Source organism: Cytobacillus citreus, from assembly GCF_018343665.1.
GTDB lineage: Bacteria > Bacillota > Bacilli > Bacillales > Cytobacillaceae > Cytobacillus > Cytobacillus citreus.
The window spans coordinates 57,672-277,486 of the sequence record NZ_JAGYPM010000003.1; the positions used below are offsets into that span (position 1 = coordinate 57,672).

A 219,815-nucleotide genomic window follows, 5' to 3' on the forward strand; every position below is an offset into this window, starting at 1 on the left:
GGAATAATAGAAAATGTTGAAATATACTGTTGAAAATTGTTGAAAAAAATAAACAAAAAACCTATTTCATTTTTCAACTTTTTTTAGTATTATACGATAGTAAAATACTTTTTTAATGTATCGAAATCTTTCACAAAATTTAATTATCTCAAGTGTAAAATTGGGAAGGCAAATGGTGCGCCACCAGGTTAACTGGTTCTAGTGGGTTCGATTCCCACCCCGAAATTTTTTAGCAACATACAAAAAATTTCGAGGGTGGACCGTAATCTCTATTTGGCATGGAGTAGGACTGTCCTCATAATGGAGGGATAACCTATGCTCAAGAAACGTGATTTTCATGAATGCCATTTTTTATATGATTTAATGACGCATCCTGATGTCTTTCCTTTTGTGCGCCAAAAAGCCTATTCCTATGATGAGTTTGTCTTTATGACTAAGCAAACGATTGAAGCTGAAGAACGTGGAGAACTCATATCACGCACGATTCTTGATGAATGGGGTACTCCAATTGGTACGATTAATTTATTTGATATACAAGACAATGCTGGTTTTTTAGGAACTTGGTTAGGGAAGCCTTACCATGGCAAAGGCTATAATAAATTAGCAAAGGATGCTTTTTTTGAAGAGTTGTTTTATGAAACAGGAATTGAAACGATTTTCATGCGTATTCGTATAGAAAATATTCGATCACAAAAGGCAGCAACAAAGCTCCCTTATATCGTTCCTGCTAATGAAACAAGAAAGTCCATCCTTGAACAATTAAATTCTAATGGTCCAATCTATAATTTATATGAAATACCAAAGGATTTATATACCCTTCATGTTTTACGAAATGGAACCTCAGGGGAACAAGATACTTCCCAATTAATGGAGGCATAATATGAACAGAGCCAATTTTAATTATAATATTGGCTCTGTTCTTTTCTAAGCTAATGAAGAGTGTTTAAGTTAGTATAATCAATAATGTAACTGTGGAGCTTCAATAACGCTCCTGCTAAAAAAATCGCGTGAGAAAAACTAAGGCATTCGCCGAAAAGACCCTGCGAATGCCAAGTTTTTCTAGTTCGTGATATTCGAATCCAATTCATTTGTTCCTTCACTAATTCCCATCTGTGCCATCAATTCTTCTAATTCATCATTCGTGAGCGTCTCAAAGCGGCCATCATGAAAGATTACTTGTGTCTGATTCGGATTGATTCTGTTTAATTGAAAGTTCATGATTCTCACTCCTTTTTAGAATGATTAATACAATTCATTATGGGAAATTTTCTTAGATTGTAAATTCTTATTTTATATATTTCACAAAATTATTAATTTCCATTCCTACTTTTTAAAAGTTCACACAATTGCAAAATCCTTTTGTCAAAATGATGACAAATAAAAAAGCTCCTTTTAAATTAAGGAACTTTTTCGTTTATACTCATTTATTTTCTTTACTGATTAATTCAAGATATAAATTTCGCACGATATACGTTTTATACAATTCAAGTTTTTTTAATTCAACAGGATGTTTGCTAATACCTGATTCCTTTAATTTTTGAATATACCATCCCTTTGATCCCCTAAATGCCATACTTATTCCCTCCCATTTCCTTGTCCATATAACTATATGCATCTCATCCTTGCTCATGACCATCCAATAAAGTGAAACTTCCATCAGTGGGGGTTTTTTTCATCCCCCACTTATGGTTAGTTGCGGCCCACAGGAAGTGGGTCACGCAGACGTTGCCACACGATGTGGCGCTTTTAGTCTGTGTTCATTTTACGGGCTTTTACGGGCAGTTGCCCCCCACCTATCTTCCTCGCTTCTCTCTCAATCTTGAGGTGGGGGTCTTACTGCCCGTTAATCTGCGATAAATCTTTATTAAAAATTCGATTCAAAACTTTCCTACAAGAAATTGTGATATAATTTTCGAATATAAAACGAAGAGGAGTATACAATGAATCAAACTTTTACTAGAAGAGGTAAAATAAAGCAGCTGCTTATTATTCTTATTCCAATATTAATCACTCAGCTAGCGATGTATTCGATGAATTTCTTTGACACAATGATGTCTGGCCACTACAGTTCAAAGGATTTAGCGGGTGTAGCTATCGGGTCCTCATTATGGATGCCGGTCTTCACTGGATTAAGCGGAATTTTATTAGCTGTTACGCCAATTGTTGCTCAAAGCTACGGTGGCAGAAAACGTGAGGAAGTAGCATATTCAGTCATTCAAGGTGTTTATCTTGCCATAATCATGGCGATTATTGTCATGATTGTAGGAGGATTTGCCCTTAATCCCATTTTAAGCTCAATGAAACTTGAAGCGATCGTTCACGAAAAGGCACACGATTACTTAGTTGCATTAAGCTACGGAATAATTCCATTATTCATTTATAATGTCACTCGCTCATTTATCGATGCTTTAGGGAAAACTCGAGTAACAATGTTGATTACTTTATTGGCATTACCGATAAATATTATTTTTAATTTTTTATTAATTTATGGAAAATTTGGATTTCCTGAGCTTGGAGGAGTAGGAGCAGGTTATGCAACTGCTATTACTTATTGGCTAATTACTTTAATTTCCATATTTATCATTCATAAACATAGCTCTTTTGCAACTTTTGGTATATTTAAGAAGCTCTATTTTGTTTCACTATCAAAATGGAAGGAAATTCTCATAATAGGAATTCCTATTGGCTTCGCTATCTTTTTCGAAACGAGTATATTTGCTGCTGTTACTTTGTTTATGAGTAATTTCAACACAACAACGATTGCCGCTCATCAAGCAGCACTTAATTTCGCTTCATTCTTATATATGATCCCTTTAAGTATTTCAATGGCATTAACGATTGTTGTCGGATTTGAAGTTGGGGCTAATCGGTATAAGGATGCTAAGCAATATAGCTGGATTGGCATAACTATAGCCGTGATTATGGCATTTCTATGTGGGGTTATTTTATTTTTTCTACGTACTGAAGTGGCTGCGATCTATACGAAAGACCTTGAAGTTGTACATCTAACAGCTCAGTTTTTGATTTATGCGATTTTTTTCCAGTTATCAGATGCAATTCAGGCACCAGTTCAGGGTGCGTTAAGAGGCTACAAGGATGTTAATATCACATTTATTATGGCTCTAATCTCCTATTGGATCATTGGCCTTCCTATCGGTTACTATCTAGCCAATAATACAAGCTGGGGAGCATTTGGATACTGGATTGGTTTAATTGTCGGTTTGGCTGTAGGGGCAATTTGTTTAATAAGCAGGCTTTTTCATGTTCAGAGGAAAAATCTTTTTTTTGAGAAAAAAAACGCTGTATAAAAAAGTGGGGAAAGTATTTTGCCTTCCCCACTTTTAATTTCTGAATACCTTTCCCAACACATCTTTTCCACCTGTGACAGGAATAATGCTTCCAGTAATGAAGTCAGATTTTTTATCAATTAAAAAAGAAATGACCCTAGCTATATCTTCACCTGTCCCCGGCCTGCCAATTGGTGTATTTTGATCAGTCTTTCCTACAGCTTGAAAAATGTCTTTTTCCTTCCAAGCTCCAGTAATATCGCCGGGACATACCATGTTAGCCGTTATTCCATGCTCTGCCTCTTCAATTGCTATTGTTTTAGTTAGTGATGCCGCACCGCTTTTTGCTGCAGCAAATGCAGACCGATAAATCCAGCCAGGAGTCGTTTCTACTCGATCAAAGCCTACAGTAATAATACGGCCCCAGCTATTCTCTCTCATTTTGGGTATTAATAGCTTCGTTAAATAAAATAAAGCATTTAAATTGCCGTTAATAATGTAATTCCAATCTTCAAATGAGTATTCAGTCATCACTTTTCTTTCATGCATATAGGGTCCTGCATTATGAATTAATATATCAATACATGAGAAAAAGGAAAATGATTCTTCTACAATTCTTTGACAATCATCCTGATTAGAAATATCGCCACCAATGGCAATATTCTTAGTTCCCCATCTTCTAGATAACTCATCGGCCAATAAAACAGCTTTCTCCTTGCTTGTACGATAATTAATCACAAGATGAACACCATTTTCAGCAAGTTGATTAGCTGTTCTTTTGCCAATACCAGTTGCCCCTCCCGTAATTAAAGCTGTTTTTTCTCTCACAAAAATACCTCGCAGTTTTCATTTTTTTAATCCTCTATAATAATTATACTAGTTAGAACTACAACGATATGCAAATGAAAAGAAATTTAACTATGATATCTTCATTATTTCTTGTGTTTAAAATTTTATTAACGATTAGGTGTGTACCTGCATACCTTAAACCAAATAAACAAAATGTATGACACTTTCGTCTTTTCCGATACAAAATAGATGGAATAGATGAGCCTCTATACAACTGCTCGAAAGGAGGATATCTCTATGTTTCCCTGGAATCTTTTTCCGTTTCATAAAGATATGAAAGATATGAAAAATTTAAAGGCCCAGATGAAGCCAGAAGAGGTTGACAAATATGTCAAAGATATTATGAATCAAGTGTTTCCTCAGCAAATGCAAAAGATGCAGGGAATGATGAATCCACAAAGCTTTATGCCTGACTTTAATAACGATACAACGGAAACTCCCAAGGATTCTTCTCTTTCTTCATCCGTTTTTGAAACCCATAATCATGTTTTTATAAGATTGGCAATCAAAGAAGATAAATGGCTGAAGGACATGAGAATTTATCATACATCCAATCAATTGATCATAGAAAATATACCTGAAAAAGATGATAAACACTCGATTATCCTCCCTGCTATCGTGAAAAAAAAAGGTGCTACCGCATATTATAAGGACGGCATGCTTGAAATTAAAATTCAGAAAAACATCGATATGCAATACTCGCAAATAGACGTTTCAGAAATTCTTTAAAATGAATATTAGAAAAACTTGGCGTTCGCCAAGTCCTTTTTGGTGAATGCCTTAGTTTTTCTTATGCGATCTTATTAGCAGATATTTTATTGAAAACATACTTTACTTTAATACGTTAAAAAAACTTAAACTTTCCTATTAGCTTAGAAAAACTTGGCGTTCGCCAAGTCCTTTTTGGCGAATGCCTTAGTTTTTCTTATGCAATCTTATTAGCAGATATTTAATTGAAAACACCCTTTACTTTAGTACGTTAATAAACTTAAACTTCCCTATTAGCCTAAAAAAGAGCAGCTCAATTATTTGAGCCTGCTCTTTTTGAAGATCATTTAAATTATTATTTTCCAATAAATTGTTGTGTCCAGTAGTTTCCTTCAGCTACATAACCAACACCGATATGTGTAAAGCTTGGATTTAAGATGTTCTTGCGGTGTCCATCACTGTTCATCCATGCATTTACTACTTCTTCTGGTGTACGTTGACCCATAGCGATGTTTTCACCAGCTGAACTGTATGAGATGCCAAATTGCTTCATCATATCGAATGGTGAACCGTAAGTTGGGCTATTATGGTCAAAATAACCTTTTGTTTTCATATCCATTGACTTTGTGCGTGCTACTTTGCTTAAGTTTACATCAAGCTGTAATGCTGGCAAGCCATTTTTAGCACGTTCTTGGTTTGTTAAATCCACTACCTTTTGCTCATAAGCACTTACTGATGATGAAGCAGGTGTTGATGGCTTTTGCTCTACTGGCTTTTGTGCTGGTTGCTGTTGTACTGGCTTTTGTGCTGGTTGTTGTTGAGCTGGTTGTTGTTGTACTGGCTTTTGTTGTACAGGATTTTGAGCTTGCTGCTGTTTATTTATTTGGTCAAAGTTCCATTGAACGTTTGAATTATTCATATGTTTTTGAAGAATGCTATTAATTTGATCAAGATTAATATTAGTAGGTTGAGAGTTAAATCCTTTTGCTTGTTGCGGTGTTGGACAATTTGATGCTGCGTCTGCCTTATTCACCACTGGATTAGAAACCAATAAAGCTGCTGCAGCTGCGACTGAAAATAACATTTTTTTATTCATGTATTAAATCCTCCCCGATGTCGAATAATTTTTGTGTTGTTTAACTTGCACAATCATCATAACACATGGTTTTCGTAATAAAATCGGAAGGATTTAACAAAATGATAGATTCAAAGTCACAATTAGAAGAGTAGAAGAATGAAAAAAGTATTTTTCTATTAGAAACCGTTACAAATATGGATTTTTAATGGAATTGACTGGATAAGAATGACATGGTTGTATAAACCTCGTTTGGAAATTGGATTAGTTAATTTCCATTATTAAACTAGAAAATCAATGTTGACAGGATTTAAAATCAAAGACTCGTTTTACTTTTATTACGAAGATGTTACATGTGTAAAGGTTTAAAGAATATGATTCACTATGGGGTTTACATTAGAAAAAGCAGCAACTCGCTGCTTTTTCTTAATATACGCTATGATTTTTTTTCAGTTCGCTCTATTCCATAATAACTGGAAGTTCTATTTTTACAGTTGTACCTTTACCTAATTTGCTTTTAATTGTCAAAGTACCGTTATGAAGATTTACAAGCTTTTCTGCAATAGCCAGACCCAAACCTGTACCCCCATCATTTCTCGTTCTTCCCTTATTAACTCGAAAGAATCTTTGTTTAATTTTGCCCAGATCTTCTTCTGGAATTCCTATACCGGAATCTGTTATTTCAATACAGCAGCCTTCATTCACTTTGTAAAGCTTTAGAGATATTTCTCCTTCATTCGTATAACGGATAGAATTATCCATAATATTTTGGATAATTTGCTCTATTCGACCTTCATCACCATTAATAATAATGTCTGGATCTAAATGAAGTTGAAGCTTTAAGTTCTTTTCTCTCATTATAGGCACATACTTTTGCAAGGAATCTTCAATAAGCTGAGCAAGAGGTAGTGGTATTTTTTCGAGTTTATATTCATCCGAATCTAATTTTGAAAGATCTAGCAAATCTCCTACAAGCCTTTCCATCCTTACCGCTTCTCGATGAATTAAACTTAAATACCGATTGCTCTCTTCCTTTTTTACAATACCAGAAATTAATGCCTCACTATATCCTTTGACATAGCTTATAGGAGTTCTCAGCTCATGCGATACATTTGCAAGAAAGTCTTTTTTACGATCATCCTCCTCTTGTATGGAGGTTGCCATGTGATTAAAGGCATTGGCTAACTGGCCAATTTCATCTGTTGAAGCATTATTTAATTTGATTGAGTAGTCTCCTCTTGAAACACTTTCAGCAGCTTTTTTCATTTCAATCAATGGTTTTGTCAGCCTGCGAACAAGATATGTTCCAAAGAATAGAGCAATTATTAAAAAGAGAAAAGCAGCAATCATCCATAAATATGCAAAATCGGTTGTCACTTCTGAAATTTTTGCTAAAGGCAAATATAAATAAATGATTCCTTCCAGCCTGCTTTCATCCAATAGCGGGAAAACCACAGCCATTATTTTTCGATCAAATCGTTCTTCATACCCGATCTTTTGAACTGGATTTCCATTAAGTAATTCTTCTCTTTCAGCTCCATTGATTAGTGATTCATAGTCAATTTCGAATGGCAGGCAAGCACTTAACTCTCGAGGGTTGCTGACAATAAAAATTTCCGATTCAGATTTTGTGCTATACCATTCGATTTTATCCTTTAACTCCTGCGATAATGGTCCTCCTTCATATTCGCTCGCTAGCCTGGCTCCTTCTTCAACTAATGCAGCCTCAACATTTTTAACATATAGTTTTTCATAAAAAAGATAAGATAAAAAGTATGAATACAAAATGGTAATGACGATTGCCGCTGTTATTGTGAGCCACAGCTTTTTAGTCAGACTATCCGTAATAAAACTCATTCTGCTGGGACCTCAAATTTATAGCCAATTCCCCATACTGTTTGTATATAGTCGCCAACTCCAAGCTTCATTCTTAACGTCTTTATATGTGTATCCACTGTCCGCAGGCTTCCGATATAATCGACACCCCATACGTGATCAAGCAGCTGTTCCCTGCTCAAAGCTTGCGATTGATGGTCTACAAAAAATATTAAAAGTTCAAACTCTTTTAGTGTCAAAGAAATACTTTTCCCATCAACTGTTACACTTCTCGCTAATCGATCAATAATCATTTTTCCAATATGTAAATGGGACTCACTTTTTATTACGCCTGTCCTTCTTAAAACAGCTTGAATTCTAGCGATTAGCTCCCCGGGACTAAAGGGCTTTACAATGTAATCATCCCCACCGAGCTGCAGTCCCTTCACCTTATCCCACTCTTCTCCTTTGGCAGATAAAAAGATGACAGGGATATCATATTTCGTTCGAATTCTTGAACATACTTGGAATCCATCCTCTTCCGGCATCATAATGTCAAGAATAATTAAGTTAATGGATGTACGATTAATTAATTCATACCCTTCCTTGCCACTAGCTGCTGTAAAACAGTGAAAACCAGAATTTTCAAGATACATTTCAACTAGATGCCTCATGTCTTCCTCATCATCTATTATTAAAATGTTTAACTGATCCATTATTTTCTCTCCCTTAACACTATTTGAAAAGGACCTTTTCCAACAGGAATTGTTTTAATTATATTCAGATTATCTGGGTCAACAAAATGAACATCATTACTGTCATAACCAGCTATCATTATATTCCTATTTGTGAACACCATTTCAAATGGGTTAGCACCAACAATCATGGAGTCTAACACTACACCATCTTCATTGAGCTTGTAAAGCTTACTGGAACCATGACTCAACACAAAAACATTTTTATTTGATCCTAAAAAATTGACAGGCATTGACGGTGCAGGGATATTATATTTAAAATCTCCTGTTACGGAGTCATAAACATGAATGTCCGTTTCGACTTCTTCTCCCGCTCCATGACCACCTATCCAAAGTTCATTTTTGTCTTCATTCAGCCATGCACCAGCAGCGGATGGGTGGATAGGAAAACTAGTCATTTTTTCTTTTTTGATTAAATCAATGACTGTAAGCTTTTCTTTATTAAAGCTAAGTACATAAAGAATTTTGCTCTTTTCCGATTCCAAAATCGTAAGAGGATTAAGCTCTGTACTTATTTGAATAGCTTCTTCTCCATTTAAATCAAAAAAACGAATATTATTTAAATTCTGATCCACGAAAGCAATTTGTGAAGTCGTTTGAAGATACTTTCCATTTACTATCCCTTTACCTGTATTCCAGCTTCCTACTGCTTGTCCAGATTTTAAAGAATATAAGTCAGCAGTTTCTACCTGCTTACCGTATAGGATAATCGTATCATTATCTGGCAATATAACAGCACCAGTATAGGGTTTTTCAAGCTTCCAATCCGCAATTTTTTCCATACTATCCAAATTAATGAATGAAACGGACATGTCCTTAATATTGACTGTAGCCGCAATGGAAATATCCTCTGGAATGGACGGGTATCGAGGATTGGAACAAGAAGACAGAAAAACTCCTGCAATAATAATGAAAAGAATTCTCTTTAAATAGTGCACGTTTTTCTCCTCAACAATCTTTTTTTTCGTTATTATACCTCTTATATGTGATTAAACTATGAAGTCGATTATGAACTTTTATATATATCCTTCATTTGCTCTATATGTAATTGAATTAAAGAAATTTTGCTTCCTTCCGAAAAATTTGATTCCATGATGCGTTTTGTCGCGAGATAATATTTCTCAATTGAAGTTTTACGCACTCTAGGATGCGTATTTTCATCCTTTAATTCTCTTCTTATTGCATCGATTAAACTGTTTTTTGCATCAAGGTCAGTAGAAAGAAGACGATTTTTCCAAAGTGAACGATATTCTTGTATTAAATACTCATAATTAATAACATTCTCCATATCAACTTGCCTTTCTTTTTTATATTTCTTGCTTATAAAACCATTTTTACATAAATAAATTCAGATATGCAAAAAATATTTAAATAGAACAAGAAAGGAGCTTCATATGAGTACACCATACTGCTGTCCGAATTGTAAAACAAACAGAAGCAGGTTCAATATTATCAGGCAGGTTCCACAATCTGTTAAGCTGGATCCGCATTCAGGAGATATTATTGAGGAATATTCAAGCGAAAACTTAAGTCCTTTTCATTTAGCATATAAAGGACCAGAGATCAAGGTTCAATGCGGTGCATGTGGATTAATTGAGGATGAAAGAACATTTATCAAATTTGGAGAAAGATAAAAAACTTGAGGCATCTCAAGTTTTTTATTCTTTTTCAGTAATGAAGTGATTATCTTGTAAGAATCTTACACTATCAATTTTCCATGCGTCGGCATGTGAAAAGCGAACTAAATATATTTTCCCTTTAAAATATTTTTTCCCTGAATTTTTCATTATTAATTCGATTTCTACAGGGATTTCCAAACTTAAATCTCCGATAAAATCCTCTGCAGGAAGAACTGGCATACGATTCAATTGAATGTTGTCTATTCTTTTCACATATTTTTTCCATTTTATTGTCTGTAATGAAAAGATCGATATTATTTTTGCATCCTGCTGTTTAATTCCAGCAATATATGCGCTTATCACTTCATATGGATTAGCACTTCCTGCATATTCCTCAAGCAAGCTCGCAGCCTTTAATATCATTAATTTATGTGATAAATCCATAAAGTTAGTGCGATGAGTTGTACTTCCATAGAAATGAATACAAAAATGTCCGGGAAAATTATTTTCTAATGCCCCAGCACCATGCGGCATTCCATGCATGGAAGCTGCGATCCACTGGCCCTTATGTATCACAATGATCGCTCGGCGCTTCCAGCTCCATTCCCCACCATATATTTCCTTCATTATTTTTGTTTCTTTCGAATTTAAAGGCTGCACATCAGCATGATGACTTCCTGCTCGCCGCTGTACTTGAAATTTTTTACCAGTTTCAACATCCATAACAGTAAATTTACTGTATTTTGGTAAAATCTTATTTACATTCTCCCATGGTATCATTTCAACCTGAATGCCAATTTGATCATTATTTGCTAAAGTATTCGTGTTATTTACAAACAAACATAATAAGATACATACAATGACTGACTTCATTTTCTCCACTCAATTTCTAAAATAATTAGTTTGCTTCTAGAAGTTTTCCTAAAAAGCAGTTATTGTATTCATCTTAAAATATTCGTGTATTGATAATATAACGATTTAATATGAATGCCCTTCTAATTTTTGAAGCTTACTTCCTACAGATTGCCAATCCATTTTTTCACCAATAAAAACTAAATTTAAAGGCATATTCATATTTTCTTGCAAAAAGAGTGGCATTCCATATGAATATTGGAAGAGGAAGGGATATTTTGAGGAAGTAAATTTTATATACCCCTTAATCCGATAAATTGTGTCTGGCAGGGCTCTTAGAAAAGCGTCAAATTCAGTTTGATTAACTGGATTTTCGAATTTATAGACAAAAGTACTAAGTTTTAAATCCTTGAATACGTGACTGTTTCCTGATGCTTCCTTTTTATTTACTGAAATTTTCTTAACTATATCCATTGGAACTTTTGCAAATGAAGTCAAGATAGCTGTTGCATGAGAATTAAGTGCCTGGATTTCGATGGTAAGTTTAGATTGTTCTCCATCAGTTAATATGTCTGTTTTGTTTAACAAAATTAAATCCGCATGACGAACCTGTTCAATTAAAAGCTGCTGTACTTGAGGACTTAATGTTTTGCGGTTCAGCCAACGATTTCCATCAACAACGGAAATAATTCCTTTTACATTTAATTTATCTGCAAAAAGAGGAGATAAAACTGCGTCCAATACTTCAATTGGATGTGCTGCACCTGTTGCTTCGATATATATAACTTCAGGCTTCTCGTTCATGATCAATCCCTGAAGCTGAGCTTCTAATTTATCCTGAATCGAACAGCAAATACACCCATCAAGCAGCTCCTTTAAGGGCACATCTTCATCGACTGCATCAGAGTCTATAGATACTTTCCCAAGCTCATTCATCATGACTGCAACATTGCGATTTTGCTTCTTTTCCTCAATGAGAAGCTGCTTCAATAAAGTTGTTTTTCCGCTTCCTAAAAAACCTGCTAACACATATATTTCAGTTTTCTTCATTTATTTCTAACTCTCCCTTGTGATCTTCCCACATCTCTAAAATTATCCTTTTCATTTTTTTCTCAAGTGCTTGTATATTTAAATTAATTAAATATCCGACTGTATGGAACATCTCCTGTTTGCATTTCCATATTGGGATATATGCGTTAGGAAAATACACATTATCTTTTTCAACTCCTATTTCAATATACGACTCATAGCAAGTGTTATATATATCAACTTTTGAGGCAGGCTTACCTTTTTTCTCACGAATCAGTTCAATGACAACTAATTCATTGATTCTAAGAAAATCGTCTTTATAAATTTGTTTCAGTCTATTTCCAAGAAGTTCACATTCAGCTTCAATGCTGGTTACCTCGTTTCGTATCTGATCATTCAGGTGAACAATTTGCTTCAAAAAAATCACCTCATTGCTATTTATGTTCAGGAAGATTTATTTCACTACATTTCGTAGATTAACGAGTAGTAAGAGCCTCACGTCAAAATTCAGAGGAATCAGGAAGTATGAGGAGGAGACAAACTGCTAGTAAAGGCATCACAAACGGAAGAAATCTTTAGGGAGGACGTGGTTCTGTGCGTAATTGATTCATCTAAAGACACATTTTATCTGATTTTATTAATCCTTTCAAACAAAAGGAATAACAAATAAATGGATGTACAGAAAAAAAGCGGGCATACCCGCTTATTAATCATCTTCATTTAAAAAAAGTTTGATTGCTTCTTCATTTTTTTCAAAGTTTAATTTAAGTACTGCCCCTGCATGCTGAAAATACTTATTTTCAAAACTGTTCGATACAGGGACTCGTAATGTTTGAATATCAGTAACTGGATTCAAAATGAAGCTTGCACCGAGTGAAAAAGCTTCATCAAATTTCAAATCGGTTTCTACATTTTGCATCGTAAACTTGATTACTTCTGGAAATTTCGCAATTCCTTCAAGGGAGGAAAACTGGTCAAGAACTTTTTCTTTTAGAGATATCAATACCTCCTGTTGTCTATTTACCCTTCCAAAGTCACTCATTTTATCATGTCTAAATCTGACATAAGATAAAAGATCTGCTCCGTGAAGCTTTTGTTTTCCTGGTTCTACTTTTAAATTCAAATCCTCAATCATGGATTTTGAAACTTCAACATCAAGTCCTTCAGGGGCTATTGTGTCCATTATGTTAACAAAACCGATAAAATCGATTACAGCTATATGATCTACCTTTACCCCGAAGTTTTCTTCAACAGTTTCTTTCAACAAATTCTTACCGCCTAAATTATATGCATGATTTAATTTACTATATTTAAAAGGATGATTCGGAATTTTCACATAACTATCTCTCATCAATGAAATAAGCTTAATCTTTTTTTCTAAAGGTTCATATCGAGCAAACATAATGGTATCTGATCGTGAAGCTTTTTCATCACTGCTATCGACACCGATTAATAAAAAATTTTTTGACTTTTTTTCTATCCTAAATGGTTCCACAGGCGGAATATTCTTTTCGATTACTTTTTCAATTGCTTTTATTGGTTTGGCATCTTCAGCTTTATTTTTGTTGCTTTCTGATGAGGAAGAGGCACATGCGGTCAAAGTCATAACAGCATAAACCAAAAATATCATCCATATTTTTTTCAAGTTCATCACCTCTTTTGGAAATCACTCCTGTTTTTCTTAGAGGGAAACAAAGTAAAGTTAACTCGTATTAATATCATTTTTGGATGAAATAGAATAATCTATACCCGGTGGTTTTTGACATAAAAACATGTCAACTGGATAAGAAAAGCGCAAGCGCCTTCGAAACAATCAAAAGTCAGATTGTTCCTGCGATGATTATTCAAAGCAGCTTTCCTTAGTGCTCACCCTAAGGCAAGCATAGGACAGGCCGACGGGAAAGGTGTCCTTTAACTTTCTTGGCGGACTGGCTTATGACCTCGAGGTCGACAAAAACGCGACGTCCTCCCAAAAGCTTCTCTTTTGGTCGTGCGATGTGTCGCTGACGTAGCTTTCCTTGTCCTGTCGCTTTATCGACACTAGTACGTCCTGTACGTCGGGGGTAGGAGCTGGAGCTAGACAATTCTCAAACTCGAGAAAAGTTATACTTTCTTATTTTTTAAAGAAAACTCACCGATTGGCGAGCCTTGGAAAGGCGATGACAGAGGCGTAGATGCACTTATCGCGCTCATACATGCCACGTCCAGTGGCATTCGCCCGACTAGGACATCCTCGTAAAAGCTATCGCCTTTCCTTCGTGCGATGTTAATCGCTATCGAAGCCTTCCTTGTCCTGTCCGTCGTACTTCATTCCTAAAATTGGCAACTACGTCGGATCATCTTCTGCGCTGGCAATTTATACTTAACGTGTAAAATGAAAGGCACTTTCCATGACGAGGAAAGTGCCTTCTATTTACTATTCATTTTAAAATTATGAGCCCATCTTCTGCTTTAAAACTTCAGTTGCTTTTTGAATTTGAGTATCATTTTTATTGAGTTTCTCTCTTAATCTCTCCATAAGCTTAATGGTTGATTCACCCGTTAATATTCCATTTACCTCAAGCTTTTCAGCCGATTGGAATGCTTCTACGGCTTCCTTTGTCTTTTCATCAAAGAAGCCATCCTCCCTGCCTGGATCATAGCCAATAGCTTTTAACATTTGCTGAGCAGCTTTAACCTGTGCAGATGAGGTGGAAAGTTTTAATTCCAGGTCAGGATTAATAATCGGCAAGGAAGCATATTCCGGCAAAGCTACTTCATAGTCGGGTTTAATTCCTTTTTTGTGAATCCAATTCCCATTCGGGGTTAACCATTTTTCAGTAGTAAATTTCATATTTGAACCATCTGAAAAATCCTCAGCACGCTGAACAGTACCCTTACCAAAGGACTTCTCCCCAACTAATGGAATATCTGCTGATTCTTTAACAGCACCAGCAAGTATTTCAGAAGCACTTGCACTTCCTTTATCAATGACGACAACTAAAGGAATTTCAGGAAATTTTGATCCTTCCGATTTGACTTCCTTTCGATTTCCATTTCGATCTTCAATTTGGAAAATATTTTTTCCTTCTGGAACAAATAAGCTAGAAATCTCAACCGCTTGGTCTAATAAGCCACCTGGATTTTGTCTTATATCTAGGATTAGCCCCTTCATTCCTTTTCCTTGCAATTCGTTTAAGGTTGCGATCAATTCCTGCGAAGTATTTTCTGAAAAAGAAGTAATTTGGACTTTTGCTATTCCATCTTCAAGCATTTCTCCATAGACAGTTTCAATTGGAATCGTATCCCTGATGATTGGAACATTTATCGCTTCGTCCACCCCAGCTCTCTGAATAGACAGCTCTACTTTTGTCCCTTTTTTCCCTCTTATTAATGTAACTGCCTCCGATGCACTCTTACCTTGTAAGCTTTTTCCATCCACCGATAAGACCTTATCATTAGGCTTTATACCAGCTTTTTCTGCTGGAGAGCCTTTAATCGGTGTAACAATCACAATATTCCCGTTTTGTTCTTGGACTTCTGCACCAATTCCTTCAAATGATGAAGAAATGCTTTGATGGAAGCTGTTGGCCTCATCAACAGTCATATAGTCTGAATAAGGATCTTCAAGTGCATCCACCATCCCATTAATGGCACCATTAATTAATTTTTCAGTATCAACCTCCTGATAATAGGAGCTTTTCAATGTATCATATGCATCATAAAACTTATTAAAATCACTTCTATTTCCACTTATATTTACAGCCTTTTCATCGCCAAAGGTAAGTGCTAACGCAGTAATACCTACTGATAAAACAACGATCATAAACAGCAAAATGATAAAAGGAAGCTTTTTCATACGAATAAATCCTGTTTGCTTTTGAGCTGATTCCTGATTAATATCTTTTTCTTCCATACTCCCCACCACTTTCATAATTAGAAAGACTTGGCATTCGCCAAGTTCTTTCAGCGGATGCCTTAGTTTACTTATACTAACTTTTTAGAAAAAACTTATCAAAACATTACATTCACTTTTGTATGAAAAAATCATAAACTTTCCAATTGGCCCAAAAACTGTACCGGAAAAACCTTTATTGAATAGGATACCATTTTTATCACGAAAAGAACAAAAAAAACTAACAAGTATAAAAAAAAATTTTTCAAAAGTATAAGCTTGTATTTCGCAAAGAACTTCCTCATATGCTTAGCATTTCTAACAGCAATTTTTTCGTGAATTCATTTTCACTTTACTATGTACATCACTAAAAATATTTCTTTTGCCAAGGCTATGTTAAACTCCCTGTTGATTTCCGCTGCAGGCACTAAAACGTAGCGGGCGGTCCGGAAGCCTCCACGTCGCTATTAGGGGTTTCCCTTTGACTCGCTTCTCCCGCAGAATATTGAATAACATCCTTGATTAAACACCGCACAAGAAAATGCCCATGCATTTTTGAGGAGTTTCGCGCCTGCAACGAAAATGAACAATAAAATAGCATGTTCAACACTGAGCTTTAACACAGCTTTTGCCAAAAAAAGTCAGACAATGTCTGACTGCTAGATTTTTTTTACAATTTCAAAATATTCTTCAAGTGTTAATTGTTTTTCATAAATGACTGTTGCTGCTTCCTTTCCTACATAGCGTAAATGCCATGGTTCAAATTTATACCCTGTAATTCCTTCTTTTCCTTTTGGATATCGAATAATAAAACCGAAGTGATGAGCATTTTCCGCAGTCCATTTTCCTTCAATCGTTTCACCAAATTGTTCCGAGAGCTCAAAATTCGCACTTTGACTTGAAATGTCCATCGCTAAACCAGTTTGGTGTTCGCTGCTGCCTGGTATTGCAACCGCTTGAATCGCCTTGTCTTCCCCATATTTTTTTACCTCAGCATTGAATACGGCAGTTTGCCTGTCAAAAGAACGATAGCCAGAAACAGCAAATAAATTGATTCCTTTCTTTTGTGCTTCAGAAAACATTGTTTCTAGAGCCGTTGCTGCTTCTTCTCGTAAATAACTTTTTTCAATATCCTGATCTCCGAATGAGAATGGAACTTTCGGGCGTACTAAATCTGAAGGTGCATAGCCATCCGGAAGGCTGTATTGTTTATTTACAAGCACCAAATGGTTAGTTGGATTCTGTATAATATTTTTCCCATCTACTGTTACAATATCGTTAAAAAAGGCCGCTTCAAGAGAAGGGTTATCATTTCCTTTTTCTTTTAATTCGCCATTCTGAGTTTCCTTTTCTTCTTCAGTGCCTTTCTTACTCTCTTCATTGTTTGTACTTTCGTTTAATGCACCTTTTCTATCAGAAGGTTCTTGGGGATTTTGTTCTTTTTTGAGAAAAGGAACTTTTTCCGACAAGGTCTCAATGGTACTGCATCCAGAAAGTAACATCACTGTACAAGCTGTTAATGCTAGTTTTTTTTTCATTTTTTCACCTGTTTCTTATTACTTTTAACCGCCACTTATTTTAACACGAATGGGGAATATTTTCAGATTAAAGTTTTGTTCCAATTATTTGAAGAAAAAAACTGGCTCAAATAATTGAACCAGTTCGATAGATTTATTATGCTTTAATAACTGCTTCAAGAGCGACTTCGATCATATCATTGAAAGTTGTTTGTCTTTCCTCAGCTGTTGTTTCTTCACCAGTTAGAATATGATCACTTACTGTTAATACAGATAATGCCTTTCTACCAAATTTCGCAGCAAGTGTGTATAGAGCTGATGTTTCCATTTCAATAGCCAAAATCTGATATTTTGCCCATTTTTCCAACTCAGAATTGTCATTATAGAACATATCTGATGTGAATACATTTCCTACTTTAAGATTTAGACCTTTTTCAAGACCCGCATCATATGCTTGTTTTAATAACTCAAAATTAGCAGTTGGAGCAAAATCTACGCCTCCAAAAGTAAGTCGATTCATTTGTGAATCAGTAGAAGCTGACATGGCAAGAATAACATCTCTTACTTTAACATCTTTCTGAATTGCTCCACATGTACCAACTCTGATCAAATTTTGCACATTATAACTATTCATCAATTCATTTATATAAATCGAAATGGATGGCACTCCCATGCCTGTCCCTTGAACAGATATTCTTTGCCCTTTATATGTCCCCGTGTAACCAAACATGTTACGGACTTCATTATAGCATGTTGCATTTTCTAAAAATGTTTCTGCAATATATTTAGCTCGTAGCGGATCCCCAGGAAGAAGAACCGTTTCAGCAATCTCATTTTCTTTAGCACCAATATGTATACTCATTGATATACCCTCCTATAATTTCAAACCCTAATTAGAACTCCCTTCAAACACTATACCATAAAACAATCCTGCTTAAAAACCTTCAACCATTAGCATGTTTTCAAAATAATCGGGAAAGCTATTCATAGCTTTCTAAAAGGAGGTTGCTACAATGCCTAAAGAAATGAGTAAAAAATTAAGACAAGCGGTTCAGCACGCAAATGAGACAAACCCTTCATCCAGATCGAATACTGAGCCTAATACTTCTAAAACAGTAAAAACAAAAAGTAATAAGTAATTTGGAGGAAAAAAATGGGTAAAAAACATCGCAATCGAATCAAGTCACCCAAAAAAAATAATCATGCCCCACCTGAAGCCATAATTGCCGAGCAGGAAGCACATGGAAAAGAGTTTGCTGCGGACAAACGAAAAAAATAAATAGGTTTACAGATAGACACAGGAGAGTACCTGCTCTCCTATTTCTATCTTATATGAACACGATTTATTTCTTTCCATCCACCTAGTCTCAACTGATAATAATAATGTCCCTTTCGTCCTTCATCAATAGATAAAATATCTCCTGTAGAGATAAATCGTCCCTTGTAATCGGCAGGAATTAAGTCTGTAACATTGAATTTGGCAAAAACAGAATCTATACAATCAACATGATCTGATCCTTGAATCATTAGTCTATATACTGGCTGATATCCTTTACTTTGGCGAAATTCTGGTGTTTGAAATATAGTAACATCATAATATTTCTTTTTATTCCTTGTTAACTCTTTCAACATCACGATCCCCCTAAAAGTTTCTCGGCAAACGATATCCATAATAACATCACTGACTTTGCCTTTCTTTTCGGGATCTCTCTTGTCGTTTCCTTCATCAAAAAACAACTACTTTTGTCGATTAATGATTAATCAATAAATAGAAGTAATATTTATTAGATGACCTCCCTATCCTTGATTGAATAGCAAAAAAAATCAGCCTATATACAGGCTGATTTACTGGAAAGTCTACTTATCATGCATACCTTTGAATAACAGATTGAATCTTTTGCTGCATTAGGGAAATATCACTCGTGTTTACAGTAAAGCGGATATGAGACTCATCCATATTTAATGCTTCTGAAAGGAAACTGCTAAGACCTCTAGCCCTTCTATCTACTTGCATCAATATTTCTGTCTCAAAGCTCGAAACCGGAAAGAATGTAACTTCTAATTCATCTAGTCGACCGCGAAATGGACCTGATGTTGGTACAAATTCAAATTCCTGAATAAAAGGAAGCCTGCGTTGAAGTCTGTACGAAGCTTGTTCACACTCAGCTTCACGTAAACGGAATCCTAAGCCGCTTACAGCCTGTAAAACGGAATCCATTATTTCGTTCGGATGAACTCTAATAAAATCTTTATCTGTTGAATCAACTGCATTTTTAATATCAAGTCCTGTAGCAATCCACACCTTTGTTTTACCAATTGAAAGTGGGGTATCAGCTGGAATAATAAAAGAGAAAGGGATCACCTTGCGCTCATTTGCCATCAAAGTAAACGAATCAGTGAGGCGAAAACGGTCAATTAATCCTGAAGCAGTATATTTTCTATCATCTACTTCCTTCACATATGTTGTATTTAATGACAAATATATATCATCTATTCTTTGTTCAACATTACCGCCATTAATTTCAACCACACCTCTAATTTCTCCCCCAGGAACGACCGTATCGTGTTCAAGCTTCGTATCAACCGTTGCCGCCCCAATTCCAACACTTGCTAGCATTTTATTAAATATTGACATGAAGAACTCCTCCTTATAATCAAACACAAGTCAAATTACTATACGAAGGGCCCATTCTAAAGGTTTCACGATTCAAAAAAAAATTCTTTTATTATTAAAGTATTATTGATGCTTAAAACTCATGATTGTGGATGATACAATTTCTAATATAGCTATTTTTCAATATATTTAAATAAAAAACCATTAGGAGGATGAATTCTATTAAAAAGAAAATTTTTATTACCCGTAAACCGCCTGAACACGTTTTAAATAATCTCCAAAAAATCTTTGAAGTTGATATATGGAATTCTGAAGACACAGAAATTCCTAGAGATGAATTACTGCATATCATTCATAAATTCGATGGACTTCTATGCCTGCTTACCGAAAGCATTGATGAAGAATTGCTGGACAAGGGAAGAAATCTAAAGGTAATCAGTAATTTGGCAGTTGGTTATAATAATATTTGCATAGAAGAAGCTACCTCTAGAGGCATAATGGTAACCAATACACCTGGGGTACTTACAGAAACAACAGCAGATCTTACCTTTGCACTAATGCTTGCAGCCTCTAGAAGAATAGTTGAGGCTTCTCATGCTTTACGTGAAGGTAAATGGAGAACATGGTCGCCTATGTTTATGACAGGTATGGATGTTCATGGCTCAACACTTGGAATTATTGGACTTGGTGAAATTGGTGCAGCTGTCGCAAGAAGAGCAAAGGGCTTCAATATGAAGTTAATGTATTATAGCCGTAGTCGGAAGCCTGAGTTTGAGGCAGAGCTTGATATTGAATATGCTGATTTACATACTGTGCTGCAAACATCTGATTATGTATGTATTCTTACACCATTCACTAAAGATACTAAAAACCTGATAACGATGAAAGAATTAAAACTAATGAAAAATACAGCCATTTTAATCAATACAGCAAGAGGTGGGATTTTGAACGAGATGGATTTAATCCAAGCCTTATCTGAAGGTATTATTTGGGGCGCTGGATTAGATGTATATGAACAAGAACCTTTGCCATTAGATCATCCTCTTTTGCAGTTTCCTAATGTTGTTACTCTGCCGCATATCGGCAGTGCCAGCATCCAAACACGTACAAAAATGTGGGAGCTTGCTGCAAAAAATATAACACTGGCACTACAAGGAAAAACTCCACCAAATCTTGTTAATTGATTGAAATTATGTGAAAAATGACGAGAGCTTTCTCGTCATTTTTTCTATTTTAATCTCCTTCTATTTCCTCATCAATAATACATTTTTGTAATAGGTAATCGAATGTAATATCCGCAAGTTCTTCTAATTCACCTTCAGTAGGCACAAACCCTCTTCTTGTCAGCTCATGAAAGAAAAATTCTGCTATTTCTTCCGTATCAATAATCACTTCTATTTCTTTCATAGCTACGCCCCCTTTGTAGAGAATGTATGTTGTCCTTTTGATTTTCATGCAAATAACAAGCATTTTGATAATGATTCTAAAACATTACTAAAAATCTTTCTTCATTTTTTTCTGACATTTTTATTAAGGACAAGCATATAAATGAAACATAAGTACCTTGCGCAAAATTGTAAGGAAAATCGTTAATAAAATTGAGGAGAAAGATATGACTAAATTATCTAGCTTAGCTGCAGTAATTTCAGAGGACTTAAATAAGGAAGAAAGTTTGATCATCCAATTTTACGGCCAGTTTTTAAATGGTCTGTATAAGGTCGTACTATGGTTTGGTATCCCATATATTGTGTTCTTATTAATTCAGTTTAACAAATGAAATTATACTGTACTTTTTCCATCATTGTTCGAAATCTGCTTCAGTTTTCTTAAAATTACACGCATTATATGTCTATATTCTTCGTCATGAAACATCTCGTAGAGAATGCGATAATCATTAAATATATCTAATAAACCATCGATTAAAAGCTTTTTTTCTCGTATTTCTGCTAATATTTCCTTTTCTGCTTTGCGGAAGGAGCTTCCCTTTTTCTCTTTTAGTTCTGGCAATTTTTCCTTCTTATTCAGTAAGTACAGAAGTCCCAGCTTCTGAATGAAGGCATCCGCACTTTCCGCATCCGCTACAAGTATTAATTCCTCTTCATTTGCTTCAAGCCATTCCGCATCACTAATTCTCGTTAGTTCGTATATGATATCCTCCCAAGCATCCTCTTTATAACGCCATATTTCTGTTCTAAACCCAACGACTTTGAACAAGTCTGATCCATAGCCCTTTACTTGTACTAAATCTCCAAAAAAATACTTATACTCTATATCAATATGTTCCTTTTCCATTATTTCTCCTTTATAATCAGAAAGCATTTCCAAGCTTGATTCCATATATAGACCTTCACTTCTATTAACCTCATAAACATACATACCGTCGAGCCACTTCATATTTGTAATCTTACCAACCGTTCCATACATAGTGATCACGACTGTATCACCGATATTAAATTTAGGTTTTTTCCTATCGCTCATTTCCTCCATCCTCTCGGGTGTGAGTCGTGAATTATTGATTACGATAGTATATGCAAAAACAATTAATTGCGGTCCGTTTATGGGAACACAGATTATCTCTGTTCTTCATATAACTTGTACAATTCCCACACATCGTCAAATACAGACATGCTCTCCATATAAGAACCATTTAATTCTAAATATGTACTAAGCTCATGATAATTTGAAGATGTTTTTGGAAAACCGTGATCTTGGTAGACATGATTTGCAAAAAAGCTAATTGAATCTTGTGGGGATGGATGCCGATATTTCAGTAGAAAATGATAAAATGTTTTTGCCATTATACACACACGCCTTCCTAACCCTTAATTATTTTACGATTATTATTTGCTCTGTAGTTCATCAGAATGAAAGAATATATCGTATACTATAAGCAATTATACGCATTTTGTCCAAATGAAAAAGCAATCCAATGCCGGATTGCTTTTTCATATAATGCACCAATGGTATAAACCCTATATTTATTACTGATAGCGTTCTGATTTTGCTAATTCAGTCAGTATCCAAATAATATTAAACAGTAAAATCGCTACTGTAATCGGAACAGCCTGAAGCCAATTTTTCCCATACTTTTCTTTAATAACACCTGCATAATACCCGCTAAAAAACAAGCCAAACATGGCTACTGCAAGCATAATCATTAGCGTTAGATGCATTCCCTTTTCCTCCCAATTATAAATGAATAATATCCCTATTACTCATTATAATGATAGTGGAAAAGGAGTTTGTGAAAAAACATGAATTATTTGTGAACTATTCCTATTTATTTTGCTATTAAAAATCAAAATAATTCCTTTTCAAAAGCCTTGGCTGTACCATTAAGTTCTTAAAGCTGGTTTCTCGCCCAATCCCATTCGTATTAATAAGAAACAATTGATCTTCTATTTCTTTCACAAGCTGATCTGATTGGTATACCATATTACATGAGTGGCATTTAACTGATGGTACCTCACTAATTTTTACAGCTCTCGTTCCGTCGGGCATCTCCCAGTAAACATTGTCCAAACGATGCTCAATCTTTTCACTTTCACACCATGCACATTTCTTATCCATTAATATTAGTATCCACCCTTTCCGATGCAATTTCATTTATTTCTGATTCGAAAGGCTTTTGCATAGTCTGTTGAGCTTGAAATTTTTTCTCTTTTAACTGATCACGCTTTTGTCTCTTATCCTTTAATGTTGCATGTAATGGATCATGTTCATACCTTTCTCGACGATCATGCCTTGCCAACCCTTCAGGAACAAGATTAAATTTCTGATCACTCATTAGGCCAGCAATACCAATAGTCGATTTTTTCTCGTCCATATCAGGATATATTTCTTTGAAATACCCTTCCGCTCGTCCTGGTACATAGGATTCTGGTTCAGGATAAGTTGTAATAACTCCTTCAAAATTTCGTAAAACCACTTTATCAACACTTTGTGAAATTAAATAGTTAGGCTGAAGAGAAATCTTCCCTCCACCTCCAGGAGCATCCACAACGAATGTTGGGACAGCATATCCTGATGTATGCCCACGCAGTCCTTCAATAATTTCTAGCCCTTTTGAAACAGGTGCACGAAAATGGCCAATTCCCTCTGATAAATCACATTGATAAATATAATAAGGTCTAACTCTAATTTTAACGAGATCATGCATAAGTTTTTTCATAATCGGGACACTGTCATTTATTCCTGCAAGAATGACAGATTGATTCCCAACTGGTACACCTGCATTAGCAAGCATTTCACATGCTTTTTTGGATTCTTCGGTAATTTCTATAGAGGTATTAAAGTGGGTATTTAGCCATACTGGATGATACTTTTTTAAGATATTACAAAGGTTTTCAGTAATTCTTTGAGGGAAAACAACGGGTGCTCTTGTACCAATACGAATAATTTCTACATGGTCAATTTCGCGGAGGTTTTTTAAAATATATTCTAAAATATTGTCGTTTATTAAAAGCCCATCTCCACCGGAAATAAGAACGTCTCTTACTTGGGGTTCACTTCTTATATAATCAATGGCAGCGTCCAGCTGTTTCTTCGGTACTCCCATTCCAATCTGCCCAGAAAAACGTCTTCTTGTACAATAGCGGCAATACATTGAGCATTGATTCGTGACAAGAAAGAGAACACGATCTGGATATCGATGTGTGAGGCCAGGCACTGGTGAATCCTCATCTTCATGTAGTGGGTCCTCTAGGTCATATTTCGTCTTATAAATTTCCTTTGAAATCGGTACTGATTGCATGCGAACTGGACAACGCGGATCATCTTGATTCATTAAAGAAGCATAATATGGAGTAATATTTAAGGGAATTGTTTTCGTTGATATCTTTACACCTTCCTCCTCTTCAGGTGTAAGGTTTATAACCTTCTTTAAGTCATCCACTGTACGAATTGTATTGGTCAGCTGCCAAAGCCAATCATTCCATTGTTCTTCTGATACATCCTTCCAAAGCTCAATATCCTTCCAATGACGGGATGGTTTGTATAAAAATTGTTTCATTCTTAATCCTCCTCAGAATTTCTATATAAAAACACATGCAAATATTGTGCCAAATCAAAGATTTTCATATATCGTATTCCTGTAAGCTTTACAGCGTCCGCCATTACTCGTTTTATAATTAATCGTTTTTTCAAGAGAAAAAAATAATTTTATTAAAATTCTAATACAAAAGAAAAAAATGCCGATTATTCGGCATTCGTTCATTTCAGTTTTTGTAGTTTATATTGTAATGTTTGCCTAGGAATCTCAAGAAGCTTTGCTGCCTGATTAATATTTCCATCGGTTTGTTGAAGAGCATCCATTATTAACTCTTTTTCTAACTGCTGTAGATTATTTCTCAAGGATAGGCTTGAAATATTCTTCTCCCTTTTTGAATGCATAAAATTTTGCTTTAGCATGACTGGCAAATCTATTTCTGTTAAAAACTCACCTTCACATACATTCATCATATACTCAATTGTGTGTTTTAATTCTCTTACATTCCCTGGCCAGTCATACGTTTTAAAGTAATTCATCACCTTTGCATTCACACTTTTTACTCTCTTCTTAAATGCTAAATTAAAAGAAGAAATAAAATGTTCGGTCAGAAAGCTAATATCTTCCTGCCTTTCCCTTAACGGTAGAAGTTTAAAGGTCAAAACATTCAATCGGTAAAAAAGATCATCTCTTATCTGCTGCTTTTCAAGAGCTTTTTGCGGATGAACATTCATTGCCGCAATAATACGGACATTGACAAAAAAACTTTCCGTACTGCCAACTCTTCTCACTAGACCATCCTCCAGCACTCTAAGCAGCTTCGCCTGCAGTTCAATTGGCATAGCATGGATTTCGTCAAGGAAGAGGGTACCCCCATCAGCAAGCTCAAATAAGCCCGGCCGGTCTACTGCACCTGTATAGGATCCTTTGGATGTTCCAAATAAAATGCTTTCTAGTAATGTCTCTGGGATTGCTGCACAGTTCTGGGCAATAAAAGGTCCTTCTGCTCGTAAAGAGGCATGGTGAATACCTTGTACAAACAGCTCCTTCCCACAACCGCTTTCTCCAAAAACCATTATTGGGGAATCTGACTTTGCAAGCTTTTTTGCTTCTTTCTTAACAGCCATTAAGTCAGAGCTAACAGTTAATATACTATCTAAAGTATATTGCGTACTAGTTGAGGATTTCTTTTTTTTCTTCACTGGCAGTTCCATCTTTTTCTGTAAATCAAGCAATCTTTCAGAAAGTACCTTCAACCTTGAATAATCCTTCGCAATCTCCACTGCCCCGACTGTTTTATCACTTACTCTAATTGGGAGTGTAGTATTTATCGTATCAATTTGATGTCCGTGAGCATTAACATATGACTGAGTTTGATTATAAATGGGTTTATTCGTTTTCATCACTTTTAATAGTGTACTAGTCTGTTCATTCAACGAGGGAAAAGCGGCTAAAAGTGGTCTATCTAATACTTCATTTACATTCATTCCGTCATGCTTTGCTGCGATTTCATTATAATATATGGTTTTTCCATTTAAATCTACAACATGAATTCCTTCATCTATTCCATTTAAAATGGCTGAAAGAACCTCTTTTGATTTTACATGTAATTTAGTGATCCCGATCCCCCCTTTGATAATATGTAAGAACAGCCGAAAAATTGTCTTTTTTCTGCCGAAAATTTGGCACCAGAAAAGGGTAAGCACCCTTCTGTATTATTTCGAAAGATCCTTGACCCAAACATTCATATCCTCCAGCTTATCAAAAATATAACAGTTATTGATAAGCCTACCTCGATAGTAATATCCTAGCTGATGCAAGGCAGCATTCATACCAAATGATAAGGATCTTGCAATTGAATAAGCACAATATACCCCATTTTCTTTCAAATCAGCTTCAAGCTTCTCTAATAAAAATTTCATTAAGCCATGCTTACGGTGTTCAGGTAATGTTGCACAATCGGTTAATTCTGCATTTTTGTAAAAGGAATTAACTTCAGCTGATGCTGCGCTAACAATTTCTCCATGATGTTGGAAGCAATAATAGATAGTCCCTTCTAGTATTGTATTTTCAATATATTGAGGATCATTGAGTGGAGTTGGATATATTTGAAAAACCTTTTCATAAAGGCTTGCTAAGCATTTTGCATCCTCAATGGTTATTTTTTTCAGTTTATACTCGGATGGAGGAAGGATTGGATGACTGTTTCTTTCTAATGCGAGAACATTTTTTACAATTTGATCTTCGTTCAGCCACTGAGTGCTTGTCCTTCTTTCATTAGTACAATATTTGCAAAAAAAATAAAGATTTGAGCCGAGAAAATAATTCTCAATCACTGCTTCACACTGATACCCATGTTCAATTAATTTAACAAAATACTCTTTTCTTGCTTTAATAATTATTTTTTCTGCATGAAGGCTATTCGCGACCGATTCTGCTTTTTTAATTGCTTTAGGGATATTTCCACATAAATCATCAACTCGAATACGTTTGTTAAACAAATCTTTATATACTTCTATTGAAAAATGATCGGTTTGAATTAATTGTATATCTGCAATTTTTTCCATTTTTTCTTTCCTCCTTAATTGAAAAGACTAAGCGCCTTCCCTCGAGGTTGATAAAAACGAGACAAAACAATTATTAGAAAAGGCACTTTAATCCAAATAAATCTAATTAGTTTCACACCATTTTAAAAGCGTTAAAGCAATTATTTCTGCCGCTTCAAATACTTCATTAATTGAAATATACTCATTCACATCGTGTGCTACCTCCGTTACTCCTGGTCCAAACACAACAACGGGGGTCCCCGCCACAGTAGAAAGGATCCCACCGTCTGTTCCCCATGGTGATGCTTCAACTACCGGTCTCGTCTGTTTCACTTTTTGAAAGCATTCTGAAATCGTTTCTATTAATGGATGACTAGCTTCAAGATTTCCTGGAAGCCATCTTCCTCCAAACCATTCAATTTTTGGGGGATTTTCACATAACCAATCGTCCATTTCTGAGATTTGGGCTAACATTGCCTCCATTTCCTTTTCTGCATCTTCCATTTTTTCATCAGGAGCCACACCCATCCTCCCTTCAATAACTGTTATATCAGGAACTGATGATGGCCATTCTCCACTATGGATTTTCCCTATATTAATAGGAATTGGAATCGGTATGTTTTCATAAAGTGGATCAGTAATTTTCTCATTTCTCTTTTTCTCTAAATTCTGTAATCCTGTAATAACAATCATCGCTTTTTCAATTGCACTTATCCCTTCATACCTTGTTCCACCATGTGCTGAACGTCCTTTTACAGTGATCCGAAACCACATTGAACCTTGCTGCTTTGGAAACAATTTCATATTTGTAGGTTCTGGAATAATGGCCCCATCCGCTTTGTAGCCTCTTAAAACTGCCGCGAGCGTGCCAGCCCCTCCACTCTCTTCTTCAATAACACTTTGAAAAATAACATCCCCTTTTAATTGAATACCGGAATTTATTATTGCTTCAATTGCTAATATAAGGGAAACAGTCCCTCCTTTCATATCTGTTGAACCTCGTCCATAGATAATCCCTTCCTCAATGTGACCGCTGAAAGGGTCATGTCTCCACTCATTACGATCCCCTTCTGGGACAACATCAATGTGGCCGTTAAGAATAATCGACCGGCCTCCACCAGCACCTTTGAGCACTCCAACGATATTTGGATTTCCCGAAAAGTCTTTTCGGTCTGAGCAAAAGACTGGATGCGTGAATAAATCATCCTCTCCAATCTCCCAAATATCTAATGAGAGACCAAGCTCCCTGCATTTTTCAATAATAATTGCCTGCGCACTGCTTTCATTTCCACGAATACTGCCTTCCTGAACAAGTCTTTGCAGAAGGTTCATTCCTTTTTTTTTATTTTCCGCCAGCCATTGTTTTATTTTTTTTTCTTCCAGCATACCGTCACTCCTTAGAATAAAAATCTATTACATTTTCCTAATGATTAATAGTCTATAATTCTTAGATTTTCAATTATTTGAAATTCACAGCCAGTTTTCATTCTAACTTCTTCAACCGTATAAGGTGAAAATAATTCTGTAAGAATTAATCCATGTCCCGATACTTGAAAAGCAGCCATTTCAGTAATGATCAAATCTACACATCTTGAAGAAGTTAACGGCAAGGTGCATTCGTTAAGTATTTTTGCATTCCCTCTTTTATCTGTATGATTCATTAATACAATCACTTTTTTCGCCTTTTGGGCTAATTCCATTGCTCCCCCCATACCAGGAACTTTCTTTCCCGGAACAATCCAATTAGCTAGATCTCCTTTTTCACTTACCTGCAGGGAACCAAGAATGGTCACGTCTATTCTCCCGCGACGAATCATGCCAAAGGAAACTGAACTGTCACAATAGGAAGCCCCCTTGACAACTGTAACTGGATAGCCCCCCGCATTGCATAAATTTTCATCTTCTTCTCCTTTAAAAGGACTTGCCCCCATTCCTGTAATTCCATTTTCCGCATGGAACATGACATTAATCTGCTTGGGCAAATAGTTCGGAACGAGGGAAGGAATGCCGATACCAAGATTCACGACCATCCCATCTTTTATTTCCTCTGCAGCACGCTTGGCAATTCTATTTCGACTTTCTATTCCCATACCCATTTCCAATTCACCCCTTTAGAAGGAACGATATAATCAACAAATACTCCAGGTGTAATAATTTCGTCTGGATTTAAGCTGCCTAATGGGACAATTTCCTCTACTTCTGCAATTGTAATATTTCCTGCCATTGCAACTAGTGGATTTGTATTTCTCGCACTTTTATCATATATGAGGTTTCCATATGGATCAGCTTTTTTCGCGAATACGATAGAAACATCCCCTGTGAGTGCCGTTTCAACCAAATACTCCTTTCCATTTGTTTTGACTTTCTGTTTATTGCTTGAAACCATTTCATTATCGATTCCGATATCTGATAATATTCCGGCTAGTCCCACGCCACCTGCCCTAATTCTTTCAGCAAGAATACCTTGAGGTGAAAATTCCACGTCCAGCTTCCCTTCAGTCATTAATTGCCCGGCAACTGGATTTGAGCCTATATGCGAAGCAATGATTTTCACAGCTTTTCCTTGACTAACGATTTTACCTATCCCTATATGAGGAAATCCTGTATCATTCCCAATTAGTGTTAAATTACGAATCCCTTTTTCAAGAATACCATCGATAATCGTAGGTGGTGAACCAATTCCACCAAAGCCGCCAAACAATATTGTCATTCCATCATGAAAATTCTCCATTGCCTCCTCAATAGAAATGATTTTTTTGAAGGAATTTCCCATTACTCTATTCCCTCCTTGACTGACAAATATTTATTCGAATAGAGTTGGAATGTCTCTTGTAATCTCCTTATTAACTCATCTATTTCAGGAATCGTAATAGTTAGTGGCGGAGCAATTAATACTGAATCACCATTGATTCCATCAATTCCTGCCCCTGCTGGATAAATGAGCAGCCCACAATTCTGTGCAAGCTGAATGAGTTTCTGTGTAAATTGGAGCGCTCGGGGGAAAGGAGTTTTTTCTTCCCTATTCTTAACAAATTCCAAGCCGATCATGAGCCCCTTCCCTCGGATATCTCCAATAAATGGATAATCTTTTTGGAGCTTCTCAAGCCTTTCAATTAAATACACACTTTTTTTGTCTACTTCTTGTATAATTTTGTTCTTCTCTAAATATTCAAGAACAGCAAGTGAAACTGCACATGATTGTGGATTAGCACTTAATGTATGCCCGCTCAATACAATTTTTGATCCTGCCAAAATGGGTTCCATCACTCGATCACTTACTAAAGTTGCTGCAATCGGAGCATAGCCAGCCCCCATTCCTTTACCAAGTGCAACAATATCTGGTTCAATATCCCAATGTTCACATGCTAACATCGCTCCTGTTCTTCCAAAGCCAGTCATGACTTCATCAGCAATAAAGAGGATGTCATTTTTTTCACATATCTCTTTAATCACTTTATAGTAGCCCTTTGGTGGTGTGACTGCTCCCCCAGATGCACCGATAATCGGTTCCGCTATGAATGCTGCTATTTGATTTTCTCCGATTCTCTTAATGACTGTATCAAGCTCCTGTGCGCATGCAAAGCCACAGTTTGAAGCTTCCAGATTATATGGACATCTGTAGCAATAGGGTGGATGAATGACTGGAAAATCTTCAAGAAGTGGGATGAATCTTGCCCTCCTACCTGTATGGCCAGACATTGATAAAGCACCTAATGTGATCCCATGATAGCTCATCCATCTTGATAGGACTTTCTGTTTTGTGTGGATCCCTTTTTCTTGCCAGTATTGAATAGCGATTTTCATTGCCGTCTCAGTTGCTTCAGAGCCGCTATTTACAAAAAAACACCAGTTTAAGTCACCAATCGTGAGCTCAGCAATTTTTTGGGCAAGCTTTTCCGCAGCATCACTCGTAAACTGAGATCGGTATACGAATGAAACACGTTTTGCCTGTTCTAGCATGGCATCAATTATTTCCTTTACTCCATGACCAATATTAGCGGTTATTGCACCTGATGAGGCGTCCAAATATTCCTTCCCTTCTTTATCATATAAATAAATTCCTTTACCATAATCGATTACTGGATAATTAGCGTCCAGCAATGGCTTAATTAAGTTTGTTTGGTTCATAAGCCAGCCTCCTCCATCCCATTTGCAACGATTTCATACCATTAGGGACAATACTAGATTATATGAGATGATTGTCTAAATCTTTCATATATATCGTGAAAATAAAAAAAAGACAGCAGTTTACGAGCTGTCTTTAGAATAGATATTTTTTATTTGTGGTTTACTTAATGATATTTTGCTCTATTAGGATTTCTGTTTTATTGCCAGTAGCTGTAACTGTTGCATGCGCCCCTACCGGAATCGTTGCGTACGGCTGAACATGGCCAAAATTAACATTGGATATAATTGGAATATGCGATAATTCCTTCTTTGATGCAATAATTTTTCTAAGAGCTTCTTCTGTTATATGTGAATCTTTTTGAAATCTACCAATCAAAACAGCTTGAATATCTTTTGCATCTGGAAGATGAAGAAGAGATTGAAGATCACGATCAAATGTTAATGCATGTGATTCATCATCATCCTCAATAAAGAGGATTGCATTTTTCAGTGAAGGCATAAACTCTGTACCTTGCAATAAATTAAGTGTGCATAAATTTCCGCCAATTAAAGTACCTTCTGCTTTTCCTTCCTGCAGCACTATATAGCCATCCTGTTCAATAAATGTTCGATCCTCTTGGTCAAGATACCAAGCATCATCGCTCCATTGAGAGGATGGTTCAACCTCGCACGGAGCATCGTTTGTGACAGCTTGAATGAAAGATTCTAATGTATACTCAAATCCATATTTTACTCCAAAGCTTGAGAAATGTGGTCCTGAATAATTAATCAAGCCGGTTTTTTTGTATATCGCTGCGTTTAACGCTGTTATATCACTATATCCGCAAAATACCTTTGGGTTGGCGCGGATTAAGTCAAAATCAATATATTTTAGCAGCTGATTCGCATTATAGCCGCCAATAACCGTGAGAATTCCTTTTACATCAGGATCACGAAAAGCATCGTGTAAATCCACAATTCTTTCTTCAATTGAGGTACTAAAAAAGTCATCATGCTGCTCAACATTTTTTCCAAAAGTAACAGTGAAGCCGAGTTAATTCAACCGCTCCGTCGCAATTTCTATTTGCTTCCCTTTTAAAATCGTCATACTTCTTGATGGGGCTATTACCCTAATTTGATCTCCTGGTTTTAACCGTTCCGCAAGCATAATAGATCTCTCTCTATTCATTTATAAAATAACAATATTTTACCAGACTTATAGGAAGTATAAAAGGACAAATACTAAAATAGTATGGAGTTAGACATAAAAAGAGCCAATCCGATCATTGGCTCTTTTTATATTTATATTATTTAAACAAGAACAGCTTCTTTTCGTGTACCTGTTTTTGATTTTTCAACGATATCTCTCGCAATCCAAACACCACATGCTCCTGCCTGTGCAAGACCTCTCGTAATACCTGCACCGTCTCCACCAACATACAAACCATTAATTTCAGTTTCGAAACGATCATTTAATTTTGGGCGGGCAGAATAGAATTTAGCTTCAACCCCATAAAACAACGTATGCTCTGAGGCAATACCAGGTGTTACGTGATTTAATGCTTCTGTCATTTCGATAAGACTTTTCATTGTATTATATGGAAGGGCCAATCCAAGATCACCTGGAACTGCTTCCTTTAAAGTCGGCTCAAGGAACCCTTCTCTTATTCTTTTTTCTGTTGATCTTCTTCCCTTTAAAATATCTCCGTATTTCTGAACGATTAAGCCTCCATTTGATAAGCTATTCGCTAGACGCGATACTTCATGCGCATATTCATTCGGCTTATCAAAAGGATCTGAAAAAGTATGGGAAACAAGAAGGGCAAAATTCGTATTTGGACTTCCTAACTTTGGATCTTTATAGGCATGACCATTCGCTAGCATGATTCCTGAATGATTCTCTACGACAACATGACCAGACGGATTGCTGCAAAACGTTCTCACTCTTGTACCGACTGAAGTGTTAAACGTGAATTTTCCTTCATATAAATGCTCGTTTATTTCTTCCATAATAACGTTTGACGTCTCAACCCGTACACCTATATCTACTTGATTGTTAATCATTTTTAAACGGCGAGATTTTAATAGATTTGCTAACCACACTGAACCGTCACGGCCTGGTACTACAACAATCTTGTTTGCATTAATGATATCACCAGATTTTAATTTTACCCCCGTCACTTTCAATCCATCTTGGCTCTTTTCTGTTATTAAATCCTCAACCTCTGTTTTATAAGCCATATCAATTTTTTCATTTAAATATTCATAAATGCTTTTCATGATTTGCAGGTTTTGTTCTGTACCTAGATGTCTAACTTGTGCACGAAGCAACTTTAAACCCGCAGCATATCCGCAGCGTTCAATTTCTCTTACCTTAGGTGTCAAAGGATCTGTTATTGTTTCTGTTGCACCATGCTTTAAGTTTATCTCATCTACATATTTTATTAACTCAATGACTTGCGAATCTGGAAGATAGTCTGTCATCCAACCGCCAAATTCACTCGTAATATTAAACTTTCCATCTGAATATGCCCCTGCACCACCAAAACCATTCGTGATTGAACATGCTGGTAAGCAGCCAGCAAATTCCTTTCTGCCAATAGCAGGCGGGCATTTTTCTATTTTCTTTTGTAAAATAGGACAATTTCTTTTATAAATATCATGACCTTTATCAATTAAGAGTACATTTGCTTCAGGCATTTTTAAATTTAATTCATAGGAAGTAAATATTCCAGCCGGGCCAGCTCCAACGACAATTACATCATAATTTTGTTTCATCGTCTAATTCCTCCAGACGCGGGCATTTTCGTCATTTCCTCAACCAAAGGTAACTATAACAAACGAAAACGGTATCGTCAACCATTAAAACGAACTATTTTAAAAGTTAATATAGTTATTGTTCGTATTTTGATCAATATATGTATAATTCGAAATTGGCAGATACATAATTGGGATTTAAATTTCCTTTAGCCCGTTATAAATCTTGAACATTTCATTTAACCAAAAAAGACTGCCCCCTTTGAATAAAAGAGACAGACCTGATTTTATTATTAATACGAATAACTTTTTACATATTATTTTAATATCTAGCTCATGTTCAAAGCGTTTCCGCTTTTCTTTTTATCAGAAGCCTACACAGCTTGCTCCAATAATAATCAATAGAATAAACAATACAACAATTAAGGCAAAGCCGCCAAAGCCACACCCACCTACAGGTCCTATACCAGCACCAGCAACTGGAAATCCATATCCACCTACAGGTCCTATACCAGCACCAGCAACTGGAAATCCATATCCTGGATAGCATGGATCACAACCATATCCACCATAATACATAATTCTTCACTCCTCGCTTTTTAGGGGCATTTTCCATATTAACTTATGATGTTGGTGCTTGACCTGTACGGGTGTTTGCCTATTTTATCGAAAAATGCAGTCTAAACTTTTTAGCACAGATTATAAATTAGAAAAACTTGGCATTCGCCAAGTCCTTTTTGGCGAATGCCTTAGTTTTACTTATGCGATCATATTAGCAAATATTTAATTGGTGACACACTTTACCTTAGTACGTTAATAAACTTAAACTCCTATTAGCTAAAATAGACCCCTTTATCCTAAGAGGTCCACAATTTCTTTAATTAGTAATTTTACTTTTTTGCGTTCTTTACACTAATAGTAATACTTTTCCGGCGTTTTTTCTCCTCAACCTGGGCACGTTTTTCTTGCTTTCTTTCTAAATAGGCTAGTTCTTTTTGGAGTTTTTTATAGCTCAAAAGTCGATCTATATCAAATATTCCATCATGAATTGCCTGTTTAACTGCACAACCCGGCTCCTGTTCATGAGTACAGTTCCTAAACTTACATTCTTCAGCAGTCGTTTCTATATCTGAAAAGCTTTCGACAAATCCATCACTGCTGTCCCAAAGCTGAAGCTCCCTCATACCTGGCGTATCGATTAAAACTGTTCCTCCAGGAAGAAGTATCAATTCACGATGAGTAGTGGTATGTCGACCTTTATCATCAACTTCACGGATTTCCTGTACCTTCTGCTTTTCATCTCCTAAAAGATAATTCGTCAATGTTGATTTTCCTACTCCAGAAGATCCAAGTAGTGCGACTGTTTTCCCTGGCAAAAGAAATGGTTCCAGTTCAGAAATCCCCTTTTCTTCCATGACACTGACAGGAACTACGGGTACACCCATTGCAATTCCTTCTATAGCGGATAATTTTTTTTCCAAATCATCACATAAATCTGACTTTGTTAACACGATAACTGGAGTAGCTCCACTTTCCCAAGTTAACAGCAAATATCTTTCAATTCGACGTAAATTAAGATCATCATTAAGAGAATTGACAAGGAATATGGTATCTACATTCGTAGCAACAATTTGCTCCTCGGTATTTGTACCAGCAGCCTTTCTGGAAAACTTACTTTTCCTAGGTAGTACTCCGTGAATCATACCACGGTCTTCTCCAGTCCGTGTTTTTAACACTACCCAATCCCCTACTGCAGGAAAATCCTCTCTAGTGGCAGCCAAATAGGAAAACTTCCCAGAAACTTCACAAAGAAGCTCTCCTTCCTCAGTCCACACGCGATACATTCTTTTATGTTCAAGCGCTACCCTGCCAACAATATAGCCCTCTGCTTTATATGACTCAAATTCGTTCTCAAAAAATTCATTAAAACCAATTGCAGATAAATTCAATTTTATTCCTCCATGCATATAAAAGTATAAAAAAACCATAGACTACACAGCCCATGGTTTAATAAGCATAGAAAAAACTAAATTTCTACAAAATTAAACAGATCTAGATTGGGCTGTGCAATAATTATCAACAAATAACGTATTTACAAATAATAATATTGACATTGCACTTCACCCACCTTCCATATATTTGTTTTTATTATATGGAATAACCATCCAAAAGTAAAGTACCATTTACAATTTTTTTAATAACATGCCCTCAATACATGACACCCTCCTATACAATCATGCATATGTTAATGACATATACCATCTAGATAGGAGCGAGAGGTATGTCCAGAAATAGAAATGATAATGATCTTTTTCAAAAAGCTGTCAAATCCGATTTGCTAGCAAATTACTATAAATATTCTGATCCTAATAAACATATTGCATATTACCAAAAACATTTACATTATATGAATATGGCCACGCACTATTTACGCTCGAACATGATGTCTAATCATCAAAATATAAATGGTTCCGGGAAAATCCGTTTCGTACATGCTTCCACGGATGCAAAAAATGTAGATATATATATTAATGGAATAAGAATACTAAGGGATTTCTCATTTAAAGAAATTAGTAATTACATGTCAATTCCCATAGGCAAGCATCAGGTCGATATTTATCCTGCTGGAAATATGGTCTCAACTATACTAAGTAGAAAAATAAAGATTGAACAAGATAGGCTTTATACTTTTATTTCTACAGGTTTTGTAAAGAATATAAAGTGGGTTACATTAGAAGATGATCCACGAGTACCTAAAAGAGAAACCAAAGTAAGATTTGTCCATCTTTCCCCCGACTCACCTGAAATGGATATTGCCGTTAAAGACAGGGATGTCTTATTCTCAAATCTTTCATTTCGCAAATCTACTAGTTATCTTGGCCTCTCTCCTATGATTGTAGATTTGGAAGCTCGAATTTCAGGATCTTCTAATATCGTCCTTCCATTTCCACAAATCCAACTTAAGCCAAACAGAGCTTATTCTATTCTGCTTATTGGTTTAGCAGCTAGCGAACCTAAATTAGAAGCAATCATCATAAAAGGATAAAGTGAATCATCTATCAGCGGAGGTCCTACTGCACATAAAAATTTACAAAAATAGGCATGACACAAAAGTGCTAAGAGACTTTTGAATCATGCCTTAATTTCAATTTATTTTTACTTTACAGGTACTAATAGTGTGAATCGAATATCATCATTTCTCAAATCGAACTCATCCACTTTTACATGAATATCACTTTTTAACTTCATTTTCTGCAATGAAACATATATTTTTTCTTCATTCGGCTGAATTGTAACCCATTTTGGGAGTTTATATTTATCTCTAACAAATTTTAATACATATGAAACAGGTAATTGCAGCTGTCCAACAGAAATTGACTTTTGCTGGAGAAGAATATCGCCATTTTCCAAAGCAATTGGTTCAAAAGTTAGCTTCATTTGAATTTCTTGACTAAATACAGGGAGTGCACCTCTTAGCTCTACTTCATCATTTAATAATATTTGATAGTCGTTCTCCCCTGTTAAACCTTCTTTTTCTAGATAATGATTAATTACTTTATTTAAATCCTGTTTATCTGTCTTAATCTTAAACGGGACATGAGATGTTGATTTCACGTCTTCTGATGTATATTTTTCTTCTTCAATAGGACTGTAGATTAAAAATAACAATAAAACAATTATGAATAAATTAATACCCAGTAAAAGGAAAAAGAGATTTTTCCATTTCTGTTTTTTCAACTTTCATTCTCCCCATTTCCCTCTGTGTAGTATTTATTTGGCAGCTTTAATAAAGCTTCCTCTTTTAAGGTTTCGTAAACTCGGACTGCAATAAGTTCATATCCTTTATCATTAGGATGGAAATAATCCTTGAACAGCAGGTCTTCCGAATTATTTTCGAAAAGATCATCAATTTCTACAAAATAAGTATCTGGAAATTTTGCAAGCACATTTTTACTTGTTTCATTCCAGTCGTCAACAATCTGATTAATTTCGGTAATATTTGCAAACCATTTCAAAAATGGATTATACAACCCTACTAAAACGACCATACTGCGTGGGTTTTCTTCACGTATTATTGTTACCGCTTGTTCTAAATTATCTTTATAAATTAGTTTCTGCTCTTGAAAGGCCTGCATATTTAAATTTGAGAAGTTCTCTTGAACAACCTTCATCATATCATTTCCGCCAATTGTCAAAATAACAAAATCTGCATCACCAATCGCTGTCTTTACCTTATTCGAGTTAAGCCTTTTAAGGAGCTGATCTGAGCGATTACCTTTAACTCCAAAGTTATAAAAATGAGCCTCATTTATCCCTTTATCTTTCTCTAGATTTTCTTTAAGATAATGTGTATATCCGCCCCGATTTGTGCTATCCCCAACCCCTTCTGTTAATGAATCTCCTGCTGACACAATCGTAATGTTTTGCGGAATAAAATCATTTGGAAGCTCTGTTTTAGCCATAAGCACTGTTTCCTTTGAATGGTTAAAGCTAACTGCATTGGAAGAGGAATGTGTACTGCATGAGGTTAATAAGACCGTACTCAAAACGATAATAAGCAGTTTACATCTCATATATTCACCCGCCTTACAAAACGTAATCTTTTAAGAAGTGGGGGAGTAATTTTTTTCTGTAATATATTATAACACGAGCAGACACATTCTTTTCAAAACATCGTTACCATTAGCATATATTTCCCATTTTACAGAGAAAAAAATAGACCAAAAAAGGTCTATTGTAATGTCTTTATATCTTTTATGATTTCATCATATGGAGTTTCTTTATCCCCAGAATACATTTTCATAATTTTTCCTTCTTGATTAACTAAATAAAAATATGTTTGATGTATGACATCAGGGTCATTTTCAGGTTTTTTGACGATCGTTTTAAAATTATCCATCGCGAATTTCTCTATCTCTTCCTGTTTATAACCGGTTAGAAAGTGCCAGTTCTTAAAATCTACATTAAATTCCTTTGCATATTTCGTTAATACCTCTGGACTATCGAGTGCAGGATCTACACTAAAAGATACAAACTCAATGTTTTCGATCTTTTCCTTTTTGGCCAACTCTTGTAATTTTGCCATATTAAACGTCATTGGCAAACATACAGTTGGACAATTCGTATAAATAAAGTCTGCAACCCATACTTTTCCTTTTAGATCAGCTAATCCGAATGTTTCATTATTATTGTCTGTATATGTAAAATCAGCAATTGGCCAATTTTTGGCATCTTGAATTTCACTTTTACCACAAGCTGAAAGAACAAATACTGTTAAAATGGTTATGATAGTAATAATTCGAAATTTCATTTCTCTATCCGCTCCTTTACATATTCGAAACTATTCTAGCAGACGTAAACGAGAGAAGAAAGAAAAAAGAATGGCGAAATTGTGACATACATCAATTATTAACTATTTTTCAACTATTTTTTCTAAAAAAAGATCTTAAAAAATTCCAAGTAGTTTAACAGAAGAACAACCTTATTATTACCTTTCCATTTCTTCTTCAATTAACGGTATATAAATTTTGAAAGTTGTTCCCTTTCCTTTTTGACTTTGCACCACTATTTTCCCCTTCATTCGATCAATAATCTGATAACAAACCATCATGCCAATACCAGTTCCCTTTTCTTTAAGAGAATAAAAAGCAGTTCCCAATCTTTCAAGTTCTTCACTACTCATTCCAATTCCAGTATCACTTATTTTAAACACACCAAATGTATCTTCTTTGTATACGAATATGCTTAAAGTACCGCCATCTTTCATTGCTTCTATTCCATTTTTTAAAATATTGATTAGGACTTGCTTAATTTCGCTTATATTCCCATTAATAATTACACCTTCATGTAAATCATGAACAAGCGTTATATTTTTTGACATCATTGCATAGGAGTTTATTAAATCAAGTACTTTAGATGCCATTTCAGCTCCGTCTACCTTTTCGGTCTGTTCAAGGTCCGGCTTTGCTAATGATAAATAATCATTGATGATCGTTTCAGCGCGATTCATTTCCTCAATCATAAGTCGTATGTACATCCGTTCTTCATCACTCATCTGATCTTTTGCTAAAAAGATTTGTAAAAACCCTTTCACGACAGTCATCGGATTTCTTATTTCATGAGCAACTGATGCAGCCAGCTGACCAATTGCATTCATTTTTTCCGCTCTTTGCAGCTCTCGCTGAATTTTAGATCTTTGTAGTATTTGTTCCATCTCATCAATGGCTACCTCAAATCTATGCATCGAAACGCCACTTCTATTCATTGTTCCAAATTGTTTAGAAGTTGCAGATAATCGATCAAACAGCAAGGAAAGCTGATTCGTCATATTATTAAAGCGTTCAGATAAAACACCCAGATCGGATTGATTCGTAAATTTTAATTTGACATTGAAATTTCCATTACTTACTTCATTAAAGCCTGTAATGATCTCATTAATCGGGGCAAATACATTTTTTAATCCTTTCCTTAGCACGAAATAGCCGAGAACCATTATTATTAGAAAAATACCAATTAAATATACAGATATATCTTTTTGATATTCTCTAATAATTCCAGCATTTATATCAAAGCTTAGAACCCCTACAATATTATCATTATTATCTTTAATTGGAGCAAATGAGGAAATCCAGAGACCAGATTTCCTATAATAAAGGCGACTAGAAGCTATATCCTTAGTTGATAGTGCTTCTTTAAATCCCTCTAAAAATTCTTCTTCTGCTCTATAATAAGTAAAGGGTTCCATCCCTAATTTTTCATAGCTCTTTGAGGTGGCTAGAATGTATATTGTATTTTCACTTGTTACTTCGGGTGTAAGAAGGAAGGAATCCATGTATGGTGCCTTTTCATTCACAAGGGAAATTCTTTCATTTATGTTTTTATAAGCAGGATGATCTGGATCTTTATTATCCTTCATCTTCATAATTTCTTCCGCATCAAATGTCGTACTCCAAAGAGATGACAGTTCTCCTACTCGATACCGTAACTGTTGCTCCATTTGTTTTGTTTGAAGGATAAGGATAATTCCCGCTGTAGAAACAACTAAAATCAAGCTTATATAAAAGGAGAAAAATAAAACCTTTCTGGAAATAGGCAAGTTATCAATATAATCCTTCATAATTTGTCACCAAATCCTCTTTTCCTCTACAATCTATAATCATTTTCGACATAGAAGGTCTTAATTCCTTTAAAATCATGAAATTACAACAAAACATGAACATTTTCTTAGTTAAAATGAAAAAATGATGAATTATGTAACGTATTCCAATCAATCACCGTTATTTATGATTTAGTGTATAGGAGGAAATTTTAGGAATATGGGTGATTTGGTGAAGAAAATTTTTACTTATTTCCTATTTACATTAAAAATATTTTTTTAAGTCAGCTTATGATTCCACAGTTTCTAAATAAACACGAGCCATTTCAATTGATATATCGTGCTGCTTTACAGCACAAAGATCTACTTGGATATATTCCATGTTATTGTTGATGTAGTTAGTCCGAGAATCATAAAGATAACTATGATTGTTTTGTCCACGACAATAAGGAAAACTGCGAGGTTGTATGGGATGATCATGGAACTCGTTATGGTGTTTGTCTTGATATAGTACTGAAAGCATAATCCAATATAAAATGGTAACTCAATAAAGGATTAGACAGTATATTGATGAAAAATATAAGGAAGGCTAGGCAGAATCAACCCCTACAGCATTCACTAGTTAATCCTTTTTAAAACTCTAAAAACCGAAGTGCTTATCCATTCAGGTTTTTTCTTTAATTCTATTCCACTTCCCTTGAATATAAAAAGGTACCAGCTCTCACTGATACCCTAAAAAAATTAAGCATTATTCATTAATTCTGGAGTCTTATACAACTGCCTATAAATAGGCCATTTTAAAACTCTTTTTAAATATTCTCTAAAGGAGATAATGTTGTTAACTTTTTTATTACTTCCATAAATGGAAGTGATTAAAGTTTGCAAACGGACTTGAATCATGAAATGAAATGGGCTATTTCTATCTAGTACAGGAATTTCCGTAATCTTTACCTTCTGTCCAACAGCATTTTTGAACTCTAGGCTTTTCAATAGCAAAATATCAATCCTCTTTTTTACCCGTTTGACTATATTATACATGAAACAGCTAGCAAAGTATGTCTAATTATGCCCTAAGTAGAAATTTTTTTCAATTTAATAATGTTTACTAGTTTTCATCAACCGTTTCAAACTCAGAGTTTTCTTGCCATTCCTTTTCCTTTTTCATTTTCCGCTTGTATACAATTTTTGATAAATTAATGCTGATTTCATACAAAAATAACAACGGAATTGCCACAAGGAAATCTGACATAAAATCAGGTGGTGAAATGACTATCGCAATCAAAACCAATGCAAAATATGCAAATTTCCTAATTTTTGTTAGTGCATATGGATTTAGTATCCCTAAGGAGGTTAAAAACATGACAACGACTGGTAATTCAAATAACACACCAAATGGAATCGTCATATGCAAAATAAATCTGAAATATTTATCAGCTGTAAAATTCGTTGCCATCATGTCACCACTCAGATCAACTAAAAAGTTCAACACTGTTGGAAAGATGACAAAATAACCAAAGCAAAGACCAACAATAAATAAAATAAATAGTGCTGGAATATAGGAAAGCGATACTTTCCTTTCAAAAGGCTTTAAAGCTGGTTTAACAAACAACCAAATTTGTAAAGCAAGTACAGGGATTGTTACTGCTATCGCAATGACGGAAGCAATCATAAAGTATACCCAAATAATATCACTTGGTCCAAGTACAATTAACTTCACATCAAGATCGCGAACTAACCATTTATAAATCTCTTCAACATATATGAAACCCACTACAAAAAAAACTAAAAAAGCTGCAACAGAAATAATAAGCCTCTTCCTTAATTCATCCAAATGCTCAACTAAGTTCAGTTCTTTATCTTCCATTTGTTTCTCCTGCCAATATCAATGTTTGGAATAAGATAAGCGAAGCTATACCTTTTTTTCTTTTACAATTAGGATGAAAAAAGGGCAAGATTAAAAATCTTGCACCTTATTTAATCACTTTTTTCTCGTTGTCGTCTTCTAACTCTTCCATAACATCACTTGTTAATTCACGAGTTGATTTCTTAAATTCTCTAAGCGTTTGCCCAAAAGCTCGACCAATTTCCGGCAATTTTTTGGGACCAAAAATAATTAATGCTAAGACAAGAATTAATATTAATCCAGGAACTCCGATGTTTGATAACATAAACATCCTCCTTCATAATGACTTTCTAATTAATCTAGTTTCATTATAGAGCTTTAATAGTATTTTGTGGGTAAAGTTGAATAAAATTCACATTAAATTCACAAAAACGACTATGATCAATACAATTTTACAAAATGAACAGTTATCTTTACATAATAATTATAATATTTAATTGTTGTTTAAACAAGCAAATGAAAAAGATTACTATCTTTGTTGATTTCCGTAAAAGCAAACCCCTTTTTGTTCATTCTATGGATTAATCCAGGGTAGTCTTCTCTATTTTTTAATTCTATCCCTACTAATGCTGGACCATTATCTTTATTATTCTTTTTCGTATACTCAAATCTTGTGATATCATCTGATGGACCTAGTACTTCGTCAAGGAACTCCCTTAATGCACCTGCACGTTGAGGAAAGTTTACAATGAAATAATATAACAGACCTTCATATTGTAAGGATCTCTCTTTCATCTCTTGCATTCTGCCGAAATCATTATTCCCACCGCTAATTACACATACGATATTCTTTCCCTTAATTTTTTCTTTATAGAAGTCAAGTGAAGCAATTGATAATGCACCTGCTGGTTCAGCGACAATAGCATGTTCATTATATAATTCAAGGATTGTCGTACAAACCTTTCCTTCAGGTACAAGCAAAATATCGTCAAGAAGCTCCTCGCAAATGTCAAAAGTCTTCTCACCAACATTTTTAACTGCTGCTCCATCTACAAATTTATCAATTTCCGCTAATGAGGTTACACACTTATTCTTTATCGATTTACTCATAGATGCTGCACCTGCTGGTTCAATACCAATCATTTTTGTTTGCGGAGAAATACTTTTAATATATGTACTTAGCCCAGCCATCAATCCTCCTCCGCCAATACTTGCGAATATATAATCTACAGACTCCTCGCAGTCATTTAATATTTCAACAGCAACAGTACCTTGACCTGCAATGACTCTTTCATCATCAAAAGGATGAATAAATGTACTCTTTTCTACTTCAGCACATTTATTGGCTTCAGCATAAGAATCATCAAAAGTATCACCAACTAGTACTATTTCAACAAATTCTCTGCCAAACATCTCAACCTGACTAATCTTTTGCCTTGGAGTCGTTGTGGGCATAAAGATTTTCCCATGAACGCCTAAATGTCTGCACGCATATGCAATCCCTTGAGCATGATTGCCTGCACTTGCACAAACAACACCATTTTTCGTTTCCTCAACACTTAATGACTTAACAGAATAGTACGCACCTCTAAGCTTGAAAGAACGGATATGCTGTAAATCTTCCCTTTTCAAAAATACATTACAATCATATTTTTCAGAAAGACGCTCATTTCTTTGTAAAGGTGTATGGGAGACGATATCTTTTAGCTGCTGGTATGCAATTAAAATCTCCTCCAACTGCACCCACCGTTTTTTCAATACTTTCTGTTCCATATTGTCACCCTCACTTCTTTTTGATTTAATTTTTCCATTATACCATTTGAAATCATGATTTCAACCTTATTTTTTCAAAATTTATATTTTTCGGATATTAATTGAATAGCATAGGAGGAATTCATCATATAATAAGCGAAAGTTAATCAAAAATATTTTTTTACTGATTTATTGAGTATTAAAGTGAATTTGAAGTTTTTGTAAAGTTTCTGCTGAAAGATCGCATAAGTAATACTAAGTCATTCGCCGGAGGTCATCGCGAACACCAAATTTTTCTAATCATTTAACGGAGGTGGAGGAAATGGAGTTTTCTTTATGTAGCCTAGATTGTGCTTTGCCTGTTGAAGTAATTTTGGATGAGGATAATGGAAGATATATGATCCGTAAAAGCGATTCAAGTGGAGAATTTTTTAATACTCCTTATGAATTAATCCAATGGGTCAATAATAATTTTAGAGCTGAAGAATTCTGCGATCCATCTGAGTTTCAATTGATGATCAAAAAATTAAGCGATTATTTAACGAATCAAAATTGCTAGTCAATCCCCTTGCTTGAAAATGTAAAGTTGCTATCAACAAAAAAGACTCCTCAATGGAGTCTTTTTTGTTAAAGGCTACGTGTTAAACTTCACTGTTGATTTCCGCTGCAGGCACTAAAGCGTAGCGGGCGGTCCGGGAGCCTCCTCGTCGCTATCGCTCCTGCGGGGTCTCCCTTTGACTCGCTTCTCCCGCAGGACATTGAATAATCTTCCCCGAATAATCACCGCACGAAGGAAATGCGAATGCATTTTCGAGGATCTCGTGCCTGCAGCGAGAATCAACAACAAAATAGCATTTTTAACACTAAACTTTAACTCAGCCTTGTTGAAAGGATCTAGATTATTTTGCCCTCTAGTTAAAAATTATTTTCTTTTATAGATTTCAAATTCATAATCAAATGGATTCTTCTCATCCTTGAGACCTTTTTCCTTAGAAATAAGCTCCCAGTCTAAAAAATTTATCTCAGGAAAATATGTATCTCCTTCAAATTGGTGATAAATTCGAGTTAAATATAATCGATCTGTAAATGGCAATACAAGCTTAAATATTTCAGCCCCGCCAATGACAAATATTTCATCTTCTCTTTGGTTACTAAATTTAATCAACTCTTCAATTGAATTTAGCACAGTACATCCTTCGCTTAAGAATGCTGGATTACGAGTTACAACAATATTCTCTCTCCCAGGAAGAGGGCGCCTGAGAGAATCCCATGTTTTTCTTCCCATTGCAATCGGTTGCCCCATTGTCGTTCTTTTAAAAAATTTTAAGTCTTCAGGAATATGCCAAGGAAGCTCGTTAATTCTGCCAATAACACGATTTTCATCCATTGCCCAAATAAGAGAAATCATACGCTAACAACTCCTTTAATATGCGGATGGGGATCGTAGTTTTCTAAGGAGAAGTCCTCAAACTTAAAGCTGAAAATATCTTTTACTTCAGGATTTATCTTCAATATCGGCAATGAACGTGTATCACGGCTCAGCTGCAGCTTTATTTGTTCTAAATGATTAGTATATATATGTGTATCACCAAATGTATGGATAAATTCCCCAGGCTCTAAATCGCATACTTGAGCAATCATGAAAGTCAGCAATGCATATGAAGCAATATTAAATGGAACACCAAGGAATACATCCGCAGACCTTTGATAAAGCTGACAAGATAATTTTCCTTCTGCAACATAAAATTGGAACATGCAGTGGCACGGTGGAAGCGCCATCTTCTCAATATCACCAACATTCCATGCATTTACAATCATTCTTCTTGAATCAGGATTCGTTTTCATTTGCTTGATTAAATCACTGATTTGATCAATTGTCTTTCCGTCAGCACCTGTCCATGATCTCCATTGATGTCCATATACAGGCCCTAAATTACCATCCTGATCGGCCCACTCATTCCAAATTCTTACTCCGTTATCTTGAAGGTATTTAACATTCGTATCACCTTGCAAAAACCATAGCAACTCATGAATGATTGATCGTAAATGCAATTTCTTTGTTGTTAAAAGGGGAAAGCCCTTTTGCAGATCAAACCGCATTTGATATCCAAAAGTGCTTATCGTACCAGTTCCGGTTCTATCCTCTTTTTTTACCCCGTGTTCTAAAACATGCTCACATAGTTCTAAATATTGTTTCATATTTTACACAACCTTTTCTTTTCAACATGGTTATTATTTTATCAAAGGAATCAGTTTTAGACTAATTTAATTTTTTGATAAACTTGTATGTTTCAGGTGCTTTTTCTTTTAATAATCTCCGATCATTTCCGCCGAGAAAATACATGGCGAATGTTTCAGCAAAGTATTCTTCAGGAAATGAAAGGAAATAGTCATTATTCGGAAATAAAAGTGTTTTTTCTTTATTCCATACGGAAAGAAATTTTAGATCGTACCTGATTCCATCATAAACGTAGCGGTCAATTGAATGTGCAAGCTCATGCAGCTCTAAATTGACAGAGCTGTGTCCTTTCCCCTTTTCACTGTTGCCGATCTTTACAAGAACTGTTTTAGATCCCCCTATGCCAGGTACATCATCCCAAGTCGTTCCGTTTTTATATCCCCTCGGAATAATTCCTGTAAGATCACTAGCAGTCGGATTATCAGTTAATTTACCTACAAATAATTTAAGCTTAATATTCTCTTTTTCAATTTTCTTTAAAAGTGAATAAGGTAAATTATCAATCCGTGAAATAATGTCTGCTGCCTCTAGCTCATCGAATGGCTCAGTCGGAAGAATGATGATATTCCCTAATAAGTTTGGTGAGTTTAGAACTAGTGATCGTTTGAGAAGGGACTTTCTAGCATAATCCTTAAGCATAATACCGTCAGTCTCAGCCTGTGAACTCCCCATTAATGGAAGAGAAATTAATAAGATGATTAAAAATGACATCATTCTTCTCATCGTTTTCACCTTTTCTGCAAATCTAAGATGCTTCTAATCTATGTTTTTTACCGAATAGAATTATTTTAGTATGATAGTTTACATAAATTATATCATAAGAGAAAATCTCAAAAAATGATTGCTTATTGGAAAAACTTAGAAATAAGAAAAGAGGCTCTGATATAATTTCAGAGCCTCTTTATTGATTGTTCAATTAACTATATGAACGAACAACATCTGCTAATCCAGGAGCGGTTGTACCAGTTCCAATAGCGGCAAATTTCCAATCTCCACCATGGCGGTAAATTTCTCCTGCAACTAAGCAAGTTTTGCCACTATAATCATCTGTTAAATTGAAATGTATTAATTCCTGGTTAGTTGCTGAATTAACAATACGAATGAAGGCATTTTGTATCATACCGAAGTGCTGTTTTCTTTTCAAAGAATCATAAATATTTACAACGAAAACAAGCTTTTGAATTTGAGATGGTACTCGATTCAAGTCAATTAGGATTTGCTCATCATCTCCGTCACCATCACCAGTTATGTTATCTCCAGTATGCTGTACACTGCCATCATTGCTCTTTAAATTTCCAAAATAGATGACATCACTGTTATTTCTAATTTTTTCGTTTTCTCCAAGCATTAAAACAGAAGCATCACAGTCAACATTTTGGCCTCCACCGCCCCCAAATAATGACCCGAATAATCCACCGCCTTTGCTTTGAACGGGATCCCAGCCAAGTCCAACCAAAATTTTCGATAAACCTGGATTTCCCTTAGTTAAATCAACACTTTGACCCTTTTGTAAATTTATTGCCATTATTTTCACCTCATCAATTTTTATATAAGAATTAAACAGGCAAAATTACCCTTAATTCTTTAATTTAATAAAATTGTCCTGCAGCTGTTCTAATCTTCTTGTACCCTCTTCACGTAAGCGTCTATTATCTTCTTCAATTGCTTTTGTTTCCTGCATTCCTTTAATAATGATATTCCAAGATTCTTCAATCGTTTCGATCTTAATACTAGGTCCTCCTGCAAGTCGAGCAATGTCAGCACTTTGTGAAGAAATATTTTGAGCATTGCGCAGTAGCATCTCATTTGTTCTTCTATCAAGCTCATTCATAGAGTCTGCAACAAGCTTTTGTCTTTTCGCAGCAACCGCTTGAATTAAACCGTTTTTAAAGATAGGGATTGTTGTGACAAAAGCTGAATTGATTTTCCCAATTAGCTTTGTATTCCCTCTTTGTAAAAGTCGAATTTGCGGTGCAGTTTGTAAAGACACCATCTTTGCCATTTCAAGATCGTATACTCTTTGCTCTAATAAATCAATTGCATTTTTTAGTGTATCGAGCTGCATAGAAGCCATTTGATCTCCTGATGCAGTGCGAGCTTCAAGCTGTGGAAGCTGATTTTCCTTTAATTCATCAACCTTCATTTGTCCTGCAACAGCATATTTTTCAAGCGTTAAATAATATTGATAGTTTTGCTCGTACATTTGATCAAGCATTGTTGTAGAGTCGACCATCTCATTTTGATACTTTGATATTTCGACATAGACTTTATCAATTTCCATTCCCATTGTTTGGTATTTTCCAAACAGTTTATCAACTAGCTTCTCCCCTTTTTTGAAGATCTTTCCAAAAAATCCGCTAGATGTCTTTTCAAAATCTTTTTTATCAAACTTATCCATGATCTTACCAAGTTGCTTTAATAGTTCTCCCGAATCTTCTACTTTTGTAGCTCTCATATTGCCTAAAATTTGATCAGAGAAACGGGAAATTTGTGTAGCTGGCTCTTTCCCAAATTCTAGAATTTGAATTTGGTCTCTTTCATCTATAGAACGTGCTAAATTCTGCACTTCCGCATCATTACGAAGTGCTAATTTTATTTCTGATGCTGTTGCTTCAGTAAGCTTTTCATCCTGCGTTTTATTCAAGGTCAGTTCTAGATTGGACTGTTGCATTTGATCCATAGATTTATTCGCCCCTTAAATTTTTGATAATCCCTTTAACCTTTTTAAGTAAAGATGGTTCCTTAAGTTCCTGTTCAAAAACAACATCTTCAAGCCAATGTACATCATATACTCCTTCATCAATGAAGTTTTCTAGATCGTTATGGCCGGATGGATTGTATAAAACAATGTCAATTCCAAATTGATTTAATAATAACAGAAGAGCAGCATCTGTTCTTGTCATAGTTCCATTCAATTCATTATTATAGAGAATTAGCTTTGGCACATCTTGAGAATAGTCAAACTTTTGCATAAATTGCAAGACACTTGCAGGTATTTGCATGCCTTGAGCAAAAAGATAAGATTTTATCTCTTCTATATTTTCATGATGAGCAGGCTTTAAATATGGTTTTGCACAAATATTTCGAATAGCAGTAGCTATGCCATTTTGAAGACCAGTCGGCAAATGCTGATATTTCCAATAATGTGCACTCACCATTTTTTGTGGATCTAATAGTCCATCCTTTCCAAGAGCATTCCGATAATGAAAACGAAAATCATTATTTACAATATTTGTGAAAGGAAATCTCTTGATTAAAAGACTATACTCATTTTCACTAATGAATTGTAAGCGATCCCAATACTCTTTCCGATTTTTACTTACCCCATGGATTTTCGCAAAAATCGAAGGGATTTTTACTTGTCCGTTTTTCACTTCAAAATTTGGACGAATCATAGCCTTTTCTTTGATCAGAATGAAGAGCTCATCATAGGTTGTTTTAAGTGTGACTGATATTGGTGTATAGTCCCGAAGCTGCCATGGCTTATAAAGACCGGAACCTTCTTGGTTTAATATAGACTCTATTTCTCTTGATGCCTTGTATGCAACCGTTGCCGATCTTCTTCTCTTTTCTATTGGAAAGGATTCAGCCTGTTTCCGCTCAGGATAGCTGTAAACAAATACACCTATCTGATTTCCTCCAATACTTGAGAGCATATCGTCGCCTGATGGCGAAAAATAAATAATATCGCAGCCAAGTTCTATTAAAAAATATAGGAAATATTCCTGGCTTTTGTTAGAATCTCCATACCATAAAAATTTTGGCATAGACTGCTCTGGATTAACCATATTCCAATTATCACCAATATGGTTAAATGACCATTTCACTATATCCACAAGAATTCTTCGTAGCTCATTACTTTTTAACCCTTCTACCTCATTAGATGAAAATTGCTGCAGCATAGAGATCATTGCTTCCCTAACCTTTCTATGCATGGAGGGGTTCTTTGATTTTAACAGAAGCTGTTCTCCATCTAGAAATGCAACAAAACGGTTAATGGATAATGTCTGCTCTCGATTAATATTTAGCACCTTTTGAATACCTTGAAAATGGTGGTTATCAATTTTTTTGTCCAGTGAATCATCACTAATCAAAATAAGTCCTGTCTGTTCAGTATGAATCAAATCATATAAGCGGTTATAATACTCGTCCTCATCTAGAGATATACCTAAGAAACAAGCAATAACCTGAGAGATATGAATTGAATCTTGTTCAATAATAAATTGCGGTCGTTCCTTCATTGGCTTTTGCAATGTACTAAGCCAGTTTTCATATGTAATGGGCAAAATTTGTGTTTTTATTTGGCTATAAGAGTGATTCATTATATAATCCCTTCCCCTCTGCGAGCGAAAGATGGTAATTAGAGCATAAGTGCCTAGAAACAAATCAAATAACAAATTGTTACTGCGAAGACTTTTCGATTGAGTTTTTATTTTTGTTCCATCTCGATAAACCATAAGACGATCTTATGAATACGAGGTGGCAGACGCTAAAGCTAATCATAGATAAACATTCCGTGAAGTTATCCACAAGAAGCAACTTAATCATTTCCTATACGAGGAAAAAAAGCGAATAATAGTCTCCTCAAGCAGAAAAAAAATTTTTTATGTAAAGTTATTACCATCATACCATAAATGAAGTAGTTTTCTAAAACGATTCCTTCAACATTACGAAATAATTATGAAAAAAGATTCATGAATATTTGAAATTATATTGTAGGTTCTTAAATTTTATCTATATTTTCACTATTCACCTTTATTCTTGTCCTTGCATAAGTTTAAGTATTCTTTATAAAAAGGTGAGATACTATGAGATTGCTTTTTAGAAAATCAAAATATCAATTAAATGATTCGGACTTAGAGACAGTAGAGGAAGTATTAAGGTCAGGATATTTTGTATTCATTGATTTATTTTTTTGGTCTCTCTTCATTACTTTAATAACCATCTCACACCATTTTTCAATTTTGTGGGGAATCCTTATTTTCATTAGCTCATATTTCTTTGGTGGAGGATTGTTTTTCTGTTTGAGAAAATGGCTGGGAGATTAGCTGGAAAAAATCCTATTTTTTGTAATTTTTGTTATTTCTGTAAGGATTTCCTCTCCAGCCTTTACTCCCCACTTTTTTGTATATATATAATGCTTGTTAAAGCGATCGTTTTTAGCTAATTCTCCATGTGAAGGAACAAATGAATAATCACATTGCCTTAAAAAATCATTATCAAGCAGTGAGTCTCCCGCTCCAAAGGCAGTATTTATGCCTTCTCTCACTTTGATAAACTTTACTGCTTCTCCCTTACAAATAGGTATTGGCATGAAATACAGCTTTCTCCCTTGTATCGATACCCTCCATCCATAATTGGATGCCATTTTCTTTATACTTTTTACCGTATCCAAGTCTAGCCCTTCATCAAGAAGGTAGTAAAAGAATAGATTATCAGCTTTTTTTATATGTCCTTGTATATTGTAGTTCATTATTGCTGCAGTCATTTCTGTAAGACTAGCACACTCGATTTCTAGACGTTTTCGGACATGTTGATTCCATTCCAGAAGAGGTTCACCATTATGAAAAATATTCGCGCCGTTTGAAGTTACAGCATATGCTAATGGAATCGTTTCTGTGAAAATATGAATTCGATTAAATTGAACAAAAGTTCTTGTCGTTACTGGTACAAACAACATTTTTTTAGTAATTTCAAGTAAAGATTCATAGGATTTTTTCGACATAAAAGCAACATCCCGATCGTCTTTCCTTTCAACACCAATTAAATCATCCTTTTCAATTTGTTTAAATTCTATTAATGCCCTTTCTGAATAAATGAGTGTGCGGTCTAGATCTGAAGCAAACATTAGCATTGATTTTTTCCAACCTTTTTAATTAGTCCACAACAAGTATAGCTCATATTTGGATAATGGATAATTTCAACATTTCGTTCCTTCGCAAGCATTATAATATGTCTGACATATGGGCTTTCAGGATCTTTCATAAGAATTCTCCAAGGCACTCTCCTTAGTAACACTCTTGTCGTTTCTCCTACACCTGGCTTAATATAATGAGTCGTTTCAATATTAAATTCAGCTTGAATATTTAGCACTTCCTGCATTCCTTTGAAGGTTGCCTCTTCATGAAGATTGATTTTCGAAAATGCCTCTTTTGATGCTTCATTTATGATAAATGGAAATTCCTTCGTGATGATATCTAAGAATTCATTAGATACATCTGCACTTTTTAATTCTTTATAATATTTAGCACCATGAAAATCATCCGGTCCAATTAGTTCTTTATTTAAAACAGTCCTACTTACTAAGCCAGATACGGTTGAATTTAAGCAAGCACTCGGAATTATAAAGTCCTCCCTCGTCCCGTATAAACTCGTACAATGCCCAGGATCTGCTAGTACAGCAAGTGTATCATCAAGCATTATTCCATACCTCTCATGAAAACGATGACAAGCTTTTGTTAATTCAATTGAAATAGCTCCTTTACCAGTCCAACCATCTACGAACTGAATCTTTTTACCAGGATGTTGCTTCAATATATAATGGATTGCATTTTCATCCAGTCCTTTGTCTCGGATAATGGATACACTATAATGCGGTAAATCCACATGGTAACGTGTTGTTATATAGCGTTTGATTAAAATCCCAACCGGTGTTCCTGCTCGAGCTAATGATACAAGTACAGCATCTTCGCCCTTATTTTGAAAAATTTGTTCGGATACAATTCCAGTACATAAAGCCACTTTTTGCTTATATTCTTTTAGAGTTTCTTGGAATAATTGCATATATTGGTCTGGTGGCAGATATTCTATTGGCAATGATTCACTATAATGCTGGCCAGACTGAATTTGCTTTTCTCGATTATCAATCGTACCCTCTAATTGAAAATTACTTAAATCCTTTAAGAGAAATATGACATCCCTCTTCGCATATGATCCGAAAATTTCCATTTCATCTATACAATCATTCATCTACTAAGCCTCCATTAAAGAATACTATTTTGATATCTTTAATGAATGATCTCTTCAATTCGTTAAGTAATGGACTAAGGTCTTGTTCAGTAACTACTCTTTCAAAGAAAATAAATAGGTCATCATATCTATACGGAGGAATATTATAAACGTATTGATCAATTTCCCAATCATCTGGATTGGGAAAAGAAAGACCATATCTTGCTCCGTAATGATCATGATTGTCGACATAAATTGGACTTCTTGTAGTCGACTGATAACAAACCCCACTACCCATATAAGAAGAGATCTTCATAGGAATATACATGAATTCACCTGTTCCGAGACAGAGAGTGTTCCTTCCATTTCTCAAATCTGCTAAATAAGCACCCATTTTCTTAGTTGACTGGTTCAATTTAGAGTTGGATATTGAATTTATCCCAAATCTACCAGTCTCTTTTAAGTATGGGACATGTCTTACTTTACCTTCCCATGATTTTGACGAAAAGTTCATTAGTGTTAATTGCTCTGGGAAAACTTCATCAATAAAAATCGTAGAAATAGTTTGGGAGGCTTGAGGAACTACCGTTGGAGCAGCCTGATATTTAATATTAGGAGAACCCGATGCGTTCATCCTCCCTTTTAGGAGATTAACTGATTGTATTGTTATCCCAAGCTCCCTTTCAAGATCTTTAAACTCTTCAAGATTTTCCTCGGAACGCCAATCTAGTATAGAAACTACCGTATACATATCTCTCGGAAATCTCTTCTGAATTGAACGAATAATATTGATTGTCGTTTTTCCTGTCGTCATTTCATCATCTACTAGAATTACCTCTCTATTATTATTTAGGAGAGCTTCATCTACATAGCACCGGTGTGAAGTAGCATGGGAATGTTCTTCCTCAAATGTAATAACAGGCTCAAGTCCTACAATCTGTTCTCTTGTTGTATGAAAGTAATCAGCATTATGAAAACTTTGATAAAAAGCGTGTCCAAGAGCAGTAGCTGTTTCTGCAAATCCGATAATAACTGGGTTGATCTGTTTATTTATGAACGGTTCTTCACAGTAGGAGTCTTCTATTTCGTTCATGAACGCGGAGACCATTTCATTCCTTAGACTAGAATGCTCGCCTTTAACAATTTCTAAATATCGGTTTGCCAACAGCGCTCCAATCAAAATACCCGTTTTCGGGTCAATCGGAATGTGTTTACCTAATATTTTACTTACAAATAAAAATGATCTTTTCTTATTAATTCTTGCCGCCATCTCAAATAATTGATCTATTGGCAAATTATAGGGATTTTCTAATATTTCTATATCAACCCTTAATTGGTTGAGGATTGGAAGCATATACTTCGTTGGTGAGCAAGTCGATGTATGTATAGTCTTCATTTAGCACCCCGTATATTTTTGATTTTAATAGAATCTTTTTTGCCCAATAGTAATGAGGTTTAATTTCATTCATCTTATTAGAGAAACTACTTTTCATTACACCAATTGTTCCATTCGCTTGATCAACGATACTTTTGGCATCTAAATATTCTTCATATGTCACTGTGTTTAAAGCCTGTACAGGTCTGATATGAGTCGGATGAATAATAGTTTTCCCAGTCAAACCGTTAGTTTTATCCATTACAATTTCCCTAATTAATCCGTCCATATGTTTATCAATTAATTTTGATCGATAATGAATGCCATCCTGACCGTAACGTTCACGAAAAGGTGTTTGCCTTAATTGTGGCTTTAACATTCTTTCCTTTGAAAAGAAATATTCCCAAACAGGACCAGAGATAACATACGGGTGATCAGAACGTAGAAATATGTTGACGATATCTGAAATACAATCACGGATAACCGCAATATCATAAACGGTAGTATCAGAATTTCTTCGAATTCCATATAAACCACAAAAATCAGTTGCACCAATTCGAATATTCAATATGAAGTCTTCAAATTGATCAACAAGTTTTTTTATCGCTAAAAGCTCATCAAGTCTTGTTTCCTTTTCTATAACTTTTTTCGTTTCTAATATTGGTAAAGCATAGAGTTTATACCCTTCAAGATTAAGCGCTTTTATTTCCTGTAATACTAACCTTCCCTTTTCTGAAGAAAACTTAGGAATAACGATTCCAGTTAAAAGCTCTAATCCGTTATCAATTCGGTTTTTTAATCGCACTAACTGGTCATAGTCCCTTATACGAATAAATAGTAGGGGAAGATCGTTCTCATTTAAAAGACCTTTTTCCATGTCTTCTTTTATGTTATACAGTTCAGCTGCAAGTAGTGATTCAGCCCTCTCTACTTCTTCATCTCCGATTGCATCTTCTAAGCAAATCACCATTGATGTCAGCCCAGAATGTTTTTTTGAAAGTAAATCCTGATGAATATTAGGTCTAGTGGCAGGCATATATAGTGTTGCTCCAAGAGCATACGATAAGATTTCTTTACTGGAATTCTTCGAAAATTCCGTTGGCTTTTTGTAGAAAATCTCATCATGCTCTACATCATGAAGATCTGCAAATAATTTCATACATTACACCGTTCCTTAATCATTTATAATTGGAAATAGATAATAGGATAGATAAACTTAACATCCGCCAAATCCTTTCGACGAATGCCTTAATTTTACCTATGCAATCTTTTTAGCAGGTTTTCATCGAAAACTTTACACCCATTTAAGTAAATGGTAAAAAACACTTATACATCCAATTATCTAAAAAGAAAGGGAGCGGACAAATGTCTGTTCCCTTGGTAAAAAATCATTTAATTTGATCGTTCTCTTTATTCACCAGCAGCTTCTTTCTTCTTATTCATAAAGTGAACAACGAAAGTTGCTGCAAAAGTAACAAGTAATATGATGAAGAAATAAATAGGTTCGATTTCGATTCCGATTACACCTAATAGCATTTTAACAGCGATGATTAGAATAAGAATATACGCAGAAGTTTCAAGCTCAGGAACTCTATCGATTAGCTTTAAGAAAACACCGGCAACTCCACGCATCATCAAGACGCCTATCATTCCTCCCAATAACAAGACCCAAACTTCCTCACTGATACCAAAGGCTGCTAATACACTATCAACGGAAAATGCAATATCCATAAGCTCTACAGCTGCTATAGTTCCCCAGAAAGTACCGAAAAGGCGAATTAATAAGCCACCTTTATTAATTCCTTCAGCTTCTTCTTCCTCAGCATCAGCTTCCTTTTTCTTATCCATGAAATATTTAATTGAAAGCCATGCTAGGTAACCAGCACCTAAAACCTTAACCCACCATAATTTAATTAAATATACTCCGACACCAATCGCAATAAAACGGAATATATATGCTCCAAGCAAACCGTAGAACAGTGCTTTCTTGCGCTGTTTTTCTGGCAAATGTTTAACCATAACTGCAAGGACCAGGGCATTATCCGCTGATAAAAGTCCTTCCATTATTACAAGTGTCCCAATTAATCCCCAGCTTACTGGATCTGTTAAAACTGTTACCCACATATCCCAATCAAAAAATTGGGCATAGGTATTTATAATACCTTCAATAATAGTCATTCGTGTATGTTCCTCCTGAAAATACGTGTCTTTTATTATGTGCTTGAAACAAAAAGTCAAACGACTTTATTCTATTATCCAACCTGCAACCCAAAATCTTTTGCTAATGCAGCTAAACCGCCTTGATATCCACTACCATTGGCACTAAATTTCCATTCTCCATTGTGTCTATAGAGTTCACCAACAACAAGTGCGGTTTCAATTGAGAAGTCTTCTCCTAAATCATAGCGAATAAGCTCCTCACCAGTATCTTCACTTATAATGCGGGCATAGGCATTTGAAACTTGGCCAAAGTTTTGATTACGTGCTTCACCTTCGTGAATAGTTATTGTGAAAGTAATTCGCTGAATATTAGAAGGAACATTCGCTAAGTTAATTTTTACTTGCTCGTCATCTCCTTCTCCTTCACCTGTACGGTTGTCTCCTGTATGTACCACGGAACCATTTCCGCCATTTGTGTTGTTATAGAAAACGAAGTCAATATCTGATGTAACTTTTCCATTATCCCCGAGTAGGAAAACAGAAGAATCTAAATCAAAATCATGTCCACCATCATATTTATTAACATCCCAGCCTAATCCTACTATTACTTTAGATAAACCAGGATTAGTTTTTGTTAAATCTACTTTTTGACCTTTTGATAAACTGATTGCCATATTCTTTAGCCTCCATTTAATAGATTACTTATTATCTACGATGTTTCTTGAAAAAGGTTTCACGATTATCTAAAAAAATTTCTTCTGTTTCAATTAACTCATCCACTTTGGCGGAGTATTTTTATCCCAATAAATCGTGCCGAGCTCGTGGTGTGCCTGAAATTGATCATGGTGAGTATGATAATGGAAATTAAACCAATAACCTTGCTGTGGTGGATGATCTCTTCTTACATGAAAACGAATGATATCCTCGTTTGTTAATTCATTTGTGATATGAAATATTTTTTCTGAATTTCCTCCTTTTGGACTTTCAGAAACAGTTAAATAAGCTAATTGATCTTCAGGATGCTGTGAAGCAACCATTTGGATCGCCTTTTCAATATTTGGGAAAATCACCTCTGAAAACTCATTTTCAATAACAGGTTTTATTTTAGACCCAAACTTTGTAAATGATTGTATTTCTGCTTCATACAACATTTGTTTAATAAAATCATCTTTACTAGTATATCCATCATCTTCAGAAATTGAAGATAAATTCTTTATTTCTGCCTTATTATCTGTAGGGGTTTCTATAATATCCCTTTTTGAGGACTTCTCTGCATTTGAATGATCATATAGAAAAGCTTGTGAAGGTGTAACTAAACCAAATGTCAAAATGGAAACCATAACGACAAATGATTGTCGAAGCCATTTTGGCATGTAACATCCCTCCTTCTACTACTTTTTAACTATTGACTTTAATATCCCTGACTTCTCTATATTGAAGATTGCTTTTTTCAATTTTTCCTCAGACTGGACGAGTGCAATTCGGACAAAGCCTTCTCCCCAAGACCCGAATGCATTTCCAGGTGTAACAACCACATTCGCTTTCTTAATTAATTCAATCGCAAAACTTTTCGAGGAAAATCCTTGAGGAATTTCTGCCCATATAAACATAGAGGCCTTAGGCAAGCTCACCTGCCAGCCAATTTCTTGCAGCCCTTCTACAAGAACATCCCTTCTGCTCTTATAAATAGCACGCAAGTCATTTAAAAAATCAGATTCCTTTGTTAATGCCTTAGCGGCTGCTGTTTGTATTGGAAAAAATACTCCATAATCAATATTCGTTTTGAATTTTGAGAGCATCGAAATGATAGTAGGATTTCCTGCAGCATAAGCTATTCGACATCCGGCCATGTTAAAGCTTTTTGATAAGGAATTCATTTCGATTCCAACTTCCATGGCTCCTTCAATAGATAAAAAGCTGATGGGTCTTTCTTCGTAGTACAGCTCAGAATAGGCAAAATCATGTAAAATAACAATATTATTTTTTCTCGCAAACTCTATTGCTTCTTCAAAAAATGCTTTCGTTCCCATTGCAGGAACAGGATTACCAGGAAAATTTAATATCATTAATTTTGCCTTTTTAGAAATTTCCTCTGGGATTTCTGAAAAATCAGGAAGAAATTGTTTCTCTGATTTTAATGGCAATGGAAATAAACAAGCTCCAGCCATATGTATACCGGTTTCATACGCCGTATATCCTGGATCCGGAACTAGCACATAATCCCCAGGATTACACAGTACCATTGGTAAATGAACTAATCCATCCTGAGACCCCATTAAAAGTAATATTTCTTCTGCCTGGTTGAGCTTTACCCCAAAGCTTCGAGCATAATAGGAACTAACTGCTTGATGAAATTCATCAGTTCCTTTTAATGAATAGCCGTATAAATTAGGGTTTAGCGATAATTCAGAAATCGTTTCAGCTACTATTGCAGGTGGAGGTGTATCAGGACTTCCAACACTTAAATCGACTACTTCTTCACCTGCAGAAAGCTTTAGTTTTTTATAATAGGATAACTCAGAGAATATACTCTCCTGAAAAGAATTCATTCTGTCTGCCATAGATATCTTCATCATACTTCCCTCACTATATACGCTATCAATGCTATTATTCTATTATACTTTCTATTACGGAAAAATGGAAAAATGGTTTCGTTTTTTTTTATAAAAATAAATAGATAATAAAAAAGACCTATTTTTTAATTCACTATTTTCAGTTGTTTGAATAGATCTTTTAATTTTTGAGAATAGTAAGATAAAATATCCATATATCTTAATAAAGATCATTTGAAAGGGGTAATATTGGTGGATTGGAATGTTGTCTTTGTAATTATTTCCTTTATTATGCTTGGCTATTTTGTATATCTTTCCATTGCTGATTAAAAGAAAAGACTTGCTAAACTATAATTTTATTTTTATTAGAAAAACTTGGCGTTCGCCAAGTCCTTTTTGGCGAATGTCTTAGTTTTTCTTATGCGATCTTACTTAGCAGATATTTACTTGAAAACACACTTTACTTTAGTACGTTAATAAACTTAAACTTTCCTATTAGCTAACATAACCCAAAGCAAAGAAGAATATTGGTACAAATACCCTTTTTTTTCCGCTTTGGGTCATATTATTTCTTAATAACACCGAAATGAAACTTAGCTGTTTTCCGTATCATCACTTCAAAATTATACATTCCAAATCTTGAACTCCGGTAATAGTCTTTTAAAACTACACGTTCCTTTGCGACTCTTAGTGCCTCTTCTATTAATTCATGAGTTATGTCCTCATAAACAGCAAATCGGCTCAATGCCTTTATACCATCAGATTCAAGAATTTGTTCTTCAAACATCGGGTCAAAATAAACACAATCAAAGCATTTATCAGGAAGATCCTTTAAATAGGATAAAGAGAGTCCATTTATTACTCTTATTCTTCCCATCGCCTCGTTCATGGCCGGGATTCCGGAATCCCATGATACTAGACCCTTTTCTACCATATAGGAAATAAAAGGATTTCCTTCAACCCCTGTTACATTCCCCTCTTTTCCTACGACGAAGCTTGCTACAATACTATCTGATGCAAGTCCCAATGTACAATCAAGCAGAGTTTTTCCTGATTGAAGACATGAGGCTTCAATAAATGGATCATGTTCGTCTTTAGAAATTCGTTTTATACGGAACATAGCGGAGTTCGGATGAAAAAAGAACGGATTCTTCTCAAGATAAGGATATAGTTCAAGCCTTTCTTTCCCTACGACTATACAATCATCCTCTTCTAGTTCTTGAATATTTTCAATTGCTCGCTTTCTTCTTTCGATAAAACGGCTATTTAATTCCTTCGAGATTTTGATTGCTTGAGCAGTCATTGTTTCATTTGTTCTACCTGCTGTTGTAATGATCATTTCGTTCACCTGTAATTTATTATTTATATAAAGAAAAGGACATCATACGATATCCTTCTCCTTCTCTATCATTATTAGCAATTAGCATCAAATGCGGCAAGCAAATTTTCCATGATCGCTTCCATCGAATGATCTTCAATATCATGACGATGGATAAAGTGTACTACTTCTTTACCTTTTAATAATGCCATAGAAGGGGAAGATGGTTCATAGCCTTCAAAGTATTCTCTCATTTTTGCTGTTGCTTCTTTTTCTTGTCCTGCAAACACTGTTACTAAATGATTAGGCTTCTTATCCGTTCTTAATACTGCTTGGGTTGCCGCAGGTCGTGCTAAGCCAGCCGCACAGCCGCAGACAGAGTTAATAACGACAAGTGTAGTCCCTTCTACGCTTTCCATAAATTGATCTACCTCATCAGAACTCAACAATTCATTAAAGCCAGCTTGAACGAGTTCCTGTCTCATCGGTTTAACCATTTGCTTCATATATTCTTCATATGCCATTGACATATCAGTTCGCCTCCCGTAAATCATTTGCAAAGATAGCATACTATATTCTATGCCTTACTAGCAAAAATCAATGAGTTAATTATTAGTATTCATTTTTTTCTTGATTCAGTCATTTGCTTCCAAACGGACCCTTTTGCTTCTTCACCTTGTTCAATTCTTTCAATCGCAAGTTTTATTTGCAGGCTAACCTCAAATTCTGGATCATTTTCAGCTTCTTTAAGTGCAGACAATGCAGCCTCATCGCCCACTTCATAAAGGAACATCGCAGCACGCCAACGGACAAGCTTGCTATCATCCTTCAAGGCTTCTATCATGTATGGCATGGCTTTCTTGAAACCTAAATCTGATAAACAGTCTCCAGCTGTTCTTCTAACGGTTACTGTTTTGTCTTTAAGGGCCAAATATAGAAGTGGAAGAACTTTAAGGTCTTCAATCATGCCAAGATAAACAGTTGTAAGTCTTCTTATTGAAGCCTTTTCATCATGCAGCGCTTTTTCTAAAACTGGTAGATCTTCAATCGTCGGATCATTCATTTGTTCTAATTTTTGATAGCGAATACGCCAATCTGGGTTATTTAAATCATCAAGTTCAACTTTTATTCGCTTATGCGCTAGATTTTGCTGAACTTTTTCAGGGTTCTTCGCCTGATCAACAAGCTTTTGCAGGCGATCCTCGGGATATGCAGCTATGAGTTCTTCGATAACATCTTGACCGACTTGTTCGAAATCACCATAACGAACGCCAACCTCAACCCATTTACGTTCTAATACAACATTATCCGCTTTGTCCTGCGCTTCTGATAATGCTTTCATGAAAGCAACAGGCAGTCCAAAACGCCTCTCTTCTGTTCCATCCGTAAGCTTTACTTGCATGGGTATAGCTTTATATTTTTGAAGAAAAACTTTGATTTCACCAAAATGTTCACTCACCTTGGAGCGGTTTTCATTATCCTCATCAGTATTTTCCCCAAAAGCCATTCTCACTTGAGGCAAGATGTCCTTCCAGTCATATTTAGCATTCCTTTCTACAGCTAAAAAGTCGGCTACATGATAAACACCTTTAACCCCATCTATATTTAGGATATCTTGAATTACCTTTGGCGCATCTTCACTTTTATCCATTTTATAATTATTGCTCTTTCCCATTGGAAGCTCTTCATCCAAAATAACCTTCATTGTATTCGGACTTGGAGTTGGTTCAATTGATTTTATTCTCACGGTATATTCACCCTTTACACTATCATCAGCTTAGTAACTAAAACTATTTTATCATATTGTAGTGAAAGAGAAGGAATTTGAAGCATTTCTAACGTTTCTTTTTATTCTACTAGCTCGGAAAGGTAAGTCCAGCGCTCAATCAAATGCTCTAACTGTTCATTTAATTGTGCTTCCTCTTCCATTAGTTTCTGAGCTTTCTCAAAATCGCTGCCTGTGTTGGCAATCTCATCAGATATTTCCTCTAATCTGGATTCTACAGCTGCAATTTGATCTTCGATTCCATCCCATTCTCTTTGTTCGTTATAGCTCAATTTTTTCTTTTTTATCTTTTCACGTTCTTTCGGTACTTGTGCTTCAGATTTTGCATGCACAGAGACCTTTTCACTTTCCTTTTCAAGATATTCGGAGTAGTTGCCAAAAAAAGAATTGATTTGGCCGTACCCATTTAGAACAAGAAGCTGATCGGCAACTTTGTCAAGAAAATACCTATCATGGGATACTGTAATGACAACGCCAGGAAAATCTTCAAGATAATCTTCAAGAACCGTTAATGTTTGTGTATCAAGATTATTCGTTGGCTCGTCTAGTAGCAGCACATTTGGCTCAGACATTAAGATTTTCAATAAATAAAGTCTGCGTTTTTCCCCACCTGAAAGTTTTCGAATAGGTGTCCCATGGGTATAAGGAGGAAAAAGAAATCGCTCAAGCATTTGCGCAGCAGAAATTGTCTTTCCATCAGATGTCTCAACAACCTGTGCTGTTTCCTTTAAATATTCAATCATTCGCTTATTCTCATCCATGTCTTCGCTTTCTTGGGTGTAATAAGCGATTTTCACAGTCTGACCGATAATGATTTCACCAGAATCTAAAGGGATTTTTCCAGCAAGGATATTCAAAAGGGTTGATTTTCCCGTCCCGTTTTTCCCGATAATGCCAATTCCATCACCCGGCTTCACAAGTAAATCAAAAGAATTTAAGATCACTTGATTTCCGTATTTCTTAGAGGCAGATTTCATTTCAAAAACTTGTTTTCCTAGCCTGCTTCCGTTTAATGACATATCTAGCTTTTCCGAGGTTTTTACGGATGCTAGCTGATTATCAAGATTTTCAAATCTTTGAATTCTTGCCTTTTGCTTCGTTGTTCGAGCTTTTGCACCTCTACGAATCCATTCTAGTTCTCTTCTAAAAAGATTTTTCTGTTTTTCAACCGTAGCGGCTTCATTTTCTTCTCGGATCGCTTTTGCTTCCAAAAATGCCGCATAATTTCCTTTATAACTGTACAGCTTTCCTCCGTCCAGCTCAAATATTCTATTAGTCACCCGATCAAGGAAATAGCGGTCATGGGTAACGAGGAAAAGCGCACCTTGATAACGGGCTAAATATTCTTCCAGCCATTTGACAGAATCATAGTCAAGATGGTTTGTCGGCTCATCAAGAATTAGCAAATCTGGTGATTGTATTAAGCTTTGAGCAAGTGATACCCTTTTCTTTTGTCCTCCAGAAAGCTCACCAATTTTCTTTTCGAAATCCTCAATTCCAAGCTTCGTTAAAATAGATTTTGCATTTGTGTTTGCTTCCCAAGCATTCATCGCATCCATTTTCTTTTGCAGTTCAAAAATCTTTTCTTGCAAAACGGTATTATTGGAATCATTATTTAATTCCAAAAGGACCTTTTCATATTCTCTAAGCAATACAAGAATTGGAGCATCCCCTGCAAACACTTGAGCTAGGACAGTCATTGCAGGATCTAATTCTGGCTCTTGTTCGGAATAGGAAATGGTATAATCCTTTGGAGTTACGATATCTCCAGAATCGGGTAAATCAACTCCAGCCACTATCTTAAGTAAGGACGACTTGCCAGTTCCGTTTACTCCAATAAGTCCAACCCTATCTTTTTCAGAAATTGTAAAGGAAAGAGCATTAAATAATTCCTTTTCCCCGTAAGTTTTCGTCACATTTTCGATTGATATCATCTTCATGATTGACCGTTCCATTCATGATAAAATTGTTCCAGAAATTGTTCCAGAAATTGATGACGTTTTTCAGCCATTTTTTTAGCCGTTTCTGTGTTTAGCATCGTCTTCAGCTTTAAAAGCTTTTCGTAAAAATGATGAATCGAAGAGGATTTTCCTTTTCTGTATTCTTCTTCAGTCATTCCTTCTCTTACTTTTAAATCAGGATCGTATAATGCCTGCCCCTTTTTGCCTCCATAAGCAAAAACCCTAGCAATTCCGATCGCTCCAATTGCATCAATTCTGTCAGCATCCTGCACGATTTCAGCTTCAATACTCATTAAATGAGTTTTCTTTCCGCCTTTAAATGAAATCGATTCAATAATTCCAATAATTTTTTTAAGAACTTCTTGATCTAGCTCGAAAGAATATAAGAATTCTAATAGCTTTTTCTCGCCAGCTTCTTTTGATAAATTTAATTTTTCATCTGGAATATCATGAAGCAGGGCCGCCATTTCTATGATAAAACGGTCTCCTTTCTTTTCCATTTCCGCTATATATAATGCATTCTTTCTCACTCGTTCAATATGATACCAATCATGCCCAGTACTATCTGACCCTAGTTCATTTTTAACAAAAGCTTCTGTTTTTTGAATAATATTTTCAAACATCTTACGCACCTACTTTCAACACTTAAAATCCATTTTAACATGAAAAGCTTAGTACCATAAAAATTTAGTTCACCTTATGGGTGAAGCTCATTTATTCGGCAAATGAATCCTTTTTAGAAGAATAAAACATTGGGGCATGCATGAGGAACGGGTTACAAGATATGATTGCAAAGATACGGTAATATTAATGTATTAGAATAATTAAGATTTTTTTCCAATTAATAGTAACATCAAGGATGTCGTCGTGACCTGTGGATGACTTTTTTCTGTTGCTCGGTAACGATTGGGTTTCTTTCGTGACCGGTTCGTCGACTTTCTCTCATTTTCGGTTACGATTAGGCTTCTTTCGTGACCGGTTCATCTCTCTTTTCTGAATTAGAGTCCGATAGAAGGATTGACCCTTTCAAATTAGTTACAAAGTAATAGAAAAAAACTTCACTTCATTTCGAAGTAAAGCCACAATTGGTATATATTAACTGGATTTCTAATTTCATTTTTTATTATTGCAATAGTTATTGACCTTGACCACCACTTAATGTAACCTTCCTTACATGTTCATCCTCAAAATTGTTTTTTCGAAGGGCTTCAACTTTGTCATTTAGTAACTTCTTTTGATCGACTTCTGATGAAGGGGTTTGCTTTTTCTTTGTCATTTTCGAAAATCCTCCTAAATCTGTAAATCAGGAGTCGTAATCTCTATTCATTTTTGTTGGACTAATGAATTATCTTACTTTTTTACATACATAAACCATCCCATAGCTATCAACTGTTATAGGATTCTCTTGCCAATCTTGAAAAATAGATATTATTTCAAATCCATTATTAGATAAAATTCGTTCCATTTCTTTTGGAAAGACATATCGCAAACTAATATTTGTACTTTGTTCTCCTAGAACGATACCTTGATTATTTTTCATTCTTCTGATTGTTGTATAGTACTGAATTTGATTAAGTGAATCATAGTTACTAATTGTGTATACATCTACTGCATTTCCATTTTCATTATCGATATAGGTTTTCCAATATTCCTCTGTATTCGGCTGCAGTAATTCTTCTTTACTTGGATATCTTGTATCAAAGATGAATATTCCTTCCATTTCTAAATGTCTATTCACTGATGATAAGAGCTTGTCCTGTGCATCATTCGTAAGAAAATGTTGAAATGAATTTCCAACCATAAAGATTAAATCACATGTTATCTTTAATGAAAGTTTAGTACAATCCTGTTGGACCCATGTAATATTTACATTTTGATTATATGCCTTCTTCTTTGCTTCCTCTAACATGCCCTTATGTAAATCAACGCCAATTAGTTTATAGCCTCTACTCGCAATCGGTATGGTAACCCGCCCTGTTCCACAGGCTAGTTCAATCATAACTTCGTTTGATGTATCAGCCCATTTCAATAAAAATGGCAGCTCGTCTATAAAGCTATTTTCCTTATCATATAATTTAGGATCATCATATTCTTCTGAATTTTCAAAATTCATTTTTATATTCATATACTTCTCCTTCATTATGCTTTACAACTTATTTTTTTATGATCTAATAATAAGCCTTCATTCAAATTAATTTAATTTATTAATCATCCCATTTTTTAGATTTAATAAAGTAAATCAAAATATTGATAAAGCTGAAAAAGGATATTCCTTTAAATAATATGAAGCAAAACGGATCTCCTGCCATTCCTAGTTCATTTGCTATTATTCTTAATTGCCAAGCAGCAATGGCGGTATTACAACACTAATAAATGACTTTTACAGTCCAATCTTTTTCCAGCAGTTTATTTTCACCTCATCAGTTTTCTATAAGATTATCATAATATTCGGCAATATTATCATATACTCCTTTTATGTCTTTGATCAAAAATCTGCTGTAGGAGTTGAAGTTAGGGATGGCGTTAAGCAAAAAGTTAATTGATGCTCCACGATTATGTCCTTTTAACAATCGCTGGGGGTTACCTTCATAAACAACCTGGTTACTCGGTTTCCTTCAGACCTTTTCATTGTTCTCATAAATTCAGTTTTGTTTCAAATCTTATGGGCCAATAAGATTTTCAAAGCAAATTTTGACCAATTAGAACGCATAATAGAGCCTCCTTTTAACGATTAATGAAAACCTTTAGTATCATTTTTTTGGTATCTATAAACCACCCTAATCACATTTAACATTATCCTCGATTATTATTGATGCTCCCTATCTCATCTGAAATTATCAGTTATACATCCATGTGGAAAATAAACAGTTCTCCCTTTTTACCCATTACGCGAATTCCTTTATCCTCAAAACCGCACTTTAAATATACTTGCTGAGCTGCTTTATTCTGATAATTTACTGCTAAAATGATTTCATTCTTGTTTGGAAAATGTTTTCTCACAAATAATGGCAGTAAAAGCAGCGACTCTTTAGCTATTCCTCGGCTTTGGAAATCAGAATGAACCGAATACGCTCTTAACAGAATGGCCTCTTGACTATCGCAATATTCTTTCACTCCCTCCCAGCCATGAAGAACAAAAAATCCGGCAGGTTTATTATTATGAAGAATCACGATAGGATATCGATCAGATTCTAATTCACATTTTTTTACTGCATCGATCGGTAAAGAGGTGAATTTTAGCTGCTCCTGTGGCAAATAATAATTTTCTAACTCAAATTTATGGCTTGGTTTATAAAAATCTAAGGAAATAACATCTTCTTGAACATTATTCTTTAACATATGCGTACACGCTTCCTTTCTATAAAAAGAGAACATATATTCTATTATATTATATTTTGATTTATTAGTAATCTTTTACCATAGTATCCTTTACATTGTAATTTGCATAATCAACAAATATTGATTTAAAAATATTCTTTTCTTGCTAGAAACATTATTATGAAGCGATCAAAAAAAGACCAAATGTCTTCACATCTGATCTCCATTCTCTATGTTTCAATTCAATTTAAACCATTAAACCAGTTGATTCCAATTGTGTTTTCTCCTGCGTGAACGCCAATAGCGGCTCCAAGTGGATACGTTTGAAACTCGATTTCTGGGAAAAACTGAACTAGTTCTTCCTTCCATTTTATCGCTTCTGTATCATGTAGACCGTATAATATATAGGCTTCTTTTAATGGCTTTAGCATATGTGCATTTCTTAATAACTGAAAAATTTTATCCTTTGCCTTTCGTTCACTTCTTACCTTTTCCTTTACGTATAATTCACCATCTTCAATTGAAATAATTGGTTTTATATTTAGCATGCTTCCCAGAAAAAATTGAACTCCTGACATTCGGCCGCTCCTATGAAGCTGTTCTAGGCTTCCAATCAAAACATACGTTTCACTTGAATCACTTAATGCTTTTAATCGAGATCTGATTTCTTCTATATCCATTCCCGATTCTGCCCATTCCACTCCCTTTTTTACAATACGAGTTAATGGGTACGTTAGTATTTTCGAATCAATCGTGATTACCTTAGTGTCTACAAGCTGTGCTGCTTGTTCACTCGAAGAAGCAGTTCCGCTTAGTTTACTAGAAATATGTACAGAGAATATCACATCATATGTTTCTCCCAATCTCTCATATAATTCTTTGAATGCGCCAATGGATGGCTGTGATGTTTTCGGCGGACTACTTAGTGTTTTCAATCGTTCGTATAAATTCGAAGGGGTTAAATTAACACCTTCAGAAAATTCTTCACCATCAAGTAATATTGTGATTGGAATCGTATAGACATCGGGATGATTGATCATCTGTTCCTCTAAATATGCAGTACTATCAGTAACCCAAGCTATTTTTGTCAAAAATATTTCCCCCTATTTATTTTACATATGAAAAACTTGGTATTCACAAAGGCATTTCGGCGAAAGACTTAGCTTGTCTTAAGCGGCTTAATCAATATTTCAATTTTATTTTAACACGAGAGTATACTTAAAACTTCCATTTAGATGAAAGGAGACTGTCTTATTGCTACAGCCTCCTCTAATAAATTATCGTAAAAAAGATTTAATTTTCGGAAAAACTTTTACAGCATTATTGTAAAATACATCTTCATGACGCTCTTTTGGTATCAAATTTTTAATAAAATTAATGTAAGGTTCTACCGGAACTAGCGGCCAATCTGTCCCAAAAAGCAATTTGTCATAGGAATTACTATAGACAAGCGCATGTCTTAAATGATCTAAAAATCTGCCTTCACTATGCTTTTTAAGCTCTCTCTCGGTACCAACGATTAATCCAGATAAGTCAGCATACACATTGGAATTTTTATAAATAAGTTCTGCTCCTGTTAATGTCCAAGGATCTCCAAAATGAGCCATCATAAAATTGACATTTCGATGCTTAACCGCGACTTCATCTATCGCAAGAGGATGTGAGTACTTTAAAAGCCCTCTCTCTGAATAAGTATCACCCGTATGGAAAACAACAGGAAGGCTGTATTTTTCCGCTAAACGATAGACAGGCTCATATACTTCATCATAGGCATAGAAAGGATAATAGCCTAAATAAATTTTAATACCTACTACATTTGGTTTTTGTATTTCTGTTTCTAGCCTCTTAATCGCTTCTCTATCCATGTCGTATGGATTTATCCCAGGACAATAGACGACTGAATCAGGAATCCGGTGACCTAGATCAATTCCCATAGGAGTTGCTGCATGATGATCTGGAAAGCCCATTTCATCCGTTTCCGTAACCCCCATTGCAATACTCAGTACGACGTTCGCTTCATTGTACTCTTTTACATAGCCATTGTATGAGTAATCGACCAATGAAAGCTCATTGGCCGTTTGATGAAATGATTGGATGTCTGAAAAATGAATATGTGCATCTATAATTTTCATGTAATCTCCTCAAAAAAACTAAAATTCAAATTGATTCAGATCTCGCAGAATAGACTCAGATAAGATTCTCTCATCAAATATAATAAATCCAGGCTTCGTTTTCGCAGTTGATTTCTGGATATTGTTCACTTGAAAAACCTCTTTATTCATATAGCACTCTAGATGCTTACTATCTGTCCCTTCAACCAAGTACATTTTATCCTGTCTGTTTTCAGAAGCTATAAAGCTGCCTTTCTTCATGAAAAGCAATTGCTCTTCCTTTCCTACAAAATACTTTTTCGCATCAGTATGTTGTGAAGGTGTTACTGAAAGATCATTCAAGGAATCGCCTTTAATAAATAAGTCGGTATTCCATGTTTCACCAATAAGAGATTTTCCTCCAGAATCTTTAACATGAACAAAATAAGCCAAAACCGGAACACCTGGAAGAATCGCAAAATATTGGGTATATTGCAGCCCCTTCCATATGTCATGGTGAATTATTTTTGTATGAATGGCAAGAGACTTCCATTCATTGCCTCTATTATCCTCTAAATCTATAAACTCTGCAATTGATTCCCCTTTCATTAATGAGAAGGAATTTAATTTCGAAGGGATCGTCTTCATTCCTCCAGCCCAAGGGTTCCACCAGCCTTTAGCAATACTCTCTGGAAAAGAATGATCGAACCATTCGCGGTTATCTAATTTAAGTGAATACAATCCTGGGTAAAACGAAGGAGCTGCTTTAATTTTTATAACACCATTTTCTAACACATATGATGTAAATTGATCCGTTTCTTCTGTATAAGCTTTCACTTCTCCATTTGTAATAAGAAGCAACTTTTGTAGCTCTTTGTATTGGCTGCCAGAATTTAATACCCCTTTTAATAGAGAAATTGGAGAAGCATCCTTTAGAGAAATCGAGTTTGTATAAGTTGTTATTTCCTCATTTTCCGAGATTACGGTAGAAAGATTTCGTTCATCATTTAAGAATAGTTCGAGTCTACCTTGTAAATAATTGGTTCGGAAAGACCTTAACTGGAAAGCTGCTTGATCATCACTTGAAAATACTGGACTTTTCCCCTCAAATGCAAGACCTAACTCAGAAATTAAACTTGAACATTGTTGATCTGTTTGATAATTGACAAACGCTTCCCATTCCTGCCAAGTACGAAACGCTCCGATTGATAAGATGCAAGGCTCTATTTCAATCTCATCTCCAGGATTAAGTAATCCAAGTTCGTATTCTAAATAAAATTGCCAGCTGTCAATATTCGCCGTACAAGCTTTTGGCCAGCAGAAGCCAATCGGCCCATTATGATCCTCTGAAAAATACCAATTACCTGTTAAACTGATTTGATGAATATCACCAAATTCTAAGTATTTCGTATTTGAAAATTCAACGACATGATGATTTAAAGGAAAATAGGCATGACTTTTTTCATGGTATAATGCTTGATTTAAGTGTAACTGTCTAAAAGACTCTATACCATTGTTTTTAATCACAGCCCATTTTTTTACAATCCCATCTCCATAAAGTGAAGTATACAACCGAATAGAAATACCTTTAAAATCCTTTGAAGTAAATTCTAATTTGAAAGTAATGGACTCTTCTTCACTGTACCATTCAATTTTATCCGCTTTATGCTTTGAAAATTCTGTTGAATATGGCTTACCGAGTTTTGGAACGAAAAAAGCAAGTGGCTGTTCGGTAAGCTGATCTTTTCCAGCAGTCATCAAGTAATCCATTTTACGAATATTTACTTGGCATAAACCATTATAGATATGCCAATATTCCTTCGATTCTCCTCCAAATTTTTCACCGAAGCCTTTTAAGGCAATCCCAATAAATTGATTGGTAAATGAAAGCCCCGTTCCGTCCGCCTTTTTCGCTTTACATGTTAGAGTAGGCTGATAAAAGCCAAATTTTTTAACAATGAAAGGCAGTTTAATTAATTTCCGTTCATTTTTCTTTAAAGAGATATAGTGAATGGAATTGATTAATTGAACGTATTCATTTTCAGGAAAGTTCAATTCAAATTCTGCATCTACCTTCAGACTATTTTCAATTTCAAGCTCTATTATTTCTTTATTATTTAGAAAGCTTATATTACCATTCGTTTTTGCAGTTATTTTTGCAGGCTGCTTTGGAAACACGCCAAGCCTTAATTCACATTCCATTCCATTCACTTCTACATGTAATGATAAATACGGATGTGTCTTCCAAGCACTCGGCTCATCACCTTGCAAAAAGACAACCTCATTCCTAATAACTGCTTCTTCAGCAACGACTAACTCCTCGTTCAGTGAGAATATTGCTCGTTCATGTTGATTTCCCTTCACCTTTAATGAAACTGGCTTATTCGTCTTATTTACGAACTTAAACTCGTACATTTGTGCTTCTTCTTCAATCACTTCATGATCCATCATTCGAAGCTCAAGCAAATAATCATCTGTTTCAATTAAACTAATTCCTCTTCCTGTCCTTTCGAATCTCACTCTTGCTTTTGTTTGATCATTCTCCCAAGCATACTCATAATAGGTAAAGCCATTCTCTTTCTTCCCATCTGGCTTAACCTCTATTACTTTAATACTTGAATTATACCAATCAAGCTGTGAAAATAGGGGCTTTAATAATGGTGTGTTTAAAACAGCCGGGATGAAATTCATTAAATGAGTCGTATCATCACGATCTTCCCAAAAAAATCCGCATTTCTTGTATAGTGGGACTGCTTTAACATTTCCTGGCCAAGTATATAAGTCTAAGCGAGGCCATCCTAATTCAATTGTTTTATTTAATGCTTTCATGAGAAGCATTTTTCCTATTTTCTTTCCGTGGTAATCAGGCCGTACATTTAGTAGAGGAATATATAATGAACCAGTGTCCTCTTTATATTCAGACAAGCCACAATATCCTACAACCTCAGTACCATCTAAAGCAAGGTATAAAGCAATGTTGCCAGAATTCGCTTCCTTTAATTTAATCTGCTCTTCAGTATAGACACGTGTATCTCCACCCCAGCTATCACGGCTTAGATTCCACATTTTTGCAATTCCAGCAGCTAAACCTTTATGATATTCTTCAATCAAAATTGTATTTGTCAATTGATTCATTATTTTTCCTCCCCAACTAGGTTACATCCTGTCTATTCCTTTCGTTTCCTTTAACTTTCGTCATTTTTGTCATCATTTGCATCTCCTCCTTATATTATTTTTGAATGTTTTCCACATTCTTCTATATCGTATTAGCTGAAAAGATGAATGTAAAGACAATTTTGAATCTATATTCTATTTTTGTTTTTTTAACAATAGTTCAACTTTATGCCTCTAACACGATATCCGATATAGAAACTATTCTTTCTTACAATCAAAAAAGCCTGTGGTTTAAGCGCTAATTAAAACGCTTCCCCAACAGGCTTTGAATATATACTTTTTACTTTGAAGTTAAAATAACTGTCTTATATTTTTCAAGCTTAGTGTCATATAATCGATCATTGCTTCAATATCATTCATTTGATCCTCGTATACTAACCGATTGAATGAAACTAAAACCTCATTGGTTATTAAGGATTGATCAGAGAACGGTTCACTCATTATCAATTGCTTGATGGAGCGCTCCTCTCCCCATATAGTCTTTAATGTCTCTTCTATTTTTTGAAAAATAGATGCTTCATATTGATGCTTGAATGAAAACTTTACAAATAAATGACAACCTGCTAGCCTATCTGAATGTGCTGATTTTAAAAGCTCTGCTGCAAGGTTTTCAAGGCCAGCTTCCATAATAAATGTACAATATAAGTCATGCTGAAAGTTCGGTTGAACAGTAAAGGAGACCTCATATCTTCTTGATAGCTTTGCAGCATTTATGTAATCATTTCGATCAAAAATGCTTATTTCTCCATCTAAATCACGGTCATATAATGCCCCTTCAATGACAACCTTCATATTTTCAAATGCTGTTGGATCAAACATATTTTCACCTTTTTAGAATAGTCCAATTGCCTTTCCATTATCGTCAACGTCCATTTTTAAAGCAGCTGGTAATTTAGGCAAACCTGGCATTGTCATGACTTCACCTGTAAGAGCAACAATAAACCCTGCGCCAATTGAAGGCTTTAGTTCTCGAATTGTTATCGTAAAATCAGTTGGACGGCCAAGCTTTGTTGGATCATCTGAAAGTGAATATTGAGTTTTGGCCATACAAATTGGTAAATGCCCCCAGCCAAAGCTATCAAAATCCTGAAGCTGTTTTTTCGCTTTTGGTGAAAATTCAACCTTTTCAGCGCCATAAACCTTTTGAGCAATCGTTAAAATCTTGTCTTCAAGTGGGTCAGAAAGATCATATAAAGGCTGGAAATTAGACTCTGCTTTTTCGATTACTTCAAGTAATTTATGGGCAAGATCAACTCCTCCAGCTCCACCTTTTTCCCATACCTCTGTCAATGACACAGGAATGTTTTCTTGCTTACAAAGATCCGTTAACTTATTCACTTCATTTTCTGTATCGGTAATAAATCGATTAATAGCCACAACAAAAGGAAGTCCAAAGCTTTGAATCGTATCGATATGTTTCTTTAGGTTAGAGAATCCAATTGTTAGAGCTTGTACATCTTCTCTGCCAAGGTCATTTTTCGGAACGCCTCCGTGCATTTTTAATGCCCTAATTGTAGCAACAATTACAACGGCTTCAGGCTGAATTCCTACGCTTCTTGCTTTAATATGTAAAAACTTCTCTGCACCTAAGTCCGCACCGAAGCCGCCCTCGGTAATGACATAATCCGCGATCTTTGAAGCTGTTTTTGTTGCAATTACACTATTGCAGCCGTGGGCAATATTAGCAAATGGGCCGCCGTGAATAAAGGCAGGTGTGTGCTCAATTGTTTGAACAAGATTAGGTTTTACTGCTTCTTTTAACAGCATTGTTAAGGCGCCTTGAACACCTAAATCTGCTACAGTAACTGGCTGTTTTTCAAAATTATAAGCTACAACCATACGGCCAAGCCTTTCTTTCAGATTTTGCAAATCTGTCGCAAGGCATAAAACAGCCATGATTTCTGATGCAACCGTAATATCAAATCCATCTTCTCTAGGAACTCCTTGCACTGGACCCCCTAAGCCAATAATGATTTTTCTTAGAGCACGATCATTGATATCTAATGCACGCTTCCATACAATTCTGCGTTGATCTATTTGAAGTTGGTTTCCTTGTTGAAGGTGATTATCGATGAATGCTGCAAGTGCATTATTAGCAGTAGTAATGGCATGCAAGTCTCCAGTAAAATGCAAATTAATGTCTTCCATTGGCAATACTTGGGAGTATCCTCCACCAGTTGCACCGCCTTTAACACCCATCGTCGGACCAAGTGATGGCTCACGCATAGCAATAATTGCTTTTTTGCCTATTTTAGTAAAAGCATCACCGAGTCCAACTGTAACAGTTGATTTCCCTTCTCCAGCTGGAGTTGGATTGATGGAAGTCACAAGAATAATTTTTCCACTTTTATTCGTTTCAAGCTTTTTTAATGATTCTGTCGTTAATTTCGCTTTATACCTTCCAAATAGTTCAAGATCATCCTCATTCATGCCAAGTTTTTCTGCGATTTCAATAATTGGTTTCATTGGTGATTGTTGAGCGATTTCAATGTCTGATTTAATGGTTGGTTTTACATTCATTTTTATCCCCCTAGGCATCCAATAATGTAAGCGATTACTACTTCATTATTGTACCATTTATTATATCTTTAGTAGAGAGAGAATTTGGAAATATATTTTAATATCATAAATAAAAATTGCTCCTGCGATTATTCATCATTATAATAGATTTAATTAAATTTTCTAAAAAGGAGATGCCTAAGTTGCCAATTAAGATTCCTAAGCTCCTACCGGCTAGAGAAATATTGGAGGAAGAAAATATTTTTGTTATGGACGATGATCGTGCAAATACGCAGGATATCAGGCCTTTAAATATACTAATCTTAAATTTAATGCCTGAAAAGGAGAAGACTGAGGCACAACTACTGAGGCTGCTTGGAAATACCCCGCTTCAAGTTAATATTTCATTTCTGAAAACTGCTACACATGAATCAAAGAACACGAGTCCAATGCATTTAGAACAGTTTTATACAACTTATTCAGAAATAAAACATCGAAAATTTGATGGAATGATTATTACAGGGGCTCCTATTGAATTACTTCCTTTCGAACAAGTCGATTACTGGGAAGAGCTAACTGAAATTATGGATTGGACAAAAAAAAATGTGACTTCAACCCTTCATATTTGCTGGGGAGCTCAAGCTGCATTATTTCACCATTTTGGAATAAGAAAATATGAGCTTTCAAGTAAATGCTCAGGCGTCTTTATGCACCAAATCCTTGATCATTCAGAAAAATTATTAAGAGGATTTGATGATATTTTTCTAGCCCCACACTCAAGGTATACGGATGTATACATAGAAGAACTACAGAATCAACCTACGCTAAAATTACTCTCTTCATCTCAAGAGGCTGGTCCGTTCATTTTATATGCAAACGATGGTAAGCAAATTATGATTACGGGGCACTTTGAATATGAAGCTACTACATTAGCCGAGGAGTACAGAAGGGATGTCGAGAAAGGTTTGGACATTCACGTCCCTGTACACTATTTTCCAAATGATGACCCTAAGAAAAAGCCATTAAATACTTGGAGATCTCATGCCCATCTACTGTTTTCAAATTGGCTGAATTATTATGTCTATCAAGAAACACCATTTGAATGGGAATAAATATCATTAGAAAAACTTGGCATTCACCAAGTCCTTTTTGGCGAATGCCTTAGTTTTTCTTATGCGATCTTATTAGCAGATATTTATTTGAACACACACTCTACTTTAGTACGTTAATAAACTTAAACTCCTATTAGCTTATAAAAGCCCGGTAAACACCGGGCTTCGTTTAAGTAAAAAATTATGATCTTATGATTGCTGAGATAAATAAACTTCTTCAAAAGGCTGAACCACTACGAAGCCATTTCCAGAAAATTTCATTTGAATAGATTCTCCACTTCCCCTTCCAATGAAGGTTTTAAAGGAAACATCTGTCACGAATTCAGGCTGAAGGTTTCCTGACCAAGCAACAGTTGCATTTGGATCTGTAAAAACAGGATTATCAGGTGTTACAAGCAATGTTAATGGTTCATAATGGGATGTTATCGCCACCATGCCAGACCCTTCTAAACGCACATTGAAAAGTCCCCCTGAAAGCATTCCTGCTACTTTTTTCATTAATTTAATATCCCATTTGATAGAAGGCTCAAAGGCTAATAAATCATTTCCATTTACAAATATTGAGTCCCCTTGTAAACGAAGAATTGAGATTTTTTTTCCTTGATCGGCTAAATATAATTTTCCATTCCCAGTTGCCTTCATTAAGGAAGATCCTTCTCCTGTAAATGCTTTTTTGAACATCTTCCCTAACCCGTGCTCAAGGATTCCTTCCCTTTCAAATTTTATTTTACCTCGATAGGAAATCATCGCACCCGCTTTAGCCCAAATTTGATTGGTTAAGTTTATTTCTAGCATTCTAGGGTTTTCTAGTTCAAATAATCCTTCCCCTTTGTCTTGCTGCTGTGTTTGATTTACAAAATCCTCAATAGTATACCGACTCATATTACAGCTCCTCCATTTCTAGCTTTACATTTCTTAACATGAACACCCACATAAATGAAAGAGATTGCCTTAATTCTGTGGAAATAGATCCAGTTGGGAGCTGATCAACACCCTTTTTATAAACACCGAACTCAGCTATTTTTTCCCAACCATTATCCTTTGCGAGTTTTTCAAATTCCCATGGCATCATTGTATTGCATATGACCCTTTCGCCGTATAGACGAGGAAAGCTATTTATCCTTGGAGCTGCTGTCGGTCCTAGAATCCCAATACACGCTAGTCCACCTGGCATCACAACCCTTTGAACTTCTTTTAATACGAAAAGGGGATGTTCAGTCCACTCGAGTGAATTAATTGCCATAACTCCATCTAAAGAATTATCAGAAAATGGAAGAAGAGTGATATCGCCTTTAATAAATTGAGCCGAATTATCCGCATTCGTTTCTTTGGCTTTCGAAATCATTTCCTCTGAAACATCAATCCCTATTACAGAATATCCTTGTTCAACTAGCTTTAAGGAACCGAAACCATCTCCACAGCCAAGATCACATATGGTGCTCCCAGCAGGTACATGATTTGCAATAAAAGGCGCTATATCCTTTCTGCTACCATTATCCCACATATCACGGCTCTTCGAATTCCAATTGCTCGATTTTTCATCCCATTGTTTCTCTGATTCTTCACTCCATCGAAATTGACTCATCAAATTCCTCGCTTTCTCATTTTACGAAAATACATTTAATGTCCCTCATTCATATATTTCGCTATGAAGCAAAAGATTCCTTTGATTAGAAAGAGAAAAATAATGAAACAATAGGAGTAGCTAATAAGTACAGTAGGAGGATTTAAATGCTTAATGAACAATTAATAGCCGTTAGCCGTAATTTTCATGGAGAGATAATCAGCTTTAAGACCTCAAGCGGACGAATTATTTCTTATCGAAAAGCTTTACAAGAGGTAGAAGATGGGATCATTACTGGGGTGAATATTGTAGAAGGAAACGATGAACAATCACTTATTTTAATTCCTATGACCACTGCCTCATTTGATCGCTTACCAAATATGTATTAAGAAAAGCACGTGTGCCTTCAGTAAAATCAATGAATTAATTATTCCCTCTATGATTATTCTAATCCGCTTCACTTTTCCAGTCGCATTCTAATACAAATAGGTCAGGTACAAAGTAACTAAACATCATAGAAAGGGAGCTACAATAATACAGCAGCTCCCCTTACTTATTCCTCATTCTTCCTTTGAATGTCTCGTAATGCTTCTACCCGGTTATCATCTTCCTCAAAAAACTGCACTAAATCGCCAATCCTATCGATTGCATCCCAGCTTAGATGATGTTCAATACCTTCTACATCATTGTAAATATTTTCTTCCTTAACTCCTAATAAACGAAGAAGCTGTTCAAGGAGATCATGTCGATAAACAAGCCTTTTTCCAATTTTATTACCTTTTGGTGTTAAAATTAGTCCTCTGTATTTTTCATAAATGAGATATTCATCTTTATCAAGCTTCTGAACCATTTTTGTTACAGAGGAGGGATGAACGGAAAGGGCTTCTGCAATGTCCGAAACACGTGCATATCCTTTCTCATCAATCAAAATATATATTTGTTCTATATAGTCCTCCATACTAGGTGTTGGCATCCCATACCCTCCCATAAAAACTGTACACTTTCATATTGTTCTCTTATTTTAATCATCATTACAATATATGAATAATTCATATTCATGTGACTAGCCCAATAAAAAGAGGGCCAGTCTATAATAATTTCAAATCTCGATTGCCTTTAAAAAGTTTACTACACTTAGAATGGGGAGACAAGGATATCAATCACATTTAAGACAATTACCCATTAGAAAAGGAGAAATTAATCTTTTTTTCATTTTCTTCCCATACTAATTTTGCTGAGAATGATCTCTCTTTGCTACTAAAACCTTCAATCTCTTCAGTTATTCCGTCCTTTAAAAGCTGTTTTATTAATTTTTGTGTAAGGGCTTTCCCCAATATATTTTTAGAAATTGTAAAATTGCATTTTGTTTTACTATAGTTCGTGCACCCGTAAAAACTTCCTTTATCAATAACTTTCCCATCACAAAGCTTACAGTTGCCTAAATGGCTTGTTCTTTTATACTTGCTCTTCCCTGGCGTAAAGCCAGATCTCTCTTCCTCATTAAATGTCCAGCCGCTTGCATTATTCAGCCCAGCTTCGATTAAATGTGAGACCATTTTATTTGTTTGTTCCATAAACTGACTTGGAGAAGCTTGTCCTTCTGAAATATTTTTTAGTCTTTGTTCCCATTTTGCGGTCATTTCAGGAGAGGCAAGAATTTCATTCCCAATAGCAGAGATTAGTATTTTTGCCTTTGAAGTAGCATAGACAAGGTTTTTCTTAATTTCAATATAATTACGATCCTTTAGCATCGTTATTATGCCAGCTCTCGTCGCTTCCGTTCCTAATCCTTCTGTTTTCATTAGAACCTTTTCTAACTCTTTATCTTCAATATGCTTGCCAGCTGATTTCATCAAGGTAATTAGCTGACCTTCTGTATATCTTTTAGGAGGTTGTGTTTTACTTTCTTTTACCTCTGCCTTATTAACTTTTCCTTTTTCCCCCACTTGCAATTGAGGCAATTCAGGTTCATTTTCTTTTTCATATTGAGGAATGACCTTTCTCCAGCCCTCCTCAAGCTGAACCTTTCCTTTCGATTGAAATTCTGCTCTCCCATCAACGATTGTTTTCACTGTCGTGTATTCAGTGACTGCCTTCCCATAATGAGCAGCAATTAAGCTTCTCACAATTAGGTCATATAACTTTCTTTCATCAGGAGAAAGCTTCTCAAGATTAGGCACTTGCTCAGTTGGAATGATGGCATAGTGGTCTGTTACCTTTTTATCGTTTACAAACCTTTTATTTTCCATTAATGAATTAGAAGGCACCGGGAAGAAGCTCTTATAATCATCAATTCTTTCAATTTTCTTAAGCGTTTCAGGAAATATTTCCGCTTCCCCTTTTGTGACATGTCTTGAGTCTGAACGAGGATATGAGACAATTCCCTTTTGATAGAGTTTTTGTAAAACATCTAGTGTTTTTTTGGGCGGAAACTTAAAGCGACGATTCGCATCAGCTTGAAGGGCTGATAAATTATAGAGAAGTGGAGGAAGAAATTCCTTCTTTTCAGCTTTAACCTCCGTTATTTCAGCCTCTTTATTCTGGCAAAAAGCAGCGATTCTCTCAGCTAGGTCCTTTGTTTTTATTCTAGATTCTCCATCCTTTTCCCATTTCCCTGTGTATTTTTTTCCATCAATACTGAATTTGGCTTGAATCTCCCAAAAGGGCTCTGACACAAAGCTTTCAATCTCGTTTTCTCTCTTTACAATTAGAGCAAGTGTCGGTGTTTGTACTCTTCCTACCGAAAAAACATCGGAAAACCCCTTCTGCTGTAAGAGTACACTATATAAACGTGAAGCGTTCATTCCTACAACCCAATCGGCACAAGCCCTTGTATATGCCTCATAATATAGGTTTCTAGTATCTGATTCACTTAATAATGAGATAAAACCTTCCTTTATGGATTTTGGAGTAAGAGATGAAATCCAGAGCCGTTTCATTGGCAGTTTTGAATTGGTAAGACGGAGTATGTTTCTTATTATTAACTCACCCTCTCTTCCAGCATCTCCAGCATGAATTACTTCTGTAAGAGCGGGGTTAGAAATAAGGTTCTTAATAATATTAAACTGCTTTGCTTTATCCTTTGTCACTTCATAGTTAAATTGATTAGGTATGATTGGCAATGTCGAAAGTGACCATTTTTTCCATTTAGAATCGTACTTCTCTGGTGCAGAAAGCTGGCAAAGATGCCCAACTGCCCAAGTTACATAAGCTCCATTCGGAAAAACTTCATTTGGAAATATTTCTACAAATCCTTGATACTTTTTCATTTTAAATACAGAAGCCAACGTCAATCCTTGGTCAGGCTTTTCCGCAATAATGAGTTTCATAATCCAGATCACTTCCAGTTTTCTTTAAACAATATAATATCTATCTTAATATTAATGAATTATATTGAAAAGAACTAGAGATATCTTAAAAAGAAAAAAGCTAATCGTTAGGAATCACCCCGATTAGCTCAGAACCACCATTACTGGTTAGCTTTTTTAACCCATTCTGCGACGGTAACAGTACGTTTTGCCTGATGTTTTACGGCAGCTTGTACATCCTCAATCATTTTTCCATCTTGACCAACTGTTACACTTGTTCCATATGGATTTCCTCCTGCAGCAAATGTTACTGGATCTGTAAAGCCTGGAGCTGCAACAATAGCACCCCAATGATACATCGATGTATAGAGTGATAAAATGGTTGCCTCTTGTCCACCATGAGGATTTTGTGCAGAGCTCATTGCACTAACCACCTTATTTGCAAGTTTTCCATGAAACCATAGCCCACCTGTTGTATCTAAAAATGCCTGTACCTGTGAAGGTTTGCTTCCAAAACGGGTTGGAACACTGAAAATGATTGCATCGGCCCATTCTAAATCATTTAATGTTACCTCTGGAACATTTTGAGTTGCAACATAATGAGCTTTCCATGCTGGATTTGATTCAATGGCAGCTTGAGGAGCCGTTTCAGGTACTTTTAATACCTTAACCTCAGCACCTACTTCTTTCGCTCCTTCTTCCGCCCATTTTGCCAATTGATAGTTTGTACCACCAGAACTATAATAGATAACCGCTAATTTTACATTTGTCATTGTTTTTTCCTCCTTATTAATTGATCTACCAAATAATTTATCTAAAAGACCCATTTTCTGTACCACCTTTAATATTGTTTGTATTTACGTTCATATTATTAATAATATCTACCCCTTTAAATTGGAAATTTAATTTCCAACTGAGACTTATTCCTAAATGAAATAGTACTTATCCAAAAAAATTCACATGCTTGTACGATGCTAAAATATATTTTTAAACCATTGGGCAGCTGCGTTCACTTCCTCAAAGGTTAATTGATGACCGCGATTTTCCCAATGCAGCTCTACCTTCGCACCGGCATTTGCTAATATTGCCTCAAGTTCTTCAGATTCTTGTGCCGAGCACATCGGATCATTTGTTCCTGCACCGATAAAGACGTACTTCCCTGAAAGATCCGGTAAAGCGATTCCCCTTCTTGGAACCATCGGATGATGCAAAATTGCTCCTTTTAATGCATCCTGATAATGAAACATTAAGCTTGCAGCAATATTTGCACCGTTAGAGTATCCTACTGCTACAATATTTTTCCTGTCAAACTCATACTTCTCAGCTGCTTCATTTAGAAACTGATATAACTCTTTTGTCCGAAAAACAAGGTCCTCTTCATCAAATATGCCTTCAGCTAATCTTCTAAAAAAACGAGGCATTCCATTTTCAAGAACATTCCCACGCACACTGAGGATGGATACTTCTTCATCAATTCTCCCTGCAAGAGGCAATAAGTCTAATTCATTCCCTCCTGTTCCATGCAGAAATAACAAGATTGGTTTTAAAGGATCTTTACCTTTTTGAAATATATGTTTCATCATTTGTCTCCTTTCGATTCTTAATCTTTATCTAGATAGTTCTCTCACTTCAATTGGGATTAATGAATTTTTTAGCCTCTCCCTATAGTGTTCATACTGGCTAGGCAGCTTTAATTCAGAACCCATCGTCTCTTTAGATTCATCATGAGCAAAACCTGGAGGATCTGTGGCAATTTCGAAAAGTATTTCTCCGTATTCCCTAAAATAAATGGCATTGAAGTAATTTCTGTCCTGAACAGGTGTTACAGTATACCCTTTGCTTTCAATATAATTCTTCCAATCCAATTGATCCTTATCATCATTTGCACGCCATGCGATATGATGGACTGTTCCTATACCGATTTGCCCTCTGCCACTTAAAATCTTTTTCAAATCTATCACATTTCCAATGTCACCAATGGATTTTAAGCGGATAAACTCCCCATCTTCACTGACTGTTTCAAGCCCCATTGCCTTTTCTAGCAATTCAGCTGTCTTATTAGGTTGTGATGAAAATAATGTTGCTCCACCAAAGCCTTTAATCGCTACATCAGCAGTAACGCCACCAAATTCCCACGTGTTTATCGCTCCTTCTTCTCTTTCCACAATTTCTAATTTCAACCCATGCGGATCAGAAAAACTTACATATCGTTCCCCAAATCGTTCTTCTTTAGTAAAAGGGATATTGAATTTTCCTAATCTTTTTTCCCAGAAGGCAAGCGCACCCGTCGGAACTACATAGGATGTAACTCCTACCTGTCCGTCACCAATTCGCCCATTATACGCATTTGGCCAAGGAAAAAACGTAATAATCGTTCCTGGCTTACCACCTTCATTTCCGAAATATAGATGATATGTTCCAGGATCATCAAAATTGACGGTTTGCTTGACTAATCGCAAACCTAAAACTCCAGAATAAAAATCTATATTTTCTTGTGGATGTCCAACAATTGCTGTTATATGGTGAATACCCATCGTTTTCTTAAGCATATTTAATCTCTCCTTTTTTAAAATCTAATATTTATTATTTTTTCCATAGTCATTACATCTACTATTTATATGCAATTGTTTTATCTCAAATTAAAATATCCTTAATTCGAGATAATATTATTAAATTCTTTTCACTTTGTCAATGTAAAATATATATGTGAACCTTTTTTTAATTAACATATTATGTTTCTTACGTTTATTTTTTCCCAGGATATTGAATAAACATCCTTGGTTAAAACACCGCATAAGAAAAACTTGACGTTCGCCAAGTAGTTTTCTTATGCGATCTTTTTAGCAGATATTTAATAGAAAACACACTTTACTTTAGTACGTTAATAAACTTAAACTTTCCTATAAGTCGAGAAAATGCCCATGCATTTTTAAGAGTCTCGCGCCTGCAGCGAAAGTCAACAACAAAAATGCATTTACAACACTGAGCTTTAACAAAGCCTTATTAAAAAAAACGGCTTTTGCCGATTTTCATTTTTTCACATATAAGGTCTAATCGTACAATTTTCTTGAATATAACATTTATCCTTACTAACAATATTTGAAACCGTTAAAATAAATGAAGGTATTTTTTCAACATTAAATACAATAAGTCCGATATGATTGCTCTTTATAATAAATGACTCCCCATGGGAGAAAGAAGGCAGTTCATTTCCTAATTGAATAATGGAACTGACAATTATTTTTCTAATTTCTGATTCAATTTGAATGTGAGGAGAGAATCGTAAAATCCAATCATCAGCTCCAATGGAAAATCGGAACATTTGCTCACCCTCTAATTAATTTATTTAAAATAAATCTGTAAATCTCACCGTTTACTTTTAGTCCTACCTTCATCACTTTCTTCAAGAGAGTTGACATTAAAGTAAAAAACAAGTTAATTAATAATATTTATGAGGGTAAATGCATAATATGATTCCCTTTGTCTACAAAATAAATTTATTGAGAGTGAATCATAAAATGATAGAATGTTATAAAGATCATATAATGAATATTTTTTAAATATTTCAAATTTTTATAGTTTTTTTTAAAAAAAGTCCTTAAACACCTTGACTGCTTACTTCCATTCGTGTATATTAAAATCATCATTTAACAGAATATATTTCCGTTATTTCTAAAAATATCTGTTTTTTATTTTGTTGAGTGGTAATATTTATCTTGGACACTAATTGTGTCTTGAAAGGCTTAGGAGGAAAAGTTATTATGCAAAACGGTAAAGTAAAATGGTTTAATAATGAAAAAGGTTTCGGTTTTATCGAAGTTGAAGGCGGAGACGATGTATTCGTTCACTTCACTGCTATCACAGGAGATGGCTTCAAATCACTTGAAGAAGGTCAAGAAGTTTCTTTCGAAATCGTTGAAGGAAACCGTGGACCACAAGCTGCAAACGTTGTAAAACTATAATCTTATAAATAATCAGGCTGGCAAATTTATGTCAGCCTTTATTTATTTTCATTTCCTCTCTTCTGAAAGCTTGCTTCCAAAAGCTTTTATTTTTTCACCGACCGTACACTTTGTAATACAAAACTTGTGTGCATACCTACGCCCCATTTCCTCTTTATGAAATTTATACACAAAACAGTCTTTACAATATGTGATCATTAGGTATTCTACTTCATTAAATATTTGCTTTCTTTTCATTCAGTTAACACCATCCTTCTAACCAACTAAATCACTTGCATTTTACTATTAATTATTTTTCCTTCAAGTGCTTGAGTTGCAAGCTTATCAGCTTCTTTGTTCTCAGTTCTTGGAATTGATGTATACCTTGCTTCAATATTAAGGGATTTAATCTTTTCTTCAATGCGGTCAAGCCAACGGTTAAGATTTTCTTCATAACACGGCCATTCCCCTTTTAGCTGCATTAATACACCTTGGGAATCTCCTTTAAACTCGCAAATCATATGATGAACACCTATCTCTTCTAGTAAGTTCACCGTATGATAAATAGCAGCATATTCAGCTTCATTATTATTTTCAATTTCATTAATCAAAGCATTCGCACGAATACGATACTTCTTTTTACCTTGCTTATAATAAATAACTGCACCTAACCCTGCTTGATATGTCTCTTTATTAAATCCTCCATCAAAATAAACCGTTAAGTCGTGAGGTTCCTCTTCAATCTCAGCAAGCAGTTTACGCATTTCTTTTGTACTCCATGTTGTCCCCATTTCATCATGATAAACTAAATCCGTCCCCTTTCCGCTTTTCTCAATATCTTCCCCAATTAATAGTGCCTTTTCACCTTCTACCCAATCGGAGTTAAAGGTTACTCCTTCTTTTCCTTTTATTTTATAATTCCATTCCAATTTATATTTCATTTTTCTCAACCTTTCTAGGTTTTTACTTTTTCGGAGTTTAATTGGGGAAAATCACCCCACTGACGCAAGTATCACTTTATCGCAGATTAACGGACATTAATCCCTTTATATGTTATTTTTTGTATCGCCAGTATCACTTTATGGTACACTTATTTTATCTTACCCTGGTGTAGGTTTAAATAAAAATTTCTATTTGTCTTTGGAGGATGGATTTTTGATTGAAGTATATATCGATGGCGCAAGTGCAGGCAATCCAGGTCCTAGTGGTGCAGGAATTTTCATAAAGGGTAATGGGGTTGTTGAAAAATTTTCCATTCCACTTGGTAATATGGAGAATCATGAAGCTGAATACAATGCATTGATTAAAGCACTTGAAATTTGTATCGATCGAGGCTATAAAATTGTCTCATTCCGAACAGACTCTCAAGCAGTTAATCGGGCGATTGAAAAAGAATTCGCTAAAAATAAAGCATATGCACCTCTTCTGGAAAAAGCGCTTAGTTTAAGTAAAGAACTAGATTTATTTTTTATGAAATGGATACCTAGCTCAGAAAACAAATCAGCAGATGAATTGGCTAGATCAGCCATCCGTGAAAATAAATAGAGGGGATGATTACATAATTGAAAAAATCTGTTTTATTTGCTGATGTGAGTCTATTGCTTGTTGCTTTCATTTGGGGAGCTACGTTCGTATTAGTACAAAATGCTATTGCTTTTTTAGAACCTTTCTCATTTAATGGCGTAAGATTTTCCTTAGCTGCTATTCTACTTGGAAGCTGGCTACTTATTTTTGAAAGAAAACAGCTAAAACATATTAATAAAAAATTGATATTATCCGGAATTATTATTGGAATCTTTTTGTTTATAGGCTATGCTTTTCAAACTCTTGGCTTATTATTTACGTCTTCTTCAAAAGCAGGCTTTATCACTGGATTAAGTGTTGTACTAGTACCTCTATTTTCATTTTTTTTGTTAAAAATTAAACCTGGGAGAAATGCAATCATTGGTGTTTCTATCGCTACCTTTGGACTATATTTATTAACGATGACGGATTCTGTCTCCCTCAATATAGGGGATGGATATGTTTTTATTTGTGCAATCGGGTTTGCTATGCATATTATTTTGACTGGAAAATATAGCAGTAAATTTCCATCACTTTTACTTACCGTTGTCCAAATTATAACTGTCGCTGTTCTATCCATTGTCTTTGCCTACCTGACTGAAGATTGGAAACAGGCAGTCCGCCCTGAAGTAATACTCCAAGGAAAAGTATTGTCTGCTTTAATTATTACGTCCGTATTTGCAACAGCACTGGCTTTTTTCGCACAAACAAGTTTTCAAAAATATACGACACCAACAAGAGTGGCATTAATTTTTGCTATGGAGCCAGTGTTTGCTGCTGGCACCGCATATATTTGGGCAGATGAACGACTTTCTTACAGTGCTATCATAGGTTGTATACTTATCTTTGCAGGAATGATATTTGCAGAATTGCCACGAAAAAAGAAGACACTTTCGATGAAAGAGGAACATAATGAAGTAGTATAGATAAAATTGGAAGTATTCAATTCATTATGATTTCTTCCAATTTTTTGTCTATACATTTCGTCTATTATATACTGATTAAATTCTTCTCTTTTACAAATTGAATGGCCTCAAGCCTATTTTGTATCTTATTTGCTACCAGCATTTCTAGTAGAGATACAAAGAAACTGCCATCAAACGATTTTTGTGCTTTCAGTGTTAATTCAATAGCTATGTTAGTCAGCTCATCTGATGCATTTGTATATTGTTTGCCAAAATAAATAAAACCAATTGCATCTTCTTGGAGCTGAAATCCTTTACTTTGTAAAAAGCTTATATACTCCTCAACATTATTTACAAACATGTTAATCTCTCCCTTTGCTCCCAATCCCCTCTAAATTTTATCTTAAATTTCGACAATTATCTATCTTTTTTCGTTAAACAATGTCCTATTGTCCCCGTTAAAATTCCAAGTAATGCTCCCCCGATTACTTCTGCTGGCTGATGACCAAGCATTTCCTTTAATTTCTTTGGCTTTTTTTCCTTAAATTCAACTGATTCTTCTTTATGAATTTTTTCCATCAATTCCCCCAAAGTGTTCACTTTTAATGTTAGCTCGCCTGTTTGACGTCTAATCCCTTGTGCATCATACATGACAATAAGCCCATAAATGAACGAGAGAGCAAAGTCAATTGTCGGTATTCCACGTTTTAGAGCAATAAATGTAGTCAAGGAAGATACCCCTGCAGAATGAGAGCTTGGCATCCCACCTGTTTGAAAAAACAATTCAGGACGAAATTCTTTTTTCATAATTAAGTGTATTGGAATTTTTAATGCTTGTGCCAAGCCGATGCTAAATAAAGCAATATAGACACCTTTATTCAATGAACTCACCTCATGCTTAGTTTGAAGAAAAATGAGTTTATTTATTCTTTTCGGAAATACTACTTAAAGCTTTTACAATAGGAGGTGATTGTATGGGCAAAAGAGAAAGAAATAGAGGAAAAGTAGCTTCAGGAGTAAACCCACAAGGTTATGGTCAAGATGCTGAATTTGCTGTGGAGCCGAAAAGTAAACTAGAAAATGCAGCGAAAAAAAAGAATACAAAATAAGATTGTATATAAAAATAAAGGCTGACTTAAAAGAAGAGAACTAAAGCTGATTCACTTTTCATTTTCTAAATTAAATAAAAAATTGATCAGCTATGAGTTGTCTGATAAAGATTCTTTTAAGTCTGCCTACAAATTAAGCATATTCTTTTATGTCTAGAAAGGAATGGAGCCCTCGAAACTCAATTTCAGCAAACTTGTCCATTACCTTTTCACGGTTAATTAGCCATGCTGCTTCTTCCATTGCACATTCAACTGGTACATCACATTTTATTTCTGCTAGCTGACGGCTTAAATGCAGCATTTCTAGATCTTGTTCGATTTTTGTTCTCTGCGCTTTTGTTAATTGATCTAAATTAGCTAGTACACCTTCGATATGACCGTATTGCTGTAATAGCTTTAATGCCGTCTTCTCCCCTATTCCTTTTACACCTGGGTAATTATCACTTGTATCACCCATAAATGCTTTTAAATCGATCATTTGCTTCGGATGTATGCCCTTAGATTCATAAAAGGTATCCTTTGTATGAACTAAATAATTTCCATATCCTTTTTGCAATAATACAACCGATATTTGATCATCTAATAGCTGTAAAATATCTTGGTCACCTGTTAATATGTTTACATGTGCTATTTCACTAGCTTGTCTTGCTATTGTTCCGATGCAATCATCTGCTTCATAACCTTTTAAACCAATATTCGGTACATTGAAGGCTTCAACTACTTCTTTGACAAGATCAAATTGAGGAATTAATTCAACTGGAGCATCAGGGCGATTTGCTTTATAGCCATCGTACATCTCTGTTCTGAAGGTTTTACTTCCCATATCCCAACATACTGCAACATGTGTTGGTTTGAACTTTGAAACGGCTGTTAAAAAATGCTTTACAAAGCCATAAACTCCATTTGTTGGAATCCCTTTTGAATTTATCATAAATTGGCCCGTAACTGCTGTAGCAAAATATGCTCTAAACAATAATGCCATACCATCTACTAACATAAGTGAATGCTGATTTTTATTATTCAATATTCTCTCTCCTATACTCTTTTCATAAAGTGAAACTTCAATCATTGTGATTTTCTGAAGTGCAGAATTTGTTTGTGCAGACAATGCGACAAAACAGCACGTTAAACTGCAATAGAAACATTATAACATGGTTTAGACTATCTTATTTTTGTTAAATTTTATCCGTATTATTTTTACAAAGGAAAAATAGCTCTTAATCAAGAGCTATTTCAATTTTTATTCACCAGTTTCTACCTTGTTCTCTTCATAAGAGATCCAATCGCTAAAGCTGCCAGCATATAATTTAACATTTTTGTAGCCTGCTGACATTAGTGCCATGAAATTTGGAGTTGCGGTTACTCCTGAACCACAGTAAACAATTATCTGCTTGTCTTTATCAATGTCAGAGAATCTTTTAGCTTGATCTTCTCCACTTTTAAATGATCCGTTTTCAAAGCCTTCCATCCAAACTTTATTAATTGCACCTGGAATATGACCAGCTTTTTTATCAATTGGTTCTTCCAAGCCTAAATAGCGCTTATTTTCTCTAGAATCAATAATAACCGTTTCTTGACATTTCGCTTCAACAATTTTTTTCACATCATTAGAAGATGCAAAAATTTCTTCATTATGCTTTATATCAAATTCCGTTTTAAGGTATTCAGGAACTTCATTGTTAAGAGGCAACCCTGCATCTTTCCAAGCTTTATAGCCCCCATTTAATACATACACTTTTTCATGCCCTATATAATTTAACAGCCACCAAAGCCGTCCAGAATATGAACCCTCACCACCGTCGTAAGCAATGACAATTGTGTCATTGCTTATTCCCGCATTTTGAATTGTTTCTTTAAATTTCTGGACATCTGGTAATGGATGTCTTCCCCCATGTAAAGAAACAGGCCCAGACAGATCTTTTCCGAGATGAAAGTAGATAGCTCCTGGAATATGATCCTTTAAATACAATTCAAATCCTTCACCTGAAAAACTTAGGTTATAGCGGCAATCAACTATTCTGACATTTTCATCTTCCAGTCTTTCTTTTAACCATTCTTTTTCAACGATTAAGTTCATTCCTTCATCCCCTTCATTCTTTTTTTCATAAGCTTTTGAACATGCTCCTTTGGTGTCCAGCATTGGAATTGATAGTTAGGTTTTGTTTCATAGCCTAGGCGCTTACAAAAATAGTTCATCCCTGTCTTGTTTTTTTTTGCCTGAAAATGTATACAGGTTGCACATGCATGAAAGGATTCAATTTTCATGGGAGCTCCTTTACTATCCTTAATATATCACTCTAACATCTTAAGAAAAATTCGCAATTTCCTTTTCTGTTTTTTCAAGCTGATCGATTGGAAAATCATCGCCTAAAACTGCTAGAATTCCATCATAATACTCATCTGCCTGTTCAATAAGCATATTCAATAACAGAATGAATTCTCTTTTTAATAAAGATTGATAATGATCCTTTAATCTTTTACTTTCTGTTAATAAATAATTCTCTGCCGGCCCTTGCATGATTTGCTCAAGCTCATTACTTAAAAGCTTCCTTTCATTCTTTTCAAAAAATGATTTAGGATTTTTAAAATAGGATAGAGCTTTTCTAAATTGAGTTCTGTCCTCATTTTGGAAGGCAGTTTCAAAATCAATTCCTTCCATGTTTTTTGCATCAAATGTACTGAAGCTTAATTCTTGATTGATATTGGCTGCTGATTGGACAAGTATTGCTTGAGCTTCTTTACATAATTTACTAATATAAGCTTCTAACCTAAGTGTAGTTGCTCTCATTTCCTGTGCAAAATCAAATCCAAAGCTTTGCAGAAAATCTTCAAGTGCCATTTGTAACGCCTTTTTTAAATTTCGTCCATCATCTTTTAAAAGTGCAGGATTGAAGGATTCTTTAACGAAATCCCCAAATCGTAAAAATACTCTTTGCTTAATATAGAACACTAGTTCATCTGCTTCTTGATCCAATCTTTGTGAGAAAATAGCATCATCTAGCGCCCCAATAACATCATGGATCGATTTTTTCTCTTTTTCGAGTAGCATTCGTTTCTGTGCCCTATCTTCTTTATTTTCCTTAGAAGATTGGATAAAGTTCTGAAGCTGATCTAAAACTCGCTGCCATTCCATCTCAGCTGAGGTAACGGAAATCTCCATTAGCTCATTTCGAATAAATGAATAAAAGCTATGCTCAAATTTATCAATTTTCGACTTTCCTTCTTGTCTTTTCTCAAGCTTTTCACTTAGAGCTTTAAGACTTGATAATCCGAATAGATGTGGATGTCGAATGCCATATTGTACAAGCTGATCCCCGACATACTCTAATACAGAATTCATTTCATCTTCATTATTCGCTAGATCAATGGCGTTTACAATAAAGAACATTTTATCAAGCTCAAATGAATCCTTCACACGGCCCAATTGAATAAGAAACTCACGGTCAGCTTTAGAGAATGCATGGTTATAATAGGTCACAAACAGAATCGCATCAGAATTTTTTATATAATCAAAGGCTACTCCAGTATGACGGGCATTTATTGAATCAGCACCTGGTGTATCAACTAGCGTAATTCCCTTCTTGGTAAGTTCACAATCATAATAAACTTCAATCATTTCAACAAAACATGATTTTTCTTCAACTGCTACATAGTCCTTGAATTCTTCCAAATCCACTCTAATCGTTGTTCCTAAGCTTTGGCGAAAATTCTCAAAACCTTTTAAGAATGCTTGCAAAAAAGCAAAATGAGTTTTTTCATTTGCATCGAAATCTGCCTTGTTAGCTATTACTTTTTTGATGCGTTCAATCGCTTCATTAAAGTCGGTAGCTGACAAATCAAAAACCTTTAAAGAACGATTTACATCATCAAATAAAACTTGAGAAGATTTTACCTTCACTAGTACTGTCCCATGTCCATATTGCTCATTCACTGGCATTATTTTATTAATCGCAGCTGTAGTAGGGTTTGGAGACACTGGGAGTAGTTTATTTCCAATAAGTGCGTTAGCGAATGACGACTTTCCTGCACTAAATGCTCCAAATAGTGCAACAGTAAATTGTTTATGCTCAATACGCTCTGCTTTTTGTAGTAATTCAGCAGTCATTTTTTTGAATCCAGGTACGTTTCGAACGGCATTTGCGGTAAATTTCAATTTTTGGACTAAAGTTTTTATTGTCTTTTCTTCAATATTAATTCCTTTTTCATCTTGAAGGTCTTTTTCTAGAGCTTCAGTATTCTTCCCGATTCCATTCTTATCTTTAGAAATTCCTTCAGTATGATATACAACTTCCACTACATCCTGTGAAACTACAAGTAATTTTTCCACTTTCTCTTCGTATTCCTCTTCAGGAAAATGACCAGCTAATAATTCAGTAATCTTTAGCTTAGCTAATCGTAACTCTTCTTTTAAGTTGTTTAGTGATTTCCACGCTTCGTTATACGATTGAAATTTTTCCAATTCTTTTTCAAAGAGACTATACTCATTTTGATTCTTTAATTTTAATGCATTTAGATATAAATCATTTAATTCTAACAAACTATTTTTTGCTATTTTCTTTATAGAATCAGCAAGATCATTTGTATACTGTAGGACATAATCGCCAGAAAGAAGTGCTCCATCCTTGAAGGTATCTGCAATCATTTCCTTTTGATAAACAACTTTAAAGTTCTGTGCTTTCGCAAGCAGAATAGGATCATGTATATCATGCTGTTTAAGCTCATTTAAATAAAGCTCTTTTAAATGCCAGTCAAGCTGTGATTTTACTTTTTCTGAAAAATCACTAAAGAAGCTATCTAGTCTATTGGCTTTTTCCTGGTCCGTCTTTTGTTTTGAAAAGAATAGGCCTACTTTAAAACCTGATTGTCGTGACTCGATATATTTTTGTGCTAGCTCTCTCGTTTGAAATGGCATTAAATAAGCATTTTTTAATATTTCATCAACTTTATTATTTAGATCAATCTCTGTCATTTTTAATGCAGCTTGAATATCATTTAGTCCATTCTCTAGCTCAACCACTTTTGCAGGCAATAAATTTCTGTCTTCACTAGAAAGCTCTGAAAGCTGACTCTCGTATTTTTCAATATTGTTCCAGCTTTTTTCTTCGAGATAAATCAAATGCTCGCTCGATAATTTTTTTAAAGAATGAAATACAGACTCCGGAAGAAGCAACTTCCTTTTAGCCATTTTGTCTGCAATAAATTGCTGCAAGGAATGGAACTCATTTTCCTTATGAGATTCCTCTTTTAATGAAGTGAAAAATATTCTTGCAGGTGTAACACCCCATGATGAAAATGAATCTACGACACTTTGCTTAAACTGACTAAAGCTTAATTCTTCTTCCCGATGCTTATCTATCATGTTAATGATTAAAAAAACCTGTTTTCCTGCAGAAGCTAATTCCTTTGTAAATAGAAAGTTTAATTCTGATTGAACATGATTATAATCCATGACATAAAACACAAGATCAGCAAGATGCAATGCAGACTCTGTTGCAATCCGGTGAGCATCATCCGTTGAATCAATACCTGGGGTATCCATAATGATCGCATTCTTAGGCAGACTCGTCTCAGAATAGCTAATTTCAATAGACTGGATATGGTCTCCATCCTTACAGTATGACTTCACGTCGTCATAATCATATGGTGCTGGGTATAATCTTGAATTTCCTTCTTTAAAAATTACCTTTGCATAATCTTCTCCTGATCTTATTTTCACCAAATTGGCACTTGTTGGGATCGGGCTGGAAGGAAGCAAATTTTCACCAATTAATTTATTAATCATACTGGATTTTCCAGCTGAAAAATGTCCACAAAACGCAATGGAATACTCTTGATTATCAAGTTTTAAAGCTAAATCCTTAGCCCGTTCCGCCGATTGCTTGTCTTGATTCGACAAGAAATATTCATTTAATGCTGTGATTTTTCTTAGTAAATCAACAGTATCTTGTTTTAACACAGTTTGAACCATGAATACTTATCCCCTTGTAACATCATTTACTAACTATTTTAAATGATTTTTCTTATAATTCCTATCATTAGAATTTGGAACTTCTTTATTCAAAGCGACGTACTATGATTAGCTATAAAAAATAGGCCCTGTTTAACTTCCCTGTTGATTTCCACTGCAGGCACTAAAGCGTAGCGGGCGGTCCGGAAGCCTCCTCGTCGAAGAGCGCTCCTGCGGGGTCTCCCTTTGACTCGCTTCTCCCGCAGGACGTTGAATAATCGTCCCCGAATAAACACCGCACGAAGGAAATGCGAATGCATTTTCGAGGATCTCGCGCCTGCAGCGAGAATCAACAACAAAATAGCATTATCAACACTGAGTTTTATCACAGAAAAAAAATAAAAACCAGGTTTGCACCTGGCTATGTAGAAAGTATCAAATTATCTAGTATGTGGCTTTGCAACATTATTTAAAACATGTTTCATGATTAGTACATAGGCTGTTACTGTACCCGCAATAAAAATCGCTTCCATACATAACATCACCTTTCCATATAATTAATTGATAATAATTTTCATATTCAATTAGAATTTTAGCATTGCCGATAATCATTTTCAATAGGGTTAATTTATTTGTCACACTTTTTTATAATTCTTCGAAATACTATGCATATTCGAAAAAGCTTCTTCATATTTCGTTAATTCTTTTAAAGCCTTCTCCTCCGCAGGAATACGAATGAATAATATGATAGCATTTAAAATTGTAAAAAGAACGGCCGTCAAGTATGCCTGAAACATGAATGGGATGATAATAAATTCGATTGCAACTATGGTATAATTAGGATGCTTCATGAAACGGTATGGTCCTTTTTTCACAATATCTGCGTAAGGCAAAACAATTATTTTCGTATTCCAATACGACCCGAGTGAAAATAGTGCCCATATTCTCCCTGCTTGAGTGAATAGGAATAAGATTAGAAGGACTGCCCAGCTTGAGGATAACTCCTTATTAAAACAAATGACTTCTATAATAAAAGATACAAAAAACATACTATGTACAAAGACAATAAATTTATAATGTGACTGCCCAAACTCCAAAGCTCCCCGTCGCTTCATTTGACGTTCATTTCTTTTGGCTATTAGCAATTCGAAAACACGCTGGAAAATGATAACCGTGATAAACATAAAAAAAATCATTTTCTAATTCTCCCATCTTAGCAATAGCATTTCAGAGCTAAAGCCTGGACCTAATGCTGTGGCAAGTCCGTATTCCTTCGTCTTACCTAATTCCATAAATCTTTTTAGGACATATAAAATAGTTGCTGATGACATATTACCGTATTGCTTCAAAACTTCCAGAGAGATTTTAGTCATTTGTGGATCAATCTTTAATGAATCAACATATGCATCAATCACTTTTTTTCCTCCAGGATGTGCAATAAAATGATGAATATCACCTAAATCCATCTTCTTTTGAAGTAAAAAATCATTTACATTCGGCTTTAACCAGCTCTCGATAATTGATGGAATGTCCTTAGAGAAGATTACAAAAAGCCCATCATCCCTTATCTCCCATCCCATAACATCTAAGGAATTTGGTAATAAGGTTGAATGAGTTCTTATAATTTTTGGTACCGATTCAAGCTTCTGAAATGTTCCCCTATCAACCTGTTTCCCGGCGACAAGTGCACACGCTACCCCATCAGCAAAAAGTGAAGTTCCTATTAAGTTGCTTTTTGACCGATCATTTCTTTGAAAGGTTAGGCTGCATAATTCAATCGATAGTACTAATACTTTAGCTAGTGGAAATGCAAGACAGTATTCAAATGCACGTGACAAGCCGGCTGCGCCTCCAGCGCAGCCTAATCCCCATATTGGAATTCTCTTTGTATTTTGTGAAAATGGAAGCCTATTCATTATTCTTGCTTCAATGCTTGGCGTCGCAAGCCCTGAGCTTGAAATAAAAAAAATCGCTTCAATTTCATTATATGGAACTTCACTTTTAAGAAAGACATCGCTCTTTAGGCAGTTTTCAATTGCTTCAACCCCTAGATCAGTGGCACAATCAATATACGCTTTATTTTTTTCTGAGAAAGTTTTATCAGTTTTAAACCATTCCATGTCTTTAACAAAATGCCTTTTTTCAATTTGGCCATTATGAAAAACCTGTAATAATCTTTCAATATTATGAAAGGAATCAGAAAATAAATCTCTTGCAAAATCCATGACCTCATCTTGCTTAAGAATATGTCTGGGAACTGCTTCTGCAATTGATACGATTGATGACATTGCGTTCTCTCCTTCTTAACACTTAACGATATTTTTTCCCACAAATTGCATAATATTCATTATGTTGTTAAAATCAGGAAATAAAAAAACTTCCCCTAATGAGGAAGCAAGTGTTTTGAAGGAGTCGTTGTGCAATTTAATTATAGATTTTTTTTAAAAAGGATACATCACCAAATCTTTTCCAATTAATTTTTTTGTTTTTTATTCAAAAATTTATACGTTTGGATTTGATATTGATGTTAAAATAGTCCTAGTCAATAAGTTGGAAGAATGCCGGGTGACAATAACAAAAAGTGTGACAGATATTTTAAACGGGACTATTGATGCGGTTAAATCAGTCTTACCATTGGAGATTACAGTAGAAAAACCTGCATTATTTAATCAACCTTTCACCCAACATTCTATTGGTGTATTAATAGGATTGACAGGAGATGCAAGGGGCAGTATTATCATTGACGGCGATGAAAAGATTTTCGGAAAAATTGGGGAAGCCATGTTTGGAATAGTCCTTGAGGATGAGATGCTTGAATCCTTTGCAGGAGAGCTTGGCAATATGATTGCAGGCAGCATTTCTACGCATGCCTCACAAAGAGGCATTGAGATGGATATAACACCTCCAACGGTTTTAGTCGGCCAAACAAAGGTATATGGGTTTACAAAGGCCTTCAGACTGCCAATCACTATTCAAAATGTTGGGAGTTTAATGATTGTTTTAATGGTGGAATTAAATTAATCAACGGTACGAATCGTACCGTTTTTTATTTTCTCAAAAATTACTCCTTTGATGAAAAATCATTTTCATTCTTTTGTTTTTGAACTTCAATAAAAATTTTTTTCTTTACTAATTTACCGCACCCCTTGCACAATACTTCGTGGTTATATAAAAGTCTGCAATAATCGCAATAATATTTTTCCATATGATACTCACTTCCTGTAACTCTGTTTCCGTATTATATTTTTTCGTTTTAAATGTGTGATTACATGGAAAATCGTTATTTTAAAAATATTAATTTGATAAATAATATTAATTCGTTTCTCTGCTTTTAATCTCTTTATTAAAATTTCGGAATGCTCCCAAAGTTTTCTGGGACTTCCTTTAAAATGACCTTAAGCCTCCCCACACTCCTCTTCAAACATGTTTATTCCCTCAGCTTCAAATTGTTTAACAGCATTCACAACAACGAGTAAATATCCCCAATTCTTTACCAGCTTATTTTTTTGTTACTATACCCTTCTTAAAAAATATGCTACCTTTGAATTTTATATCATAGGTTTCTCTATTTTTACCCATAAAAAATCCCCTAATAGCAGACAGATTAATGTTTTCTTTTTCTGTCTACTATTAGGGGTACTATCAGGTTATAGTGGATTCCACCTGCAGATGATGGATATGAGTACATACTTGTAAAGGTTAAAGGAACTGTAAAAAACTCTGAAACTGATGATGATTTTTATTGGTTATCTGATATGAACTTTAATTTCGTTAGCAATGAAGGAAAGACTTATGATATAAAATCAGTGGTCATTCCAAATGAGTTGTCTAGTGAATTATATAACTGTGCTTCTGCTGAAGGATAAATTGAAGGACATGTTGAAATTGATAATGATGTTAAACTAACTTTCGATAGTGGAGAAGAATCTCCAATTTTCTTTTTACTTAAATAGATTGTCAAAGCCCCTCTTATTTGAGATTGCCTTTTTAAGAATTTTATAGGTATAGTAGATAAACGGATATAATATCTTAAAGATGAGAGGAGATTGGATATGTCTGATGCAGTTGGACTGTCATTAACAATTCTGTTTGAAATTATTGCGTTTAGTTTAATCAACTTTTATGTATTCAAGTTTTCTCAGAAAGATATTAAAAGAAGAATATGGTCAGGGGTTATTTTTCTCCTCTTAACACCACTTATTTTCTTTGGCACATTATTTTTTGTCTTATTCTTTGATGAAAGTGGTTGGGGTGCGGGTATATTGACTGTCGTTTTTACTGGTCTTTATATAATAAACGGTATTTTAGTGTTACTTTCTTCCATCTATTTATATTTTATGAAATCTAAAAAACGAGTAGTTTAAAGTGTTCCTCTTTCATGTAATTAATGTAATCTCGAATTATTTTTGCAGTTATATCATTTACATTTGAAATATCATTATTGCTTTTCTCTAACTAACTACAAAAAAATCTATAATGTCGTCTTAGCCAATGAGAGTTTTTTCTCTTAATCCCTCCGATTTTTTGGCAGACTGAAAGTATTCGTATGCCATTTTTAAATGATAAATTGTATTCAATTTCATTTTGACTATTTAACTGTATCTCTCAGTGTTATTCGTTTACGTTTCATAACAAAAAACGTCACCACCAATTGCTTATCAAATTATTATTAGATAAGCAATTGGTGATGACATATCGACATATTTTCACCTAAAATATGTGGGGTATTCTAAGTGGAAATTCACTTATTTTTCCATTCTATAATACCTTTGATTCTTTTATTTTTACAGGATGCTTCTGTTTGAACTTTATTTCATTAAATAGAATATTTAATAAAATTGCTGTTAAGCTCCCTGCTACTATTCCATTTTCAGTCAAAATTCGAATGCTAACAGGCAGTTGAGCAAATAACCCTGGTACAACAGAAACGCCAAGTCCCATTCCTACAGAACAGGCAATAATCAATAAATTTTCCTGAGATGCAAATTCAACTTTGCTCAGCATTTTTATTCCTGAAGCAACAACCATACCGAACATGGCAACCATCGCTCCTCCTAAAACTGGTGCAGGAATGATGGTTGTAATAGCACCAATTTTTGGAACGAAACCAAGCAAAATAAGCATAGCAGCTGCTGTATAAATGACATTGTTCGATTTAACTCCAGAAATTTGAATTAAGCCAACATTTTGCGAATAGGTTGTATAAGGAAATGAGTTGAAAATACCGCCGATAATGCTTGCTAGCCCTTCAGCACGATAGCCATTTACCAAATCTTTTTCTTCAATTTTCTTACCACAAATGTCACCTAGTGCAAAATAAACACCAGAAGACTCAACTAAGCTTACTAATGCAACAAGAATCATTGTGATTATAGGTGTTATTTCAAAGGTTGGCAGTCCAAAATAAAACGGTTTTGCCATATGAAACCATGAAGCTTCCCCTACAGCCGTAAAATCAACTTTTCCCATAAATGAAGCTGCAATAGTTCCTGCAACTAAACCGATTAGAATCGAAATAGAACGAATGAATCCTTTAGAAAACCTGAATAGGAGAATTATGAATAGTAGAGTACCAAATGCAAGAGCAATATTGGATAAAGCGCCAAAATCAGGACTTCCTTGACCTCCTGCCATATTATTCATTGCCACCGGGACAAGTGTAATCCCGATAATCGTTACCACCGATCCTGTAACAACTGGCGGAAAAAATCTCACGAGTTTCCCAAAATATTTACCTATTATTACTACAAAAACACCTGATACTAAAATAGCTCCGTAAATAGCTGATATCCCATATTGATTTCCTATAGCAATGATGGGACCTACAGCTGTAAATGTACATCCTAATACAATAGGAAGACCTATTCCAAAATACTTGTTTCTCCAAACTTGAAGGATTGTAGCCACACCGCTTGTCAAAATATCTATGGATACTAAGTAGGTAAGCTGTTCCCCTGTTAATCCAAGTGCTCCTCCAATTATTAATGGCACGATGACAGCCCCAGCATACATGGCTAATACGTGTTGAATACCTAATGAAGCTATTTTTAGTCGTTGTTGATTCATTTCACTGTCTCCCCTACATTATCTGTAATAAAGGTAACGATTCCGTTTTCTAGTGAACCAATTCTAGCTAATGATTCAACACGATAGCCCTGTTCTCGAAGAATTTTACCCCCATCTTGAAAACCTTTTTCAATTACTATGCCAATCCCTGCAATTTCTGCCTTTGCATGCTTTGCAATATCAGCTAATCCTATTGCAGCCTGACCATTTGCAAGGAAATCATCTATGATAAGAACTCTATCATTCTCGTTTAAATACTTTTTCGCAATAGAAATTTCATTCGATTCTTGCTTCGTAAAGGAGTAGACCGTTGAAGAATAAAGTTCATTTATAAGAGTCAATGACTTGCGTTTTCTTGCAAAAATAACTGGAACCTGAAGTTGTAAACCTGCCATAACTGATGGGGCAATTCCAGAAGATTCTATAGTTAATATTTTCGTAATCCCTTCACTTTGGAAACGGCTAGCAAATTCTCTGCCAATCTCGTACATTAGTTGAGGGTCAATTTGATGATTTAAAAAAGAATCAACTTTTAAAACAGAGTCTGATAAAACAATTCCATCCTCTTTAATTTTATTAATAAGTAACTCCATTTTTATCCTCCTTCTGATGTTGATTTCAAGCTATTAAAGCAAAAAAGCTTGATGGATCATTATCTTCACTTCATGAAAATGAGTGAAGCAATGACCATCAAGCTTTATCGTAAAAAGATGACAATAATAAGGAAATACAACTAAGTATCCCGATCATTACTTACTCATAGTCAGGTCATTTACGGTAACCCGGTAGAAACTTGCAAGCCATATTCCTGCGATTATATGAGTGAAACTTTATTAGTATTTTATTATTTTGCGATAAAAGTATTATATCATCATTTTTTAGGAAATCAATATAACAAATTAGATCGATGCATTATTTCTTTGAATGGCTATGTTTTCTATTTTTAAGAAAGGCTTTGTTAAACTTCCCTGTTGATTTCCGCTGCAGGCACTTAGCGATCGCGGGCGGTCCGGATGCCTCCTCGTCGAAGAGCGCTCCTGTGGGGTCTTCATTTGACTCGCTTCTCCCGCAGGAGTCTCGCGCCTTCCGCTCCAATCAACAACTAAATAGCATTATCAACACTGAGCTTTAACAAAGCCCTAAGAAAATGAATTATCCCGAGAATATTTAGCAAAAAAAACATACATCTTAAGTACTATTCCACTATGCTCACATATACTCTCATCAATAATTTCGTCTTCACAATATCTTCACAATTACACCCCTTCGTTCGTGATATATATCACTGAAATACCAACTTTACACTATTAACATAGTGTAAAAGTTATGAATGAACAATTTGTGAACACACTAAAACCATCTAGATTCTCCTAGATAGTTTAGTATTATGAAAATGTAATCATTTACTTTTTCCAAATTTCCAAAAAGGAGTGAGAGAAAATGGCGAAAACGGAACTCAATAGAAATACAGAAACTGAAACTGAAATTGAAGTAGAGGATAGTTCTTCTTTAAAAGGGACGTTAGCTTCCGTTTTCTTGTTAGGGTTTATCCTAATAGTTACGTGGGTTAGCGTTTACTCATTATTTTTAGATCGTTCTTAATTGAAGAGAGGGGAAAAAGCCATGCATTTGCATAAGTTTGAAAAAATTTGGCTTATCTTCGGTATAGGATCGCTGCTTGTATTTCTAACCGTACTAGGGGTTAGCGCTTTCTATCTCGGAAATCAGCCGCCAAGTTGTTTGGCAACTATAGATCCTGAAAAGGTAGATACACAAGCTCCTTTTAATGAACCAGGTCTTAAAAAAGTAGAAGGCAAGGAATGGGAATATGAATTAGTTTTTGTTGCTTCTGCCTTCAATTATACTCCTGGAGAAGTTCAAATTCCAAAAGGGGCGAAAGTAAAAGTTATTGCGACAACAAAGGATGTTATCCATGGATTTGAAGTAGCAGGCACAAACGTTAACATGATGCTAGAGCCTGGCTACATAAGTGAACTTGTCTATACTTTTAACAAAACTGGTGAATTTTTAGTCCTTTGTAATGAATATTGCGGGGTTGGTCACCATATGATGACTTCGAAAATTGAGGTGGTTGAATAATGCTAAACCAGCTAGCAAATACAAAAGTTGACCGCCGTGATGGAAAACTTGCAATGGCACATTTTTATGTCGCATTCATTGCTTTAGCAATTGGCGGCCTTGCAGGATTATTGCAAGTTTTAGTTCGTTCTGGAAAATTGGAATTACCTGCTGGAATCGGTTATTATCAAATTTTAACGGTTCACGGTGTTATTTTAGGACTTGTACTAACTACTTTCTTTATTATTGGCTTTATGGTTTCTTCTGTAAGTAAAACAGCAGGTACATTTACAACTCGTCAGCGTACTCTCGGTTGGATCGGTTTTTGGTTTAAGACGATTGGTACTGCTATGGCTGCTGTGATGATTCTTCTAAACGAAGCTACTGTACTTTTCACATTCTATGCACCACTACAAGCTCATTTTCTTTTCTACCTAGGATTAACATTGGTTATTGTCGGAACATGGTTTGATAGTGCAGCTATTTATATGAAATATGGTCAATGGAAAAAAGCAAATCCTGGCCAACCAAGCCCGTTGCTTACTTTTATGACAGTGATTACTTTAATCATGTGGGACGTTGCAACACTTGGTGTAGCTACAACGGTTTTATTCCAATTGTTACCTTGGTCTCTTGGTATTGTTGATACAGTAAACGTCGGTGTCAGCCGAGCATTATTCTGGTATTTCGGCCATCCACTTGTATACTTCTGGTTAATGCCAGCATATATGGCATGGTATGTAGTCATACCAAAAGTTATTGGTGGAAAGATGTTCTCAGATTCTTTAGCACGTATGTCATTTATTTTACTACTGCTCTTCTCAATACCAGTTGGTTTCCACCATCAATTGTTAGAACCAGGAATTGACCCAGCGTGGAAATTCTTACAAGTTGTCTTAACTTTCTTAGTTGTTATCCCTTCCCTGATGACCGCTTTCTCTTTATTTGCTACATTTGAAAGCTATGGCCGTTCAAAAGGGGCAAAAGGACTTTTTGGTTGGTTTAAAAAGCTTCCTTGGGGAGATGCTCGCTTTACCGTTCCATTTATCGGTATGTTAGCATTCATTCCTGGTGGTGCCGGTGGTCTCGTTAACGCTTCACACCAAATGAACCAAGTAGTTCACAATACAATTTGGGTTACAGGACACTTCCATTTAACTGTCGCTACTGCCGTTTTATTAACATTTTTCGGAGTTGCCTACTGGCTCATTCCGCATTTAACCGGAAGAACTTTTACTAAGAAGATGAATAAATTAGCCCTAATTCAAGGAATAACTTGGGCAATAGGAATGACATTCATGTCAGGCGCAATGCATGCTGCTGGGTTACTCGGTGCACCACGTCGTTCATCTTTCTCTGATTATGGTGGTGCGGCACAAGCTGCTGAATGGGTACCGTATCAAATCGCACAAGCAGTTGGCGGAACAATCCTATTCTTATCCATTATCTTAATGCTTTATATTTTCGTAAATCTTGCCTTCTTTGCACCTAAAGGAGATCAAGAATTCCCTGTCGGAGAAGTTGCAGACCAAGCCGAAAAGACTCCAATGGTATTCGATAACTGGAAATTATGGATTGGAATTACTGCATGCCTAATCTTATTTGCTTACACACTACCGTTAATAGATTTAATTCAAAATGCGCCACCAGGAGCGAAGGGCTTTAAATTCTGGTAATTAAAAGGGCTGTCTCATAAGTCGATTATTCGGCTCAGAGACAGCCTTTTCTAGTTTTCAGAAGGATTTGCTTATATGGAACAGGCACTTAATTTTTATGATAATTTTTGACTGACAGAGCTAACATTCTTTTTCTGAAAAGAAACATTAACGATTATGACTGAACAGAGAATTAATATAGCACCAGCAATTTGTATAAGACCCAGCCTCTCCCCGTATAGCATTACCCCTAAAAGAGTTGCAATAACAGGTTCCACTGTAGCAATTACCGCTGCTTTACTCCCCTCCGTCTTTTCAAGACCCCATGTGTAAATAAAATAAGCTAATACTGTTGGGATAAATCCTAGACCAATACTATATAATAACACGTTCACATTTAAGAGAAGATCAACCTTTTGCCAAAGCTGTGTAATTGGCAATAAGAAAATTGCAGCTACGATAAAGGTATACATTGTAATGGTAAATGGCTGATATTTCTTCAAGGCAAATTTGCTGAAAATTGTATATAATGCGTAGCCGAGTCCAGAGCCTAAACCCGTTATGACCCCAATGAACGTAAGCTTGCTATCACCTGCAGAGACACCAGCAATTAATATACATCCGATAATTGTCCCTATAACTGCAATAATCTTGTTCATATTAAGGTTTTCTTTTAAGAAAATGAAAGACAAAATTGTCACAAATGCTGGAGCAGTATAAAGTAGAATAACTGCAATTGATATATTCATTTGACTTATCGTTGTGAAATAACAGAAATTAAAAAATACGACGCTGAATATGCCTGTTCCAATAAAAAATCGAATATCTGTAAAACGAATTAGTTTCATTTGTTTACGATAATGGATAATGCCAATTAATAATAAAAATATTGCCGCATAAATGACTCTAATAGCTACAATTTCCATTGAAGTAAATCCATAATCAGCTAACCCTTTAACGAAGAAAGCAATAATTCCCCAAAGACTGGCTCCTGCAGCAATCATGAAATAAGGCAGCAGCTTTTTCATAAAATTCTCTCCTTAAAGAAAGAGAATGACGCTTGCTCATCCCCTACTCATCATCATGTCTTATTGTAGTTTATATACATTGATGTACTTATCATATAGATATTTTATTAAGTATTCGGCATTCAATCCCTCACCTGTCACATCATTTAGAATATCTAGCGGCTTCTTCAGCTTACCATATTTGTGTACATTCTCTGTAAACCATTCTTTAATCGGTAATAAATTCCCTTCCTCCAGCAACTGTTCATAATGTGGCAAGTCTTTTTGCATCGCATTTTTCAGTTGTGCTGCATACATGTAGCCTAGTGCGTAAGAAGGGAAATAGCCGAAGCTTCCTCCAGACCAGTGCACATCCTGAAGCACTCCTTGTGCATCATTTTCAGGCTTTACTCCTAAATATTTTTCATATTTATCGTTCCAGACTTGAGGAAGATCTTTAACCTCGATTTCATCATTAAATAATCCTTTTTCAATTTCATAACGGATGATAATATGTAATGGATATGTTAATTCATCAGCTTCAATTCGGATGAGAGAAGGCATAGATTCATTGATTGCACGATAAAAATCTTCGAGACTGATTTCATCAAATTGTCCTGAAGCATATTCCTTCAGTAAATCATAATTCTTCTTCCAGAAGGATTGATTGCGCCCGACAAAGTTTTCATAGAAAAGTGATTGTGATTCATGGATTCCCATTGATGTTCCGTCGCAAAGAGGAGTACCGATTAAATCTTGAGAAATATTTTGCTCGTATAGTGCATGACCTCCTTCATGGATCGTACCAAATACAGCTGTACGGAAGTCGGCTTCATCATATTTTGTTGTTACACGAACATCACCAGGGTTAAGTCCTATGGCAAAAGGATGTACAGTCTCATCTAATCTTCCTGCATTAAAGTTATAGCCCATCTGCTCAAGAATGGCTAGACTAAAATCACGCTGTTTATTCTTAGGGAAGTGTTCAAACAAGAAGCTAGTTTCCGGTTTATTGGCAGATTCTGAGATTTGTTGTAGAAGCGGAACAATTTTCTTCACTAGCTCGCCAAATACCCGATCTAATACCTCAACAGTAATTCCCGGCTCATACATGTCAAGCAAAGTATTATATTTATTCCCTTCATATCCCCAATAGCCAATAAAGCGTTTTGTTGTATCAATAAGTCTTTCTAAATATGGGCGGAACAATGAAAAATCTGCTTTCTCCTTCGCCTCTTCCCAAATACTTTCAGCCTTTGATTGTAGAATAACAAATTCTTTATATTCTTCTGCTGGAATTTTTTTATTACGGTCATATTCCTTTTTACATTCTTCCAGTGTCTTCCTTGTCTTTTCTGATAATTCATCTATTCTGCCAGTTAATTGTTCTATGTATTCTGCCATCTCATTTGACGTAGACATTTTAAAAACATCGGAAGAAAGCATACCAATGACTTCAGAACGCTGCTCAATTCCTTGCTTTGGTGCGCCAGTACGCAAATCCCAATAAATTAATGAGATAGCTTCGTTATATGACTCCATTTTTTTTACATATTCCAAAAATTCTTTTTCAACATTATTTATTTGATCACTCATTATGATTCCCCCCTCATATTCAAATACGCTTTCTATTTTATCATATTTTTCTGAAAAAAAAGGAGCAATCAAACCAAAATAATTCCAGTCACAGTAAGTTCAATTCCTATATTCGTTTTCTAATAGAAAAGAAGTTATAATTAGAAATGATATATTGCCTTGATCAACTTCTTTAGTAAGACAAGAAAGTTAAACTCTAAGACATAGGAAGAGATACTATGAAACAATTTATATTATTTATCGTTTTGATTTCATTTTTTGACATGTTTTCCCAATTACCGATCATGAGTCCATTTGCCAAAAGTTTAGGAGCAACACCTGCTATAATTGGCTTAACAGTAGGTATGTATTCCTTTACCAATATGTTCGGTAATATATTAGCTGGATATTGGATAGACAAACAAGGAGCAAAAAAAGTATTATTATTTGGTTTTTTCCTAACCGGTGGCAGTTTGCTTCTTTATACAATTGTTTCTAGTCCAGAGCAATTGATGTTTGTAAGATTCCTACATGGTCTATTTAGTGGATTTCTAGTTCCTGCCGCTTTTACCGTCATTGCAAATAAAGGTGAAGAGGGAAAACAAGGAAAATCTATGGCTATTTCAGGAGTTGCAGTTGGCATTTCTGCAATTATTGGACCGGCATTTGGAGGAATTGTTGCAGCAAAATATGGAGTTAATTGGGTATTCATTATAATTGCTCTTATCATGCTTATTATTGCTGTACTATCATTTTTTATTATTCCTAGTGGCTCTACTCCAATATCAAGGAAAATTGAGCCGCCATTAAAAACTCTTGTAACCATAATAAAAACACCCATGATTGCTACTAGCTTTATAGGCGCTTTCTCGTTAATGTTTGCCCAAGGTGTACTAGCATACATGCTTCCATTACAGGTTGAAACACTAGAATTTGGGAGTCAATATAGTGGGGTTCTCCTAAGCACTTTCGGAATAACAGCGATTTTAATATTCGCTTTGCCAACTAATAAAGTTTTCGATACTTATCAAAATCATTCTGTCATGATGATTGGAATGTCAACAATTGGAGCCGCGCTTATATTATTAAGTATGTCCTCCTCGCTGTCATTATTGTTTTTCTGTATGATATTATATGGCGCAGGGTTCGCTTTATTGTTTCCATCAATTTCAGCAATGCTTGCTAATCATACTGACCCTGAAACAAGAGGAAAAGCATTCGGACTGTTCTATGCCTTTTTCTCACTCGGAGTAGTTGTCGGTTCATCACTTACAGGTCTATTGGCAGTATCTTTTGGAGCTGGCTATATAATCGCGTCATGCATATTATTTATCAATACGCTTTGGATGTTTGTTTATTTTCGAAGCAAAAGCCAAGTCAAAGAAAGCATGGAGTGATAAATAGATGCGAGATCTGATAGGTCATTGCACTTCCTGTGGAAAAATTCTATATTGTATGGATGGTTTTTTTAATGGTATTCATACAGAGGATATGAAAATAGTATGCTTTGAATGTGCAGAGGAAAAAGAAAAATCCGCAGAATAAAGATTTCTGCGGATTTTAACTTTTAAGGCTATGAATAGTCTTATTTGCCAATTAAGACACCACATTCTGCGGAATCGTCGGCAAGACACTTTTTACTAATTCAACTACTTCTTGTTTTTCATTTTGATCCATTAGGATATGAACAATCCCTTTATCTTCATGTGTTCTAATTAATCTCCCAATACCTTGTCTTAACCGCAGGATCATATAGGGTAAATCAACCTCTTTAAATGGCTCATTTGCTCCTTCACGTTTAGCGGTAAAGACCGGGTCATGAGGAGGAAATGGAAGCGAGTAAATAAAAACATTCTCAAGGGATCTTCCAGGAACATCGAGCCCTTCCCATAGATGAACCGAACAAAGAACAGACTGTTCATCGTTTTGAAAATCAGAAACTAAAGTACTGATCTCAGCATCTCCCTCAAAATAAATTGGGAAATTCATTTTTCCGTATATTTGTTTCTTAAAGCGAGCAAGATCAGCATGATTCGTAAATAATACTAATGCCCTGCCTTTAGTCTTTTCCAGTTGTCCTTGAACATAATGCATTTTCTCTTTTTCCGCTTTACTCGGAAATTCTGGCATAGTAATGATCATATTTTCCTCATAATCAAATGGAGAAGAAACAGAAAAAGATAAATATTGATCAATACCAAGGCTTTTAGCCATATAATCAAATGAATTATTCTCAGATAATGTCGCAGAGGAGAAGATAAACGGTTTCTTTTGGGAGAAAACCTCTTCCCTCATAATATCTTCAACCATCCTTGGCATAATGACTAATGTTCTTTCTCCATTATTCTCTTCAAACCATGTAATGCCTTTTAATTCTTTTAAAAATAACGATAAAGAATAATAAATTTGCTCTAAATATTCTTCAACAATTTTCAAATCATACTCGTTGATAACATACATTTCACTTTCAAATACTAGTTCTTCCTCAAGAGTGCTAATAAGCTCAAGGAGTTTTTTTCCTTCCTTTATCACATTTTCAGATTTTTGAACTGTTCTCTTTTCTGAAATTTCGGCTGAGGAAGATGCATGCTCAAGTGCATAAAAAAATTGCTCATTCTGGACAATCGTTTTTTCTATAATATATAAAGTCTTTTCCCTAACATCATTAGCCATTAGCCTCGTTAAAAGAGATTCAAGTATTTGCTCTGTAAATCGATATGTTAATGCTTTTTGGGAAGCGAACTCTAATAAATGGCCTTCGTCAAAAACAACACCTGAACTTTCTGGCAATAGAGGCAGCTGACCTTCACGCTTCCTAGATTCCTTTGTCCAAATATGCTCCATATAAAAATCATGAGAACAAATAATGATATCCTTTGCACTGCGGTAATAATCTCGATTTAGTGTTTGTCCACAACGATGGCGCTTTTCACATGTAAAGCAATCTTGAAATGGATCCCACGCAATTTTTCCCCACATCTCATCTGTTAATTCTGGATATTCCTTACGATCACCGTATTTTTCGAAGTTTTGCATGGACGAGCCAGAATGAACAAATTCAGGAAGCTGATCATAAAGCGCATTATAAACATCCATATCCTCACTTGCAATGTGTTGATCAAGCTTTTTTAAACATAAATATTGATCTCTCGACTTAGCCAGACGCACATCAATGTTTAAATTTAAAGCCTTCTCAAGCTTGGCAATATCGCCTTCCTTCTTAACAAGCTGTTCAATTAATGTTTCATCCGCACAAGCAATGATCGCAGGCTTATTTATGTATCTTGCATAAGCAATGCAATAAAGTAAATAGACGATGGTTTTTCCTGTGCCTACCCCTGCCTCCGCAAAAATAACTCTCTTTTCTTTAAATGCCTTTTCAAGTTGAAAGGCCATAAAAATTTGTTCGTCCCTTAACTCAAATCCTGATTCCGGCAATATATCGTAGAAAACATCACCAATCCACTCGTTTAATTTATCAAAAAAAGAATCGTTTTTGGACAATGCAAACGGCATCTTGCTTTGCATATTACCCCTCCGGTAAATAAAAAGTTTAAGCGCTTTGATAGAAAAGTGGAAGCGCCGTGCACAGGGGCGACAAGCATAAGACAGGCCGACGAGAAGGTTTGGTCTTTAACCTTCTTGGCGGACTGGCTTATGACCTCCGACGAACAGGACGTTCTAGTGCCGACGTTGCAACAGGACGTTGCGTTCTTAGTCGGCGAGCCCCTAGGCGCTGAAGCTAGCCTTTTCTAGAAAAGCGCTTATTTCATAACTGTATCATTTAATCATTATTAAACAAAAGAACATCAATCATTTTATCGTAAATAATAAAAGTGTCAAGTAAGAAAAAAAAGAATCTGACTGACTGCCAGATTCAAGTAAGAAAACCTTGTTTTAATGAATAAACAAGTAAAAATTTTCTCGAGATAGAGCAATGACTTGCTCCATAAGGAAGTCTATCCGAATAATCATCCCAGAATCAATCTGAATTTTGATTGATCCAAAGGCACTTTCGCTTTTCTTATTTTTGTATTGATGAAAATGAAAAAGATATTGCCTGCTGGAGATCATGCTGAGCATTTTTCAGCTGCTCGAGAGCCGTTAAGGATAAATCCTTTTCATCTTTAATTGCTTCGATCGTATCGGTTAAAGCCTGTGATATTTTATTAAAATCTATAATGGGTTGATTCAATGAATAGCCCTCCTGACCTTTTTTGATGATAAGTATATAATATTCAAGGTCAGGAAAACGTATGCAAAGAAAATTGCAGTTTTATTTTTTATTTGTCGGAAGCAATCGAAAGTCTTCCATAAAGTGAAACTTCAATCAGTGGGGGTTTTCCTCATCCCCCACTGATTGTTAGTTGAACTTATCAGGCCTTTACGGGCAGTTGATCCCCCACTTACTCTTCATTGTTTTACTCGAATCATTGAAGTGGGGGTCTTACTGCCCGTTAATCTGCGATAAACTACTGCCTAGCTTTTGGCGGTCTTTTTCCCCAATATTGATAATAATCTGTGCGGATAAATCCATTAAATAACTTTCGTTTTTTTGTTGCTGGATTTCCGTAATATTTTTCAAATTCTTCATTCGAAGTGAGTATATAAATGGACCAAGTATCAAGTGAGGAAAATGTTTTTCCCATCTCTTCATACATTTTCTGTACAGCTTCTTTCTCTCCAAGTCTTTCACCATACGGCGGATTCCCAACGATTACTCCATATTCCTTAGTTGTTGTAAAATCCTTCACTTGCATTTGCTTGAAACTAATTAACTCTCCTAAACCAGCTTCAAAAGCATTTTCTTGAGCAATTTTGACCATGCGGTGATCAATATCTGTGCCTGTAATATCAAGTGGCTGATCATATTTCGCTAAATCTTCCGTTTCAATTCTTACTTCTTCCCATACTTTTTCCGGTATCCAATTCCACGACTCTGAAACAAATTCTCGATTAAATCCTGGTGCAATATTTTGCCCAATTAATACAGCTTCGATTGGAATAGTACCCGATCCGCAGAATGGATCGACAAAAGGTTTCTCTGGTGTCCAATTTGTAAGCATAACAAGGGCAGCTGCAAGTGTTTCTTTTAAAGGTGCTTCCCCCTGTCCAGCTCTGTATCCCCGTTTATGCAGTCCGCTTCCACTTGCATCTATTGAAATTAAGGCTATATCTTTATGAAGAGCAACTTCGATTTTGAATAAAGGTCCATTTTCTTCAAACCAACCCGTTTTTTTATAATGAGATCTCATTCTTTCGACGATTGCCTTTTTTACGATTGCCTGACAGTCAGAAACACTAAACAGCTTTGATTTGACAGATTTCCCTGTAACCGGAAACTCCGCATTCTCTGGCAAATAATTTTCCCATGGCAATGATTTCGTTTTTTCAAAGAGCTCATCAAATGTAGTTGCCTTGAATTCACCGATTTTTATTTTTATTCTATCAGCTGTTCTCAGCCACATATTAGAACGGGCAATTGCAAGAGCATCGCCTTTATATGTAATTCTCCCATTTTCAACTTCACAATCATACCCTAGAGCACGCACTTCTTTAGCAACTAAAGCTTCAAGCCCCATTGCAGATGTTGCAATTAAATCATACTTCATGAACGTTTCACCCTATTTAATGAATTCCTGATCCCAACTTTCAAAAAAGGTCATTAGCTTATGAAAAGGGATAGGTTTAGAAAAATAAAATCCTTGAATATAATCACAATTTTCTTTTTTAAGAAACTCATATTGTTTTTTGTTTTCTACACCCTCAGCTATCACCTTGAGATGCAGTCGATGAGCCATAGTAATAATTGCCTCAACAATTGAGCAATCTTCCTTATAATCCAACAAACCGCCTATAAAACTTTTATCAATTTTTAAGATATCAAGTGGAAAGCGATTCAAATAACTTAATGAAGAATATCCGGTTCCAAAATCATCTATAGATAATTTTATTCCAAGCTGCTTTAATTTTACTAGTTTATCGACAGATTCATTTGCTTTTGGCATAATCATACTCTCTGTTAATTCAAAATCAATATAATTAGGATTAACATTAGTCTTTTGAATGATGTCATCAATGGATTTCACAAAGTTTTCCTGATTAAAATGAATGGCTGATATATTGATACTCATTCTTAGTTTAGGTTTTCCATGTAAATGTATCATTTTCAAATCTTCACAAGCTTTTTGGATAATCCATTCACTTATAGGAATAATTAAGCCTGATTCTTCAGCTAGTGGAATAAATTCTGAAGGTGGAATCACACCTAATTGCTTTTGTTTCCATCTGACTAATGCTTCTACACTTACGATTTCATTCGTGTTTGCATCCATTACAGGGTGATACACAAGATATATTTCATTACGCTCTAATGCTCGCCGTAAATTATTTTCCATTATCATTTTTTTAGATTCGTTTCGATGCATTTCTGTATGGTAAAGCTCAAACTGATTTCTCCCACTATATTTTGCCTCGTACATCGCTTTATCTGCATTTCGTAACAATGACTCTATATCATTTCCATCCAATGGATATAAACTGATTCCGATACTCGTTGTAACAAAAACTTCCTGACCGTTTAGCAGAAATGATTTTGATAATGCTTCAATTATTCCTTCTGCAATATGAACAGCTTCCCTTGGATGCTTAATATTAGGTAATACAATGACAAACTCATCTCCACCAAGGCGGGCAATCATATCTTTATTTTTTATGATCCCCTTTATTCTTTAAGAGCATATCCCCATAATTATGGCCTAGTGTATCATTTATTTGCTTGAATCTATCTAAATCAAGAAAAAGAATGGCGAGCAGCTGCTTATATTTTTGTGCTGTATGTAATAATCCTTCGAGACGCTTATTTAAACTATAACGGTTTGCTACCCCAGTAAGGGAATCATGATGTGCTAGGTACCTAAGCTGATCTTCAGCATGTTTCCTATCTGTAATATCTGTAAAAACCGCAACAAAGTTATTAATATTGCCATGTTCATCTTTAATAGAGCTAATTGTTATCCATTCCGGAAAAACTTCTCCACTTTTGCGTTTATTCCAAATTTCACCTTTCCAATAACCAATATCATTAATTTGTTTCCACATATTTTTGTAGAATAATACATCGTGGATTCCTGATTGGAGAATATTTGGATTCTTTCCTACTACTTCTTCATTACTATATCCCGTAACGATTTCAAAGGCAGGATTTACAGAAATAATCCTGCTGTTTTTATCCGTAATCATAACACCTTCACTTGTATTTTCAAGAACCTTTTCTGCTAGCTTTTTTTCATTTTGCGATATCTTTTGTTGAGTATTATCGCAGAAAATAACGATATATTGGGGATCATCTGCTCCTTTTTCAGAAAATGTTCGGATCAACATCCATTCTGAATATAATTCACCATTTTTTCTTTTCTTTTGAACTTCACCCTCCCAATTACCCAATTGTTGGAGGGAAAATTTAATTGTGAGAAAATCATTCATCTTTTTAAACAAAGAAGCGAAATCAATCCCTGCTGCATCCTCATCTTGAAAAAGTGTGATCTTTTTCGCCGCTGGATTTAATGACGTGATGTTAAAATCCTTGTTTAAAATGATGACTCCTTCCTGCATATGGTTTATTACAATGTCAGATAATTTCATTTTTCTCGTCCCTATTTGCTATATATTGTCATGTCGACTTATTTCAAATCATTCGTTTATTATCATATATGTATTTTATCCAATATACAAGAATAGCCTTATCTTCACCTTATCAATGAAAAAATGCTGTCATTAAATCGACATAAAATAAACTGTACAAAAAGAACAAATGCGCAAGCGCCTTGCTCACCTCCGACAAGCACAAGACGAGCCTCTCGGAAAGGTGCTCTTTACCTTTCTGGGAGGATTGGCTTGTGACCTCGAGGAGGTAGGCGCTGAAGCTGAACGTAGATAAACTATATCTCAAGTTATCAACAGATAGCGAAAATTATAATTTCCTATAAAATAAGAAAAGCTCTCCTTTTAGGAGAGCACTCATCTCAATTATTAATCTCACTAATAACGTTCTGTAAGCCATGTTTTGTACCTGTGTACTGCAAACGACCTTAGGTCTCGTACTTAGGTGGTAATCATCTATCTACAGGTTAACCTGTCCTTCTCCTCGTTCATTTCCTTAGAGAAAGTGCCCCTACCATAATTTGGGTTTCTCGCTCGTGGGGTTTACCTCGTTCCACCCTTTTCATTTCTGAAAAGGCTACGTCACTGTGGCACTTTCAAGGTATTCATGCCATATCCAGTAATGGACTTAGGCATTTTCCCTGCCGTCAGCCAAGCAAATGGCTGCCCTAGCTTATGATTTCACTAGGCACGAACACTACGGACATCTCAGCCCGTGCGAGCATGGACTTTCCTCTGCAATTCACTTACGCTCATTACAGCGATTACCCGAACGCTATTAATGATGACAAAAGTTATTATATGTAACTTTCGTGTGAATAGCAATGGTTTTCAGCTTGAAATTGAGGAAAATTTCATCAATCGTACAATTTACTGCCAAAAACATGCTTTTCTAAATTGGATAGCCGTTTTAGTATATCGAAATTAGTAGTTCCCGCTGTTTGCGTAGCTGGGCGCCTTGAAGTATCTTCAAGCTGTTTTCTTAATCGCATATTTTCTTGTTGCAAATCTTCAATTTCCTGATGAAATGTCTCATAATCCTTTATGACCCAATCCAAAAATTTATCTACTTCTTCTGGCTTGTAGCCGCGCATTGCAGTTTTAAACTCTTTTTCCAAAATATCTTTTGCTGTTAATTTCACTTTATCAGAAAGCATGATAATCACCTCTAGTAATACCATCATCAACACTATTTTTTCAAAGATATGCATTTTTGTCAATTTTTCTTTTGAATTAATTTTTAATCATCCATAAGTTTCATCTGTTCTTCTTCAACAAGCACTTGTAAATCATCGAAATTTATCAATCGGATCTCGTATTCATTCTTCTCCTGCTCTTTTTTTGCTTCTTCATATATGTACTTCGGACTACCTTCTTTTTCAGTATCATAAAATAAAAGCAGCACATCGCTTTTCTGAATAAAAAATTTGTTTTTGAGGCGAAATTGCCAAGAATTTTCATAAGGTTTTCGAGAAACAGAATCGACAAAATCAGCTTGAACGATTATTGATTCGTACCATTCTCTATTCGATTCTTTCCAAGATTCTTCCTGATTCAAAAATGGAGTAATAACTGCTAGCTTTAAATCATTAAAGCCTTCTAGCTGTAAATCAAAAACTACTTCTGCTGCCCATAATTCTGTTCCTAGCTGCCCGCTAATCATTACCCATTCCAGACCTTCTTCTAATAAGGAAATAAGATTGGCTTTTATGGCCCTTTTTATAAACAAAACAGCAGGATCATCGTTTTTAAATATGCCAATCTCATATGGTTTGTAACCAGATACAACCGCAATATTAGCCATTTTTAAACCTCAATTATTATTTAATAAAATAAAATAACAAGGGCAACAATGCCCTTGTCAGCGTTTTTACTTTCAATAAAATGGTCCCCCACCGAACATGCCTGGTCTTGGAACACCATATCCTCCGGCTCCGCCATAACCGCCAGGATATGGTCCAGGTGCTGCAACAAACTGCTGATTTGTCACTTCATTCACAACTGATTGAGTGTGTGGAAATGAGTGCACATGTTGAAAATGAGTGTGGTTAACATTAGTTGTATGACTAGGATGAATATGTGGGACGATATTGTTTTGGAAAGTATTGTTAACACAACATTTTGTTGGATGAACAATCGCAGGCAAAACATGAGTTGGTCTTGGTCCACAATACATGTAAAGATCCCCTTTCTACAATAAATTATTTACATTAATAGCCTATGTCGAAAAAGGGATTCTTGTACTAATGAAAAAACCTAATTTATACCTATTTTTATAATACTACACATTTACCTATTAGAAAGTATAAATAAACATTCATGAAAATATTCTCGATTGCCGATTACTAAAACATGCTATAAAAACCGTCTTTCATGTTTGAAAAAAGAATAGCTGTAAATAAAACCACGAAAAAAAACAGGAATAAAATTGCTTTATACATGTTATCTGCCTCACTATTTTCCATTCTGTACACAATTACACATTTTACAGCTTTCCTTATCTACATACAACTAGGAAATTAGTGGATGCTATGTGAAAACATTAATATATTGTTTTTTTATTTTTTTGTCTATGCTAAACTTCCTTGTTGATTTCCGCTGCAGGTACTAAGCGATTGCGGACAATCCGGTAGCCACCTCATCGCTTTCGCTCCTGCTAGGTCTTTCTTTGACTCGCTTCTCTCGCAGAATATTGAATAAACATCCTTGATTAAACACCGCATTAGCAGTTATTTCATTGAACACACACTTTATTTTAGTACGTTAATAAACTTAAATTTTACTATTAGCCGATAAAATGCCAATGCATTTTTGAAGAGTTTCGCGCCTTTCTCTCCAATCAACAACAAAGTAGCATAATCGTCACTGAGCTTTTACACAGCTTTTTTTTAAAAGTCTCGTAAATCGTTTCATAATGTCTTCTTCTGAGAATGGTGATTTTTTATTCTCTACAGTATGGGAAATTGATTTAGCCATTTCTGTATAAATGAGTGCTTCTCTGTAGTTTTTCTTACGGTGTTCATAGATTTTTGCAAGCTCAATGCAGGCCTCCAACATTACTTTGTTATTTCCTGCGTCTGCGATCTCCTTCCATAACTGTTCCGCTTCCGTCCATTTTTTTTGCTTTTTATACTCATAAGCTAGCGCATGTTTAGCATAAAGTGAATCAAGGTTATCCCCTTGTGAAATATTTGAAAATGCTTCTCTTGCAGAAGCTGAATCCCCCAAATGTGAAAACCACCTTCCAACTTCATAAATTTCCCTGGCAGTCTGTTTCTTATCAAGTCGAAGTATTTGAAAAGAAAGATGAGTATATAGACTAATGAGTGATAAAATATCAGTTTCATTATGCTTTAAAATACCAATCATACCTTCTGGATCTTTTCTTTCCACAAAATCAAAATAAATCATCGGTGCAAGATAGCCTGGAAGATCATCCTTCCTTTCTACCCCTAGTACTTCCTGTTCTACGATCGAAAGCTTCATTCTATCCAGTTTATGTTTCCACATTCTTCTTGAAGCATGATATAGATCAAAATGACCAAAAGGAGGAAGCTTTGGTACATGTTCCTTGATCAGCGTATGCCTTGTCTTAACTTGAGGCCAATCAAATGACTTTCCGTTATATGTAGCCATTGTTCTATAATCAACACTATCAAGAAAGCTTTTATACAAGGGAATTTCTGCACCTGGATGGGGCAAAATATGTTGTTTTAGCTTTACCTTGTTTTCAATTAAGCTTGCATGTCCAAGGATAAAGATCGTATTGCCTACCCCTCCTCCTAGGCCCGTTGTCTCAGTATCAAAGAAAAAAAAGTTTTCTGGCTTATAGCCCGCTGCAGAAAGAGGATGATCTATATATGAAGAATTCCACGCTTCAACTGCATCTGAGAATTGAGAAAAAGAATAAATACCGTGTTTTTGATCGATTGGGAATTCTTTCTCTCGAACAAGGCAGTAGGCTCCATCGAAATAATATGGGGATACCCCCTCTTTTGTCCAAGAATCTATAAAAGGGATTTCTTCTAGGTGAATGCATTGAAATTTTTCCTTTTCTGTACGATCAATCGACAAATGTGGTTTTAATCTATTTAGCTTGCTTTTAATTGACATGATTTCCACCAGTGCGAATCTTCATATTTGTGAAACTTGCTAAAATACTTTGCACATCTCTTTTAGCTGTGCCCAAAGACATGTCTGTCCCAATACAGGAAGGACAGCCAATATCACATTGACACCTATTCACCATTTCTTCTGCTTCCATCAGAACATGTTCGAATCCTTCATATACCTTTTCACTTAATCCAACCCCACCAGGATACCGATCATAGAAGAAAATCGTCGGCTTTTCATTATGTTCAGCTTTCACTTGAGGAACTACATGAATATCTTGAGGATCACACATTACAAATAGTGGTGCAATATGTCTTAACGCATGAGCTGCACCTATTAGCCCCTGCTCCAAACGTCCTCGATCATTCTGTAAAAATTCCTCATTTAAAGAAAACCATGTAGAACTTGTATGCAGCTCTGCCTCAGGCAAAGTAATCGGCCCTGAACCAATATTTTCGTGAGTTTCAAACTTGATTTTTTTAAAAAGTGTTGCCATTGCTATGACACTCACATCTCCATAGCCTATCTCTCCCGAAGCTGTAAACCGATGCTTGTCTTGTTCAAGAACCTTGAGCTGAACTGCAAGATTAGCATCTGTGAAGTAATCAACATTAACCTCTCTAACGAACGCTTTTTTCTCCTCCCAATCAAGCTTCTCTACTTGATATTGCGTACCTTGGTGAAGATAAATAGCCTCATCATGAAGTAATGTCATAGCAGAAAATTGATCCATTTCTCCAATCACTTTCACATTCGCGATATCAGATTGATCTATTATGACAACATTTTCTTGTGAGGCAGAACGAAGACTAATATTATGGGCAGGAAATGAATCATTCATCCAATAATATTTTTCTCCATTTTGAAAAAGGATACTTTCTTCTGCTAAGTATTCTAGAACCTCATCTGTTTCAAATGAACCAAATGGCTCTCCGACTTTAAATGGGAGCTCATATGCCGCACATTTTATGTGATCAATTAAAATGATTAAGTTATCAGGATTTATTCTTGCTGTTTCTGGGCTTCTTTTGAAAAAATAATCCGGGTTCTGAATAACATACTGATCAAGCGGACTGCTGCTTGCTATCATAATAACAAGGGATTCCCCATGCCTGCGCCCTGCTCGTCCAGCTTGCTGCCAAGAGCTTGCAATCGTCCCCGGAAAGCCGGTCATAATACATACCTGAAGTTGTCCGATATCCATACCTAGTTCAAGTGCATTCGTACTAACTACACCATAAATTTCACCTGATCGAAGGCCTTTCTCAATTTCTCTCCTCTCCGTTGGCAAATAACCTCCTCGATAACCTCGAATTGCTTTCGGACCTAATTTATGCTTGATTAAATCCTGTAAATAGGTCAGCAAAATTTCAACTCTAACTCGGCTCCTGGCAAAAGTAATCGTCTGGATTTTGTTTACCAAAAGGCTAGCAGCAAGCATTCTAGCTTCTAAAGTAGCACTTCTTCTAATATTTAATGGCTTATTGACAATCGGAGGATTATAAAAAACAAAATGCTTTCTTCCGCTTGGCGCTCCATTATTATTGATTAATTCAACTGATTTTTCTGTAAGCTTTTCAGCAAGCTCTAATGGATTTGCTATAGTCGCTGATGTACAAATAAAAATTGGATCGCTCCCGTAAAAACGGCAAATTCTTTGCAAACGTCTTATAACATTTGCTACATGGCTTCCAAAAACACCTCTATAAATATGAAGTTCATCAATAATAACAAACTTCAAGTTCTCGAATAAGGAAACCCATTTTGTATGATGAGGCAAGATGGCAGAATGCAGCATATCAGGATTTGTTATCACGACATGGCCTGCTTTCCGAACCTTCTGGCGTATATTTGATGGAGTGTCTCCATCATATGTATAACTGTTTATCGCCAATCCTGAATCTTCAATGATTTCGTTTATTTCACTTTTTTGATCCTGTGCTAAAGCTTTTGTTGGAAACATATAAAGTGCTCTTGAACTTGGATCATTTATGACCGTTTGCAAAACTGGAAGATTGTAGCATAACGTTTTCCCAGAAGCTGTTGGAGTAACTGCAACAAGACTTTTCCCTTTCATAGCCGTATCATATGCTAATTTTTGATGTGTATATAGACTTGTGATTCCCCTTTTTTGTAATGCCTCTTTTAGAGAAGGATGTAAATTCATTGGAAGATCTGCAGTATTTGCCTCTTTTTCATCAATTGTGTGCCAATGAACGATATTATGTTTAACAGGATCTGATTCTTTCATTTCCTTCATGATTTCATTCAAGTTTTTCCGTACTTTCATTGTATTCACCTCATACTACTATTCTAGCGAATAAGCGTTCGTTGTAAAAGAGGGAGCATCTCTTCTTTTTCTTCATAGAACATTCATATTCTTAGAGTTTAAAAACACTTCTTTCATATGTCTTTTTTGTTACAATATTAGCAATAATGGTTTTACCTTCAGAGGTGAAAAGATGATTAATTTAGAAATAAAAAAAGTACTGTCTCAATTTACTCTTTTTCGAGACTTAAGTGATTCAGAAATGGAAAAAATTATCGAAATCTCTATCTCTAGAGAATGGAAAAAAGGCAGTCATGTCTTTATGCAGGATGACCCACTAGAAAATGTATATTTTATACAAAGTGGACGGATAAAAATTTATAAAAGTGATATTAATGGGAAAGAGCAAATTGTAGCAATTATGAAAAATGGCGAGATGTTTCCACATGTTGGCTTCTTCCGTAAAGGCGGGTATCCTGCTTTTTCTGAAGTGCTAGAAAATTCAACATTAGTCGTTGTCCCTATTGATCTATTTGAAAAAGTATTAATTGATAATCCAGAGCTGTGTATTAAAGTATTTAAAGTGCTTGGGGAAAAAATCGTTGATTTACAAGAAAGATTAGAGTCGCAAATACTTAATAATACGTATGAACAAATTATTAAGCTGCTTGTCCGTTTGGCAAAAAATCATGGGGAAGAAATGGATGAAAGACTGTATCTGTTAAAATCTGAATTCACCAATAAGGATCTTGCCAATATGATTGGAACGACGAGAGAAACCATGAGTAGAACATTAACAAAGCTAAGGAAAGACCATTTAATTGAAACAGACTCAGCAGGGAATATTATTATTGATCCTGACCGACTGTTAGAGGAAATTTTTTAGTTTAAAAAGAGAAGAACCCATTTGACAACTATGGTTCTTCTCTCTTTGAAAGGCTATGATAATTGCAGCATTTCTTGCATGTCTTCTTGAGCTGTGCCAATTAATTTTAAATTAAAGGTTTCTTGAAGGACATTTAATACTCCCTCTGAAATAAATTCTGGCGCTTTTGGTCCAATACGAATATCTTGGATTCCTAAGCTAAACAAACCTAAAAGGATGGCAACTGCCTTCTGTTCGAACCATGAAAGCACAATACTTACAGGCAGCTCATTAATTTCACATTCAAAAGCCTCTGCTAATGCTTTTGCAATTTTTACAGTAGATCCAGAATTATTGCATTGGCCTAAATCTATATATCTTGGGATATTTGTTCCAGGTACGACTCCATAGTCAACATCATTAAAACGGAACTTCCCACAAGACGTTGTTAAAATAACTGTTTCTGGCGGCAAGGATGTAGCTAATTCACGATAGTATTCTCCTCCCTTGCCCGGTGCATCACACCCTGCAATAACGAAGAACCTTTTAATCTTTCCCTCTTTAACTGCTGAAATGACCTCGGGAGCAAGACCTAATACTGTTTCATGATGGAAGCCTGTCAATAAAGTTTCATCTGAATCAATACTTACTTCAGGCAATTCTAATGCTCTTTTAATTAATGGGCTAAAATCATCATTTTCGATTTTCAAAACATTTTCAAGACCCGCTACTTCATAGGAGAACATGCGGTCAGCATATGTACCTTTAATTGGCATCACACAGTTCGTTGTTGCTAAAATCGCTCCCGGGAACTTTGCAAATAAGCGTCGTTGGTCATACCAAGCTTTACCAATATTCCCTTTCAAATGAGGATATTTTTTCAATTGTGGATAGCCATGTGCTGGTAGCATTTCCGAGTGGGTATAAATATTGATACCTTTTCCTTCTGTTTGCTTTAATAGCTCTTCAAGTGCAAATAAATTATGCCCTGTAACAATGATACATTTACCTTCAATTTTATTTTGTGAAACACGGATCGGTTGTGGAATACCAAGTCTTTTAGTATGGGCTTCATCAAGAATTTCCATTACTCTAACAGCAGAACGTCCGACCTTCATCGCCATTTCTATATGTTCCTGAACATTAAAGTTTGAATTAGTTAATGTTAAATAAAGGGCCTCATGTGTTGTAGCATCGACAAATGGATCTGTATATTCCAACTGGTTCGCATGTGTACGATAAGCAGCAATCCCCTTCAATCCAAAAATAATTATATCCTGTAAGCTTGCTATTGTTTCATCTTTTCCACAAACACCGATTACTTTACATCCCCCAGTTGGCGTCTGCTCACATTGGTAGCAAAACATGAATCATTCCTCCTCATTAATTATTGAACGACTTTAGCATACCGTTTAGTTCACACTTACAGTGTGACGCAGATCACGTTTTTTCTTATGTCAAGAAGTGTTCAATATTGGGAAAATATAAAATAAATTTTAAAGAAAACTCGCCGATTGGCGAGCCTTGGAAAGGCGAAGACAGAGGCGTAGTTGCACTTATCGCGCTCATATATGCCACGTCCTGTGGCATTCGCCCGACTAGGACATCCTGTCCGTCGTACTTAATTCCTAAAATTGGCAACTATGTCGAATTATCTTCTGCGCTGGCAATTTATAATTTCCTAATGTGGAACAAATACCTAATTATGTTCATAGAATATGGTGGTTGTGCCTTATTTAATTCATGATTGGAGATGAAAATATGAGTGATCAAGGAAGAAAGGCAAAAAATGAACCTTTTGGCGAATTGATGAAATCAATGAATCAATTTTTCCACGAGAAGCCTGTAAAAGGTTTATTACAAACGATGGATGATTTTTTTAAAAACCCGTTCCCATCTCATTCATCATTTCATATTGATGTACATGAGACTGCGGGTGAGCATATTATCACTGCAGAACTTCCTGGTGTAAATCGTGAACAAATTCAACTTGATGTGCTTGATAATTATATAACTATTACAGTTAATTCAAATGAATTATTTACTGAAGAGGATGAAAATCAAAAAATCGTTAAACGGCGGCAATCAATGCAAAGATCAAGCAGAACAATACCTCTTCCACAACCTATCAATGAAAGTAAAGTAAAAGCGACTTATCAAAATGGGCTTTTACAAATACGTATTCCGAAACAGTTAGGAAAGAAAATAATAATCGATGAAATCAAATAAAAACAAGCAGCAATAGACTGCTTGTTTCTTTATTCGTTAATAAGAATATTTAAATTATTCAACGTACTAAAGCAAGATTAATATTTCGATTAAGTTTCTGCTAAAATATAGCATTAGGCGGATGCCTTTGCGATAACCAAGTTACTCAAATGATGTATCAAGCCAACGATTAAAATACCCTGAAGGGACGTTGAAATAAACTTTTGTAAATCTGATGAACTCTTTCGTATCTACTTCTTTGTATTGAAAATGATGATAATAGTCTGAAAGAAATTGCATACTGACCTCTTTGACATCTTCTCCTTGCACTCTATACTTATCCTTCATCAAATTCAATAATTCAACAGCAGGTTGGCCATATATAAATCCAGTATTCTTCATTTTATTTAACGGAACATTTGAATATTGTCTCCCAAGAGGAGGTTCTGACGATGCGATTCTTTCCATACGGCGATATGGAATACTAAAAGCATGTCTTTCGGTTTGATTTTTACCAGCATAAAAATACATAGAGGTTGCAAATTCAGTTATCCCTTCGTCAACCCAAGCTTGATTATACTGATCATTTGCGACAACACCATAAAAATATTGATGGGCAATTTCATGTACAATTGCGTTTCGATAAAAATAAGTATCCTCAATATAAGGATTAATTGTAATAACACCAGAATATTCCATAAACAGGCCGTTATCAAGTATGATATCTAATTGTTTATGAGGGTACTTTCCGATGTTTTCCTGATAAAACGACAATGCGTCTTTAGCATGGTTCATTGTTTCTTTCAAATCTTTATGATGATCATTTTTAGTGAATATACGAATTTTTACTCCGTCATTTGCAAGCGCCTCATGAACTTCCATGTCCTTTATGATTGCAACGAAAAAGTCTCTAACTTTATTTATTTTTACTTTACCTTCATTATTTTTGAGCTGTGGATCTTTCTCTGCAGATGAAATGAATGAATACCCCTTAGGAAGCTTGTATGCAATCTCAAAGTCGGAAAAGTCTGTATGATAAGTTTCAATCCCATCTGAATATTCCTCCTTATTCCACTTCCCTTTTTGATAGGTTGCAAGCATTGGATACCATTGTGCTAAATAATAATTTTCCTTTTCCTTCGAAAAGCGAACACCTTCCTCTGGAACAGTAAATTCATAATCGATTTTTACATTAAACTTTTTTTTATCTTTCATTGCTTCAGAAAGATTAATTTTCAGCGTATCCTTTTCTAAACTATACTTAGCTTTTTCACCATTGACCTTGATTTCACCCATTTTTATTTCGGAATAGCCCTTAACGGATTGAAACTGATGACCTCTTTTAAATACATTTGAAATAAAGTAAAAAATGAGTTCATCCCATTTTTGATCTGATTTATTTTTTACAAGTATATTCGCTTCTGTGGTAAAAACACCATTCTTATCCATTTCGAATTGAATATCATATTTAGCTTTGCTGTAATTTTTAACGCCAACATCATTATCTTTTGTTACAACAACATATACACTTGCACTAATAAAAATAAGGAGCAATCCCATGAGAGCAAGCCTTTCGCCACTTGGCTTCCAAATATTCCGCTTATTACTGTACTGTTTCCTAATTGGTTTTAATATTTGTATTTGTCCCGTTCTTATCCATGGGCTTTTTGAATAGTTTGATTGAAAGCGATTTTTCAAACCATTTGCTAGTAAACTAAATGAAATTGTCGTAAATAATAAAATAATTAATGGGACAACTAGTATATGAGTATTCCCGTAAATATTTCCCCTTGCTTGTCCGACTAATCCTGATAGCTCCTTCGTAGTGGAGAGATATATAAGAGGATCAAACCTAACAATTGTTCCACCAGCAAAAATATTCATTAGTGCGAGCTGCCCCATTATCGTTATGACATACACAATTTCTAATATGAACATAACTAATATCGTTTCCTTTAATTGAGGAAAAATATGCTTCCAAATTAACCTGTTTCTGCCAGCCCCTAGAACATTTGCTGCCTCAATATATACAGATTTATGCAATTCATTCGTTTTCAATCTTACGGAGGAAACAATACTTGGAATACTGATTACAGAAGCAAGAATAATAAAATAGAAGACGAGAGCCCTTGTTTCTAAACTACTATTAAAACTAATCGGTTTCATAAAAAAATATAATATTAGAAACAACGGAACATAACTCCAAGCATTCTCGAAGGTAATAACCCAGCTAGGGGTTTTTTTCCAGGTTCCAATATATAATCCAAAAACCGTGCCAAATAGCATTTTTATACATGTTACTGCTAATGCAATGAACACAGTATAACGGATTCCGTGCAATACCATTGTCAATAAATCATAGCCCCATTTATCTGTCCCTAATGGATAGCTTGCATTTTCGAACGGTTCCAATGGAGGTGCTAGTACTTTTCCATTCGTATATTGAGTTTCTAGCAATTCTGTTAATGAGAATGGAGCCATCATCGGGCCAAATAAGCTAAGAAAGATTAAAACAAATACAAAAAAAACTCCAAAATATAAAGAGGAATTAAACTTATAAAGTTTATTCATAAATAAATCCTCGTTTGAAAAGATAGAATACTAGTCTGACACTAATATAAACAAATCCTGAAATTAACAGCATTGAAAATAGCCCGATAGCTATCGGCTGTATCTCATTGCTCTGAAAAATAAATTTTGTTATACCCGAAACATTCATTATGTATTCGATAATAAAGAGATTTCCAATTGCTAATGATATGACCTTAACTAGTTCTGCTTTAATAAAGGGCTCAACATTTTTATAAACATGTTGAAAGTTTATATAATTTAAGCTCATCCCTTTCGCTACTGCAGTTTTAATATAATCTTCACTACTTGTTTGATAATTCTTAACAGTGACAAGCTTAAATAAATACAGTGTTGGGGCAATACTGACAAGAATCGTCGGAAACCAAAGGTTTAAAGCTCCTGCATCTGGCCGTAATGACATTATTCTTATTCCTGTCATCTTATAGATTTTTACGGCAAGGATCATCGCCATTATGATGATAATAAAATCCGGTATCGCTGATAAAATATTCAATATGAAATTAAAAACTTTTGTTAAATGAAAACGACTAATGAAAATTCCAAAAAACAGGCTAATAACAACTGCTGCATTTACACCCAAGAGCATGATCTTTAAACTTGTAAAAAAATTATCTCCAATATCCTCTTCAATTGCACGCCGCTGTGTCCCTAATTGATAGGTACCTAAACTCCCCTTACTGATTTCAGAAATAAAATCACCAAAAACCTCAGGTAATTTTTCAAAATTCCAATCCAAACTTTTCTCTACAGAATTGACTTCAATTATCATTGGTAATGCAGCAAGAGAAAGTATTAATAGGAAAATAATAACAATTTGTTGTATCGTTCGTAACACATGTTTTTCCTCCTCTGCTATTATTTCTCTATTTTTTCATTCTTTTTTATTAATTGTCAGCAAAATTTAGTTTATTCATATAATTCTATATATGATTTTACCTTTATCACTCTAAAAAAACTCAAAGACCTACTCTATTTGATAGTCATACGTCGTGCCAGAACTATCGCTCAGGGTAGGTCAACTTTTGTTCATGTAATAAGGGATTTTCATCCATGTATATTCACTTTCCTATACTTTAATCATACCACCCAATCCCTTTACTAGAGACGAGACTTGATTAACTGCATTCATCATTTGACCAGCAGTATTCATCATTTTATTAATATCGATTGAGCCATCCTGTGCTTTAAAGGAATTCATTATTGATTGAACACCAGATGGCTGCTTTGGAATAAATGATTGTTTCGGATATGGATTCAAGTATGGGTTGGACATGTATGGATTTTGAGAATGCACCATTTGGTTTTGTTCTGGCTCCAAAGGATTTTGAAAAATACTCTGAGTATAGTTGCTTGATGGCATTTGCATTCCTGTTTGATGCATTTTATATCCTGTATTTTGGTATTGATTATGCATCATATTTTGTGATGCAGCATATGGATAAGTATCTGGGTGTAAAGTCTGATTTCCGAAAAATGGCGGCCGTTGAAATTGATGATTGAATGGTGCAATATTTTCAGGATAATAAGGGAATTGCTGCTGTCTCCAATAATTTTGGGATATAAATCCTGATTCATTTGTAAATGGATAATCCGGGTAAGAGTGGTTAATATAAAAATTTGGTACTCTAAGTACTCTTTGACCGAACATGTGCTAGTTTCCTCCTTTACTTACTGTAAAACTCATATGAAAAACTTAGGGTCCACCAAGTCTTTTCGGCCAATGCTTAGTTTTTCTATGCGAACTCCTATGAAGAGACTTGATCGAAATTTCCAATCTCACTTTAACAGATTAATAAACTTAAACATTCCTCTAGCCAAAAAATCACATAATTATTTCTATAATTTATGAAAAAAATGCCCATCATGTGAATGTCCTGTAATCGCTTTCTATTGATGTCTAACAATGAGGAATCATGTCGGAAGTCTTAATATTAAAAAAATAATGATCACTACTTATTTTATGATAGGATATAAAAAAGTAATTAAGCTCTTATTTCTTTATTTTCGTCATTAAAATGGTTTATAGAAAACTGGTGTTGGCTAAAGCTTAACACGAATGGCGAGACTGACAATTATGAGGAGGGAAATAAAATGAATGTTCACGAACTAACAATGAAGTTTCTTCAAACAAGGAATTATAGTCCAGAAAATGTAAATGAATTGCTTGATTTTACGAAAAGGTCTTATATTCATGATGATATTTGTATTTCAGTTTATCGTAAGCTTGTTCGTGAACTCGAGGCACAGGGTGCAGAGCTACCAGATTTCTCTTAAATCATTCCTTATAGAAAACTAGAAAACTATTCAATACAGAACCTATTTTGAAGGGCTCTTCACCTCTTATATCAAGATGGCGGAGAGCCCATTTCTTCGATCAATAATAACTGAAGCATTTGATTTAATACATAATTCGATGATGCCACTAAATTTTTAAATCTTGATCGACTCGTTTCCGGGAAAAAAGCTTGGACTGAAATCGTTTCTAGATGTTCGTGTGTAGATTCAATTTGTTGGGGATACAGGTTTTTCGGCCTTGTTGCTATAACCCATTTTATTGCTTCATTTTTCCATTTGTCATTAATTAACTTTACTTCGTCAGCAAAAGGTTTGACTTCTTCATAAAAATCTCCACTCTTTCCTGTTTCCCTTACCATTGAATACATTTCTGTCATTTTATTAATACGCTTTAATAGCTGTCTTGTTAGTGCTGTAAGCTCATTCTGCTTATCCATTATTAATCAGCTCCGAATAATAAAAAAGTAAAAACTGTTGATTGGTAAAATAAAAGTAGCTTAATGAATTAAGCTACTTTAATGACCCTATTCTATTGTAACTAAAACCCAAGTTCAAGCTTAATGCCTGCTGGATGATGATGAGTACCTTTTTTATCTAATTTTCCATTTAAATCATAAAGGTTAGCGGTTTTCATTTCGAGTGAATGAATTACCTCTGAGCAGTGCCTCATTTTTATCGTACAATCATCTTGCCATTTTTGACGGGCATTCGAAAAGGTTGACTCTATTGCATCCTCTAACTCCTCTAGCTGATCGTAAATTTCAGTCAGCATATTTATCAATTCCTCTTTAGGCATTATTTTTTCATTCATCTTCTCGCCCTCCTTAAAATAAGCAATCTCAATTTTTAAAATTTTCACCTTGATGCCTATTCTATTCGCCCTCTCTAAATACTTTCCTTCACCACTGACAAAACTAGAAGGATTTCGCCAAAGAAAGTAGATTTTTTTAGTACTCAATACTCAATTCGACATACTCAATTAGAATGAAAGCAACTGCATTGCACACAATAATATGTGGAGGTGCATGACTTATGAAAAGAACTGAAAAACATAATAAAGATCAGCCAAAAAAACTAGAAGAATCAAAATCTGGTCATGGGGATAAAAAATTAGAAGGTCCAAACCGACCTTCTACATAGAAAAGGTGGAGTACACTCCTAAAGAGCGTATGGACTGAAGCTATCCTCCTTTAGCTGCGGCTCACAGCCTCTATAATCAAGATGAGTCCGTGAAATCCTCCTTGAATATTTCTTAAATTTGAGAGCCGATGATGTTCGCAGCTAGACAATTCATTAACTGAAAAAAATATGCCTTTATTAGTTTCCAAAACGTTTAGCTAATATTATTTAAGATTTTATTAATTTGCTTATGTAGATAGCCTTCTTCAATTGCCTTTGCTTTTTCAAATACCACTTCGTCATTTCAATTGGATGTTTTTCCTTTACGTTCACACTCAACCATTTTCTTCTTAATCGTTTATTTTTTGACCAATCTTCAATAATATCCCTTTTATGATCAATCACCGGAAAGGTACACCGTAAAAAAGGGGTTGATCTATTTGGTCTGTTTTTAAAATAGTACTCATAATCGTATCTAGAGCCTGTATGTACTGTTTTGAGAGCAAATTCATAAAAAGCAGGATATAACTTCTTATCAAACAAAATATCTGCAAGCCTTTTTCCAAGATCGATTCTTTTTGAAAGAGATTTAAAGCCATTCACGCTTGAACCATATAACTTCCCTTCACATGTTGGAAAAATAACCGCGCTAAAATGAAACCAATCTTGAAGAAAAAAAATTAGAGATTGAAAAACACGTTTTTTATAAACTGGATTTTTAATAACAGGTTTATGAATGATGTTTTGTTCATTGATAATTTGAGATATTAACAGCCTTTTATAATTTCTTTCTTCCCAAAAAACTCCCCATTCTCTCTCCATAAATTTGGAAACGTGAAAAAATCTTAATAAATGAAACATTGGCCGATTTATTTTCGTCGAATATTGATAGAGAAGCAATTGAGGATAAGCATCCTGGAAAATAAGCCAATTTGCCCGTTCATAAGTTAAAAATATTTTTTTCCTAACCTGCTTCTTTATTATTTTGGGAAACCAATTTCCTTCAAGATCGCACATATTCCAACCAGCATTTCGAGATACCATACTTGCTAAAAATGACCACAGCACTTCTGGATGAAGTTTATAAAAGTGAAAATAAGCATCCGTTCTTGAAATATTATCAGCATTATTTTTCATTGTTTGATCATTTATATGCTGGATTAATTCGATTTCATCAATATTTAGTTGCTTTAATGACTTTTTTTTATGGAATTGCTTCATTATTTTTCCTCCGAAAAAAGCATATTGCTTAACATTTGCAAATCGGTGCTTTTTATTCAACCAAAAATTATCGAGATTTGTTATGATAAGTAATAGCTTGTGAGGTGAACATAATGAAATTCCATTATCCTAACGGCAAGAAATTTGTACCGAAAAACAAGGAATCGATTGGGATTAAAAAAGAAAAAAAATGGTCTTACGGTAATCGCGGTATGACTTTGGAGGAAGATATTAACGAAACAAATGAGTATTATTTAAAAAATGGAATTGCTTCTATTCATAAAAAACCAACACCTGTTCAAATCGTTCAAGTAGATTATCCAAAAAGAAGTGCTGCTGTCATTAAAGAAGCATACTTTAAGCAGGCATCAACAACTGATTATAATGGTGTTTATAAAGGAAGATACATTGATTTTGAAGCGAAAGAGACGCAAAACCCAACATCATTTCCTTTAAAAAACTTTCATGAACACCAAGTAAAACATATGGAAAATATCATTCAGCAAAAAGGAATCTGCTTTGTCCTTTTACGATTTTCAATGACTGAAGAAATTTTCCTACTTGAAGCCCTTCACTTACTCACTTTTTGGAAGAGAATGAAAGATGGAGGTAGAAAGTCAATAACCAAGGAAGAAATAGAGATTTATGGTCATCCAATATCGCTTGGATATAACCCCAGAATTGACTATATTAAAAAAATCGATTATCTTTATAATCTTAGATGAAATGCGGAAGCGCCTTCGAAACAATCAAAGTTCAAATTGTTCCTGCGATAATTATTCGAAGTCTCTTTCCTAATAGCATAAATAACTCTTCTTATCATCAGAAAGGATGAACATATATGGCAGAAAAATACCAATCAAGAGAGGAGCGCCGAAAACAGCAATCTTCAAATCCAAATAAAAAGAAAAAAAAGCAGCCAAAAGGGATATTTAAACGTATCTTTTTAATATTAATAGGCATTGGTATTGCGAGTATGCTGCTTGGTGCTGGCGCATTTGCCTTTATGGTAAAGGATGCACCAAAACTTGATGAAAAACAATTACGGGATCCGATCCCATCCAAAATATTAGATAAAGATGGCAATGTCATTACAGAAATTGGATCTGAAAATCGGGAATATGTAGAATATGAAGATATCCCCAAATTGGTAGAGGACGCGTTTCTTGCCACTGAGGATGTTCGTTTTTATCAACATAACGGGATGGATTTGAAACGACTAGGCGGTGCTGTAATAGCGAATATTACTCGTGGATTCGGTTCTGAGGGAGCAAGTACGATTACTCAGCAGGTCGTAAAAAACTCCTTCCTGAACAATGAAAAAACTTTAAGCAGAAAAGCTCAAGAAGCTTGGCTTTCCTTTCAGCTTGAACGTAAATATACAAAGCAAGAAATTTTCGAAATGTATGTGAATAAAATTTGGATGTCAGAAGGCAGTCATGGGGTATTAACAGCTTCCCATATTTATTTCGGTAAAGATCTTGACGAGCTCGAGCTACATGAAGCTGCTTTACTAGCAGGGATGCCGCAAAGTCCCGAAAATTATAATCCTTTCAAGCATCCAGATAAAGCAGAAAAAAGACGTAATATTGTTCTTTCTTTAATGAATCAGCATGGTTTCATCTCAAAAGAAGAAATGGAAGCTGCTCAAAAAATTCCAGTTGAATCAAGTCTTGTTAAGGAAGAAGATCGCAAGCACAATGACTCACCTTATGATTCATTTGTTGATGTTGTCTTAGATGAGATGGAACAAAAATATCCTGATTTGAACGTTTCTTCAGATGGTTTAACCATTCATACTACATTAGATACGAATGCACAGGATTATGTTGAGAAAATGCTTAATTCAAATGAAATTGTTCAATTTCCTGATGATGAATTTCAAGCAGGTATTACCCTATTGGATACAAAAACAGGTGAAATTAGGGCAATAGGCGGAGGTAGAAACCTTGAAGTAAAAAGAGGATTTAACTACGCGACGGATTTAAGAAGGCAAGCTGGTTCTACCATTAAACCAATACTCGACTATGGTCCAGCCATTGAATATTTAAATTGGGGTACGTATCATCCACTTAATGATGAACCATACACATATTCAAATGGTACGAAAATCAATAACTGGGATCGTAAACATATGGGGACGATGTCAATGCGTGAGGCATTAGCACGTTCACGAAACATCCCTGCTCTAAAAACTTTCCAAGAGGTTGGCCCAGATAAAGCGAAGGAATTTGCGAATAAACTGGGTTTTCAACTAGACGAGGTAAACGAATCCTATTCAATTGGTGCAAATTTAGTGTCACCACTGCAAATGGCAGGAGCCTATAGTGCATTTGGAAATAACGGCCTATATACTGAACCTCATGCCATTAAAGAAATTGTAATGCGTGACGGAACAAAAATTGATGTCACGCCTGAAACAAAACCTGTCATGAAGGACTCTACAGCATTCATGATTACAGATATGCTAAAAAGTGGTGTAAAGGATTCTTACGGTACAGGAAAAGCGGCAAATGTTCCAAACCTACATGTTGTTGGGAAAACAGGAACGACCAACTATGATGCTAATCAAATTCAAAAATGGAATATTCCAAATGGTGCGTTACCTGATTCATGGTTTGCTGGTTACACAACAAACTACACAGCAGCAGTTTGGACTGGATATAAAGATATGGAAAACTCTATAGCAGCAGGCTATGACCAAAGAATTGCACAATTGTTATTTAAAAATTTAATGCAGTATGTATCACAAGGAATTGAAACGCCTGACTTCCCTGTTCCAAATAGTGTGGAAAAAGTAGCTATTGAAAAGGGAACATCAAAGCTAGCAAGTGAATTTACTCCTAAAGATCAGATCATTTATGAATATGCTGTTAAAGGTCATGCACCAACCGCAATTTCTAATAAATACGATAAGCTTGCTTCCCCTTCAAACTTAGGTGCAGCATATGACGAAGCAGCAAATGAAATTGTACTAAATTGGGAGTATCCAGATAAAATAGATGATGTACAATTTGAGGTATCAGCATCTCTAGATGAGGGCGCAGACCAGCCATTACAAGTCGTTTCTGAAAAAGGAATAAGAGTGGCTAACCCTGTTCCAGGAGGAATTTATCAATTCAAGGTCGTAGCAATTCGAGATGATCAAAGAAGTGATTCTGCAGTTGTAAAAGTCGAAATTCCAGCTCCTGAGACCAGTGATGATCAAGATGACAAGGGTGAAGAAGGAATAGATAATGGCCAAGGCAACGAAAACGGGAATCCTGGAGATAATGGATCAGGTCAAGGGAATGGAAATGGTAGCGAAAATGGACAGGATGGCAGCACTGACCAAGGTGGCAGCAGTGGCCAAGGTGGTAACAGTGGCCAAGATGGTAACAGCGGCCAAGGTGGCAACAGCGGCCAAGATGGTAACAGCGGCCAAGGTGACAACAGTGGCCAAGGTGGTAACAGCAGCCAAGGTGAAGAAAGTGGTGACGAGTCAGACTCTGGACAGACGCCCCCTCCTTCAAGAACTACACCTCCTGGTTCAGGCCGACAAAGAAATTAATAGAGCAAGCTTCTTCGGATCAATCAACTAGACATGATTAAATGTTTTTCTTATTAATAAAAAAAAAGCGTCTCTAGCTTAGTGCTGAGACGTTTTTTTTATTGCTATTTGCTTAGCGTAAAGCTTTTCCATTTCAATCATTAATTCAGATAATTGAATAAATGATTGATATAGGGTCGGTCTTTGCAAAATAAACTCTAATCTTTCTACCATATTTACAGGCTTAATGATTAAAGTTTTTGCATTTTTATCATTTGAAAGAGAAACGGGCAAACCATTTCCCCAATAAACAAACTCAAGAAAAAGACAAATTCCTTTTTTCATCGGAGCAGTTACTTTAGTATGCTCCCTTTTGGCAAATAACTTTTTTAGAAGCTCTTTTTCTGAATTCCATTCATTTAAAAGAATAGGAATGCACTCTTCCTGCAATTCCCACGGCTTTATTGCATTTATTCCTAAATAATAGGCTGCCTCATATAGAAATGGGACAGATGGAAGTATATGAGCCAATACATGTTCATCAATTGTGAATGATTCATTCTTAGTAAAGAAGTCTGGGTCCATAAGCTCCTCGGGGATTGAAAGAGTTATTTCAGTACTCATTTCGTGCTCTTCTCTTTCATGCGCTTTTTCCCTTCTCTGCATACTTCTAAAAGTGGGCAAACATCACATTGAGGATTTTGTGCTTTACAATGGTATCTACCAAAAAAAATCATTCGATGGTGAGTGATATGCCATTCTTCCATTGGGATCTTTTTCATTAAGGATTTTTCTACTTCCAATACGGAATCCTTCCACCTGCAAAATGCAAGTCTCTTGCTAACTCGTTCAACATGTGTATCAACAGCAATTGCTGGGACACCGAAAGCAACAGACACAACTACATTTGCAGTTTTCCTTCCGACACCCGGCAACTTTGTCAATTCGTCCCGATCTTGAGGGATAACACCATTGTATTCGTCTAATAATAGACGGCATAATTTTTGGATATTTTTAGCTTTATTACGATATAAACCAATTGACCGAATATCATCTTGTAATTCATCAAGAGAAACGTTTAGGTAGTCTGATGGTGTTTTGTATTTTTGAAATAAATCTTTTGTTACTTTATTAACTAATACATCTGTGCATTGAGCCGATAAAGCAACCGCAATGACTAGCTCAAATGGATTAGAATGTGTTAATTCACAATGAGCATCTGGAAACATTTCTCCCATTTTATCAAGACAAAACCTTATTTGATTTTTATTTAACAATGTTCTCACCACTTAATTTTGTTTTAACAAAAATATAGTCGCTTTATGAACGGGAAAGTATGTGCAATACCTTTTATTTATTGTTCCAACCAATTATAAAAGGGGATGGATTTTGTTGTTTGTGCCGAGCCTTCATTGGCTTTATATCGGTGCTGTGATTGATTTTGTCTAAACTTTTTACCATAACTTTTTGCTTGTTCGATTGTTTTGATTCCATTCTTCTTCCACTCGAACAAAATTCTATCAATATAACGAAAATTTAGCTTTCCTGAAATCACGGCTTCTCTAAGTGCAGCTTTTATAATGTGAGGATCATGATGATCATCATCCATCCATAATGCAAGAGTCTCACATTCAAATGGTGATAAAGGCCGACCAAACTCCTGTTCAAAGCATGTATATAAATCTGTTTCATTTTGCTGATTTATGACTGCAGCTTCTTGTTTATTCTTTAAAAGAAAATGATCAATTAGTTTTTCTAATAAAGGTTCAATATTGTACCTTTCATATCGGATTCCTTCAGCTGAATAATTGTCTTTAATTTCTATATAACCTTTTTGAATTAATTTTCTCAGTATTTCAGTACACTCTGATACAGAAATGGTCATACGTGAAGACAACTCAACTGGGGTAGGAAATTCATTTCCTTTCTCGATAAAAGAAATGACATGCAATATTAAAACTAATTCATGCTCATAGAGATTCATTTCTTTATAGTGATTTAATAAAGCTCCAGGTATCGTTACATTTCCTTCCTGGAGCCACTTTAATATATCTGTTTTAGACATCCCTGACACCTCTTTATAAGTATAGCATGAACAGCCCATATCTAGTAAGGAGTATAATCGGTAACTTTTTTCAGCTAACAGAGGAACAAATGCGCAAGCGCCTTGCTCACCTCCGACAAGCACAAGACGAGCCTCACGGAAAGGTGTTCTTTACCTTTCTGGGAGGATTGGCTTGTGACCTCGAGGTCGACAAAAACGCGACGTCCTGTCGCATTGTCGACACTAGTACGTCCTGTACGTCGGAGGTAGGCGCTGGAGCTGAACGTAGATAAACTATATCTCAAGTTATCAACAGATAGCGAAAATTATAATTTCCTATACAGTAAAAAAAGAAATCGGCAGAATTACCGATTTCCTCTTAAACTTTTCACATCTCACATCCAACCTCAGAATTTCGTATTGCGATTTCTAATTATGGATATAAACGATTTAATAATCTAGGGAATGGAATGGATTCACGGACATGTTCCACTCCACTAATCCATGCTACGGTTCTTTCAAGGCCAAGACCAAATCCTGAATGAGGAACAGAACCATATTGACGCAGCTCTAAATACCATCCATACGCGTCTAAATCAAGGTTATGCTCTTCCAAACGCTGCTTCAGAAGATCATAATCATGAATACGCTCTGATCCACCGATAATCTCTCCATAGCCTTCAGGAGCAATTAAGTCAGCACATAGAACTACATCTTCTCGATTTGGATCTGGCTGCATGTAAAATGGTTTTAATGACGTTGGATAATGAGTGATGAAAACTGGCTTATCATAGCTCTCAGCAATTGCTGTTTCATGCGGAGCTCCAAAATCATCTCCCCATTCAATATCATTAAACCCTTGTTCATGTAAAAATTTAACCGCTTCATCATAGGTAATGCGAGGAAAAGGTGCCTTTACCTTCCCTAGCTTTGATGTGTCGCGACCTAATGTTTTTAACTCTAAGCTGCAATTTTTTAATACAGATTGAACAATATGAGAAACATATTCCTCCTGCACCTTTAAGCTATCCTCATGTTCATAAAAAGCCATCTCAGGTTCAATCATCCAGAACTCAATTAAATGGCGACGTGTTTTTGATTTTTCCGCTCTAAATGTAGGACCAAATGAGAAAACCTTTCCAAGAGCCATAGCAGCTGCTTCCATATATAATTGTCCGCTTTGAGATAGATAAGCATCTTCATCGAAATATTTAGTATGGAATAATTCAGATGTACCTTCTGGTGCACTTCCGGTCAAAATCGGAGGATCAATCTTTGCAAAGCCTTGTTCATTATAAAATTCATATGTAGCTCTAATGATTTCGTTTCGAATTTTCATAACTGCATGTTGGCGACGAGAGCGGAGCCACAAATGACGGTTATCCATTAAAAATTCTGTTCCATGCTCCTTAGGTGTGATTGGATAATCAACAGCAGCATGAATCACTTCAATTCCTGTTACAAGTAATTCAAAACCAAATGGAGAGCGCTCATCCTTTTGGATTTTCCCTGTAACATAAAGGGATGATTCTTGTGTCACTGATTTTGCCGCTTGGAATACTTCCTCTGGGACTTCACTTTTGACAATAACTCCTTGAATAAATCCTGTTCCATCACGAAGTTGAAGGAAAGCAATTTTTCCGCTAGAGCGTTTATTCGCAACCCATGCTCCAATTTTCACCTCTTGTTCAACATATTTGTATACTTCAGATATTGTCGTTTTAATCACTAATGTTCCCTCCAAAAACTAGCAAATCTCATGTTATGTATCCTATATATTATACCTTCCAGCTAAAGCACAAGCAACAATGAAAAGCGCAAGCGCCTTGAAAGAGGTTCGTCGACTAAAAACTGCCACGTCCTGTGGCAAACATCGACGTCAGCACATCCTGTGCAAGTCCGACAAGCACAAGACAAGCCTTTCGGAAAGGTGTACTTTTCCTTCATGGGAAAAAACATAATTAAAGCAGCAGCCGATTTCTTCGGCTGCCACTTTTTTATTTCATATTTTTTTCGACAAATTGATGAATTCGATCTACTGCTTTTTCTAATAAATCTAAAGATGTTGCATACGATAAACGAATGTTATTCGGTGCACCAAAGCCAGAGCCAGGGATAACCGCAACCATTGCATCTTCAAGCAAAGCTTTTGAAAAATCATCAACATTTTCGAATCCTGTTAATTCGGCAGCCTCTTTAACATTTGGGAATAAATAAAAAGCACCTTGAGGCTTTATACATGAAAAACCAGGAATAGCAATTAACTTATCGTAGATAAGGTTTAATCGATGTTCAAATGCTTCTTGCATTTCTTTAAGCATTTTTTGTGAACCCGAATAAGCAGCTATTGCTCCATATTGAGCAGTTGTAGTTGGATTAGAAGTGCTGTGACTTGCAAGGTTTGTCATTGCTTTAATAAGATCTTTATTTCCTGCTGCGTATCCAATTCTCCAACCTGTCATGGAATGAGATTTTGAAACACCATTTATGATAATTGTTTGCTCTTTTAATTCAGGAGAAATCTCAGCTATAGATACATGCTTAAACTTACCATAAACTAGCTTTTCATAAATTTCATCAGACACAATTAGAATATTATGATTTAAACAAACCTCACCTAATGCCTTTAATTCTTCTTCTGAATAAAGCATTCCTGTTGGATTACTAGGTGAATTGATTATTACGGCCTTTGTCTTATCCGTTATGGCAGTTCTTAATTGTTCAGGGGTAATTTTATACTCATTCTCCTCTTTACCCTCTACATAAACGGGAATGCCATCTGCTAATTTTACTTGTTCAGGATAGCTTACCCAATATGGGGTTGGGATAATAACCTCATCCCCTTCATCAAGGAGTGCCTGAAATAATGTATACAGTGCATGCTTCGCACCACTTGCAACAATAATTTCACTTGGATCATATTCAATTCCTTGATCATGTTTAAACTTTTCAACAATTTCCTTTTTCAGAGCAGGAAGACCAGCAGAAGGTGTGTATTTCGTATGACCTTCATTCATTGATTGAACTGCTGCATCGATTATATGTTGAGGAGTATTAAAATCGGGTTCACCTGCTCCTAAACCTATTACATCAAACCCCTGCGCCTTTAATTCTTTTGCTTTCGCAGTAATTGCAAGTGTTGAAGATGGTGTTAATGCTTTTACTCTTTGTGCAAGATGAATCTTCATTTCAATATTCCTCCACTCTTATTAGGTAGTTCATATTTAATTGGCTGTGTTTAACTTCCCTGTTGATTTCCGCTGCAGGCACTCGCTTTCCGCGGGCGGTCCGGAAGCCTCCTCGTCTCTATCGCTCCTGCGGGGTCTCCCTTTGACTCGCTTCTCCCACAGGAGTCTCGTGCCTTCCGCTCCAATCAACAACAAAATAGTATTTTCAACACTGAGCTTTAACACAGCCATTTAATTTAGTCTTTCTTATAAGTTCTCAATATTCTTGAGCCATTTCCCTGTTTCAAAATCAACATAATAATAATTTATTAAATCTCCCTCAGTACGGTAGTATATTTCCCATATAGGGACATTCTTTTCTATTATCCCAAGTCGAATGGATATGATTTCTTTCGGATTTTTTTCTACTTTTAGTTTATTTAATGCTTCTTGTTTCGACACTCCATCTTTCACATTTCGGACAATAATTCTACCTTCCTTTTCAGGTATCCAAACATAGATGGCTGTCCCATTTTTGTCCTTGCCTTTTAATACATAATAGGTTTCTTGGCCATTGTATAATTGAAAGTCATCTACTTCTTTCAGCCTAGTTTCTTTCAATGCGACCTCTATTGCTTTCTTTTCGGCTGCTTTTACTGGTTCAACAGCTTTTAAATACACGAAAATCCCAGATCCTAAACCAACTGCAAGTATAATTAAGAATATAATAATTATTTTTTTCACATTTGTCACTCTTCTTATGTACGATAAATTGAAAAAACTGCTTTATTTTGATCTTCCTTATCAAGTGCTAAACCAAACATTAAATCTTTTTCTTTTAATGTTCTATTTAATACATCAACAACCTTATAGAGGTCTGGACTAAGTTGAATTTTCAATGTTGAAATAACCTCAATTTTGCTTTCCATACTGGAATTCCTCCTCAAGTACAACAATATTTGTAACTCATACACAATTAACACATCGTACAAACTATATGTACGTAACATTTTAAACCTTAATCTTTAGTATAACAGCTCTAAGTAAAGCCTTGAATAAAAAAACTAATATTTTTTCTAATCCACTTTCGTTATTTAGCTGCGCTTAATTAAGCGCAGCCCTTTTACTTTTTTCAATTAGTTCATCGACTTTTTTATGGTATCAATCATACCGTCAATTTTACTTTTATTTATTGGGATTTTAGGAATAGATTCTAAAAATGCTTTCCCATAATGAGTCGTAATAATTCTTCGATCAAAAATAAAAATAAATCCTTTATCACTTCTGGTTCTAATCAATCTGCCAAATCCCTGTTTAAAGCGAATAATCGCATCTGGCAAGGAATAATCTGAAAATGCATTTCCGCCATTTTGTTTAATTTGATCACATTTTGCTTCTGTGTAAGGATCATCGGGAGGTGAAAAAGGTAATCTTATTATTATTAAGCATGACAAATCTTCTCCAGGGATGTCTACCCCCTCCCAAAAACTGTTTGTGCCTAATAAGATTGCCTTATCAAACTTTTGAAAATTCCTTGTTAATCTTGAGCGGCTCCCACTGGAAATACCTTGTGCAATAATAGCATAATCATCAAGAAAACCCGACTCTTTAATGAGTTCGTATGTTTTTCTTAGCATTTCGTGGGAAGTAAATAAAATAAGCATCCTACCTTTTGTCACTTCTGCAATTGAAATAATATGTTCGCTAATGGCCGTAACATACTCCTCTATTGGAACCGCATTAACCTCTGGTAAGTCCTCTGGAATAAATAGCTTTACTTGTTCTTCATAATCAAATGGTGATGGAATCTGTTCAACCGAACAATCAGAAAGCTTTAAACCAAGTTCGTTTAAAATATAATGAAAGGAATTTTTCACCGACAAAGTGGCCGATGTAATAATGACTGATTCCTTCTTATCAAAGAAATCCTGCTTAAGAATATCGCCAACCTCAATAGGCTGTGCATAAATTGTCGTTGCATTTTGCATAGATCTTACATCTAATTCGATCCATATTACATAATCATCGGAAGGATGTAAAATGGCTTTTTTTATAACTAGCATTATTTCTTTTAGTTCTACACATAATGTTACAAGCTCTTCCATAAACGATTTTTCACGTGCAGATAAATGATCTTTGATTGAGCTAATGAAATCTAATCTATTATTTAATTCAGTATAAAAATCCTTTAATTGAAAGAGAAAACGCTCCGCACTAGTTTCAACTGCCTTCCACTCCTTACTTGTTTCATCAGCTGAAATACGGCAGTTTATTCGATTATATCCTTTTCTAGACCTAGTTTTCTTTTTCGCAAACACCCCAATTATTTTAAACAGCTCATCCATTTCAAAAAGAAGTTCAATCATCATTTGATTTAATTCAAAGGAATGTTTTAACTCATCATCTCTTCTCTCATCTTTTTCAATGATTTGCTCAAGCTTATATAACAATTGCTTTTGCTCCAAATGTCCAATTCGACCGAGCAAGAAACGAGTTTGCAAATAGTCTAATGTAAATCCAAAATGCTTGCCTGAAGCCTTGACAAAATGATGACCTTCATCAATTACAACATGGCTATATTCAGGCAGTATTTTATTATCTGCTACTAAATCCGATAATAGCAAGGCATGATTAGTAATAATGATATCTGATTTTAAAGCTGCATTTCTCGCTCGGTAATAGAAATCTCGAGAAAGCCATGATTTATTTTGAAGGAAAATGGCTTCATCATTTTTTATTTTATTCCAATAAATCATACCTCCACTTGATAAATTTAACTCATCGATGTCTCCAGTATTCGTTTCTGTCAACCAAACAAGTATTTGCATTTTCGTTAAGACGGTATCGTAATTATCTTCCTTATCTTTTAATGTTTGTTCAAATTTAGCCAAACTTAAATAATGACTTCTTCCTTTTAGCAATACAGCTTTTAGTGGGAAAGGAAGCATTTTTTGCAATTTTGGGATATCATTTGAAAGAAGCTGAGCTTGCAGATTTGTCGTAAATGTACTAACAACAACTGGTTGTCCAATTTCTTTTCCAAAAATAACTGCTGGGATCAAGTAAGCTAAAGATTTGCCTACTCCAGTACCAGCTTCAATGATGGCATGTCTTTTTTGTGTAAAGGCTCTATATACAGAATCCATCATTGAAAATTGACCTGAACGAATTTCATAGGCAGGAAAAGTTTTTTTGAAAAGCTCTGTCTTCTGCGATTGCTGAGTAGGGAACTCCATCTTATCATGATGGTTGTAATCAATTTGATCTAGGGTCCTTTTTAATGCAATTCCATGATGAATTTCGAGATCATCCTGTAAATATTCAATCGAAGATTCTTTTTGAATAATGATATTATCGAGAAGTAAATCTAAATCACTTTTTAATGAACCAGAGAGCTTATGAATTTGTTTGGTTGTATTTAATGGTAATTTTTCAAGGCGGACTAAAAGGCGCAATAATAATTCCGCAGTCACATAAGCGTCACTGTCTGCCTGGTGCGGACGCTCATGATTTAGCCCTTCTCTTTGAGCTAATTCTGACAATTGAAAGCTATCTGCGGTTGGTATTAATATTCTTGAAAGCTCTACTGTATCTAATACAGGACCATAAAAGCCATTATATCCAGCCTCAATTAGCTCTTCTTGTAAAAACGAAAGATCAAAAAGAACATTATGGGCGACAAAATAAGCATCTTCTAATAGGGTATGCACTTTAGGAGCGATTTCAGAAAAAACGGGAGCATCTTGCACTATTTCATCATCTAACCCCGTTAATTCTTCAATAAATGGAGGAATTGGCTTTCCAGGGTTTATAAGAGAGGAGAATTCTTCAATTATTTTTCCGTTTTTGATTACAACAGCAGCAAACTGTATTATTTTATCACCCTTTTTCGGTGAATTCCCTGTTGTTTCCAAATCAATCACAACATATTTATTACCCATACTTCACACCTCTAACATTCAGTCATTCAAACGGTATCATAAAAACGGAAAAAGAAAAAGCAAAAAACTCCCTTCTTTTATTTTAAGCAGATATTTGGAAATATATAGCTTCACTTAAAGAGTAGGTAAATAAGCTATTCTTTTTTGCTAAAAAGGCTGACACGGTACATTCCCGTTCAGCCTATTTTGATTTATTCATTTTATTGCAAATTTAATTTAAATAATTGTTCTTTCAGGCTCTTTATTAATCATTTCCTTGATTTTATTATTATCGGCCATAATGGCAACTTTTGGTTTATGTGTTAATACTTTTTCTTCAGAAATTAATGCATAGGATATGATAATAACGATATCACCCTCTTGTACAAGTCGTGCCGCAGCTCCATTTACACAGATTACACCGCTTCCTCTCTTTCCAGGAATAATATATGTTTCAAATCTAGCTCCATTGTTATTATTGACAATTTGTACCTTTTCATTGGCAACCATCCCGACTGCATCAAGTATATCAGTATCAATTGTAATGCTGCCTACATAATTTAAATTTGCTTCTGTTACAACAGCTCTGTGAATTTTGCCGTTCATCATGGTGCGAAACATGATGCTTCCCCCTAAAATATATTTATTTTCATTTTATATTCAAAACCAAATTATCTATTAAACGAACTTTTGAAAATTTAACTGCTAAGGCGATTATTATTTTGCCTTCCAATTGATTTAATTCTAAAAGATTTGGATAAGAATATATTTCTACATAGTCAATTTTGCCGTTTGTTTTACCTAAAATCATTTCTTTAATAAAAGAAATAACAAGATTTGGATTTTTTTCTCCATTTTCAATAAGGGCTTTTGCACCTTGCAAACTTTCATATAGTACTGGTGCTTGATCCCTTTCATAAGAAAGCAAATTTACATTTCTTGAGCTTTTGGCAAGTCCATCTGATTCCCTTACAATTTCAATTGGAATAATTTCAATTGGAAAGTGAAAATCATTTACAAGTCCTTCAACAATGGCAATTTGTTGAGCATCTTTCATGCCAAAGTAAGCTTTTGTTGGCTGAACAATATTAAAAAGCTTTGTAAGTACCGTTGCAACGCCATCAAAATGCCCCATGCGGGATCTCCCGCATAATACATCCGTTCTGGCATTTACTTTCACTGTTACTGTCAAAGGCTCGGGATACATCTCCTCAACTAAAGGGTAAAAAATATAGTCTACACCATTGTTTTCAGCAAGCTTAGAATCACGTTCAAAATCTCTAGGATACGAGCTTAAATCCTCATTCAGTCCAAATTGGAGGGGATTTACAAAAATACTTAAAACAACAATGTCCGCTTCCCCTCTAGCCTTTTTAATTAGGGATAGATGACCTTCATGCAAAAAACCCATCGTTGGTACAAATCCAATCGATTTCCCAATCATTTTTTCTTTTAATATGGTTGCCTGCATTTCATTAATTGAAGTAATTACTTTCATATTTTTCCTCCGTATAGGCTTATAAGCTCTGATTCTTTCATAGTAAAGCTATGCTGATCTTCTGGAAATTCACCTAGCTTTACATCTGTCAAATAGTTGTTTAGTCCCCGTAGAACTATTTCATTCACATTTTCATACTGTTTTACAAATTTCGGAACTCTTTCTACTCCATATGAGAGTACATCATGATAGACAAGAACTTGTCCATCTGTATAAACACCGGCTCCAATTCCAATTGTCGGGATTGATATAGAGCCTGTTACAGCTTTTGCTAATTGCTTTGGTACACATTCTAAAACAAGTGCAAAAGCGCCTGCTTGCGCACATTTTTTTGCATCTTCCATTAATTTTTGAGCCGCTTCTGCATTTTTCCCTTGAACTTTATATCCCCCAAGAACAGCGACAGATTGTGGCGTAAGACCGAGATGGGCAACCACTGGGATTCCTGCCTTTGTCAACGCTCCGATATTAGCAATAATCATATCATCTGCTCCTTCAAGCTTCACTGCATGTGCACCTGTTTCTTGAATAAGCCTCGCTCCATTCAAAAGCGTTTCACGAACAGATAAGTGATAGCTCATAAATGGCATGTCGACAACTATAAAAGTATCTGCAGCACCTCTTTTAACAGCCTTTCCGTGGTGAACCATGTCGTCCAATGTAACAGGTATAGTAGACTCATATCCTAGTACGACCATTCCTAGTGAGTCACCGACAAGAATCATGTCTACACCAGACTTTTCAGCGAGCTTCGCTCCAGGGTAGTCATATGCCGTCAGCATAACGATCTTTTCCCCATTCTCTTTCATTTTCAAAAAATCTGTCGTTTGCTTCATCCTTAATCCTCCTTTTTTAAGAAAAGCGGAGAGCGCCTGCCTATCGGCGACAAGCATAAGACATGCCGGCAAGTATGTTGTTCTTTAACCTATTTTGACGGATTGGCTTATGGCCTCGAGCTGATGGCGCTCAGAGCTAGACAATAAGGAAGAGGGTGATAACAAAAATAAAAAATCCTTCTGAATGCAGAAGGATTCCGAATTTAGTCATTATTATGTCTCATCCCTCTGTCCCGGTCCATTTTTGGATCTAGGCAGAAAATCTTTATTTTTTTGGCGTATTTCTTCATGAATATTGCATCATAAAATCTCATATACAAAGCAATATTATAAAAATTCACCTTAAAAAACTCGGTGCAGTTCAGCTGATGATACTGCCCATTTGAAAAGCGCAAGCGCTAGACAAATAAATTATAACAAATTAATGATTAAACTGGCTACAAAAAATTTCATTTATAGTTCAATATCTGCAGAATAGATATGATGAACTTTTCCTGAATCATCCTCAACTTTTAAGACGCCATCTTCTGTAATCCCAAGTGCCTTTCCATGAATACTACCTGTAATCGTCCTCGCTGTAATGTATTTCCCAATGCTGATTGCGTAGCTTTCCCAAAGCAGCTTGATAGGATAAAATCCCTTCTCAAGATATAGAAAATACAATTGCTCTAATTTTTGAAGAATCAATTTGATAAGATCTGCTCTTTGGAGTTTTTTATCACATTCAATTGAAAGTGAAGTAGCGATTGCTCTTAGGTCCTCAGGGTACTCTTCTACCTTCTGATTGACGTTAATCCCAATTCCGATAATTATTGAGGTAATCCGATCTGCATCAGCCTGAAGCTCTGTCAGTATCCCTGTTACCTTTTTTCCGTTTATCAAAATATCATTTGGCCATTTTATTTGCGGTGATAGTCCTGTAAAATCCTCTATTGCCTGAACAACTGCGACCGCAGTAATTAAAGTAAGCTGCGGGGCTTTCGGTGGAGGAATATTTGGACGTAAAATGACGCTCATCCAAATCCCTGTATATTTTGGAGAGTGCCATCTGCGATCCATCCGTCCTCTTCCTAAAAGTTGCTCCTCCGCAATGATGATGGTTCCCTCAGGTGCATCTTCATTTGCTAGACGATGAGCAATTTTTTGTGTTGAATCCACAGTTTCCTCATAATGAATATCCCTGCCTAAAACCTTTGTCGGTAGTCCCAGTCTTACTTCATCTGCTGTAACACGTTCAGGAATCTTTATAATTTTATACCCTTTCCTCCTTACAGCTTCTAGCTCAAATCCATCCTTACGCAATTCTTCTATATGCTTCCAGACAGCTGTTCTTGAGCAGCCAATAATATCAGCTAAATGCTGTCCAGATAAATATTCAGCCTCATTATTTGTAAATGCATCTAGGAGCTTCTTTCTTAATTCAGATTGCACTTCAACAGCCACTCCTTTAATGAATCTCTTCGATTGTTAACCTGTTTGTATAATACTGCTTTTTCGGCTGCTTCCAACTTTTCTTTAATCCATGGTCCAGGACTCTTATGAAACCATTCTTGCAAATCAGTTCCCGAAACCTGGAGCTCACTGCGCTGTTTAATAGGCAGTAAATCATATTGAGCCTTTAAGCGATTAAGATTTAGATCCACGCTTTGATTATGCAAAACATTCTTAATTCTTTCAGTACTGCTTATATACCCTTCACCAGCTTCAAACAAGTATTCTTCTATCCAATCATTGTCCACTCTATACTTTAGCCATTTTAATAATTGCCGTATTTTTTTTGTTTTTTTCACAGACAGCTTCCATAGTTTCAAAAATCCTTCTGACTCATGATCTTCTATTTCAAATATAAATAGAAGCAACACCCACATTTCATCAACTGTTAGTTGGAAACAATCATATTGACCAATTTTTCGTAAACCTTCATTTCTTTGTTTCATGGCAGGCAAATATCTATACAACTCTGTCTCAGCAAGTGCATAAAGAGCATTGATTCGATTTTTTCCAGCTAATAATTTTTCAAATTCCACTAGCTTTCTTTCTACAGATATCTTATCTAGGAGATGACTAGATGAAATGATAGCTTTTCTTGTTGTATCATCAATTTTAAAATCAAGTTGGCTATAAAATCGAACAGCGCGCATCATTCTTAATGCATCTTCTTGAAATCGATCTTCAGCATTTCCAACTGTTTTGATGACTCTTTCCTTTATCGCTTCTCTTCCTTGAAAAGGGTCAAAAAACTGCCCATGCTTATCCATCGCGATGGCATTCATTGTAAAATCCCTTCGCTTTAAGTCTTCATTCAATGATCGAATAAATTGCACCTCTGTTGGCCGTCTGAAATCTATATATTCTGATTCTGTTCGAAAAGTCGTGACCTCGTAAGGAACTCCATTAAATAATACGACAATTGTGCCATGCTCGATTCCAACATCTACAGTTCTTGAAAAGATTTCTTTTAATTCTTCTGGTGTGGCTGAGGTTGCAATATCGACATCAGCTATTTCTTTATGGAGAAGACAATCTCTGACAGAGCCTCCGACAAAATATGCTTCATAGCCGGCTTCTTCTATTTTCGATAATAGAGGAATAGCTTTTTGAAAAGCTTCCTTCAATTTATCTCACCTTCTTTAAAAGCTTGTAATAAATATTTTCGTATTGAGCGACAATAAGCTCAGATCGAAAGTTTTTGTAGGCAGATTTAACAGCCTCTGCAGAAAATTTTAGATGAAGTGCTTGATTAGAAAGCAGCGTAACCCCCTTTTCAACAATAATATCAATATCACCAAGTTCACAAAGGTACCCATTTTTTTCATGAGAAATGACTTCAGGAATTCCACCAATATTTGTCCCAATACAAGGTACGCCGCATGCCATTGCTTCGAGGGCAACTAAGCCAAAACTTTCTTTTTCTGAAAGAAGGAGCATTAAATCACTAATTGAATATAATTCTTCAAGATTATCTTGTTTCCCTAAAAATAGCACTTGTTCATTAATTCCTAATTCAGTTACAAGTCTGCACACTACAGATATTTCTGGTCCATCCCCAACAAGCAGAAGCTTTGCTGGAATCTTTTTTGCAATTTTAGCAAACGCCTTGACAACATCTTGAACTCTTTTTACCCCGCGAAAATTAGATACATGAATAACAACCTTTTCCTCGTCTTTAATCCCGTATTCTTCTCGCAAATAGTTAGAATTTGTTTGTCGATAAATCTGTTCATCAATAAAATTGTAAACAACCTCAATGGATTTTTCAGGTTTAATAACATCATATGTTTGAGTCGTCAATGAACTAGAGACAGCTGTTACAGCATCTGATTTTTCTATTCCAAAACGAATCGCATCGGTCAAGGAAGGATCATACCCTAGAACTGTAATATCCGTCCCATGTAAAGTTGTTACAATTTTTATATCCTTCTCGCTCATTTGTTTAGCCAAAATAGCGCAAACAGCATGTGGAATAGCGTAATGGACATGAAGTAGATCAAGGTTTTCACGATTGATTACTTCCGCCATCTTGCTTGCAAGTGCAATATCGTAAGGTGGATACTGAAAAACTGAATATTGATTTACCTCCACTTGGTGATAGAAAATATTTGGGTGCATTTTATTCAAACGAAACGGAAGGCTTGATGAAATGAAATGAATCTCATGGCCTATTTCCGCTAGCTTTTTTCCTAATTCAGTTGCTATCGCTCCAGACCCTCCAACAGTAGGGTAACAAGTAATTCCAATTTTTAATTTTGTTTTCATTCTTTTTCTCCAAATAAACCAAGATTCATTAGCAATGGTTTTTTTTGCATAAAACCTTCTGCATATTTTACTTCTACTTCTTTACCAAATAATCTTTCTCTAGCCTCAATTGATTCAATATATCCATTTACTAATGGAGTATCTACTGCCTCATCAGCCTTTATAAATTGACTTTTATATGCCTGCAGACTTGCAATTTTTTTATCCATAAATTCTGATACATCTATAACGAAATCAGGTTTATGAAAACCATTAATCATATAAAAATAACAATTTTGCACACGATGAGGTTCGAAAACATCTTCTGTTTCAAATTTTTTAATGCCTGCTGAAAAAATAGCCTCTTCCACTAATCGTGCACAATTCCCATGATCAGGATGGCGATCTTCAAAATATGGAGCAAAGACTAGATTTGGACGATATTTACGAATTACATTAACAATTTTTTTTATGTATTCTTGATTCATGTAAAGCCCTCTATCTGGAAGACTTAGAGAGTCCCTTATATCTACTCCTAAAATTTCTGCTGCCTTTATTGCTTCGTTTTTACGAATTTCTACCGTTCCATTTGATGATAGCTCGGCATCGGTAAGATCGCAAATACCAATTCTTTTACCGTCTTTTGCAAACTTAGCAATGGATCCACCCATTCCAATTTCAACATCATCAGCATGTGCCCCGAAGGCAAGTATATCTAGCTTCAATTCACGCATCTTGATCACCGCTTTTTCCATACACAATCGTTCTCCAGGATAAGTCCCCTCGTTCAAGCCCCTTTATGATAATTTCAGCAGTACCCATATTTGTAGCTAAAGGAACTGAGTAAACATCGCATAATCGGATTAATGCTGTGACATCTGGTTCATGCGGCTGAGCGGTTAAAGGGTCTCGAAAAAAAATAACAATGTCCATTTTGTTATTTGCCACATATGCACCAATCTCCTGATCCCCACCATATGGACCAGATTGAAAACGGTGAACAGAAAGACCCGTTTCATTCATTATTCTAGTCCCTGTCGTACCAGTTGCGAATAGATTATGTTCAGCCAAGATATCTTTATAGGCAGTCACAAAGCCGACAAGAGCATCTTTTTTCTTATCATGTGCAATCAATGCAATATTCATCTTATCGCCTCTATTCCAAAATATTTTCAAGCCCATATACAAGAGTATCAATTTTCAATACAGTATCTAAAGCTAACTTCACACCAGACATAAAGGATTGACGATTATACGAGTCATGTCGAATCGATAATGTTTGTCCTTCTGAGCCAAACATAACCTGCTGATGAGCAATTAATCCAGGTAATCTGACAGAATGAATATGCATTCCTTCATACTCTGCCCCTCTTGCCCCTGTAATGACTTCTTTTTCATCTGGATGTCCCTGTTTTTTTACTTTTCGTACATCTGCGATCATTTCCGCTGTTTTTACAGCTGTACCTGAAGGAGCATCTAGCTTCTGATCATGATGCAACTCAATAATTTCAACATCATTAAAATATTTACCTGCCATTTGAGCAAATTTCATCATAAGAACGGCTCCTATGGCAAAGTTTGGTGCGATGATACAGCCAATTTCTTTTTCACGACAAATAGAGTTAAGTTCCAATAGATTCTCTTTAGAAAAACCAGTTGTTCCAACTACTGGCCTGACGCCATACTCCAATGCTGTTTTCGTATGAAACATACCATGTTCTGGTGTCGTTAAATCTATAAGCACATCAGCCTTTGTCTCACGAAAACATTTTGCTATATCCGAATAAATCGGTATTTCTAAACCAAAGAAGCCCTCTACTTCACTTAATAATCTACCATCATATTTATGATCAACAACAGCAATTAAATGGTAATTTTCCGTCTGTTGTACAAGCTTAACAGCCTCTCTACCCATTCGTCCTCTTGGACCAGCGATAACGACATTAATTTTTCCCATATCAGCTTCTCCTTTATTCCTCGATTCTTGTCCATCGATCTTTATCACGAGTGTTGAATTTTTTCATGACAATGTCATGAGCCTCTTCTAAGTTAATATTTAATGAATTGGCTAAGCAAATAAGGACAAATAGCATATCACCCATTTCCTCTTCAATCGCCTTCTCCGTTTCTGTCTCTTTCTTCGGCTTCTCCCCAAATTGATGGTTAACCTCTCGAGCAAGCTCTCCTAATTCTTCTGTCAATCTCGCAAGCATTGCCAATGGGCTAAAATAACCTTCTTTAAATTGGCTAATATAAGCATCTACTTCCGCTTGAAGCTCTATCATTGTTTTATGTGACATTTTCAATTACACCCTTTCCAAAAATAAAACAATTAAAACACCATCATTCTTTCATGTTAGCTAAACAAATGCCCATTGACAAACATTTTTTATCAGAAAAGCGGAAGTGCCTTGTTCAGGGGCGACAAGCATAAGACGAGCCGACAGGAAGGTTGGGCTTTAACCTTCATGTTGGATTGGCTTATGACCTCGAGCCCCTAGGCGCTGGAGCTGGACATAGAAAAGCGGAAGTGCCTTGTTCTGGGGCGACAAGCATAAGACGAGCCGACAGGAAGGTTGGGTTTTAACCTTCATGTTGGATTGGGTTATGACCTCGAGCCCCTAGGCGCTGGCCGACTAAAAACGCCACGTCCTGTGGAACGTCGGCACTAGTACGTCCTGTACGTCGGAGCTAGACAAAGTAAAGCGGAAACCCTTTAATCTATCACCCGAAACTCTCTTGACTTTATCCACTATAAACAGGCACAATTATTTAAGTGAAATTTAGGAAGCGGAGGATTTTTATGAAATTAAAAAATATATTATATATCCTGTTAGGGTCAGCTATTTTTTCCTTTGGAATTGTCCATTTTAATATGCAAAATAATTTAGCTGAAGGTGGCTTTACAGGAATTACACTTCTTCTCTATTTTCTTTTTAATTGGGATCCTTCCTATACAAACTTATTGTTAAACATACCACTTTTCCTAGTAGGGTGGAAATTACTTGGGAGAAATTCTTTTTTATATACAATCCTTGGGACGGTAAGCGTATCGGTCTTCCTTTGGATTTTTCAGCGCTTTCAAATACATATGCCGTTAAATGAAGATTTAACATTAGCTGCATTATTTGCGGGCGTTTTTATTGGAACAGGATTAGGAATTATTTTTCGCTTTGGAGGGACAACTGGAGGCGTCGATATAATAGCAAGATTAGTGAACAAATATGCAGGAATAAGCATGGGAAGAACAATGTTCATGTTCGATGCAGTTGTCATTATCCTATCTTTAATTTTTTACTTATCATATAAGGAAGCTATGTATACACTTGTTGCTGTATTTGTTGGTGCTCGGGTAATTGATTTCATGCAGGAAGGCGCCTATTCCGCTAGAGGTGCGATGATTATTTCAGATTTGAATGATGAAATTGCCTCGAAGATCATGAATGAAATGGAACGAGGAGTAACTGTATTAAAGGGCTATGGCTCATTTACAAAAAAGGAAAGAGAAGTATTATATTGCGTTGTCGGAAAAAATGAAATTGTTCGTTTAAAAAATGTCATTACTTCCGTTGACCCGCACGCATTCGTTTCAGTCACGATCGTGCATGATGTTCTTGGAGAAGGCTTCACATTAGACGAAAATAAAAAGCCGCTTGAACTATAAATGAATCTTTCATCAGCGGGGGGATCTTTTTCTTCCACAATTAAGCGGAAGACCTACTTCCCGTTAATCTTCAATAAAAAACATTTAAAGGTGCCTATCAAAATGAATGATAGGCACCTTTATAAAAAAATGGCTATGTTAAACTTCCCTGTTGATTTCCGCAAGAAAGGTAAATAGCTTTCTGAGAGGCTTGTCTACTTCTATGCCTAAGGCTAAGTAAGAAGTTTACGTTTTCTATCTATTCTCGTCTTTGCTTGTAGATAAGTATAAGTCGAAGTAATTCCAATACTGCTACAGCTGCTGCGGCTACATATGTCAATGCAGCTGCGTTTAAAACCTTTCTTGTTTCCTTTTCTTCATCATCCCTGATCACCCCAAGAGCAATTACTTGATCCATTGCCCTATTGGATGCATTGAATTCAACTGGTAAAGTAACAAGTTGAAAAATAACGGCAGAAGCCATAAAAATAATACCTAGAAGAAGCAATCCATTCATTCCAGCAAGCATACCAATTAAAATTAATATCCAAGAAACATTAGATCCTAAATTGGCTACTGGAACAAGTGAATGACGGAAACGTAAAAATGCATAATCTTGTTGATCTTGAATAGCATGGCCTACTTCATGAGCAGCTATCGCAGCTGCAGCTACCGAATGTCCATGATAGTTGCTTGATGATAGCCTTACTGTTTTTGAACGGGGATCATAATGATCTGTTAAATGTCCACGTGTTTCTTCAATTCCTACATGATATAAACCATTGGCATCAAGAATTCTTCTTGCAACCTCTGCTCCTCTCATATGTGAAGAAGATGGTACTTTTGAATATTTTACATAAGAACCTTTTACTCTCATTTGCGCCCAAATTGGCACTATCATAATGATGATAAAATAAATTAGATATCCTCCCATTTTTGTACCTCCTTTACTGCGGTCTTTAGAAGGACACCGGAAATGGTGTAAAGCGTTATTTAACTTAATTCTATTTATAATAATGGATATCGTCAATCTTTTTGCCTTTTAGAAATATTTTTTTCAGCTTGTTGAGCCCCTTTGTATTTTCTCCAACCAACATAGGATAATGTAAGAATAATAATACTCCCAGTAGAAATTATTACCCACCATAAAGATGGATCAGCTTCGTCATCAGTCATTTCATCGAATAATAGCTGCAAATCTGCTTCTAATGCCTCAAGCTCCTTTTGTGTCGTTGATTCTTCTAAAACTTGGTTGCGATATTTATCGATGACCTCAATACGCGCATCCAATTTTTGGATTCTCTCAATATCAACATTTATTTTCATACTAGGGTAGATTACATCATACAAAGATAAAAAACTGTTCAAATTTTCATTGAATCGTTCCTTTTCGCCTGCATATGCAGCATCCTTCACTTGATTAAATGCATTCATGATCGGAGATTCCATCTCTGTCCACAACGGCTGATATGGAGACGTAACGGCATCCATAACAAGTCTAAACTTTGTAACACGATTTATTTTCTCTTCATGATTCAATGTTGCGTTTGCTGTTGCTTGAACAGCTTCATCATGTGAGATCGAAACGATCCTCAATTCATCAACAGTGAAGGATCTGCCTTTTCCTGAAACTGTTACAAATTGTTCCGAAAAATAATCAAGCAGCTTTTTAGCATCCTCATATCGATGTAGCTTGACCATTTGTAATGCTTCATTTGATAATTGATCCAATTTATCTACAGGTGAGGTTTCATCTGCATTTACTGATATGGGCAATAATAGAAAAAACATTATAATTGTCATAAATAGTCTTGCTTTCATTCTTGTCCCCCCTCAAATTACTATTAAATATGTATGAGAGAGTGGACAAGGTTAGACCAGAAAATAAGACCTTGGATTATCTATTCATCTATATATTCATTTTGAGTGTAAATCTATTTTTTCGTAAACATAAATAGGCAGTAATCCCCAGTGAAAATATCGTTAGCCAAAATGTAAAATATCCAATTTGAGGTGTATATAAATCCAAAATCGGATAACGTGGCAGCATGAAAAATACATAGTCGATAACATCATTATGTAATGTCCATATTGCTGTTACAACAAAGTGCCAAGTCTTAATACGGTAAAATGGTGCATAAAGCATCCCTTGAATGGCCATTGCTCCATGCGAAACAATAAGCATTAGTGCTACAATATCTAGTTCTCCTGTAACTTGATAAACTAAAATATTCATAACAACTGCCCAAATACCATACTTGATCAGAGTAACAATAGCTAATGCTTCGAATAATGGCCAATTTTTACCTAGCAAAAAAGCAATTAATACAAAAACAAAAAACAAACTAGCTGTTGGACTGTCAGGAACAAATGGCAAGAAAATAGTCGGGGTATCAACCAGTTGCCATTTGTACCAAATATAGCCATATATCGTACCTGCAATATTCACAATTAATAAAAGCCATAATACCGCTCGATTAGCTAATAAAGGATATATCCACTTCATTATTGCCCTCTTCTCTTTAAATATTATTCAACCATTATTTTACCATAGAGCATTCTAGAATATCTTATTTCACAGAAAAAAGCTGACGCAAAAACGTCAGCTTTTTCCATGAATAAGAAGTATAACATTTCTAAAGTTTTGAGAAATGTCTAGCGTAAGCAGCCACCTAAGAATTACAGAATGTACTATTCTTTGATTTTTCCGAAGGCACTTACGACTTTCTTATTTACTTGTTAGACCTGAAATATATTCAGCAAGTTTTTTAAGCTCTTCATCTGTGCCTTTGAACATACCAGCAGGCATTGAACCTCTACCATTTTTAGCAATCTCAGAAACCTCTTCAGGTGTTAGTCCTGTATCGACAAGAGCAGGTGAACCTCCGCCACCTGTAAGCTCTGCTCCGTGACAGGATAAACAGTTATTTGCTTCAAGTAGCTTATAACCTTCTGCTTCTGTATCAATTTCAACTTCTGCTACAATTTTCCCTTGATTTGCAGCAGCTTCCCAGTCATGAGTAGCAACTGACTGCCAAGTTAAAAATGTAATCCCAGCTATAGCAAGTAGCATAAATCCTGTAGCTAATGGACGCTTTGAAGGTCTGCGCTCAGGACCACGGTCGATGAACGGCGCTAATAATAATGCTCCAAACGCTAGGCCTGGAATAATAAAAGCACCTACGGCATTAAATGGACCAGATGCATAAGTATACTTAAGTAATTGATATAAGAATAAGAAATACCAGTCTGGAAGTGGAATATAAGCTGTATCACTAGGATCAGCTATTTTTTCAAGCGGTGGTTCATGGGCAACTGTTAAACATAAAAATCCAATTAAGAATACAGCACCAACCATCCATTCCTTCAATAGGAAGTTAGGCCAGAACGCTTCTGTTTTTCCAGGGTATTCCGAATAATCTTTTGGAATATTCGGTTTTCGTTCAGAAGGCGCAGGTACACGAGAGTCACCTACGAATTTCATACCTTTTCCACGATGCATTGGGCGATTCCCCTCCTTTTTCAATATAATCGTGTTTTTTACAATGGTCCGGAAATACCTTGTTTACGAATCATAACAAAGTGAGCGGCCATTAATCCAAATAAAGCAGCTGGCAAGAAGAATACGTGAATCGCAAAGAAGCGGGTAATCGTTTGTGCTCCGACAATATCTGGATCTCCAGCAATTAATGTTTTTAAGTATGTTCCTATTAAAGGAGTAGATTCAATAATTTGCATTGTAACTTTTGTTGCGAACAGTGCTTTCATATCCCAAGGTAATAAGTAGCCTGTTAAACCAAGTGCAAGCATAACGAAGAAAATAAGTACTCCAACTACCCAGTTTAATTCACGAGGCTTTTTATACGCTCCCTGGAAGAAAACGCGTAACGTATGTAGAAACATCATTACGATAACTAAGCTTGCACCCCAGTGATGCATACCGCGGACAATTTGTCCAAATGCAACATGGTTTTGCAAGTAATACACGGATTCCCATGCATTTTTAATATCTGGAACATAATACATAGTTAAAAACATTCCAGATAAGATTTGAATTACAGTAACGAAGAACGTTAATCCGCCAAAACAGTAAACAAAAGCAGAAAAGTGATGTGCAGGGTTAACATGCTCAGGCACTTCATGATCTGCTATGTCTCGCCATAAAGGCGTAATATCTAAACGCTCATCTACCCAATCATAAATTTTGTTTAACAATGATTACGCCTCCTTTTTTGGCTTGGCTTTTCCTAAATAAAGAAATCCGTCTTTTTCTTTGTAAGGATATACATCTAGCGGTGCAACCGGTGGAGTTCCAGGAACATTCGTACCATCTTTCGTATAAAGTCCACCATGACAAGGACAATAGAACTTATCTGGATTTGCCTTATCAGTATTCCAGTCTACTACACAGCCTAAATGCTTACATACAGGCGATAATGCGACAATTTCCCCTTTGTCATCTAAGTATACCCATGCAGTACCAGTTACTTCTGATGTGTACCAAGCATCCTGCTGTTCAAATTTAAAGTCAACCCTAGTTGGAACTTCAGTAATTTCAGAAACTTTTTGTGGAGTTGGAATGAAATCACTTTCAGCTTTAGCTTGCAAAACTGGATCAACAGCAAAACGAACCATAGGCATTAACATACCTGCAGCCATGAAACCGCCTACACCAGTTAGAGTATAGCTAAGGAATTGACGTCTAGATACTTGATTTTTGCTCATACATTTCCCCCCTCTATTATGAAGTAAAGTCCAACGGACATAATTCAACACAATATAAAACTAGGACATAACCATGATATATCAATCTGTAATGAAGGTCAATATAATCCTAAGGTAAAACATGTCAACTATGTGTCCTATAGAGTGTTTTAGTCGGCTGATTGCCATTTTTGAAGAAACAAATTCATTAATTGCTTCACTTGATCCTCTAAAAGCGAATTTCGATTCTTCTCATCCATATGTACTAATGGAAGTGAAGGCATCCAAATTAGCTCGCCTTCTAACTGATTTTCAACAGCCTTCCAATTACTATCAGAAGTTAAGAAAAGAACATGTTTAAAGCCATTTTCAAGTAACTCTCTCTCCCAAACTTTTAAATCCCCTAGAAGCTTGTCTATAGACTCTGTTTTTATGTAAGAATAGCCAGGTAGCAAGAGAAGTCTTCCTCTAAATTGTCTTTCAAGCTGCATACTTAGTAATGAGATAAACTCAGTCATTGATGCTGCTTGTTTTGTATCTTTACTGATAGCAACAGGCAGCAATGGCAAAACAGCAGTATCAACATATTCCTTTGATTGCAGGAACATATCAATGTCTTGGGGGTTCCACTTCATCCACTTCACTCCATTACTTAATTTATCCTTTTCATCATATCACTATTATTGAACTGCTACAAAAAAATAAAAAGCCTGCTAAATAGCAAGCGAAAAATTAATACTTTAGTTTTTTTAGTTCTTCTGATAAACGCAGGAAGCTATTTTCATCATGTTTATCAAGCGCTTCATCAATTTTCTTTAAAAGACTTTCTTTTTGAAATTTCTTTATACTGTCATTTAGGAATCTTTCGGCAACAATTTTATCCTTTTCACTAATTTCAATACGATTCGGCATAAATGGATTTTCTTCTAGAACTGCAGCATATTGATGAGCTTTATTCGATGCATGGAAATTTAGTTGAATAAAAATATCCTCTTCACGGTTCAGACGAATATCATGAAAAGATTTTTCAGCATCAGTCGTCATAACATTTTCCTTATAGAAGCGAAATGGCACTTCTTCTACACAATGGGTTGACATAATTAATCCCTTAGGGCAATACTGAGCTTGTTCTACAAAATGAACTTTTTCCATTAGCTGGTCATGGCTCATCAAATAATTCAATATCCAGACGCATTCACGCCTTTTTAATTGATAATGATTGAGAAACCAGCGAATAAAATCCTTTTTCTCGTTGACAGATACAGGGGCTGACATGTTCGATTCCCTCCTCTGCTTTTTAGAGGATAGAGATTTGAAGCAAGAATTGAAGAAAACAGTCAATGAGCCGATTCCTTTCATTTACTCCTATATTCTCTATCCCAATTTTTTAAATTAGTATTAGTTGATTACTCTAAAAGCCTTTGTAGTATATCTTGATATTCTATGCTGTCTGGCTCCATAATAACTAGCTTACTAAAAATTTCGGCAGCCTCACTCATTTTTCCTTCCTCAATTAAAAAATTCCCGTAATCCGAAAGAAAATCTGAATGCTCTTTAAAGTAAGTATATGCGATTGTGTATTTGTTTAATGCTAATGAATATTCCTCTAAATGTTGATAGGCAATGGCAGCATCCCATAGAAGCCGAGGCTCTTCTTCTTCAAAGTCATTAAATAAATCTGTTATTTCTAAAACATCTTCATATCTTTCCTGATGAAGGAATAATTTAGTCAAGGTGGAAGCAGCTTCTGTATACTCTGGATCAAGGGCCAAAGCCTCTCTAAAAAGCACCTCTGCATCCGCTTCCTTATTAAGCTTTAGTGCAAGTTTCCCGCCATGAAAAAAAAGTTCTTTATTAAAATTATCGTACTCAATTCCTGTTTTTATGGCATTGAAGCTATTTTGCAGCTCTTCCTCACGCTCATATGCCTTTGAAAGATATAAGTATAAGGAATGGTATTCCGGATCAAGCTCTTTGAGTTCATTAAATTTTTCGATAGCAGTCCGATTAAAGCCAGCTTGTAAGGCTGTGAATCCAAAACTAAAAAGGGTATTAATTTCAATTTTTTCATTCAAAGCTTTTTCATAATAGGGTAAAGCTTTCTCAAATGCGCCACCAACACTAAGAACTTCCGCCATTCTTTGATTGACATTTACTCCAGCTATCACATCGTCCGTCATAAGAACTTTTTCGTAAGCCTTTGTTGCCTCTAAGAATTTTCCTTGTTCAGCGTATAACTCCCCTAAAGCAAAATCAATTATAACTTCATTTTGTAAAATAGATTTTGCTCTCATTAGCTTTTGCTCGCTTACTTCATATAGGCCTTCCATTTGATAGAGATCAGCTAGCAATAATAAGGATTGAGGATAGCTTGGATCTTCTTCATTTAATCGTTCTAACACAAGTATTGCTTCATCCTCTTGACCAAGGTCAATATGGGCCTCTGCTAAGAGGACAAGTAACTCTCCCTCTTCAGGATAGGACTCAAGCAATCTTTCGAATAATGCCTTTGCTTCCTCAATAAAACCAAGCTGAAATAATTCCTCTCCAAGAACAAATCTCTCTTCATGGGAACCGTTTGTAAGTATTTTTCGATAGCTTCTTAACGCTTCTTCATGATTACCGTTCTCTAAAAGCGTTATGATTTGATTTATTTTATCCATTCTCATTATCCTTTCAAGGTTAAACATCAATTTTATAGAAAGATGGTGTATTTATTTTAACATGTTCTCCGAATCCTGGGCGAAAAATAACTTCATCCTTCACTCTAATGACTTCACCCTTATGAACAGTAATAACCAGCTTATTTCTATGATTATGAAACAATTCCTCTTCATCAATTTTTCTGATTTCGTTACTTTTTAAGTATAGATTATAAGACAATTCACAGCCTTGATGAATACTTGATTTAAGTGGAAATATTCCAATTTGAGATCGTACAGGATATGAAATGGGCTGATTTTCTACTAACTCATCAGGAACGCAAGGAATTTTTTCTTCCTCCATTATTCTTTTCCATTCCACTTTTGCTTGTTTGTTCTCCTTTTCCTTATTATTAATAAACATTGGTATAAGTGGACTATTATAAGGAAACATGGCCTCTCTTATCCAACCCCAGGGAATTTCATATAGCTCGTCCACACATTGAATATCAACGAACACTGCAGGTACTTTTTCACGTTTGCACCTTCTCATGAAAGATTGTGTTATTAATCGTATTGGACATCTAACACCTATAATATAATCGACTGGACAATTTAATAATCTGATCTTCAATTTCTTAATTTCTACATGTACTTCATACTCATGTTTTACGGTAGCCATTGTTAAAAAAGCTGTGCTGCCTTTAAGAATATATTCCTGAATATAGTATTTTTTTATTTCTTGAAATGAGAGATCACCCGGAATCTCTTTAGTGAATAGGATTGGTGAGGGCGTCATAATATAGGGGTCAGCATCCATTCTCATGTGCCTATACTTTTTAAAAATAGGTTTGATGGATGATATTTTCCCATTTTCAATTAACAGAGAGGACTTAGTTAATTTTTGATCTTTCAAAATATTGGCATTTTCAATTATATAAGTCATAATACCACCCTTTTAACGGTCTTATGACAAGCTATGTATATCTTTTTGAATTTATGATTATTTATTAATCACTAAAATTGAATAAGGGCTGCAGTACAGCCCCCAAAAGATTATTGTAGAGATTTTAAATGATCGAAAAATGAAGGATAGGATATATATATTGATTCTTCATTTTCAAGGAAAACTTCATTCTTACAGATAGCTGCAGCAACAGAAAGCATCATTCCAATTCGATGATCTCCATGGCTTGATACTGTTCCGCCTGTTAAGTTTGACTTTCCTTTTATGATCATACCATCATCTGTCGCAACAATTTTCGCTCCAAGCTTTGCTAGCTCATAGACAACAGTATCAATTCGATTCGTTTCCTTTACCTTTAGTTCATGCGCGTCTTTAATTACAGTTTCGCCCTCTGCTTGTGTTGCTAAAAGAGCTATCACAGGGATCTCATCAATTAATCTAGGGATCATATCCCCTTCAATAGTAATTCCATTAAGAATAGAAGATTTTATTAAAATATCACCGCAAGGTTCAAAAGTATCGTCTTCATATGGGATGATTGTAATATCTGCACCCATTTCTTTCATCACATCAATAATACCCGTTCTTGTTGGATTTAAACCAACATTTTTTAACGTGATTTCACTGTTAGGTACTATAGCACCTGCAACAAGGAAGAAAGCAGCAGATGATATATCTCCCGGAACATGTATGTATGTCCCAGAAAGCCGCTGACCTCCTTTTAAACGGACTGTACGTCCATCAATTTCAATTTCACCGCCAAACTTTTTGATCATTCTTTCAGTGTGATCTCTTGTTTTTACAGGTTCAAAGACTTTCGTTATTCCTTGTGCCTGTAATCCCGCAAATAGCAAAGAAGATTTGACTTGAGCACTTGCTACTGGCAGCTCATAATCTATCTCTTTCACATTCCCGCCTTTTATCGACAAAGGAGTAAATTCGCCGTTTTTTCTGCCTTGGATAACAGCACCCATTAACCGCAATGGCTTGGTTACTCTTGTCATTGGTCGTTTGCCAATCGATTCATCCCCTGCCAAAACTGAATGGAAGGGACGTCCAGCAAGTATTCCTAAAAGTAAACGAATCGTTGTTCCTGAATTTCCAACATCTAATATTTCTGAAGGCTCTTCTAGCCCATAAAACCCTTTGCCATTAATAATCACTTTATCTTCTTTCTGTTGAATGGATACACCTAATTTTTTAAAGCATGAGATAGTGCTTAAACAATCCTCGCCCAATAAAAAATTAGTTACCGTCGTCTCACCCTCTGCTATTGCCCCAAACATTATGGATCGATGAGATATTGATTTATCACCAGGTATGGCTAATATCCCCTTCAACGAAGGAATCTTCGTTTGTAGTTTTATTGGCTTCATGAAAATCCTCCTTCCTAATATCTATAAAAACCTAGTAGTTTTCCTAAAGACCTTCCGACGTTTCATAATTAGTATACTTATGAATACAAAGATCTGCACGAGTGCGGTCCTCTTCCGTTTGGAAACTAATTACTAGAACCCCATTAATATCTTCACGTGTTTCTAGAATCCTAATATTCGTTATACTAATCTCCTCTTTTGCTAAATAACCAGAAATTTCTGAAATGACACCCGGGTAGTCTGGTACATCGACAAAAAGATCGTAAAAAGACGGAATTGCTCCTCTTTCTTTTTGTGGCAATTCATCACGGAATTGCTTTGCATAAAAAAAATAGTTAAAAATCTCCTCACTATTTTCAGCTGCAATCATTTCAGCTACTTTCTTCATTTCCTCTTGCCAATCATCTAATAAACTTAAAAGTACATCTTTGTTATGTAGTAGAATATCTCTCCACATTTCTGGACTGCTGGATGCAATTCTTGTTACATCGCGAAAACCACCTGCTGCCAAACTTGGAATTAACTTTTGCTTCGTACTCGTTTTCTCAGCTTGATGCACAAGGGATGCAGCAATAATATGAGGAAAATGACTAATAACACCTGTCAAATAATCATGTTCTTCCGGTGTTATTGTGATAAACCTAGCTTTTGTCCCTGATAACCAATTTTGCAGCTTATGCAGCTGTTCCTCAAGAATATGGTCTTCAGGGGTTAATAAATAAAAGGCATTTTCAAATAAAATCGCTTTTGCAGCGGTAACCCCTGTCTTATGAGAACCAGCCATTGGATGACCACCAATAAATGTGATTCCCATATTTTTGAGATTTCCAGCCAATTGCACGATTTCCTTTTTCGTACTGCCCGCATCAGAAATAATGACGTTACTTTTTAGCTGTATGCACTCTAATATTTGTAAGACCTTCTCTGTTTCTTTCACAGGAGTAGCAATTAAAATTAAATCTGCATTTTTCGCTCCCTGTTCAATCGTTTCAGCTGTTTCATTAACAACATTTAGCATCCTAGCAAGTCTTGTTTGCTCTTTATTAACATCATAGCCGATTATGAAGGAATCTTTATGTTCTTTTTTTATACATAATGCTAATGATCCACCAATTAATCCTAATCCAATAATAAATACACGGCCATCCAAGAAGCTCACCACCTATATTGAGGTTAGAGATTGGAGGTTAGACTGGAAGAAATCGGCCAATTAGCCGATTTCTTTATTCCTACCATTATTCTCTATTAGAAAACCAGAGATTCATCAAATCCTTTTTGACGAGTACCTCCGATTTTTCATATGCAATATTAAATGACTGTTTTTTCAGATATTAATTTGACCATTGCTTGAATTACGCCTTCGTTTTGCTCTTTTGAACCAACCGTTACTCTCACAGATGTCGGAAACCCGAGCGCCTTTCCAGAGCGAACAATGAACCCGTGTTCTAGCAAAAACTGAAAGACTGCATTTCCGTCCTTTTTAAAATCAATCAGTATAAAATTTGCTTGTGAAGGATAATAATCTAAACCGTTCTCCTCACAAAAACGGTAAAACTGTTCGAGTCCTTCACGGTTTTTTTGTTTACAAATTTCTGCATATGGCTGATCTTCAATTGCTGCTTTAGCTGCAGCCTGACCAATTGTATTCACATTAAATGGCTCTCTAGCAGGCTCTAATGTTTTAATGATTTCCGGATGACTAATGCCATAACCAACTCTTAGGCTTGCTAAACCATAAATTTTTGAGAATGTACGTAAAATAATTAAATTAGGAAACTGATCTAATAATTTAATTGACTCGCAATAATCGTCTGCAACGACATAGTCAACATATGCTTCATCGACAACAATCAATGTATCACTCGGAACTTTTTCTATAAATGCCTTCAATCGATTTTCGGAAATATAAGTCCCTGTCGGATTATTTGGGTTACATACCCATACGACAGCGGTTTTTTCATCGATAGCTTCAAGCATGCCATTAAGATCATGCTCTCCGTCTATTAGTGGAATTTCCTTAATTTCTGCTCCATCGATCACAGCATTGTGTTTATATTGTGAAAAAGTTTGTTTCGCCATAACCGTATTAGTTTCTGAACTTAGGAACGCCCTAGAAATAATTTGAATAATGTTATCTGCACCATTTCCAAAAATAAACTGTGCAGGACTTAAGTTAAAATGATTTACTAATGCTTCTCGTAAATTTGTTGCATATCCGTCTGGATATATTGGAAAAGATGCTGCAGAACACTTAATGGCAGCAATCACTTTTTCTGAACAGCCAAATGGATTTTCATTCGAAGCTAGCTTAACAATCTTCTCAAGGCCGTATTGTCTCATAACATCATCAATTGATTTCCCAGGCTGATAAGGGGTTAATTCAAGCAGTTGCTGTTTCCATTTCATGTTATTCACCTATTTTCCTTCATTATGATCCATTTCTAGATTAAGATTGATCAACTGTATTTAAATCGGGTCTTAAACTAATTGCTCCCCCTAAATATATATGGCTGATTTCTTTCTGCGGAATATTTGTATTCACGTGAATCATTACACGTATACATTTTGGCAATGAGGATGCGACGGGAATTTCTCTCATACACATGACAGGAACATACTTCCACCCCTCTATTAAACGCATAGCTTTTGCCGGAAAGACTGCTGTGATGTCCTCTGTAACGGAAATGAAGACGGAAGCAACCAATTCTGCTTCAATTTCATTTTCTTCGATCATTTTACGAAGTAAGATTTCAGTTGCCTGGACAATTTCAATTTCATTATCATCATTAACGGTTGTAGCTCCTCTCACGCCACGAATCACACTCATTCCCTCCTTCCCCTTAGAAAAACTTGGCGTTCGCCAAGTCCTTTTTGGCGAATGCCTTAGTGTTTCTTATGCGATCTTATTAGCAGATATTTAATTGAACACACACTTTGCTTTAGTACGTTAATAAACTTAAACTTTCCTGTTAGCTAAGAAAAGCGCAAGCGCGTACCCATCAAAGGACCATAGTTCCTGTGATGACAATTGCAGAAACAATCCTTTGTTCTTACCCTTGACGTAAAGGACGTCATAGTGCCGACGTTGCCACAAGATAAGGAAAGCTGTGGCAGCAAAACATCGCCCGAGCAAAAGAATGCTTTTGGGAGGACGTGGCGCCTTTAGTCGGCAAAAGGGTGGCTGCTTGCACTGACCTTTCTCATACTTAAAAAAATAATAATTATCTTTAAAAAATTTCAAGTTGCATTAATAACTCTTCATCGGAAATTTCATAAAGGACAGGACTGCCAACTTCCTTTAATAAAACAAAATTCACCTTTTGACCAACTGATTTTTTATCCTGCTTCATTCTCTCTAGCAATTTTTCTCGGGATAATTCTTTAGGAATTTCAGTTTTATAGCCTAGGTGATCAAGCCAAGCATTAAAATTGTCAGTATTAAAGTCAAGGCCTGTAATTTTCTTACTTAATTTCAAGGCAAATAACATACCGACTAATACAGCTTCCCCATGTGTCCATTTGCCATAACCCAACTCAGCCTCTATTGCATGGCCTAAAGTATGCCCAAAATTAAGATAGGCCCGTATTCCAGATTCCTTCTCATCTTTTGAAACAAAATAGTTTTTTATTTCAATTCCCTTTATTAATGAATAGGCTAAATCACTATCAGAAAAATCCCCTAGAGTGGTTATTTTCCCCATAAGCCAAGTTAAAAAAAATGGATCATGAATAAGACCGTGTTTTATCACTTCTGCAAAACCAGATCTTCTCTGATTTAAAGGGAGTGAGCCTAAAAAATTTAAGTCATAAAAAACCGCTTCAGGCTGGTAAAATGAGCCAATCATATTTTTGCCTAATGGATGATTGATCGCTGTTTTACCTCCAACTGCACTATCATGCGCAAGAATAGTGGTTGGCACTTGAATAAACGGAATTCCCCTCATATATGTTGCAGCGATAAACCCGCCAAGATCTCCTACTGCTCCACCACCAAAGGCTAGTATCAGTGATTTACGGTCAAGCTTCCGTTCAAGAGCAAAGCTTAATACTTGATAATAAACATCAAAGGTTTTCGCCCTTTCACCTATTGGAGCAACATAAGAAAATGTTTCAAAATCTGATAGATTATCTTGAAGTTTTGTTAAATAAAGACTTGCAACAGTTTCATCTGTGATGATCATTATATCCGTTAATAAATGGAAGTTTTTGTATATATAGGAGTTTAGCTGTTTCACTACTCCTGAACCAACATAAACAGGATATGTTTTCGAATCAGTCCCAATGGTGATAGTTTCCATTTTAAAAATCCCTCGCATACGCTCTTTGTTGGTCAATAACTTCCTTTAATGTTGTAAATCTGTCTGAGTAAAATTGTTCAACAATTGCTGCCGCCAATTCCCATGCAACTACATTCTCCGCAACTACTGCCGCCGCAGGAACTGCACAGCTATCAGAGCGTTCTATACTTGCTGTAAATGGTTCTTTTGTTTCTATATCAATACTTTTCAGTGGTTTATATAGAGTTGGTATTGGCTTCATTACACCTCTAACAATAATTGGCATCCCTGTAGTCATACCGCCTTCAAGACCACCTAATCGATTCGTTTTTCTGTAATATCCTGTTTCCTTACTCCACGTAATTTCATCATGCACCTCGCTGCCCGGCTTGCTTGCAACTTCAAAACCAATGCCAATCTCAACGCCTTTAAAAGCATTAATACTCATAATCCCACTAGCCAATTTAGCGTCTAGCTTGCGGTCATAATGAACATAGCTGCCTACCCCAGGAGGCATTCCCTCAACAATGATCTCAACAATACCACCGATGGAATCTCCTTGTTCTTTTGCCAAATCAATCGCTTCCATCATTTTCTTTTCAGCCTCTGGGTCAAGACAGCGGACAGGTGAACTTTCTGTTATTTCTTTTAGTTCATCAAGAGACTCATATTCTTTTACAGAAGATCTCACTCCGCCAATTTCAACAACATGAGAGCCAATATTAATTCCTAGTTCCGACAAAAGTTTTTTTGCAACTGCACCAGCAGCAACTCTTGCTGTTGTTTCTCTTGCTGAAGAGCGCTCAAGAACATTTCGCATATCCCGATGTCCATATTTAATTGCTCCATTTAAGTCCGCATGACCAGGACGTGGACGAGAAATCTTTCTTTTCATTTCTTCTTCTTCATCTGGAGCAATTGAATTCTGTCCCATTATCTTTGTCCAATGCTTCCAATCATTGTTTTCAACAACTAAAGCTACCGGAGAGCCAAGTGTATAACCATGCCTTACCCCACCAGTAATTTGTACAGTATCCTTTTCAATTTGCATGCGTCTGCCACGTCCATGACCTTTTTGACGCCGCGATAATTCCATATTGATGTCCGAATCAACTAACGGCAATCCTGCAGGCAGTCCTTCAATAATAGCTGTCAGCTGCGGTCCATGTGATTCACCTGAAGTTAAATATCTCAAAACTCTTTCCCCCTTCAACTCATTAAAGGATTATGTACCAATATAACATAGGAATAAAAATAAACATAGTAAAATATTGAAAATTCCTATAACATTTTCGAATGCACTCATTTTAACATGAATAATTGTATTTCGACAAAACAATAAAATTTCAGGCTGCTGACAAACGCTCGCTTTCTTCGTTACTCACCTTCCTGAGGTGCTCATTACCCATCCACGGTAACTCCGCTCCTCGTAAGGCTTCGCACCTCGGAATTCAAGCGTTTTCAATCAGCCTAAAAAGGAAACGAATTATACTTTATCTACACTCCGATACATGATCCATTCTTTTTAAAAAATTGTTAACTGCAAAAAATAAATAGAACCTGGAAATCCAGGCTCTATTTATTTTTTTTTCTTATAGAAAAAAGTATCCTCTGTTTCAAAATCATATTTAACGGGATTAAAGATTTGCTCAGTACTCCCAACGAAAAAAATTCCATCAGATTTTAATGCGTTACTAAATTTAATATAAAGTTCATCCTTGGCTTCTTCTGTAAAATAAATAAGAACATTTCGGCAAATAATTAAATCAAATGGCCCACCAAAGCTATCTGCAAGTAGATTATGCTTACGAAATGTCACTGTTTTTTTTACATCCTCTGAAATCCTATAAAAGCTTCCATCTTTCTGAAAATATTTCTTTTTCATATCTTCAGGTACTTCATTCAAGGATCTTTCGGGATAAACACCTAATTTCGCTCTAGAAATGACATTTTCATCAATATCCGTTGCTAATATTTGAATTTGTGATAATGGCATAAATTTCGACATTACCATTGCTACCGTATATGGTTCTTCACCTGTTGAACAGGCAGCACTCCATATTTTCAAACGTTTATTTTTAGAAAGCAATTTGGGAAGAATTTTATTTTCAAGAACTTCCCATCGTTTTGAATTTCGGTAAAATTCCGATACATTAATAGTCATTCGATCTAGAAATTCGTTTAATATCTCATTATCTTTTCTTAATGCTTCAAAGAAATCATGGAAGGATTGAAATCCTTTTTTCTCATATAATGATAGCAGCCTTCTTTTCATTTGCGCTTCTTTATAAAGGGAAAGATCAATCCCTGTTTTTTTCTTAATATTGACTATAAATTCCTCATAATCCCGAGACATCTTTTCTTCTCCTCTAAATCCTATTTTCTATCTCTATCCTATTGTAAGTATAGCTGAAAATAAGGAAAAAAGGACTAGTTTTTTCCTACAAAAGTTAGAAATTAAATAGCACCCGCATTTTGCAGGTGCCATTTTATAAAGATCAATTATATTATTTTTTGCAAGAGTAAAAACAATCTAGCTTCAGTGCTTGGACTATTTTAGTTAATCCACTCATTCATAAGCTTTGAATATTCTACAACTTCTTCTTGTTTGAAGAATAGTCCAATTTCACGTACTGCACTTGAAGGTGAATCAGATCCATGGATAACATTTTTTCCAACTGTAATTCCAAAATCGCCACGAATCGTTCCAGGAGCAGCGTCTTTAGGATTAGTCGCTCCCATCATTTGACGTGCTGTAGAAATCACATTTTCGCCTTCCCACACCATAGCAAATACAGGACCAGAAGTGATAAAGTCCACTAACTCTCCAAAGAAAGGACGTTCTTTATGTTCTCCGTAATGATTTTCAGCAAGCTCATTTGAAATTTGCATTAATTTTGCCCCTACTAACTGGAAGCCTTTCTTTTCAAAACGAGCAACTATTTCTCCAATTAAATTACGTTGAACACCATCAGGCTTAACCATTAAAAATGTTTTTTCCATTAAATTCAACTCCTAAAGCTTATGTATAGTGAATTACCTAAATGTGATAATCCACGAAAATATTAACATTGTTTTGAAAATTTTACAACTAGGAAAGGAAAATGGCTGTCATAGAAACATTAAAAACTTCTCTTTCCTATTACTTTTGCAATGTCATTCAATGTTTTCTTTGCACGATTTTGAGGAAGGTCATTTAATATTTTAAGTGCTTTATTTAAATAATTATCACTTACCCTTAGTGACTTTTCAATAGCACCTGACCCTTTGATTAACGAGATTATCTTCTCCATTTCAGCTCTTTCAGTATTTTCCCGAACCTTGACTATTTCCTTGCGAATCTTTGCATCTTCCATGGCAAACAAGACTGGCAAAGTAATATTTCCTTGATGAAGATCATCTCCTGCTGGTTTTCCTAATTCCTTCTCCGTACCAGTAAAATCAAGTACATCATCAATAATTTGATAAGACATCCCAACGTAATATCCAAACTTGTAAAGCTTTTGATGAATCTCATCATCGACATCAGCAGCTATTGCACCGAGCTGACAGCTTACTGCTATTAATATGGCAGTTTTTCTTTTAATTCTACGAAAATAATTTCGGACATTTTGTTCAAAATTATATTTATCTTTAATTTGCTCGATTTCCCCAATACATAACTCAACTAATGTGTCAGCCAATATTTGATGTGCAAATGGCTTTTCGATTTTTGTAATTAGTTCAAGTGAACGTGCAAATAAATAATCGCCGGTATACATAGCAATTCTGTTGTCCCATTTTGCCTTAATCGTTGGCTTGCCACGACGCAAATCTGCATCATCAATAACATCATCATGAACTAAGGAAGCCATATGTATGAGTTCAAGTGAAACAGCCACATTTTTTATGATATTAATGTCATATTTTCCAAACTTACCTGCAAGCAAAACAAAAACAGGGCGAATTCTTTTTCCCCCGGCCTTTAATAAATGCAAGGACGCTTGGTGTAGTAAAGGAGACTCTGCGTGTACCGTCTCCTCAAGTGTTTGCTCTATATTTTTTATATCTGAATTCAGAAATGAATACATTATTTTCAACTTCATTTCCCATACTCACCCAGCTTAACATCCTGTCTGCAGCTTCCATTTACGAAAAAAGCATTCAGAAAAAGTTTTATTTTTCTTTGTAGCCAATATGAACCGCTGCTACTCCACCGCTGTACGGCTTGTATTTAACATTTACAAAACCAGCCTCTTCAAACATTAAGGCAAGTTCCTTCATTCCTGGAAAGTCTCTTGCTGATTCCTGTAGCCAAGAATATTCCTTATAGCTTTTTGCAAATATTTTTCCGAACAAAGGCATAATGAAGCGGAAGTATAAGTAATATGCCTGCTTGTAACCAAACATGGTTGGTTGGGATGTTTCTAGACAAACAGCAATTCCTCCAGGTTTGACCACCCGATGCATTTCTTTTAAAACTTGTAAATAATCTGGAACATTTCTCAGCCCGAAACCGATCGTAACATAATCAAAGGAATTATCCTGGAAGGGCAAATCCATAGCATTCCCATGCACAAGTGATACTTGATTAATTCCTAGATCCTTTACTTTTTGCTCTCCAATTTTCAGCATGTTTTTGCTAAAATCAAGACCTTTGACCTCTCCTTCAGAACCTACTGCTTCTGCTAATGCTATCGTCCAATCAGCTGTCCCACAGCATACATCTAGCGCTTTTTCACCCTTTTGGACATTCATGCGCTTCATTGTGTCTTTGCGCCATCTTAAATGTTGTTGAAAGCTGATAACAGAATTCATTTTGTCATAATTATTAGAGATTTTCTCAAATACATGATGGACGCGCTCTTCTTTTGACTGTTGCATGACTAATAACCTTCTTCCACAAAAATATTTTCTGCGGGCTGATGCTGATTTATTATAGTTTGAACTCTTTGTATCAACATATCATTCATATTAGGGAGATTGCTTATACATGTTTGAATATTTTCATATGAAGAATCAATGTATCGGTCACATGTATGTACCAAAAGTTGCTTTTGCTCACTACTTAATTCTGTATGCATTTGATCAGTTAATAACAATTTTTTTAACGACTCAAAAATGACAGGTGAAACACCCTGTAAAAACAGCGTCTTTTCTGCTATCAACCGTTTCATTAATAATAGATTTGAAACAAATTCACAATAATTAGGATCATCTAAGTAAGTACAAAGCTTATCAAACAGGGAGTATTCAATTTTTTTAATACTATCCATTAATTCATCAATATTCTCAGATTCTTTCTGGTATACTGAAATTTTTTGTTCATTCACTTCTTTTATCCCTGTTGCTAGTGAACGAATCATGTTAACATCATCTAGTTCTGCAAGAATTTTATAATATAAACCACTATAATAAACACCTGCTAATACAGTTAACTGTCTATGCTTAAACTGATTAGGATCTGATTTCTGATTAGAAACAAGCTCATGAGTATCAAGGGCAATTTGAATAAGCATAGTTGTTATAGCATAGTTCATCGTTTTTTTTTCTGGAAGATTGACCTGTTCAAGAATTGAAATTAGGAGTAAAAGCTTATCTTCGTCAATAATAGGAGACTTAATATATTTAAGTAAATAAGGGTGCCGAATCTTTTCTTCGATTTGCTCCTTAACATCTGCCAATTTAACCTTTATGTCTTGCATGCAATCACCCTTGTTTTTTTTTCCTTGTTTTCTTTATATCTCTGCTATAAATTAATTCAATAATAAAAAATAATCTATTTTTTGAATGGAATAATTATTTTTTATCAAAAGCTGTATTACTTGAATACTTATGAATTACAACAAGACAGTGACAATTATATCATAACTTACTTTTTCATGATAGGCGAAATTCAGGAGAGCATAAGAGTCTTTTTAACCTCTTTTGCACTTAAACAAAATTTATTTCTTTGCTTCACTTTCAACTTCACCAAATGAGGTAAAAATCTTTGCATTTCCTCTTATTTTGATTGCTGAAGTATGTTCCGTAAACTGGGCAATCATCACTTCTCCTTGATCAAGCTTTTCTGAATGATGAAATCTTGTATCAGAACCTCTTGTTAACCCAATTACATTGACCCCATCTTCCTGAGCTTTAATAACAATATAATCATTACTTGTCGAATTTCTTTTCTCCATAATTACACCCTTCAAGGTTTTTTTAGCGTGATAAAGGAGTATTCCTATATTTTTGCTTTATTTGATTAAAATTTTATCAAAGATAGTACTTCAGCTCGAACTTTTTCATCTTCTGCAAATATCCCTCTAACCGCAGTGGTAACTGTTTGAGAACCAGGCTTTTTTACTCCACGCATTGTCATACACATATGCTCTGCTTCAACTACCACCATGGCCCCATGTGGTTCAAGCTTCTCCATTATTGCTTCAACCACAGTTGATGTAATACGCTCCTGCAACTGGGGACGTTTAGCAACTGCTTCGACTGCTCTAGCCAATTTGCTTAAACCTGTCACCTTTCCATTACGAGGAATATATGCCACATGTGCTTTCCCAAAAAAAGGTACAAGATGATGCTCGCACATTGAATAAAAAGGGATATCTTTCACTAGAACCAATTCTTCATGATCCTCACTAAAAATAGTTTCAAAATATTCCTTAGGATTCTGGTTCAACCCCATAAATACTTCTTCATACATTTTTGCAACTCTTTTTGGTGTATCATGTAATCCTTCTCTATCAGGATCTTCCCCCACCGCTTCTAATATTAAACGTACTGCATCTTCAATCTGCGCACGATTTACATTTGCCATCATACTTCCTCCTCAAATCACAGCTTTCTAAAACTCCAATATTTCCATATTAGCATATTATTTTCTAAACAAGCAAAAAAGAAACGCTGAAAGTACTAGTTCGCCCATAACAATCATAAGTCAAGTGTAAATGAAGTTTGATTTTTTAACCTTCTTGATGGATTGGCTTATTACCTTCGCTCTATTGAAATAGTGCTGACGTAACAAAACAAGGAGCCATACACCACGGTACGACCAATAGCATAGCTTTAAGTTATTTGTCGGAGAGGGGCTTGTTGCTCGAGCTATTCGAAGTATATAGTAGCCAAATGGAATATCAATTATAGACTGCAATTCCACGAAAATCTAATTCTTTTCCTTTCTAGGATAATAATGCTTATCCAGGTTCCTTATCCTGAAGCCAACATCGGAGTCTGCACGTCCAATGCAGTCCAAAATGAACAAAAAAAACCGCGAAAACTCGCGGTTTTAATTTAATGCTTACTTTAAGCACTCATATGTACTTATTTAACAGCATCTTTCAATGCTTTACCTGGTTTGAAAGCAGGAACTTTGCTTGCAGCGATTTCGATTTCCTCACCAGTTTGTGGATTGCGCCCTTTACGTGCAGCACGCTCACGAACCTCAAAGTTACCAAAACCAATCAATTGTACTTTATCACCATTTTTTAACGCATCTAAGATTGCATCAAAAACAGCATCAACTGCTTTAGTTGCATCTTTCTTAGAAAGCTCACTGCTTTCCGCAACTGCGTTAATTAGTTCTGTCTTGTTCATGCCTTTCACCTCCTCCCAAAATAAATATAAACCCAAAAATATTAAGCATTCTACTTACATTTGTAAACAAAATTACTGAAATCTAAACATTGCAATGTATTTTTGTTTAACAAGCCCAATAATAAATCAAAAACGGAAAGTTTTCAATCTATTTTTATTAAAAAGCCTTTAATAATAAGGGTTTATGGTATTACAACAGTAATTCTGTTAAAAGATTATCACAATCATTTGCTGTTATCAAGAATAATTCACGTTTTAATGGGGAATATTTCTTATTTTAACGATATTGTAACAAGATTACAGTAAAACTTTAGTCTTAAAGAGTATTAGAAAAACTTGCGTTCGCCAAGTCCCAGGCTGTTGACAAACGCTCGCTTTCTTCGATACTCACCTTACTGCGGTGCTCATTACCCATCCATGTTAACTCCGCTCCTCGTAAGGCTTCGTGCCTCGAAAGACAAGCTTTTTCAATCAGCCTGAAATAGTTTTAAATTATGCTTTTTCTACACTCTGATACATGCCATCCACCAAGTCCTTTTTGGCGAATGCCTTAGTTTTCTTATGCGATCTTATTAGCAGATATTTAATTGAGCACACACTTTACTTTAGTTCGTTAATAAACTTAAACTTTCCTTTTAGCTAAAACAATAAAGACTCCTAATAGGAGTCTTTATAAAATAATTGCGATTAATCCGCCTGAACCTTCGTTTATAATTCTTTCTAACGTCTCTTTTAACTTATATCTTGCATTTTCAGGCATCATGGAAAGTTTCGCCTGAATTCCCTCTCTAACAATTGAGCTTAAGCTCCTTCCAAATATATCAGAATTCCAAATGGACAAAGGATCATCTTCAAAATCCTGCATTAAATATCGAACAAGTTCTTCACTTTGTTTTTCAGTTCCTATAATTGGAGAAAACTCTGATTCCACGTCCACTTTAATCATATGAATGGATGGTGCAACAGCTTTTAATCTTACACCAAATCTTGAGCCATGGCGTGTAATTTCTGGCTCATCAAGACTCATATCAGCAAGCGATGGAGCTGCAATTCCATAGCCAGTTTGTTTGACCATTTTCAATGCGTCTGAGATTTGATCATACTCGGATTTTGCATGAGCAAAATCTTGCATTAACTCTAATAAATGATCTTTTCCTCGAATTTCAACGCCAACAATTTCTTTTAATACTTCATCGTAGAGATCATCTGGAGCGAATAGATCTATTTCTGCAACTCCCTGCCCCATTTCTATTCCGGCTAAACCTGCACGGTCAATAAATTCAAAATCACTGAATTGATGAACGACCCTATCGACGTCCCTTAATCGCCTAATATCTTTTACAGTTTCTTTAACTGCTTCTTTATAGCTCTCTCTCAACCAATGATCTTCACGTAAAACCATTACCCAGCTCGGAAGATTTACATTAACCTCAAGCACTGGAAACTCATAAAGTGCTTCTCTCATGACATTATACACATCTGATTCACGCATACCTTCAACACTCATAGCAATAACTGGAATATCATACTTTTCTTCCAATTCTTTCCTGAGTGCATCTGTGTTTGGGTGATGAGGCTGAACACTATTTATAATCATTATGAAAGGTTTACCAACCTCTTTTAGTTCATTGATCACTCTTTCCTCAGCTTCTAAGTAATTCTTCCGAGGTATCTCCCCAATCGTTCCATCAGTTGTAATTACAACACCAATTGTGGAATGCTCTTGAATCACTTTTCTTGTTCCTATTTCTGCAGCCTCATGAAATGGAATTGGCTCTTCATACCATGGTGTATTAATCATTCGTGGACCATTCTCATCCTCATATCCTTTTGCACCTGGAACGGTATAACCTACACAATCAACTAATCGAATGTTTACATCCAAGCCTTCATCTACATGGACTGAAGCGGCTTGGTTTGGTACAAATTTTGGTTCAGTTGTCATAATTGTCTTCCCGGCTGCACTTTGAGGGAGTTCATCCTGGGTGCGAGCACGGTCAGCTTCATTACTCATATTAGGCAAAACAACTAATTCCATAAATTTTTTTATAAAAGTTGATTTACCTGTACGCACAGCTCCAACTACTCCAAAATATATATCGCCGCCTGTTCTTTCGGCAATATCTTTAAAAATATCTACCTTTTCCAAGTGATCCCCTCCCGAATCTGTGGGATAATATTATCCTATCTATTATGTTTGGACAGTATATGTTTATGACGTTGTCCTATCTCGTTATGACAGTTTTTATAATTAATTACCCCTTTTATTTGAAATGCGGATGCGCCTTCGGAATAATCAAAGAAAATATTATTCCTGCGATGATTATTCTTAGGAGCATTCCTTAGTGTTCACCCTCGACAAGTACAAGACGAGCCCTGCAAGAAGACTTTCTTTGTCTTCTTGAAGGGATTGGCTAGACATTCGTCCCTAGGAGCCGCAACTAGCCAAGCTTGTGACCTCGAGGTCGACAAAAACGCGACATCCTCCCAAAAGCTTCTCTTTTGGTCGTGCGATGTGTCGCATTGTCGACACTAGTACGTCCTGTACGTCGGGGGTAGGCGCAGGAGCTAGACAGTTATCTAACTCTCAAAATAAAAATATTTTGCTTTTCATTTACTTTCAATGTAAAAATATTAATATTAAAAAAACCCTTCTCCTACAATATATTTTGCAGAAGAAGGGTTATGCCTATTTCACCAAAAAGATAGGTTTTTTTGTTTTTTCATCAATTGTATATGGTAATGAATATACGGGAACAAAGACTGAATCTTCAACTAGTATGTTCCTGATATCATCCCCTGGTTTATATGAATTTTCTTTATTTTGCAATGCTTCATAAAGATCACTCGTATAATCTACATAAACCTCAGCATCACCGGTTATTACAAAAGGAAGATTTCTTCCACTATAAGGACTAAGAGCTACTGGATCTTCTTTATATCCCATTTTTTTATAATCTAATGTAAAAACATTTCCTACGATGTGTTCCTTATATGGTGGGTACTTATATGATTTCATTCTCAATTTTATCTCACGAATGGTTTCAGCCATTCTTAAATCAAACAGTTTTACTTTAGGATCGGTTTCAGCATCAACAAGAACATACTGAAATACACCGCCTGATTCATATGCATTCCCTGGTGCCTCAGCCATATACTGTGGCACCAATTTCTTAAAATCAATCGGGTATTTTTGGTATATTGGGGTCGACTGATCTTTTGTTTTTATTGGCAGTAAACCATTATTATCTTCTTTAAATTGATCTACAGCTGTTTGTACAGCTTGAACCTGATCTTGATATGGTATTTTATTTTGTGCTAAATTTTCTTTTGGATACATGCATCCAGCAAGAATAGGAATTAATAAAACTAACATACTTAAAAGCTGCAAACCTTTTTTCATTTCAATCAACCCTTTTAGACTATGTATAAATTTAATTAGTAATGGCTCGGCTAATACTAAGCACCTTTTAGCATGCAACTTCCCTTTCGATTTAACCACTGGTAGGGCCGCTAAAGACAACAAAAAAGATGATAATACCTGATACAATCATTAAAATATAAGCGATAAGTGCTGTTAAGAACTTTAATATTCCACTTAACTTATAACGGCTCAAATAAATCATTAAAATAGAAATAAACATGAAGGCCATTGAAGCAAGAGATATCCACATTTTCATTAATGACGGTGACATAAAATCAACTCCTTTTTCCGAATTGTATTATATCATACCCCTTATCAGATTGAAAAAGAAACTACTCTTAGCTCTTGGTATGAAGTCATTAATAGAAAAACTTGACGTTTGCCAATTCCTTTTTGGGCGAATGCTCTAAGTTTTACATATGCGATCTTTTGGACAAAGACATTACCGAACGAACATCCCTTTTTGGACGTTATTTACTTAAATCTTCCTTTAGCTATATACTTATTTAACACTAAGCAAGTAAAATATATTTAAACAAAAAAAGGCTAAGCTAAGGAAGGGGCTATTCCTTAACTTAGCCGGGTGACTAAATAACCCACGCACCCTGTTCATTTCACCAGTTTGCTTCGTTGCATTGTATGCATCAAGATGCTTTCTCGCATCCTCGAATGCCCATATTTCAAAAATATTAACGATTATCTCCATTCACTAAATTTAATTCGCCTTCAAGTACGTTTGTAAAATCCTCCATCTCATTCTTTTTACCACGTGCCATCAAAAGATCTACTGCATCCTTTGCATTCACATCATTAAAAAGCACATCATAAAGAACATCGGTGATCGGCATATTTACATCATATTTTTTGGCTAATTGTTTAGCGGCCTTTGTAGTTCTTACACCTTCGACTACCATTCCTATATTATCTAAAACCTCTTGAAGCTTATGACCTTTACCGAGTAAATTACCTGCTCTCCAATTTCGTGAGTGTACGCTTGTACATGTCGCAATTAAGTCTCCGATACCCGTTAATCCTGAAAAGGTAAGCGGACTTGCTCCCATTTTTATTCCTAAACGAGCAATTTCAGCTAATCCTCTGGTGATTAAGGCAGCTTTCGCATTATCACCATATCCTAATCCATCTGTAATACCAGCTGCAAGTGCAATAATATTCTTCAATGCTCCACCGATTTCAACACCGACAAGGTCTGGATTTGTGTATACCCTGAAATTATGATTAATAAATAAGTCTTGAATTTTTTCAGCAGCATTCATATTTTTCGATGAAACAGTAACAGTTGTAGGATGACGTAAACTAACTTCCTCAGCATGGCTCGGTCCTGAAAGAACAACTACACTATCCAAAATATTGACGGAAATTTCTTGTTCAATCATCTCAGATATACGGAGTAAAGTATCAGGCTCAATTCCTTTGCTAACATGGACAACTGTAAGCGGTTCTTTTCTAATAGAGTTGATCTTCCTAATTACTTCACGAATCGCTTTTGTTGGGACAGCTAGTACCATTGCATTGACACCTTCTAATGCTTCCTCTAGATGTGAAAAACCAATAATTCCTTCTGGAAGAAGTACTTCAGGTAAATACTTTTTATTTGTTTTATATTCATTGATTTCATTTATTTGGTTTGGATTATGCCCCCAAAGGCGAACTTCATGTCCATTATCCGCTAATACCATGGCTAATGCAGTTCCCCAGCTGCCTGCTCCAATGACAGCAACACTTTCTGTCATTCGCTCCATTAGATCACTACCTTTTATTGATATTTGTTCAGCTTTCGCTTTTCTCTTTCAAGATTCAGAGATGGTCCGATTATTTTCGTTCTCTTGCAAATATCTTAATAGGTGTTCCTTCAAAGCCGAAAGCATCTCTAATTCGATTTTCTATAAAACGCTCATAAGAAAAATGCATTAATTCAGGCTCATTCACAAACACAACAAAAGTCGGCGGCTTAACAGCGACTTGTGTCGTATAGTATATTTTTAAGCGTCTCCCCTTATCCGTAGGTGTTGGATTCATTGCAACCGCATCCATTATTACATCATTAAGGACACTTGTGTCAACACGTAATGCATGATTTTCACTAGCGGTATTAATCATCGGAATAAGTGTATGAATTCGTTTTTTGGTTTTAGCAGAAAGGAATACAATTGGTGCGTAATCAAGGAAAAGAAAATGTTCTCGAATCTTTTGCTCAAACTCTTTCATGGTCTTTTCATCTTTTTCAACAGCATCCCACTTATTTACAACAATGACTACTGCTCTCCCTGCTTCATGTGCATATCCTGCAATCCGCTTGTCCTGCTCAATGATACCTTCCTCACCATCAATCACTACAAGAACTACATCCGAGCGTTCAATTGCCCTTAAAGCGCGAAGAACACTATATTTCTCGGTTGTTTCATATACCTTACCTTTTTTACGCATTCCTGCTGTGTCTATAATGACATACTTTTCTCCATTAAAAGTTAGCTCTGAATCGATTGCATCTCTCGTAGTACCGGCAACATTGCTAACAATTACACGATCTTCTCCTAGAATTGCATTAACAAGAGATGATTTCCCTACATTCGGTCTTCCAATTAAGGAAAATTTAATAACATCATCTTCATAATCTTTTTGCCCATGTTTAGGAAAATGCTTCGCAGCTTCATCTAGTAAATCACCTAATCCTAACCCATGTGAACCTGATATGGGAAATGGCTCTCCAAATCCTAACGCATAGAAATCATATATTTGATCTCTCATTTCTGGATTATCAATTTTATTAACCCCGAGTACGACAGGCTTTTTTGCCCTATAAAGTATTTTGGCCACTTCCTCATCTGCAGCAGTCACCCCTTCCCTGCCATTTGTCAGGAAAATAATGACATCTGCTTCATCTATAGCAATTTCTGCCTGTTGGCGAATTTGCTCTAGGAACGGCTCGTCTCCGATATCAATCCCACCGGTATCAATAATATTAAAATCATGATTTAACCATTCTGCTGAACTGTATATACGATCCCTAGTCACACCAGGAATATCCTCAACAATAGAAATTCGTTCCCCGACAATTCTGTTAAAAATTGTTGATTTTCCTACGTTTGGACGTCCGACAATTGCCACTACAGGTTTTGCCATGAACATCACCCTTTCTTTCTACAATAGTTAAGTAAAGCTTTAGCGAAAATCAGTGAATTGTATATTTTTACATTTAGTTTGCTAAGCAACTACTTAACCTCCTGAATTTTTAAAAATCCTATTAAATAAACCCTTCTTTCAATTTTTATAGAAGGGTCTAACTTCATTATCTTATCAAAGCAGTACAAGGCTCGCAATGAAAAACTTGGAATATCAATCAGTGTTTCACAATTTTGTCCATTTTTTCAGTTATAATAATTTTTGTTTCTCTTTTTCAACTCGATTCAAGTTTTTCTCATAGAAAGTTGACAAGTATTCCAATCCATTCCATGTAGCAATTATTATTGTTGAGAGCGCAATAACATCTAAAAAAGCATATGAGCCAATGACATGAGGAAATGTATATTTTTTTAGGATAAGTGCATATAGAAATTCGCCTTGAATTGATCCTAATAAGATAATAATAATACGATAAATCTTATTTGTCTGTAAGACAATGGATAAAGATATTAATAATACAGTCAACATCCAAATTCTTGGGAAAATAATCCAAACAGGATCAAATAACTCAAATAAATGAAAGCATACATAGGAAAGCATTATGATAAATGAGCATAATAATAAATAAGATGCTTTTATTTTTTTCATTCTAACTATGACTTTGAATAAAGGAATTACGAGTATTATACTAGCTAACGATATTTCCATTTCAAACAGAAGAATGGAATGCGGCGAAAATATGATTAGTAATAAAATCCAAAGTGATAGTCTTAACCTATTTACATGTTTTTTTTTCAACAAAAAGGTGGCAATAACCCAAAAAAACCATGCAATCCAGTAAAATGTTAATCCTTCCATTTATTATCCACCTCCTAACATTCCCATTATGACACTTATCTATGTACTTTAGTCATAAGGAATCGAGATTTGATGGAATCATTTTATTTTCTTGTTGCAAACTACATCTTAAGAAAGGAAGGTGTGCAATATGGGAAGAGATCGTCAAGAAATGAAACTAAAAAAAAGTAAGAGAGTAGAATCAAACCGAGATCAGGCCCTTCATTATCCCGGTTCTACAAAGTTGCAAAGTCCAGAAGAAGCTAGAGAATTGAATAATAATAAATAAGAGTATATGTAAAAACTCTTGCTTTAGTTAGCAAGAGTTTTACTGGCTCATTTATGAATTTTCCTCTGACTAAATCCTTTTGTATCAATACTTCTTTCATTTAGCCAATGATGTGTATGACCTGAAATAATAATAGGAGTTTTCTGAAGATCTTTAATCGATACTGCACCAAGGGCTGTCATCATGATCGCTAATTCTGAATGCATGACTTGGATAACCTCAATTAATGATTCGATTCCATGATTCATTAAGATTTTTAGGAAATACCCTGCTATCCCTACAGCATCTGCACCTAACGCAATCGCCTTTGCAATATCAAGACTAGTTTGAATGCCGCCAGAACCTAAAACAGATAAATCTTTACTGCCATTTTTTGCTTCCACAATTGAAATAGAAGTCGGAATGCCCCACTCATTAAAAAATTGTAAATCACTTTCTCGTCTTTCATTTTCAATTTGAGCAAAATTTGTTCCGCCAAATCCACCGACATCGACTGCGGATACACCGACTGATTCAAGTTTAGAAACTGTTTCTTTATTCATTCCGAATCCAACTTCCTTTACGATTATCGGGACATCGGTTTTTTTAACGATATCCTCAATACGGTAAAGTGCTGAACGGAAGTCTCGGTCACCCTCTGGCATTGTCAGTTCTTGCACGACATTTAAGTGTATTTGCAGCGCATTTGCCTCAATCATATCAATTGCACCCTTTGCTTGATCGACTGTTGCCTCACTGCCTAAATTTCCGATTATGATGCCATTAGGGAATTCTTTACGTACCACCTGATATGTTTCTTTTTCTGATGGGTCCTTAAGCGCAGACATTTGGGAACCTACTGAAATAGCTAAATCTAGCTCTTTCGCAACTAACGCAAGATTGCGGTTTAATTGTAATGTCTTTTCTCCCCCACCACCTGTCATACCATTGATAAAAATTGGCGAACTTAAATGAAGTTCGCCAATTTTTGTACATAAATTTGCCTTTTCTAATGCCGTATTAGGTAAACTTTGGTGGATAAATGCAATATCCTCAAAACCTGCAAGCCGTTTTTGGCCTGTTGTAAGTGCTATTTGTATATGATCCCATTTTCGTTTTGATCTAGACACAATAATCACCATTTTTATTTTAAATTCTTTAACTGATCACCAATCACTTCACCGAGCTGGAATCCTTTTGATTCCTCTGGAAGCTCATAATCAGTTACAGTCTCAGTCTCTCTTTCTTGGAGCTCTTTTAAACTGAGAGATAGACGCTTGTCTTGTTCATTCACATCTAGTACCTTTACCTCGACCTCTTGACCTTCCTTTAATACCTCATGAGGTGTAGCTATATGCTTATGAGAGATTTGGGAGATATGAACAAGTCCTTCAACTCCAGGGAATAACTCAATGAACGCCCCATAGGATACAAGCCTTTTTACAACACCACTTAGTGTACTGCCTTTTGGAGCTTTATCAGATATATTAGTCCATGGTCCAGGAAGTGTTTCTTTAATGGATAATGAGATTCTTTCATTCGTACGATCAACACTTAAAATCTTAACTTGAACTTTTTGACCTTCTTCTACAACATCTGACGGTTTGTTAATATGTTCATGGGACAATTGTGATATATGAACAAGCCCATCAAGTCCACCAATATCAACAAAAGCACCAAAATCAGATATTCTCTGTACAGTTCCTTCTAATACCTGACCTGCTTCAAGCGATTCTAATAGTTGATTCTTTTGCTTTCCTTTTTCTTCTTCAACAACTGCACGATGAGATAGAATCAAGCGGTTTTTCTCTTTCTCTAGCTCAACAATTTTAAAGGCCATTGTTTTACCTTTATAATCAGAAAAATCCTCTACAAAGAATGCTTCAACAAGTGATGCAGGTACAAATCCGCGTACACCTAGATCAACAACCAATCCGCCTTTAACTACATCCTTAATTTCTGCATCAAAAGTTTCACCATTTTTAAATTTTTCCTCAAGATTTGCCCATGATTTCTCAGCGTCTACTTTTCGTTTAGATAATATTAAGGCTTCCTCTTCCACTTTAAGGACTTCAAGCTCAAGCTGATCTCCTTCTGAAACTACATCACTTGCTTTTTCAACATGAAGGCTAGATAATTCACTAATAGGAATAATACCATCAAGCTTACAATCATTAATATTGATAATGACTTGCTTCTCCTCAACTTTTGTAACTTGCCCAGATACCTTATCCCCAACTTCGAAATTTTTCACTTCAACTTGATTCATCTCTTCAGTCATATGTACTCCTCCTTATTTGAAATGCAAAAGTGTCTTCGGAACAATTAGATTGCTCTTCCCGATGACCACTTGTAGTAGCTTTCCTTATGAGGTAAGACAGCTATCTAATTATTATAAAATTCCTTTTTACTAACTTCTTACAAACGACTTATTTTGTCAAGCAAGAAGGTTTAACGATTTTCATTTATCAGTTTACGGATTTCTTCCATGATTAATTCAGTTGTCTCCTCAGCAGAAGCTTTCTTATCACGAAGTTCCTGTATGTTTATTGGTTTTCCATATATGACTTTTAATCTTTTAAAAGCCTTATAAGGGCCAATTATTGCACAAGGTACTACCGCTGCATCTGTGCGTAGGGCAAAAAAGCCCACACCTGACAGCCCTTTCGTCAATTCCCCTGTTTTACTTCTTGTTCCTTCAGGAAAAATCCCTAAAACATGGCCTTCTTTTAAAATTGCCAGTCCTTTTCTTAATGCTTCACGATCACTCATACCCCTTTTAACAGGAAAAGCATTTAGATTACTGACTATTTTCCCCAATAAAGGGACCTTAAAAAGCTCTTCCTTAGCCATGAAGTGAACAGGGCGTGGTGCGTTAATCCCAACAACAGGAGGATCAAAATTATTAATATGGTTAGAGCACAGCAGTACTCCACCTTCTTTTGGAAAATGTTCTCTTCCAGTAACTTCAAAACGATATATTGGTTTTAAAATTCCCAGAACAACTGATTTAACAAATGAATAAAACGTCAATATCATCCGATCCTTTCAAGGGCAAGCACCATAATTCTCTCAACAACTTGTTCAATCGTTAGAGCCGTCGTATCAATTTCAACAGCATCCGCTGCTTTTTTTAATGGTGCGAATTCCCGTTCTGAATCTAATTTATCCCTCAATGAGATTTCTTCTTTTAATTTCGCTAGATCGGAAGGAAATCCCTTTTGAATATTTTCATTATGTCTGCGAATTGCTCGTTCATCCACGGAAGCCAATAGAAAAACCTTCACTTCTGCATCCGGAAGGACATGTGTTCCTATATCTCTTCCATCCATTACTACCCCGCCATTCACAGCAAAGCTTTTTTGCCTTTCAACCATCTCTTCTCTTACTAATTTATGTTTTGCCACAATGGATACGGTATTCGTTACTTCACGAGTCCTAATATCTTCCGACACATTTTCTTCGTCAAGGAATATTAACTGACCTTGATCACCGGGAAGTAAAATGATTGTTGTATCATTTAATAAATTTATCAATTCATCTTCATTTTCTAAGCTTATATGTTTTTTTAACGCTTTATACGTTAGTGCCCGATACATTGCGCCAGTATCTATATAAATATACGAAAGTTTTTCGGCTACAAATTTCGCTACGGTGCTTTTCCCTGCTGCTGCAGGACCATCAATTGCTATTGAAATCTTCTTGTTCATAGTGCCTCCTGAATATGTTTCTTGTCTACTTTATTTTAACATATGATTACATAAATAACCGAATTAATCTATGTTAGTATAATCAGAACAAATGCGCAAGCGCCTTCGGAACAATTAAAGGACAAATTGTTCCTGCGATGAATATTCAAAGAAGCTTTCCTTATCCTGTCGCATTGTCGACACTAGTACGTCCTGTACGTCGGAGGTAGGCGCTGGAGCTGAACATAGATAAACTATATCTAAAGTTATCAACAGATAGCGAAAATTATAATTTCCTATACAAAAAAAAAGCAGGCTCAGCCCGCTTAAAAATTATTTACCCCTAAATGTTTCCAGAAATTCCGTGAAATTATTATCAGTTACCCCTTCGTATTGGGTAAGCTGTTTCAGTTCAGGGAAAATATTCAATTTATGAAAAAATAATTGAGTTATGATCAAGAATAAAAATTGAATCATAATAATTTTAATAATGATTCTTTCTATTGCCTTCATAATAAGTCGCTCCGTATTTTTTATTCTTATTATGAGGGCGAATATGAAAAATTATACTTATTTCCCCATATTAACGGCAGTAAGACCTGCATTTCTAGATTGCGAGTAACAAGATAGCTATTTCCGTAAATACCCGACAACAGACAATGCAAGGAAGGATTGGGAGAGCATTAACATCACACATAGGAAAGGTGATAGCTATGACATGGATGTTCAAGTCAGCCAAAAACCACAATTCATGGAATGTTACTTTAGCAATACTTCGCACGACCAAAAGAGAAGTATTATGGGAAACTTAGGAATCTGAGAGTATATTGTTCAATTATTATTCAGTGGGTGATTTTAGCCCGCACTGATTGGAGTTTCACTTTATACTTCTAATCCTTTTTTTCTATGTGCGAGTTGTCGGTCAAAACAGAAACGGAGTAAAATTTGTCTATCTAGCGGTGAAATATCAATAAATTGAATAGAAATAATAGACTTTGATTCATTAACTTCCAATATTCTAATAATTTTGCTTTTCAATTTCAAATAATGGACCTCTCCATTTTGCATCGGCAAGACAAACCAATTATCAATCATCATATTCGGCGAAAGGTTTCTTTTATTATCACTAATAATAGCTGCACCCCCAGCACTAATATCATCAGTAACAGTTACAAAAGGAGGGAATTCACCTTCTTCAGAAGCATAAACTGCAACATCTACAGCTGTTTCAACACGGACAAATTGCCGACGTTGAATCCTGACAAGCTGATCCGCACCAGGATATGATATGATGATCATCGGAATATTTAATTTTATTCTTCTCAACACTTCACATTCAAATAGGAAAACAGATCCATCTGCCGTAACAAAGCTAGCCTTAAATTGAGCCCCATCCATAAGAAATATAGTTCTACCAGTCTCCATATTAATTGGATAGTCAATATACAAGCTATTATCTTTCTTTTCAACAATTTTACATTTATATTTTTCAATTTTATCAGAATATCTAGGCTCTAAAACAAGTACATCACCAATTTTAACCATCTGGACCACACTTTCCTTTTTCAAAACAATAGAAAAATATCAAAATCCATTTCCTTTAAAGGATAATCTTGTCATTTAATTATGACATTTATCATGTTGTTTGTACATGATCATTTTTATTTTCAGGAGGGAAAATTAAAAAAGGGAAAAGCTATATTACTTTTCCCTACAGGCTTTTGACAAACGCTCGCTTTCTCACCTTCCTGCGGTGCTCATTATCCATCCATGACAACTCCGCTCCTCGTAAGGCTTCGTGCCTCGAAAGACAAGAGTTTTCAATCAGCCTAAAATGTATTAATTTATACTTTGTCTATACTCTGAAGGAAAAAGCTATAAAACTTTTCACTAAACAACATTCTCAAAAATGGGTTCTGCATTTTCAAGTTTTTCAACTTTTTCTTCATGTCCATTATCTGAATTAATAAAAATTCGATACGTATCCTCTCCAAGAGTACCAAGAAACTCATAGCAAAGGACCTCTTGATTAATATCATTTTGAATTATTGCTAACCCTTCTTCCATTATTTTCACTTGAGGATTAATTTTAGTCCTTGCATCTTCTATTGAAATAACCGGTTTTGGAATATTTCTTTTATGGTTAGATCTTAAATAGTCTTCTGCAGAAAACCCAACTATATTCCCATTATCCAGCGCAATTTTAACATTTATTGAATCAGGGTATATCCTTATATCATTTTGTTTTGAAACAAATGTAAACACACCTGTATGATTATATTGTGCACTTTCGAAAAGGTCTAAATCTTTAAATCCATTTTCTTTTAAGAAGGATACTGCTCTATTGCTAGCCTCATTTAAACTAATTGTTTGTTTTTTAATATCCCTGTCTAAAATAAACCAAATTGGATAGCCGCCTTTTTTTGTAATATCCATACTAGCTTCCTGTTTTGTTTTCTTATCTTGAATTGTGACACTATAAAAACCGTAAGCGGATCCTTTTCCATTTTCTGTTACGTTAATGTTTACATTATTGCCGAATCCTGCATAATTTTTTGCTTCTTGGACTGCTTCATTTTCTGTTATTTCTTTACCTTTTAAATATTGGAAGTTTTTATCTTTTTTCTCGAGACTTACCATAGTAGGACCGAGATCAGTCTCCCCATGCCCTTCAACTGTTTTTTCAACTGTTTTAAAACCATCTATGATCGTATTGTCAGCAGCTTCTTTCCCCGTTGCAAGCGCCATTTCTACATCCATCCAGCGGAGATTATTTTTTAATACTAAATGCTGAACCTTACGCAATTCGTTTTGTATATCAGCTGAATTTGAGTATAATTTCTTTAAGTTTTGATATTCTTTGTCAGTTAGTGGTTCTTTATCTAGATCTCTTACTGCTGTTCGATAACTAAAATCTCCGATATTAGAAAGAAACTCCTCCGTTTTATTAAAAGGAAGCAAGGTAAGCGGAAGCTGTCCAACATCTGAATGTGCCTCTGCCGTTAGCCTCCAAACATCAGCCAGCGCTGGTGATAATGATTTTCTAGAATTCATTGCCAATGTTGTTCCGATTTTGTCATGTAATAAATCTATTTTATTGGTTAGGCCATGAAATGCCCTCTGATAATTATTTTCTGCATTAATGAGAATCGCATTTTTCTCACGATGCTCTTGGTAGCCCCAAAATGCAGTACCTGCTACTCCTAAAGTAAGTACACCTATTAATATTCCTCTAAGCAATATTCCTCACCTCACTATTTACAAAAAATATGTTTACCAATTCTTTTAATCTGTGGCCTCGACCAAATCCAAGCACTTGTCGCTGTATCTGGATTAAAATAGTATAATGCATTTCCAGTTGGGTCCCAGCCATTAATCGCATCAATCACCGCCTCTTTAGCCCTTTCATTCGGGGTTAGCCAAATTTGTCCATCAGCGACCGCAGTAAACGCACCTGGTTCAAAAATAACGCCTGAAACAGTATTTGGGAAAGTAGCGCTATTTACACGGTTCAGAATAACTGCTGCGACAGCAACTTGACCTGTATATGGTTCACCCCTCGACTCACCATATACAGCATTTGCCATTAATTGAATATCGTTTTGTGAAAATCCGTTAGGCACATTAGCAGCTGTTGGTTTTTGCTGTGTTGGTTTTTGCTGCGTTGGTTTAGTCTTTTTTGCAGGTGCTCCCTTAGCAGGTTTCTTTTGAGCTTCAAGATTCATTCCACCGTAATGAGTAAACTTATTTCCCTTTGCAATTTGATTCTTGACAAATTGTTCATTATAATTTGATGCCTTGACAAGTTTATTTTTCGTATCAGCTCCACCAAGTCCATCAATCTTTAAACCAAATTCATATTGAAAATTTCTTAAAGCCCAGTAAGTTCCCCATCCAAAAACTCCGTCAATCTTACCATTGTAAAAACCAAGATATTGCAGCCTTGATTGCAGTTCTATCACATCATCTCCTACAGCTCCTTGTTGGATCACTTGATTTGAAAAAGCTAAAGCTCTTTCCTCATTGCCATTCATGGGAAGTACCATTATACATAGAGAGATAATAAGAATTACCTTAGTAAACAACATGTTCTTTTTCATGGATAGTAACCTCCAATGTAAATCTTTATAACATTATCTCTATATTTTGTAGTAGTTGGTTTTTTATGCAAACACATGGAAATAAAAAAACTCTTCATTCGATATTGGAATGAAGAGTTCTTAGAAGTCTAGCTGATTTCTGAAATGTTGGGCACTTAATTCTCTAGCTTTCTTAACTTTTCTTAATCCTAACCACCAAAGGAAAGTCATAAATGGAAACATTACAAATTGCCAATTTTTTTGAGTAATTAATATGAAGTCGTAGGTACCGTGAAGAATGATAGGAAAAAGTAATGAAAGAATAATCCATTTATATTTAGAGGTTGCTGAAAATTTCCCTTTTCCTATATAATAACCCATGATAACTCCAAACAACGCATGACTTGATACGGGAAGAAGAGCCCGGCCAATCGCATGTTCTAACCCATACGTAATAAGATAAAAAATATTTTCTAACGTAGCAAAGCCTAATGAAACAGATGCCCCATAGACAATTCCATCATATGGTTCATCAAAATCTACATGCTGATAGATAGTATAGAATAAAATAAACCATTTAAAAAATTCCTCTAGCGTTGCTGAGGAGAGAAACGCATTTATAAAGCTGGACTCGATCAAATTTTCAGTTTCGAGAACATACTGAATAAACGCTATTGGGAATACAAGCAGCGCACCAAATAAAAAAGTCTTAAATACTGTATAGATTGGCTCTGAATCATATTGATCTTTTAAATAAAAATAGCTTAACAACGCTAATCCAGGGGCAATACCCGCAGATAATATACCAAGCATGTACTGGCCTCTTTTCTATAATTAAAAAACTTTTCATTGCCATGTCCTTCTGGCGAATGGTTAGTTTTTCTTAAACAATCTTAAAAGCAGTATAATGAATCAAAATTCAATTTCTCGTTAATACGCTAAAACACTTAGCCAAAGAAATAATTAGTGCTTTTTTCTATTTGCAACAATACTTCATAGAAGGAAACAATAATAATTATCACCTTCTTAATCGTATCATGATATGAGTAGAAAGAAAATCATATTTCTATAAATAGCACAAAAAGTGTATTATCACTCGATTCGTGCCATTTCGACCAAAAACACACTTTTTGCACTTTGGAAATTTTAGAAAGTCGAGGGAATCATAATGCAAAAGAAAAAAATTCTCGTCATTCACACTGGTGGAACAATTTCGATGAGTGAGGATGCATCTACAGGTGCAGTGAAGCCAACCGAAATCAACCCATTAACAGAAAAAACGAAAGAATTACTATCACTTGCTGAAATTATTATTGAAGAACCATTTCATCTTCCTTCACCTCATATTACACCTATTGAAATGTTTAAACTTAAGGAATTAATTGAACATCACTTTGATAAAGAAGAAATTGAGGGTGTTGTCATAACACATGGGACAGATACTTTGGAAGAAACAGCTTACTTCCTTCATTTAACAATCCAAGCAACCTTTCCAATCGTTGTAACAGGAGCAATGCGATCTAGCAACGAAATTGGTGCTGATGGCCTTTATAATTTAATTTCTTCAATAAGGGTTGCGTCGTGCAAAGAAGCCAAGAACAAAGGCGTCCTTGTCGTTTTAAATGATGAGATTCATACAGCAGAAAATGTAACAAAAACACATACTAGCAATGTATCAACCTTTCAAAGTCCTCAATATGGACCGATTGGTATTGTAACTAAAAGAGGTGTGTTCTTCCACCATCTCCCAACAAATGACGAATATTACAAAATTGATAATGTTTCAAAGCGAGTTGCTTTAATGAAAGCGCACGCCGGAATGGATTCAACTCTACTTTATGCAATTCGTGATTTAAATTATCACGGTGTTGTAATTGAAGCGTTAGGACAGGGCAATTTGCCGCCTGCAACAATTGAAGGAATCAAAGCATTAATCGAAAAAAATATTCCTGTTGTCCTCGTTTCACGCTGTTTCAATGGAATTGCTCAAGATGTTTACAGCTATGATGGCGGAGGAAAACAATTAAAGGATTTAGGAGTCATTTTTTCGAATGGCCTAAATGGTCAAAAAGCACGAATTAAGTTGCTTATTGGCTTAGCAAGTACGACTAATAATAAAGAAATTGAAGACATGTTTAACGTTTAATGGTTTGAAAATATAACTCTAGGGGCAGTCCCTAAGCCGAAATTCGACTTATGAGACTCCCCCTAGTTATTTCTTGTTTTTTATTGATTCAGCTATTTTCCCACTGTGAAAGCGGCCATTTTCTATGAATATCTCATTTGCATTATTCCCTGCAGCAATAACACCAGCAATGTATATGCCTTCAATATTTGTTTCCATTGTTTCACTATTAAAAAATGGTCTTCCTGTCTCAGTATCAATCTTGACGCCTATCGCTTTCAAAAATTTATGATCTGGATGGTAGCCTGTCATGGCAAAGACAAAATCATTTTTTAACTCAAAAACCTTATTATTTTTCATATAAATGACTTTATCATCAAAAATTTCTTGTAAATGTGCATTAAATTCCATCTTAATCACACCATTACGAATTAAGGAATCAAATTCTGGTAATATCCAAGGCTTAATACTTGGTGAATATTCGTTCCCCCGATAAATGACTGTAACCCTTGCACCAGCCTTGACTAATTCTAACGCCGCATCGACACTTGAATTTTTTCCGCCAACAACTACTACATCCTTATCAAAATAGGGATGCGCTTCTTTAAAGTAATGGTAAACTTTATGGGAATCTTCTCCAGGAATATTCATGTAATTAGGATGATCGTAATAACCGGTTGCAATGATGACATAATTTGAAATATATTGCCCTTTATTTGTAATAACTAAAAATTCCTTATTTTCTTGCTTAGTAATCTTTAATACCTTTTCATAAGCATTAATATTTATGTTTTTTCTTTTTACCACTTCACGGTAATAAGATAAAGCTTCATTTCGTCTAGGCTTATATTCAACAGTAATAAAAGGTATATTGCCAATTTCTAATTTTTCACTTGTACTAAAAAAAGTTTGGTGTGTTGGATAATGATATATTGCATTAACAATGTTCCCCTTTTCAATAACAAGTGGTTTTAAGCCAATTTCTTGAAGCGAAATGGCCGACGCTAACCCACAAGGGCCACCACCTACAATTATTGCATCTTCTCTTCTCATTTTCTGTGTACTCCTTTCAGAAAGGCGAAACTTAGGAAAGCACAAGCGCTTTCGGAACAATTAAAGAACAGATTGTTCATGAGATGCTGCTTGAGCTAGACAGCTAAAAAATAAAAATCTCCCACCAAATATGATAGGAGATTTCTAATAAAGAATCAAATGAACAACTTCTAATTACTAACATCTATAAGCCCGTTAAAAATGGTCGTTCCACTTAAACCCAACCACGGAACCTTGATGCTTCAGCCATTTTGCGAACTCCAACCATATAAGCAGCAAGACGCATATCCACACGGCGGGATTGAGCTGTTTCATAAATATTATTGAAAGATTGCACTAAGATTTTCTGTAATTTTTCTTCAATCTCTTCCTCAGACCAGTAATAACCTTGGTTATTCTGTACCCATTCAAAGTAGGAAACTGTTACTCCACCAGCTGATGCTAATACATCTGGTACAAGTAAAATTCCTCTTTCAGTTAATATTTGAGTAGCTTCTAATGTTGTTGGACCATTTGCAGCTTCAACAACAATTTTCGCTTTAATATTGTGTGCGTTTTCATCTGTAATTTGATTTTCGATTGCAGCTGGAACTAAAATATCGCAATCTAACTCTAAAAGTTCTTTATTTGTAATTGTATCGTTAAATAAATTTGTAACTGTGCCAAAGCTGTCGCGGCGGTCAAGTAAATAATCTATATCTAAGCCATTTGGATCATGTAATGCACCGTAAGCATCGGATATACCAATAACTTTTGCACCAGCATCATGAAGGAACTTAGACAAGAAGCTTCCAGCGTTTCCAAAACCCTGTACTACTACTCGAGCACCTTTTAAATCGATGCCTTTCTTCTTAGCAGCTTCTCTAATGCAGATCGTTACTCCTTTAGCTGTCGCTGTTTCGCGTCCATGTGAACCACCTAATACTAATGGCTTTCCAGTAATAAATCCTGGTGAGTTATATTCATCCATTCTGCTATACTCATCCATCATCCATGCCATAATTTGTGAGTTTGTAAATACATCTGGTGCTGGAATATCTTTTGTCGGTCCAACAATTTGACTAATTGCTCGAACGTATCCACGGCTTAATGCTTCCAATTCTCGGAAAGACATATTACGTGGATCACAAATTATTCCACCTTTTCCTCCACCATAAGGAAGATCAACTATTCCACACTTTAAGCTCATCCAAATTGAAAGGGCTTTAACTTCCTTTTCAGTTACTCCTGGATGAAAACGGATTCCACCCTTTGTTGGTCCAACTGCATCATTATGCTGTGCACGGTAGCCAGTGAAGACCTTCACTGTTCCATCATCCATCCGGATAGGGATATTAACTGTCATCATTCGTAGAGGCTCTTTCAGGAGCTCGAATACCTCATCAGAATAACCTAGCTTTTCCAATGCCTTATGAATAACAGTTTGGGTTGACTTTAACACGTCAAGCTTGTCTTCTCTATTTGTCTCAGTACCATTATTGGCTACCATTTTGTGTAAACCTCCTAGAATCACTTTCATTTGTTGTCCGCTTCCAGACATTAGTATACACCTTTGATTTTTTTATGCAAGATGAAAGTAGTTTTTTCCGCATTTTTTGATAATTTTATGTAACCGCTCTCAATTCTTTTATATAAAGTGATTTTTATTTTTTGCCAAAGTTAAACTACCTTATTGATTTCCGCTGCAGGCACTAAAGCGTAGCGGGCGGTCCGGAAGCCACCTCGTCGTTCCCGCTCCTGCGTGGTCTCCTTTGACTCGCTTTTCCCGCAGGATATTGAATAAACTACCTTGATTAAACACCGCACGAGAAAATGCCATTGCATTTTCGAGGAGTCTCGCGTCTGCAGCGAAAATCAACAACAAAATAGCATGATCAACACTGAGCTTTAACACAACCTTTTGTTAAAATAGATCAGTATGTACGAAGTCCCTATTCTCTACTCAATCATTACTTTTAGAGAAAGTTATAAGAACAAAAAATAAAATATATGAAAAGAGGAGGAAAAAATCCTCCTCAAAAATATATATAGCTTTCATTTACTAAAAAAATGTACAAGCTTTTCGATAGCATTGTCCTTTATAACCACAGCCCCATATTCTTTCAGTATATGGATGCTTACCATTGAAGGATTTCCGTATTCTGTTAGAACTGCGATTAGTCTATTTATATCATTCGCATTTTGATTGGAAAGATAAAAATAATAGAAATTTTTAAAAGCATAAAGGCTTCCGTTTGTAATGTTCATGTTGTTAAGGCGCTTTGCAAGCTGAATCACATCTTCAAAATCCAAAAATTCAAAAAGGATTTCCTCTTCACCACCCATAATTACCTGCATTTCGATAAAGCCATCCTGAAGAAGCTCCTCATCGCCCTGCTCTTCCATTGTAACGATCATAATCATCCCTTGAGCCTGCATAGAGAAAATCTCTACAGCAACGGAGCCTTGAATTTCAACCCCGAATTCTGCACTCGCTTCATCTAGCATATCATGAAAAAGTTGATGCCATTTCATGGAATCCTTCCAAATATCTTCTTTTGTAAGCCCTCTTTCTGATAAATCATCTAGGGTAAGAAATATTTTAATTTTATTGTAATTTAATCGTTCTAAGCGCATGTATATGCCCCCTGATGTGAACCAAATCTTTTGTTTAGTGTATGAAAGAAAATAAGATTGGTGAGTCATGTAAGTTATTTTACCCAATTTGCGCCTTTTTCCGCTTCATTCTTAATATTTGTTACCCCTTTTTTATAGTGACAAGATGTGTCTCAGCTTTTGCACCTAATCTTAATGGTAAAGCAGTTGTTCCATAGCCATTACTAATTAATAAAAATGTTTCCTTCCTTTTCTTTAAGCTACCTTTTTCATACGGACTATAGCCCAAAATATGAATTTGGCCACCATGGGTATGCCCACTTAACACTAAACGTATACGGTGTTCTTTTTTTATTTTGCTGATAATTTGTGGATTATGGCTGACTAAAATTTTAAATCCAGTTTCATTTGCATCTTCTAATGCTAAATCTAATCTGTCACGTTTTTTGCCAATATCATCAATTCCTAAAAGGATTAACTTATCTCCTTCTACTGATTCAAAGGAAACAGCCGTATTGGCAAGAACCTTTATCCCGCAATCCAGTAGAAGCGCATCCAACGCACGAAAATCCACTTCATAGTCATTATTTCCCCAAACAAAATATACTGGACCCAGCTTTCTTAAATGTTGGAGATTTTGCTTTACTCTTTCAAAGGGTACCCCCTTTTCCAATAAATCCCCCCCAATAATAACCAAATCGGCTTTCATTGATTGAACTTCCTCGATAATTTTTTCAGAGATGGCTCTCCTGTGTATATCAGAAATGAAAAAAATCTTGACTTCCCCAAAGCTTTCTGGAAAGTCTGAAAAAGTAACTACATTTTGAATAACTCGGTCAGCAAACGCTTCCTTATACATATAAATAAGAAGTCCTACTCCTAAAATGAAAACAAATGTGATAATAAAAATCATAATGCCTCCTGCTACGTTTTCAATTGACTAGTTTTCAACAAATTTTTGCTTCTAAAAATCTATAGAAATAATACCATATATAATTGAAAAACAGAAAAATACTACGGTTTGCCATGATCCAATATGAATTAAGGTGATAAAACTAATAAATATAATAATGCATTTTAGAGTATTAATATTACATACCCTATTTTTAATAGAATCAACTGCCTTTAATATCATTTCTTCTCTGATAATTTCTGCAGTAATTAAAACACCAATGATAAAAACAATACTTGCTGCAAAAAAATATAGTGGATTTAATATACCTGAAACAACAATTTCCTCAATATTATTTTCTTGAATTGGAAACCATTTTATAAACAATAATCCACAGAGAAAACTAATGATACAATTGAATGTATAACGAATCAAAAAGAATCCCTCCCTTACAAATTGTATGGGAGGGATTCTTCTTTATTTCTTAATCTTCGTGAACATCAAGAATTCTAAATCCTGAAGCTTCAAGTTTTTCTATAAATTTTTGAATATTGTCCTTCTTTTCAATTTTCATCACGATTCTGCGAACTAGCTTGTCGGTCTCATCGAAGGTTACAATTGAAATAATATACTCATGGAATTGATGGGCTATTTCTGACAACCTCGCCAATCTTCCTTCTGTTTCAGATGCGGTAAAGGCAATACGTACGCCTGGTTTATCCATTCCAAATGCAGATTGAAACTGATTAAGAACATCAAATCGTGTAACGATCCCCGCAAATTTCTGTTTTTCGTCAAGAACAGCAAGCAGCGGGAAATCCTTCAAACTTAATAAAGTTTTTTCGAAAATCTCATTCCCCTTGAGGTATTGATCCTTATGGGTTGCAATATCCTTCACTTTTGTATTCTGCAAATAATCTTCCTTTGTTTGTCCAGCATTAAAAAAGTTTTCATAGATTCTGTATCTTGTTACGACACCAAGATAGTTATCACCATCTAAAACTGGTAATCCATCAATATGATGCTCTTCTAATTTTTCAAGTGCTTCCTTAATTGACGAGTCGTGATCAATCGTATAGCTAGAATATTTAGGAATCATGACGCTTTTGACAAACATTACTATCACCTCAAAGTATTATTTACAGTTCCGTATTTAATAATTCTACAATAATATTTAAAATCCCTTTTTATATCTAACATGATTTTTAAATTTTAGTCATAAGATTGAATGACGCACACTAAAGGAGGGACAGCATGTTTACACTTCGAAAAGCATGGCATCCGTATATTAGTCCATTTGATCCTTGTAAGCCTATTACAGTAAAAACATATTCGACCCCACCCAATCTCTATATTGGTTTTCAGCCTCCAAATCTCCCACAATTTTCACCGATAGAGGCTTTAAAAGCTGGTACACTTTGGAAGGCCTTTTACGATCCTTGGTATAGTCCATATGAAATAGTAAAAAGGGGGCAGTCTCAATGAAACAAATGCCCGCCGATTATTATCAATTATTAGAACAACTCCAGGCGGTTGATTTTGTATTAGTGGAACTCACCTTATATTTAGATACCCATAATGGTGATGAGGATGCTATCAATCAATTTAATCATTATGTTAGTGAAAGAAAAAAAATACGAAAGGATTTTGAAAGCAAATTCGGTCCACTTATGCAATATGGGCATAGCTATTCAGGTAAACCATGGAATTGGGATGATACTCCATGGCCTTGGCAAGTGTAAAAGCAGAAGCGCATCCGGTAACATTAATGATCTGATAATAGCTTGCGATTATATTGCTAATTAAGCATTCCTTGTGAAGTTATTGTTTGTCTAAACAATCGAATTTTAGAGGGAGTTCATTAAGGAGGGGCTGATAGAAATGTGGGTCTATGAAAAAAAATTACAATACCCAGTTCGTGTAGGTACTTGTAACCCTAAACTCGCAAAATTCTTAATAGAACAGTACGGTGGAGCAGATGGGGAACTTGCTGCTGCTTTACGATACTTAAATCAACGCTACACCATTCCAGATAAGGTTATCGGACTTCTCACAGATATTGGAACAGAAGAGTTTGCTCATTTAGAAATGATTGCAACAATGGTGTATAAACTAACGAAGGATGCAACACCAGAACAAATGAAAGCAGCTGGTCTAGGCGCTCACTACGCCAACCATGATAATGCACTTTTTTATGAAAATGCTGGTGGATCACCTTTTACTGCCACATATATACAAGCAAAAGGTGATCCAATTGCTGATTTATACGAAGATATTGCTGCGGAAGAAAAAGCACGCGCAACTTATCAATGGATCATTAATATGAGTGATGATACAGACTTAAATGATAGCTTACGCTTCTTAAGAGAAAGGGAGATTATTCATTCACAAAGGTTTAGAGAAGCAGTTGAGATTCTAAAGGATGAACAAGGGAAAAAGAGGGTATTTTAGAAAAAAGAAGCAGTCAAAACTGCTTCTTTTTGGAATTCTGCTGAAATTATTTATTTTCATGATACAAATTAATATCATAATTTGCTTTCATCATTTCAAAAACAGTATGCCTGTTTTTCCATTCATCTTCTTTTTTCCAAAGATCTTTGCTTTTGTCAATGATTTCACATCGTAAACCATGATATTCTTTTTCTGCTTTTTCCCTTTTCTCTTGTAATAAGTTCATAAGCCCATACAAGCCAACAATAAATATTAGATAATATAAATTAGCAGAATGGTTGACATAGGTCGAAAACATAGAAGAAAATGAATAGGAATAAGGCTTCATTATTGTTTGATAAATATAGAAAAAGTAGAAAAATGACAAAAATACAGTTGCCCACATAATAATTAAATGGCGCATCTTATATTTATCAAACTTTCTTTTCCTTTCTACAACTTTTTGAAGCATTTGCCTTGTTGCCTGATCAGTTCGATCATCTAAAAGTTTTATTGATGACTCCATTATTCCCCCTCCATCTGCATAGCACATTTAGAGAACGAACAATCATTTGTTCCAGTCCCCTTTTCTTCTAGTGTATGAGCTTGTACCTCATTATATGATCGGGAGAATAGGAATCTATTTTTTGGGAATGACTAAAACTTGCCCTACTTGTATTTCATCATTTTTCAGGTTATTCGCTTTTTTAATAATATCGACTCCTGATTGATACTTCAACGCTATCCGAAAAATGTTTTCATTCGGCTTCACAGTATGATAAATTACTTCTTCAGCTTCTGCTTTTTGATCTTCCTTGTCTTGTTGATTTTGATCACCTTCAGGAAGAACTGCTGATCCTTTATTATCCGAATTTTCCTTTGCTTGCGTTTTAGGAGCAGGGATGGATCCTTCTTCTTTCTTTTCTGAATCATCTACTGACGATTCCTCTTTTTCTGGAGGTTCTTCTCTTTCCTCTATCGTTGTCCCTTTATCCTCGTTTTGATTTTCATATCCAACTGCTTCATACCCTTTCTGACTTGAGCTTACCTTTTCTGCACTACCAGGCTTATCCTTATTTAAAGAATAATGTATGCTGAATATTGCAATTGGCAGGAGAATAAACATTAAAGCAAGAAGGCGTATAACAGGATATTTAACCTTCCATTTACTTTTTTGCCTTTTTTCTCGATGAAGCCTGCTTCTTGGTGGTAATGAAGCTTTTTCTGTTGTCATGTCTTCTGGCTCCAAATTCCTATAAACTTTCTTCCGCAGCCGTTCTGCTTGATCTCTATAAGGGCCTTCTTTGTTCATGGAATATCCCTTCCTATATGTAATCGAATGTTCAAAAAGTCTAAGCATATATTACTAGTATTTCTTCGTCGCTAGTCCCTGCAATCCTTACAAATTATAATATACACTTTGATCCTTAAGACTCTTTCTTCTCGAAATTCTCTTCTCTTTTTGAATCTGTATTATTACGGTATTTTATAACTATTCCTAGTAAAAAATCAATAATAAAATGCATAAACATGGTAACAAATAAATTTTCTGTTATCAAAAATACATATCCTATTAAAAAGCTTAATACAATGACATTTAAAAACAAAAACCAATTAAATATATAACGATAATGAACAACAGCAAATACAACACTTGATACCACTAGTCCAAAATGTGTTTGAATAACACCACGAAATAATAGCTCCTCACAAAAAGCAACAATTGCAGCAATGAATGCGATATGAATAACACTTCGATTGCGAAATATCCTTTCATTTAAACCGCCATCATCGTAATATGCAGGAGGTAAAAGCTTCATTAAAGTAATATCAAGCATAACGACAAGCAATCCGGCGATTCCCCCAATAAGCCAAATATTCCAATCATGTATAATAAAGAGGTTTAGAAAATCTGAGAAACGATCAAATAAAATTATTCCTAAAATAGAAGATATCACTAATAGGATTACTTGCGTTAAATATAAATGAAATAGCAATTCCCTATCTGAAAGCTCTTTAATTAACTCTGAATACTTATCCTTCATGTTTTTCTCTCACTTAAAAGAATTTCTGCCAAATGATTTTTCCAATGAAAAGAAGACTCAATTTTTATAGAAGGCTCTTTTGTTATAAATGAATAGAACCCACTATAATCAACTCCACAGCAATCACAACAATTCCTCATCTCTATTGTCTTTTCTTCATTAAAATAGTTCAAGATCTTTTTTCTACGGCAATCTGTTAATTGTGTCCATCTATACATATCCTGAATCTTTGTCAACTTTATCAGCATTCGTTCGTTTATGAACTTTTTTAATTGATCAATTGTTTTTTCTATTTGTTCTCCATCATTAAACTGTAAAAAAGCTTCAACCATTCTCCATTGGTTGTCTGTGAACCCTGAAATTCTTCTTATTTCACTTTCAAAAAGGCTTAAATTATATAATGCTTCACGATGATCAATCAGCCAATCATATAACCAATCTATTTGTGCATCACCTGGCAGCTCTCCTTCAATGAGCTGATTAGGAAGATGCTCGTCCCCAGGAGAATACAGTAATAGAGCTAGACTTTGTTTTCCATCTCTTCCGGCACGCCCAATTTCTTGTAAATATGATTCAAGCTGTAGAGGCATGTGAAAATGAATGACATAGCGAATATTATCCTTATTTATTCCCATTCCAAAAGCACTTGTCGCACAAATCACATCAAGTTGACCTTGGATAAATTGCTGCTGAATTAATATTCTAGTTTCTTGCTCCAATCCTCCATGGTATGCAGCTATCTTACTGAATCCTATCTCTTTAATTAGCGACGCCATCTGTTCAGACAATTTCTTACTTGAAAAATAAATAATTCCTGGCCCTTCCAAACTCGTAATAAGCTCCACCATTCTTTTCGTTTTCTCTTGATAAGTTCTGATGTTTTCCACTACTAATGAAATATTCGGACGGTCAACAGAATAAATATATTCCTCCCATTCCTCTATTTTTAGAGAAGTGATAATATCATCTTTAACTTCAGGTGTGGCTGTTGCAGTCAATGCAAGCGTTAATGGCGACCCTAATCTCTCTCTAATCTCTCCAAGCTTATTATAATCTGGCCTGAAATCATATCCCCATTGTGAAATACAATGGGCTTCATCAATAACAAATAAGTCAATACCAATTTCTTTAAGCTTATTAATTACTTGATCTGATCTAAGCATCTCTGGCGATAAAAAAATAAATTTATATTTCCTTAATTGATGCAAAGCTTGATATTTTTCCTCATGGGATAAAAAGGAATTAAAAGCAATCACTCTCTTTTCTCCATTCATCATCATCTGCTCCACTTGATCCTGCATTAAAGATAAAAGAGGTGAAACAATAACTATTTTTCCTTTTAATAAATATCCTGGTAATTGGTAGCACAGCGATTTACCAGTACCAGTTGGAAGCATGGCTATTGTATGATTCCCACCTAGAATGGAGGAAATTATTTCTTTTTGTCCAATTCTAAAAGAAGAATAATTAAAATGCTTTTGTAGCACATCTTCAAGCTTCATATTTTTTCACCAACTCGAGTCAATACTAAGCGAATTTCAAAATAATTTGCATCTGGTATAAATTGTCGTATTTGCTTTAACTGTTTTGAATTACTCGCCATTATTGCATCTAAAATTAATTTTTGTTTTTCGGTGGAAACAAATGAGGAAATATCAAAACTGCTACTGTTTAATGATATTTCAACGATATGATCCTCGATTGTGTTACTTTTTAGTCTTCGTATCCGCGCGATCTCCTCTATAAAGAAGCCTTTTTTCAGTAAATCATATGTCTTCTTTGCAGAGTGAGTTAGTGGGAAAATTTCGTTATCTTCCGTAACAAACAATCTTAATATTGGATAATCTGTCGGATTCTCCTGGATATTCTCAAGCATATAATGAATAAGTGCTATAAATCGGAGCTGATAAGTATCATTATCCACGTTCATTTTTTCAGCAGCTTGGCGCGTGGTAAGCCCAATAATCTGATACCCTGTTAACCTTAATACAAGTAACGAAGGGTCATTTTCTTTATATTCTTCAAGGCAATCTACTAATTCTTCGTAAAGCTTAACGCCGAGTTCTTCTCTGTTCAAACCAGTTCTTTGTATAAATCCTTTAAGCCAAGAATGGAGTTCTTTTTTTCGTTGAATCGGGATAAACTTTGAATCCCAGCTTTTTAAATGCGAAACAACTTGTACCGCAAGCGACAGCCTTTCCCAAAATAGCTCGGTTACTTGATGGAATTTCCAACCATTCAACGACATAGGAATTGGCTGTTTCTCAAAAAACAATTCCATATGCTTATATCCATCTGAAGTTAAACGAAAGCTTTGGTGAGGAAAACCCTCTAAATATCCTTGTTTTTCCATTTCCAAAACCAATTCCTCAAATTCGGTACGTGTTAAGTCAGTAAAAGTATGGAAAAGGTTTGTCAATTGAAAGAAATGAGCATCTTGTATAGTTTGAGCAGACTTTTTTCCCTTTAAAAGGTGAAAAATCGAAAAGATGGTTCGCTGTCTATCAATGCGATGTAAACAATATAATATTAGCATCTTTATTAAAGAGTCATTCATTTGATCACCAATATGCATAATTTTATGGATTTTACAATACTATTTAGTATAGATTAAATATAATTCTATTTTTATTCTATCACGAATGAAAATAGAGAACCTCTTTAATTCTTACTTTTCTAAGAACCTTATGTGATAAGCATTCTCAATACTTTTCCTATTGAAAAGTTAATCATTCAGTTTTACAATAGGGATGAGGAATTCGTTTCCATCTTTACAAAAGATCAAGTTTAGAATAATTCGCTTAATATTTTGGGAGGTAATTTTTCATGGCAAAGTACACTATTGTTGACAAAGAAACATGTATTGCATGTGGAGCATGCGGAGCAGCTGCACCAGATATTTACGATTACGATGATGAGGGCATTGCATTCGTTACTCTAGATGATAACCAAGGAATTGTTGAGATTCCAGATGTATTAATCGATGATATGATGGATGCTTTCGAAGGCTGCCCAACAGACTCAATTAAAGTTGCTGATGAAGCATTTGATGGCGACGCACTTAAATTTGAATAGTCATTACTTGATATATGTTAAATATTGCTCCCTTACTTTAAAGTGTAAGGGAGTTTTTTATATAATCATAATAAAAAGCAACGGTGCAGGCCGTTGCTTTTTATTATGATTATTAAGCTGCACTTTTTAATGATTCTTGCTTGTTAATCCAAGCGTTCATTCGTCCAAAAATAAGCATAAATACTGTCGTTATGATTAGACCTTTAATTATATTAAACGGCAAAATGCCCTTTACGATCATTGTACGTATTTCGGGCGCTGACATAGCTGGCATATTTAAGAAGAATGTATAGGCAGGTAGAATGAGAAAATAATTTAACACACTCATCATAATTGCCATAATAAGTGTTCCTGCTACTAAACCAAATGTCATGCCTTTTTTTGTTTTTAGTTTATTGTACACATAGTAAGTTGGCAGAACAAACAGAATGCCAGCAATAAAATTGGAAATATGGCCAACTGGTACACCAGTAGCACTTCCTGTCATGAAATAATCTAAAATGTTTTTAAACAATTCAACTAGAATCCCAGCCATTGGTCCAAAGATTAACGCTGCGATTAATGCAGGGATATCGCTGAAGTCAATCATAAGAAATTGCGGAAATGGCGGTATCGGAAAATTTAACAGCATTAATACATACGCTATACTGCTTAACATCCCTATCGAAACTAAAGCTTTAACTGAAAGTCTATTCATGTTCCTCTCTCCTAATTAGGACTATCTCTCCTAAAGAAGAAAGGTTCAGCAGTTCAGGTTAAGCCCATGAAAAATAAAAACCCCAAGCATTACACTTGAGGGAGATTTTTTCCAAGAGTTCACTAAATAAACGTTCAAGTAACCTGCAATTTTTGAACGTCTGCAGAACCTCCATCTTCTCCCATCCAGACTGTACTGTCGGCTTTGGATTCACACCAAATCCTGCCCAAGCTTAAGCTATTTACCAAATTAATATTCGGATAAATGGCTCCACTTTCAAAAGGCTCGCGGGCTTAGAGAAAACTCTCATCACCGCCGGTCGGGAATTTCACCCTGCCCCGAAGATAGACCGTATTTTTTTTTTCAAATATAATTATACTTGAAAGCACAAAAAATGAAAAGGTTTATTCGTCAACCTCAATCAGAAATAAAATATGGAAACTAATGACTTTATTAAATTAAAGCGATTACACGTTAAATATGCACAATCAATTGAATTGACAGATGATTTTTCGTCTTGTAAAATTATCAGAAAATTGTTATTTTGGATGGAGTGTTAGAATGTTTACTATATTAGTATATTGCAACAATGCAGGTAGGAAGAAAAATGGCTGGTGGAGAAGCAATTATGGTGCTCTCCTTTGGATAAAACATTAGAAGATTCATCACTTGAATTATTATGTCAGCTCAAGGACATCGTCTCAATAAATCGGATTATCCTTTAATAAAAAAATAGAAGACATTAACAGACATCTTACATTTTTTCGGATGTCTATTAATGTCTTCTTTTAGGCTTATTTAACATTTTTCTAATAAAAATTGATATTTCATTATCATTATTCCTAGAGCTTGTACATACTTCCTCCTATAAATAATAAGCTGATACAAAGCCCCATTAAACATACAATAATAAATCGTTTTAAATAATCCCGCATTTTTTCCTCCTACTTCATTACATAATCCTAGACCTCTATTACAATATTCACACTATGTTGACTTGATCCTATTTAGAACCATATAAAGTAAAATAAACAGTTTGACTATATAGAAAAAGACGAACCAAATGGATCGTCTTAATAATTACTGTCCTATCATTCGCTTATTAGCTGCGACTGGAACCTTAATTTCATGTTCTAAATCAAATCTTCCTATTTTATCTATTTGTGCATTTTCCAATTTCACTTCATCATAATTGAATTCTTTTGCTGTTAGCAAAATGGCTTCAATTGTATGCAATGTTGAGGCGTCGTCATTAATAGTAGTTCCTTTCTTAAAGCGAATCGTCAATTTGTTTTCTGCAGGATCTTTTACTGTATCAAACTGAATATCTTCAGGAATAGAAGGAATTAATTTCTCATCTCCCATTCCCTTTCTCATTGATGAAAACGCTTCTTCGATTGTACTAATTTTTTCATTATATGGAACAATAAATGGTTTTATTTCTGCCTTGCTTGGATAATAAAAATAATAAGCATGATTTCCAAACTGATCATCATCAGGAACAAATTTCTTAATCTCTCCATTATACCCAAAATTAATTCCAGGATTTCCATCTGTTGATAAATTAATTTCCTTAATATCTAAAGACTTCATCGTACTGGTTAAAACCTGAGATAAAATATTCTCAGCAGAGCCTGACAAACTATATGACTGATTTGCTGGCACATCCAAATTTAATATTCTGTTTTCTTCTTCATATTTTAATTCAGCCATTAAAGGGTAATAATCGTACAAACCCCAGTCATTCTCAGTAAGCCTTTCCATATAATCTTCAAAAAGTTTAAATTTGGTTTTATTCTCTTCCTTTGAAACAATAATACTTACAGGCACAATAAACTCAACATTATCATCAGGTATAGCATATGTTAAAACCTCACGACCACCAATATCCTCTTCATAAACAGCTGTACTTTGATCCTCGAACTCTATCGAGCGCATACCAATATTTTTATTCGTATCATTACTTTCTTTTGCTGCAAAAGGTACTGCACTTTCTTCATTGGTAGAATTTTGCTCTTTGTCTTTGGTTATATTCTTTTTTTCCATTGCAATCTCGGCACTTGGTGAAGATTTATCAGCTGATTCCATTGATTTTTCTTCTGTATTCTGAAAATTAAATAGTCTGGGAACAAGTATGACTAATAAGAGCAAAGCTGCTGCAGTCGCTGCAGTTGGCATTATCCAAACTTTATGCTTTCGCCTATTTAATTTAATTGAAATGTTTTGATAAACTTCCTGCGGATCCCGTTCATCTATAATTTTAGGAAGTTGCCCTAATAATTCCTCTATCTGCTCATCGCTCCACTCTGACTTCCTCAATATCCATCCCCTCCTTTCTTCTTTTATCTTCCATATGTCCTTTAAGAATCTTTAAGGCTCTATGCTGAGTCGTTTTCACTTTGCTTTCCGTCCAGTTTAACGCTTCAGCTGTTTCTGTAATAGTAAGCTCATGCAAATATCTCATAACAATGACCAGTCTTTGATCAACCGTACAATGGTCAAGACATTGATAAATGAGCTGAATTTCTTCCTTTTGAATAGCAATTTCTTCAGGTACTGGATATTCATCCTTAACCTGCTGTGTCGTCCAGTCAAACTTCTCTAAAATTCTTTGTTTCCATCCTTTTTGTTTTCTGAAAGAATCGATCGCAACATTTCTAGCAATTGAAAAAAGCCATGTTTTTTCACTGCTTTTTCCTTCAAATCGTTCATAGGATTTAAGTACTCTTATATATACCTCCTGAACTAGATCCTCAGCAAGTTCCTTGTTTTTGACCATATAAAAAAGAAATTGAAAAACATCATGATGATATTTTCTATATAATTCATCAAAAACGGAGTCCATCAGTTCCCCTCCCCGTTCAATAAAATAGTCGTAAATAACTAAATAAAAGTTACAATTGAATATAGATTCCTCTTTGAACTATTATACTTTCTCTCCTAATAAAAAAGGAAGGATTTTTCTGTAAATCCTTCCCTCTTACAATAGCTTTTCAATTATAATGTTTCTTGTGAATCAAGAACAATCGGCATCCTCTTCTATATTATTCTATATTTCGAGGAATAAATAGAGAAAATGTCGTACCTTGGTCAACCTTGCTTTGGACGGAAATTTGTCCTTTATGGGCATGAACAATATTTTTCACAATTGCAAGGCCAAGTCCTGTCCCTGAGCGACCTCGAGTTCTTGCTTTATCGGCTTTATAAAATCGTTCGAAAACAAAAGGAAGGTCTTCTTCTGGAATACCTGATCCCGAATCTTTGACCTCAATAGTTAAGCCTCGATCATCCGAATGCTCTGATACTGTCACTTTCCCCTTATTTGGGGTATGACGTATTGCATTATCAATTAGGTTTGTCAATACTTGTTCCATTGCATCAGGATCGAAGCAAAAACAAACCTCTTTATTGCCAAGTTCTAGGCCAAGCTGAATGTCTTTTTCTTTTGCTAGTCCCTGAAACTTCCGGTTAATTTTTTGAAGAAAAGGATGAACCTCAACTTCTTCCTTTATTAATTGTATATGTCCTGCTTCCATTCTCGCAAGATCCAGAAGTTCATTGACTAACCTGCCCATTCTTAAAGATTCATCGTATATGACTCTTGCCATTTCTTTCTTTTCTTCATCTGTTCCAGCGATATCGTCTACGATTGCTTCACTATAACCTTGCATCATCGCGATAGGTGTTCTAAGCTCGTGGGAAACATTAGCGATAAAATCCTGCCTTAGCTTATCAAGCTGTCTTTCTTCGGTCATATCCCTAATAACTGCAACCGCTCCTCGAATATACTTGTTATTATAGAGCGGACTCACAATCATGACCCAGAATCTTCCTTGTATGGATATTTCGCCCACTTGCTCCATTTCAGTATTAACAGCTTGCTGAAAAAGCTCCATTACTTTAGATGGGACAGCGGCAGTATCCATGTTGTCTTCATCCTGCTCATAGTACCAATTATGCAAAAAACGATCTGCTGGCGGATTCGTAATCAAAATCGTCCCATCATTATTAAAAGTGATAACACCATCTGCCATTCCGCTTAAAATACTGGCAAGCTGCTCTTTTTCTTGACTGAGTGCATTCATATTAAACTTCAACTGTTTCCCCATCTGGTTAAAAGCAATTGCTAATTCCCCAATTTCATCTTGAGATGGAAAAGGTACCTTCGTATCAAATTTTCCTCTTGCAACCTCAAATGCTGCTTCACGCATTTTTCTTAACGGGGCAGTAATTCTTGTTGATAAGAAAAAAGCAAATATGGTAGTTAAAATTATTGCTACACCTGCAGCAAGAAAAATAAACTTTGTTGTCGAACTAGTTGTTTCTTGCATAACTTCTAGTGATTGATAAATATAAACCGCACCATTTTTACTTGTGGTATCTTTTAGAGGGACACCGATGATTAATATTTTGGATTGATCTTTACTGTTATCTTTATCCTCACTAAATGAAGACATTTTTTTTACAATTTTATCCTCAGTGATAACCTTTTGTAGATCAGCATCCTCAGTAAAATATTTGGTTGGCAAATTGAATGATTCATTTCCTTTTGGCGAGTAATAAATTTCATTAGGATTTGTCACTATGACAACCTCAGTGACATCATCGACCAATTCCCAGGATATTTCCAACCCAACATCTCGGTCATGCTCGTCTAATATACGCGCAATTTTCTGCGCAGTATCAGTTAGTCCTCTTTCCAATTCATTAATATGGTAGTTTTCAAAGAACTCTAATAACATAATCGTTAAAATAAATAGTACAAAAGAAACGAGTAAAAGAATTGTAAACCAAAGCTTGCCTACAACACTACGCCAGAGCATCATTCATTAATAACCTCGAACTTATAACCGACACCCCATACAGTAACAATCATTTTTGCTGCTTGCTCAGAAACTTTATTTAATTTCTCGCGTAAGCGCTTAACATGTGTGTCTACAGTTCGTAAATCACCAAAAAATTCGTAATGCCAAACTTCTTTAAGTAATTGTTCACGATCAAATACTTTATCTGGAGATTTCGCAAGAAAATAAAGCAATTCATACTCTTTCGGAGTCAGGCTAACTTCTCTTCCATCTGCCAACACACGATGGGCATCATGATCAATCGTTAAGTGAGGGAACACAATGACATCTTTTGTTGTTGTTTCTGCTTGGATAAAAGAAGTTTTAGATGATCGGCGCAATAATGCCTTCACACGCAAAACCACTTCTCTCGGGCTGAAAGGCTTAACAATATAGTCGTCCGTTCCTGCCTCAAATCCTTGAACTCTGTTTACTTCTTCGCCTTTAGCTGTCAGCATGATAATCGGAGTTGCTTTTTTCTCCCTTAGCTCCCTGCATACTTCGATTCCATCCTTGCCAGGCATCATTAAATCAAGAAGAATGATGTCAAAATCATTAGCAAGAGCCTTTGTTAACGCCTCATTGCCATCTTCCGCCTCTTCAATAATGAAATTTTCACGCTCTAAATACATTTTTAGTAAGCGTCGAATTCTTTCCTCATCATCAACGACTAAAATTCTAACATCCTTTTCCATATCCATTATCCCCCAATTTAGTTCCCAAAAATGATTTATATTTTGAAATAAGCCCCCACAAAGGTGAAGGCTTTTAAAAATATTAATTAATTCATTAATTCTTAAGATCCTGCGTAAGAATGAAGACCAGCTAGAACAAGGTTAACAGCTACTAGGTTAAACATCATGATAACAAATCCTATAACTGCAAGCCATGCAGACTTTTCACCATGCCATCCTTTAGATAGGCGGAGATGAAGAAATGCTGCGTAGAAAAGGAAGGTAATGAGCGCCCAGACTTCCTTCGGATCCCATCCCCAAAAACGTGTCCATGCAATTTGCGCCCAAATCATCGCAAATATCAACGCGCCAAGTGTAAAGATAGGAAAACCTATTAAAACAGAACGATAGCCAATCTCATCTACTAAATCCAGATTAATATTTTTAACAATTGGTTGTAAAGCAGCACCTATACGTTTACGTAATATTAATCGAAGAAGTAAATATAAAATAATCCCTGATGCTATTGACCAAATTACTGTATTCAATTTTTTTGCATTAATGATGGCAGGTACTTCAACAATTGGTTCAAATTTCTCAGCTGTGAGCAATTCACCTTTATGAGGTCCTACTAATGCAGGCATATGATATTCTAATTTAGCTTCCGTGCCAGTTTTGTCGATCCAATTAAATTCAGCTTTATAATCCATTGCTGAAAAAGTGGAGGATACAATGACAAATCCAAGGGTACAAACTAAACCAAACATAATTGCCTCTAACCAAAATGTCTTTTTACTTGATTTGGACTGGTCAATTGCCTTAATTAAATAAATGAGCCCAGCCGCAAAACTAATTGCTAAAATTGCTTGCCCAACTGCTGCGGTAGTCACATGGATATGTAGCCAATCACTCTGCAAGGCAGGAATAAGCGGAGTTATCTCACGCGGGAACATGCTTGCATAAGCAATCATCAAAATAGCTACAGGAAGCGTAAATAGTCCAAGCATTGGCGTTTTGTATATAAAATAAATGACAATAAATGCTCCTACAAGCGACATACCAAAGAAAGTTGTAAACTCAAACAAATTACTTACTGGAGCATGGCCAGCAGCAATCCAGCGAGTAATAAAATACCCCAATTGTGAAGCAAATCCAACAATAGTAGTAATAAGCGCTAATTTTGCCCATTTATTCGGGCCCTTTTCTGCACTTTTCCCTTTTTTATCCTTTATAGAGCCAGCAAATAAAACAGTGGCCACTAAATATAAGAAGAAGGATGCATATAATAAATTTCCACTAAGAGTTACCACTTAGCTCCCTCCCGATTCCTTATTTTCGTTTTGAACTTGATCTTCCGGTTCGTTAATTCCAGTATTTTCTAGAATGATGCTAATTTCTCTTTTTAAGCCATGCCAGTTTTTATTCGTATGACCTGCAACCCAAACTTCATCATTTACTTTACGAATCCAAATACGGCGGTGATTCCAATATGAACCTTGAGCAACTCCAATCATAAAGATTAATCCACCTAGAGATATTATCCAAAGCGTCAAATCTTTTCGAACAGTTAAACCAGATACATTTTTCGTGTCGATCCCCTTAAACGCCATTTTATATGTATTATCTCCGAAAGGCTCAATCGTTTGACGAATAGCAACAAAACTAACTTCCCCTTCAGGCTTATCAGGAGTCAGCATTTTAAAGACGAAAGCTGGATTATTAGGAATTCGTGATTTTGTAACCGGCTCTCCACTTTCATCAAATTCGAAATCTGGAAAATAGCTCACTACCTCAACAGAATATCCGTTCCCTAAATCATATTTTTCCTTAGGGTCATTTAAATCTACAGTCAGCATGCCGAACTCTTCATTTGTTTGCTTATTAGTAAGAGCAAAGGTCATTTTGTTCAATTCATTTAATTTATAGGTGGATTGATACAAAGCAAAGTTTTCAAATCGCAAAGGTTCATTAACACGAATCTCATCATCCTTCACTTTTTCAAGCTCAGGCTTTTCTCCAGCAATCGAATCCCCTTTCTTTTTATATAGGGTCACATCGGACTGGAAATTTTTCGCTACCATCCCAGAATTTTCAATTGCTTCACTAAAAACTTCCTTGTCTTTATTTTTATCATAAACTTCCAGTATAAACTGGTCATTTTTCAAATAATATTCTCCGTCTGTTTCTGGAATTACCTTCGTTTCCCCTTCACGGATCCACATAACCTCGTCTACATACATACCAGGGACAAAGCGGAGCATTCCACCAATTAAGAAAATAATTAATCCAATATGATTTACATAAGGACCCCATCTTGAAAATCTGCCTTTTTCAGCAAGAATATTGCCATCCTCTTCACGAATATGGTACCTTTTTTCCCTTAATTTTTCTTTTACCTTTTCATATGATTCTTCCAAGTTTTCAGCTGCTGAAATTCCAAATAGCCGCTGGCGTTTTAGAAAACCTTCATGTCTGGTCACTCGCTGAGCCTTCAATGCTCGATAAAGTGGAATTACCCTATCTAAACTACAAATGACAAGCGAAATACCAATTGATGCTACTAACAGTAAATACCACCAAGAACTATATAGATTGTGGAAACCAAGTTCATAATATAGTTTTCCTAACCAGCCGTACTGATCTTCATAATACACTTCAGCAGGCATCACAGGAGGAATATACATTTCCTGTGGGAAAATAGTTCCCAAAGCGGATGCGATTAGTGTAATGACTATTAGCCATACACCAACCTTTACAGATGAGAAAAAATTCCAAATTTTATCCACTATTGTTTTATTGTATGTTTGCGAGCGGCGTGCACTTCCTTCATAGCGCATATCAACAAGCTGCTTTTCCCTCTCATGCTCCTCGAGAATTCTTCCGCAAGCTTCACAAAGAATTGTGCCATGGGGATTTACATGTCCGCACTCACATTTTACATCCTTCATCCTAAAAACTCCCTATACCTTATGGTTTAACCTGTTCCATTAAGTCTTTAATCATATCTTCTGTCAATTGACCTGTATGGTATTTCACTATTTTCCCTTCCTTGTCAATCATATACGTCGCAGGGAGAGGGCCAATCTTATAAGCTGTCATTACCTGTGAATCCGTATCCTTTAATATAGGGAATTCTAAATTGTGCCGATCCGCAAATTTTTGTATTGCTAATTCAGATTCCGCTACATTTACAGCTAGGATTGTAACACCTTTGTCTTTAAATTGTTTATATTGGTTATTCAAATATGGCATTTCTTTTTCACACGGCTTACACCATGTACCCCAAAAATTTAATAAGACTCCTTGTCCTTCATAATCTGAAAGACGATGTTTCTTTCCATTCATATCTTCTAATACAAAGTCAGGTGCTTTTTCACCAACCACTGCTTTTTGAACATCATCCTTTGTAAAATTAGCGTATAAAGTGTAAGCAACTGCAGCTCCTAATAAGAGTAAGATGACTGCCCTTATCATTAGTCGCTTTTTTTTCATTAAACTATCTCCTTTGTATAAGTCAGTTCAACAATAAAATTTCACACGTGTATTATTGTTTTCCAAACTAGAATACCTGAATTTCCATACAGTCTGATTCTAATTATATCATTTATTATCACTATGATAATGTTAACGATATGAAGGAAGTGTGACTTTTCTATGAAATTTCGCCTCAAAATTACTTTGCTTGCGCAAGCGTCCGTAATTGCTTTACTTCATGAGCTGTTAATTCCCTGGCATCCCCTGGTTTCAGACCATGAAGAGTTAAAAAACCGTATCTTTCACGTTTAAGTTTCATGACAGGATAGCCAATTGCCTCAAACATTCTTCTTACCTGTCGATTACGCCCCTCATGTATTGAAAGTTCAATAATGGCTGTTTGCTTCTTCTTATCCAAAGAAAGCATCTTTGCCTTTGCCGGCGCAGTCATTCCATCCTCCAATTTAACACCCTTCTCAAGACTTTTCGTCTTTTCGCGTGTTGGTATCCCCTTCACCTTCGCGACGTAAACCTTTTCAATTTCACTTTTTGGATGCATGAGAAGATTCGCAAATTCACCATCATTTGTTAATAAGATAAGCCCTGATGTATCGTAATCCAAACGCCCAATAGGATAAATTCTTTGTTCTATATTTGGAAGAAAATCAGTGACTACCTTCCGTCCTTTGTCATCGTGAACACTCGAAATAACCCCTCGTGGTTTATAAAGAAGAAAATATACTGGCTCCTCTCTTTCTACAGGAATGCCATTCACTTCGACCCGATCTGCGGATGATACTTTAACACCTAGCTCTTTTACTACTTTTCCATTCACCTTCACATGACCTTCGATAATAAGTTGCTCAGCCTTTCTGCGTGAAGCAAATCCAGCATGTGCGATTACCTTTTGTAATCTTTCCAATTATGTCACCCCAAATAATTGCTTTAATATAAGGATAATACCAATTTCTATCCTTATGAATTATGACATAAATCGGGCTTTTTTCAAAGCTGGGGTTACTTTTGAGAAAAAGAACAAATGCGCAAGCGCCTTCGGAACAATTAAATGACAAATTGTTCCTGAGATGAATATTCAAAGAAGCTTTCCTTTGTGCTCACCTCCGACAAGCACAAGACGAGCCTCACGGAAAGGTGTTCTTTACCTTTCTGGGAGGATTGGCTTGTGACCTCGAGGTCGACAAAAACGCGACGTCCTGTCGCATTGTCGACACTAGTACGTCCTGTACGTCGGAGGTAGGCGCTGGAGCTGAACGTAGATAAACTATATCTCAAGTTATCAACAGATAGCGAAAATTATAATTTCCTATACAAAAATGAAAGATACCTTCGTTTGAAGATATCTTTCATAGCAATACATTATATACCAAATATAAACGTTACAACGACAATGGCAGCAATAATCCCAACTAAATCGGCTAAGAGGCCAACTTTTAATGCATCTCCCATTTTACGAATTCCTACCGCTCCAAAATACACTGTTAACACATAAAACGTAGTGTCCGTGCTCCCCTGAAGAACGGAAGCAAGACGGCCAATAAAGGAATCAGGACCATATGTAGCAATGAGGTCGGTGGTCATACCAAGTGCAGCTGAGCCTGAAATCGGCCGTATCAAGGATAACGGAAAAATTTCAGGTGGGACCCCTATTGCTTCGAGTGCAGGTCTTATCAGCTCGGTGAGATACTCGAGTGCTCCAGAAGCTCGAAATACCGAGATTGCAACAAGCATTCCGACTAGAAAAGGGATGATTGAAACAGCGATTTTAATTCCCTCTTTACCACCTTCTACAAAGCTCTCATAAGTGGGAATCCGTTTGAATGTGCCATATATTAATATAAATCCAATCAGAACCGGTATAAACCATAAAGAGATCATCGACACAATTTGCATGCGAATTCATCCTTTTCTTGTTCTTCGATAGTAAAAATATCGATCAATTAAAATGGCACCTAATGCAGAACTGATTGAAGCTATTAATGTTGGGCCAACGATCTCTGTTGGAGAAACTGATTCATATTTCATCCTTATTGCGATAACCATTGTAGGGATAAGTGTAATGCTTGATGTGTTTATTGCTAGAAAAGTAATCATCGACCGACTTGCTTCACTTTTCCCTTCATTTAAATTTTTTAATTCTTCCATTGCTTTTATTCCAAGTGGAGTTGCAGCATTTCCCAAACCGAACATATTCGCTATCATATTTGATAAGATATAACCCATTGCCGGGTGGTCACTCGGCACTTCTGGAAAAAGTCTTTTGACAATTGGTTTAAATAATAGGGCTAGTCTTTTTAATAGCCCTGCATCCTCTGCAATTTTCATCATTCCTAACCAGAATACAAGAATACTTATTAATCCGATACATAATGTAACTGCATCTGCCGCCCCTTTAAAAACCGCCTCATTCACTTTATCCATCGTCCCGTTGATCATAGCAAAAACAATTCCGATCACTGTCATCAAGACCCAAATTAGGTTAATCATCTGTTTTTACACCAACTATCGCTGTAAATAAACTCCTAAATATCCCCCAAAATGACTCATTATCTTTAGATTTAACTTGATCATAATAAATTGGAATCGTTTTTAATGGTCGATTATCAAAATAAACTACCGCTTTTCCAACAATATATGGTACATCCTCTTTAGTTCGCCACTCCTTGTCAGGTTTCATCATTTTATATTCAATATGAAATAGATCTTTTTCATCTGAAGAAACAGGGTATTCAAAGCCATTTTTAACATATACTTTATTTTTATAAAACTTATCTTTAATAGCCTTTAACTCGCCTTTTGGCAAAACCTCAGCTATTGTATATGTGTTAAAACCATTTTCATACATTTGAATATGGTCATTCCAGTCATCAGGCGCATTCAATGTAACAGCAATTAAATTCATTTTATTTTTTGTAGCAGTTGTAACCAATGTTCTCTTTGCTCGCTTCGTAAAGCCCGTTTTTCCACCTGTGCAATATTCATATAGTTCTGTCAATAATCGATTCTTATTAGACCATTTTCTATCCCATTTTTCAGTTGGATTCGGTGCTGTATGAACCTTTGTCCCTGAGATTCTCACATACTCTTCATTATTCATAGCATAACGTGTTAATAGAGCCATATCATAAGCAGTTGAGTAATGATTTTCATGATCATCTAGTCCGTGTGGATTTGCAAAATATGTGTTTTCCATGCCAATTTCTTCAGCCTTTTGGTTCATTAAATAAACAAAACCATCAAGACTTCCTCCTACATATTCTGCAATGGCTTCAGCAGCATCATTCCCAGAACGGAGCATTAATCCAAAAACTAAGTCTTCCAATTTGATCTTTTCTCCTGGCTTTAAATAAATGGATGACCCCTCAGCTCTTACCGCATTCTCACTAACCTCCACCATTTCATCCATTTTCCCAGACTCTATAGCCAAAATTGCAGTCATTATTTTTGTAATACTTGCAATTCTCCTTGGCTTGTACGCATCCTTTTCAAATAAAACTCTTCCTGATCCCTGCTCCATTAAAATAGCACTGCGCGCACTTACATTAACAGAAGCCTTGGCTTTCTGCGGAATAAGAACAATGACCAATGCAGCAATCAAAGGAAAAATAAATAGCTTGTGTAAATTTTTCATTCCATAAAGACCCCGTCTCCTATTGTCTAGCTTTAGCGCCTTGCACCTCGCTGAAGGATTTTAGTTATTGATCCTATAACAAGGCACTTCCGCATTACTGTTTGTCCAGCTACAGCGGCTAGGGGCTCGAGGTCTTAAGCCGTTCCGACAAAATGGTTAAAGAGCAACCTTTCTGCCGGCCCGTCTTAAGCTGGTCGCCCCTGAGCAAGCCGCCTCCGCTTTTCTGTTTGGTTTGTACAA

Annotated in this window: 220 protein-coding genes, 1 other RNA gene, 4 pseudogenes and 2 riboswitches (1 of these 227 only partly in view); of the genes and pseudogenes, 37 read left to right on the forward strand and 188 right to left on the reverse strand. The window is 35.4% G+C overall.

Features of this window, described 5'->3' with window-relative positions; translation table 11 throughout:
- Both KHA94_RS11815 and KHA94_RS11820 read left to right on the forward strand, forming a co-directional pair.
- Positions 1-7, forward strand: the end of a protein-coding gene (locus KHA94_RS11815) for an amidohydrolase (protein ID WP_213102351.1). 1,115 nt of this gene lie to the left of the window's left edge; only the last 7 of its 1,122 coding nucleotides appear in the window; its start codon lies off the left edge, out of view; the stop codon is at positions 5-7.
- A gap of 308 nt (positions 8-315) precedes the next feature.
- Positions 316-879, forward strand: a complete 564-nt coding sequence (locus KHA94_RS11820; RefSeq protein WP_213102352.1) for a GNAT family N-acetyltransferase — start codon at positions 316-318, stop codon at positions 877-879.
- Between the two features lie 180 nt (positions 880-1,059).
- Here the strand turns inward: KHA94_RS11820 and KHA94_RS11825 are convergent, their stop codons facing one another.
- Positions 1,060-1,218 (reverse strand): hypothetical protein, encoded by a 159-nt coding sequence (locus KHA94_RS11825; RefSeq protein WP_213102353.1) that lies wholly within the window; start codon positions 1,216-1,218, stop codon positions 1,060-1,062.
- Positions 1,219-1,420: 202 nt separating this feature from the next.
- Positions 1,421-1,573: a DUF2639 domain-containing protein gene (locus tag KHA94_RS11830; protein WP_213102354.1), complete on the reverse strand. Its 153-nt coding sequence runs from the start codon at positions 1,571-1,573 to the stop codon at positions 1,421-1,423.
- Between the two features lie 367 nt (positions 1,574-1,940).
- On the opposite strand from KHA94_RS11830, the gene KHA94_RS11835 reads away from it, so the two are divergent.
- On the forward strand, positions 1,941-3,308 hold the full coding sequence (locus tag KHA94_RS11835; RefSeq protein WP_213102355.1) for an MATE family efflux transporter: 1,368 nt from the start codon (positions 1,941-1,943) through the stop codon (positions 3,306-3,308).
- Positions 3,309-3,341: 33 nt separating this feature from the next.
- On the opposite strand, the gene KHA94_RS11840 is transcribed toward KHA94_RS11835, so the two are convergent.
- The gene (locus KHA94_RS11840) at positions 3,342-4,115 is read right to left on the reverse strand and encodes an SDR family oxidoreductase (protein WP_213102356.1); all 774 of its coding nucleotides are present in this window, start codon (positions 4,113-4,115) and stop codon (positions 3,342-3,344) included.
- A gap of 258 nt (positions 4,116-4,373) precedes the next feature.
- Between KHA94_RS11840 and KHA94_RS11845 the strand changes: the two genes are divergently transcribed.
- Positions 4,374-4,865 (forward strand): Hsp20/alpha crystallin family protein, encoded by a 492-nt coding sequence (locus KHA94_RS11845; RefSeq protein WP_213102357.1) that lies wholly within the window; start codon positions 4,374-4,376, stop codon positions 4,863-4,865.
- Positions 4,866-5,199: 334 nt separating this feature from the next.
- On the opposite strand, the gene KHA94_RS11850 is transcribed toward KHA94_RS11845, so the two are convergent.
- From KHA94_RS11850 to KHA94_RS11870, 5 genes are all read right to left on the reverse strand, one after another.
- Positions 5,200-5,940 (reverse strand): CAP domain-containing protein, encoded by a 741-nt coding sequence (locus KHA94_RS11850; RefSeq protein ID WP_213102358.1) that lies wholly within the window; start codon positions 5,938-5,940, stop codon positions 5,200-5,202.
- Positions 5,941-6,378: 438 nt separating this feature from the next.
- Entirely contained in the window at positions 6,379-7,776 is a 1,398-nt protein-coding gene (locus tag KHA94_RS11855; protein ID WP_213102359.1) for a sensor histidine kinase, read from the reverse strand.
- Positions 7,773-8,450, reverse strand: coding sequence for a response regulator transcription factor (locus tag KHA94_RS11860; protein WP_213102360.1), 678 nt, complete (start codon positions 8,448-8,450; stop codon positions 7,773-7,775). Before KHA94_RS11860 ends, KHA94_RS11855 begins: the two co-directional genes overlap by 4 nt.
- Complete coding sequence (locus KHA94_RS11865) at positions 8,450-9,427, reverse strand: YncE family protein (RefSeq protein WP_213102361.1); 978 nt, start codon at positions 9,425-9,427, stop codon at positions 8,450-8,452. Before KHA94_RS11865 ends, KHA94_RS11860 begins: the two co-directional genes overlap by 1 nt.
- A 68-nt stretch (positions 9,428-9,495) precedes the next feature.
- Positions 9,496-9,777 carry a hypothetical protein gene (locus KHA94_RS11870; RefSeq protein ID WP_213102362.1) on the reverse strand — a complete coding sequence of 94 codons (282 nt, stop codon included), beginning with the start codon at positions 9,775-9,777 and terminating at the stop codon, positions 9,496-9,498.
- Between the two features lie 106 nt (positions 9,778-9,883).
- Between KHA94_RS11870 and KHA94_RS11875 the strand changes: the two genes are divergently transcribed.
- Positions 9,884-10,123, forward strand: coding sequence for a DNA alkylation repair protein (locus tag KHA94_RS11875; protein WP_213102363.1), 240 nt, complete (start codon positions 9,884-9,886; stop codon positions 10,121-10,123).
- 24 nt (positions 10,124-10,147) lie between these two features.
- Here KHA94_RS11875 and KHA94_RS11880 read toward each other — a convergent pair whose 3' ends face one another.
- The 7 genes from KHA94_RS11880 to deoD all read right to left on the reverse strand — a co-directional run bounded on the left by KHA94_RS11880 (position 10,148) and on the right by deoD (position 18,242).
- Positions 10,148-10,981 (reverse strand): hypothetical protein, encoded by an 834-nt coding sequence (locus KHA94_RS11880; RefSeq protein WP_213102364.1) that lies wholly within the window; start codon positions 10,979-10,981, stop codon positions 10,148-10,150.
- A gap of 105 nt (positions 10,982-11,086) precedes the next feature.
- Positions 11,087-12,010: a CobW family GTP-binding protein gene (locus tag KHA94_RS11885; protein ID WP_213102365.1), complete on the reverse strand. Its 924-nt coding sequence runs from the start codon at positions 12,008-12,010 to the stop codon at positions 11,087-11,089.
- Positions 11,997-12,407: a hypothetical protein gene (locus KHA94_RS11890; RefSeq protein WP_213102366.1), complete on the reverse strand. Its 411-nt coding sequence runs from the start codon at positions 12,405-12,407 to the stop codon at positions 11,997-11,999. Before KHA94_RS11890 ends, KHA94_RS11885 begins: the two co-directional genes overlap by 14 nt.
- 288 nt (positions 12,408-12,695) lie before the next feature.
- Positions 12,696-13,634, reverse strand: coding sequence for an LCP family protein (locus KHA94_RS11895; protein WP_213102367.1), 939 nt, complete (start codon positions 13,632-13,634; stop codon positions 12,696-12,698).
- 786 nt (positions 13,635-14,420) lie between these two features.
- Positions 14,421-15,884, reverse strand: a complete 1,464-nt coding sequence (locus KHA94_RS11900; protein ID WP_213102368.1) for a lmo1851 family serine protease — start codon at positions 15,882-15,884, stop codon at positions 14,421-14,423.
- Between the two features lie 638 nt (positions 15,885-16,522).
- Positions 16,523-17,401 (reverse strand): M15 family metallopeptidase, encoded by an 879-nt coding sequence (locus tag KHA94_RS11905; protein WP_213102369.1) that lies wholly within the window; start codon positions 17,399-17,401, stop codon positions 16,523-16,525.
- A gap of 136 nt (positions 17,402-17,537) precedes the next feature.
- The gene (gene deoD, locus KHA94_RS11910; RefSeq protein WP_213102370.1) at positions 17,538-18,242 is read right to left on the reverse strand and encodes a purine-nucleoside phosphorylase; all 705 of its coding nucleotides are present in this window, start codon (positions 18,240-18,242) and stop codon (positions 17,538-17,540) included.
- 151 nt (positions 18,243-18,393) lie between these two features.
- Here deoD and KHA94_RS26285 point away from each other — a divergent pair, with 151 nt between their 5' ends.
- Positions 18,394-18,519, forward strand: coding sequence for a hypothetical protein (locus KHA94_RS26285; RefSeq protein WP_267128885.1), 126 nt, complete (start codon positions 18,394-18,396; stop codon positions 18,517-18,519).
- A 14-nt stretch (positions 18,520-18,533) separates the two neighbouring features.
- On the forward strand, positions 18,534-18,659 hold the full coding sequence (locus KHA94_RS26290) for a hypothetical protein (protein WP_275950893.1): 126 nt from the start codon (positions 18,534-18,536) through the stop codon (positions 18,657-18,659).
- Between the two features lie 44 nt (positions 18,660-18,703).
- On the opposite strand, the gene KHA94_RS11915 is transcribed toward KHA94_RS26290, so the two are convergent.
- Together KHA94_RS11915 and KHA94_RS11920 are read right to left on the reverse strand one after the other, a co-directional pair.
- Positions 18,704-19,012: a YodL domain-containing protein gene (locus KHA94_RS11915; protein WP_213102371.1), complete on the reverse strand. Its 309-nt coding sequence runs from the start codon at positions 19,010-19,012 to the stop codon at positions 18,704-18,706.
- A gap of 232 nt (positions 19,013-19,244) precedes the next feature.
- On the reverse strand, positions 19,245-20,015 hold the full coding sequence (locus KHA94_RS11920; RefSeq protein WP_213102372.1) for a sporulation protein: 771 nt from the start codon (positions 20,013-20,015) through the stop codon (positions 19,245-19,247).
- 191 nt (positions 20,016-20,206) lie between these two features.
- Between KHA94_RS11920 and KHA94_RS11925 the strand changes: the two genes are divergently transcribed.
- A complete protein-coding gene (locus KHA94_RS11925; protein WP_249365483.1) occupies positions 20,207-21,178 on the forward strand; it encodes a 2-hydroxyacid dehydrogenase in 972 nt (323 codons plus the stop codon).
- A gap of 49 nt (positions 21,179-21,227) precedes the next feature.
- On the opposite strand, the gene KHA94_RS11930 is transcribed toward KHA94_RS11925, so the two are convergent.
- Positions 21,228-21,401: a YozD family protein gene (locus KHA94_RS11930; protein WP_213102373.1), complete on the reverse strand. Its 174-nt coding sequence runs from the start codon at positions 21,399-21,401 to the stop codon at positions 21,228-21,230.
- A gap of 205 nt (positions 21,402-21,606) precedes the next feature.
- On the opposite strand from KHA94_RS11930, the gene KHA94_RS11935 reads away from it, so the two are divergent.
- Positions 21,607-21,771: a hypothetical protein gene (locus tag KHA94_RS11935; RefSeq protein WP_213102374.1), complete on the forward strand. Its 165-nt coding sequence runs from the start codon at positions 21,607-21,609 to the stop codon at positions 21,769-21,771.
- Positions 21,772-21,773: 2 nt separating this feature from the next.
- On the opposite strand, the gene KHA94_RS11940 is transcribed toward KHA94_RS11935, so the two are convergent.
- The 15 genes and pseudogenes from KHA94_RS11940 to rsgA all read right to left on the reverse strand — a co-directional run bounded on the left by KHA94_RS11940 (position 21,774) and on the right by rsgA (position 36,358).
- Positions 21,774-22,472 carry a hypothetical protein gene (locus tag KHA94_RS11940; protein ID WP_213102375.1) on the reverse strand — a complete coding sequence of 233 codons (699 nt, stop codon included), beginning with the start codon at positions 22,470-22,472 and terminating at the stop codon, positions 21,774-21,776.
- A gap of 92 nt (positions 22,473-22,564) precedes the next feature.
- Positions 22,565-22,792 (reverse strand): YozE family protein, encoded by a 228-nt coding sequence (locus KHA94_RS11945; protein WP_213102376.1) that lies wholly within the window; start codon positions 22,790-22,792, stop codon positions 22,565-22,567.
- Positions 22,793-22,975: 183 nt separating this feature from the next.
- Positions 22,976-23,167: a hypothetical protein gene (locus KHA94_RS11950; RefSeq protein ID WP_213102377.1), complete on the reverse strand. Its 192-nt coding sequence runs from the start codon at positions 23,165-23,167 to the stop codon at positions 22,976-22,978.
- 118 nt (positions 23,168-23,285) lie between these two features.
- Complete coding sequence (locus KHA94_RS11955) at positions 23,286-23,564, reverse strand: YokU family protein (protein ID WP_213102378.1); 279 nt, start codon at positions 23,562-23,564, stop codon at positions 23,286-23,288.
- The gene (gene kamA / locus KHA94_RS11960) at positions 23,557-25,005 is read right to left on the reverse strand and encodes a lysine 2,3-aminomutase (protein ID WP_213102379.1); all 1,449 of its coding nucleotides are present in this window, start codon (positions 25,003-25,005) and stop codon (positions 23,557-23,559) included. The genes KHA94_RS11955 and kamA overlap by 8 nt, the downstream gene beginning before the upstream one ends.
- Before the next feature lie 200 nt (positions 25,006-25,205).
- Positions 25,206-26,600: a sigma-54 interaction domain-containing protein gene (locus KHA94_RS11965; RefSeq protein ID WP_213103224.1), complete on the reverse strand. Its 1,395-nt coding sequence runs from the start codon at positions 26,598-26,600 to the stop codon at positions 25,206-25,208.
- 96 nt (positions 26,601-26,696) lie between these two features.
- A complete protein-coding gene (gene ablB, locus KHA94_RS11970; RefSeq protein ID WP_213102380.1) occupies positions 26,697-27,548 on the reverse strand; it encodes a putative beta-lysine N-acetyltransferase in 852 nt (283 codons plus the stop codon).
- Positions 27,549-27,650: 102 nt separating this feature from the next.
- Positions 27,651-28,913 carry a peptidase gene (locus KHA94_RS11975; protein WP_213102381.1) on the reverse strand — a complete coding sequence of 421 codons (1,263 nt, stop codon included), beginning with the start codon at positions 28,911-28,913 and terminating at the stop codon, positions 27,651-27,653.
- 44 nt (positions 28,914-28,957) lie between these two features.
- The gene (locus KHA94_RS11980; protein ID WP_213102382.1) at positions 28,958-29,623 is read right to left on the reverse strand and encodes a 3-oxoacid CoA-transferase subunit B; all 666 of its coding nucleotides are present in this window, start codon (positions 29,621-29,623) and stop codon (positions 28,958-28,960) included.
- The gene (locus tag KHA94_RS11985) at positions 29,608-30,300 is read right to left on the reverse strand and encodes a CoA transferase subunit A (RefSeq protein WP_213102383.1); all 693 of its coding nucleotides are present in this window, start codon (positions 30,298-30,300) and stop codon (positions 29,608-29,610) included. The genes KHA94_RS11980 and KHA94_RS11985 overlap by 16 nt, the downstream gene beginning before the upstream one ends.
- Entirely contained in the window at positions 30,300-31,655 is a 1,356-nt protein-coding gene (locus KHA94_RS11990; protein ID WP_213102384.1) for an aspartate aminotransferase family protein, read from the reverse strand. Before KHA94_RS11990 ends, KHA94_RS11985 begins: the two co-directional genes overlap by 1 nt.
- Before the next feature lie 160 nt (positions 31,656-31,815).
- Positions 31,816-32,802 (reverse strand): annotated as a pseudogene (locus KHA94_RS11995) (S66 family peptidase).
- Between the two features lie 143 nt (positions 32,803-32,945).
- Complete coding sequence (locus KHA94_RS12000; protein WP_213102385.1) at positions 32,946-34,412, reverse strand: NAD(P)/FAD-dependent oxidoreductase; 1,467 nt, start codon at positions 34,410-34,412, stop codon at positions 32,946-32,948.
- A 345-nt stretch (positions 34,413-34,757) separates the two neighbouring features.
- Entirely contained in the window at positions 34,758-34,970 is a 213-nt protein-coding gene (locus tag KHA94_RS26665; RefSeq protein ID WP_213102386.1) for a YjcZ family sporulation protein, read from the reverse strand.
- 311 nt (positions 34,971-35,281) lie between these two features.
- The gene (gene rsgA, locus KHA94_RS12010) at positions 35,282-36,358 is read right to left on the reverse strand and encodes a ribosome small subunit-dependent GTPase A (RefSeq protein WP_213103225.1); all 1,077 of its coding nucleotides are present in this window, start codon (positions 36,356-36,358) and stop codon (positions 35,282-35,284) included.
- 314 nt (positions 36,359-36,672) lie between these two features.
- Between rsgA and KHA94_RS12015 the strand changes: the two genes are divergently transcribed.
- Complete coding sequence (locus KHA94_RS12015) at positions 36,673-37,437, forward strand: DUF4397 domain-containing protein (RefSeq protein WP_213102387.1); 765 nt, start codon at positions 36,673-36,675, stop codon at positions 37,435-37,437.
- A gap of 110 nt (positions 37,438-37,547) precedes the next feature.
- Here KHA94_RS12015 and KHA94_RS12020 read toward each other — a convergent pair whose 3' ends face one another.
- From KHA94_RS12020 to KHA94_RS12035, 4 genes are all read right to left on the reverse strand, one after another.
- Positions 37,548-38,129 carry a YpmS family protein gene (locus tag KHA94_RS12020; RefSeq protein WP_213102388.1) on the reverse strand — a complete coding sequence of 194 codons (582 nt, stop codon included), beginning with the start codon at positions 38,127-38,129 and terminating at the stop codon, positions 37,548-37,550.
- On the reverse strand, positions 38,126-38,965 hold the full coding sequence (locus KHA94_RS12025; RefSeq protein WP_213102389.1) for an SGNH/GDSL hydrolase family protein: 840 nt from the start codon (positions 38,963-38,965) through the stop codon (positions 38,126-38,128). The genes KHA94_RS12020 and KHA94_RS12025 overlap by 4 nt, the downstream gene beginning before the upstream one ends.
- 158 nt (positions 38,966-39,123) lie before the next feature.
- The gene (locus tag KHA94_RS12030; RefSeq protein WP_213102390.1) at positions 39,124-39,702 is read right to left on the reverse strand and encodes an SCO family protein; all 579 of its coding nucleotides are present in this window, start codon (positions 39,700-39,702) and stop codon (positions 39,124-39,126) included.
- 177 nt (positions 39,703-39,879) lie between these two features.
- Positions 39,880-41,508, reverse strand: a complete 1,629-nt coding sequence (locus tag KHA94_RS12035) for a sensor histidine kinase (protein ID WP_213102391.1) — start codon at positions 41,506-41,508, stop codon at positions 39,880-39,882.
- Between the two features lie 396 nt (positions 41,509-41,904).
- On the opposite strand from KHA94_RS12035, the pseudogene KHA94_RS26800 reads away from it, so the two are divergent.
- A pseudogene (locus KHA94_RS26800) lies at positions 41,905-42,012 on the forward strand (PCYCGC motif-containing (lipo)protein); the annotation flags it as partial.
- A gap of 216 nt (positions 42,013-42,228) precedes the next feature.
- Here the strand turns inward: KHA94_RS26800 and KHA94_RS12050 are convergent.
- The 4 genes from KHA94_RS12050 to ilvA all read right to left on the reverse strand — a co-directional run bounded on the left by KHA94_RS12050 (position 42,229) and on the right by ilvA (position 45,103).
- The gene (locus tag KHA94_RS12050; RefSeq protein WP_213102393.1) at positions 42,229-42,483 is read right to left on the reverse strand and encodes a DUF2535 family protein; all 255 of its coding nucleotides are present in this window, start codon (positions 42,481-42,483) and stop codon (positions 42,229-42,231) included.
- A 109-nt stretch (positions 42,484-42,592) separates the two neighbouring features.
- Entirely contained in the window at positions 42,593-43,351 is a 759-nt protein-coding gene (gene tatC / locus KHA94_RS12055; protein ID WP_213102394.1) for a twin-arginine translocase subunit TatC, read from the reverse strand.
- Between the two features lie 106 nt (positions 43,352-43,457).
- Positions 43,458-43,655, reverse strand: a complete 198-nt coding sequence (locus KHA94_RS12060) for a twin-arginine translocase TatA/TatE family subunit (protein WP_213102395.1) — start codon at positions 43,653-43,655, stop codon at positions 43,458-43,460.
- A 179-nt stretch (positions 43,656-43,834) separates the two neighbouring features.
- On the reverse strand, positions 43,835-45,103 hold the full coding sequence (gene ilvA, locus KHA94_RS12065; RefSeq protein ID WP_213102396.1) for a threonine ammonia-lyase IlvA: 1,269 nt from the start codon (positions 45,101-45,103) through the stop codon (positions 43,835-43,837).
- Positions 45,104-45,404: 301 nt separating this feature from the next.
- On the opposite strand from ilvA, the gene KHA94_RS12070 reads away from it, so the two are divergent.
- The gene (locus KHA94_RS12070; RefSeq protein WP_213102397.1) at positions 45,405-45,641 is read left to right on the forward strand and encodes a hypothetical protein; all 237 of its coding nucleotides are present in this window, start codon (positions 45,405-45,407) and stop codon (positions 45,639-45,641) included.
- Positions 45,642-46,004: 363 nt separating this feature from the next.
- Here KHA94_RS12070 and KHA94_RS12075 read toward each other — a convergent pair whose 3' ends face one another.
- From KHA94_RS12075 to KHA94_RS12205, 27 genes are all read right to left on the reverse strand, one after another.
- The gene (locus KHA94_RS12075; protein ID WP_213102398.1) at positions 46,005-46,490 is read right to left on the reverse strand and encodes a dihydrofolate reductase; all 486 of its coding nucleotides are present in this window, start codon (positions 46,488-46,490) and stop codon (positions 46,005-46,007) included.
- Complete coding sequence (locus KHA94_RS12080; protein ID WP_213102399.1) at positions 46,487-47,281, reverse strand: thymidylate synthase; 795 nt, start codon at positions 47,279-47,281, stop codon at positions 46,487-46,489. The genes KHA94_RS12075 and KHA94_RS12080 overlap by 4 nt, the downstream gene beginning before the upstream one ends.
- Before the next feature lie 61 nt (positions 47,282-47,342).
- On the reverse strand, positions 47,343-48,044 hold the full coding sequence (locus KHA94_RS12085; RefSeq protein WP_213102400.1) for an anthrax toxin lethal factor-related metalloendopeptidase: 702 nt from the start codon (positions 48,042-48,044) through the stop codon (positions 47,343-47,345).
- Positions 48,045-48,237: 193 nt separating this feature from the next.
- Positions 48,238-48,846: a TerD family protein gene (locus tag KHA94_RS12090; protein WP_213102401.1), complete on the reverse strand. Its 609-nt coding sequence runs from the start codon at positions 48,844-48,846 to the stop codon at positions 48,238-48,240.
- Positions 48,847-48,897: 51 nt separating this feature from the next.
- Positions 48,898-49,992 carry a toxic anion resistance protein gene (locus KHA94_RS12095; protein ID WP_420828168.1) on the reverse strand — a complete coding sequence of 365 codons (1,095 nt, stop codon included), beginning with the start codon at positions 49,990-49,992 and terminating at the stop codon, positions 48,898-48,900.
- A gap of 13 nt (positions 49,993-50,005) precedes the next feature.
- Positions 50,006-51,643 carry a YceG family protein gene (locus KHA94_RS12100; protein WP_213102403.1) on the reverse strand — a complete coding sequence of 546 codons (1,638 nt, stop codon included), beginning with the start codon at positions 51,641-51,643 and terminating at the stop codon, positions 50,006-50,008.
- A gap of 722 nt (positions 51,644-52,365) precedes the next feature.
- On the reverse strand, positions 52,366-53,175 hold the full coding sequence (locus KHA94_RS12105) for an HAD family hydrolase (protein ID WP_213102404.1): 810 nt from the start codon (positions 53,173-53,175) through the stop codon (positions 52,366-52,368).
- Positions 53,169-54,290: a cysteine protease StiP family protein gene (locus KHA94_RS12110; protein WP_213102405.1), complete on the reverse strand. Its 1,122-nt coding sequence runs from the start codon at positions 54,288-54,290 to the stop codon at positions 53,169-53,171. The genes KHA94_RS12105 and KHA94_RS12110 overlap by 7 nt, the downstream gene beginning before the upstream one ends.
- On the reverse strand, positions 54,283-55,665 hold the full coding sequence (locus KHA94_RS12115; protein WP_249365485.1) for a phosphoribosyltransferase family protein: 1,383 nt from the start codon (positions 55,663-55,665) through the stop codon (positions 54,283-54,285). The genes KHA94_RS12110 and KHA94_RS12115 overlap by 8 nt, the downstream gene beginning before the upstream one ends.
- Complete coding sequence (locus tag KHA94_RS12120; protein ID WP_213102406.1) at positions 55,592-56,803, reverse strand: HpcH/HpaI aldolase/citrate lyase family protein; 1,212 nt, start codon at positions 56,801-56,803, stop codon at positions 55,592-55,594. Before KHA94_RS12120 ends, KHA94_RS12115 begins: the two co-directional genes overlap by 74 nt.
- A 251-nt stretch (positions 56,804-57,054) precedes the next feature.
- Complete coding sequence (locus tag KHA94_RS12125) at positions 57,055-57,822, reverse strand: TerC family protein (RefSeq protein WP_213102407.1); 768 nt, start codon at positions 57,820-57,822, stop codon at positions 57,055-57,057.
- 74 nt (positions 57,823-57,896) lie between these two features.
- Positions 57,897-58,478, reverse strand: coding sequence for a TerD family protein (locus KHA94_RS12130; protein WP_213102408.1), 582 nt, complete (start codon positions 58,476-58,478; stop codon positions 57,897-57,899).
- A gap of 93 nt (positions 58,479-58,571) precedes the next feature.
- Positions 58,572-59,177, reverse strand: coding sequence for a YpjP family protein (locus KHA94_RS12135; RefSeq protein WP_213102409.1), 606 nt, complete (start codon positions 59,175-59,177; stop codon positions 58,572-58,574).
- Positions 59,178-59,195: 18 nt separating this feature from the next.
- On the reverse strand, positions 59,196-60,377 hold the full coding sequence (locus tag KHA94_RS12140) for an LL-diaminopimelate aminotransferase (protein WP_213103227.1): 1,182 nt from the start codon (positions 60,375-60,377) through the stop codon (positions 59,196-59,198).
- Between the two features lie 544 nt (positions 60,378-60,921).
- Positions 60,922-61,695: a class I SAM-dependent methyltransferase gene (locus tag KHA94_RS12145; RefSeq protein WP_213102410.1), complete on the reverse strand. Its 774-nt coding sequence runs from the start codon at positions 61,693-61,695 to the stop codon at positions 60,922-60,924.
- 74 nt (positions 61,696-61,769) lie between these two features.
- Positions 61,770-62,204: a BrxA/BrxB family bacilliredoxin gene (locus KHA94_RS12150; RefSeq protein WP_213102411.1), complete on the reverse strand. Its 435-nt coding sequence runs from the start codon at positions 62,202-62,204 to the stop codon at positions 61,770-61,772.
- An 89-nt stretch (positions 62,205-62,293) separates the two neighbouring features.
- On the reverse strand, positions 62,294-63,421 hold the full coding sequence (locus KHA94_RS12155; protein ID WP_213102412.1) for a virulence factor: 1,128 nt from the start codon (positions 63,419-63,421) through the stop codon (positions 62,294-62,296).
- A 101-nt stretch (positions 63,422-63,522) separates the two neighbouring features.
- The gene (locus tag KHA94_RS12160) at positions 63,523-65,400 is read right to left on the reverse strand and encodes an ABC-F family ATP-binding cassette domain-containing protein (protein WP_213102413.1); all 1,878 of its coding nucleotides are present in this window, start codon (positions 65,398-65,400) and stop codon (positions 63,523-63,525) included.
- Complete coding sequence (locus KHA94_RS12165) at positions 65,397-66,044, reverse strand: HD domain-containing protein (protein WP_213102414.1); 648 nt, start codon at positions 66,042-66,044, stop codon at positions 65,397-65,399. Before KHA94_RS12165 ends, KHA94_RS12160 begins: the two co-directional genes overlap by 4 nt.
- A gap of 512 nt (positions 66,045-66,556) precedes the next feature.
- Complete coding sequence (locus KHA94_RS12170; protein WP_213102415.1) at positions 66,557-66,697, reverse strand: hypothetical protein; 141 nt, start codon at positions 66,695-66,697, stop codon at positions 66,557-66,559.
- A 69-nt stretch (positions 66,698-66,766) separates the two neighbouring features.
- Positions 66,767-67,546 (reverse strand): class I SAM-dependent methyltransferase, encoded by a 780-nt coding sequence (locus KHA94_RS12175; protein WP_420828160.1) that lies wholly within the window; start codon positions 67,544-67,546, stop codon positions 66,767-66,769.
- 716 nt (positions 67,547-68,262) lie between these two features.
- Positions 68,263-68,760 carry a GNAT family N-acetyltransferase gene (locus KHA94_RS12180; protein ID WP_213102416.1) on the reverse strand — a complete coding sequence of 166 codons (498 nt, stop codon included), beginning with the start codon at positions 68,758-68,760 and terminating at the stop codon, positions 68,263-68,265.
- Positions 68,761-68,981: 221 nt separating this feature from the next.
- Positions 68,982-69,830 carry a DegV family protein gene (locus KHA94_RS12185; RefSeq protein WP_213102417.1) on the reverse strand — a complete coding sequence of 283 codons (849 nt, stop codon included), beginning with the start codon at positions 69,828-69,830 and terminating at the stop codon, positions 68,982-68,984.
- Positions 69,831-70,016: 186 nt separating this feature from the next.
- Complete coding sequence (locus tag KHA94_RS12190) at positions 70,017-70,871, reverse strand: amidohydrolase family protein (protein WP_213102418.1); 855 nt, start codon at positions 70,869-70,871, stop codon at positions 70,017-70,019.
- A gap of 18 nt (positions 70,872-70,889) precedes the next feature.
- Positions 70,890-73,964: a GNAT family N-acetyltransferase gene (locus tag KHA94_RS12195; protein ID WP_213102419.1), complete on the reverse strand. Its 3,075-nt coding sequence runs from the start codon at positions 73,962-73,964 to the stop codon at positions 70,890-70,892.
- Positions 73,965-74,294: 330 nt separating this feature from the next.
- Complete coding sequence (locus tag KHA94_RS12200; RefSeq protein ID WP_213102420.1) at positions 74,295-74,822, reverse strand: hypothetical protein; 528 nt, start codon at positions 74,820-74,822, stop codon at positions 74,295-74,297.
- 12 nt (positions 74,823-74,834) lie between these two features.
- On the reverse strand, positions 74,835-76,523 hold the full coding sequence (locus tag KHA94_RS12205) for a formate--tetrahydrofolate ligase (RefSeq protein ID WP_213102421.1): 1,689 nt from the start codon (positions 76,521-76,523) through the stop codon (positions 74,835-74,837).
- Between the two features lie 182 nt (positions 76,524-76,705).
- Here KHA94_RS12205 and metA point away from each other — a divergent pair, with 182 nt between their 5' ends.
- On the forward strand, positions 76,706-77,614 hold the full coding sequence (gene metA / locus KHA94_RS12210; protein WP_213102422.1) for a homoserine O-acetyltransferase MetA: 909 nt from the start codon (positions 76,706-76,708) through the stop codon (positions 77,612-77,614).
- Between the two features lie 189 nt (positions 77,615-77,803).
- Here metA and KHA94_RS12215 read toward each other — a convergent pair whose 3' ends face one another.
- Together KHA94_RS12215 and KHA94_RS12220 are read right to left on the reverse strand one after the other, a co-directional pair.
- A complete protein-coding gene (locus KHA94_RS12215) occupies positions 77,804-78,496 on the reverse strand; it encodes an AIM24 family protein (protein WP_213102423.1) in 693 nt (230 codons plus the stop codon).
- Position 78,497: 1 nt separating this feature from the next.
- Positions 78,498-79,199 carry a class I SAM-dependent methyltransferase gene (locus KHA94_RS12220; RefSeq protein ID WP_213102424.1) on the reverse strand — a complete coding sequence of 234 codons (702 nt, stop codon included), beginning with the start codon at positions 79,197-79,199 and terminating at the stop codon, positions 78,498-78,500.
- Positions 79,200-79,345: 146 nt separating this feature from the next.
- Between KHA94_RS12220 and KHA94_RS12225 the strand changes: the two genes are divergently transcribed.
- Positions 79,346-79,567, forward strand: a complete 222-nt coding sequence (locus KHA94_RS12225) for a DUF3892 domain-containing protein (protein ID WP_213102425.1) — start codon at positions 79,346-79,348, stop codon at positions 79,565-79,567.
- A 164-nt stretch (positions 79,568-79,731) separates the two neighbouring features.
- Here the strand turns inward: KHA94_RS12225 and mntR are convergent, their stop codons facing one another.
- The 6 genes from mntR to KHA94_RS12255 form a co-directional block, all read right to left on the reverse strand.
- Positions 79,732-80,151, reverse strand: a complete 420-nt coding sequence (gene mntR, locus KHA94_RS12230; protein WP_213102426.1) for a transcriptional regulator MntR — start codon at positions 80,149-80,151, stop codon at positions 79,732-79,734.
- 202 nt (positions 80,152-80,353) lie between these two features.
- The gene (locus KHA94_RS12235; RefSeq protein WP_213102427.1) at positions 80,354-82,507 is read right to left on the reverse strand and encodes a DNA topoisomerase III; all 2,154 of its coding nucleotides are present in this window, start codon (positions 82,505-82,507) and stop codon (positions 80,354-80,356) included.
- 140 nt (positions 82,508-82,647) lie between these two features.
- Positions 82,648-83,313 carry an NAD(P)H:quinone oxidoreductase gene (gene wrbA / locus KHA94_RS12240; RefSeq protein WP_213102428.1) on the reverse strand — a complete coding sequence of 222 codons (666 nt, stop codon included), beginning with the start codon at positions 83,311-83,313 and terminating at the stop codon, positions 82,648-82,650.
- A 147-nt stretch (positions 83,314-83,460) separates the two neighbouring features.
- Positions 83,461-84,066: an alpha/beta hydrolase gene (locus KHA94_RS12245; RefSeq protein ID WP_213102429.1), complete on the reverse strand. Its 606-nt coding sequence runs from the start codon at positions 84,064-84,066 to the stop codon at positions 83,461-83,463.
- Positions 84,067-84,093: 27 nt separating this feature from the next.
- Positions 84,094-85,035 (reverse strand): ring-cleaving dioxygenase, encoded by a 942-nt coding sequence (locus tag KHA94_RS12250; RefSeq protein ID WP_213102430.1) that lies wholly within the window; start codon positions 85,033-85,035, stop codon positions 84,094-84,096.
- Positions 85,036-85,523: 488 nt separating this feature from the next.
- A complete protein-coding gene (locus KHA94_RS12255; RefSeq protein ID WP_213102431.1) occupies positions 85,524-85,808 on the reverse strand; it encodes a hypothetical protein in 285 nt (94 codons plus the stop codon).
- A 439-nt stretch (positions 85,809-86,247) separates the two neighbouring features.
- On the opposite strand from KHA94_RS12255, the gene cspD reads away from it, so the two are divergent.
- Positions 86,248-86,448 (forward strand): cold-shock protein CspD, encoded by a 201-nt coding sequence (cspD, locus tag KHA94_RS12260; RefSeq protein WP_057771282.1) that lies wholly within the window; start codon positions 86,248-86,250, stop codon positions 86,446-86,448.
- A gap of 48 nt (positions 86,449-86,496) precedes the next feature.
- On the opposite strand, the gene KHA94_RS12265 is transcribed toward cspD, so the two are convergent.
- Together KHA94_RS12265 and KHA94_RS12270 are read right to left on the reverse strand one after the other, a co-directional pair.
- Positions 86,497-86,685: a zinc-finger domain-containing protein gene (locus tag KHA94_RS12265; protein WP_213102432.1), complete on the reverse strand. Its 189-nt coding sequence runs from the start codon at positions 86,683-86,685 to the stop codon at positions 86,497-86,499.
- Between the two features lie 26 nt (positions 86,686-86,711).
- Positions 86,712-87,368 (reverse strand): reverse transcriptase-like protein, encoded by a 657-nt coding sequence (locus KHA94_RS12270; protein ID WP_213102433.1) that lies wholly within the window; start codon positions 87,366-87,368, stop codon positions 86,712-86,714.
- A gap of 214 nt (positions 87,369-87,582) precedes the next feature.
- On the opposite strand from KHA94_RS12270, the gene KHA94_RS12275 reads away from it, so the two are divergent.
- Together KHA94_RS12275 and KHA94_RS12280 are read left to right on the forward strand one after the other, a co-directional pair.
- Positions 87,583-87,972, forward strand: a complete 390-nt coding sequence (locus KHA94_RS12275; protein ID WP_213102434.1) for a reverse transcriptase-like protein — start codon at positions 87,583-87,585, stop codon at positions 87,970-87,972.
- Positions 87,973-87,989: 17 nt separating this feature from the next.
- Positions 87,990-88,916, forward strand: a complete 927-nt coding sequence (locus KHA94_RS12280; protein ID WP_213102435.1) for a DMT family transporter — start codon at positions 87,990-87,992, stop codon at positions 88,914-88,916.
- A gap of 64 nt (positions 88,917-88,980) precedes the next feature.
- Here the strand turns inward: KHA94_RS12280 and KHA94_RS12285 are convergent, their stop codons facing one another.
- Together KHA94_RS12285 and KHA94_RS12290 are read right to left on the reverse strand one after the other, a co-directional pair.
- Positions 88,981-89,256, reverse strand: coding sequence for a DUF6123 family protein (locus KHA94_RS12285; protein ID WP_213102436.1), 276 nt, complete (start codon positions 89,254-89,256; stop codon positions 88,981-88,983).
- 56 nt (positions 89,257-89,312) lie between these two features.
- Positions 89,313-89,777 carry a divergent PAP2 family protein gene (locus KHA94_RS12290; RefSeq protein ID WP_213102437.1) on the reverse strand — a complete coding sequence of 155 codons (465 nt, stop codon included), beginning with the start codon at positions 89,775-89,777 and terminating at the stop codon, positions 89,313-89,315.
- 92 nt (positions 89,778-89,869) lie between these two features.
- Here KHA94_RS12290 and sspL point away from each other — a divergent pair, with 92 nt between their 5' ends.
- Positions 89,870-90,004, forward strand: a complete 135-nt coding sequence (sspL, locus tag KHA94_RS12295; protein ID WP_213102438.1) for a small, acid-soluble spore protein L — start codon at positions 89,870-89,872, stop codon at positions 90,002-90,004.
- A 133-nt stretch (positions 90,005-90,137) separates the two neighbouring features.
- Here the strand turns inward: sspL and KHA94_RS12300 are convergent, their stop codons facing one another.
- From KHA94_RS12300 to KHA94_RS12325, 6 genes are all read right to left on the reverse strand, one after another.
- A complete protein-coding gene (locus tag KHA94_RS12300) occupies positions 90,138-91,001 on the reverse strand; it encodes a 5'-3' exonuclease (RefSeq protein WP_249365526.1) in 864 nt (287 codons plus the stop codon).
- 243 nt (positions 91,002-91,244) lie between these two features.
- A complete protein-coding gene (locus KHA94_RS12305; RefSeq protein ID WP_213102439.1) occupies positions 91,245-92,081 on the reverse strand; it encodes a sulfurtransferase in 837 nt (278 codons plus the stop codon).
- Positions 92,078-92,269 (reverse strand): hypothetical protein, encoded by a 192-nt coding sequence (locus KHA94_RS12310; RefSeq protein WP_213102440.1) that lies wholly within the window; start codon positions 92,267-92,269, stop codon positions 92,078-92,080. The genes KHA94_RS12305 and KHA94_RS12310 overlap by 4 nt, the downstream gene beginning before the upstream one ends.
- Before the next feature lie 40 nt (positions 92,270-92,309).
- Positions 92,310-95,972, reverse strand: a complete 3,663-nt coding sequence (locus tag KHA94_RS12315) for a dynamin family protein (RefSeq protein ID WP_213102441.1) — start codon at positions 95,970-95,972, stop codon at positions 92,310-92,312.
- 614 nt (positions 95,973-96,586) lie between these two features.
- Complete coding sequence (locus KHA94_RS12320) at positions 96,587-97,147, reverse strand: isoprenylcysteine carboxyl methyltransferase family protein (RefSeq protein WP_249365486.1); 561 nt, start codon at positions 97,145-97,147, stop codon at positions 96,587-96,589.
- A gap of 3 nt (positions 97,148-97,150) precedes the next feature.
- Positions 97,151-98,239, reverse strand: a complete 1,089-nt coding sequence (locus KHA94_RS12325) for a type III polyketide synthase (protein ID WP_213102442.1) — start codon at positions 98,237-98,239, stop codon at positions 97,151-97,153.
- Positions 98,240-98,516: 277 nt separating this feature from the next.
- On the opposite strand from KHA94_RS12325, the gene KHA94_RS12330 reads away from it, so the two are divergent.
- Both KHA94_RS12330 and KHA94_RS12335 read left to right on the forward strand, forming a co-directional pair.
- Positions 98,517-98,972, forward strand: coding sequence for a chemotaxis protein CheX (locus KHA94_RS12330; protein WP_213102443.1), 456 nt, complete (start codon positions 98,517-98,519; stop codon positions 98,970-98,972).
- Between the two features lie 1,031 nt (positions 98,973-100,003).
- Positions 100,004-100,315 (forward strand): hypothetical protein, encoded by a 312-nt coding sequence (locus KHA94_RS12335; protein ID WP_213102444.1) that lies wholly within the window; start codon positions 100,004-100,006, stop codon positions 100,313-100,315.
- Positions 100,316-100,709: 394 nt separating this feature from the next.
- Here KHA94_RS12335 and KHA94_RS12340 read toward each other — a convergent pair whose 3' ends face one another.
- Both KHA94_RS12340 and KHA94_RS12345 read right to left on the reverse strand, forming a co-directional pair.
- Positions 100,710-102,017, reverse strand: a complete 1,308-nt coding sequence (locus KHA94_RS12340; RefSeq protein ID WP_213102445.1) for a nucleobase:cation symporter-2 family protein — start codon at positions 102,015-102,017, stop codon at positions 100,710-100,712.
- Entirely contained in the window at positions 102,014-102,610 is a 597-nt protein-coding gene (locus KHA94_RS12345; protein WP_213102446.1) for a xanthine phosphoribosyltransferase, read from the reverse strand. The genes KHA94_RS12340 and KHA94_RS12345 overlap by 4 nt, the downstream gene beginning before the upstream one ends.
- Positions 102,611-102,757: 147 nt before the next feature.
- A riboswitch (purine riboswitch) is annotated at positions 102,758-102,859 on the reverse strand.
- Positions 102,860-103,457: 598 nt separating this feature from the next.
- Between KHA94_RS12345 and KHA94_RS12350 the strand changes: the two genes are divergently transcribed.
- Genes KHA94_RS12350 through KHA94_RS12360 form a run of 3 tightly spaced genes read left to right on the forward strand, consistent with a single transcriptional unit; the run spans position 103,458 to position 105,772 of the window.
- Positions 103,458-103,619 carry a cytochrome c oxidase subunit 2A gene (locus KHA94_RS12350; protein ID WP_213102447.1) on the forward strand — a complete coding sequence of 54 codons (162 nt, stop codon included), beginning with the start codon at positions 103,458-103,460 and terminating at the stop codon, positions 103,617-103,619.
- 21 nt (positions 103,620-103,640) lie between these two features.
- Positions 103,641-104,117: a cytochrome c oxidase subunit II gene (locus KHA94_RS12355; RefSeq protein ID WP_213102448.1), complete on the forward strand. Its 477-nt coding sequence runs from the start codon at positions 103,641-103,643 to the stop codon at positions 104,115-104,117.
- Complete coding sequence (locus KHA94_RS12360) at positions 104,117-105,772, forward strand: b(o/a)3-type cytochrome-c oxidase subunit 1 (RefSeq protein WP_213102449.1); 1,656 nt, start codon at positions 104,117-104,119, stop codon at positions 105,770-105,772. The genes KHA94_RS12355 and KHA94_RS12360 overlap by 1 nt, the downstream gene beginning before the upstream one ends.
- Positions 105,773-105,867: 95 nt before the next feature.
- Here the strand turns inward: KHA94_RS12360 and KHA94_RS12365 are convergent, their stop codons facing one another.
- Both KHA94_RS12365 and KHA94_RS12370 read right to left on the reverse strand, forming a co-directional pair.
- Complete coding sequence (locus KHA94_RS12365; RefSeq protein WP_213102450.1) at positions 105,868-106,779, reverse strand: DMT family transporter; 912 nt, start codon at positions 106,777-106,779, stop codon at positions 105,868-105,870.
- A gap of 60 nt (positions 106,780-106,839) precedes the next feature.
- Positions 106,840-108,354 (reverse strand): carboxypeptidase M32, encoded by a 1,515-nt coding sequence (locus KHA94_RS12370; protein WP_213102451.1) that lies wholly within the window; start codon positions 108,352-108,354, stop codon positions 106,840-106,842.
- Between the two features lie 218 nt (positions 108,355-108,572).
- Between KHA94_RS12370 and KHA94_RS12375 the strand changes: the two genes are divergently transcribed.
- Entirely contained in the window at positions 108,573-109,730 is a 1,158-nt protein-coding gene (locus tag KHA94_RS12375; RefSeq protein WP_213102452.1) for an MFS transporter, read from the forward strand.
- Positions 109,731-109,929: 199 nt separating this feature from the next.
- Here KHA94_RS12375 and KHA94_RS12380 read toward each other — a convergent pair whose 3' ends face one another.
- The 11 genes and pseudogenes from KHA94_RS12380 to KHA94_RS12425 form a co-directional block, all read right to left on the reverse strand.
- Positions 109,930-111,861, reverse strand: a complete 1,932-nt coding sequence (locus KHA94_RS12380) for an ATP-dependent DNA helicase (protein WP_213102453.1) — start codon at positions 111,859-111,861, stop codon at positions 109,930-109,932.
- Positions 111,862-112,357: 496 nt separating this feature from the next.
- On the reverse strand, positions 112,358-112,528 hold the full coding sequence (locus KHA94_RS12385) for a hypothetical protein (protein ID WP_213102454.1): 171 nt from the start codon (positions 112,526-112,528) through the stop codon (positions 112,358-112,360).
- A 277-nt stretch (positions 112,529-112,805) separates the two neighbouring features.
- The gene (locus tag KHA94_RS12390; protein WP_249365487.1) at positions 112,806-113,945 is read right to left on the reverse strand and encodes a THUMP domain-containing class I SAM-dependent RNA methyltransferase; all 1,140 of its coding nucleotides are present in this window, start codon (positions 113,943-113,945) and stop codon (positions 112,806-112,808) included.
- A 12-nt stretch (positions 113,946-113,957) separates the two neighbouring features.
- Positions 113,958-114,815 carry a putative bifunctional diguanylate cyclase/phosphodiesterase gene (locus KHA94_RS26515; protein WP_338030791.1) on the reverse strand — a complete coding sequence of 286 codons (858 nt, stop codon included), beginning with the start codon at positions 114,813-114,815 and terminating at the stop codon, positions 113,958-113,960.
- Between the two features lie 21 nt (positions 114,816-114,836).
- A pseudogene (locus tag KHA94_RS26520) lies at positions 114,837-115,977 on the reverse strand (diguanylate cyclase domain-containing protein); the annotation flags it as partial.
- Positions 115,978-116,382: 405 nt separating this feature from the next.
- An RNA gene (gene rnpB, locus KHA94_RS12400) (RNase P RNA component class B) lies at positions 116,383-116,771 on the reverse strand.
- Between the two features lie 81 nt (positions 116,772-116,852).
- Positions 116,853-117,152: a cell division regulator GpsB gene (gene gpsB, locus KHA94_RS12405; RefSeq protein ID WP_057771310.1), complete on the reverse strand. Its 300-nt coding sequence runs from the start codon at positions 117,150-117,152 to the stop codon at positions 116,853-116,855.
- Positions 117,153-117,235: 83 nt separating this feature from the next.
- On the reverse strand, positions 117,236-117,799 hold the full coding sequence (locus tag KHA94_RS12410; RefSeq protein WP_213102455.1) for an SLOG family protein: 564 nt from the start codon (positions 117,797-117,799) through the stop codon (positions 117,236-117,238).
- A 72-nt stretch (positions 117,800-117,871) separates the two neighbouring features.
- Complete coding sequence (locus tag KHA94_RS12415; protein ID WP_213102456.1) at positions 117,872-118,171, reverse strand: CotD family spore coat protein; 300 nt, start codon at positions 118,169-118,171, stop codon at positions 117,872-117,874.
- A 686-nt stretch (positions 118,172-118,857) separates the two neighbouring features.
- Entirely contained in the window at positions 118,858-120,108 is a 1,251-nt protein-coding gene (locus KHA94_RS12420) for a ribonuclease H-like domain-containing protein (protein ID WP_213102457.1), read from the reverse strand.
- A complete protein-coding gene (locus KHA94_RS12425; protein WP_213102458.1) occupies positions 120,098-122,398 on the reverse strand; it encodes a DEAD/DEAH box helicase in 2,301 nt (766 codons plus the stop codon). Before KHA94_RS12425 ends, KHA94_RS12420 begins: the two co-directional genes overlap by 11 nt.
- 172 nt (positions 122,399-122,570) lie before the next feature.
- Here KHA94_RS12425 and KHA94_RS12430 point away from each other — a divergent pair, with 172 nt between their 5' ends.
- Complete coding sequence (locus KHA94_RS12430) at positions 122,571-123,263, forward strand: Crp/Fnr family transcriptional regulator (protein ID WP_213102459.1); 693 nt, start codon at positions 122,571-122,573, stop codon at positions 123,261-123,263.
- Between the two features lie 53 nt (positions 123,264-123,316).
- Here the strand turns inward: KHA94_RS12430 and hcp are convergent, their stop codons facing one another.
- A complete protein-coding gene (gene hcp / locus KHA94_RS12435) occupies positions 123,317-124,609 on the reverse strand; it encodes a hydroxylamine reductase (RefSeq protein ID WP_213102460.1) in 1,293 nt (430 codons plus the stop codon).
- Positions 124,610-125,003: 394 nt separating this feature from the next.
- Between hcp and KHA94_RS12440 the strand changes: the two genes are divergently transcribed.
- On the forward strand, positions 125,004-125,471 hold the full coding sequence (locus KHA94_RS12440) for an Hsp20/alpha crystallin family protein (protein WP_213102461.1): 468 nt from the start codon (positions 125,004-125,006) through the stop codon (positions 125,469-125,471).
- Between the two features lie 141 nt (positions 125,472-125,612).
- Here KHA94_RS12440 and KHA94_RS12445 read toward each other — a convergent pair whose 3' ends face one another.
- The 3 genes from KHA94_RS12445 to KHA94_RS25950 form a co-directional block, all read right to left on the reverse strand.
- Positions 125,613-128,021 (reverse strand): ABC transporter permease subunit, encoded by a 2,409-nt coding sequence (locus KHA94_RS12445; protein WP_213102462.1) that lies wholly within the window; start codon positions 128,019-128,021, stop codon positions 125,613-125,615.
- Positions 128,014-128,877 (reverse strand): ABC transporter permease subunit, encoded by an 864-nt coding sequence (locus KHA94_RS12450; RefSeq protein ID WP_213102463.1) that lies wholly within the window; start codon positions 128,875-128,877, stop codon positions 128,014-128,016. Before KHA94_RS12450 ends, KHA94_RS12445 begins: the two co-directional genes overlap by 8 nt.
- A 231-nt stretch (positions 128,878-129,108) precedes the next feature.
- Complete coding sequence (locus KHA94_RS25950) at positions 129,109-129,690, reverse strand: YppG family protein (protein WP_249365489.1); 582 nt, start codon at positions 129,688-129,690, stop codon at positions 129,109-129,111.
- A 443-nt stretch (positions 129,691-130,133) separates the two neighbouring features.
- Between KHA94_RS25950 and KHA94_RS12460 the strand changes: the two genes are divergently transcribed.
- Positions 130,134-130,316, forward strand: a complete 183-nt coding sequence (locus KHA94_RS12460) for a YppF family protein (protein ID WP_213102464.1) — start codon at positions 130,134-130,136, stop codon at positions 130,314-130,316.
- A 71-nt stretch (positions 130,317-130,387) separates the two neighbouring features.
- Here the strand turns inward: KHA94_RS12460 and KHA94_RS12465 are convergent, their stop codons facing one another.
- From KHA94_RS12465 to KHA94_RS12475, 3 genes are all read right to left on the reverse strand, one after another.
- A complete protein-coding gene (locus tag KHA94_RS12465) occupies positions 130,388-130,774 on the reverse strand; it encodes a YppE family protein (RefSeq protein ID WP_213102465.1) in 387 nt (128 codons plus the stop codon).
- A gap of 101 nt (positions 130,775-130,875) precedes the next feature.
- Positions 130,876-131,148, reverse strand: coding sequence for a hypothetical protein (locus KHA94_RS12470; protein ID WP_213102466.1), 273 nt, complete (start codon positions 131,146-131,148; stop codon positions 130,876-130,878).
- 536 nt (positions 131,149-131,684) lie between these two features.
- Positions 131,685-132,677: a DUF2515 domain-containing protein gene (locus KHA94_RS12475; RefSeq protein ID WP_213102467.1), complete on the reverse strand. Its 993-nt coding sequence runs from the start codon at positions 132,675-132,677 to the stop codon at positions 131,685-131,687.
- 113 nt (positions 132,678-132,790) lie between these two features.
- On the opposite strand from KHA94_RS12475, the gene recU reads away from it, so the two are divergent.
- Positions 132,791-133,402, forward strand: a complete 612-nt coding sequence (gene recU, locus KHA94_RS12480) for a Holliday junction resolvase RecU (RefSeq protein WP_213102468.1) — start codon at positions 132,791-132,793, stop codon at positions 133,400-133,402.
- A 116-nt stretch (positions 133,403-133,518) separates the two neighbouring features.
- Positions 133,519-136,227: a transglycosylase domain-containing protein gene (locus KHA94_RS12485; RefSeq protein ID WP_213102469.1), complete on the forward strand. Its 2,709-nt coding sequence runs from the start codon at positions 133,519-133,521 to the stop codon at positions 136,225-136,227.
- A gap of 78 nt (positions 136,228-136,305) precedes the next feature.
- Here KHA94_RS12485 and KHA94_RS12490 read toward each other — a convergent pair whose 3' ends face one another.
- From KHA94_RS12490 to KHA94_RS12575, 18 genes are all read right to left on the reverse strand, one after another.
- Positions 136,306-136,830 carry a YpoC family protein gene (locus KHA94_RS12490; RefSeq protein ID WP_213102470.1) on the reverse strand — a complete coding sequence of 175 codons (525 nt, stop codon included), beginning with the start codon at positions 136,828-136,830 and terminating at the stop codon, positions 136,306-136,308.
- The gene (gene nth / locus KHA94_RS12495) at positions 136,827-137,483 is read right to left on the reverse strand and encodes an endonuclease III (protein WP_213102471.1); all 657 of its coding nucleotides are present in this window, start codon (positions 137,481-137,483) and stop codon (positions 136,827-136,829) included. Before nth ends, KHA94_RS12490 begins: the two co-directional genes overlap by 4 nt.
- Positions 137,484-137,560: 77 nt before the next feature.
- Positions 137,561-138,271, reverse strand: a complete 711-nt coding sequence (locus tag KHA94_RS12500; protein WP_213103232.1) for a DnaD domain-containing protein — start codon at positions 138,269-138,271, stop codon at positions 137,561-137,563.
- Between the two features lie 412 nt (positions 138,272-138,683).
- Positions 138,684-139,976, reverse strand: a complete 1,293-nt coding sequence (gene asnS, locus KHA94_RS12505) for an asparagine--tRNA ligase (protein ID WP_213103233.1) — start codon at positions 139,974-139,976, stop codon at positions 138,684-138,686.
- Between the two features lie 271 nt (positions 139,977-140,247).
- On the reverse strand, positions 140,248-141,432 hold the full coding sequence (locus KHA94_RS12510) for a pyridoxal phosphate-dependent aminotransferase (RefSeq protein WP_213103234.1): 1,185 nt from the start codon (positions 141,430-141,432) through the stop codon (positions 140,248-140,250).
- Between the two features lie 252 nt (positions 141,433-141,684).
- A complete protein-coding gene (locus KHA94_RS12515) occupies positions 141,685-142,161 on the reverse strand; it encodes a cell wall elongation regulator TseB-like domain-containing protein (RefSeq protein ID WP_213102472.1) in 477 nt (158 codons plus the stop codon).
- Positions 142,162-142,175: 14 nt separating this feature from the next.
- On the reverse strand, positions 142,176-142,346 hold the full coding sequence (locus tag KHA94_RS12520) for a YpmA family protein (RefSeq protein WP_213102473.1): 171 nt from the start codon (positions 142,344-142,346) through the stop codon (positions 142,176-142,178).
- Between the two features lie 207 nt (positions 142,347-142,553).
- Positions 142,554-145,358, reverse strand: coding sequence for an ATP-dependent DNA helicase DinG (gene dinG, locus KHA94_RS12525; RefSeq protein WP_213102474.1), 2,805 nt, complete (start codon positions 145,356-145,358; stop codon positions 142,554-142,556).
- Positions 145,359-145,574: 216 nt separating this feature from the next.
- Positions 145,575-145,958: an aspartate 1-decarboxylase gene (gene panD, locus KHA94_RS12530; RefSeq protein WP_213102475.1), complete on the reverse strand. Its 384-nt coding sequence runs from the start codon at positions 145,956-145,958 to the stop codon at positions 145,575-145,577.
- A gap of 28 nt (positions 145,959-145,986) precedes the next feature.
- Positions 145,987-146,835 carry a pantoate--beta-alanine ligase gene (gene panC / locus KHA94_RS12535; protein WP_213102476.1) on the reverse strand — a complete coding sequence of 283 codons (849 nt, stop codon included), beginning with the start codon at positions 146,833-146,835 and terminating at the stop codon, positions 145,987-145,989.
- The gene (panB, locus tag KHA94_RS12540; protein WP_213102477.1) at positions 146,832-147,671 is read right to left on the reverse strand and encodes a 3-methyl-2-oxobutanoate hydroxymethyltransferase; all 840 of its coding nucleotides are present in this window, start codon (positions 147,669-147,671) and stop codon (positions 146,832-146,834) included. The genes panC and panB overlap by 4 nt, the downstream gene beginning before the upstream one ends.
- Positions 147,672-148,124: 453 nt before the next feature.
- Positions 148,125-149,102, reverse strand: coding sequence for a biotin--[acetyl-CoA-carboxylase] ligase (locus tag KHA94_RS12545; RefSeq protein ID WP_213102478.1), 978 nt, complete (start codon positions 149,100-149,102; stop codon positions 148,125-148,127).
- Positions 149,087-150,286 (reverse strand): CCA tRNA nucleotidyltransferase, encoded by a 1,200-nt coding sequence (locus KHA94_RS12550; protein WP_213102479.1) that lies wholly within the window; start codon positions 150,284-150,286, stop codon positions 149,087-149,089. Before KHA94_RS12550 ends, KHA94_RS12545 begins: the two co-directional genes overlap by 16 nt.
- A 1-nt stretch (position 150,287) precedes the next feature.
- Positions 150,288-151,427: an N-acetyl-alpha-D-glucosaminyl L-malate synthase BshA gene (gene bshA / locus KHA94_RS12555; RefSeq protein ID WP_213102480.1), complete on the reverse strand. Its 1,140-nt coding sequence runs from the start codon at positions 151,425-151,427 to the stop codon at positions 150,288-150,290.
- The gene (bshB1, locus tag KHA94_RS12560; RefSeq protein ID WP_420828161.1) at positions 151,424-152,161 is read right to left on the reverse strand and encodes a bacillithiol biosynthesis deacetylase BshB1; all 738 of its coding nucleotides are present in this window, start codon (positions 152,159-152,161) and stop codon (positions 151,424-151,426) included. The genes bshA and bshB1 overlap by 4 nt, the downstream gene beginning before the upstream one ends.
- The gene (gene mgsA / locus KHA94_RS12565; RefSeq protein WP_213102481.1) at positions 152,133-152,552 is read right to left on the reverse strand and encodes a methylglyoxal synthase; all 420 of its coding nucleotides are present in this window, start codon (positions 152,550-152,552) and stop codon (positions 152,133-152,135) included. The genes bshB1 and mgsA overlap by 29 nt, the downstream gene beginning before the upstream one ends.
- 10 nt (positions 152,553-152,562) lie before the next feature.
- On the reverse strand, positions 152,563-153,363 hold the full coding sequence (dapB, locus tag KHA94_RS12570; RefSeq protein WP_213102482.1) for a 4-hydroxy-tetrahydrodipicolinate reductase: 801 nt from the start codon (positions 153,361-153,363) through the stop codon (positions 152,563-152,565).
- A 13-nt stretch (positions 153,364-153,376) separates the two neighbouring features.
- Entirely contained in the window at positions 153,377-153,706 is a 330-nt protein-coding gene (locus KHA94_RS12575; protein WP_213102483.1) for a nucleotide pyrophosphohydrolase, read from the reverse strand.
- 503 nt (positions 153,707-154,209) lie between these two features.
- On the opposite strand from KHA94_RS12575, the gene KHA94_RS12580 reads away from it, so the two are divergent.
- Positions 154,210-155,070: a YitT family protein gene (locus tag KHA94_RS12580; RefSeq protein ID WP_213102484.1), complete on the forward strand. Its 861-nt coding sequence runs from the start codon at positions 154,210-154,212 to the stop codon at positions 155,068-155,070.
- A gap of 238 nt (positions 155,071-155,308) precedes the next feature.
- Here the strand turns inward: KHA94_RS12580 and KHA94_RS12585 are convergent, their stop codons facing one another.
- The 30 genes from KHA94_RS12585 to KHA94_RS12730 form a co-directional block, all read right to left on the reverse strand.
- Positions 155,309-155,983, reverse strand: coding sequence for a zinc metallopeptidase (locus KHA94_RS12585; RefSeq protein WP_213102485.1), 675 nt, complete (start codon positions 155,981-155,983; stop codon positions 155,309-155,311).
- Positions 155,984-156,075: 92 nt separating this feature from the next.
- Positions 156,076-156,870, reverse strand: coding sequence for a sporulation protein YpjB (gene ypjB, locus KHA94_RS12590; protein ID WP_213102486.1), 795 nt, complete (start codon positions 156,868-156,870; stop codon positions 156,076-156,078).
- A gap of 88 nt (positions 156,871-156,958) precedes the next feature.
- The gene (gene lhaT / locus KHA94_RS12595) at positions 156,959-157,555 is read right to left on the reverse strand and encodes a lipoprotein heptaprenylglyceryl N-acetyltransferase LhaT (protein ID WP_213102487.1); all 597 of its coding nucleotides are present in this window, start codon (positions 157,553-157,555) and stop codon (positions 156,959-156,961) included.
- Positions 157,556-157,777: 222 nt separating this feature from the next.
- Positions 157,778-158,551, reverse strand: coding sequence for a menaquinol-cytochrome c reductase cytochrome b/c subunit (locus KHA94_RS12600; RefSeq protein ID WP_213102488.1), 774 nt, complete (start codon positions 158,549-158,551; stop codon positions 157,778-157,780).
- Between the two features lie 38 nt (positions 158,552-158,589).
- Positions 158,590-159,264, reverse strand: a complete 675-nt coding sequence (gene qcrB / locus KHA94_RS12605) for a menaquinol-cytochrome c reductase cytochrome b subunit (protein ID WP_213102489.1) — start codon at positions 159,262-159,264, stop codon at positions 158,590-158,592.
- A 3-nt stretch (positions 159,265-159,267) separates the two neighbouring features.
- Positions 159,268-159,774, reverse strand: coding sequence for a QcrA and Rieske domain-containing protein (locus tag KHA94_RS12610; RefSeq protein ID WP_213102490.1), 507 nt, complete (start codon positions 159,772-159,774; stop codon positions 159,268-159,270).
- Between the two features lie 149 nt (positions 159,775-159,923).
- Positions 159,924-160,388, reverse strand: coding sequence for a YpiF family protein (locus KHA94_RS12615; protein WP_213102491.1), 465 nt, complete (start codon positions 160,386-160,388; stop codon positions 159,924-159,926).
- 97 nt (positions 160,389-160,485) lie between these two features.
- Positions 160,486-161,028 (reverse strand): ReoY family proteolytic degradation factor, encoded by a 543-nt coding sequence (locus tag KHA94_RS12620; RefSeq protein WP_213102492.1) that lies wholly within the window; start codon positions 161,026-161,028, stop codon positions 160,486-160,488.
- A 131-nt stretch (positions 161,029-161,159) separates the two neighbouring features.
- Positions 161,160-162,416, reverse strand: a complete 1,257-nt coding sequence (locus KHA94_RS12625; RefSeq protein WP_213102493.1) for a tetratricopeptide repeat protein — start codon at positions 162,414-162,416, stop codon at positions 161,160-161,162.
- 19 nt (positions 162,417-162,435) lie between these two features.
- Positions 162,436-163,341: a hypothetical protein gene (locus KHA94_RS12630; RefSeq protein WP_213102494.1), complete on the reverse strand. Its 906-nt coding sequence runs from the start codon at positions 163,339-163,341 to the stop codon at positions 162,436-162,438.
- A gap of 110 nt (positions 163,342-163,451) precedes the next feature.
- The gene (gene aroA, locus KHA94_RS12635; protein WP_213102495.1) at positions 163,452-164,738 is read right to left on the reverse strand and encodes a 3-phosphoshikimate 1-carboxyvinyltransferase; all 1,287 of its coding nucleotides are present in this window, start codon (positions 164,736-164,738) and stop codon (positions 163,452-163,454) included.
- Between the two features lie 43 nt (positions 164,739-164,781).
- Positions 164,782-165,888, reverse strand: a complete 1,107-nt coding sequence (locus KHA94_RS12640) for a prephenate dehydrogenase (RefSeq protein ID WP_213102496.1) — start codon at positions 165,886-165,888, stop codon at positions 164,782-164,784.
- A 158-nt stretch (positions 165,889-166,046) separates the two neighbouring features.
- A complete protein-coding gene (gene hisC, locus KHA94_RS12645) occupies positions 166,047-167,144 on the reverse strand; it encodes a histidinol-phosphate transaminase (RefSeq protein ID WP_213102497.1) in 1,098 nt (365 codons plus the stop codon).
- Positions 167,145-167,184: 40 nt separating this feature from the next.
- Positions 167,185-167,559 carry a chorismate mutase gene (gene aroH / locus KHA94_RS12650; RefSeq protein WP_213103236.1) on the reverse strand — a complete coding sequence of 125 codons (375 nt, stop codon included), beginning with the start codon at positions 167,557-167,559 and terminating at the stop codon, positions 167,185-167,187.
- 406 nt (positions 167,560-167,965) lie between these two features.
- On the reverse strand, positions 167,966-169,036 hold the full coding sequence (gene aroB / locus KHA94_RS12655; protein ID WP_213102498.1) for a 3-dehydroquinate synthase: 1,071 nt from the start codon (positions 169,034-169,036) through the stop codon (positions 167,966-167,968).
- A 1-nt stretch (position 169,037) separates the two neighbouring features.
- Complete coding sequence (gene aroC / locus KHA94_RS12660; RefSeq protein ID WP_213102499.1) at positions 169,038-170,210, reverse strand: chorismate synthase; 1,173 nt, start codon at positions 170,208-170,210, stop codon at positions 169,038-169,040.
- Positions 170,211-170,594: 384 nt separating this feature from the next.
- On the reverse strand, positions 170,595-171,371 hold the full coding sequence (locus KHA94_RS12665; protein WP_213102500.1) for a CheR family methyltransferase: 777 nt from the start codon (positions 171,369-171,371) through the stop codon (positions 170,595-170,597).
- A gap of 200 nt (positions 171,372-171,571) precedes the next feature.
- Positions 171,572-172,018 carry a nucleoside-diphosphate kinase gene (gene ndk, locus KHA94_RS12670; RefSeq protein ID WP_213102501.1) on the reverse strand — a complete coding sequence of 149 codons (447 nt, stop codon included), beginning with the start codon at positions 172,016-172,018 and terminating at the stop codon, positions 171,572-171,574.
- 119 nt (positions 172,019-172,137) lie between these two features.
- Entirely contained in the window at positions 172,138-173,100 is a 963-nt protein-coding gene (gene hepT / locus KHA94_RS12675) for a heptaprenyl diphosphate synthase component II (RefSeq protein WP_213102502.1), read from the reverse strand.
- Between the two features lie 70 nt (positions 173,101-173,170).
- Positions 173,171-173,878 (reverse strand): demethylmenaquinone methyltransferase, encoded by a 708-nt coding sequence (locus KHA94_RS12680; RefSeq protein ID WP_213102503.1) that lies wholly within the window; start codon positions 173,876-173,878, stop codon positions 173,171-173,173.
- A 2-nt stretch (positions 173,879-173,880) separates the two neighbouring features.
- Positions 173,881-174,699: a heptaprenyl diphosphate synthase component 1 gene (locus KHA94_RS12685; protein WP_213102504.1), complete on the reverse strand. Its 819-nt coding sequence runs from the start codon at positions 174,697-174,699 to the stop codon at positions 173,881-173,883.
- Positions 174,700-174,939: 240 nt separating this feature from the next.
- On the reverse strand, positions 174,940-175,176 hold the full coding sequence (gene mtrB / locus KHA94_RS12690; protein ID WP_213102505.1) for a trp RNA-binding attenuation protein MtrB: 237 nt from the start codon (positions 175,174-175,176) through the stop codon (positions 174,940-174,942).
- 65 nt (positions 175,177-175,241) lie between these two features.
- Positions 175,242-175,808, reverse strand: coding sequence for a GTP cyclohydrolase I FolE (gene folE, locus KHA94_RS12695; protein ID WP_213103237.1), 567 nt, complete (start codon positions 175,806-175,808; stop codon positions 175,242-175,244).
- Positions 175,809-176,311: 503 nt separating this feature from the next.
- Positions 176,312-176,584, reverse strand: coding sequence for an HU family DNA-binding protein (locus tag KHA94_RS12700; protein WP_053476815.1), 273 nt, complete (start codon positions 176,582-176,584; stop codon positions 176,312-176,314).
- A gap of 670 nt (positions 176,585-177,254) precedes the next feature.
- On the reverse strand, positions 177,255-178,733 hold the full coding sequence (gene spoIVA / locus KHA94_RS12705; protein ID WP_213102506.1) for a stage IV sporulation protein A: 1,479 nt from the start codon (positions 178,731-178,733) through the stop codon (positions 177,255-177,257).
- A 540-nt stretch (positions 178,734-179,273) separates the two neighbouring features.
- On the reverse strand, positions 179,274-179,987 hold the full coding sequence (locus tag KHA94_RS12710; RefSeq protein ID WP_213102507.1) for a hypothetical protein: 714 nt from the start codon (positions 179,985-179,987) through the stop codon (positions 179,274-179,276).
- A 91-nt stretch (positions 179,988-180,078) separates the two neighbouring features.
- Positions 180,079-180,279, reverse strand: coding sequence for a DUF2768 domain-containing protein (locus tag KHA94_RS12715; RefSeq protein ID WP_213102508.1), 201 nt, complete (start codon positions 180,277-180,279; stop codon positions 180,079-180,081).
- A gap of 418 nt (positions 180,280-180,697) precedes the next feature.
- Positions 180,698-181,768, reverse strand: a complete 1,071-nt coding sequence (locus KHA94_RS12720; protein ID WP_275950894.1) for an NAD(P)H-dependent glycerol-3-phosphate dehydrogenase — start codon at positions 181,766-181,768, stop codon at positions 180,698-180,700.
- Between the two features lie 70 nt (positions 181,769-181,838).
- A complete protein-coding gene (der, locus tag KHA94_RS12725; protein ID WP_213102509.1) occupies positions 181,839-183,149 on the reverse strand; it encodes a ribosome biogenesis GTPase Der in 1,311 nt (436 codons plus the stop codon).
- Between the two features lie 249 nt (positions 183,150-183,398).
- Positions 183,399-184,007: a YphA family membrane protein gene (locus KHA94_RS12730; RefSeq protein WP_213102510.1), complete on the reverse strand. Its 609-nt coding sequence runs from the start codon at positions 184,005-184,007 to the stop codon at positions 183,399-183,401.
- A 130-nt stretch (positions 184,008-184,137) separates the two neighbouring features.
- Here KHA94_RS12730 and KHA94_RS12735 point away from each other — a divergent pair, with 130 nt between their 5' ends.
- Positions 184,138-184,275: a YpzI family protein gene (locus tag KHA94_RS12735; RefSeq protein ID WP_213102511.1), complete on the forward strand. Its 138-nt coding sequence runs from the start codon at positions 184,138-184,140 to the stop codon at positions 184,273-184,275.
- A 47-nt stretch (positions 184,276-184,322) separates the two neighbouring features.
- On the opposite strand, the gene fni is transcribed toward KHA94_RS12735, so the two are convergent.
- From fni to prsW, 9 genes are all read right to left on the reverse strand, one after another.
- On the reverse strand, positions 184,323-185,384 hold the full coding sequence (fni, locus tag KHA94_RS12740) for a type 2 isopentenyl-diphosphate Delta-isomerase (RefSeq protein WP_213102512.1): 1,062 nt from the start codon (positions 185,382-185,384) through the stop codon (positions 184,323-184,325).
- Positions 185,385-185,398: 14 nt separating this feature from the next.
- The gene (gene rpsA, locus KHA94_RS12745) at positions 185,399-186,535 is read right to left on the reverse strand and encodes a 30S ribosomal protein S1 (protein WP_213102513.1); all 1,137 of its coding nucleotides are present in this window, start codon (positions 186,533-186,535) and stop codon (positions 185,399-185,401) included.
- Between the two features lie 170 nt (positions 186,536-186,705).
- Positions 186,706-187,287, reverse strand: a complete 582-nt coding sequence (locus KHA94_RS12750) for a lysophospholipid acyltransferase family protein (RefSeq protein WP_213102514.1) — start codon at positions 187,285-187,287, stop codon at positions 186,706-186,708.
- Between the two features lie 2 nt (positions 187,288-187,289).
- Positions 187,290-187,964, reverse strand: coding sequence for a (d)CMP kinase (gene cmk / locus KHA94_RS12755; RefSeq protein WP_213102515.1), 675 nt, complete (start codon positions 187,962-187,964; stop codon positions 187,290-187,292).
- A gap of 312 nt (positions 187,965-188,276) precedes the next feature.
- On the reverse strand, positions 188,277-188,456 hold the full coding sequence (locus KHA94_RS12760) for a YpfB family protein (RefSeq protein ID WP_057771375.1): 180 nt from the start codon (positions 188,454-188,456) through the stop codon (positions 188,277-188,279).
- 369 nt (positions 188,457-188,825) lie between these two features.
- Positions 188,826-189,488, reverse strand: a complete 663-nt coding sequence (locus tag KHA94_RS12765; protein WP_213102516.1) for a flagellar brake protein — start codon at positions 189,486-189,488, stop codon at positions 188,826-188,828.
- A 345-nt stretch (positions 189,489-189,833) separates the two neighbouring features.
- Positions 189,834-191,183: a germination protein YpeB gene (gene ypeB / locus KHA94_RS12770; RefSeq protein ID WP_213102517.1), complete on the reverse strand. Its 1,350-nt coding sequence runs from the start codon at positions 191,181-191,183 to the stop codon at positions 189,834-189,836.
- Positions 191,184-191,197: 14 nt separating this feature from the next.
- Positions 191,198-192,043, reverse strand: a complete 846-nt coding sequence (sleB, locus tag KHA94_RS12775) for a spore cortex-lytic enzyme (RefSeq protein WP_213102518.1) — start codon at positions 192,041-192,043, stop codon at positions 191,198-191,200.
- A 120-nt stretch (positions 192,044-192,163) separates the two neighbouring features.
- Positions 192,164-192,835 carry a glutamic-type intramembrane protease PrsW gene (prsW, locus tag KHA94_RS12780; RefSeq protein WP_213102519.1) on the reverse strand — a complete coding sequence of 224 codons (672 nt, stop codon included), beginning with the start codon at positions 192,833-192,835 and terminating at the stop codon, positions 192,164-192,166.
- Between the two features lie 355 nt (positions 192,836-193,190).
- Here prsW and KHA94_RS12785 point away from each other — a divergent pair, with 355 nt between their 5' ends.
- On the forward strand, positions 193,191-194,168 hold the full coding sequence (locus KHA94_RS12785) for an asparaginase (protein WP_213102520.1): 978 nt from the start codon (positions 193,191-193,193) through the stop codon (positions 194,166-194,168).
- Between the two features lie 66 nt (positions 194,169-194,234).
- Here the strand turns inward: KHA94_RS12785 and KHA94_RS12790 are convergent, their stop codons facing one another.
- From KHA94_RS12790 to KHA94_RS12815, 6 genes are all read right to left on the reverse strand, one after another.
- Positions 194,235-195,200, reverse strand: coding sequence for a YpdA family putative bacillithiol disulfide reductase (locus KHA94_RS12790; RefSeq protein WP_213102521.1), 966 nt, complete (start codon positions 195,198-195,200; stop codon positions 194,235-194,237).
- A gap of 214 nt (positions 195,201-195,414) precedes the next feature.
- Positions 195,415-196,689, reverse strand: a complete 1,275-nt coding sequence (locus KHA94_RS12795) for a Glu/Leu/Phe/Val family dehydrogenase (RefSeq protein WP_213102522.1) — start codon at positions 196,687-196,689, stop codon at positions 195,415-195,417.
- Positions 196,690-197,234: 545 nt separating this feature from the next.
- On the reverse strand, positions 197,235-197,816 hold the full coding sequence (locus KHA94_RS12800; protein WP_213102523.1) for a genetic competence negative regulator: 582 nt from the start codon (positions 197,814-197,816) through the stop codon (positions 197,235-197,237).
- Positions 197,817-197,937: 121 nt separating this feature from the next.
- The gene (locus KHA94_RS12805; protein WP_213102524.1) at positions 197,938-198,708 is read right to left on the reverse strand and encodes a metallophosphoesterase; all 771 of its coding nucleotides are present in this window, start codon (positions 198,706-198,708) and stop codon (positions 197,938-197,940) included.
- 51 nt (positions 198,709-198,759) lie between these two features.
- Positions 198,760-199,122 carry a hypothetical protein gene (locus KHA94_RS12810; protein WP_213102525.1) on the reverse strand — a complete coding sequence of 121 codons (363 nt, stop codon included), beginning with the start codon at positions 199,120-199,122 and terminating at the stop codon, positions 198,760-198,762.
- A 49-nt stretch (positions 199,123-199,171) separates the two neighbouring features.
- Positions 199,172-199,804, reverse strand: a complete 633-nt coding sequence (locus KHA94_RS12815) for a CBS domain-containing protein (RefSeq protein WP_213102526.1) — start codon at positions 199,802-199,804, stop codon at positions 199,172-199,174.
- Between the two features lie 137 nt (positions 199,805-199,941).
- Here KHA94_RS12815 and KHA94_RS12820 point away from each other — a divergent pair, with 137 nt between their 5' ends.
- The 3 genes from KHA94_RS12820 to KHA94_RS12830 all read left to right on the forward strand — a co-directional run bounded on the left by KHA94_RS12820 (position 199,942) and on the right by KHA94_RS12830 (position 201,138).
- A complete protein-coding gene (locus KHA94_RS12820) occupies positions 199,942-200,172 on the forward strand; it encodes a spore coat associated protein CotJA (RefSeq protein WP_213102527.1) in 231 nt (76 codons plus the stop codon).
- On the forward strand, positions 200,169-200,429 hold the full coding sequence (locus KHA94_RS12825; protein WP_213102528.1) for a spore coat protein CotJB: 261 nt from the start codon (positions 200,169-200,171) through the stop codon (positions 200,427-200,429). Before KHA94_RS12820 ends, KHA94_RS12825 begins: the two co-directional genes overlap by 4 nt.
- 139 nt (positions 200,430-200,568) lie before the next feature.
- Positions 200,569-201,138: a manganese catalase family protein gene (locus KHA94_RS12830; RefSeq protein WP_213102529.1), complete on the forward strand. Its 570-nt coding sequence runs from the start codon at positions 200,569-200,571 to the stop codon at positions 201,136-201,138.
- Positions 201,139-201,184: 46 nt separating this feature from the next.
- On the opposite strand, the gene KHA94_RS12835 is transcribed toward KHA94_RS12830, so the two are convergent.
- From KHA94_RS12835 to KHA94_RS12855, 5 genes are all read right to left on the reverse strand, one after another.
- Positions 201,185-201,643: a YpbF family protein gene (locus tag KHA94_RS12835; RefSeq protein WP_213102530.1), complete on the reverse strand. Its 459-nt coding sequence runs from the start codon at positions 201,641-201,643 to the stop codon at positions 201,185-201,187.
- A gap of 114 nt (positions 201,644-201,757) precedes the next feature.
- The gene (locus KHA94_RS12840) at positions 201,758-202,429 is read right to left on the reverse strand and encodes a LysM peptidoglycan-binding domain-containing protein (protein WP_213102531.1); all 672 of its coding nucleotides are present in this window, start codon (positions 202,427-202,429) and stop codon (positions 201,758-201,760) included.
- Between the two features lie 115 nt (positions 202,430-202,544).
- Positions 202,545-203,162 carry a CPBP family intramembrane glutamic endopeptidase gene (locus KHA94_RS12845; protein WP_213102532.1) on the reverse strand — a complete coding sequence of 206 codons (618 nt, stop codon included), beginning with the start codon at positions 203,160-203,162 and terminating at the stop codon, positions 202,545-202,547.
- Positions 203,159-204,664: a RecQ family ATP-dependent DNA helicase gene (locus KHA94_RS12850; protein WP_213102533.1), complete on the reverse strand. Its 1,506-nt coding sequence runs from the start codon at positions 204,662-204,664 to the stop codon at positions 203,159-203,161. The genes KHA94_RS12845 and KHA94_RS12850 overlap by 4 nt, the downstream gene beginning before the upstream one ends.
- A complete protein-coding gene (locus KHA94_RS12855; protein WP_213102534.1) occupies positions 204,661-205,719 on the reverse strand; it encodes a YpbB family protein in 1,059 nt (352 codons plus the stop codon). The genes KHA94_RS12850 and KHA94_RS12855 overlap by 4 nt, the downstream gene beginning before the upstream one ends.
- A 269-nt stretch (positions 205,720-205,988) precedes the next feature.
- On the opposite strand from KHA94_RS12855, the gene KHA94_RS12860 reads away from it, so the two are divergent.
- Positions 205,989-206,237, forward strand: coding sequence for a ferredoxin (locus KHA94_RS12860; RefSeq protein WP_213102535.1), 249 nt, complete (start codon positions 205,989-205,991; stop codon positions 206,235-206,237).
- A 112-nt stretch (positions 206,238-206,349) separates the two neighbouring features.
- On the opposite strand, the gene KHA94_RS12865 is transcribed toward KHA94_RS12860, so the two are convergent.
- The gene (locus tag KHA94_RS12865) at positions 206,350-206,934 is read right to left on the reverse strand and encodes an ECF transporter S component (RefSeq protein WP_213102536.1); all 585 of its coding nucleotides are present in this window, start codon (positions 206,932-206,934) and stop codon (positions 206,350-206,352) included.
- Positions 206,935-207,103: 169 nt separating this feature from the next.
- A riboswitch (FMN riboswitch) is annotated at positions 207,104-207,284 on the reverse strand.
- Positions 207,285-207,514: 230 nt separating this feature from the next.
- Between KHA94_RS12865 and KHA94_RS26675 the strand changes: the two are divergent.
- Positions 207,515-207,659 (forward strand): annotated as a pseudogene (locus KHA94_RS26675) (ACT domain-containing protein); the annotation flags it as partial.
- 355 nt (positions 207,660-208,014) lie between these two features.
- Here KHA94_RS26675 and KHA94_RS12870 read toward each other — a convergent pair.
- The 11 genes from KHA94_RS12870 to KHA94_RS12920 form a co-directional block, all read right to left on the reverse strand.
- Entirely contained in the window at positions 208,015-209,253 is a 1,239-nt protein-coding gene (locus KHA94_RS12870; RefSeq protein ID WP_213102537.1) for a GerMN domain-containing protein, read from the reverse strand.
- Positions 209,228-209,779, reverse strand: a complete 552-nt coding sequence (gene sigX / locus KHA94_RS12875) for an RNA polymerase sigma factor SigX (protein WP_213102538.1) — start codon at positions 209,777-209,779, stop codon at positions 209,228-209,230. Before sigX ends, KHA94_RS12870 begins: the two co-directional genes overlap by 26 nt.
- Positions 209,780-209,978: 199 nt before the next feature.
- Positions 209,979-211,760 (reverse strand): ATP-binding protein, encoded by a 1,782-nt coding sequence (locus KHA94_RS12880; protein WP_213102539.1) that lies wholly within the window; start codon positions 211,758-211,760, stop codon positions 209,979-209,981.
- A complete protein-coding gene (locus KHA94_RS12885; protein ID WP_275950895.1) occupies positions 211,757-212,473 on the reverse strand; it encodes a response regulator in 717 nt (238 codons plus the stop codon). The genes KHA94_RS12880 and KHA94_RS12885 overlap by 4 nt, the downstream gene beginning before the upstream one ends.
- Positions 212,474-212,574: 101 nt before the next feature.
- Positions 212,575-213,762, reverse strand: a complete 1,188-nt coding sequence (ccsB, locus tag KHA94_RS12890; protein WP_213102541.1) for a c-type cytochrome biogenesis protein CcsB — start codon at positions 213,760-213,762, stop codon at positions 212,575-212,577.
- Entirely contained in the window at positions 213,763-215,400 is a 1,638-nt protein-coding gene (gene resB, locus KHA94_RS12895; RefSeq protein ID WP_213102542.1) for a cytochrome c biogenesis protein ResB, read from the reverse strand. It lies immediately after the preceding gene.
- Between the two features lie 19 nt (positions 215,401-215,419).
- The gene (resA, locus tag KHA94_RS12900) at positions 215,420-215,944 is read right to left on the reverse strand and encodes a thiol-disulfide oxidoreductase ResA (RefSeq protein WP_213102543.1); all 525 of its coding nucleotides are present in this window, start codon (positions 215,942-215,944) and stop codon (positions 215,420-215,422) included.
- Between the two features lie 181 nt (positions 215,945-216,125).
- Positions 216,126-216,848, reverse strand: a complete 723-nt coding sequence (gene rluB, locus KHA94_RS12905; RefSeq protein WP_213102544.1) for a 23S rRNA pseudouridine(2605) synthase RluB — start codon at positions 216,846-216,848, stop codon at positions 216,126-216,128.
- A 455-nt stretch (positions 216,849-217,303) separates the two neighbouring features.
- On the reverse strand, positions 217,304-217,837 hold the full coding sequence (locus KHA94_RS12910) for a spore maturation protein (RefSeq protein ID WP_213102545.1): 534 nt from the start codon (positions 217,835-217,837) through the stop codon (positions 217,304-217,306).
- 6 nt (positions 217,838-217,843) lie between these two features.
- A complete protein-coding gene (locus KHA94_RS12915; RefSeq protein WP_213102546.1) occupies positions 217,844-218,431 on the reverse strand; it encodes a nucleoside recognition domain-containing protein in 588 nt (195 codons plus the stop codon).
- Positions 218,424-219,575: a D-alanyl-D-alanine carboxypeptidase family protein gene (locus KHA94_RS12920; protein WP_213102547.1), complete on the reverse strand. Its 1,152-nt coding sequence runs from the start codon at positions 219,573-219,575 to the stop codon at positions 218,424-218,426. The genes KHA94_RS12915 and KHA94_RS12920 overlap by 8 nt, the downstream gene beginning before the upstream one ends.
- Positions 219,576-219,815: the final 240 nt, after the last annotated feature.

Bases quoted from the DNA above. Each gene is read 5' to 3' on its own strand.
- KHA94_RS11925 (WP_249365483.1), top strand. From the start codon at position 20,207: ATGAATTCTATTAAAAAGAAAATTTTTATTACCCGTAAACCGCCTGAA.
- KHA94_RS12425 (WP_213102458.1), bottom strand. From the start codon at position 122,398: ATGAAAGTACGGAAAAACTTGAATGAAATCATGAAGGAAATGAAAGAA.
- KHA94_RS12190 (WP_213102418.1), bottom strand. From the start codon at position 70,871: ATGAAAATTATAGATGCACATATTCATTTTTCAGACATCCAATCATTT.
- KHA94_RS12365 (WP_213102450.1), bottom strand. From the start codon at position 106,779: ATGAAAAAGCTGCTGCCTTATTTCATGATTGCTGCAGGAGCCAGTCTT.
- ndk (WP_213102501.1), bottom strand. From the start codon at position 172,018: ATGGAAAAAACATTTTTAATGGTTAAGCCTGATGGTGTTCAACGTAAT.
- der (WP_213102509.1), bottom strand. From the start codon at position 183,149: ATGGCAAAACCTGTAGTGGCAATTGTCGGACGTCCAAACGTAGGAAAA.
- KHA94_RS12720 (WP_275950894.1), bottom strand. From the start codon at position 181,768: ATGGAGCGAATGACAGAAAGTGTTGCTGTCATTGGAGCAGGCAGCTGG.
- KHA94_RS12785 (WP_213102520.1), top strand. From the start codon at position 193,191: ATGCAAAAGAAAAAAATTCTCGTCATTCACACTGGTGGAACAATTTCG.
- KHA94_RS11940 (WP_213102375.1), bottom strand. From the start codon at position 22,472: ATGAGCGATAGGAAAAAACCTAAATTTAATATCGGTGATACAGTCGTG.
- mgsA (WP_213102481.1), bottom strand. From the start codon at position 152,552: ATGAATATTGCATTGATTGCACATGATAAGAAAAAAGATGCTCTTGTC.
- KHA94_RS12390 (WP_249365487.1), bottom strand. From the start codon at position 113,945: ATGAAGTATGATTTAATTGCAACATCTGCAATGGGGCTTGAAGCTTTA.
- KHA94_RS11915 (WP_213102371.1), bottom strand. From the start codon at position 19,012: ATGTTGAAAGAGTTAACAAGGAATAAAAAGAAATATTATGATGTTACT.
- KHA94_RS12025 (WP_213102389.1), bottom strand. From the start codon at position 38,965: ATGAGATGTAAACTGCTTATTATCGTTTTGAGTACGGTCTTATTAACC.
- KHA94_RS12765 (WP_213102516.1), bottom strand. From the start codon at position 189,488: ATGGTTAAAATTGGTGATGTACTTGTTTTAGAGCCTAGATATTCTGAT.
- KHA94_RS26665 (WP_213102386.1), bottom strand. From the start codon at position 34,970: ATGTATTATGGTGGATATGGTTGTGATCCATGCTATCCAGGATATGGA.
- KHA94_RS12815 (WP_213102526.1), bottom strand. From the start codon at position 199,804: ATGTTTGTCAAAAGCGTCATGATTCCTAAATATTCTAGCTATACGATT.
- KHA94_RS12200 (WP_213102420.1), bottom strand. From the start codon at position 74,822: ATGTTTGATCCAACAGCATTTGAAAATATGAAGGTTGTCATTGAAGGG.
- dapB (WP_213102482.1), bottom strand. From the start codon at position 153,363: ATGGGAAAAATTAATGTCGTTATCGCTGGTCCAAGAGGACGAATGGGT.
- dinG (WP_213102474.1), bottom strand. From the start codon at position 145,358: ATGGGTAATAAATATGTTGTGATTGATTTGGAAACAACAGGGAATTCA.
- KHA94_RS12075 (WP_213102398.1), bottom strand. From the start codon at position 46,490: ATGATTTCTCTTATTTGGGCAATGGATGAAAATCGTGTTATTGGCAGA.
- recU (WP_213102468.1), top strand. From the start codon at position 132,791: ATGAAATTCCATTATCCTAACGGCAAGAAATTTGTACCGAAAAACAAG.
- rsgA (WP_213103225.1), bottom strand. From the start codon at position 36,358: ATGCATGGAGGAATAAAATTGAATTTATCTGCAATTGGTTTTAATGAA.
- KHA94_RS12710 (WP_213102507.1), bottom strand. From the start codon at position 179,987: ATGAAAAAAGGTTTGCAGCTTTTAAGTATGTTAGTTTTATTAATTCCT.
- kamA (WP_213102379.1), bottom strand. From the start codon at position 25,005: ATGAAACAATTTTTATACAAACCATCCCGTCATTGGAAGGATATTGAG.
- KHA94_RS12305 (WP_213102439.1), bottom strand. From the start codon at position 92,081: ATGAACTTAATCGTTGAAAAAGAATGGTTAAAAGAAAGACTGGAAGAT.
- KHA94_RS12245 (WP_213102429.1), bottom strand. From the start codon at position 84,066: ATGAAACATATATTTCAAAAAGGTAAAGATCCTTTAAAACCAATCTTG.
- KHA94_RS11905 (WP_213102369.1), bottom strand. From the start codon at position 17,401: ATGAAAAAAAAACTAGCATTAACAGCTTGTACAGTGATGTTACTTTCT.
- KHA94_RS11990 (WP_213102384.1), bottom strand. From the start codon at position 31,655: ATGAACCAAACAAACTTAATTAAGCCATTGCTGGACGCTAATTATCCA.
- KHA94_RS12585 (WP_213102485.1), bottom strand. From the start codon at position 155,983: ATGGGAGGATATCTAATTTATTTTATCATCATTATGATAGTGCCAATT.
- KHA94_RS12345 (WP_213102446.1), bottom strand. From the start codon at position 102,610: ATGGAGTTACTTATTAATAAAATTAAAGAGGATGGAATTGTTTTATCA.
- KHA94_RS12205 (WP_213102421.1), bottom strand. From the start codon at position 76,523: ATGAATGTAAAACCAACCATTAAATCAGACATTGAAATCGCTCAACAA.
- KHA94_RS11955 (WP_213102378.1), bottom strand. From the start codon at position 23,564: ATGGATAAGAAATGTGCATGGTGTGAAAGTGAAAAGATTGAGCATCGT.
- resA (WP_213102543.1), bottom strand. From the start codon at position 215,944: ATGAAAAAAAAGCGACTAATGATAAGGGCAGTCATCTTACTCTTATTA.
- mntR (WP_213102426.1), bottom strand. From the start codon at position 80,151: ATGCCAACACCTAGTATGGAGGACTATATAGAACAAATATATATTTTG.
- gpsB (WP_057771310.1), bottom strand. From the start codon at position 117,152: ATGCTTTCTGATAAAGTGAAATTAACAGCAAAAGATATTTTGGAAAAA.
- KHA94_RS12845 (WP_213102532.1), bottom strand. From the start codon at position 203,162: ATGAAGGATAAGTATTCAGAGTTAATTAAAGAGCTTTCAGATAGGGAA.
- KHA94_RS11885 (WP_213102365.1), bottom strand. From the start codon at position 12,010: ATGAAGAAAACTGAAATATATGTGTTAGCAGGTTTTTTAGGAAGCGGA.
- KHA94_RS12880 (WP_213102539.1), bottom strand. From the start codon at position 211,760: ATGATGCTCTGGCGTAGTGTTGTAGGCAAGCTTTGGTTTACAATTCTT.
- KHA94_RS12350 (WP_213102447.1), top strand. From the start codon at position 103,458: ATGGCGAAAACGGAACTCAATAGAAATACAGAAACTGAAACTGAAATT.
- KHA94_RS12620 (WP_213102492.1), bottom strand. From the start codon at position 161,028: ATGTCAGCCCCTGTATCTGTCAACGAGAAAAAGGATTTTATTCGCTGG.
- KHA94_RS12080 (WP_213102399.1), bottom strand. From the start codon at position 47,281: ATGAAACAATATTTAGAACTATGTGAGCATGTTTTAGAACACGGGGTA.
- KHA94_RS11980 (WP_213102382.1), bottom strand. From the start codon at position 29,623: ATGGGTATGGGAATAGAAAGTCGAAATAGAATTGCCAAGCGTGCTGCA.
- prsW (WP_213102519.1), bottom strand. From the start codon at position 192,835: ATGCTTGGTATATTATCTGCGGGTATTGCCCCTGGATTAGCGTTGTTA.
- folE (WP_213103237.1), bottom strand. From the start codon at position 175,808: ATGGCAAATGTAAATCGTGCGCAGATTGAAGATGCAGTACGTTTAATA.
- KHA94_RS12235 (WP_213102427.1), bottom strand. From the start codon at position 82,507: ATGAAACTCATTATTGCGGAAAAGCCTGACCAAGGATTGACGTTGGCT.
- KHA94_RS12110 (WP_213102405.1), bottom strand. From the start codon at position 54,290: ATGAATGATTGTATAGATGAAATGGAAATTTTCGGATCATATGCGAAG.
- KHA94_RS12090 (WP_213102401.1), bottom strand. From the start codon at position 48,846: ATGGCAATAAATTTACAAAAGGGTCAAAGTGTTGATTTAACTAAGGGA.
- KHA94_RS12830 (WP_213102529.1), top strand. From the start codon at position 200,569: ATGTGGGTCTATGAAAAAAAATTACAATACCCAGTTCGTGTAGGTACT.
- KHA94_RS12665 (WP_213102500.1), bottom strand. From the start codon at position 171,371: ATGTCTCGGGATTATGAGGAATTTATAGTCAATATTAAGAAAAAAACA.
- KHA94_RS12600 (WP_213102488.1), bottom strand. From the start codon at position 158,551: ATGCATCGTGGAAAAGGTATGAAATTCGTAGGTGACTCTCGTGTACCT.
- KHA94_RS11920 (WP_213102372.1), bottom strand. From the start codon at position 20,015: ATGTCAATATTTAATAAAATGCTAGCAAGTGTTGGAATTGGGGCGGCA.
- KHA94_RS12105 (WP_213102404.1), bottom strand. From the start codon at position 53,175: ATGCTAATGTTTGCTTCAGATCTAGACCGCACACTCATTTATTCAGAA.
- KHA94_RS11825 (WP_213102353.1), bottom strand. From the start codon at position 1,218: ATGAACTTTCAATTAAACAGAATCAATCCGAATCAGACACAAGTAATC.
- KHA94_RS11850 (WP_213102358.1), bottom strand. From the start codon at position 5,940: ATGAATAAAAAAATGTTATTTTCAGTCGCAGCTGCAGCAGCTTTATTG.
- hisC (WP_213102497.1), bottom strand. From the start codon at position 167,144: ATGAAATGGAAACAGCAACTGCTTGAATTAACCCCTTATCAGCCTGGG.
- KHA94_RS11985 (WP_213102383.1), bottom strand. From the start codon at position 30,300: ATGGGAAATTCCTTCAAAAAAATCATTTCTATTGAGGAGGCAATGGAG.
- KHA94_RS12915 (WP_213102546.1), bottom strand. From the start codon at position 218,431: ATGATTAACCTAATTTGGGTCTTGATGACAGTGATCGGAATTGTTTTT.
- KHA94_RS12465 (WP_213102465.1), bottom strand. From the start codon at position 130,774: ATGGATAAGCAGAATGAGCTTACAGCACTAACAAGACAGCTATTAAAG.
- KHA94_RS26290 (WP_275950893.1), top strand. From the start codon at position 18,534: ATGGGTAAAAAACATCGCAATCGAATCAAGTCACCCAAAAAAAATAAT.
- KHA94_RS12085 (WP_213102400.1), bottom strand. From the start codon at position 48,044: ATGAGAAGAATGATGTCATTTTTAATCATCTTATTAATTTCTCTTCCA.
- KHA94_RS12255 (WP_213102431.1), bottom strand. From the start codon at position 85,808: ATGTTCCGATTTTCCATTGGAGCTGATGATTGGATTTTACGATTCTCT.
- KHA94_RS12060 (WP_213102395.1), bottom strand. From the start codon at position 43,655: ATGTTATCAAACATCGGAGTTCCTGGATTAATATTAATTCTTGTCTTA.
- KHA94_RS12800 (WP_213102523.1), bottom strand. From the start codon at position 197,816: ATGCGCTTAGAACGATTAAATTACAATAAAATTAAAATATTTCTTACC.
- KHA94_RS12145 (WP_213102410.1), bottom strand. From the start codon at position 61,695: ATGATCATTACAACAGCAGGTAGAACAAATGAAACAATGACTGCTCAA.
- KHA94_RS12790 (WP_213102521.1), bottom strand. From the start codon at position 195,200: ATGAGAAGAGAAGATGCAATAATTGTAGGTGGTGGCCCTTGTGGGTTA.
- KHA94_RS12410 (WP_213102455.1), bottom strand. From the start codon at position 117,799: ATGGCTAATATTGCGGTTGTATCTGGTTACAAACCATATGAGATTGGC.
- KHA94_RS12270 (WP_213102433.1), bottom strand. From the start codon at position 87,368: ATGAAATATAAATTGGAATGGAATTATAAAATAAAAGGAAAAGAAGGA.
- KHA94_RS12115 (WP_249365485.1), bottom strand. From the start codon at position 55,665: ATGAAGACTATACATACATCGACTTGCTCACCAACGAAGTATATGCTT.
- KHA94_RS12865 (WP_213102536.1), bottom strand. From the start codon at position 206,934: ATGAATAGACTTTCAGTTAAAGCTTTAGTTTCGATAGGGATGTTAAGC.
- KHA94_RS12470 (WP_213102466.1), bottom strand. From the start codon at position 131,148: ATGAATGAAAAAATAATGCCTAAAGAGGAATTGATAAATATGCTGACT.
- sleB (WP_213102518.1), bottom strand. From the start codon at position 192,043: ATGAAAAAGAACATGTTGTTTACTAAGGTAATTCTTATTATCTCTCTA.
- KHA94_RS12730 (WP_213102510.1), bottom strand. From the start codon at position 184,007: ATGGAAGGATTAACATTTTACTGGATTGCATGGTTTTTTTGGGTTATT.
- KHA94_RS12165 (WP_213102414.1), bottom strand. From the start codon at position 66,044: ATGTTTGAAAATATTATTCAAAAAACAGAAGCTTTTGTTAAAAATGAA.
- KHA94_RS12340 (WP_213102445.1), bottom strand. From the start codon at position 102,017: ATGAATCAACAACGACTAAAAATAGCTTCATTAGGTATTCAACACGTA.
- KHA94_RS11900 (WP_213102368.1), bottom strand. From the start codon at position 15,884: ATGGAAGAAAAAGATATTAATCAGGAATCAGCTCAAAAGCAAACAGGA.
- KHA94_RS12490 (WP_213102470.1), bottom strand. From the start codon at position 136,830: ATGAGTACTGAAATAACTCTTTCAATCCCCGAGGAGCTTATGGACCCA.
- panB (WP_213102477.1), bottom strand. From the start codon at position 147,671: ATGAAGCAAACGACAGATTTTTTGAAAATGAAAGAGAATGGGGAAAAG.
- KHA94_RS12125 (WP_213102407.1), bottom strand. From the start codon at position 57,822: ATGACTATTATTGAAGGTATTATAAATACCTATGCCCAATTTTTTGAT.
- KHA94_RS12285 (WP_213102436.1), bottom strand. From the start codon at position 89,256: ATGTTTGTAAATAATGTTGAGGAGTATATAAGCTTTTTACAAAGTAAA.
- sspL (WP_213102438.1), top strand. From the start codon at position 89,870: ATGGGCAAAAGAGAAAGAAATAGAGGAAAAGTAGCTTCAGGAGTAAAC.
- KHA94_RS12460 (WP_213102464.1), top strand. From the start codon at position 130,134: ATGAATGTTCACGAACTAACAATGAAGTTTCTTCAAACAAGGAATTAT.
- KHA94_RS12440 (WP_213102461.1), top strand. From the start codon at position 125,004: ATGAGTGATCAAGGAAGAAAGGCAAAAAATGAACCTTTTGGCGAATTG.
- KHA94_RS12610 (WP_213102490.1), bottom strand. From the start codon at position 159,774: ATGAGCAAAAATCAAGTATCTAGACGTCAATTCCTTAGCTATACTCTA.
- KHA94_RS12315 (WP_213102441.1), bottom strand. From the start codon at position 95,972: ATGGTTCAAACTGTGTTAAAACAAGATACTGTTGATTTACTAAGAAAA.
- KHA94_RS26285 (WP_267128885.1), top strand. From the start codon at position 18,394: ATGCCTAAAGAAATGAGTAAAAAATTAAGACAAGCGGTTCAGCACGCA.
- KHA94_RS12840 (WP_213102531.1), bottom strand. From the start codon at position 202,429: ATGAACAAAGAAGGCCCTTATAGAGATCAAGCAGAACGGCTGCGGAAG.
- KHA94_RS11975 (WP_213102381.1), bottom strand. From the start codon at position 28,913: ATGCTGGAAGAAAAAAAAATAAAACAATGGCTGGCGGAAAATAAAAAA.
- ilvA (WP_213102396.1), bottom strand. From the start codon at position 45,103: ATGGAACAGAAAGTATTGAAAAAACGGTGGGTGCAGTTGGAGGAGATT.
- KHA94_RS12430 (WP_213102459.1), top strand. From the start codon at position 122,571: ATGATTAATTTAGAAATAAAAAAAGTACTGTCTCAATTTACTCTTTTT.
- KHA94_RS12445 (WP_213102462.1), bottom strand. From the start codon at position 128,021: ATGAATAAACTTTATAAGTTTAATTCCTCTTTATATTTTGGAGTTTTT.
- KHA94_RS12335 (WP_213102444.1), top strand. From the start codon at position 100,004: ATGTCTGATGCAGTTGGACTGTCATTAACAATTCTGTTTGAAATTATT.
- KHA94_RS12580 (WP_213102484.1), top strand. From the start codon at position 154,210: ATGAAATTAAAAAATATATTATATATCCTGTTAGGGTCAGCTATTTTT.
- KHA94_RS12855 (WP_213102534.1), bottom strand. From the start codon at position 205,719: ATGAATGACTCTTTAATAAAGATGCTAATATTATATTGTTTACATCGC.
- lhaT (WP_213102487.1), bottom strand. From the start codon at position 157,555: ATGAAGTGGATATATCCTTTATTAGCTAATCGAGCGGTATTATGGCTT.
- KHA94_RS12700 (WP_053476815.1), bottom strand. From the start codon at position 176,584: ATGAACAAGACAGAACTAATTAACGCAGTTGCGGAAAGCAGTGAGCTT.
- KHA94_RS12760 (WP_057771375.1), bottom strand. From the start codon at position 188,456: ATGAAGGCAATAGAAAGAATCATTATTAAAATTATTATGATTCAATTT.
- KHA94_RS12370 (WP_213102451.1), bottom strand. From the start codon at position 108,354: ATGAGTGATCAAATAAATAATGTTGAAAAAGAATTTTTGGAATATGTA.
- deoD (WP_213102370.1), bottom strand. From the start codon at position 18,242: ATGAGTATACATATTGGTGCTAAAGAAAATGAGATTGCTGAAACGGTT.
- KHA94_RS12135 (WP_213102409.1), bottom strand. From the start codon at position 59,177: ATGCCAAAATGGCTTCGACAATCATTTGTCGTTATGGTTTCCATTTTG.
- hepT (WP_213102502.1), bottom strand. From the start codon at position 173,100: ATGAAGTTGAAAATAATGTATTCATTTCTGAATTCAGATATAAAAAAT.
- KHA94_RS12030 (WP_213102390.1), bottom strand. From the start codon at position 39,702: ATGAAATTTCGAATTATTACTATCATAACCATTTTAACAGTATTTGTT.
- KHA94_RS12835 (WP_213102530.1), bottom strand. From the start codon at position 201,643: ATGGAGTCATCAATAAAACTTTTAGATGATCGAACTGATCAGGCAACA.
- KHA94_RS12485 (WP_213102469.1), top strand. From the start codon at position 133,519: ATGGCAGAAAAATACCAATCAAGAGAGGAGCGCCGAAAACAGCAATCT.
- KHA94_RS12355 (WP_213102448.1), top strand. From the start codon at position 103,641: ATGCATTTGCATAAGTTTGAAAAAATTTGGCTTATCTTCGGTATAGGA.
- KHA94_RS12325 (WP_213102442.1), bottom strand. From the start codon at position 98,239: ATGTCATCAATCGTATCAATTGCAGAAGCAGTTCCCAGACATATTCTT.
- KHA94_RS12195 (WP_213102419.1), bottom strand. From the start codon at position 73,964: ATGAATCAATTGACAAATACAATTTTGATTGAAGAATATCATAAAGGT.
- KHA94_RS11835 (WP_213102355.1), top strand. From the start codon at position 1,941: ATGAATCAAACTTTTACTAGAAGAGGTAAAATAAAGCAGCTGCTTATT.
- KHA94_RS12140 (WP_213103227.1), bottom strand. From the start codon at position 60,377: ATGAAGATATCTATGGCAGACAGAATGAATTCTTTTCAGGAGAGTATA.
- KHA94_RS12170 (WP_213102415.1), bottom strand. From the start codon at position 66,697: ATGACAAAGAAAAAGCAAACCCCTTCATCAGAAGTCGATCAAAAGAAG.
- KHA94_RS12000 (WP_213102385.1), bottom strand. From the start codon at position 34,412: ATGAAACAAAATTATGATGTAATTGTCGTTGGAGCTGGCCCGGCTGGA.
- sigX (WP_213102538.1), bottom strand. From the start codon at position 209,779: ATGGACTCCGTTTTTGATGAATTATATAGAAAATATCATCATGATGTT.
- KHA94_RS12475 (WP_213102467.1), bottom strand. From the start codon at position 132,677: ATGAAGCAATTCCATAAAAAAAAGTCATTAAAGCAACTAAATATTGAT.
- KHA94_RS12715 (WP_213102508.1), bottom strand. From the start codon at position 180,279: ATGTCACCGTCATTAATGAAAATGTGGATATCTCTTGCTTCAATGGCC.
- KHA94_RS12035 (WP_213102391.1), bottom strand. From the start codon at position 41,508: ATGAAGGATTATATTGATAACTTGCCTATTTCCAGAAAGGTTTTATTT.
- cmk (WP_213102515.1), bottom strand. From the start codon at position 187,964: ATGAACAAGAAGATTTCAATAGCAATTGATGGTCCTGCAGCAGCAGGG.
- KHA94_RS12130 (WP_213102408.1), bottom strand. From the start codon at position 58,478: ATGGCAATCAGTTTATCAAAAGGTCAAAAAGTAGATTTAACAAAAACT.
- ypjB (WP_213102486.1), bottom strand. From the start codon at position 156,870: ATGAAAGCAAGACTATTTATGACAATTATAATGTTTTTTCTATTATTG.
- KHA94_RS12850 (WP_213102533.1), bottom strand. From the start codon at position 204,664: ATGAAGCTTGAAGATGTGCTACAAAAGCATTTTAATTATTCTTCTTTT.
- KHA94_RS12685 (WP_213102504.1), bottom strand. From the start codon at position 174,699: ATGCAAGACATAAAGGTTAAATTGGCAGATGTTAAGGAGCAAATCGAA.
- ablB (WP_213102380.1), bottom strand. From the start codon at position 27,548: ATGGAAAAAATTGCAGATATACAATTAATTCAAACCGATCATTTTTCA.
- KHA94_RS12015 (WP_213102387.1), top strand. From the start codon at position 36,673: ATGTCCAGAAATAGAAATGATAATGATCTTTTTCAAAAAGCTGTCAAA.
- KHA94_RS12215 (WP_213102423.1), bottom strand. From the start codon at position 78,496: ATGAGTCGGTATACTATTGAGGATTTTGTAAATCAAACACAGCAGCAA.
- panD (WP_213102475.1), bottom strand. From the start codon at position 145,958: ATGTTTCGCACCATGATGAACGGCAAAATTCACAGAGCTGTTGTAACA.
- KHA94_RS12380 (WP_213102453.1), bottom strand. From the start codon at position 111,861: ATGCAAAGCAAGATGCCGTTTGCATTGTCCAAAAACGATTCTTTTTTT.
- KHA94_RS26515 (WP_338030791.1), bottom strand. From the start codon at position 114,815: ATGTACGAGGCAAAATATAGTGGGAGAAATCAGTTTGAGCTTTACCAT.
- hcp (WP_213102460.1), bottom strand. From the start codon at position 124,609: ATGTTTTGCTACCAATGTGAGCAGACGCCAACTGGGGGATGTAAAGTA.
- wrbA (WP_213102428.1), bottom strand. From the start codon at position 83,313: ATGGGTCTTTTAGATAAATTATTTGGTAGATCAATTAATAAGGAGGAA.
- resB (WP_213102542.1), bottom strand. From the start codon at position 215,400: ATGAAGGATGTAAAATGTGAGTGCGGACATGTAAATCCCCATGGCACA.
- KHA94_RS11855 (WP_213102359.1), bottom strand. From the start codon at position 7,776: ATGAGTTTTATTACGGATAGTCTGACTAAAAAGCTGTGGCTCACAATA.
- KHA94_RS11945 (WP_213102376.1), bottom strand. From the start codon at position 22,792: ATGGCAAAAACATTTTATCATTTTCTACTGAAATATCGGCATCCATCC.
- KHA94_RS12310 (WP_213102440.1), bottom strand. From the start codon at position 92,269: ATGAAAATTGAATCCTTTCATGCATGTGCAACCTGTATACATTTTCAG.
- KHA94_RS11845 (WP_213102357.1), top strand. From the start codon at position 4,374: ATGTTTCCCTGGAATCTTTTTCCGTTTCATAAAGATATGAAAGATATG.
- KHA94_RS11935 (WP_213102374.1), top strand. From the start codon at position 21,607: ATGACTAAATTATCTAGCTTAGCTGCAGTAATTTCAGAGGACTTAAAT.
- KHA94_RS12825 (WP_213102528.1), top strand. From the start codon at position 200,169: ATGAAACAAATGCCCGCCGATTATTATCAATTATTAGAACAACTCCAG.
- KHA94_RS12180 (WP_213102416.1), bottom strand. From the start codon at position 68,760: ATGTTAAAGAATAATGTTCAAGAAGATGTTATTTCCTTAGATTTTTAT.
- cspD (WP_057771282.1), top strand. From the start codon at position 86,248: ATGCAAAACGGTAAAGTAAAATGGTTTAATAATGAAAAAGGTTTCGGT.
- KHA94_RS12860 (WP_213102535.1), top strand. From the start codon at position 205,989: ATGGCAAAGTACACTATTGTTGACAAAGAAACATGTATTGCATGTGGA.
- KHA94_RS12095 (WP_420828168.1), bottom strand. From the start codon at position 49,992: ATGCAACAGTCCAATCTAGAACTGACCTTGAATAAAACGCAGGATGAA.
- panC (WP_213102476.1), bottom strand. From the start codon at position 146,835: ATGAAAGTAATTACTTCAATTAATGAAATGCAGGCAACCATATTAAAA.
- KHA94_RS12225 (WP_213102425.1), top strand. From the start codon at position 79,346: ATGCTTAATGAACAATTAATAGCCGTTAGCCGTAATTTTCATGGAGAG.
- KHA94_RS11860 (WP_213102360.1), bottom strand. From the start codon at position 8,450: ATGGATCAGTTAAACATTTTAATAATAGATGATGAGGAAGACATGAGG.
- mtrB (WP_213102505.1), bottom strand. From the start codon at position 175,176: ATGGAGAAAAGAAATTCGACAAGTAATGATTATATTGTTATTAAAGCT.
- KHA94_RS11830 (WP_213102354.1), bottom strand. From the start codon at position 1,573: ATGGCATTTAGGGGATCAAAGGGATGGTATATTCAAAAATTAAAGGAA.
- KHA94_RS12320 (WP_249365486.1), bottom strand. From the start codon at position 97,147: ATGATTTTTTTTATGTTTATCACGGTTATCATTTTCCAGCGTGTTTTC.
- KHA94_RS12415 (WP_213102456.1), bottom strand. From the start codon at position 118,171: ATGTATTGTGGACCAAGACCAACTCATGTTTTGCCTGCGATTGTTCAT.
- KHA94_RS12120 (WP_213102406.1), bottom strand. From the start codon at position 56,803: ATGAAATTATTTGCAGATCTTCATGATGTAGAGCATGATGAGATTTTC.
- rpsA (WP_213102513.1), bottom strand. From the start codon at position 186,535: ATGACTGAAGAGATGAATCAAGTTGAAGTGAAAAATTTCGAAGTTGGG.
- KHA94_RS12220 (WP_213102424.1), bottom strand. From the start codon at position 79,199: ATGAGTCAATTTCGATGGAGTGAAGAATCAGAGAAACAATGGGATGAA.
- KHA94_RS12680 (WP_213102503.1), bottom strand. From the start codon at position 173,878: ATGCAACAGTCAAAAGAAGAGCGCGTCCATCATGTATTTGAGAAAATC.
- KHA94_RS12805 (WP_213102524.1), bottom strand. From the start codon at position 198,708: ATGATTTTTATTATCACATTTGTTTTCATTTTAGGAGTAGGACTTCTT.
- KHA94_RS12420 (WP_213102457.1), bottom strand. From the start codon at position 120,108: ATGTCAATTAAAAGCAAGCTAAATAGATTAAAACCACATTTGTCGATT.
- KHA94_RS12265 (WP_213102432.1), bottom strand. From the start codon at position 86,685: ATGAAAAGAAAGCAAATATTTAATGAAGTAGAATACCTAATGATCACA.
- KHA94_RS12910 (WP_213102545.1), bottom strand. From the start codon at position 217,837: ATGCAAATTGTGTCGATGATCTCTTTATGGTTTATACCGGTTCTGATT.
- bshA (WP_213102480.1), bottom strand. From the start codon at position 151,427: ATGAAAACAAAATTAAAAATTGGAATTACTTGTTACCCTACTGTTGGA.
- KHA94_RS25950 (WP_249365489.1), bottom strand. From the start codon at position 129,690: ATGTTCGGTCAAAGAGTACTTAGAGTACCAAATTTTTATATTAACCAC.
- KHA94_RS11930 (WP_213102373.1), bottom strand. From the start codon at position 21,401: ATGAAAGAAATAGAAGTGATTATTGATACGGAAGAAATAGCAGAATTT.
- KHA94_RS12920 (WP_213102547.1), bottom strand. From the start codon at position 219,575: ATGAAAAATTTACACAAGCTATTTATTTTTCCTTTGATTGCTGCATTG.
- KHA94_RS12100 (WP_213102403.1), bottom strand. From the start codon at position 51,643: ATGAATCACTCTTATAGCCAAATAAAAACACAAATTTTGCCCATTACA.
- KHA94_RS12375 (WP_213102452.1), top strand. From the start codon at position 108,573: ATGAAACAATTTATATTATTTATCGTTTTGATTTCATTTTTTGACATG.
- aroB (WP_213102498.1), bottom strand. From the start codon at position 169,036: ATGGAAACTATCACCATTGGGACTGATTCGAAAACATATCCTGTTTAT.
- tatC (WP_213102394.1), bottom strand. From the start codon at position 43,351: ATGGAAGATAAAGAACTGAACTTAGTTGAGCATTTGGATGAATTAAGG.
- KHA94_RS12630 (WP_213102494.1), bottom strand. From the start codon at position 163,341: ATGACTTATATAATTGAAAATGCCAATATTTTGAAAGATCAAAAATTA.
- KHA94_RS12175 (WP_420828160.1), bottom strand. From the start codon at position 67,546: ATGAATATAAAAATGAATTTTGAAAATTCAGAAGAATATGATGATCCT.
- KHA94_RS12500 (WP_213103232.1), bottom strand. From the start codon at position 138,271: ATGTCTAAAACAGATATATTAAAGTGGCTCCAGGAAGGAAATGTAACG.
- KHA94_RS12520 (WP_213102473.1), bottom strand. From the start codon at position 142,346: ATGGAAAGCAAAATTGAGGTTATTTCAACATTGAAAATTCAACTTAGT.
- KHA94_RS11875 (WP_213102363.1), top strand. From the start codon at position 9,884: ATGAGTACACCATACTGCTGTCCGAATTGTAAAACAAACAGAAGCAGG.
- KHA94_RS12575 (WP_213102483.1), bottom strand. From the start codon at position 153,706: ATGTCACATAAAACAATGATAGAGCTTCAAGCGGAAGTAGATGCTTAT.
- KHA94_RS12160 (WP_213102413.1), bottom strand. From the start codon at position 65,400: ATGAAGATGATATCAATCGAAAATGTGACGAAAACTTACGGGGAAAAG.
- KHA94_RS12735 (WP_213102511.1), top strand. From the start codon at position 184,138: ATGGGAAGAGATCGTCAAGAAATGAAACTAAAAAAAAGTAAGAGAGTA.
- bshB1 (WP_420828161.1), bottom strand. From the start codon at position 152,161: ATGGAAAAAGCGGTGATCAAGATGCGTGAATTGAAGCTAGATATACTT.
- KHA94_RS12300 (WP_249365526.1), bottom strand. From the start codon at position 91,001: ATGTTAGTAGATGGTATGGCATTATTGTTTAGAGCATATTTTGCTACA.
- KHA94_RS12070 (WP_213102397.1), top strand. From the start codon at position 45,405: ATGGAGTTTTCTTTATGTAGCCTAGATTGTGCTTTGCCTGTTGAAGTA.
- KHA94_RS12820 (WP_213102527.1), top strand. From the start codon at position 199,942: ATGTTTACACTTCGAAAAGCATGGCATCCGTATATTAGTCCATTTGAT.
- KHA94_RS11880 (WP_213102364.1), bottom strand. From the start codon at position 10,981: ATGAAGTCAGTCATTGTATGTATCTTATTATGTTTGTTTGTAAATAAC.
- KHA94_RS12615 (WP_213102491.1), bottom strand. From the start codon at position 160,388: ATGAAGTGGAACCCCCAAGACATTGATATGTTCCTGCAATCAAAGGAA.
- KHA94_RS12885 (WP_275950895.1), bottom strand. From the start codon at position 212,473: ATGGAAAAGGATGTTAGAATTTTAGTCGTTGATGATGAGGAAAGAATT.
- KHA94_RS12625 (WP_213102493.1), bottom strand. From the start codon at position 162,416: ATGGATAAAATAAATCAAATCATAACGCTTTTAGAGAACGGTAATCAT.
- KHA94_RS11870 (WP_213102362.1), bottom strand. From the start codon at position 9,777: ATGGAGAATGTTATTAATTATGAGTATTTAATACAAGAATATCGTTCA.
- KHA94_RS11950 (WP_213102377.1), bottom strand. From the start codon at position 23,167: ATGCATCTAACGCTAATGATTATGCTTGCAGTAGCCATGTTTGGCTTG.
- KHA94_RS12150 (WP_213102411.1), bottom strand. From the start codon at position 62,204: ATGTCAATGGCATATGAAGAATATATGAAGCAAATGGTTAAACCGATG.
- aroA (WP_213102495.1), bottom strand. From the start codon at position 164,738: ATGAAGCCAATAAAACTACAAACGAAGATTCCTTCGTTGAAGGGGATA.
- KHA94_RS12360 (WP_213102449.1), top strand. From the start codon at position 104,117: ATGCTAAACCAGCTAGCAAATACAAAAGTTGACCGCCGTGATGGAAAA.
- KHA94_RS12250 (WP_213102430.1), bottom strand. From the start codon at position 85,035: ATGCTTAAGAAAACGATGGGTATTCACCATATAACAGCAATTGTTGGA.
- KHA94_RS12795 (WP_213102522.1), bottom strand. From the start codon at position 196,689: ATGGTAGCCAATAATGGTACTGAGACAAATAGAGAAGACAAGCTTGAC.
- KHA94_RS11820 (WP_213102352.1), top strand. From the start codon at position 316: ATGCTCAAGAAACGTGATTTTCATGAATGCCATTTTTTATATGATTTA.